Origin of the sequence: Pseudoalteromonas atlantica (assembly GCF_043641955.1) — a bacterium.
In the GTDB taxonomy this organism is placed as follows: domain Bacteria; phylum Pseudomonadota; class Gammaproteobacteria; order Enterobacterales; family Alteromonadaceae; genus Pseudoalteromonas; species Pseudoalteromonas atlantica_A.
Genome location: NZ_JBHZRV010000003.1, coordinates 1,902 through 232,587 on the forward strand (window position 1 = coordinate 1,902; position 230,686 = coordinate 232,587).

Genomic DNA, 230,686 nt, shown 5'->3' on the forward strand with positions numbered 1-230,686 from the left:
TTCATCAATGAATTTAAAAGTGTACAGATTGCACTTAAAACCGAATCTTTATAATTGTGTGTGAAGATGTTGTCAAAGGCGGCTCAAGTTTTTCTAAACTTGGGCTGTTTTTATATCTGCCCCTTTGGTTTCTTTTGTGAACAAGCCCTAAACAATTTAGCAATACTTGGTTGCCCGGCCCTTATCAAATTAGTTTTAATTAACTGTCTTATATCATCAGGTTTATTCTGACTCAGTTTAAAGTTACCGCGCCAAGTAATAGGTTTGAATTCGATAAACGTTAGCTGCTGAAACATACCATGTAAATTCTTTTCTGAAAGCTGTGTTATCTGCCAGTTATCTTGCTCAGGTGCATTAAAATGTTGTTCAAAGTGATCCGTTAATAATGTCATTATTTGTTTTTTCTTACTTAGTGAGGTAACTATGTTTACTTCGGCCGTCACTTCAACGCGGGCATAAAGCCAGCTAGGTAAAGTTTTATTATCAGCATAAGAAGGGGGTAAATAGCAGTTTTCACTATTAAACACTAAGCCGACTTCTTGCTCATTAAGTGCTGATAGCGGGTTATAGATTGCTACGTGACCTATCAAGAGTTGTTGGGAGCTATCAAACAATAAGGGGATTTGACATATATCGTTTAATTGACTCTCAGAGCGTGGCAGTAAAATAGTCGCCAGAGGATATTCCTTGATTAAAGCTAGCTGTTGCTGGCGATCATCTTGGCAGAAATGTTTTGCTGGGTACATTATAGCTTTCCTTCTAACTGTAACTTTATGGCCGGCCACTGCTGATCAATAATGCTAAATTTCGCGGTGTTACGGTATGAGCCATCAGCAAGTAATCTATCTTTATAACTAATGCCTTCAAAGCGAGCACCTAAGCGCATAATTGCATTACGAGACCGTTGGTTTTGCTCATGGGTATTAAAGCTAATGCGCACTAGGCCTAACTCATCGAATGCATAACGTAATAGCAGGTATTTAGCATGGGTATTTATAAAGCTGCGTTGCCAAGGGCTGCCTATAAAAGTATGGCCAATTTCAGCACTGTGATTGTGTTTATCTAATTTGAATAAACGGGTAGTTCCAACTACTTGCCCACTGGCTTTATCAATAATGGTGAACACTACTTGTTGCTCGGCATCAAATTGAGCAGTATTGATAAACCAATCATTAAGTGTGTGACGTGTTTTTGTGTAGTTCATAAACACCCATTGCCATATTTCAGGGCATTGCCCTGCTTGGTATAAACCGCCAAGGTGCTTATCTTCTAATGGCGCTAACAGCAACTTATCAGTTTGATGGCTTTGTAAAGTAAACATGTGTGTCCTTATAATTATTATCAAGCTATTGCATAAGTTACCTTTCTTTGGTTATCTATAAACAACCAGTTTTTACTTTTCTTCTATACCAGTTGAGTGGCGCATGCACCCTTTAGATATTCAGTTCAATGACACAAGAAAAGCTAAATACTTACAACTTGCGCAGGTTATTCGTAATGCAATCATTAAAGGCGATTTGGTTGCTGGTACTAAGTTAAGCTCGGCGAGAGTGATGGCACAGGCATATCAATTAAATCGCCATACCATTATGAATGCATTGCAATTATTAGTTGCTGAGGGGTGGTTGGTATCGTTTCAGCGTTCAGGCTACTGCGTAACCGAGTCGTTACCTATTCAAAGCAGTGTTGACGCGATCGGCACACCAAAACTAGCTGCTAAGCCTTATCAGTTCTCGCAGCAACTGGAAACACCACAGACGATGGAGTTAAACCAGTATCGTTTCAATTTTGCAGGCGGGTTACCTGATTTAACTCATTTCCCATACAAAGAGTTTAAACGTGCTATGAGTCAGGTATTTAACTATTTAGACGTGACGAAACTTCACTATGGCGATATCAGTGGTGTTGCTGAGCTTAAACTACAGATAGAAGGTTATCTACAAAAAGCACGTAACTTGAAACCCGCTGATTTATTAATTTGTAATGGTTCGCAAGAGGCCCTGTTTTTAATAGCAAAAGCATTTATTGGTAAAGGCGACTTTGTTGCCAGTGAAACGTTAGGTTATCCTCCTGCTAGAAAAGCCTTTGCTGCATGCGGTGCAAAGCTTATAGATATAAAGCAAGATGATGAAGGCTTATGTGTTGATGCTCTAAAAGCTCAACTTGAATACTATCCCATTAAACTATTGTATTTAACACCGTTACATCAGTATCCGACCACAGTAACTTTATCGCCAACGCGGCGCTTACAAATATATCAGTTGTGCTATGCCCATAACGTGATGATTATTGAAGATGATTACGACCATGAATTTCACTACCGTTGCCAGCCTTTGCAACCCATGGCTGCCGATGATCCCGCAGGTATTGTGATTTACCTATCAACGTTTTCAAAAATTATGTTTTCAGCAGCAAGGATTGGTTACATTTGTGCTGCGCCTCAGGTAATCGCGCAATTAACCGCATGGAAGCAGCTAATGAACCATAAAAATGATGTGGTCATGCAATTAGTTGTGGCACAGTGGATGAAAGAGGGCGGTTTTGAGCGCCATTTAAAGCGTATGACAAAGCTTTATAAACAACGCTATGAAGATATGGATAGCTATTTAACTATGCTTCAAGCAAAAGGATATCCAATCGAGTATATAAAACCCGATGGTGGAATGGCGGTGTGGGTTAACTTTAATCGACCCGTTAAGCACTTAAAAAAAGCCCTGGCGCAGCTCGATGTTTACGTACAAACTGAGCCTGAGTTTTATTTTCAAGGTGGAGTACGCAGTTTAAAACCAGATAAGCAAAGTTACGTTCGACTTGGCTTTGCAGGGCAGTCGAGTGAAAAAATGCGACAAGGTTTAGTCCTTATAGTGAATGTCTTGTATGGACAGAAGCTAATATCGGAGTGAATAATTTAATATTCTGATACTCTCTTCAACAGTCAATAATGAAGTTGTAAAGTCTTATATAAGGAGCGTTTTGCCAATATGTGTGGATACAGTGGGATGTTGTTAAGGTTATTCTTATTACTTATGATAAGTATTCCATCTATGGCTTTTTCATGTGAAAAAACCATAGAAGCAATAAAACTTATGGAGCTCAATTATGTTACTGATTTAAAACTACCGTTAAAAAAAAGTTTCAAATTAATACTGAGTCAAAAGTTTTATTTGGGCGTAACATAGTAACGGCCAAAGGGGTGTTTATTAGTCAGGAAGAGGTTAATATTGAAGCACGTATTTTTGAAGTACAAAGATACCGAAGTGAACGTTATGATATTAGTTATAGTGCAGAGAAAACCCCCTCATCTGAGCATGAAGGTAGTCGATTCAATAAACTGCTTAATTTAATTGATAGCCTTTATAAATCACCTATATGTAGTGCTGATTTTAAAAATAACTGGCAGGACTTAGCTGTCACTTTAGAGATTTCAAGTAAACCTAAGGTTCGCTATATTTATGTTGATAAACAAAATAGACAAGTTATTTTATTCGAAAATGATAGATGGCATAGTTTTTATCCATCAAAAGATAATAGAAAATTAATAGTGGGTAGTGGTTACTTAAAAGAATAAATAGTATCAGGCCTTTTATTTCTTTTATATTATTGCGTTTATAGCTTTGTAGGAAAAGTATGTGTCGGTTCCTTTTAGGTGCTTATAATAAAGAGTATGGTCGAGTTTAAAAAATGATTAATGTTATTTTTGTAATGATGGCTGTTATTACCTCAAATGAAGCATTTATAAATAAAGCCCTGAGTGGTTGCCCAAAAAAAGAAAACTTGATTGAAAATGTTTATAAATCAGAAACCATTTTCAATGATGCAATACAGTTATATGTTTTTTATCCTAAAGAATTTTTAGGCCTTAAGATTGAAAATGTGATGTTTTTACTTAATAAAAAAGATAGTCGACTATCTCTATACTCTGAAATTCAAGAGTTGAAAGAAAATAAAAAATTTGCTGTATCTGCAATTTGGTTTGATTCTAATTTATATTCTGAATTAGTAGTTAATATTAAGTATCGTTCAAATAGTAATGAGAATTGTCTGCTTTCGTTAGACATTCCATTTGAACAGTTAGTTAATAATTGGAATAAGGTATATTGAATTTGTCAGGTTAAGACTTTTCTTTTGAACTGAAGGCCCTAAAATTGATTAGAGGAGACACAATGAAGTTTTTTTTATTATTCTTTTATTCCAAAGCGGCATATGCATGGCGTTGCAGCCTATCTCTGAATACTGTGAGGATTCTTACTTATTAACTAGTATTGGTGGTGATACTTATTCTGCAAAAAAGTGCTTGGTTTATGGTTTTAATACGAAGCATGTGTCCTTTTCTAAGGATAGCAATACAAGTATTGCATTTGATAGAATTAAGCCTGCAATAGAAAAGTTTATAAGTATTATCAATACTGATGGAGGTTCATTTTTAGATAAACAAAGAGCTTTTTATGAATATGCTGGAGGGATAGATAGTTTTTCAGTGCCACTATTTTCGAGCTATGATGAATTCGAGGATGTAAAAGCTTCATTAGTATTTTCGATTAACTATACAGCTAGCTGTAACGTATCACTGTTAGATTATAGCGGGGTAGACAAGTTTTTGCTTGGGTATAAGCTCAATCGAATGACTGATGAGGGGAGGTATAATTATAATTATTTGTTCATAGTGCTCCCTGAAGAAGCAAGAATAAATAAAGCGGACAGCGATGGTCTAATAGATGCTTTTTGCCATAACGATCTAAGCTTTAATGAGGTATAGCGATAGGAAGAATATATAGCCTCATATACAAATAAACAGTATCAGAGTGGCAGACACTATGTAACCGCCTTTTAATTTTATTGCAATTTTAGCTATTTATGGCAGTAATATTTACTTGTCCTTTTTACTTCAGGTCGGATATTCAGTCAGTTCAAAGCTTTTATTGGTTTGAACCTACAAAATTTGAACAAAGCTTCTCAGATAATAGGTTTTTATTAATTAACTCACATTACTAAGGAAAGTAAATATGAAATGGTTTAAAGTTTTAACACTAAGTTTTGGCTTGATAGCACCAGATATAGCTGCTAAAAGTTTTCAAGAATTGAATGAATGTAAAGATGAATTAAAAACAAATTTGGGTACAATGCATATGGACTGTGTGGGGTTCGAAGTTTTTTCTGAAAAGCTCTTAGACTCTGATTTAGGCTTTGAATCCGCAGTAGCACAATTGAAAATTATAAAAAATGGTCCTAGAGATACTGATACCTCTACAGAAGATAGATTATTAATCAGTTTTTATTCTATTCATGGCATAGAAGGTATAAAAAGCTTTTATTTACTAAATGATAGTATTGTGTTGCTCTTTGATGGCGGTATTCAATTATACTTTTTTGAAGAAAAAAATTGGAAAGTTTTAACCTTGTCTAATTAGTTCAGCAATAAAAATTAAGGAGAAGATTATAAAAATTTTAGCCTGGTCTTTTCTTACAATCCAACTAGTAGTGTTATTGATGACGTTAAAGAGTCATTTTTATATTTATCTTCTGCTTTTTACCATAAATACACTTTTTCTATTTCTTTATAGTAAATATAAGTATGAAAATGATGTGCTTTTACCACTGAGAATTGCTTTTTATCTAGGTTTATTACTCTTATTAATTGCAATTTTATTTAGGTTTTTAATTTACTTTGGGTTCGTTGATTAAAAAGAAAATACAGGTCCTCCTTTCTTTGTGTGGTTGTTTCGGCATCGGTAGTTCTGCTACTATAAAATAGACTTGAGAATATTATCTTGAACAATTGTATTCATGGTTACCGACTATTACTGAGAATGACATTTTATGTGTAAGAAGAAAACGGAAATTAATGGGCAAGTTATGATTTATACAATTTCCATGGCTTGTATATTATTTTTGCCGTTAGTTGCAGCAACAAAGGCTGCTGTTGAAACATATTTACTTTTACTAGCTGGTGCTATTACCTTAGTTTTTTGGAAAAGTTTAAGAACTGTAGTTATAAAAAATAGGCTGCTACAGGTAGTTATGTTAAGTAACTACCTCATATCATTAATAATTTGCTCTATTAGCTTTTTTTATGAGTATCATATTCCTATGCTCATTGGTGTAATTGTGTATATGTTTACTTTCAAAAGTAAAATAATTCAATATAGCGAGGAAATGGTTTACCGAGAGTAAAATTACTGGGCTGGGTATTTTCTCCTTTTTATTTTATTAGGGGTAGAGCCTTAAACTAGTCATTTAAAGCTCCACAATTTCAAGTGTTAAATGCTGTCATTTAGACTGCAAGTCTTCACTATCAAAATACAACGGTTTTAAAGTGCCGCAGTTAATGAATTTATAAGTGAGTTCGTTTGCTTTTGGTACCCGTTTAGAAGTACGAAACTTCTGCAAGCATGCGTTCGCTAGATCGACAAAAATAAGGTGATTAAAGCTTGGAGCCTGACTTATTTTATGGATGTAAATACGCTCATTTTCTTTTAATGTGATCAAATCATATTCTTGCCATTGTGATGACTCAGCTAAATCATCTAATTCACGGGCATAAAGTAGTTTACTCATTTCGATGGTGCGATCTTCATATACTAAAGTGCCATTACGGCGGTAATCACCGTTATACACATCAGCGGTTATTGTTATCTCTTCACCACGCATTAAACGTTGAATATTAAACGGCTTAGGCTTTATGGTTATCAAATCAGCACCTCTTACAACATTTAAAAAAGCAACGTCAGGGTTATCAATTTTATACACTATCTGTACGTCATGAGGTTGCTTGTAAGTCGGTAAGCTAACAGCAAATATACGTGAACCTTGATTCACCAGTGCCATTGCATGCTCTGCGTTATATGCTGGGTTTATAGGTGGTAATTCTTTTACCTCTTCTTCGCAGTACGCTGCAGTCGTTAGACCGAACAGCAACATAAAAAATAATAACCGCATAATAACCTCAATTAATTTATAAGCTTAAAGTGTAGCTTAAATTTGTACTATCACTATTAAAAACGTGCAGCTTGCTCTATAACAATCGCATGGCGTTTAGCTAGGCGCACATGGTCTCTGTCATAGCCGCCGCCGATCACGGTGGCAACTGGTGTATTATGCTCAATACAGCGCTTTATCACTAAGTTATCCCGTTTCTCTATGCCTTGCCATGATATATCTAATTTCCCTAAACCATCTTCTTGCCAAACATCAACACCGGCATCATAAAGCACAAGGTCAGGAGTAAGCTCTTTTAATAAAAATTGCAATGTATCATCTACAATGCCTAGGTATTCATCGTCTTGCATATTATTGGCAAGCCCAATGTCTAAGTCACTGGGGGATTTTCTGAAGGGGAAGTTTTTTTCACAGTGAATTGAACAGGTGTATGCATAAGGTTGATGGTTAAGCATTGCAGCTGTGCCGTCACCTTGGTGAACATCTAAATCAAAAATAAGTATATTGGTCACTTCTTTGTTTTGTATTAAGGTTTGTGCGGTAAAAGCTAAATCGTTCACCATACAATAACCAGAGCCAAAATCTGTGTGCGCGTGATGAGTGCCACCAGCTAAGTGACAAGCTAAGCCATGCTTAAGGGCAAGGCGAGCTGTTTCTAGTGTGCCAAGTGGTGCGGTAAACGTTCTTGCAATAAGTGGCTCAGACCAGGGCAGGCCAATGCGCCTAAGGGCTTTGTCACTTAGATTATTATGCCATAAGTCGTCTAAGTAATTTGCACAGTGCACCAATTCAAGGTCATCTGGATTGCCCAGTCTCGGTTGAATTAAATTACTATTTATTAACCCTAACTCTTTAACGTGTTGGTATAAATTCGCAAATTTGCTCATTACAAAGCGGTGTTTAGGGTCAAAGTTAAATGAGTAATTAGGATGGTAGACCAAGGGTAAGTGTGGATTTAAAGTCATAATTCGCCATGATGCACAGTTTGCACTATGGTAATCAACTTCCTTTGGATAGTCTATTCTGGTGTGTGTATTAGCATGGCAAGTTCGCGATGCAGAAGTGCATCATCGCCAAGGTTTAGCTCCACCAAGCGCTTAAGGTGCGTAATGCTATCTATATCTATATGCGTACAATGCAATCCGATATGAAGAGGTTCAATATGGCTAATCTCAACAGCCATCATAATATTAATATTGCTACCGGGTAGTGTAAAATTCAGCTCTGCTGATTGGTGTTTGTCTGCTTTAATTCCATTCGGGTGACTGATGAGAACCCCATTAAGTGACACATCAAGCAGTTCACATGCCTGGTGTTGTTCATTGACTAATAGAGTTGCCGGGGTTGAAAACAATACGCGAGTATATTGACGACGATTATCCATAATAAATGGCCCTAAATTTGAAGTGTTAGCTCGTATTATAGTCAATAAATTACTAGAGTGAGTTTGAATATGGCTTAAAATAAAAAAGCCCTGCAAAATGCAGGGCTTAAGATATGTTTAAAACCTAGCCTATTTTTTTGTACTTAATACGTTTAGGTTGCGCTGCTGCAGCGCCTAGAGTCTTCTTAAGCCACTCTTCATATTCTGTATAGTTACCATCGAAGAAGTTAATTTGTCCTTCATCACGGTAATCAAGAATATGCGTTGCAATACGGTCTAAGAACCAACGGTCATGCGAGATACACATTACATTGCCTGGGAACTCTAAAATAGCATTCTCAAGGGCGCGCAGTGTTTCAACGTCCAAGTCATTGGTTGGCTCATCCAGTAGGATTACGTTGCCGCCGGCTTTTAATAACTTAGCTAAATGTAAACGGTTACGCTCACCACCAGATAGGTCTTTCACAAACTTTTGTTGGTCATTACCTTTAAAGTTAAAGCGACCTACATAAGCACGGCTTGGGAATTCAAAGTTGCCAATTTTAAGCACATCTTGGCCATCAGCAATTTCTTGGAAAACCGTATTGCTGTCGTCCATGTTGCCACGGAATTGATCAACGGTTGCAAGCTCAACTGTTTCACCAATGGTGATATCACCGCTATCTGGCTTTTCTTCACCGCTTAGCATTTTAAACAGCGTTGATTTACCCGCACCATTGGCACCGATAATGCCAACAATAGCGCCCTTAGGCATTGTGAAGTTTAAGTCATCGATTAATACGCGGTCGCCAAAGCTCTTCTTCAAGTTTTTAACTTCAATCACTTGGTCGCCTAAACGTGGGCCAGGTGGAATAAATAGCTCATTGGTTTCGTTACGCTTTTGGTAATCAGAGTGTTGTAGCTCACTAAACTGCGCCATACGCGCTTTAGACTTAGCTTGACGACCTTTCGGGTTTGAACGCACCCACTCAAGTTCTTGCGCAATTGATTTTTGGCGGGCTTTTTCAGATTTTTGCTCTTGTTGCAAGCGCGCATCTTTTTGTTCAAGCCATGACGAGTAGTTACCTTCCCAAGGGATACCTTCACCACGGTCAAGCTCTAGAATCCAACCTGCCACGTTATCTAGGAAGTAACGGTCATGCGTTACTGCCACAACGGTGCCTTCGTAATCATGTAAGAAGCGCTCAAGCCATGCAACAGATTCAGCATCTAAGTGGTTAGTAGGCTCATCAAGAATAAGCATGTCTGGCTTTTCTAGTAGTAAACGACAGATCGCGATACGACGACGCTCACCACCTGATAACACTTCAACCTTAGCATCCCAAGGTGGCAATCGAAGCGCATCAGCGGCGCGTTCTAATACGTTATCAATATTGTGGCCGTCATGGGCTTGAATGATGGCTTCAAGTTGACCTTGCTCTTTGGCTAGGGCGTCGAAGTCTGCATCTTCCATCGCGTATTCGTTATAAACTTCATCAAGACGACTTAATGCGTTTTTAACTTCACTGACCGCCTCTTCCACGGTTTCGCGCACGGTTTTGCTTTCATCAAGAATTGGCTCTTGCGGTAAGTAACCAATTTTAATACCAGGCTGAGGGTGTGCCTCACCTTCAAACTCTTTATCAACACCTGCCATAATACGCAGCAAGCTTGATTTACCCGAGCCGTTTAAGCCAAGTACACCAATTTTTGCGCCAGGGAAAAAATGCAATGAGATATCTTTTAAGATAGTGCGCTTAGGCGGCACAACCTTAGATACTCGACTCATCGAGAAAATAAACTTATCAGGTAAAACCATGGAGGAAAGCCTTCGAATAATAATAAAAATTTCAATGTTGTATTGTAGTTGTTGAGGGGTGAAACAGTCAACGAATGGGGCGTTGAATATATATTTATCGTTTTATCTTGTTCAATGTATAGTTTTATCTGCGTGTGCTAACGTATTTAAACCACAACAAAATAAGAAAAAATATGACAATACAAACACTAATAACAACGGTCGCTTTACTTATACTGATTATAACAACCCCCAAGGCACAGGCAGTAGATTCGCCTTGGCCTGAAATAAGAAAGCAACGTATTAACCAATTGCTTCCAAAAGCATTAAAAGCGGCTGATGTAGATGCTTGGCTTATCGTGTGTAGGGAAAATAATAATGATCCACTGGCTGACCATATTGGTTGTGAAAACGCAGGCTCGCCAGCGGCTTATTTATTCTATTTTGAAAAAGAGGAGTTTCATTCTGTTGCTTACTCTCCTTCAAGTGAAGCAAAGGCATTAGATGAGCTTGATATACACGAAAAAGTTATATCGGTACCTCGTAGTGTGCCTGCATTAAAATACGCTGCTGAATTTATAAATACACAACCATTTCGTCGTATTGCTATAAACGTATCAAATCTTAATGCGCAGGCCGATGGATTAACGCACTCGCAATATAAGCAGCTAACTAGTTTATTAAGCGCTGAGCAGACTGAGAAATTAGTATCATCAGAAGAAGTGGTTTATCAATGGCTATCAATCAAGTTACCTGCTGAGGTTGAAATAATGAAAGAAGCAGCGATGCTTTCAGCAAAGTGGCAGCTAGAAGCATATAACATTATTGTTCCTGGCAAAACGACCGACGCTGATGTTGCCAAATTTTTAAAAGCTAAAATGAAAGTTCGCGGGGTGACTGATGCCTGGGCTTCAGACCAAAACCCGAATGTAAACTCTGGTCCTGACCGAGGCCACTCTCATTCTACAGATAAAGTGATTATGCCCGGTGATGTGATACAAATTGATTTTGGTATAAAACTTTATGATAAATGGGTAAGCGATATTCAACGCTTCGCATACGTACTTAAAGAAGGTGAAACTTCTGCGCCGGCAAATATTCAACAATATTGGGTTAATGCAAGAGACAGCGGCTTTGCCGCTTTTAACGCAATGAAACCTGGGGTAAAGGGAATTGAGGTCGATGAGGCACAAACTGTATTAATGAATAAATACAATTCAGAACCAGTGCCTTGGAGTACAGGTCACCCTGTGGGTTATGTTGCACATGACACTGGCCCAAACTTGGGGGGCTCTCGTAGCGCACAAGTAAGGCCCGCATCTCAGCGTAAGCTTAAAGAGGGAATGGTATTTGCTTTTGATGGTTTTTTTAGTTGGCGCCTGAACAGCAATGACTTTAAAACCATTTCAGTTGAAGAAATGGCAGTCATAACAGAAAACGGCGCTGAATACTTAATAGCACCTCAGCAAAATTTAATTTTAGTGGGTGAAAATCAATAAACAGCAATTAGTTTCATCTAGTTAAAATATGTCACGTTATACCTTGATATTAGAATAACGTGACATATTAGTATCAATGAAATCATATTAAATAAAGTTCATTTGGACATCTATACATCTAGAGGTTGAAATTTATCGCTAACCGTTCATAATTAGCCATTGGTAAATGATGCGTGGAGTGAATAAATGCCTATTACAGTGAAAGATGAATTGCCTGCAATTGCAAAACTACGTCAAGAAAACGTGTTTGTAATGCCAAAAACCCGTGCGAAAACGCAAGAAATTCGCCCGATGCGGCTGGCCATCTTAAACTTAATGCCGAATAAAGTAGAAACCGAAGTTCAGTTTATTCGCTTACTGGCAAACTCACCACTGCAAGTGAATGTTGAGCTTTTACGTTTAGATACTCACCGAAGTAGCAGTAACTCGGAGCAACATCTAGACACCTTTTACCGTTATTTTTCAGAAGTGAAAGACAACAACTACGATGCCATGTTAGTAACCGGCGCACCACTTGCGCATTTAGAATACGACGACGTTGCCTATTGGGATGAACTTAAAGTGATTCTCGATTGGGCTGAGCAGCATGTAACATCAACCTTGTTTTCGTGTTGGGCGGCGCATGCAGGCTTATTTCATCATTATGGATTAAAGCGCGAATTAAAGCCTAATAAGCTCAGTGGCGTATTTACTCATCATTGTTATTTTGAACACGCCGCGCTTACACGTGGTTTTGATGACACCTTTGTAGTGCCACATTCGCGCTTTGGTCATATTGATATCGAAAAAATAAATGCCTGCGAAGATCTAGTTGTGCTAGCAGGTTCAGAGCAAGTTGGGGCTTACTTACTTAAAAATAAATCGGGCAGTCAGGTGTATATTACTGGCCACCCAGAATACGATGCCGACACATTAAAGGGCGAATACCAACGCGACCTTGCAAAGGGGCCTGATGCCGCAATCCCTGAGAACTACTTTCCGGATAACAACCCAGATAACGAGCCGTCGAAAACCTGGCAAAGCCATGCCTTCTTATTATTTTCGAATTGGCTAAATTACTATGTGTATCAAACCACACCTTATGATATTAATCTCGTTAGCCAAGCAGTAAGGACTAACAACTATGCCGAGTAATACAGTGAATAAACATGCAGAACTAACCGAGGCGCTAAAGCAGCGAATTTTGATCCTCGACGGCGCTATGGGCACCATGATCCAAGAGCATAAATTAGAAGAAGAAGACTATCGTGGTGAGCGTTTTAAAGACTGGCATGTATTAATTAAAGGCAATAACGACTTGTTAAGCCTGACTCAGCCAAAAATTATTGCTGATATCCATCGTGGCTTTTTAAATGCCGGTGCCGATATTATCGAAACTAATACCTTTAACTCGACCACCATTTCTATGGAAGATTACGACATGGCAAGCATCAGCCGTGAAGTAAATCTAGAGTCAGCTAAATTAGCTCGCAGTATTTGTGATGAATTCACAGCTAAAAATCCTGAAAAACCACGTTATGTGGCAGGGGTGCTGGGGCCAACGTCTAAAACATGTTCAATTTCGCCTGATGTAAATGACCCAGGTTATCGTAACGTGACGTTTGATAAATTAGTCACGGCCTATGTTGAGTCTACCCTTGCTTTAATGGAAGGCGGCGCTGATTTAATTTTGATTGAAACTATTTTTGATACTTTAAACGCAAAAGCAGCCTCATTCGCTGTTGAAGAAGCATTTGAGCAAGCAGGGCGTACATTACCGGTGATGATCTCAGGCACCATTACTGATGCATCAGGCCGCACACTTTCAGGACAAACCACCGAAGCGTTTTATAATTCAATCCGTCATATTAAGCCTATTTCTATTGGCCTAAACTGCGCACTTGGCCCTGATTTATTACGCCAATACGTAGAGGAGTTATCACGGGTTTGCGAAACCTTTGTCTCTGTTCATCCTAATGCGGGTTTACCGAATGAGTTTGGTGAATACGATTTAGAAGCACCTGAAATGGCAAAAGAGATTATTGACTGGGGTAAATCGGGTTTTATTAATATTGTTGGCGGTTGCTGTGGTACAACGCCAGCGCACATTAAAGCCTTTGCTAAAGGTCTTGAAGAGGTTAAGCCTCGTCAACTACCTGAGCTTGAAGTGCGCATGCGCTTGTCTGGCCTTGAAGCGTGTAACTTAAATTAGGAAACCGACATGACACAACAAATTGCAGTATTTACTAACGTCGGTGAGCGTACCAATGTAACCGGCTCAGCCATGTTCAAGCGATTGATCATGGAAGAAGATTATGAAACAGCCCTTAATGTTGCCCGTGAACAAGTTGAAAATGGCGCGCAGGTGATTGATATCAACATGGACGAAGCCATGTTGGACTCAAAAGCCGCAATGGTAAAGTTTTTAAACTTAATTGCCTCAGAGCCTGATATTTCTAAAGTACCCATCATGGTTGACTCCTCTAAGTGGGAAGTGATCGAAGCGGGCTTAAAGTGTATTCAAGGCAAGGCGATTGTTAACTCAATCTCACTAAAAGAAGGCGAAGAGCCATTTATTCGCCAAGCTAAAATTATTAAGCGCTTTGGTGCTGCTGCCGTTGTGATGGCGTTTGATACCGATGGCCAAGCCGATACCGCCGATCGTAAGTTTGAAATATGTGAGCGTAGCTACCGTATTTTAGTTGATGAGATTGGCTTCCCGCCCGAAGATATTATTTTCGACCCAAATATATTCGCTGTTGCGACGGGTATTGAAGAGCACGATAACTACGCCGTTGAATTTATTGAAGGCACGCGCCGTATCAAGCAAAACTTGCCTCATTGTAAAGTGTCGGGTGGGGTGTCGAATGTGTCGTTCTCGTTCCGTGGTAACAACCCTGTACGTGAAGCTATTCACTCCGTTTTTTTATACCATGCCATAAAAGCAGGCATGGATATGGGTATAGTCAACGCAGGGCAACTTGCTGTTTATGATGATATTCCCGATGAGCTACGTAAAGCCGTTGAAGATGTTATTTTGAATACCGACTCCGGTGCGGGCGAGCGCTTGGTAGAGCTTGCACCTAAGTTTTCAGGCATGGCACAAGCTGAGCGTGTTGAAGATTTAGAATGGCGTACGTGGCCTGTTGAAAAACGCCTTGAGCATGCTCTCGTAAAAGGTATTACAGAATACATCGACGAAGACACCGAAGAGTGCCGTGCAGGCGCAGCTAAACCCATTCACGTTATTGAAGGGCCATTAATGGATGGCATGAACGTGGTAGGGGATTTATTTGGCGCAGGTAAAATGTTTTTACCCCAAGTGGTTAAATCAGCGCGAGTAATGAAACGCGCCGTAGCCTACCTAGACCCATACATTGAAGCTGAAAAAGAAGAAGGCGCCACTAACGGTAAAGTTATTATGGCGACCGTTAAAGGCGACGTACATGACATTGGTAAAAACATTGTCGGCGTAGTACTACAATGTAATAACTACGAAGTGATTGATTTAGGTGTAATGGTACCGGCAGAAAAAATACTGCAAACCGCCATTGATGAAAAAGCCGATATTATTGGTTTATCAGGCCTTATTACGCCGTCACTGGATGAAATGGTACACGTTGCCAAAGAAATGACACGCCGAGGTTTTGAACTGCCGTTATTGATTGGTGGCGCGACGACGTCTAAAGCGCATACTGCGGTTAAAATTGAGCCGCAATACGACAAAGGCGTGGTGTATGTAAATAACGCCAGTCGCGCGGTCGGTGTAGTTTCAAACTTGTTATCAAAAGAGTTAAAACCAGCCTTTTTAGAAAAAACGAAAGCTGAGTATGTCAAAGTACGCGAGCAACAAGCGCGTAAAAAACCACGCTCAAAACCGGTGACTATTCAACGCGCTCGTGATAACGCCGCCCAGCTTGATTGGGATAACTACACCCCGCCGGTGCCGAAAAAGCTAGGCGTCACTGAGTTTAAAGATGTATCGATTGCGACTTTACGCAAATACATCGACTGGACGCCATACTTTATGACTTGGTCAATCGCAGGTAAATACCCGCGCATAATGACCGATGAAGTCGTTGGCGAGCAGGCGCAAAGCTTATTTAAAGACGCCAACGATATGCTTGACGAACTTGAGCAATCAGGTAGCTTGCAACCGCTCGGTGTAATTGGTTTATTCCCAGCTAACCGCGTAGGCGACGACATTGAAATATACACTGACGAAACGCGCAAAGAGCTGTTAAGTACGTCGTGCCATTTACGCCAGCAAACCGAAAAAACCGACTTTGCGAATTATTGCCTAGCCGATTACATCGCGCCAAAAGGCACACCTGATTACTTTGGTGCGTTTGCGGTAACCGGTGGCCTTGAAGAAGACGATCTAGCCGATGCCTTTGATGCCAAGCAAGATGACTATAATAAAATTATGGTCAAAGCAGTAGCCGATAGACTCGCTGAAGCATTTGCCGAGTACTTACATGAGCAAGTTCGTAAAGAGTATTGGGGTTTTGCACCAGATGAAAACTTATCAAACGATGAGCTTATTCGTGAAAACTACCAAGGCATTCGCCCAGCTCCAGGTTACCCTGCGTGCCCTGAGCATACTGAGAAAAAGAAAATCTGGCAGCTACTCGACACCGAAAAGCGAATTGGCATGCAGCTCACCAGCTCATACGCTATGTGGCCAGGTGCTGCGGTATCAGGTTGGTACTTCTCTCATCCAGAGGCTAAATACTACGCCGTAGCGGCAGTGCAAAAGGATCAGGTTGAGGATTATGCTAAACGTACCAACATGACGCTGGCAGAAGCCGAGCGTTGGTTATCGCCTAATTTGGGGTATGAGCCAGAATAAAAGATTAGCTGTAAGCGGTCAGCCGTCAGTTTAAAATAAAAGCGAGCCTAGTTAGGCTCGCTTTTTTGTATTCGAGATTATTTTATTTGCAGGCTAAATTTGGGCATTAAATAAGGTTGTTGTCGCAATATAATAAATTCGGTTTAATAGGAAAAGAATATAAATATTGATACAAAACGTAAACTGCAATGGAAAGTGAGGGTTACAATGAAAACAATCGGTATGCTTGGTGGCATGAGCTGGGAGTCAACAACCAGCTATTACAAAGCTTTAAACGAAGGCGTTAAAAACTCATTGGGTGGACTACATTCTGCCAAAATTTGTATGGTGAGTGTTGATTTTGCGGAAATTGAAACGCTGCAGCATCAAGGAAATTGGGCCGAAACTGCGAATATACTCATTAAAGCTGCAAAATCAGTAGAGGCTGGGGGAGCCGATTTTTTACTTATTTGTACCAACACTATGCATAAAGTGGCTGATGAGGTTGCCAGCAATATTAGTATTCCAATTTTGCACATTGCCGATGCCACCGCCGAGCAACTAAAACGCGATAACATTACACAAGTAGGGTTGTTGGGGACGCAATTTACCATGGAACAAGGCTTCTACAAAAAGCGCTTAGCCGATAAACACAATATTGAAGTAATTATTCCAGAGTCAGCAGAACGTAAAGTAATTCATGATGTTATCTATTCTGAACTTTGCCTCGGTAAGATAAACGATGGTTCTAGAACGCAGTATCTAAAAATAATACAGTCTCTTTATGACCGAGGTGCTCAGGTTGTAATTTTAGGCTGTACAGAAATAGCTATGTTGGTAAAGCCTCAACACACGAATGTGCCTCTATACGATACAACTAAAATTCATGCGCAAGAAGCTGTAAAATTAGCGTTATCTGAATGATTTTAGTTTGAATAACAAATATTTAGCAGATAATAAAAAACCGCCAAACGGCGGTTTTTTGCGAGGTGTTAATATTAATGACTTTTCTCAAAGTCGTTAACTTCACGCTCAGCTTCTTCTTTGGATTTACCGTATTTCTGCTGAATTTTACCAACCAGCTCAGTACGGCTACCTTCGATTTTGTCTAAATCGTCATTAGTTAAGTCGCCCCATTTTTGTTGCGCTTTACCTTTAAGTTCTTTCCAATTACCTTCGATACGATCACTGTTCATAATTAGCTCCTTATATTGGTTAATGAATTTACTTTCACTTTTAAAGGAGCAAACCCTGTACCAATTATTAAAAGCATTTTAAATCAATAGTTTAATTTTTTTAGCTGTTGAGTTTCTTCATTTATTTTTGTTTTTAATTTAGATCTTACAAAGTGCCATGTAATTATTTCAAACATATTGTTTTACTTAATAAGTGTTTATTAAGTAATTAAATAGTTGTTAAAGCGTATTTTATTACTACATTTTAATGAGTGTAATAAAACTATCACAAACAAGGATAGGCGTTAATGAAGAGTATTAAAGCAAAGCTAATGTTAACCATCGTAAGTGCATTTATTTTTATTTTAGTTGGTGCACTGTTTGCTCTTTATGTTGTTCAAGGTGTCGCAAAAGATTTAGACAATCTAATCAATCAAGAGCTGCATTCACGGCAACAGGTAAGCCTTGTTTTAAACCAATTTAAATCCCAAGTGCAAGAGTGGAAAAATATTCTTATCCGTGGGGAGAACCCTCAACAGTATGAGAAGTACTTGGCGAGCTTTAAAGAAAAAGAACAAGCAGTCGCAAATATTACAAATGGGCTTATTAAATCATCTTATTTACCCCTCAGCATGCTTAAACAAGTAAAAGAGTTTAAGGTTGAACATGAAAAACTAGGGCAGCTCTACCGTGAGGGGTTAATAGCTTTTAAAGCGGCTAACTATAATACGCAAGCTGGAGATAGAGCAGTAAAAGGGATTGATAGAGCGGCAGTGTCTTTATTGGCGGATCTTAATAGCAGTATTGATAACTTGGTTAATACTAAAACAAACGCCCTGATTGTGAAAAAAGAAACGTTTATAACGCAAAGCGTGGTTGTGTTGGTGGTTTTAGCTTTTGTTGTAATATTACTGCTCACCTTTTATATACAAAAGCTGATCATTAAACCGGTTTTAAGTGCTTCTAAAATTGCTGACCAAATAGCGAAAGGTAATCTTGCAAATGAGATCAGAGTAAACAGCAAAGATGAAATAGGTAAGTTGCTGTTAAATTTAGATATGATGCAAGAAAACTTAAATAAAATGCAAAATGATTTAACTCAAAAAATGGAGTATCAACGTGCTCAAGCACAAGAAAATGGCCGGATAAAGCAAGCGCTTGATAATGCAACTTCTCCCGTTATGCTTGCAAACCAAGATGGAGTTATTATTTACGCTAACCAACAGTGTCAGGCATTATTTTCCCAGTATCAGGGAGTTATTGGTCATACTCAGGACTTAATGTCGTTAGAAATTAAGCAATTATTTTCCGGCCACGAGCAATTATCGACTATACAAAAAGGCGAATCACAACAGGTCAACTGTGAAGCTGCGTTTGAGCATGTGATATTTAATATCATTGCTAACCCTGTACTTGATGATACTGGACAGTCAAATGGAGTGGTATATGAACTGACTGATTTAACACAGCAACGTCAAGCTGAGTCGCAAATTGAGACAATTATACAAGCAGCTGTAGCGGGTAAGTTAGCGTCAAGATTAAGCACTCAAGGCTACAGTGGTTTTATGCTAGTTTTATCTTCGGGCATTAATAGAATGCTTGATGCCATAGTAAGCCCAATAGATCAAACCCGTGATTACTTAAATCATATAGCAAAAGGTAATATTCCGACGTCTATTGATGGAAGTTACAAAGGTGATTTTTTAGAAATTAAGCAAAGCCTTGAAACGTCAACTAACGCGATAAAAGAGTTAATAAATGACACTAACTATTTAGTGGATGCTGCCTCACAAGGGTTATTGTCAAAGCGTGCTGACGAAGAAAAGCATCAAGGCGACTTTAAAAAGATAATCCAAGGAATAAACTCAACACTCGATTCGATCATTGAGCCGGTTCAGCTCACATCCCATTACCTAGACGATATTGCCGTTGGAAAGCTACCTCAAGCCTTGAGTGATAAATATCAAGGTGATTTTTTACAAATTAAAACAAGTTTAGAAACCAGTATTTTAGCGATTCAGAATATGGTGCAAGACAGTGCTCGTTTAGCCAGTGCTGCTAGCCAAGGAGATATTCAGGCCAGAGCCAATGAACAAGATCACAATGGTGAATTTTTAGCGATAGTTAAAGGAATAAATAGCACGCTTGATGCCATATCAGCTCCTTTGAGTGAATGCATTACTGTGATGCACTCGCTCTCAGAGGGGAACTTGAGTCAACAAATTCAAGGTGATTACAAAGGCCAATTTAACGAGTTAAAACGCTCTGTAAATACAAGTGTAAGTAATTTATCAGACATGGTCTCTAAAATTACGTCTACCACCCTGACTATTACAGGCTCCTCGCATAGTATTCGCGCAGGGATGAATGATTTAAATACTCGCACAGAGTCACAGGCTGCATCAATTGAAGAAACAACAGCGTCGATGGGGGAAATGACAGAAACCGTAAAAGTAAACTCTAGCAATGCGCATAAGGCAAATGAGCTTGCCATAGTGACAGATCAACAAGCACAAGAAGGAGGGGAGTTAGTTAATAATACTGTTAAAGCAATGAAGGAAATAAGTAATAGCTCTACAGAAATTTCAAATATTATAGAAGTGATAAACGAAATTGCTTTTCAAACTAATTTGTTAGCATTGAATGCAGCTGTTGAAGCTGCCAGAGCGGGTGAGAAAGGCCGTGGCTTTGCCGTTGTTGCAGCAGAGGTAAGAAATTTGGCGCAGCGCAGTGGTAATGCCTCAAAAAGTATTGCTGGGCTATTGAATGATAGTTCAGAAAAAGTACAACATGGAATGGAGTTAGCTGCAAAGTCAGGAAAAACGTTAAGTGACATTGTTGCAAGCATTAAAAATTTAGCATCACTTATGCAAGATATTGCCAGTGCCAGCAGCGAGCAATCATCAGGTATTGCGCAAATTAATAGCGCGGTGAAAGAAATGGATAGGATCATCCAGATGAATGGTGAGCTTGTTGAAAATGCTAATTCCTCTAGCAACAGCTTATCAAAAGATGCAGAGGCGCTGAAAAGCTTAATGAATCAGTTTACTGTTTAGCTTACGATTAAACAGTAAACTGATTTGATAGAGAAAATAATTTTTGCAGCACGGTTTTTATTTAGTTTGATACACTAGCTAAAAAGCCAACTTAGGTGAGTAAAGCGTGCTGCCCGTTCAGGATATCTATCAACAACTTGTCAATACATTAAAAACAAACCCGATGACCTTACTGCAAGCACCTCCGGGCGCAGGTAAGTCAACTTGGTTGCCGCTAAATTTAATGCGTGATGGGCACTTTAAATGCATTGTTATGCTAGAACCTCGACGTTTAGCTGCGCGTAATATTGCAAATTACTTGGCTAGTTGCCAAGGTGAGCTTGTTGGGCAGAGCGTGGGGCTGCGGATACGCGGCGAGAGTAAAGTGAGCGCTAATACCCGCCTTGAAATTGTCACCGAGGGCATGCTTACGCGCATGCTGCAAAACGATCCTGAACTTAGTGATGTTGATTTACTGATATTTGACGAGTTTCATGAGCGTTCAATAGCTGCCGATACGTCCTTAGCGTTTGCGCTAGAAACACAAGCCGCACTGCGCGAAGACTTAACTATTTTGCTTATGTCGGCAACGCTTGATACCCAGCGATATGTGGATTTTTTTGATTGCCCTATTGTGCAATCGCAAGGACGAAGCTTTCCAATTGATGAAGTGTATATTCCACTAAAAGATGAAAGCCGCTGGCTTGATGCAGTCCCGCAAATTATAAAACAAGCACTGAGTGAGCAAACAGGTAGTGCGTTGGTTTTTTTACCCGGGCAGCGCGAAATAGTGCGTGTTCAACAGGCGCTTGGTGATCTGCCTGCTGATTGTGAAGTATTTACCCTATTTGGCGAGCAAGATAAAACCCAGCAACAAGCTGCCATTTCGCCTGCGCTTCAAGGTATGCGTAAAGTGGTGCTCACCACCAATGTTGCTGAAACCAGTTTAACCATTGAAGGCATTCGCATTGTTGTTGATAGTGGTAAACGCCGCGCTGCGAGCTTTAATTTAAAAACTGGGGTGACAGAGCTGACAACCCAAAGTATTTCTCGCTCATCGGCAGTGCAAAGGGCAGGTCGTGCTGGGCGTATAGAGCCCGGCGTGGTTTACCGGTTGGGCTCAAAGCAAACATTTGAACGACGTAATAGCCACGATAACCCAGAGATCCTCACCTGCGATATCAGTCAGCTTATGCTTGAAGCAAAACTCTGGGGCGCAGATATTAATGAACTAACATTGCTGGATAAACCAACTGAGCAGCAAGCTAAGCAAGCATTGAGCTTACTACAGATGCTAGAAGCGGTGGACGCAAAAGGGAAACTTACAGCATTAGGTGGCAATATGTTGACCTTTGGCGCTGATATTCGCTTGGCACACATGTTATTAAAAGCACAGCAGCTAGAGCAGCAATGCGCAGGCATTTATAGGTTAGCTATTTATCTGGTCGCCTTATTAGAAAGTCGTGTTAATTGCGCTGCTGAGCTTAATGTTGCTCTGCACAGTATGCAACAACGGCCTCATCCAGTATTTAAACAGCAGCTTAAATATTGGTATAGCCGTTTAAAAGTAAACGATGATAAAAGCGAACTAAAGAGTGAATACCTTAGCGTGCTGGTGGCACTTGCTTATCCAGATCGCATTGCAAAAAAGCGCGGCAACGGCTATTTACTTTCTAATGGTGCTGGGGCTGAACTCAATAGTGATTATTGGCACAACGACGAATACTTAGCAATCGCAACTATGGGCGGCCATAAAGGTGGGCGAATATTTGCAGCAACAGCGTTGAGCCCATTTGAGCTTGAAGAGTATTTACCGCATTTATTTACTGAGCAAACGCGCTGTGAGTTTGATGAAAAAGCAGGGCGCTTTATTCATCAAGATGAAGTTAAACTAGGGGCTATTACGCTAAGTAGCCAACCGAGTAAGCAAAAGCTTGATAAAAATGAGCGTGCTAAAGCATGGCTTAACTTATTTAAAAAACACGGTTTTGCAATGTTTAACGAGCAAACCGATGCCCAGCAATTGCTGACTCGTATGAGTTTGGCTTATAAACTTTTACCAGAGCAATTCCCGTCTATTACAGAGCAATCGCTTATTGACCAAGCTGATACTTGGCTTGGCGTATACCTACAAGACATCAAAACTCTGGAGCAGCTTAAAAAGTTTAATTATTTTGAAGCACTGCAAAACTGTTTTGATTGGCAACAACAAACGGCTTTGAAAGCGCTTTTACCACTGCGCTTAACTGTGCCGAGCGGTTCGAATATTAAAATAAGCTATCAACTTGATGGCCCCGCAAAGCTTAGCGTGCGCATGCAAGAAGTTTACGGTATGACAAGCTCGCCTCTTCTTGCTCAAGGTAAAATGCCATTATTGATGGAATTATTATCGCCGGGAAAACGTTCATTGCAGCTTACTCAAGATCTAGCTCATTTTTGGGCAACCAGTTACCGCGATGTGCAAAAAGAAATGAAAGGCCGTTATCCAAAACATTTTTGGCCAGATGACCCTGCTAACAGTGTTGCCACCAATAAAGTAAAAAGTAGGATGTGAGTAGAGTTAGCGAGGGGAAAGTTAGCAAGGGGAAAGTTATTAAGGGCGAAGTTCATAAATTATGCTTTTATAATTAACTGCTCTTTAGTAGGCTGAAGCTGCAATTTTTTAACAAGGAGTTATGATGAAAAAGCACTGTATTTTATTTTTCTTTATGATTTTTGCCACATTTAATCTACAAGCCAATGAAGAGCAAACAGCCGCTACACAGTGGTTAGCTGTAGTAGATAATGGTGATTACGCCTTGAGTTGGCAGCAAAGTGATGCATTCTTTAAAGAAAATGTTAGCCAAGATCTTTGGGTATCAAAACTAGGTGAAGTTCGCACCCCGCTGGGTGATGTAAAATCCCGTGAACAAGTAAACCGTAAAACATTTGATTCTCTGCCTCAGTTACCAAAAGGTGAGTATGTATTACTGCAATTTGATACTGATTTTGTAAACAGACCAGAGTCGACAGAAACGGTTACTTTAAAAAAATCGGATCAACAATGGTTAGTGATTGGCTACTTTATTCAATAGCTAACTTGCAATCTATTTAACCAAGGAAGTCACTATGTCTAATCATATTACGCTTGCTCAATATGTAAAAAAACGTACTGGCGTGCCTTTAGGCGCTAATGGTTCACTGAGCAACATGCTTAAACGCTCATTTGGAGCGCCTTCATTTTATTTGTTTTGGCGCTATTGGAACCCGATTTGGAGCTACTATTTATCACGCTATGTGATGAAGCCGGTATCATCATTTTTGCCCCATTGGTGTGCTGTGATCATTACATTTGCAATCAGTGGGGCGTTACACGACTTAGCCGTAATGCTAATAAAGTGGAAGTTACTGTGCTTCTTTACTCCTTGGTTTAGCTTAATGGGGGTGTGCGTGCTACTAAGCCTCAAGTTAAATTTATCGTTCTCTCAATTTTCAATGCCTGTAAGAGCCTTCATTAATTTTCTTTATATTAGTGGTAGTTTTTACCTTACTGATCTGCTTTTTTAAACGAAGTATTAAAAAATAAAGCTATACATTTCATTTGTTTATTGCTTAGATGACGTATGTAATTTAAACAATGGAATAGCTGATGAAAAAAATAATAGCAATGGTATCGGTGGTTTTAATGTGTGTGTCGCTCAGTGTTACTGCTGCAAACAAAGAGCTAGAAACACTCGCCCAACAGTATTTTTCAACGATGGTTGCTACTCAAGCACCAAACGCAACGCATAAAGAGCTAGAAGCTTTTTTGGCGTTATTAAGTGACGATGTTGGCAGCCAACATATTCCATTCCAACCTGATGATACCCGCGCACCTGATGGTAAAGAAAACATGCGCAAAGGGATGACATTTTATTTAGCTGCTCATACTGAATATGACGCCAAGTTACTCGACACATTTATTTTTAATAACTCTGGTTTTGCAATTCGTTATAGTCATCATGCTAAAGGTGTTCACCCGCAAAACCAGCAACCTATAGAATATAGCCAGACTATTATGGATGTTATTGAAGTCGAAGACGGAAAAATAGTGATGATTCGTAAATACCATCAGTAGTTTTATTTTTAACAATCAAAAAGGAGTTTTTAATGCCACATTTTGTGATTGATTGTGCCAGTTCTATTTTAGACATACATGATGAGATGACTATTAATAAAGCAATACACAAAGTTGCTCATAGCACCGACTTATTTGTCGAAAGTGATATAAAAGTAAGAGTTAATCCCTTTGATAGTTACTTAGTCGGAAATAAGCAAGAGCCATTTATCCATGTATTCACTCATATAATGCAGGGGCGAACCACAGAACAAAAAGCGGCACTATCAAAAGCAGTTGTCACTAAGTTACATGAGATGTTTCCTGATATTAAAAATATTGCCATGAATATAAATGACTTTGAAAAAGCGACTTATTGTAATAAAGCCCAGCTTTAAGCTTTCAACTAAAAAAAGAATACCATGCTACGTTTAAGAAATTTCAAACTTGAAGATAAAACTTTACTCGTCAACTACTTAAATAACCCTGATGTAAAACGATTTTTATCCCCAAAAATACCGTCGCCATACACAATGGATGATGCCTGCTGGTGGATTGAAATTGGCAGTAAGGCAGGCGGAATTTTTGCAATTGAAAAAGACGGCATATTTATTGGTTGCGTCAGCGCAATCAAAGGTGAGCTTGAATATTGTAAATCAGCAGAGGTTGGTTATTGGCTAGCAAAAGAGTATTGGGGGCAAGGAATAGTCACTGAGGCCCTCGCATTATTGATAGAACAAGTTCAATCAACAACTGATATTGCTCGGTTGCATGCAATCGTTTTTGATGGAAATACAGGCTCAGATAAAGTATTACTTAAATCAGGCTTCAAGCATGAGGCTTTACTAGAAAAAGCGATTTATAAAGCGGGAACTTTTTATAATGCAAACTTATATGGCAAGCTTATGCTTAGCACTATATAAACCAGCAAGTTGATATAAAGCTGGCCTTGTGAGTTTTTGACTCACAAGGCCTTAAGTACTAAATTTTGCCAGTCAGTTCTTCAACGATTGCATTCATTTCAAGTGGCATCTGCGCCAAAATAGAGTCATGATCATTTGCTAATACAAGGTCTTTTTCAATATAAGAAACAACTTCTAAGTTTTTAACATTGATGATGCCACCAAAAGCAGTAACACGTCTTACGCCAGGTACTGGAATACCGCCGCTGCTGTCCACGTGTAAAACAATCACATTTTCAAAAGAGAAGTTTTTGTCTTTAATTGCGCCAGAGCTTTTCAATGCTTTGGTTAATTTATCCATAGAGTACTGTAAATCGGTCGCAATTTTCTGACCATAGGTATTGATTTTATAATCACCTTTATTTGCACCACGGCGAATACTTTCACCTAAGGTCCAAGATAGGTTACCAACAGTACTATAAAGTTGTTGTGCCGATATTACAGAGGCGCCATATTTGCCAGCTACGCCAGCAGTAATTGCCAAGCCTACTTCCGTTTTATTTCCTGGTACGCCATGTAATGACACAGGGAAAATCATTGCAGGGCTAGAAGTAGAGAACTCAATAGGTAGTTCGTATTTATCATTTGTCTTAAGTTCTGTAGATACACAACCCGTTAGAGCGAGTGATGCAGCAAGTGATAAAGTGGCAATCGTTTTCTTTAGATAAGCATTCATAATAGTTCCTTTTTTAATGGTGTGGTGCTTCCTTGGGCGGTGATTATACAAATGGTTTTAACTTACGCAATGTATAAAAAAGAGTAGATATTGCTGCGTTAATTTTTATTTTTATTAGTGCAATGAAAATGCAGTAGAACTACATAATGTAAGGTCTTGAGAGGAGGCTTGTTGTTGTTAAAGGGATTGTTTAGGAACGTGAGAAAAACTCACCCTAGGTGTTTTGTTATATTATAACGCTATGTTTTTATTGATTAAATTGTTTTTGTTAGCATAGCTTTCTCTGTATCACTCATTTTGACATAGAAATTGTGTACTAACTGATTGTTGCTATAAATTGCTAGACTTTATTGCTTTGGCTTTGTTGGGTGTTTTGTTTGAAGAATTAATAGAAAGTGTTCCCCAAGAATGCGGTACTCGGTGTCAGTCCTGAAACCATAAGGTCTCAGGGCGGGGATCTGCGGTTTACCGTAGGCTTCTCGGTACATGCCGAGCTTGCACAATAGTAGACGAACAGAAACCCTAACATAAAATTTATCGGCTCAGGGACTTAACCAAGCTCCAGCACCTCAGGGAACAACTTCAGTATATAAGACATAATCCAATCCTTAAACCCAAAATCAAAATAAATCTACTGTTTGCACGGTTTTCCATCACTGGTAACCAAGTATTTACTTTTAGGTGCGCATTTTGAACACTGAGCATCGCGTTAAACAAGTAGCTTGATCCTAATCATACATTTTATTGGAGTTGCTATTTATCGAGTGGTAGCATTAGCTTAACTAATACTGTGAAGAGTCCATCATGAGCGAACTACCTGATTACCAACAAGCCCAATTATTACTTGAAAAAAACGAGATATTTGTTGCCCCAGCTGAAGCCCACGGTGTGATCAGTGGTTTACTTGCATGTGGATTGAGCATAGAGGCAAAAGAATACCTAGCCTTATTGAGTGACGTATTTAATGATGGGCAATCATTTAGTAATGATCTAAAAACCTTTTTTGCCACTATTTATAAGCAAGTAGTTGATAGTTTTAGCGATGAAGAGTTTCAGTTTGACCTATTTTTACCAAGCGAAGATGAAACCCTTATTGATCAAGCAAATGGCTTAGTGTCATGGGTTGCTGGTTTTATGTTGGGCTTTGGCTTAAAACAAAAAGATTATGGCAAGCTATCAGCTGATGTGAAAGAAGTGATTAGTGACTTTAGTGAGATCACTCGCTTAGATACTATGTTTGACGAAACCGAAGAAGACAGCCAAGCACTGCATGAGGTGATTGAGTATGTACGTGTATCAGCACTATTATGTTTTGCTGAGCTTGGTAAAGAGCAAGTGACTGACACAAAAAAAACACTTCACTAAAAAACAGCAAAACAGAGATAACTATGCCAACAGTGTGTATTGAAAAAGCTGAATTTAAAGCGCGCCGCGAACGTTTGCTCGCGATGATGGAACCAAACAGTGTAGCGATTATTCCTGCCGCCAGTGAGGTCACACGTAGCCGAGATACTGACTATGCTTTTCGCCAAGATAGCGACTTTTTCTATTTAACAGGGTTTAATGAGCCTGATGCGGTTTTAGTTCTCAGTCCAGGCAGTGAAACGCCTAGCACACTGTTTTGTTTAAACAAAGATAAGCTCGCTGAGATATGGCATGGCCGCCGTATTGGCTTTGAAAAAGCAAAAACAGAATACTTATTCGACCAAACATGTGCACTCAGTGAGCTAACTGAACAATTATTGAATTTGGTGAACGGCCAGCAGATTTTATTTTATGCACAAGGTAGTTATCCAAAGTTTGATGACACCGTTTGGTCACTATTGGGCACTTTACGTAGTAACCGTACTTATAAAGCTCCGAATACCATTAAAGACATTCGTGGTTTAATTCATGAAATGCGCTTGTTTAAATCCCCCGCTGAAATCAATATTATGCGCAGTGCATGTGAAATTAGTGCCGACGGTCATATTCGCGCTATGCAATTTGCTAAACCAGGGGCCACTGAATATCAATTAGAGGCTGAGCTACATCATCACTATGCGATGAATGGTGCACGCCACCCCGCGTACGGCACTATTGTTGGTAGCGGCGATAACGCCAATATTTTACATTACACCGATAATAGCGATGTAATAAATGATGGTGACTTAGTGCTTATTGATTCGGGCTGTGAGCTACAAGGCTACGCCGCTGATATAACACGTACGTTTCCTGTAAATGGTCAATTTAGTGAGCCTCAGGCTCAGCTCTATAATATTGTATTAGCTGCCCAAGAAGCTGCATTCACTGAGGTTAAACCGGGCGGTTGCCTTTCAAAAGCAAATAAACGCGCAATGACCGTGCTTACTCAAGGCTTAATTGATTTAGGTATTCTGCAAGGTGATTTAAAAGAGCTTTTAGCTAGCCAAGCGTGCAAGGCATTTTATATGCACGGTCTTGGTCATTGGCTTGGTCTGGATGTTCATGATGTTGGTGACTACAAGCTAGATGAAAAAGAACGTTCATTTGAAGCTGGCATGGTACTTACTATTGAACCTGGGCTTTATATTAGCCTTGACGCTAAAGCACCCGAGCAATTTAAAGGTATTGGTATTCGTATTGAAGATAACCTGTTAGTTACAGAGCAAGGCTATGAAAACTTGACTGCTAATGTGCCTAAGACTATCAGTGAAATTGAAGCGCTTATGAGCCCAAAGGCTAATTAAACGCTAGGAGTAAAGCGTGGCAGAACAGTTTGATGTTGTAATTATCGGTGGCGGCTTAGCAGGGGCAAGTTGTGCGTTAAGCCTTGCTAGTTATGCACCAGATTTAACTATCGCGGTTATTGAAGCCAACCAACCCAGTGATGATTATCACCCTAGTTTTGATGATCGCAGTATTGCACTTGCTCAGCAATCGGTGCAATTTTTACAAACTGCCAATATATTTGACCCACAAGCTTCGTTTGCAGCTGCCATTAAACAAGTTAGTGTGTCAGACCGTGGTCATTTTGGAAAAACACATATTGATTGCAATGAGTTTGCACAAGACGCTTTGGGTTATGTGGTTGAGGTTAATCCGTTTGGACGCTCTTTACATAATCAATTAATGAATAGTGCGGTAAAAGTGTTTTGCCCTGATACCGTTGCAAGCTTAAATTACCAAGTAGACTCAGCACAGCTAACACTTGAGTCCGGAGCTGAATTAGGCGCAAAACTTGTGATCATTGCCGACGGTGCACAATCCCCAACGCGTCAGTTAGCCAATATCAACTTTAACACTAAAGCATATTCACAAGGTGCGATCATTGCGAACATTGAGGTAGATGGTGGTCACCACAATCACGCATTTGAACGTTTCACTGAGCACGGACCTATGGCATTACTGCCAATGAGTAATAACCGTTACTCGCTAGTTTGGTGTATGGAGCCTGAGCAAATCAAGCAACATATGGCGCTTGATGACGATGCATTTATTATTGCGCTGCAAAGTGCCTTTGGCTATCGCGCAGGGCAATTTACCAAAGTGGGCGTGCGTGCGAGTTACCCGCTAGTTTATGGTCGTGCTGATTCTCTTTTTAGTCATCGAACAGTATTAATTGGCAATGCAGGACACGCCATTCACCCAATTGCAGGGCAGGGCTTTAATCTAGGACTGCGAGATGTACAGTTATTATGTGAACTTGCCAGTAGCGAGCATGTAATGGGGAGTTACCCATTTGTGAGTGAATATGCCAAGCAACGCAGTCACGATATTAATACTGTCATGACACTTACAGACGGGTTAGTCAGGTTATTTTCAAATAAATCACGAATTCTTGCACTTGGCCGAAGTTGTGGCTTATTCACTATGGATTTATGTTCATCATTAAAAACACCACTGGCAAAGCAGTTAATGGGACAAGTAGCACAAGGTAAACGACTATGAAGCAAGTACAAGTGTGTATAGTGGGTGGTGGTTGCGTAGGATTGACGCTGGCACTGGGTTTAGCTAAAGCGAATATTAGCGTAGTTGTTGTTGATGCAGCAGCTAAACAGGCTCCTCCAGGTGATGAATACGGGTTGCGCGTAAGTGCCTTGAGCCTTGCAAGTCAGGCATTATTTGAATCACTTAATGTTTGGCCACAAATTACTGCTCAACGCGCACGTGCATATACACATATGGATGTTCGCGACCAAGATAGCTTTGGTAAAATCGCATTTAATAGCGACGAGCTTGATTTGCCCCAATTAGGCCACATCGTTGAAAATGATATTATTCGCTATGCATTGATTAACGAGTTAGAGCAGCAAAGCCAAGCAACTTTACTATTTGATACGTGCTATCAGCAAATTCACCAAAGTGATAACGATGTATTTGTTACCCTTGAGTCTGGTGAACCGATTATTGCCAAGCTTTTAGTAGCGGCTGATGGTGCAAATTCAGCCATTCGTAAACAGTTTAATTTACCAATCACATTTAAAGATTATGATCATAATGCACTTGTTGCCACGGTTAAAACGGCACAGCCACATGAAAATACCGCGCGCCAAGTGTTTTTACCTACAGGGCCGTTAGCCTTTTTGCCTTTAACAGATGCCAACACACACTCTATTGTATGGTCAACCAGCCCCGCACATTGCGACACATTGTTAGCTTTATCTGATAATGACTTTAATAAAGCGGTAATGGCTGCACTCGATGGACAATGTGGTTTATGTGAAGTACAAAGCCAGCGTGTCGCATTTCCACTCAAAATGCGTTACGCACAGCAGTGGATTGCAGGCAAAGTGGTATTAATTGGAGATGCTGCCCACACGATACACCCATTAGCAGGGCTTGGCATGAATTTAGGTCTGAAAGATGCGGCTTATTTAATTGAGTTGTTAAGCTCGCAGCAGGGAGAATTTGCAAATGAGCGGCTACTTCGTGATTACGAACGCACCCGCAAACTTGATGCGCAAAAACACATTGCCATGATGCAAGGCTTAAAAGAATTGTTTGAAGGTACTAACCCGCTTAAAAAGCTCATCCGTGGTGTGGGTTTAACGATGGTTGATAACTTAGGGCCTATTAAACAGTTGTTTGCTAAACAAGCGATAGGAAAGTAAATTCATATTTAAAGTAGTGTGACTTTTAAAGCCGTAAGAATTTATCTTGCGGCTTTTTATTTGCAGTTGTTAAAATGATAGCGCTGTCATTTTTGTTGGTGTATGATTAATTTTTTGTAATAAAAATGGTTTTAGTATTGTATGCCTTGTTTTTTAAAGCTTTTACAGTGTAATACTAAAATAATTAATTAAAATAAACAGTTGAGATAAATTATGGAAGCAACCGTCGAGTGTGACGCAAACACTAAGCATAATATTTGGCTGCCAATGACATTGGCCGGGTCAATGTTCTTTATTCTAGGGTGTATAACCTGGTTGAATGGCGCAATAACCCCGTTTTTACAACAAATGCTAGTGTTATCACCATTGCAAGCATCGTTCATTATTTCATCGTTTTATATTGCTGTAACAGTCGCAGGTATCCCATCTGCAATGCTTATAAAGCGTGTTGGCTATAAAAATGGTATGGCGATAGGGTGTGCGATAATGGCTGCTTCGGCGCTAATGTATATACCTGCCGCTAAAATGCAAATGATCGAAATATTCTTATTTGCACAGCTAATGATAGGTGTTGGCCAAACTATTTTACAAACCGCTATCAACCCGTATGTGGTTAAAATGGGCTCTGAGAAATCTGCTGCAGTACGTGTATGTATTATGGGCTTATTAAATAAGTTTGCTGGTGTAATTGTACCTGTACTTTTTGCAGCCGTAGTCGTAAGCGGCGTAGTTGCTGACGGTGAACAGTTATCACAAGCACAAAAAGATACGATGGCGAATAGCTTGATCCTACCTTATATGGGTATTGCTGGTTTAATTTTTCTATTTGCATTATTTGCTAAGTTTGCACCATTACCGGATTTAGTATTCGAAGAATCTGAAGGTAACGGCAAAGGTGAAGTAAAAGAAGCGTTAAGCCATCCACACCTAGCGTTAGGCGTTATTGGTATTGCCTTATATGTAGCCGTTGAAGTTATCGCAGCAGATACTATTGGTTCATATGCACTTCACTTAGGAATTGCTGATTACTCTGTTATGACTTCGTATACTATGGCGTGTATGTTAATCGGTTATGCTATTGGTATTGCACTTATTCCACGTTTTATGTCGCAGCAAAATGCACTTGTTATGTCAGGTATTGCCGGTATTGTGACTGTGCTTGCCGTTGTTATGGGCAGCAACGATTCGTTTATTATTGCTAACTTATTACTTGTACCATTTGGTGGCCCTGAGTTACCTGATCCATTGTTATGTATCGCATTACTCGGTTTTGCTAATGCAATGGTTTGGCCTGCAATTTGGCCGTTGGCACTTGCAGGGCTTGGCCGTTTAACGGGTACTGCATCTGGTTTATTAATCATGGGTATTGCGGGTGGTGCATTAGGTCCATTACTTATAGGCTTAGGTAACGTAGCCGGTCTTGGTTCTCAAGGTGCTTATATCGTGATGATCCCAAGCTATATCTTCATTTTATTTTATGCCCTAAAAGGCCATAAAATGAGAAGTTGGAAATAATTAAGTTATCTAGCTGCAGGCTAGAATAAAGCTACCGAGTTTGGTGATAAAGAGCGTGGTTTTATACCGCGCTTTTTTATGCCTTGAATTTGAGGTAATGATCAAAATTGGCTAGATGCTTACGTGTAGTCTCGATGTAGGTTGGGCTTTAGCCCAAAAGGCACCGAGGTTTTAGGTTACAGGTCGCTTTAATTTAAGCACCATTTTGGTGATAAATCACCACCAATAAAAAAGCCGTGCTTGACTGAGCAAACACGGCTTTTATAACTTTTTAGCCTTTAGTTTAGAAAGCGTAGCTATAACCTAGTTGTAATGTACGAGGTTTACCTGGTTGAATACCGCCATTTGCACGGTTAGCAACGTAGGTTTTGTCAAACAGGTTATCCACTGTTAGGTATACTTTTTGATTGTCATCAATTAAGTATTTAGCAGCTAAATCCCACACTACGCGACTGTCGATAGCATTAAGGCCATCTGTAGATAAGTCAGCGTGAGCATCTGATACGTAACGTACTTGCGTGTCAAACACGAAGCTTGAAAGCTGCGCACCCATAGACAAGGCAAGTTGGTTTTCAGGGACGTAAGGCATAGCGTCGCCTTTACTTACAGAACCCCAAATGTCTGACTCAAATTCATTTTTAAATTGAGAGTCAGTGTATGTGTAAGTCAAACGCACTGGGAATGATGCACTGTTAGTAGCAAAAACGCGACCAGCAGAGAATTCAAAACCAGATACTTCTACTTCACCGTAGTTGTATTGATCGCCAATGTTATCATCGTTACAACCTACAGATGCTGTACAGTTACCGTGCATGTTGTCGTAGTCAGAGAAGAATGCAATAACTTCACCATCAAAGCCAGCGATGTTATAACGACCACCAAACTCAATGTTTAAGCTTTCTTCTTCTTCTTGATCTGCATTGCCAGGTGCTGCAGGCGCATAACCTTGCTGAATACCTGCAAGTAGCGTTAGGCTATCGTTTACAGTGTAAGTCGCACCAAGTGACGGAATTAAGATTTGCGTATCGTTAGAGATGTCTTTTTTAAGTGCACCTTCACGCTTTGGATCTGTTTTTTCCCATTCTTGGCGGTTAATAGTGATATCTTCATAACGAAGACCTGCACTAATCATTAATGCATCCATAGTCCATTCGTCATGAACAAATAACGTTGTTGCTTCAGCGCTATCAATGCGGTTGCTGTTAGAGCCTGGTAAGCCTTTGCTTGTCAGGGTCATAGAAAGATCTTGATTAAGCGTGTACTTGTCTTCCCACTGGAAACGGTCCATTTCATCTTCATGGTAGCGTACACCAACCGTTAGGTAGTGGTTGCCCGCTGGAATGTGCAGCTCAGACTGAATACCTTTTGCTTGGTAGTCGCGGTTATTGGCTTTAATACCTATGCCTTCAATACCTTCGCTGGTAGGGTTTGCTTCAAATTCGCTGTACTGTTGTAAGTAGCTTTCGCTTACTTTACTTGCTTTGTACCAGTTACGATGAAAGTCGTTTAAATATGCTGTTGCAAGTAATTCATAGCCATCACCAAAACGATATGCATAGTTTAATTGGTATGCATTGTGTTGAGTGTTCATTACATCATTTTGCGAAGCCGCATAACGACGATAAGGAGATTCATCGTAGTCAGCTTGTGTTAAACCCATGTAAGTTTCATCAGATGTTTCGTCTGAGTATTTAACTTTCATTTCAAGGTTATGTGCTTCGTTTTCACCAAAGTCAAAACCAAACTTTACTAATAAATCGTTCTTTTCAAAGCCCGTATTGTCACTGCCTACAGGTAGGTCTTTAAAGCCATCAGCGCCGTAAGTAAATACTTCAACTAAACCTGCGGCATTGTTTTTCTTTTTCCCAAAGTAAGCATGACCTTTATAAAAACCGTCTGAACCAAGTTCAGCATTAACTAAACCTGTTGAGCCTTCAGTAGGTAAGCTACGTGATACTAAGTTTAATACACCACCCGTTGTACGTGGACCATACTTAACCGATGCTGCGCCTTTTAAGATTTCAACTGATTCCATACGACCCATCGTTGGGAAGTAGTATGCAGAAGGTGCTGAGTAAGGAGCAGGGGCTGCAAGTACACCATCTTCCATTACTGAGATTTTATCGTTACGGCCAGTACCCGTTCCACGCATACCTATATTAGGGCGCAGGCCGTAGCCGTCTTCTTCTTGAACATACACACCAGGTACAGAGCTTAATACACGTGAAATATCAGTGTATTCAAACTTTCCTAGCTCTTCGTCACTAATAAAAGTTGCTGAGCCAGGAATATCGTTAATAGCCGCTTGTGAGCCAATTACGGTAATTTGCTCAAAGCTCTTTTCTTCATTGGTTGCATCCTTTGCAAACGCATTGGCGCTTAATGATAAAGCGATAGCCGTCGAAAGTGTTGAAACAATAAACTTAGGTGTCATTGTGCTTCCTATTTGAGTTTGATTTTGATTCTAATTTAAACTGGCGCAATTTAAACATGTAAAATAATACGAATCAATCCTATTTGTGATAAAAGTCATTATTTTGACGCTGATTATCACGTACCCTTTATAAGTACAAGTGATCGGCTAGATTTTTTTATAATAAATCAACCTAAATGGAATAATGCATAATGTAATGAGGTGGGGATTAGGTTAAACGTAACGCAATAAACTCAGCGAGTTTATCAGCCGCGTTATCAGGCTGATCAGCGCGTTTAATTAAACTAATACCAATTTGCCCAAGTTCAGGTAGGTGTTTTGTTTGTAATTGATAGTTAAGCTCATGTGGAACAGTACTTTTTGCTAGTACGGTAATGCCAAGCCCTTCTTTTAATGCCGCAGTGAGTCCTGTTAGGTCGGCATTACTATAGGCAATTCGGTAATTTATACCTGCCTGTTTTAAAGCTTCGATGGCGCGGCGGCGATAAATGCAGCCTTCTGGTGCGGTGACTAACGTCACCACTTCGTTTTGCACTAATGACAAATCGCCAACCCACACAAGTTGGTCTTGCATGAATACGGGGAACTTCTCAGAGTTTAAATCTTCATTTAATGCCAATACTAAATCAAATTGATCTTCTCGCGACACAGAGAGTAAATGTTTACTCAAACGCGATTTAACTTCTAAAGAGACATCAGGGTATAGCGCTATAAAATCGCCAATGATAGATGGTAATATCCGTGCGGCAAATTCGCTGGGAATACCTAACCTTACTTTGCCGGTAACGTTCTCTTTGGTAAACAACTGTAAGATACTGTCGTTTTGCAACAGCATGTGTTTAGCCATCGGTAATAGTAGCTCACCATATTGATTAAGCACTTGGCGCTGGCCTTGCTTTTTAAATAGCTTATGGCCGAGCATGTCTTCAAGGCGCTTAATTTGTAAGCTTACAGCGGGTTGAGAAAGGCCTAATAATTCGCCCGCTTTGGCGAATCCACCTACCTCGACCACGGTAATTAAGGTGCGTAATCCATCTGTTGAAATATTCTTCATATAAAAAAATTCAATTTATAAGGTTAAATACATAATTATTATTTATCAATTGATAAGAAATTACAATTTGTTGTTCACCATCTCGCACAATATACTTTCACAACTATAGATTGATAGGTGTCAACGATGACTTTTACTCCAATAATGTTTGCTCGTCACAGCCAACTAGAAGCGCCGCAGAGCAATATGCTGCAGGCCGATAATAATAGTGTGGTCATCGATTTTAGCGGCACTGAAGCAATCCCATTTTTAACGGCTATTTTAGGGTTAGATTTAAATAAACTAACCGCTAGTGGCTTAGGCCTAAAAGGCACGTTAGACGGCGACTTAAATAGCACCTATAGTTTTGCTTTGTATTACTTTAGCGAGACCGCTTTTAGATTTGTTTTACATAGCGATGCCAGCGCGCAACTTCAGTCACTTATTTGTGAGCAGCAGCTACGTTACGATATTGAATTTGTCGTACGCAGTGATTTAGCTGTATTAACCCTATGCGGTGAGCAAGCGTTTGATACATTGATTGATGCTTTTAAGCTTACCCCAGGTTTACGCTTATCTAACGCGACAAGCTGTTATGGCGCACAAAGTGGCGAGGTATTTATTACCGCCATAGATAAACAATCTCAGCAATATTTTCAGCTGGTGGCTAAAACCCCAGCGCTTGCAAAATGCCAAGCAACATTACAGCAACGCGGGTTTGATTTAACTCTGCCTGAGGTTGCTTAACTAGTTTTTAAAACTCGGTTTTTGAGCCGTGTTTGTAGTAACAAATCGCAATTTGGGTGTCAGTGCAGTACAACTTATGTATAATCGCCGCCCATGTTATTCCCCCTCATTAAATTGAGGCCACGCCCAACATTGGGTTAATTATAAAGTGAAGGAATATTATGACTTCTAAAACAGTTTTACATGCAAAGCACCTTGAAGCTAACGCTAAAATGGTTGATTTTCACGGCTGGGAAATGCCAATCAACTATGGTTCACAAATCGAAGAGCACAACGCAGTGCGTACCGATGCTGGCATGTTTGACGTATCGCATATGACGATTGTGGATGTTAAAGGCGAGCAAGCACAAGCATTCTTACGCAAACTCGTTGCTAACGACGTAGCTAAGTTAACTGTTCCAGGTAAAGCCTTATATACAGGCATGCTTAACGAACAAGGCGGCGTAATCGACGATCTTATCATCTATTTCTTCTCTGAAACGCAATACCGTTTAGTGGTTAACTCAGCAACTCGCGAAAAAGATTTAGCACATATGGCTAAAGTATCTGCTGATTTTGCCGTTGAAGTGACTGAGCGCCCAGAGTTTGCAATGATTGCAGTACAAGGCCCTAACGCTAAAGCAAAAACAGCCACACTTTTAACAGCTGAACAACAAGCTGCCGTTGAAGGTATGAAGCCATTCTTTGGTGTTCAAGTTGGTGATTTATTTATTGCGACAACAGGCTATACTGGCGAAGACGGTTACGAAATTGTAGTACCGAACGACCAAGCTGCTGATCTTTGGCAACAACTGCTAGATGCAGGTGTAAAGCCAGCAGGCCTTGGCGCACGTGACACACTGCGTTTAGAAGCAGGTATGAACCTTTACGGCTTAGATATGGACGAAAGCGTTTCACCACTTGCAGCAAACATGGCGTGGACCATTGCGTGGGAGCCTGAAGATCGTGACTTTATCGGTCGTGATGTATTAGTTAAGCAACGCGCAGAAAAAAGCACAGACAAATTAGTTGGCCTAGTGCTTGAAGAAAAAGGCGTATTGCGTAGCGGTTCTAAAGTAATCGTTGAAGGTGGCGAAGGGGTTATTACCTCTGGTACTTTCTCACCTACACTTGGTTTTAGTGTTGCTCTTGCACGTGTACCACGTTCAACCGGCGAGACAGCCCAAGTAGAAATGCGTAAAAAATTAGTTAACGTAAAAGTAGTTAAACCAAGCTTTGTACGTAACGGTAAGTCTGTACTTTAAAGTATTAATTAAAATTTGGTGTTATCACCCAATAATACCAATCATGTTGAGTTATTAACCACTTATAGCGACAGATAAATAGAGTGATAACAAGGCATTAATTTTGATATGTAGTTGTTCTACCTGATAAATTAATAACGCAGTTAGCGCTTTATTTAGACAGCTAGAATGGTTAAATATTTAAGTTGATTGGTATCAAAACCAAAGGAACAAACAAATGAGCAATATCCCTAGCGAGTTAAAGTATGCCTCTTCACACGAGTGGGTTCGCAACGAAGGTGACGGTACTTTCACTGTAGGTATTTCTGAGCATGCACAAGAGCTTCTTGGCGACATGGTATTTGTTGAATTACCAGAAGTAGGCGACGAAGTAGACGCTGGCGAAGATTGTGCAGTTGCAGAGTCTGTTAAAGCAGCATCAGACATCTACGCACCAATCAGCGGTGAAATCATTGCAATCAATGAAGAGCTTGAAGATGCACCAGAAACAGTAAACAACGACGCTTACGGCGACGGTTGGTTATTCCGCATTAAAGCATCTGATGAGTCTGAGCTTGAAAACTTGCTTGACGCTGAAGGCTATGCAAACACCATCGACGAAGACTAATTATTAGTTATTGTTGAGACAAAAGCCCCACAAACTGGGGCTTTTATGATTTTACCGCTTACCTTTCCATACATTGTAAGTCACTAAATCAAAAAGCTTTTAAGTTATTGCTAGTTACCCATTAGTGATAACCATTTATTTTTTGGATCATAGGAATCTGGACAAATGTCAAACGCCAAATCTCTTGAACAATTAGAGCAAACGCAAGATTTTATTCGCCGCCATATTGGGCCAAGCCCAGCACAAGTAAGCGATATGCTAAGTGCTCTTGGAGTATCGAGTGTTGAAGAGCTGATCGGTCAAACTGTACCTGCAAGCATCCGCTTAGAAGAAGGCCTAACAATCGGCGAAAGCCGCACTGAAGTTGAAACACTAAGCTACTTAAAATCAGTAGCCAGCAAAAATAAAGTGTTCAAATCTTATATTGGTCAAGGCTACCACCCAACTCACGTACCACACGTAATTTTACGTAACGTACTTGAGAACCCAGGCTGGTACACAGCGTACACTCCATACCAACCAGAGATTGCTCAAGGGCGTTTAGAGTCATTACTTAACTTCCAAACTATGACCCTAGACCTAACAGGTCTTGATTTAGCAAGTGCATCATTACTTGACGAATCAACCGCGGCTGCAGAGGCAATGGGCCTTGCAAAGCGTGTATCTAAAGCTAAAAAAGCGAATATCTTCTTTATTGCTGATGACGTACACACACAAACAATCGACGTAGTTGCAACACGTGCTGACCAATTTGGTTTTGAAGTGGTAGTTGGTCCTGCGGCAGATGCCGTGAACCATGAGATTTTTGGTGCGTTATTCCAATACCCATCAACATCGGGTGAAGTGGTAGACATTACAGATTTAATCGCTGGCGTACAAAGCAAAAAAGCGATTGCCTGTGTTGCTGCTGACATCATGAGCTTATTACTATTAAAAGCACCGGGTAAACTAGGCGCAGACGTAGTACTTGGTTCTGCACAGCGTTTTGGTGTACCAATGGGTTACGGCGGTCCTCACGCTGCATTCTTTGCAACTCGTGATTCGTACAAGCGTTCATTACCAGGTCGTATCATTGGTGTATCTAAAGACCGTTTAGGTAACGACGCATTACGTATGGCAATGCAAACGCGCGAGCAACACATTCGCCGCGACAAAGCCAACTCAAACATTTGTACAGCGCAAGTATTACTCGCCAACATGGCAGCGTTTTATGCGGTGTACCACGGCCCAGAAGGCTTAAAAACAATCGCACAGCGTATTCACCGCTTTGCTGATATTTTAGCTGCTGGCCTACAAGCTAAAGGCGTAAACCTTAAGCACAGCACATGGTTTGATACCTTAACTGTTGTTAGTGATAACAAAGACGACGTAGTAGCACGTGCAGTTGCAAACGGCGTTAACTTTGCAACAAACCACGACGGCGAATACTCAATTGCAGTATCAGAAACCACAACTCGTGCAGACGTAGCTGAACTTTTCGATATCGTATTAGGCGAAGGCCATGGTTTAAGTGTTGATGCAATTGCAGCTGACATTGAAGCAAACGGTAGCGAGTCTATCCCTGCAAGCCTAGTACGTGATGACGAAGTGCTAACGCACCCGAACTTCAACTCGTACCACAGCGAAACTGAAATGCTGCGTTATATCAAGCGCCTTGAAAATAAAGATTTAGCGCTTAACCACTCAATGATCTCGTTAGGTTCATGTACTATGAAACTAAATGCGACAGCTGAGATGATCCCAATCACGTGGCCTGAGTTTGCTAACCTTCACCCATTCTGCCCGTTAGACCAAGCAGAAGGTTACCAAATCATGATTAACGAACTACATGATTGGTTGGTTAATATTACCGGATACGATGCCGTATCACTACAGCCTAACTCGGGCGCACAAGGTGAATACGCAGGCTTAATCGCGATTCGTAAATACCACGAATCACGTGGCGATGCACACCGTAACGTATGTTTGATCCCAAGTTCAGCGCACGGTACTAACCCTGCATCTGCACAAATGGCGAGCATGAAAATCGTGGTTGTTGATTGCGACAAAAACGGTAATGTTGATATGGCTGATCTTAAAGCGAAAGCTGAAGAAGTATCAGAAAACCTATCATGCATCATGATCACATACCCGTCTACGCACGGTGTATACGAAGAAACAATCCGTGAAATTTGCGACATCGTGCACGAGCACGGCGGCCAAGTTTACATGGACGGCGCTAACATGAACGCGCAAGTAGGTGTTACTAGCCCAGGTTCTATCGGCTCAGACGTATCGCACTTAAACCTGCATAAAACGTTCTGTATTCCACACGGTGGCGGTGGCCCAGGTGTTGGCCCAATTGGTGTTAAATCGCACCTTGCTGAGTTTATGCCTAACCACAGCATCATCAATGTACCGGGTACAAAAATTGGTAACGGTGCGGTATCTGCAGCGCCTTACGGCTCAGCAGCTATTCTACCAATCTCATGGGCTTATATTGCCATGATGGGTAGCGAAGGCCTTAAACAAGCCACTGAAATGGCCATTGTGAATGCTAACTACTTAACGCACGAGTTAAGCCAGCACTTCCCAATTTTATACCGTGGCCGCAACAACCGTGTTGCGCATGAGTGTATTGTTGACTTACGCCCACTTAAAGAAGCCTCAGGCATCACTGAAATGGACGTGGCTAAGCGCTTGCAAGATTACGGCTTCCACTCTCCAACTATGTCGTTCCCAGTAGCAGGCACTTTAATGGTTGAGCCAACTGAGTCTGAGTCTAAAGTTGAGATCGACCGCTTCATCGAAGCGATGGTGTCAATCAAAGGCGAAATCGAAAAAGTATCGTCTGGCGAATGGTCTATCGAAAACAACCCGCTAGTGTTTGCACCGCACACACAAGCTGATGTACTAGGCAACGAGTGGGATCGTGCATACGACCGTTTCTATGCAGCATTCCCGGTACCTATCGTGGCTAAAAACAAGTTCTGGCCTACAGTAACGCGTATCGATGACGTATACGGCGACCGTAACCTAGTGTGTTCATGCCCAGCGGTAGAGACTTACCGCGATTAATAAGTTTTAAAATTTCCAATTAAAGATTGGGAATTGATAAAATTTAAAAAGCCGTTGCAGCAATGTAGCGGCTTTTTTGTGCTTGGTGACTAGTCGTAAATTATTTAAATGTAGGTTGGGTAGAGTGAAACGAAACCCAACGATTTGCCAATATTATGACCAACTCCAAAGTACATAAAGATGGATTGTTTGCAGGTCGTCCTTTAGGGCGAAAAAAGTGAGAAAAAGAATTTACCACAGAGATCACAGAGGCGCTTCACGCTGCACCGAGGTAAAAGGTATTACAATAGGCGCTGAGCTTGCTGGCGCGTGTGATTTGTAGGTTGGGTTGAGTGAAACGAAACCCAACGATTCTCCAATATTATTACCAACTCCAAAGTACATAAATATGTATTGTTTGTAGTCGTCCTTTAGGGCGATAAGTGAATTTCACCACAGAGAACTCAGAGGCGCTTCGCGCTGCACCGAGGTAAAATATTATTGTAGGCGCTAAGCTTGCTGGCGCGTTGATTTGTAGGTTGGGTTGAGTGAAACGAAACCCAACGATTCGCCAATATTATAACTAACTCCAAAGTACATAAATATGGATTGTTTGTAGGTCGTCCTTTAGGGCGAAAAAAGTGAGAAAAAGAATTTACCACAGAGAACACAGAGGTTAAATGTTGTTTTAGGAGTATGCTTCAGCCACGTGTGATTTGTAGGGTGGGTAAAGTGCAACGAAACCCAACGATTTTCCGATATCATTACCTTCTCCCAAGCACGTAAATATGTATTGTTTGTAGGTCGCTCTTTAGGGCGATAAGTGAATTTACCACAGAGATCACAAAGGCGCTTCGCTGCACAGAGGTTAAATGTATTACCGTAGGCGCTGAGCTTGCTGGCGCGTGTGGTTATATGTTCATTGCTTGCTAACTTGAAGCTTTATAACTCGCTAACTTTTTATATTTTGTCGGGATAAATCCGCGACCTATATTAAAAACCTTAATCAAGGTTTTGTCGCGCTGGCGACGGCAGCCAAAGAGGGGCTGCCGCTGACCCCTCTCTGGACACTCTCAGCGCCACCCGAGCATCACGCTTAATCCTTCAAATAATTAATTGATGTGAACGTAAGCGGCGAAGATAGGCCATCCGTGGCCTAGTTTCGCCTTACCGCGCATCCATGCGCGGTATTACTCATCAATTGCTTATTTTCATGGCGTGATGACGGGGGAGGGTGTTAAACGTGAGATTGGTGTTTGCTCTTGGCAAGATGCAAGAACTGACCCTCCGCATTACTACAGTATCTATCTAGAGGTTGATAACTTGCAGAAGCATAATTAGTGAGAATTAAAGCAAATACTATTAGATATTTAATCATTTGATTGCTCCTTCTAAGGGGTTACAGTTTTTATCTGCTGCATAATGAAAATCGTCATCCCAAGCAATATAGTCACTAATTTTATTTTGGCTTTTACGGTTTGCGTAGGCTCTGTCTATTGTATTGAAGTACATAAGTTTTGGGTTTCTAAATTGTGGGTGCTTAGTTTGAAGTTGTCTTGTACACATACTAATATTTATAAAATCCAAAATAATCTGTTTACCAATCTCAGTATCTAAATTTGGTATGCGCCCTTGCTCAATATCAATAACCAGTTGCAACGTTGAAGCGGCACCTAAACTAAAGGTGATGAGCTGTGGAGAATCAAACTTTTCATACACATAGCGCTCATAATCGTCGCGGATACCGTTGTCATTTTGATCAACCCCGTCCAACGTTTTATAGTCATCAGGGTGTTCAGGTGGTAGTTCTGGGGTTAGATAAAATAAATCTTTAATACGTTGCCAACTACTGTGGGGTTTAGGTTCGTTATTCTCATTCCAATAGCGGGCAAGGTAATAGTCGGTTCCATGCTTTACAAGGTTACCTCCTTGATACACTTTGTTTGCTTGCCACTTTTCTATCACGGTATTTTGCAGCCAAATCCAACCATCCCAATGGGGTTGGTTTTCTATCGGTTCAATGCCTTTAACCCAAAAAGCGGCAATAAATAAGCTGTTGTTATGAGTAACAACATCACCGGCGACATAAATTGAGCTGGCATTCCATTGTAGGTGGTTTGGTTGAATATCGGTTAAATTTATATTTTTAGATTGTGAGTTCAGCTGAAGAATATTTGTCGCGAAAGCGTGCGAAGAAAAAAGTAACCAAGCAATAATAATGATGAGTTTAGTCATTACAAAATCCTTTTTATGAAGTTTCATTACTTTTTAAATCAAGTCCACTTTTTAGGTAAATGCAAGGTGGGAGGATTAAAGATTTCAAAATCATTGATGAGTTTGAAAAATAGCAACACTTGGTTTTGCATACAAAGGTCAAGAAACCTGGTGTGGCTTAAATTGTAGGTCGTCCTTTAGGGCGAAAAAATTGAGAAAAAGAATTTCATCACAGATAATTCAGAGGCGCTTCGCGCTGCACCGAGGTTAAAGGTATTATCGTAGGCAAGCTAAGCTTGCTGGCGCGTGGGATTGTAGGTTGGGCTTTAGCCCAAAAAGTTTTACTACCTTGGCTGATGGTTCTTACTGCTAACTTGTATCGGGATAAATCCGCGACCTACATTAAAAACCTTGTTCAAGGTTTAGCTTGCTGGCGGCAACCAAGGGGCGGCTGCCGCCGACCGCCCCTTGGAACCCCACGGCGCCCCGAGCATCACGCTTAACCCTTCAAATAATTAATTGATGTGAACGTAAGCACCGTGTAATCGCCATCCATGGCGAAGTCACGGCTTTCATTTCATCCATGAAATGAATTACTCATCAATTGCTTATTTTCAGGACGTGATGACGGGGGAGGGGGTTAAACGTGAGGTTGGTGTTTGGTCTTGGCAAGATGCAAGACCTGATAATCATATAGAAAGCTCCTCGAGTTTTTCGATACAGTTGTGTTGTTCAAAACATAAACAGTATCACGAGGAGCTTAGTATGAAACTATATGGTGGAATTGACTTGCATTCAAATAATAGTGTTATTGCTATCATTAATGAACACGGTGAAACGCTCACCGCCAAGCGTTTAAATAATGACATGTCTGTCATTTTATCTTTTCTCAGTCCTTATAAAGACAACTTAAAAGGACTTGTTGTTGAATCAACTTTTAATTGGTATTGGTTAGTCGATGCTTTAATGGATGAAGGGTTTACACTTCACTTAGCAAACCCCGCGGCAATTCAACAATACTCAGGCTTAAAGCATGCTGATGACCACAGTGATGCGTGTTGGTTAGCTGAAATGCTACGTCTAAACATTCTGCCTGAAGGCTATATTTATCCTCGAGAGCTCAGGGCTGTTCGCGACTTAATGCGTAAACGAATGGACATTGTTCAACAATCCACTAAAAACTTATTATCAGTGCAAAGTTGTTACATGCGTTATCTTGGATACAAGCTCAGTAGCAACAAAATCAAACAAATGGCCGCTATCAGAAAAGGCGTCAATGTTGAGCAAGTACACACCGATTTCAGCTCAACGAATACAGCACTGTCGGTCATTTCTAACCTCTCATTAATACGCTGTGCTCAACAGCAAATTAATGCTATAGAGAGCGCTATATTACAACAAACATCGCTCTCCCCTGAGTTTATAAACCTAACCAGTATTGATGGAATTGGGAATACGTTAGCACTGACCATTATGTTAGAAACAGGCACGATTAAACGTTTTGATAGTCCAGGTAATTTCTCCTCCTATTGCCGCTGCGTTAAAGGTGCAAAATACAGCAATGGGAAGAAGAAAGGCGCTACAAATCAAAAGAATGGTAATCGTTACTTAGCGTGGGCGTTTACTGAGGCCGCTAACTTTGCCATTCGGTATAACCCAACAATTAAAAAGTATTATCAACGCAAGTTAGCTAAAACAAACCAAGTTATCGCGATTAAAACCGTTGCACATAAACTGGCAAGAGCGTGTTACCACGTGCTGAAAGACAACGTCCCATTTGATGAACACAAGGCTTTTTCTTAACGACCATAAAACGAATTAGGTTAACGTGTTGAGTTAAGAACGGGGTTGGTAAAACCATCAGATCTGATTGAGCCTGCACGTTAACCGCTCTTATTTAAATGTTGGGTATGCCCACTGTCTGAGCCACACAGGGTTGGTTATGTAAAAAACATAAACCACAAATTTGTTATTGAGTAGCGTGAGAATGCTGCCAAAAACTGGACTGGCATTGGTACTAAACGATGACTGAGGCGAAAGCCAAGGGCCTTAATTAATCATCTACGATGCTTAATTAAACCGCCTAAATTCATATGGGTGACTGGTGCATATTCACACCAATCGACGTCATTACTAGGTGCGTAGTCATATTTAAATTGAGTTTAAAAAAATAAGAATACTTGGTTTTTTTGACTAAAAAGATCAAGAAAACACAGCTGCCTGCTTGACCGGAACTTTCTAATGGGTGACCCTCGAATTTTTAAGAGGTATCAATAATAAAAGGCTTACTGGGGTTAGCGCTTGTCTAGTACATACCTTACGGCCATTCTTGCTACGCCGGCACCAATACCTGAGACTACTGCCCATGTAACTGCTTCTTTAAGGTCAGTACTTTCACTTGGCTTATCTTTGGGCGCTGGTGCCAGGTCTATTTAGAGCAATAACTGGCCCAGTATTTACAGTGTCACTAAGCATTTTTTAACTCTTATTCTGCCGCGTGAGGTAATACAAATGAGAGTGTTGCTAAATGCTCAGTTTTATCAAACATGTTTAAATTGGTGCTTTTTTCGTCATAGGTTGCGGCTACTACGTTTAAGCCTTGGTTGCGCATTGGCATTGTTACTTCGCCATTGTTATTGCTTATAACGGGCTTTTTATCAGGGTCGTTTACTAAATCATTGATTACTTTAGCGCCTTGAACAGCTTTACCATTAAAGGTTATGCGGTATGTGACCATGGCACCTTTTTGATCTGAAAATGCGTTGCCTACAGGTTGGATTTGTAATTGCTGATTTTTAAGTTTAGGGACTTTGGTCAGTGGGCCACGTAAATGCACTGCGTATTTTTTAGTATGCTCGCTTAATCGTGCATTGGGTATATCATCGCGACCTTTAGCAAACCATTGGCCATCTTTTGTTTTACTCCATAAACCGTTATCGAGCATACCAGTAACCGCATAAACAGTTTTATCGTTTAGTAGCATCATAGGGCCAGACTCTACAAGCTTAACGTTTAGTTGTTGCCAATTGCTGTTATAGCCAGTAATACTTTTAATTTTACTTTGGCGTTTTACAGTGTCTAAATCTTGTGCGCCTTCGCCATATATCAAAGCCAGTTGCGATGAGCGCTCTGCAAACCATATTGCATGGGCTTGTGTTTCTGGGCTGTAAATAAAGGGAAGTAAAGAGGCTAATGTGATGCAGGCGAGAGTGATTATTTTCATGCTTTTCCTAAATTGTAATTTAATAACTTTGTAATATTTATTGCTGTTAGAGTAGCGTTTTTTGTTTTGTTTGTATAGAATTCTAAATGATAATTATTATTACCCGCATGTTGAATTGAGTGCTCGGTAAGTAAAGTTACAGACCCTAATCGATTAAGCGGTATTTTTACCTAAGAGATAGAATGAATTTTATAAAAAGACACCAAATATCAGCCCTTACAATTGCAGTTTGCGCCACTTTAGCACCTTCTGTTTATGCAACTACAGCGTCATCAAGCATAGAAAAAATATCAGTTTCGGGCGTTAGGCAAGCATTTCGTGGCGATGTGCCTCTGAGTGAGCAACCACAAAGCATTGAGTTTATATCTGCTGAAAAGCTTGATGATGCAGGGGTGACTACATTCGCTGATATATTTGATTTAACTCCGAGTATTTCTGAACAAAATGATTTTGGTGGGTTGTGGGAAAGCTTCGCAATACGAGGTTTAGTAGGTGATGAAAATATTCCTTCAGGTTTTTTAATTAATGGTTATTCATCAGGACGCAGCTTTAGTGGCACCCGTGATACCAGTAATATTGATTATGTAGAGGTTATGAAAGGACCAGGCTCGGCACTTTATGGGCGCTCTGAGCCAGGTGGTACTATTAATATCATTACCAAAAAACCACAATTTGAAGAGCAAGGGTATGTAAAAGTGTCTGCTGGTAGCTGGCAAACTTATCGTGGCGAAGGTGACTATACCAATGCAATTACCAATGAACTCGCCTTTAGAGTAAACGGTGCCATTGAAGACGGTGAGGGCTTTAGAGACTACCACGAGCATAAAAAAACGGTGATCACACCTTCAATATTGTGGTTAATTTCAGATCAAACAAAGTTAAATTATGAGCTGGAGTATGTGGATCAAAGTGCGACATTTGACCGTGGTATTGTTGCTGTAGATGGAAACATAGATGCACTACCCATTGAAACATTTTTAGGTGAGCCAAGCGATAGACCGACTGAGATTGATGCTATTTCTCATCAACTTACGTTGGAACATCAAATTGGACAATGGTCACTTTTAAATGGTTTTAGCTATAGTGATTCTAAATTTTTAAGCGAATCGAGCGATGCAGAACTTGCGCCTAGCAGGCAGGTTTATTTTACGGATAGTGAAACACTGAGTCGACAACATAACGAGCGTGATTTTCAGACTAAAAATATTTCTGCGCGTATCGAATTGAGTGGCAGTGTAAATGCGGCTGGTTTTACTCATCACTTATTAATTGGGGCTGATGCCAGTAAGTTTGATTTTGATAAACTTTGGTACAGGTACCGCCCTACGCTTGAAGATACGCGTTATGCAATTAATATGTACAATCCAGTCTATGGAAAAACGGCACCAGAAGGTTCTCTTTTATTCAACAGCACTGAAATACAACATAGCTACGGGCTATATATTCAAGATCAAATAGACATCACTGAACAATGGAAAGTGCAAGTGGGTGGTCGCTATGATTGGTTTGATCAGCAAATAGATAATCATATAAACCAAAGCCGCTCTGAGAGTGATCAAAGTACATTTAGCCCGCGCGTTGGTTTAGTGTATGCCTACTCAGACGACATACAATATTACACCAGTTACTCGGAAGGTTTTAGGCCTAACAGCGGCTACGATATAAATGGAGATGCATTTGAGCCTGAATCAACAACCTCTTTTGAAGCAGGTATTAAATTTAGTACAAATTCGTTAAATGGTAGTTTTACGGTGTTTAGCGCGGAAAAAAGTAATATGCTGACCACAGATTTACAGGCCGGTGTATCGACTGCGCTGGGTAAAGTTACTAGCGAAGGTGTTGAGTTTGATTTACATGGTGATATGACTGACACTACTTCGTTTGATTTTGCATATACTTATACTGATGCCAAAACGGCAAACGACACTGTTAATACAGATTGGTGGGTAAAATTACCAAAAGGTAGCCCATTACTAGGCATTCCTAAGCACAGTGCAAATGCGCGCCTTAAGCGAGATTTAAATGACTTATTCAATTTAAATGCGAGCATTGGGATAGCTGTTCAGTATGAAGGTGAACGCTTAGGTGAAACTATTGATCCTACGTATTATTTACCTTCTTATACGTTGGTAAATTTGTTCGCAAATTACAATGTTAATGATGATGTGAGTATCCAGTTGAACGTTAATAACTTATTGGATAAAGAGTACTATTCAAACTCTTACTCTGCAATTTGGACTCAACCAGGTGAGCCGGTAAATTATAAGTTAGGCTTAAAATATAGCTTTTAAATTACACTTGGGGCCGGCCTTAAAGTTGCTTGCCCCATACTTTATTCAGCCTGCGCTTTTGTCTCCAGTAAGGCGTCAATATAAGCGAGCTCTTCGCTAAAAATACCATTAAAAAATGCATGTTGTTCAATGATCTGAGCATCACTCGATTGGTCAGTGTACTCTTGCTGGCATCTTATAAGTTCGCTTGATAACCACTGGCACTTTTCGGTTGCTGTAGTGAGCGCCATTTTTAAAAAGTACGGCCATTTTATTTCGTGTAAGTTGCAGCGGTACAGCATCACAGCAATATGGCTATAGGCATGTTGCTCACTGATTACTGGGCTATCAGTGTTTACGGTATCGCTGTTTATGAGTTTACTGTTAACCAGAGCAAGTTGCAGTGCAGCTTGCTCTGATCTACTTAAAGCGGTCGTTGTCATAACGTGTTAGTAGCCTCTACATGCTAATTGTAAGAAGGATGCATTTAAAAAGTTAAAACTAAGCAAGGCGTTGAATACTCATGCTGCATCGAAAAATCATTAACAGTAGTAGCAAAAACGGACTGACTGGTTACTGAATTAGTAAAATACAATTGTAATCGAGCTTAAGGCTTTAAACGTAAAGTCAGTTTGTTGGGTATCGTGGGGGGTTATAATTCAAGCCAATCGCTTTAACGTTTCTCGCTTTACTCCTTTATAGTGCCGTGATTAACTAAATGATGTTGTCGATTTTTATTTACCTACCTTTATCACTCGTATAAGTAAGGTATGTACTCATCGTTAACGCAATGCTGAGAACATAGTTCAACGTTAGCGTTTAGCTTTATTAAGGTTTAAAAAGGACGGTTTATAGTGAAAAACGCGATTGCTTTATTGTTTAGTGCGTTGTGTGCAACTGGCTGTGCAATGCAAAATGCGGTCGATTTTCCCATGGTTGAGAACAATGTTGCATACTCCAAAGTGGCATCGCTTGGCTTTGTAGATGCTGATGAAAAAGTATCTTACGGCACAAATGACTCGCAATATGCATTATTGTGGCGTGCTAGTAACAGCCAAGAAAAGAATAAGCCTTTAGTGATATTTCTGCATGGTGGATGTTGGCTTAGTGCTTATGATATTAAACATACCTATGCATTGAGCACCGGCTTAGCGCAAGCAGGTTTTAATATATGGTCTTTAGAGTATCGCCGAACAGGCGACAGTGGTGGCGGTTGGCCCGTTACCTTTGATGATATAAAAAACGGCATTCAAGCTTCAAGCACATACAATAATGGTGAGTTTAATTTAAGTAATACTGTTGTTGTCGGCCATTCAGCTGGTGGCCATTTGGCACTACTTGCGGGCGGGCAAATGGACAAGCTTAAAGGGGTAATTGGCCTTGCGCCCATTACTGATATAAAAGCCTATGCGCACGGTGAAAATAGCTGCCAAAAGGTGACAAAAGATTTTATGCAGGGTATGCCAAGCGATAAGCCAGTTGCGTATACTCAAGCAAACCCGAGTGAACAACCGTTGCATATTAATAGCTTTATTCTACAGGGTGGCAAAGATACCATTGTGCCAGCGTATAACTTAGAGCAACTAAATCGTTCAGTGGTCACGTTAGAAAATGCAGGGCACTTTGATTGGATACACCCAGGTTCTAATGCGTTTAAAACACTGATTCACACATTAAACGGAATCGATAAATGAATTTTGATGACATTATCGCGCTAGATAAAGCCGATCCTCTCGCACATAAACGCGCCGAATTTGCCTTGCCAGTGAATACCGTTTACTTAGATGGTAACTCCCTTGGCGCCTTACCTAAAGTGGTTAAATCTCGTGTGGCTGAAGTAGTCACTCAGCAGTGGGGAGAGCATTTAATTAGAAGCTGGAATGATCACCATTGGATTGATTTACCTACTCAAGTAGGGGAGAAAATAGCTCCTATTATTGGTGCTGCGCCTGGCCAAGTAGTTTGTTGTGATTCGATTTCGATTAATTTATTTAAATTATTAAGCAGTGCCTTATCGTTAAATTCAGAGCGAAATGTGGTGCTGTCCACCGAAGATAACTTTCCAACAGATTTGTACATGGTGCAAGGGGTAAGTGATTTATTAGGTGAGGATTTGTGTCAGCTTAAACTCGTCGCTGAGCAGCAGATTACGCAAAGCTTGACTGATGATGTTGCGGTGTTGTTGTTAACCCAAGTTAACTTTAGATCTGGGCAGTTATTAGATATGCACGCGCTTACTAAGCATGCTCAAGATAAAGGCATTTTAGTTATCTGGGATTTAGCCCACAGCGCGGGGGCACTTCCTGTTGAACTTGATAAATGTAACGCCGATTTTGCAGTCGGGTGCGGATACAAATATTTAAATGGTGGGCCGGGCTCTCCGGCATTTTTATATGTAGCTAAGCGTCATCAAGCTGCGGTTAAACAGCCTTTAAGTGGTTGGATGGGGCACGCAAAGCCGTTTGCATTTGATGCGCAGTATCAAGGTGCTGATAATGTAAATCAATACTTGTGCGGTACGCCCAGTGTTATTGCGATGAGTGCTTTAGATGCGGCACTTGATGTGTGGCATGATGTTAACATTTTTCACATACGAGAGAAGTCCATCGCCCTAGCTGATGTCTTTATTAAGCTTGTACGGTCGCAGTCATGCCTAGCTGATTTGGATTTGTGTTCAACTGAAGACTCAACACAAAGAGGTAGTCAGTTGGCTTTTGCTCACGATAATGCATTTGCTATTTGCCAAGCACTCATTGAAAAAGGTGTTATTGCTGATTTTAGGGCGCCGAATATTTTACGCTTTGGCTTCACCCCTCTTTATAACTCATTTGAAGATATATGGAAGGCGGTCACTATTTTAGCCGATGTTGTGTATACACAATTGTACAAAGAACCTCGTTTTAACAAAGCGGTCAAAGTAACCTAATATGTACTTGCTTTAAATTGTCGGGCAAAGCCCTTCGGCTTAATGTACTCATATACTTGAAGAAGAATTCGTTGAATGATTGAGTCTTGTTAGATAGTTTTTTTACTTATATATGGCTTACTTCTGCATTGGCTATATATATCTTGTTACTCATCATTTTTAACAAATTGTATTTTCAGTTAATGACTTTTGTCATTGTGTATTGATGACAAATGCCCCTCAATAATCTGTTTGCTTTCATCAATAATTACCTTGTCACTTAAACGGAGAAACGACATGAAAACAATGATGAAAGTATGCGGTATCGCGTTAACAATTTTTGCGAGTTCAAACACCTTTGCAGGTCAGTATGAAATTGATCAAATAGAGCATGCAGCAAGCAAGTTAGATTTGACTGAATTGAAAACTATTGCTGAGCAAGTTCAAGGGTACGATCAAGCATTGGCTTATTACCGCTTGGCATTAAGCTCGAATTTGTCGGGTGAATCTGACCCAGCAATCAAGTGGAATGATAAAGCACTTTCGCTGCTTGAGGCCCTTAATGAAGCTCAACCAAACGATGCTGAGGTAAAAATATTATTAGCACAGGTTTACGGTTATAAAATTGCACTACAGCCAATGAAAGGTATGTTTTATGGTTCAAAATCAAATGCAATGTTAGCAGATGCAAAGGCACTGTCGCCTAATAATCCGCGTGCGTACTTAGTGCAAGGGATCTCAAAACTAAACACACCAGCTATATTTGGAGGCAGTGTTACTGAGGCAACAGAGGCGTTTAATAACGCGATAACAGCCTATGAATCAGACGTAAATTCAAATTACCATTGGGGGTATGCAGAAACCTATACATGGCGTGGCCTAGTTAAAATGCAATCTGGGGATTTAGCGCAAGCAAAACAAGATTGGCAGCTTGCGCTTAACATCAACCCTGATTACGGTTGGGCGAAAACATTACTCAGTCAGCATTAATAGTTTTTTGCGCGCCACTTATGGATATAAGTGGCGCTTTTTTGTCAGTAATGCAAGGCGCCTAGGCACCTTTAAAGATCGTAAATGAATATCAAACAGTAGAATGTTAGGGTATACAAAATTAGCGAAGGAGATTTTTTTGGATTCACTGACACAAATCGTTTTAGGCAGTGGTGTTGCTTACGCGGCGCTGGGTAATAAACTCGGCCGAAAGTCGTTACTCATTGGAGCGGTATTTGGCACAGTGCCTGATTTGGATGTGCTGATTAACTTTGGCGGTGATATTGAGAATTTTGTGTATCACCGCAGTTTTAGCCACTCTTTTTTAATACAGTTGTTAGTTAGTCCTATTTTTGCGTGGCTATTATTAAAAATGAGCTGGGCTCAGTGTGTGTCGATGAAGCGCTGGACAGTGGCTTTATTTTTAGTGCTAAGTACTCACTCACTACTTGATAGTTTTACGGTATACGGTACTCAGTTGCTATGGCCGCTGTCGACTCACCCGTTTGGAATATCAAGTGTTTTTATTATTGATCCCATGTATACATTGCCGCTTTTATTATCGGTTATTCTATTGTGCTTTTCGCGCATACAGCCGTTTGCTCAGCGAGTAAATACAAGTGCACTGGTACTTAGTTCAATCTACTTAGCTTGGGGTATAGTCGCTAAGTGGCATATAGACGATAAAATTCATCATGCACTGGACAATAAAGACATTGAATTTATCCACTATGAAAGTACGCCTACAGCTCTAAATACGCTACTTTGGCGAGCAGTCGCTGTGACTGAACAAGGCCATTATGAGATTTATGCATCGGTATTTGATGTAATAGAAAACGTTAATGTAGACTTTTACCCTAGTGACAACGCGTTACTCTCTGAGCTAAATAAAACCAAACCCATCACGCTATTGCAAAATTTTACCAAAGGACTTTATGGCGTTTATAAACAAGATGAGCGCGTGATCCTTAGTGACTTACGAATGGGCCAAGAGGGCTATTACGTATTCTCGTTCGTAGTTGCACAGAAAAATAACCAACAATGGGCAGCTGGGGATTTTCAAAAACTGAATAACCGACTTCCGCTAGATAAGCTAGGGCGTACTTTCTCGCGTATTACAGATCCCAGTGTTGATTTATCAAATACTGTGACAGCATCCCAATCTCGCTAAAATAGGTGGCGAGGCTATGCCTTATATTTGCTTAAACGATACATAGGCATCAAGAAAAATTAAACTTAAGATTAGTGTCAGTATTCGAGGATTTTTTTTAAGTATTTCGGCTAAAGTTGCGTTATGATTTTATTTGCATTAACCGCAGCAAGGAATACTTTGAATTACTTAGCGCATCTATATTTAGCTAAACCTACTGCCGACTCACATTTTGGGAATTTACTGGGAGACTTTGGTGGCCAACGGCAATTAACACAGATACCCGCAACCGTTAAAAATGCGCTAGATAATCATTATTTAGTCGACAAATTTACTGATTCACACTCACTCGTAAAAGAGGCTAAACAGTATTTTTCACCACAGCGGAGGCGTTTTGCTGGGGTGGCGGTTGATGTGCTTTTTGATCACTTTTTAATTAAGCATTGGCATACCTTTAATCAGCAACCAATAAATGACTTTAAGCAAACCAGCTATGAACTTTTGGGTAAGCGTATTCCAGTTATGCCAGCGCGAATGCAACGCGTAGTAACCAGTATGATAGAAAACGATTGGTTTAAAGAATACGAGACGGTCGATGGGGTGGGCCTAGCACTTGATAATATTGCTGCGCGGATTCGTTTTACTAACACTTTTACTGGTGCGGTGGAGGATATAGCATGTTATTACGCGCAGTTAGACGCTGTTTTTCTAGCGTTTTTCCCCGAGTTGATTGAGCACGTAAATCAACGAGCTCTTGAAGGCAAAACCTGACTTAGTCATCAGGTCCTTTAAGTGTAAATACTAAATGCTTGCGCATATCTTTTAAAATCACGCCTTTTTTAAGCATTGCACCACTTAAGCGTTTTTGCCATTTTAAAAGGTCTGGCTCAGCAGCGGCTAGTGCTTGTTCATCTTCAAACTGAAAACACATAAGTAACGAACCCGGAAATAAGTGGTACTCCACATCAAACCAGCATTGCAGCATACCTGGTATATCAGCACGCCCTTGTGCTTCTATTTTATCAGCAACATCAAGTACAAGTGCTTGTTGTTTCAATTGTACTTTCGATAGTTTTTTCATGGTGGTGCTCCAAATTAGGTGAGCTAAATACGTTTGCAGAGGCGTATTATACTCGCGCTTTTAAGCAAGCAACAACCATACATATTCAATAACTCAGTATTTCCCATTTTCTCTGGCAGGTTAGGCAAATATACAAAATAGGTAATTAACACAACGGCTAGGATGGCATCGATGTATTAGCAACGCCTCATATTTATTTTTTTATACAGCCAAATCACATTCTTTATAAAAGAGCTTAATATTTTGAGCACGCCTGCTGTAGACTAAGTTTAAGAGGCCACTGAAGATATATTTATTAATGGATTAAGTTAAATGACTGAGATTAAACGTCTTATTTCTATAGAAAGTTTTACTGCGATTATTGCGTGGGCTGCGGTGAGCGGTTCGGCGTTATGGTTAATGGTTAAGTCGGATGATTATTCAACACCTGATTTAATAATAGTCACCCTGTGCTTCTTAGCGTTTATCAGTTGTTTTATGATTGCTAACGCGAACTATAAGACCCGCTTAAATGAAAGACTTAAGCAAGGGCTTTTAACTATTCAATATGCTGTGCTATTAATTGTAGCGGCGGTTGTACCCTATACCTATATTGCGATATTAAGCACCATTTGGTGTGCCCAACTTCCTTATTTTATGCGTCTGAGACACGCCGTATGCTTATCCTTGTTATGTTTAGTTCCGCTTTTTCTTATTTTTACCCTTTACTGGGGCAAAGACGATAGCCTGTTGACCGGTTTGTTATTTTGGACGTTTAATTTATTTGCATTAGTGGTTATGAATACCACACGAAACGAAAGTCTAGCACGTGAAAAGTCAGAGGCATTAAACCGAGAGTTAATTGCCACACAAACGCTGTTAAGTGAAGCTACCAAGCAAGCTGAGCGAACTCGCATTGCCCGTAATATTCATGACTTATTAGGGCATCACTTAACCGCTTTGACGATTAATTTACAAGTAGCACAGCGAACGTCAGAAGGAGCTGTGCATGAAAATATTAAGCAATGTCATAGTTTGGCTAAGCTGTTATTGAGCGATGTGCGAGAGGCCGTTTCAGAAATTCGTGACAGATCAGCGATAGAAATTAAACAAGCCTTACAAGCGCTTATTAATAATGTACCGCAGTTAAAAATTAAACTTAATATTGTGGATGAAGCGGTGATTAATGATGTTAGGGTTGCTGACGTCTTGCTTCGTTGTACGCAAGAGAGCATAACTAATACGCTAAAACATAGTCATGCTACTGAGCTGACAATAGATATAACACATGCAGAGCATGTTATTCATTTAACGATTGTTGATAATGCTCACTCTAAAACCATTGATCATCTGCAAAAAGGACACGGCCTCAAAGGTATTGAAGAGCGTGTTAACGATTTAGGTGGCTGTGTGGAGTTTAAACATACTACAACTGGTTTTGTAACACAGATTACGCTGGTGGAGCCACAATGAAAATTAAAGTAATGATTGTTGATGATCAAACGTTGGTTCGCTCCGGGATCAAAAGTTTATTAATGCTCTCTGAAGCCATTGATGTCGTAGCTGAAGCGTCTGATGGTGAGCAAGCTATATCGTTAATTCAAGAAAAACAACCTGACGTTGTACTGATGGATATACGCATGCCTGCAATGTCGGGAATTGATACGTTGCGAGCGTTAAACCAAACTAAGCTTGATAAACCGCAGCCGCCAGTGATTATGCTAACAACGTTTAATGATCATGAGCTCGTTGTTAGCGCGCTGCAAGCAGGCGCAAAGGGTTATTTACTTAAAGATGTATCATTAGAGACTTTGGTAGATGCGATAGAGTGTGTTCATAAGGGCGAAACGTTAATACAGCCAGCGATTTCTGAACGTGTAATAAAACAGCTAAGTACCAGTGATAGCCAATTTGAAAGTGTAGTTGACCTGCCTGAGTTTAGCGCCAAAGAATTAGAAATACTGCGTTTTATGGCGGCTGGGTGTAGCAATCGTGAAATTTCGGCTGCGGTGTTTAAATCTGAAGGGACGGTTAAAAACTATGTCTCAACTATTCTCGCAAAATTAGGTGTTAGGGATCGTACTCGAGCGGTGTTAAAGGCGATAGAAGTAGGATTTATAAAATAATAGTAAACGCTGCTAACCTTGAATGACAACTAAGCTGCTTACATAAGTAAGCAGCGAGTGCCTATTTTTTTTGGGCAATAAAGAATTGATAACCAAACTCACCAAGTCGCGATTTATACAAATTTACTTCGTTTTTTATATCAGAGATTGCTTGTGAGTTTACCAGTTGTGATGTTAACTCATTTGCACGTTTTTCAAGTGGTACATAGTAGCTTTGCCAAGTTTGCTCAGAAACAGTAAATGTATGTTTTAGCTCAAACCCTGCTTGCTCTATCTGCGATTTTCTAGTGTTAATTGTTTGAATGTCTGGGTAATCATTTTTCCAGTGCTCTATAGAATCTTGACTTGGGTTATCTGTTAGCCAGACTAAATCGCTAAAAACAATAAATCCGTGTGTTTTTAATAAAGACTGCCAATTGGCCAGTGCCTTTTCAACTCCCATGATATAGGCAGATGCTTCCGCCCAAATGACATCAAATTTATCAGTGCCAAAATTCAATTCAGTCATACTCATACATTGAGTTGACACTGAATCTTTGAGGTTGTGCTGCTTAATTTTAAGTTGCAATTGCGCTAAGGCTGACTGTTCATTATCTATTGCGATAATTTTTGCTTTCGATAAATTGGCAAGAGTTATTGTTGAATTACCTTTGCCGCACCCTATTTCTAAAATATGTGCAGGATGGCTCTTAAGCAACGAGTACGCTTTTAAAGTATCTCCTTTACTACTAGGCCCCCAAAGCTCGAGTGTTTCAAACACTTTCATAAAGTCTTGCATATATTTTTCATGTTCATTCATATCTTTTGACAACCATTTGACTCTTAGAGCTTGTTTTTCATCAAACCCTTGGATTTTTAACCAGTCTATATGTGCATCTGGTGCGATTTCAGAAAGCGTTATATGCCATGGCTTACTCGTATCATCACCGAGAAGGGAAGATAACAAAGCCAATGAACGTTCTTTCTGGCTTATCTCATCTTTTAACTCATTATAACGTAACCTGAGTACGGTCTTATCTAACTTACTTTCTAAGCAATGTTTACATTCAGCTAAGGTGAAACCCGCTTTTTGCAACTGCTGGATTAGACGTACTTGTTGCACATCTCTTTCGCTATAAACTCGGTAGCCATTTTCTAATCTCATTGCTGAGATTAAGTTGAGCTTTTCGTAATAAAGCAAAGCCGTTCTAGATAAACCAACTAATTTCGCTAACTCCGATACACGGTACACATAAAACCTCATACATTTAAAATGCGATAGTTAATGTAAACTATAAAGTCTTAGACAGGTCAAGTTAGGTTGTTCAATTTTTTGCGCAAATGATATAGCCCGTTTATTACTTTTTAAGTACTCAAACAAAAAAGTGACTTTTGGCACTCTCATCACAAGGCATATTTTTAGATACTTCAAATCAACACATTATTTGAGGTTATAAATTATGGACATTATTTTTAAGATTATGTTGGCTGGGCATATTAGCGTAGGAATGTGCGCCTTATTTTTGTTTTGGTTCCCTGCTTATAGTAAAAAAGGCTCACCACGGCATAAAAAATTTGGTAACTGGTATACCTTATCCATGTACGGGGTGGTTATCACAGGTATGGCGATGGCGTTGTTATCGATTGCCATTCCTGAGTGGGTAAAGCCAGAGGCTTTTGTAGATAGCGTAAATAAGGCCGAGGTGCGTGAGGGGATTGTACGTTTTGCGTTGTTACTTTTTCATTTATCGTTGTTGACTCTGGTGTCTGTACGCTATGGCAAACTTGTGCTCAAAGCAAAAGTAGACCAACAAAGTATCAAAGGGCCATTTCAGTTATTCATAACGTTTTTGTTATTAGTGAGTGGAGCGCTTATTTTATGGTTTGGCATTGTTACAGGGCACATATTAATGTTGGTATTTGGCCCGTTAGGCTTGTTTATTTCTATTACCAATTTACATTTCACCTTTAAGCAACACATAAAAAAAACCGATTGGTTAGTTGAGCACTTGGCCGGGTATATCGGTTCAGGCATTGCCGCATACACTGCATTTATTGCATTTGGTGGTAGGCATATATTTACTTCTACAGGGTTTATGCAAATTATGTTTTGGGTCGCACCAGGGCTTGTGGGAGTTATATTTATCTCTGTTCTTTCTCGCAAATATGCTAATGAAACTAAAGGATTAAATAAATGAAAAATATGATGCGAGTTATGTTTTTATTGACGCTATTTTGTTCATCAGTAAACGCGGTTGAAAAAGTCGATACACTAAATGCACAAGCAATTGCGATGATTGATAGTAACTTAGATGCCGCTGAAGCATTAATAAGTGAGTTAATAGAAGAACATCCACAGAATCATTTAACTCATTTTTATTGTGGCAGAATTATGGGCAGGCAAGCGGGAGAAGCATTTTTAAAAGCGTTTAGTTATGCAAAAAAGTCACTGGCATGTATGAAAAAAGCAGTTGCTTTAGCGCCTGAGAATATTACATATAAAAAGGGGTTAATTAGCTTTTATCTTGGCGCCCCAGCAATTGCTGGTGGTAGTGAAGCACTTGCTTTTGAGCAAGTAAAAGCAATTAAATTACGTAATCAAGAACAGGGCGTATTAGCTGAACTTGATTTTTATAAACAGACTCTTGATGATTCAGCTTTAACAGTAAAGCTATTGAAGTATCAGCAGAGTGAGAGAAAAACACCTGCTATAGCGTATGAGCTAGGGCTGCTTTTTCAACACGTTAAACAGTTTGATAAAGCACATATGCAGTTTGAAATCGCGTTGAAAACAAATCCACAAAACCATACTTTGAGGCAAAACGTTTTATATCAGCTTGGTCGCAATGCTGTGTTTAGTAAAACGAATATTTTACTGGGAATTGAATCATTAAAAAAATACAGCAAAGGCGATCTAAATGAGTCACTGCCTAGTTTGAACTGGGCCTATTACCGTTTGTCGCAATTATATGCGCTTAATAATGATACACGCCAAGCTAAAAAATATCGTTTACTTGCTGAAGTTACCGAGGATAAGCAATTAATAGAGCAATTAGCTCAAATTAAGAATTGATATACTTCTACAATGACCAAGGAAACCTCGCTTTCACTTTAAAAGATGTATCGTAAGTGATTGTTCTAATTTTATATAAATAAATTTTGGATTATGTGTAAAACCAGTGATAAGTTTCCAGAGAAATAGTAGGGCATAAGCTATAGTTAATTAACAACGCGCTTAATAACCTATCTATTGAGTTTATATGCAGAAAATTATGGCAAGGTATTGGTTACTTTTATTATTAATATGTCCAGTTGCATCTGCTGAGCAGGTCAAACAAACGGTTAAGGTGTACGCTTACCATTTGCAACCGCCATTAATTATCGACATTGATACAAAAGCGGGTTTATATTTTGAATTTGTAAGAAACTTAAATCGCTTGAGTTGTGATTATCAGTTTGAACTTGTGTATGTGCCAAGAAAGCGCATTGAGGTAATGCTCGAACGAAGTGAAATGAATGGTATTTTACTGGGTGTAAACCCGAAGTGGTTTAAAGATAGCGCCGAACAAAAGTACCTTTGGACCAGCAAAGTATTTGAAGATCGTGATGAAGTGGTTTCATTACAAGCAGCGCCTGTGGAATATACATTGCCTAGTTCATTAACCGACAAAACAGTGGGAGGAGTTCGGGGATTTTATTATAAAGGGATCAATGAGCTGGTTGACGTAGGTTCAATACGGCGAGTTGACACAGTTGATGAAGAAGCATTACTCACTATGTTAAAAAAGAAGCGCATTGATGCGGCAATTATTGGGCGATCCATGTATGAGTATTACTTATCTGACTCTGTAAAGGCGACTGTATTTCACTTATCAGCCCAGCCTCATGACAAATACCATAGACGGATATTAGTGCCTAAAAAGCAGGAAGTACTTTTTCAACATTTGCAGTACTTAGTATCGACACTCGAACATGACAGCGAATGGCAACAAAACGTATTTAAATGAGGTATGACTAATTAAAATTGCTTTATCTGCTCTGATAAAAATAAGTTGGTTATGTCAGCAACTATAGCCAATGATTCTTTATCCTCCTGACCCCATATAACTTGTGAGCCAACACTTTCGCAGCAAATAACGCCTAGTGGTTTATTGTCAATTAGATAGATGTAATCAAGTAATGAATAGATATCAAACGGTTCAAAGTACGATTTATTAAACTGTTTGGTAATTTCGTTGTTTCTGGCATCGGAGGCATCAAGTATTTGGTTTTTTAAAATGTAATCAAAGTATTCAGGGAAGTCATTCGCCGTTAGAGATGTATCAGACATGATTTGATTGTGCTCGTCGAGGCAAATCAAACAATTTATGGCGCTGTAATCTTTGTTAAATAGCCAAAGGCTTACGCGGTTTGAGTTTGGAATGAGGGCTTTTAATTCCTTGCAAATTTGTTTTAGTTTCCAATCTCGCGATGTATTAGGGTCACTTATCTTTATGGCTAAGTTTTTTAGATCAAGGTTATTTGGGTTATATACGTTCAATAAGCGATTAAACTTTGTCTTATCAAACGGTTTGGTTAAATAACCGTCCATACCAATATCCAGATAGTACTCTATATCCTGCTTCATCGTATTTGCGGTCATCGCGATGATTGGAACAGATTGACCATTTTGAGTTGCTCTTATGGCTTTAGTTGCCTGCATTCCATCCATTTCAGGCATTTGGATATCCATAAAGATTAGGTCGACAGGATTTGCTTTAAAATATTCAACGCATTCTTTGCCGTTATCAGTGAATACCACATTGGTGTTATGCGCTTTGAGCATTTTGCTAACGATTATTTGATTCACTTTATTATCTTCAGCAACCAAAATGTGGCAGCCTTGTAAGTCGGTAACCGTCATTTTCGGACTTTGGATTGTGTTATAGGTTGAGGCATCAAAGGTCTGTAAATAAGTGAACCTAGACCCTTTACCTTTTGTACTTGTAAAATGAATTTTGCCATTCATTAATTCACTTAAGCGAACACAAATAGTCAGGCCAAGGCCAGTCCCACCATATTGCCTAGACGTAGATATATCTGCTTGGTGAAACTCTTTAAATAAATTATTTTGCACTGACTCGTCAATACCCACCCCGGTATCAATAACTTCAAACTCTATGGTTTGTGAGTTTTTGTCGAGGTTTTTTACATTGACATTAACCTCTACTTTCCCTTGCTTGGTAAACTTAATGGCGTTTGAGCATAAGTTATTTAAAATTTGGGATATTCTGATAGGGTCGCCTTGTAAAGTGGCGGCTGATTTGGGATCTATAAATAAACTGAGTTTTATTCCTTTTTTGGTCGCCTGCTTCAATTGAGGTTTAACAACATTATTAACAACTTCTCTAAGATCAAAACTGATGTGCTCTATTTCTAGCTTATTAGCTTCAATTTTTGAAAAGTCTAATATGTCATTCACTATGTTCGATAAGTAACGCGCAGAATTTAATATATTAGTTAGCGAGCTGTCCTTATCCGATAGTGTTGTTTCAGCGAGTCCAAATTCTGCTAAATTTAAAATCCCATGCAGTGGGGTTCTCAGCTCATGAGTCATATTTGCTAAGAATTTACTTTTTAAATGGCTGGCAACATCGGCTTCTTCTTTAAGTTTTATTAGTTCTTGGTTTTGTGCTTGTTGACTCTTAAGTGCATTAGCTAACTTTTTATTGTGTAGTTTAAGTTCAAGCTGGGTAATAACCTCTTTGCCCAAAATAGTCAGGGCATTAACCTGTTTCTCATCTAGTTTTTTTGGCTCGTCACTAATAACACACAATGTACCAATCGCATTTCCTCTAGGCGTTAAAAGTGGTGCTCCAGCATAAAAGCGAATACTAGGGTCGTTTGTTACAAGAGGGTTGTCATGAAAGCGTTTATCGACAAGAGTATTTTGAATTTCAAAAATTTGTTTTTGCAAAATAGCGTGAGAACAAAATGCGATATCTCGTTCAGTCTCATTCACCTCAATACCGTACTTTGACTTGAACCACTGCCTTGTAGGGTCGACTAAACTGATAAGCGAAATAGGAGTTTCACAAATATCAGCAGCAAGTTTTGTTAAGTCATCAAATACTTTTTCAGCTTCAGTGTCTAATATGTCATATTCATACAAGTCTTTTAGCCTCGAGATTTCATCTTCGGGTATTTGCGCTTTTATCATTGTATTGCTCTGTGCTTGTGAGTTTTAACTATGTACTAATCCTATGAAAATAATGGCAAATTAGCTAGTTTATAGTGGGAATTGTTTTTTATTTACTCGAAAAGTGCATGTCTGCACACTAGCAGGTGTAAGTCTTAACCAGTAATAAAGTGAGTATAGTTTAAAGTTGGCATGTTTGAAAAAGTGCAGTCCGCTGTTAAGCGAAATAAGTATGCTATTAAAGAATGCTTTATGCGTATTGTTTACAATTTAATACAAATTACTGATTACTGCACTTGCATTGACTAAGCGTAAATCTAGATAATAAACAACTGAAATAACAATAAATTTAATGGATTAATGTGAAAAAATTTATACTTTTACCTATTGTCTCAGGGCTAACCTTGGCGCTAACTGCATGCGGCGGTGGTTCATCGCAGAATGAATCAACTAGTTCAAGTTCTCAAACAGCAAGTACAGGTTCAACCGTTCAAGCACAGACTATTTCGTTAAACGCATATACATACCAGTGCGGCGTTGAATCTCCTTATCAAGCTGACATTGTTTTTCATGATGCAAGCGGAGAACCCCTCGGCTCGTCTAAAACCAATGCGCAAGGTGAGTTTTCTGATGAAATCCCTATTGGTACAGTACATGTTTCGATTGTTGGAGCTGAGAAAGATAGCGATTTTGAAGACTACACTAAAATTCAAAGTGAACTCAGTATTCAAGGTCGTACCAATCTTGGTAAGTTTTATTTTACGGATTACACTGAAGACTGTGGTTGTCAGACGTATCAATTGGACAAGTCTGACTTAGGGAATATTGCCAATTACTATGACTTGAAAACAAGTTTTGGTAGCTACTTGGGCGATAGTATTAGAGTTTGCCCTAGTGATCAGAAGGTTTATTTAACAGCGGAATCTTTTAGAGACTATGATGTAAAAGCGGCTGTTATAGATATACCTACAGGCTCCGAAATCATCAAACTAAAAGAGTCTGACTTTAAACATCAAGGTGTTGATTTTTACCCAAGCATAAATCAATACGCTGAGTATGTTAGTTCCCGAGCGTATATACCGCAAGAACATCAATATCAACTAATTCGCACAAGCTCTGAACTTAATTCTAAACCTCTTCATATATTTCCATCCGTTACTGATCATAACTTTTTAGTCAAGCTTGACTTTGAGTCAAGCTATGTTGATTACGTTGATGTCGATTTTGTCAGTTACGCAAGAGATCGTGTGAATGATGATGGTAGTCATACAGATACTAGACTCCCTGTTATTTCTGATGAGCTCGCTGTTAGTTTGGTACAATTTGCTAATAATACTGAGCTTACTTATGACTTTAGCAATGCTGATGAGCGTTTTGCTCGCGCTCGATGGGAATTCAGCTTTTTAGTTGATGATGCGATGGAAACTCGTTTTGACTGGATTCTAAGAGGTGGCATTAGTGGTGAGATACCTGATTTGTCGTTTGGTGATGTTTTTCCTGAGCCGCAAGGAAATGTTACTCTCGATTTATTGGATTTACACTTATACGGTTACGCAGGTAATGCAACTGATGCGGCAACGTATCGTACATTATTGGAAAGAATTGCCGAAGGTGGGCATATAACGCAGCCTGAATTTAGCAATTATGTGTATTTGACTATGAGAGCTGATCTTTATTAATTAATCAAAGGGCCAGACTTTGTGGTTTGGCCCTTTATTAAAAGCTTAACAGCCTGCTTTACTATTTGCTTCCTAGTTGATCTGCAATCACCTCAAACATTTTTTTTACTTCAATTGGTTTAGCTATGTAGCCTTGCATACCTGACAGCTTTGCTTTATTTAAATCGGCTTCCATCGTGTTAGCTGTCATCGCTATGATCGGGATAGTCGCATATTTAGGCTGCTTTCTAATTTCAATTGCTGCAGTGTAACCATCCATATTAGGCATTTGGCAATCCATTAAAATACAATCGTAATCAGCAGCTTGAATAGCTTTTAGTGCCTCAAGACCATCACATGCAATTTCCACTATAAAGCCATTTTTGCGCAGTATTTGTGAGGCCACTTGTTGGTTTAATGGATTGTCTTCCACCAGTAAAATTTTAGCACCCAGAAGATCTTTTAAGCAGGTATTATCAGCTTGATTGCTGTTCTTTTTAGACATGCCCATCACATGTTCAAGTGTTTTGTTTAAATTACCTTTGATGATCGGTTTTAACAGTAGTTCGTCAGCACTTTTATTAAAATTAGCAAGGCAATCTTTTACTTGCTTGTTTTCAAATGAAGTGAGAATAATGAGCTTTTTAATATTAATAGACAATTGTGATTTGAGCTGTATGAGCCTCGTATTTTCTTGTTGATTGAGAATATGCCAGTCTATAAAAATAAAATCGTAGTTATTTAAAATACTCGGTGTTGTAAGTTTTTTATCGTGAAAACTGATTGTATCTGTGGTGATGTTTAATTTATTTAGCATGTCGTAAAGGATAGTTTCACTCACGTCAAGCTGCTCAATAATAAGTGCGCGTTTGTGCTTATAAATAGGGTGAGCGCTTGTAGTTTGTTTTAACGGCTTACCTAAAGAAACATCAAAACCAAAACAACTCCCTTTATTTATGTGGCTTTCAACACGTATTTCACTTCCCATTAATTCAACAATTTTCTTGCTGATAACAAGCCCTAACCCTGTGCCACCAAACTTTCTAGTTGTCGATACATCAGCTTGTGAAAAAGGTTTAAATAAAGACTCTATTTGCTCTTTACTCATACCAATACCGCGATCTAACACTTTAAAATTAATATCAATACTGTCTTTGTTTTGAGCTAACACCGTTATTTTGAGTGTTACATTGTTTCCATTAGAAAACTTAATTGCATTACTTAATAAATTGAGCAAAACCTGATTAAGTCTTAATGCGTCGCCAATGATAAAATCGGGAACGGCATCATCAACCTCAAAGTTCACTTCAATATTATTTTTTTCTATCAAACTACTGGCTAAATTAGCAAGATTAGCTAAAAAATCATTAACGTTTAAGGTTTCATTCTCGAGCTCAAGCTTACTAGCTTCTACTTTTGAAAAGTCTAGAATGTCGTTGATGATACCCAGCAATGACTTAGCGGATTGTTGGATTTTTTCGACATAGTCATATTGTTTGTCATTTAAATCTGTATCTAATGCTAGATAAGCCATGCCAATTATTGCATTCATTGGCGTGCGTATCTCATGGCTCATATTCGCTAAAAACATCGATTTTGCACGATTTGCTGCATCGGCTTCTTCTTTTGCTTTGTTTAAAGCACTAGTACGAGCAGCGACTTCTTGCTCAAGTGTTTCTGCTGCATTTTTGAGCGTCTTATTCGCTTGGTATAATTCAAATGACTTTTGCTCCAAAAGAGACTCAGCCTCTTTTCGAGCGCGACGTTCTCGCTCTATGCGCCTTTTATAAAGCTCCTCATCCATTTCAAGCTACTTTTGTTAATGTGAAGGTGGCTGTTTGATAATCTGGTTTTATATCGCTTTGGATAGTTATTTTTTCTTTGAAGTGCTCGCATGCTCCTTCAATTAACCCTTCTGCTAAACAAGCAAATGGGTTACCTGAGCGATAAATCATCTGCATTTTTTTTGGGCTGATACGAATAGTTTCAAAGTTCGGTAGCTCAGTGTCGTTATATAGTTTTTTTACTTCGATATGAACATGACGGTCGATTGTGTCAAGAAAATCAAATGTGTTAGTTACTGAATCAAAAAAGTGTGGGAAAAGGACAAAAAATCGATTCAGCAAATACTTTCCATAGGCATGGACTAGTTCATCAACAGGGGTATCTGTGTGATTACCTAAAGAGGTTACGAGCATTATAAGTTCTTTATTGTCGTAATTACCTACACTGGTGTAGGCGCCATCGGAAGAAAGTGAATTTTCTTCTATTATTTTATCAGCTACTTCATAGGAAAATTCATTTTCGACCATTTCTAAAAATTCGGTAAAGACTATGCCTTTCATGTGAGTGCTCTTTAGAGTGTATTAATTAAAGTTTAGATAGAATCGTAAAAAATACAATTTATGTGTATCTGGTTGGAATTATTTTAACGGGTGCTTTTTTTGCAATAATCGAGCGCGTTGGCGGGAAAATTATTTAAAAAATGTTAAACTTGTGTTTGTTCTATACTCTTTTTTGTTAGTTTAGTTTTAAACTGTTCTTTTTTAATGACTTACCTTTTTTAGGTAAGTGTCGAGCAGTGTTTTAAAGCGTAAAAAAGCAGGTCACATGTATTTTTACTTTTGCGAAAAGTACATCTAATTCAAAATAGCCTTTGAGCTATTAATCAGGTTTTAATTAGTGGGTTTTTATGTTGAACTTCTTTTCATCTTTATCTATTAAAGCTAGGCTTTCTATCGGTTTTGGTCTTGTTTTAGCGCTGTTGGTATTATTAACAGTACAAGGAATAAACCGTGTAAATTATATTGATAGAACGTTAGCGGAAATTACGGACTTAAATTCTGTAAAGCAGCGCTATGCCATAAACTTTAGAGGCAGTGTGCATGATAGAGCTATTGCCATACGAGATATTGCAATAGCAGATAGCACAGCACGAATATCACAGTATGAAAAGGAAATCCGCAGCTTAGAATCTTTTTATGCAGAATCAGAATCACAAATGGCGCAGATGTTACGCCAAGGTGTCGCATTTACCGCTAAAGAGCGCGATGTTCTTAAACGTATTGAAGATATTCAAACCAAAACGCTTCCCATCGTTGAGACAATTATTAACATGAAAAAAGCTGGTCAACAGGTTGATCAGAAAGTGCTTAATGAAGCAAGGCCTGCCTTTATTGAATGGCTTAACACCATAAACCAGTTTATTGATTATCAAGAAGAGCAGAACCAAATTGCAACGCCCCAAGCGAGAAATGTTGCGGGTACGTTTCAAAACTTTATGTTGATTCTGTGTGCAATTGCGATAGGTTTTTCTGTTGCTGTTGGCTTTTTAATTGAGCGCAGTTTGCGGGTGACATTAGGTGGAGAGCTAAATGAAGCGCAAGAAGTTATTGCTGTTTTGGCGGAGGGGGATTTAACGAAAAGTCTCAAAACACCTTACTCAAATAGCATATTAGATTCGCTAGATACAATGAGTACGAAACTCACTAGTATTGCAAAAAATATTATTCATGCTTCAGATAAACTTCAGGATAAAGTTGAAGAGGTTTCGGATGGCTCAACAGTTGTTTTAAACGGTGCTCAACAGCAAGCTCAGTTAACAATCGAAACAATTTCTCAATTGGGAAATATGAGTTCAAGCATTGATAGAGTGGCTGATATTGCGGCTCAAACGGAGATTAACTCTGAAAAAACAGCTAATAATGCTATGGAAGGTCGTAAAATAGTAAATTCAGCGGCGCAAGAGATGGAGCAAATAGCTACAACGGTTAACCAAACGGTAAACCAGATCAAGTTGTTAGATGAAAATACCAAGCAAATCGGCGGCATTGCAAGTGTGATAAGTGGTATATCTGAACAAACGAATCTTCTCGCACTGAATGCCGCAATTGAGGCGGCTCGAGCTGGAGAGTCTGGCAGAGGTTTCGCTGTAGTAGCGGATGAAGTGAGGCAGTTAGCAAAGCGTACAGGGGAGGCGACGTCACAAATAGAGTCGATGGTTAATGATGTACAAAGCCAAACTGCAGCATCCGTAGTTGCAATGGAGACCACCCAACCTCAAGTTGAAAATGGTAAAAAACAAATAATGCAAGCAACAGAATTGTTGAAACATATTGAAATGCAAGCAACAGACTCGTTGGAGCTTGTTAAACAAGTGTCAAGTGCAGCGACGGATCAGGTTCAAGTTGTGACCGATTTCAGTACAGCAATGGAGCAGGTAGCAGCGATGTCTGAAAACACTATCGATTCCATGAATAAAAATGACAAGGCAACTAAAATTTTGAGTGACTTATCAACATCACTTAAAAAAGAAGTTGGCTTTTTTAAGGTGTAACTGCCTGGTTTATTTCATCGAGCGCCAAGCAAATGTAGAGGCGGCAATAATAACAGCAACAGCGATACCTAAATAAAGTGTCTCAATTGTGCCGCCAAATTCTACAGCATGTTCTAAAAATAGAATAACTAGGACAACGGATGTCACTTGTACTAAAGTGATTTTTAAGTCATGGAAGTCTTCGATATGAAAAGCGGCAAGAAACTGACTCTTTTGCGGCCTGTTAGGTGTTATAAACAAGCGGTATAAACTAATTGTTATGACCTGAAGTGTAATACCGATCAATAACAAGTCTAAAACCTTTAATAGCTCTACAATAAGCTCTTTGCCACCTTTTGCTGAGTCAGGTAAATTAAAAACTGTTGCTTTGATAAGGTGAAACACGATATTGATACACGAAACATAGACAAGAAATGCAGAAATGGCAGCTGTCAGTACTGCGATAAGGACAAAAAACGGCTGTTTTGAAAAATACGTTCCATGGTAACTCACTTTAAAATCATAACAATACTGTTAGTAAGCATACAGTAAATTGGCGACCTTACTCGATTTTTTCGGTTTATGTTTAAAAGAGAAAGGGGCGCCTTTCCTCTTTCTTATTATAGTTACCGCTTAAGGTACAGTGTTATAATACGATTAAACTCGTTTCTAGCATTGCTTGAATTTTTTAACTATTTTAGCTTAAGTTTTAGGCTCAAACTGCGCAATACGCGGAATATGGATATGCCCGGTTGGAATGTCTGAATTCAACTCTGTACGTAGATGAACGCTGCGATATAAAATTTCGTTGTAGAAATAGCCACTTCTCTGTTCACAGCGATTGCGCTTTCAGGCTCTTTTAAATATTTAGATGTACTACTTTATTTGGCTATTAATATTTGCTCCAACTTACTATCCAAGTACATGCAAGCTAATAGTAATGCCAAAGATAGTAAGGGAATGTAAACCAAAGAAGGCACCACATCGCCGCGTATTACCACGTTAAATGCTATAGGCGATAAGATAATGTTAATTGCTATCACTCGATAAGTGAAAAGTATGACTCTGGTGAGCATGATTGATCATTCCATTTGCTTCTAATTGCGCTCATTTTAGAAACAAATGAAAAGTCTGACAAAAGGATAATATTCACGCTAAGAGTGAATGCTATTCACCCTTGCTGGTGATGAGGTCAGACTTTTTTAACCAATTAAGAAAACATTTTATATCGTGACGCTCAGCGTCTTCAGGGCGGTACACCGCATATAATGATTTTGCGTAAGGCATGGAATTTTGGAACGGCGTTACAATGACTCCTCTGCTTAATGGGATATTCTCAATTGGAAACATCGCTAATGCCATCCCCAGTCCCTGTGCGGCGGCATTGATTGCCGAGTCGTAATCGTTGAAACTCAGTGAGCGTTTACTATCTTTTAGATTTAACCCTACATATTTTGCCCAATATGACCATGCGTCGTCTACATAGGTAAAGTCGATTAATGGTAAACGGCTTATATCTTTAAGTAAATGTGGCTTGTGTTCATTTGCAAAGCTAGGTGAGCATACCGCTGAGATTTGAATGTCAGTCAACTTATGAACAATGCTGTTTGGCCAGTTTCCATCACCTAACCTAATGGCTAAATCAATATCTTCATATTGTAAATCAGATACTTTGTTCCCGATTTCGACTCTTATCTCAATGTCAGGGTGAGCCTCTTGGAATGCGCCGAGTTGGGGTATGAGCATATTGCTAGCTAAGGTTGTAAAACATGAAATTTTAAGAGAAGGTGATGCAAAGCGTTGTTGTAGTTTTTTTGTGCCTTGCTCAAATTGGCCTAAGCCTTTTTGAATATATTGTAGATATATTTTGCCAGCATTATTTACCGCGACTCCTCGGCTCTTACGTTGAAATAAATCAAAACCTAAATGTGACTCTAAGGCCTTAATTTGGTGACTGACTGCTGAAGGGGTTATAAAAAGCTCCTCACTGGCGGCTTTAAAGCTTTCTAACCTTGCAGCAGCTTCAAAAATACTGAGAAGGTGAAGGGGAGGGTATTTATGTTTCATTGATAATAGGCCGAAAATCTTTTAATTAAGCATAAATTAAAAGCATGAATAGGTGAATAAAATTCAATGTTTTTTGTTTGTTGTAAAGTGCATAGGAGCTAAAAGGGGGAGGTTATAGTGCCACTTAATATTTTAGGAGAAAAGTGGCACTATATGTATTATAAAGCTGTTAGGCTATGCTCAAGCATTGACTGAATTTGTTTAACTATTTTAGCTTCAGTTTTAGGCTCAAACTGGGCAATACGTGGAGTATGGATATGCCCAGTTGGAATGTCTGAATTCAACTCTTTGCGTAAGCGGATGCTGCGATATGAAATTTCGTTGGATAAATAGCCGCCGCCGCCTCCTTTCACAGCGATTGCGCCTTCAAGCTCTTTTAAAGACTTAGGCTCAAAGGCTTTTTCAAGAGTGACTACTTTATGGTTATCATTTATTTTGAATGCACCTTTGGCTTTAAGCATTTGTGTAACAGGTAAGCTAAATTCAACAAATTCATCACCTGGAAGAGGTCGATCATTCAAGCTGGAAATTTTAGGGGCTGAGGCTGTTCCACCATAAACAATGTTTACGTTATCTGGCGCTGTTACGCTTCGGCGTTTTCCCGGGAAGCGCTCTAAGTCAAATTCTTTACCGCCCATGCTAACCGTAACAATCATATCCACATTATTTAGTGCGTAATAAGGCGCAAGTAATTGTTCAATAATACCTTGGTCAAAGTCGGCGTAACGTACCGGAACCATAACTGTATTTATCTCAGCTGTTATACCTTTATATTTAATCACTTGGCCGTCTAATAATAGGGCTGCCACACCTGATGGGTTACTTTGATTAATGTGTTTATCGAGTAGAAATGGGTCAAAGCCTGTAAGTAAGATTTTTTTATCTGTGTTTTTTGTATAGGCAAGATCTGTGCGGCCACGGCTACCGTTTTCGAGCATCGTTAGAAGTGCTAAACGCTCTGCATCTGTTATGGCAAAATCAGGTTTATTAGAGCGGATAACTTTACTTGAAAGTAAACGTGCCCAATACAATTGGCGATCGTCATAGCTATTTGTTTGAGTTATTTGTGTTTTAGCATGGCGCCAGAGTTGTTTTGCGTAACCATTAATTAAATCGGTTGCTTGCTGATAACTACTGACACTTTGCCATGATTTTTTTAACGAATCCACGTTGTCAGAAAACGCAGTAACCACATTTGGCATAGCCGCTGTGGCTCTTTCAATTCGCAGTTCTTCAGTTGTTAAGTTTGCTGCAAGAGCATTAAACGATGAAGCGATTAAGCCAGTAGCAAGTAAAACATTTTTCATGAGTATCCTATTTAGTTACAGCGTATTGGTAGGCTAGAGTTACTATCCTATGGATAAAAGTTTAGCGCAAATAAAATCGATTATTAACAAAATCGCATCTACTTAGTTTAATAGTAAGCAACGCTCATTTATCAAATATTTTATAACTGGTATTCTATGCTCATTAATTTATTAAAGAGTAAATAGTATGATTAATGATAACGATGTCATTGACACCCTTGAAGAGCTTGACGCATTTATCCGTTTAGTTGAAAGCGGTGGTTTAGGTTTAAAGAATGTTTCAGGTTTGGCATTAGCAACCAACAACAGTAATAAACGTCCATTTATTGCTGTGCTTGATGATGCTCATAAATTATTGTTAGGTCGTTGGGTAACGCAAGAAGTATATGAAAATGGCAAAGATCTAGTGCGTGGCGGTTCTAAAAAGCCTCATTAGTCGCATTATCAAAAGGTGCTTATGCATATAGTGCGCTAAACTGACTCCGTGGATTACACGGTCCATAGAAAGTTATTCATTTAGTGCTGGTTTATATCTCGTATAAGCACCTCAATAGACAAACTCATGATGAGCCATTACCATAAGCAAAAATTTATTTATGCGTGCTAATTATGTCTCTACCTTCTTGTCCCAAATGCCAATCTGATTACGTTTATGAAGATCAAACTCTATTGATTTGCCCTGAATGTGCGTTTGAATGGGACCCCACACAAAATGACGACGACGATGCTATAAAAGTTAAAGATGCCAATGGAACACTGTTAGCTGAGGGTGACAAAGTGACGGTGGTTAAAGACTTAAAAATAAAAGGCAGCTCTCAAGTTATTAAAATTGGCACTAAAGCTGTTATTCGCTGGATTAAAGACACAAAAGATCATGAGCTTGACTGTAAAGTGGATGGCGTTGGTGAAATGATGGTAACTGCTAAGTTTGTAAAAAAAGCTTGATAAGGTAGACGCTGTGTAATTAGAGTTTTGTTGTATAAAACGAGTAAAGACTGATAAGCGTATAAACTAAATTTACTATCAAAGGCATGCCAATGAACCAAATAAATCCTCGCAAGTTATTACGCAGTAAGTGGACAGCAGTATCACCTAGTAATAAAGAAAAACACTTTATAATTACCGACATTGAATTTGATGATGAGGGTGTGGTAATTCATTGTGAGATAGAAGCTGTAATGTCAAAACGAACTCAATTAATTGATTGGCGACAGCTTAAAGAGCAAGACGTTTGGCTCCAAGGGTGGAAATAAAAAGCGGCGAGTGTGTTATTATTTCATTTCTACAATAAAGGGTCTTTAAAATGATGAATACAAAGCTGTATAAACGTGTACTAAATCTTGCTGGCGATCTTGTTCATGCTGCACAGAGAAAAGATCAAAAGAAATTTGACGCGCTTTACAATGATCTCAAAGCCCTGTGTATAGAAAACGATAATACCGATAAAGATCACCCTGTGCAGTGGGAAACGTTAGCTGATTTTACTGACGAATTTAGTGATGCAATTACGCTATACGAAAAAGCATTGGCGAAAGCATCAGCTATTAATGCAAAAGATTACATGTCATCAATAGGCTACTCATTAGCAACTATGCATGTTGAATTAGGCCAACAACCGCAGGCAATTAAAGCCCTTGAAGAAGCCAAGGTGAGTGCGAACAAAATTGCAGATAATGAACTAAAAGCGGAAATTGACGACTTATTGACTGAGTTAAAAGGCTAAAGGAAGAAGCGATGAAAAAAGTGTTGGTGGTGTGTTTAGGTAATATTTGTCGCTCACCCACTGCAGAAGCCGTTTTAAAGGCAAAAGTGGCAGAGCGTAAGGTAGCTGTAGAGGTCGATTCGGCTGGCACAATTGGCTACCACGCAGGTAATCCACCTGATAAGCGTTCACAGGCTGCAGGATTAAAGCGTGGTTATAGCTTTAAAGGTATAAAGTCGCGTAAAGTTAGTCTTCATGACTTTGACTATTTTGATTTAATACTAGCTGCAGACAAATCCAACTTAACTGATTTAACCGCACTTTGCCCATCACATTTACAGTATAAATTAGCCTTGTTTTTAAGTTACGGTAATTCAGTGAACGACGAAATTCCAGATCCTTATTATGGGGGAGAAAATGGCTTTGAGCACGTACTTGATTTAATTGAAGAGGCGAGTGAGGCTATTCTCGATACATTATAAAATAGCCCTTAACAGGGCTATTTTTGATTAATAAGGTGTTTAACGTATTTTAAAATCGAGTTGCACTTTGGTTTTTGCCAGTACAGCACGGCCATCTTCAAATTTAGGTGCGTAGCGCCATTTTTCTATGGCTTTTAATGCCTCCTTTTCAAACGCAACTCCGCCAACAGATTTTAGTACGCTGATGTTTTCTACAAACCCTGTTGGCGTTACATCAAATTCCATCTGCACATAGCCACTGCGCCTTTGTTTAACTTTACTCAAAGGGTAGTCAGGGTTTTCTCGATAGAGCGGAGTTTGCTCTTGATTTTCTTTCCATGGCACCATTTTAGCAATCGCAATGCAGTGCTTGGTCGCTTCTTCACTTTGACCTTTTAATTCATAAAGGTGAACGAGCTTAGAGTGTGCACTAAGTTCTGCTTGATGGTCAAAGCTCAACGCATTATCAAATACGTTTACAATGCGGTTTAAACGTTTAATAGCTTTATTATATTGCTTTTTTCCTTGTGCAAACGCGGCAACTAAAAAATCAGCTTTAACTCGTTCTACAGAATTTTCCGGTAGATTTTCTGTATAATACTCATCCGCTTGCTTTAAGTATTTTCGTGCTGTTAAATGTTTTCTGCCGAAGTGTGAATAGGCAAAATCTTTGGCTGCAGCTAGCTGCAAGTCAGCTGCTAACTTAAACTGGTTGTTATGCTTTGCAAGGTCGATTACTTGGTCATACAAATCCACTGCATGAGAGGCTGTTGCTGCGCTATTAGCCATACCTGTGAGCGAATCGACCAAGATTAAACTATTCTCAGAATGGTTTTTGGCTAATATGTTATAAGCACTTTTAAACAAATCAAAACGCTCAGCTTTTGACTCTTTGCTTTTGTTTTTAAGTTCATTTGCAAAATTAGTCGCAAGATTTGCTGTATTATCCGATGTAGGACCGTATAGCTGTTTTCCTAAAGTGTAGGCTTGTTTAGCAAAAGGGTAGGCGTTTTCGCCTCCTTGCTGGGCTGTCAAATAATCGTGGTAGGCGCTTTTAAACTCAACGTTTAAATTGTCATCAGCTAATGCATAGTTACTATAGACTAAACCGAAACACAGCACTAAAGTTGATACCTTCATAATAATCCTTATTACTTTGTGTTAGTGAATACTACCAAATAGGTACGCACGTGTCATTTATGCAGATATTAAATGTTAACTGTGGCTTTTAACTTGGGTATATACCCAAACCACCTCAAGATTCAGAATTCAGCGTTTCACAGGGGCTTAATATCAAGGCGTTACTTTGCAATAATGGCTATCCCTTTTAAGAAGTAACAACGATGAGAGTAAGTACCTGTGAAACGCCCAACGGGTTGGTTTAAAAGTGATTTATACTGCGTTATTGATTTTAACAATAGAACCACTATTCCTTGCAATCAATGCCTTATCTAAATCGCTTTTAATTCCAACTGAAACTCGCATCTTGAGGTGGCTTGGGTATAATGCTTGAATTGTAAGTGATAGCCTCAACATAGTTTTCACTTTATGCGGTGAACATACATCCGCACTTCATTGTGATAATATCGCATTTTATATCGCATTTACTTTTATATTTGGATTTGTCGTGGCGCAAGTAAGAGCTAGAGTCCAGCTTAACGTTGGAAAAAACAGTGATATCCCCGCAGAAATAATCTCGTTCAGCGGCTTAAATGATGGCCAAGAGCATGTAGCCTTAGTGTTTAATCGCGCTGATAGCGAGCAAAAAGTGCCGCTTATTCGCATGCATTCAGAGTGTTTAACCGGTGATGTGTTTCATTCATCACGTTGTGATTGTGGTGAGCAACTCAACGAGTGTATTGAAATGATGCACAATCAAGGAGGGATTTTACTTTATTTACGCCAAGAAGGCCGAGGAATTGGCCTGTATAATAAAATTGATGCTTATGTATTGCAGTCTCAAGGTATGAACACCTATGAAGCAAATAATCATTTAGGCTTTGCAGATGATTTACGTGATTTTTCTGATGCTGTGTTAATGCTTGAGGCAATGGGATTGGCGCATGTTAAATTAATGACCAATAACCCGAAAAAGCTAAATGCTTTAAAGGATGCGGGTATTGAAGTTGACGCAGTTATTGGCACTCATGCTCATATTAAAGCGGGTGTAGCAGGCAATAAGTCTTACTTAGAAACAAAAATAAAGCATGGCGCGCACATGTTAGACATAAAGAAGATTAAAAAACCGTAGTTTTGCGGCCTCACCTCTGTAATCCCATCCAGCGCCGAGTTATACTCGGCGTGTTTTGTTTTTAAATTAAGAGCATGTATGTCAATCGAGTTACGAGTATTTAAAGCTGACGCTGGTGTTAAGTGGTTTAAAGCCGGTTGGCTTATTTTTAAAACCCAACCGCTTACTTTTATATTTATGCATTTATTTATCGGCATAGTTGGGTTGTTATCGCTATTTTTGCCTTTCTTACAAATCATTGCTGCACTGGCAACCCCATTTTTAACTGCGGGTTTTTATCAAGCTGTGTTGACCAAACAGCAAGGCGGCAAAATTATGTTGGCAGATATACTCAAGCCTTTCTCAGCCAAAGGTAATCGCCTAGGGCTCCTTCGTTTAGCGCTCTATCAAATGGCAGCTGGAGTGCTAATGGCATTACTCGCTAATGGTCTATTTGCAGAAGCTGTTGCTATTATGAGCGATCCGAATGTTGACCCTAATGTTGCAATACAGCAAGTGATTGACAGTATTTCTATGGCTAATATAGCGTTGTTTTTAATCGCTATCTCGTTTTACCTTACTGCTTTTGCCTATGCCGTACCCTTGGTTTACTTTAATCAGCAAAAACGTATTCTTGAAGTGTTAAAAAGCTCGTTAATGGTGTTCTACCATAATGTCGCTGCATTAAGTGTTTATGGTGCTATTTGTGCCGTATTTATTGTTATATCTGCGTTTTTAACTTTTATACCGCTGTTGGTTTTAATGCCAATTTGCTACATTAGCTTTTTTGTATCATACCAAGCTATTTTTATGCCTGTGGTACCACCAGCGCAAAGTGAAACGACAGAGCTTACGCAGTCTAATGATACCGGGCGTTTTGACGCTTAATGACACAAATGGATGACACGCTTAAAAAAAAGCTGAAAAATTACGTGCTCTGGTTACTCGGACGACAAGAGTATTCACGGCGCGAATTAACAAAGAAATTACAGCATAAAGAGGCGACGCCTGAATTTATCGAGGCTTTATTAGATTGGTGTGAAGAGCACAATTTTATAAATGAGCAGCGTTATGTTGAATGGTTTGTGCGCCGCCATATTGCTAAAAAGCATGGCTTGAAACGCATACAAAGCGAAGCTATGGCGAAAGGAATTGATAGAGCCTTGCTCAGTACAATTGTTGAAACAATGGAAGTAGACTGGTTTCAACTGGCGCAGGAAGCGTATTTAAAAAAGTATTCAAATACACAGAACGATTTCGATTACAAAGAAAAAGCCAAGCGTACGCGCTATTTGATGTATCGAGGGTTCAGTTACGAACAAATAGATTTTGCAATGCAAGCACAGTAAAAATGGGTGAGACTTTCAAATGCAGCACATGACTACCGCACAAATCAGGCAACAGTTTTTAGACTTTTTTGCCGCTAAACAACACCAAATTGTTCCATCAAGCTCGCTGATCCCGGGTAACGATGCGACGTTATTATTTAATAATGCCGGTATGGTGCAATTTAAAGATGTATTTTTAGGCGCAGAAAGCCGCCCTTATAACCGTGCAACCAGCTCACAACGCTGTGTTCGTGCCGGTGGTAAGCATAACGATTTAGAAAATGTAGGTTATACAGCGCGTCACCATACATTTTTTGAAATGTTAGGTAACTTTAGTTTTGGTGATTATTTTAAACAAGATGCAATAAAGTTTGCATGGCAGTTCTTAACTGAAATAGTGAAACTTCCGCAAGAAAAGCTACTTGTTACTATCTACCACACCGATGAAGAAGCGTTTGATTATTGGTCAAAAGACATTGGCTTACCAAGCGAGCGTATCATTCGTATTGATACCGCAGATAACTTTTGGTCAATGGGTGATACAGGTCCGTGTGGTCCATGTTCTGAAATATTTTATGACCATGGTGAAGAAATTTGGGGTGGGCCTCCAGGTTCACCTGAAGAAGATGGTGACCGTTTCATCGAGATTTGGAACTTGGTATTTATGCAATATAACCGTCAAAGCGACGGCACTATGGAGCCACTACCAAAGCAGTCTGTTGATACCGGTATGGGACTTGAGCGTATTGCCGCTATTTTACAAGGTGTGCACTCAAACTACGAAATCGATTTATTCCAAGGCCTAATTAAAGCAGCAGCGGTAGTAACCAATGCGCAAGATATGGACGATAAGTCACTGCGCGTAGTAGCGGATCATATCCGTTCATGTGCATTTTTAATCTCAGACGGTGTAATGCCTTCAAATGAAGGCCGTGGTTATGTACTGCGCCGTATTATTCGTCGTGCTGTGCGCCATGGTAATAAACTAGGTGCTCAAGGTGCATTCTTCTACAAGCTTGTTGCTGCTCTAATTGAGCAAATGGGTCAGGCGTACCCTGAGCTTGCAAAACAACAAGAAATCATCGAAAAAGTATTACGTATTGAAGAAGAGCAGTTTGGTAAAACGCTTGAGCGTGGCTTAGCTATTTTAGAAGATAGCTTAGCGAACTTGAATGGCGATGTGATCCCTGGTGAATTAGTATTTAAACTTTATGATACCTATGGTTTCCCTGCCGATTTAACCGCTGACGTAGCTCGTGAACGCTTTATGACGATTGATGAGCAAGGTTTCCAAGAGTGCATGGATGTGCAACGTAAAACTGCGCAACAAGCAGGTAAGTTTGGTGCAGATTACAATCAACAATTAAAATCTGATAAACACACTGACTTTAAAGGGTACGATGCGACTCATTACAGTGGCACTGTCATTGAAATGTTTGCCCAAGGTGAGTCTGTTTCAGTACTTGAAGATGGTCAACAAGGGATAGTGATACTTGATCGTACACCTTTTTATGCAGAGTCTGGTGGCCAAATAGGCGACACAGGTACATTAAAAGTTGCAGGTGGTGAGTTTGCTGTTACCAATACCACTAAGCTAGGTAACGCGTTTGCCCATCACGGTACTGTTATTGGCCGTGTAGGTGTTAACGATAAGGTAGAAGCCACTATTGATGACGCGCGTCGTGAGCGCGTTAAAAAGAACCATACAGCTACACATATTTTGCATGAAGCATTACGCCAATTGTTGGGTGATCATGTATCGCAAAAAGGCTCTTTAGTTGACCCTGAGCGTTTACGTTTTGACTTCTCGCACTTTGAAGCCGTAACAAAAGATGAGCTTCGTGAAATAGAACGTGTAGTGAACGATGAAATACGCCGTAACTTTGCTTTAAATACTGAGCTTATGGCCATTGATGACGCTAAAGCAAAAGGCGCAATGGCTCTATTTGGTGAAAAATACGATGACGAAGTACGCGTAGTCACTATTGGCGATTACTCAATTGAGCTATGTGGTGGTACTCACGTTAAGCGTGCTGGTGATATTGGTTTGTTCAAAATTGTATCAGAGAGTGGCATAGCTGCGGGTGTTCGCCGTATTGAAGCGGTAACAGGCGCTGACGCGATTGCTTACGTTAGCGAGCAAGAGCAACACTTAAACGACGTAGCTGCGCTTGTTAAAGGTGACAGCGCATCAGTACTTGAAAAAGTAACTGCTTTACTTGAAAAGTCAAAAGGTCTTGAAAAGCAAATTGCACAGCTTAACGATAAATTAGCCAGTGCCGCTGGCGCATCGTTACTTGATTCTGTTGTTGAAGTTAATGGTATTAAACTGCTTGTTGCCAATGTAGAAGGGACTGAATCTAAAGCCTTACGTGGCATGGTTGATGACCTGAAAAACAAGATTGGCTCAGGTGTTATTGCCCTTGGCGTTGCTGATGGTGCTAAAGTCAGTCTGATTGCGGGTGTTACCAAAGACCTAACCGGTAAAGTTAAAGCAGGAGAGCTAGTAAATCACATGGCTTCACAGGTTGGTGGTAAAGGCGGTGGTCGCCCTGATATGGCGCAAGCTGGTGGCTCACAACCAGAAAACTTAAGCACAGCCTTAGACAGTGTGACAGCTTGGCTTACTGAGCGCGCATAAATTTAAGTGGCCCTTATAGTCCAAAAGTTTGGTGGCACTTCGGTAGGCTCTATTGAGCGTATAGAAGCTGTCGCCGACCTTGTTGTGAAAACCAAGCAACAAGGTCATCAAGTGGTGGTAGTGCTCTCAGCAATGTCTGGAGAGACTAATCGCCTTATCAATCTTGCAAAACAAATCGATGCTCGCCCGAGCAGCCGTGAACTAGATGTTTTAGTCACCACTGGTGAGCAAGTTTCTATTGCTTTACTTGCCATGGCTATTATAAAACGGGGTCATTCTGCGGTGAGCTTACTCGCCGACCAAGTTAATATTCAAACCGATAATATGTTTGGTAAAGCGCGTATTACTGATGTCGCAGCCACTCGTTTAAAGCACGAGCTTGAACATAACCGCATTGCCATAATTGCCGGTTTTCAAGGAAGAGATATCGAGGGTAACATTACTACGTTAGGAAGAGGCGGAACAGACACTTCTGCGGTGGAAGTCGCTGGTGCCATTGGTGCAGATGAGTGCCAAATCTATACTGATGTTGATGGCGTATATACCACGGACCCGCGTATTGAGCCTAAAGCGCGACGAATGAGCCATGTAACTTTTGAAGAAATGCTTGAGATGGCAAGTCTAGGCGCTAAAGTATTGCATATTCGTTGTGTAGAGGCGGCTGGCAAATATAATCTACCTATTCGTGTTTTATCCAGTTTTAACCCCGATCAAGGAACGTTGATCAGCTTTGAAGAAACCGATATGAAAAAATCCGTAGTCTCAGGTATTGCTTTTAATCGTGATGAGAGTTTAGTTCGTATAGATGGTGTACCAAGTGGTACGCATCACTTGGCGGCAATTTTGAAAGTTTTTGCAAAGAGTGGCATCGAAGTAGATATGATTAATCAAGTTAATCATAACTTTGAAAAAGTAGACTATGCTTTTACGGTGCACACCAATGATTTTGAACAAGCGCTTGAAGTATTGCGAAATAACCGCCATATTATTAGTAGTACCGATATTTCTGGGAACAGTTCAGTTGCTAAAGTATCAGCAGTTGGTGTTGGTATGAAGTCACATTCAGGTGTGGCAAGTTTATTTTTTGATGCATTAGCTCAAGAGAATATAACGGTGCAACTTGTATCAACATCTGAGATTAAAATATCAGTTTTGATCGCAGAGAAATATTTAGAGCTGGCAGTTCGTGCATTACACAAAGTTTTTTTGACAGAAAGTGAATCGATTTAGAGTTTTTACTTACTTTTAAGGTTTATTTTCTTTAAGATACGAAAGCGGAATCTTTTAATTTATTGGAACATGGGAGCAAGAGAATGCTAATACTAACTCGTCGAGTAGGTGAAACCCTAATGATTGGTGACGAAGTAACTGTCACTGTACTAGGTGTTAAAGGAAATCAGGTACGTATCGGTGTTAATGCACCTAAAGACGTTTCAGTTCATCGTGAAGAAATTTACATGCGTATTCAAGCTGAAAAGTCTAACCCTAGTCCGGGTAATGCTTAATCAACTAATCAATTTAATTTGATATTGAAGAGCCGCTATTTAGCGGCTCTTTTTTTTATGTAAGCGATAGCTTCATCACTGAGGATGCTTTTAGATATATATTGCATGCCTTTTTTATTTTTTAGTAAAATTCCACGAGGTGTAAAAATAACATCATCAATTTGCTGCCATGTAATTTGATAACTCTTGTGTGGGTTTTCACTGCTAAACCCTGTTTCATCAATTGTTAATTTTGCTTTTGAACCTGATGCACGGCTCAGCATTTGGCGTGTTACCCACCATGGCCTGCGATAGTAAAAGGCAATACATTCCACAATAGCTGCCACAATCATAAAGTTACCGAGATAATGCTGCTCTAAAGCATAAATTGAGATTAACCCTAAACTAATGAGTAATATTAAAAGGCCGTATTTAGGCTTAGCTTGGGTGCTGTAGGGAAGTGACTCATCGAAGCACTCATAAAAGTAAGGCTTATCAAGTGTGTAGCTAGTATTAAATTGCATAATTAGGCTATAGGTTTTAACTGTTGATGTATTTTAACAAGACTATACCCAAATCACCTCAAGATTCGAGTTTCAGTTGGAATTAAAAGCGATTTAGGCAAGGCATTGATTGCAAATAATAGTGGTTCTATTGTTAAAATCGATAACGCAGCATAAATCGCTTTTAAGCCAACCCATTGGGCGCTTCACAGGAACTTACTCTCATCGTTGTTCCTTCTTAAAAGGGATGGCCATTATTGCAAAGTAACGCCTTGATATTAAGCCCCTGTGAAACGCTGAATTCTGTATCTTGAGGTGGTTTGGGTATAATAGAAAAAGCCGTTTCTTTTAATTATGTTTATAAAGTGGTTAACTAAAACATAGTTTTAGCCTTTTGGAATGAATATGTTTCTAATGTTAACTGTACTGCAGGTCTTATCTAACAGTCCAGCCTTGGTGAGCGAACCGTTAAACTCTGCAACCGATACTGACTTTTTAGTTATTGCTGATATGCCTTACACTTCTGTGGATAAGGTGAGCTTGAACAAAAATGGTATTTTAGCCAAAAAAATACAGCAGACACCCCATTCATTTCTAATGCATCTAGGCGATATAAAAGCAGGCTCAGAGCCTTGTACAAATGAGCTTTTAATGAGTAATAAAAAGCTACTAAGTGGGCTGACAAGTAGGCCATTTATATATACCCCAGGCGATAATGAGTGGACTGACTGTGACCGTAATAGTTTAAAGCCTCGTTTTGATGAACTTGAACGTTTAGCATTTCTTAAACGCTTGATGTACACGCCAGACTACCTAAAACAAGCAAGTAGGTTAGCGAAATACAAAACACAGCAAACCATGATCGAGAATGCACGTTGGCAACTTGCAGGGGTTGAATTTATGACCTTACATATCGCAGGGACTCATAACGGCCGTCGGCAAGTATTAAAAACTGATAAAGCATTAGCGAATCAGGCAGCACAGCAACGGGATGCATTAAACCTTGAGTGGTTGTCGCGCGCAGACCCATTAGCGAAAGCATATGTTATAGGGTTTCAAGCCGATATATATACTCACGGTACGGCGCAACCAGCCTGCAGCAAAACGGTTGTGGATCAGTGTGATGGATTTAAAGTGTACCGAGAAGCGCTTTCTGAGTTTGCAAAGACGGTTGCCAAACCTGTATTAGTAATACATGGTGACACAGGACCTTTTTGCCAGCAGAAGTTAAGTAAACATTTGACCCGTCTAAATGCGCCAGGGGACTATTTGTTTAATGATATGGCAAAGGTCTCAATCGACTTAACTGCACAGCAACAACCTTGGAAAATAAGCAGTCTAAAATCAGCGAAAGTATTAACGCAGATATGTAATTAAGCGTCTTTGGTATGGCTCTATTGTTGAGCCATACCTGCATCAGTCATTAAGTTTTCAAGCTCATCATTTAGCTCAAATAGCTCAGGTTCAATATAGCTTAAATCGCAATCACCTTTTAAGGCCGTTTCAAGTCCTTCAGCAAGTTTCTTAAGTTTTGGAACACCCGTGTAGCAGCATGCGCCATGGAACTTATGAATAATACTGAGTACATGCTCACAGTCTTGATTATGAATAGCTTCATCGAGTAAGCGTAATGTTTCTGGCACACTCAGTAGTAACATGTTGAGCATTTCTAATGCGAGCTCATGCTTACCACCTGCTCGTTGCAGCGCGAGGGTCCAATCAAGTGAACTGCTGGTAAAGGGAGGCTCTGAAACAACATGCTGTTGACGGTTTTTATCCCGAATAAGTGGTGATTTAGGGCTGTATTCACTAATACTCTGTTTTAGCATATCCTCATCGATAGGTTTGGTTAAATACCCTTTAAAGCCATCTTTTATTAGCTGCTCTTTCTCACCGGCAAGTGCATGAGCCGTTACTGCAATGATTGGCGTATCTTCATTAAGAGATGATTCACGAATAAGTTTACAGGCCGTTATGCCATCCATAATCGGCATTTGAATATCCATAAATATAATATCGTATTTATGGCTTTTGCTCAGGCTGTATGCTTGCGAGCCATTATGAGCTGTATCGATGAGCTCTATTTTTTCTTCAAGCAATGTGTAAATTAACTTTAAGTTAGCGTCGTTGTCGTCTACAACCAGCACTTTTAATGGTAAGAGTTTATCGTCACTTTGCTCAATATTGTGTACTGGGTGATCAAGTCGATAAGGGGCAGCTAGCACTTCACATAGCTTGCGGTGATTAAGTGGTTTACTTAAACACGCATCTGCACCACTGCCTATGTAAGATTCACGCATGCTGTGCGATACAGTATTTAGCATCAGGTATAAGTAATCCGTAGACTCACGCGCTGCTTTTATGTAGCTTTTTAAACGCTGCATTTCATCTACGGCGGCAACATGACCAATAATACAAATATCGTAGTTAAAATCTTTTTTGATTTCGTCAAAAAAGCTTTCTTCATCAAAGCAGCCGGTTACTTGTGTTTGCCATTCCTTAAGTAATGAAGAGACTGCATGATGGGTATGTTCATGCGGCTCTAGGTATAATATGCGCTTATTGGCAAGCGACTTACTTGGTAAGTCATTTGTAACATTATGACTAGGCAGGCTAAATACACCGTTAAAAGTGAAACATGTGCCATGACCCGGTGCCGAGTTAAGAGTAATACGCCCACCCATGGCCTCAACAATATGTTTTGTAATAATAAGCCCAAGTCCAGTACCACCAAATTTACGCGTAATGCTCGAATCTGCCTGGCCAAATGGTGTGAACAGTGCATCTTGTTTGTCCATCGGGATACCAACCCCAGTATCAGTCACTGACACTAGAATAGAAGTGCGCTCTTCATCTAAAAGGCGATGACCAACATCAATTTTGATGGCGCCTTTTTCCGTAAACTTAATTGCGTTGCTTATGAGGTTAATAAGTACTTGCTTAAAGCGGGTTGGATCGCCAGTAATATTGTCAGGTACTTGTGAATTTATATAAATGGAGAGTTCTAGTTGTTTCTCATCCGCACTTGGTGCAAGTAATGTAAGCACTTCATTGATGTTGTCGCGTAATTGAAATTGGATTGACTCCAGCTCCATGGCACCCGCTTCAAGTTTAGAAAAGTCTAAAATATCACTAATGATTGTCATCAAACTATTGGCAGATAGTTCAATGGTATCGAGGTAGTCTTTTTGGTGTTTGTTTAAAGGGGTTTTATGAAGTTGTCGTGTAAACCCAATAACACCATTGAGTGGGGTGCGTAGTTCATGACTCATTTTCGCTAAGAAATCTGATTTTACACGGTTAGCGTCCTGTGCATCAGTTTTGGCAATATTGAGCTGAATATTTTGTGTTTCATACATTTCTAACGATTCACGCAAATCACTGGTTGCCTGATCGATATGCTTTTGCATTTCGTCTCTTTGCACCACCATAGTGTCAGAAATGGTGTTTAAACCCAGACGAAGTTGCTCAAACTCACCCATCATTGGTGTGTTTAAGCCGGTATCTCGTTTTCCCTCTATCAATCGATCACTTGCAATAACTAGTTTATTGAGTGGTGTTATGAACATTCTACTTAAACGAATCGCCAAAATAGCAGCAAGCAATAGTGCAAATATGATTACAATCCCACTGATTAATAGTGCTCTTTGTTGTCCGATGATTGCAGGGTCTTTATTAAGTTGAACAACAATTGTGCCTAAAGTGGTTTGGAACGCTGAATCACTCCAACGAGCCTCGGGCGTTGAGAGGTTTACTATCGGCGTGTAAAATAGGATAAAACCGTCGCTTTCTTGCTGCTTCGTTTTATTATCTGCTCGTAATTGAGACTTATCTACCTGCTCATCAAAATCGCGGTGGTAATTACTGGTTAGAATGAGCTGTTTGTTTGCGTCAAAAATTGCAATGGTTTTTATCGCAGGCGAGTGCTTATTGTGGGCATGACTAATTAGTCTATTGAGTTGTTGTTTATTTTTTGCCAATAAAGGTTGCTCTACTGCAATCGATAAGGGCTCCGAAATCATTGAGCCTTGCTGATATAATATTTTATCAAGCTCAAAGTAACGATTTATTGTAAAATAGCCACCGAGTAGAAGTCCAATTAGAACTGTGGGAATTAATGTGAGCGCTAAAACTGAGTCGCGCAAACCAAGTTTAGTCATAAGTAAATGTTGTTATCATTATTAGTTTACTAAGAGTATATACTTATAGGTGAGTAATCAATCTTGCCGATACAATCAATATTTAAGGTGTTGCCCGATGGCACAGTTTTTCCAAGTAAAAAAAAAGACCCTCTCAGGGCAGCCTGTTTCATTAACTATCACTGGCATGGATCATCAAGGGCGAGGCATTGCTAAGTATAACAATAAAGTATGCTTTGTCAGCGGCGCATTGAGCAACGAAGTCGTAAAAGCAAAATTAACAGAGGATAAATCTCGCCACTGCGCAGCAAAAACAATCAAAGTAGAGCAACAAAGTGATGCCAGAGTTGCCCCTTTTTGTGAGCATTATGAGCAATGTGGCGGGTGTCAGTTACAGCATTTACGGTTGGATCAGCAATTGGTTGAGAAACAGGTTGCAGTGAGTCAGTTGTTCGCTAAGTTTGCAAAACTAAAAAATATGGCGTGGCAGTCGCCATTATTAAGTGAGGCAAAGCATTACCGCCGAAGTGCGCGCTTGGCTGTAATGTATGACAAAAACGCAAAAAAAATGCGCGTAGGTTATAGAGCAAAGGGCTCTAAACAAATTATTAGTATCAATAAATGCCCTGTTTTAAGCCATGTTTATGATGATGTCTTCAACCGTTTTGACACCTTGTTAAATAAATATAATGAGCTACGTAGCGTTAGTCACATTCAATTATGCCAAGCAGATGAGCAAAACTTTGTTATTTTGCGCCATACTAAAGCGGTTAGTGAATCTCTTAAACAGGCAATTATTGAACTTGGTGCGACCTTGCAGTGGCAAATTATTTTTCAAGACCAAAGTGATGTAATTGAGCATGACCATCTAGCAACGCCATTTTATCAGCTACCAGAGCAGCATTTAAAATTTGAATTTGGCTTAGCTAATTTTATTCAAGTTAATGCTAAAGTTAACCAAGCTATGTTAGCCCAAGCTGTTGACTGGCTTAGCTTAAGTGGGAACGAACAAGTACTAGACCTGTTTTGCGGGATTGGTAACTTCTCTTTAGTGGTGGCTAAATGTGCAAAAAATGTAATTGGTATAGAAGGAGTGTCATCGGCGGTTGCAATGGCACGGCAAAATGCGCAAACTAATCAAATAGCGAATGCACAATTTCATTGCTTTGATTTAACACAATCAATAGAGCAAGCACCGGGGTTTAGTAAAGCATTAGATGTTTTATTACTAGACCCTTCTCGAACTGGTGCTATGGCTATTTTGGAACAACTGCCGCTTAAGCAATTTAAAACAATTTTGTACGTCTCTTGCGACCCTGTGACCTTAGCCCGTGACAGTGCAATTATTTCGCAAGCGGGTTTTTCACTTGAAAAAATAGGGCTAATGAATATGTTTCCCCACACTGGGCATATTGAAACAATGGCATTATTTCAAAGGAGATAGAGCGCAACATGGTAGCTACACGGCAATCACATCAGCAGGATAAGTCAGCAGATTTTAGCACCCGACTTGAGTTACTCGCGTTAACGAAAGATAAGCGCGAGTTACTGATCAAAGCCAACACTTTGTGCGCGGCTCTGCCTGATCAACACCAACAGATCATGGCCATGGAAATGGTTGAAATATTGGTCGAAATGAATCTGGACTCTGAAACTTTAGCAACCGCTTACATTGCTCCCTATTTTCTAGACGATTTAGTATGCATTGAAAAAGTAACTGAAGTAATGGGTAGTCATGTTGGGGTGTTGCTTACGGGTGTTTCGCAAATGGCGACCATTAGTACTTTAGCTCATCAAGGCAATGGCACTGTACAAGTCGATAATATTCGCCGCATGTTATTAGCCATGGTTGAAGATGTGCGTGCAGTGGTGATTAAGCTTGCTGAGCAGGTATGTCATCTTCGCGAGCTTAAAGACTCATCTGAAGAAGAGCGTGTGATAGCTGCTAAAGAAACTGCCGATATCTTTGCCCCGCTAGCTAATCGTTTAGGAATAGGTCAATTAAAATGGGAGCTAGAAGATCTTTCTTTTCGTTACCTGCACCCTGACTTATATAAAAGTATTGCTAAGCAATTAGACGATAAGCGCCTTGGCCGAGAGGCTTATATGGCTGATATGGTTGAACAAGTAAAAACAAAGCTTGCCGAAGTTGGTATTAAAGCTGAAGTTTATGGAAGGCCTAAGCATATCTACAGCATCTATAAAAAAATGGCGCAAAAAAATTACGAATTCGATCAGCTTTTCGATATTCGAGCCATGCGTATTGTGGTTGATGAGCTGCAAGATTGCTACGGCGCACTGGGGATTGTCCATACTAATTGGCGTCACCTAAACAAAGAATTTGATGACTACGTTGCAACACCAAAACAAAATGGCTATCAATCTATTCATACAGTGGTGTTTGGCCCTGAGGGCAAAACTGTTGAAATTCAAATTCGTACCCATGCAATGCATCAAGATGCAGAGCTGGGTGTAGCCGCGCATTGGATGTACAAAGAAGGCGCTTTACCGAGCCGTGGCTCAGGTTATGAGCAAAAAATTAGCTGGTTACGCAAACTACTTCAATGGCAAGAAGAAGTGGTTGATGGCAGTGATTTAGCTGATGAACTGAAAAACCAAGTTGTTGAAGACCGCGTTTATATATTTACCCCACGTGGCGATATTTTTGATTTACCACTGGGGGCGACACCACTGGACTTTGCTTACTACATTCATTCGAACGTAGGGCATCGGTGTATTGGTGCTAAAGTATTTGGCAAAATTGTGCCGTTTACTCATCAGCTAAGCACGGGCGATCAAGTAGAAATTCTTACGCAAAAACAACCAAACCCGAGCCGTGATTGGTTAAACCCCTCATTGGGTTATATTAAATCATCACGTGCGCGCGCAAAGATTCATCATTGGTTTAAGCAACTCGATCGCGATAAAAACCTAAGCGCAGGTAAAGAGATCATAGACACTGCACTACAAAAACTAGAGCTTACCTATAAGGAGCTTGAGCCTGCAATTTCTCGTTATAACTTTAAAGAGCTTGATGATCTGTTAGTGGCAATTGGTGCCGGTGATGTACGTTTAAATCAATTGCTCAATTCGATTACTGACCGCACAGACGAAGAGCCTGTTATCCGTTTTAAAAACCCGACCAAAATGAGCGGAGATAAAAACGGCATTGTGGTCGACGGTGTGGGCAGCTTAATGAGCCATGTAGCTAAATGTTGCCGCCCAGTTCCGGGTGAGCAGATTATTGGCTACATTACGCAAGGCCGCGGTATTGCCGTACATCGCAGTGATTGCGATTCATTTACAAATTTAAAAAGTAAACACCCTGAACGCGTGATTGCTGTTAGTTGGTCAGATGAAATTAATGGTTCATACGCGCTAAGTATTAAAATTGAAGCTACAGATCGCGCGGGGTTAATTCGTGATATTAGCTCCGTGCTTGCTAATGAAAAAGTAAACGTGTTGAACATGAATATGGAAACACTTGAAGACAGACAACTGGCTAAATTTACAATGCAAGTTGAGGTACATGACTTGTCTAGTACTAATCGTTTACTTTCAAAGCTGGATCAGATTGAAGGCGTCCATCAAGCAAAGCGAAGTCACTAGAGAGATTTATGAAAGAGCAAAACTCATTATCTAATTTATTAGCAATTATGGCAAAGCTTCGCGATCCACAAAGCGGGTGTCCTTGGGACTTAAAGCAAGATTTTAAATCTATTGTGCCGCATACGTTAGAAGAAGCGTATGAGGTTGCTGACTGCATTGAGCGCGGTGATTTTTCAGAACTAAAAACCGAGCTGGGTGATTTACTTTTTCAGGTTGTTTTCTATGCGCAATTGGCAAAAGAGCAAGGTTTGTTTGATTTTGATGATGTTGCCAGTGTTTTAAATGACAAACTTATCAGGCGTCATCCTCATGTATTTGCAGATCAGCATGCGCTAACTGACACCCAAGTTGCTCAGCAGTGGCAGCAAATTAAAGCGCAAGAACGCAAAGATAAAAACACCGACGAAGCGCCCTCTCTGTGGCAGGATATTCCTGCTAATTTACCCGCATTAAGTAAAGCAAAAAAGATTCAGCAACGTGTCGCTGAGCTAGGTTTTGATTGGCCCACTTATCACGGTGCACTAGATAAAGTGGCTGAAGAGGTTGAGGAAGTAAAAGAAGCACTCGCGGTTGACCCCTACTCGGAGCATAGTGCTGAAGAGGTGGGCGATTTGTTATTTGCGACAGTTAATGTTGCACGTCATATAAAACGAGATCCTGAACAGTTATTACGCAGCGCAAATGATAAATTTTCATCAAGATTTCAAAAGGTACAGGCTTATTTACAAGCCAAAGGGCAGTCACTCGACACTGCAAGCCTTGAAGAAATGGATGCTGCGTGGGAGGCGATTAAAAAGCAGCCTTAGTTAGCAAGCGCTTTGGAGTGTGTTTTTTGTGCAGAGAATTGCTAACTTTCACTGGATTGATACAGAGGCTTTTGCTATAATTTCGCCCCGTCTTGAACATATTCCAAAATCACTTGTTTGGGTATTATATTCCTTTTAATTCCTGATATTCTAGGGTTCGCATGAGTACAAAATTTATCTTCGTTACCGGCGGGGTTGTTTCTTCGTTGGGTAAAGGTATTGCAGCAGCATCATTGGCAGCTATTTTAGAGGCCCGTGGTCTAAATGTTACCATTCTAAAGCTGGATCCTTACATCAACGTTGACCCAGGCACAATGAGCCCAATTCAACACGGTGAAGTATTTGTCACCGAAGACGGTGCAGAAACAGACCTTGACTTAGGTCACTATGAGCGTTTCATTCGTACCAAAATGACAAGCCGTAACAACTTCACACAAGGCCGTGTATATGAAGATGTACTGCGTCGTGAGCGTCGTGGTGAATACCTTGGTGCAACTATTCAGGTAATTCCACATATTACTAACGATATTAAGCAACGTGTATATGACGGTGCTGAAGGCCATGATGTGGCAATCGTTGAAATTGGTGGCACGGTAGGTGATATTGAGTCACAACCATTTTTAGAAGCAATTCGTCAGCTAGGCACAGAGATTGGCCGTGAGCGCGCATTGTTTATTCACTTAACGCTAGTGCCATTCTTGGGCCCTGCGGGCGAAGTGAAAACCAAACCAACGCAACACTCAGTTAAAGAGCTACGTTCAATTGGTATTCAGCCAGACATTCTTATTTGTCGTTCTGATCGTAAATTACCAAATAATGAACGCGCTAAAATTGCACTTTTCACTAATGTTGAAGAGAAAGCAGTTATCTCGTTACCAGATGTAGACAGCATTTATAAAATACCAGCTCTATTAAAGTCTCAAGAGCTTGATCATTTTGTATGTCGTCGTTTCCACCTAGAAGCACCTGAAGCTGACTTAGTTGAATGGGAACAAGTATTATATCAAGAGTCTAACCCTACGGGTGAAGTAACGATTGGTATGGTAGGTAAATATATTGAATTACCAGATGCATACAAATCAGTTAACGAAGCACTTAAGCATGCAGGCCTTAAAAACCGCTTAACAGTTAACATTGAATATGTTGATTCGCAAGATGTTGAAAGTAAAGGTACTGAGTTGCTTGCTCACCTTGATGCTATTTTAGTACCAGGCGGCTTTGGTGGTCGCGGTGTTGAAGGTAAAATTTTAGCGGCAAAATATGCACGTGAAAATAAAGTGCCTTACCTAGGTATTTGTTTAGGCATGCAAGTAGCATTAATTGAATATGCACGTAATGTTGCTGGCCTTTTAGATGCTAACTCAACAGAATTCAATGCGAAGTCTTCAGCGCCTGTGGTTGGCCTAATCACTGAGTGGTTAGATGCGGATGGCAATGTTGAAGTACGCGATGAAGCATCTGATTTAGGTGGCACAATGCGTTTAGGCGCACAAAAATGCCACTTAACACCGGGTTCGAAAGTACGTGAAGTGTATGGCAGTGATGAGATTGTTGAACGTCACCGTCACCGTTACGAAGTGAATAACAACTTTGTTGAAAAGCTTGAACAAGCAGGCTTGAGCTTCACTGGCTTATCAGAAGATAAGAAACTAGTCGAAATTATCGAAAATAAAGATCACCCTTGGTTTATTGCCGCGCAATTCCACCCGGAATTCACGTCAACACCACGTGATGGTCACCCGCTATTTGAAGGGTTTGTTGCAGCTGCACACACTCATCAAAAAGCGTCATCGTAATGTGAATAAGCCGTGCTATATGCACGGCTTATTTGTTTTTAAAGCGGCGGTATTAAGGAAAATTAATAAAGCCGACAAACTCACCATTTTGGGAAAAGAGGAATCGAGATGTCAAATATCGTAAAAGTGATTGGTCGCGAAATTATGGATTCGCGTGGTAACCCAACTGTAGAAGCTGATGTTCATTTAGCTGACGGTTCTTGGGGACGCGCTGCTGCACCTTCAGGTGCATCAACAGGTACTCGCGAAGCACTAGAATTACGTGATGGTGATAAAGCACGTTACTTAGGTAAAGGTGTTTTAACTGCAGTTGGTTATATTAATAACGAAATTAATAGCGCATTAGAAGGCCAAAACGCTTTAGAACAAAGCACTGTTGACCAAGTAATGCTAGATTTAGACGGCACTGAAAATAAAGAAAAATTAGGTGCTAATGCAATCCTAGCAGTATCACTTGCTACAGCAAAAGCTGCTGCTCAATCTAAAAAAGTAGAGCTTTATGAGCACATTGCAGACCTAAACGGCACTCCTGGTGTTTATTCTATGCCATTACCAATGATGAACATCATCAATGGTGGTGAGCATGCTGATAACTCAGTAGATATTCAAGAGTTTATGGTACAACCTGTTGGCGCGGCTAACTTCCGTGAAGCACTACGCATGGGTGCTGAAGTATTCCACAGCCTTGCAAAAGTACTTAAAACCGACGGCCATTCTACGGCTGTAGGCGATGAAGGTGGTTTTGCACCAAACCTTGAGTCAAACGAAGCGGCACTTGCTGCAATTAAGGTAGCGGTTGCGAATGCAGGCTACGAGCTTGGTAAAGATATCACGTTAGCGCTTGATTGTGCTGCCTCTGAGTTTTACGATAAAGAAGCAAATATCTATGACCTTAAAGGTGAAGGTAAAAAGTTCACCTCTGAAGAGTTTAACTTCTTCTTAAAAGACCTTACTGAGCAATACCCAATTGTTTCTATTGAAGATGGCCTAGATGAGTCAGATTGGGATGGTTTCGCTCACCAAACTAAACTAATGGGCGATAAAGTTCAATTAGTTGGTGATGACTTGTTCGTTACAAATACCAAGATCTTAAAGCGCGGTATTGATAACGGTATTGCTAACTCTATCTTGATCAAATTTAACCAAATTGGTTCACTAACTGAAACGTTAGCAGCAATCAAAATGGCTAAAGATGCAGGCTTTACAGTGGTTATCTCTCACCGTTCTGGTGAAACAGAAGATGCAACAATTGCTGATCTTGCTGTTGGTACTGCTGCAGGTCAAATCAAAACAGGTTCGCTGAGCCGATCTGACCGTGTTGCTAAGTACAACCAATTGCTTCGCATTGAAGAGCAGTTAGGCGCTAAAGCACCGTACAATGGTTTAAAAGAAGTTAAAGGTCAGTAATGCTTTAGCATCTGATTGAAACTTTTAAAAAATCCTCGCTCATGCGGGGATTTTTGTTTTATAGGTTTGATTTAAATCGCGCTTTTTATTTTTCTATAGCTGAAACTGTCGCCTTAAAATCTCGCCGGTAAAGTTGGTTTTTAAATAAAAGCCGCGGGGCAAAGTTTTAATTATTTTACCATTAGGGCCAATAGCATCGGTCACAATCCGACTATTGGCTGCTTTAGGGCGTATTTGCATCACGTCACCTAAATGACCCGATATTTCATCAATGCGACCTAATGCAATTAATTCCATTTGCTCTTCCCAATCACGTTGTAATTGCGCATCTTGCTCAGCACTAGGCTGCCACAGAAAACCACTACCTATTACTCTATCAAATGGAATAACATCGCGTTCGCCTAAGATAGGTAGCCATAAAACATGGTTTAGTTTTTGGCGCACATGACTTTGTAGCCATGTCATTCCTGTAACATTGAGTAAAGGAGTTACAGATACAAACGTGGTTTCAAGGGGTTTTCCTTTAAAAGAAATCGGCAGTGTTTTAAGTTCTACCCCCAGCTCTTCAAAATCAGGTGTCGGTTTAGAGCCCGCCGTTGCACCAAGTACATACTCAATGAGTTGGCCAGTCCAGCCTTTTTCTCGCAATAAATCATCCGGTGTTTTAAATTGATACTGTTGTGCTAATTGGCCTAATGTCATGCCCGCGATAGTATTTACACGTTGCATTAATTCATTGATTGACTGAGGTTTTACAGCTCGCATAAGGGGATTGTTCTATTGTTTTAATTCACATTGCATGATAGCAAATGTGATTGTGAGTGAATATCCTTGTGTTTGGGTGTTTTTTGCTCAAGCTCTAGTGGGTAACTTTTTTGGAGCTTTAAAGCCAAATTTTTTCTACTTAAGTTTATGATTATTATATTTTTTGTTTTCTTTATCAGATTTTAAAGTAGTACATATCAAACGCTAACTAGGATAAATACAGATATATGAACAATGTTATCCACAGAATCTGTGGAAAAGGCGTTTTATTAGATCGCCTATTGTGGATTTGTTTGCAAAATAACCTCTATAAATTAAAGTTATGCACAAGCTGTGAGTAAGATGAGTAAAATAGCTGAAGTATTATCCATATTTATTAAAAATAACATTGCACTTGAATGTATGGTTAATTATTGCACTACATTGGTCCTCAAATCTATACCGATAGTGTGCTTGGTTATAATAGTGTTTGCCGTATTGCAGCTAATGTGGAACAATCATTAAAAATCGACTTACAAATGAGGCACTAAGGTGATTGATGCCGAAGGTTTTCGTGCCAATGTCGGAATTGTAATTTGCAATAATCAGGGACAAGTTTTTTGGGCTCGACGCTATGGTCAGCATTCGTGGCAGTTTCCGCAAGGGGGTGTTGACAGTGGTGAAAGCGCAGAACAAACAATGTACCGTGAATTACACGAAGAAGTAGGCTTGCGCCCAGAAGATGTAGAAATTGTTGCAAGTTCTAAACATTGGTTACGCTATAAATTACCCAAACGTTTAATCCGCCGCGACTCGAGTCCGGTATGTATTGGGCAAAAACAAAAATGGTTTTTACTGAAACTTCGTTGTAAAGATGAAGAAGTAGACTTACTTAAAACACATCACCCGGAGTTCGACGATTGGCGCTGGGTAAGTTATTGGTATCCGGTTAGGCAAGTTGTATCGTTTAAACGCGATGTATATCGTCGTGTCATGAAAGAGTTTGCACCATTTGCGATGCCTTTTAATAAGCGTGAACAATCAAAAGATTCATGGCGACACAAAGGTAGATAAGGAAAGCTATGCTGGCAACACTTAGGGCTATTGCAGAGTCTGTTTCGCAACAGGCGTGTTTGGACAGTGCTTTAGCGTGTTTTGTAAACATGGTCAAAGACGCCATGCAAACTGAGTGTTGCTCAATTTACTTTGCAGATTACAGCCAAGACAATTTCGTTTTAATGGCAACACAGGGATTAAACCCCACTGCTGTTGGTACGTTTAGAATTGGTTTTACTGAAGGCCTTGTTGGTTTAGTCGCACAGCGAGAAGAACCCATAAACATTGCCTATGCAAAATCACACCCTCGCTTTAAATCCTCACCAGAAGTTAACGAAGAAAGCTATAATGCTTTTTTATCGGTACCTGTTGTCCATCAAAAAAAAGTGCTGGGTGTAATAGTTGTTCAGCAAAAAATTGCGCGTGTATTTAGCCAAGATGAAGAGTCATTTTTAATTACTTTATCTGCTCAGTTAGCATCTCAGCTTGCCCATGCAGAAATAAAAGAAGTGTTACGCCAAGATGAGTCGTCCCACCAAACCTCTGTATTAAAAGGGGTGTCGAGCGCCCCTGGGATTGCGATAGGCCAAGCTTTTGTTGTAATTCCCAAGCTTGATTTTACATCTATTGAGCTTAAAAAAGACCCTAACCAGGCATTGCAACAACGCTTGTTTAGTCAAGCTGTTGCAGCAACACGACACGAGTTTAATACGCTATCAACGACACTCAGTGACTCGATACCCAAAGAGGCTTTGGCTGTATTTGATGTATACCAACAGCTGCTTGATGCAAAGAGCTTAGGGCAAAATGTTGAAACGCAATTGCAACAAGGTTGGTGTGCTAAAAGTTCACTTAAAATTGTAATTGAAAAATTAATTGCACAATTTAATGCAATGCAAGACCCTTACATTAAAGAGCGTGCAGTTGATGTAAAAGATATTGGTTTACGAGTGCTTCACCACTTGGTCAAGACTGAACATGCAGTAAAGCCTTATCCAAAAGACACCGTTCTTATCGCAAATACTGTAACACCCGCTATGTTAGCAGAAGTGCCAAAGGGGCACTTAGTGGGTGTAGTTAGTGTAAATGGCTCAGCAAACAGTCATGCCTCGATTTTGACTCGGGCTATGGGGATCCCTGCAATTTGGGGTATAGAAGACCTACCTTTACTGCAATTCGATGGTAAAAAAATGATATTGGACGCGTATTCCGGGCGTTTATATATTTCCCCCTCACAAATTTTGCAAGATGAATACCTGCAACTGAAATACCAAGAAACAATACTCAATGATAAGTTTGTTGCTGAGCAAGATTGCGAAGCTGTTACCTTGGATGGGCAGCAAGTTAGCTTGTTACTCAATGCAGGTTTGGACCTTAATACCGAAAGTGTCAGCACAGCCCTTTGTGATGGTGTAGGTTTATACCGAACAGAGGCATGGTTTATGCAAAAAGGCCAATTTCCCTCTCAGGTAGATCAAGAAAAATGGTATCGGCAGGTATTAGAAAGTTATCATCCTGCGCCAGTTGTGATGCGCACGTTGGATATTGGTGGTGATAAGGTTTTAGATTATTTTGACATTACAGAAGATAACCCATTTTTAGGCTGGCGTGGCATTCGCGTCACGCTAGATCATCCAGAGTTATTTTTAGATCAATTAAAGGCGATGATTAAAGCGAATATAGGCTTGGGCAATCTAAAAATTATGCTACCAATGATCAGCGGTACAGAAGAAGTAGATGAATCATTGGCTTTACTATCGCAAGCGTATTTTGAACTAGAAGAGCAACTGCCAAATAAAGTGATTGAACGGCCGCAAGTTGGTGTAATGCTAGAAGTACCTTCAAGCATATTTATGCTGGCAGAATGGTCTAAGAAAGTTGATTTTTGTTCAGTGGGCAGTAACGACTTAACGCAATACTTATTGGCAGTTGACCGTTCAAATGCGCGGGTCGCAGATTTATTTAATCCATATCATCCTGGCGTTTTACGTGTGCTACAAAAAGTCGCTCAAGAATGCCAACACTATGACTTATCTTTAAGCTTATGTGGCGAGCTTGGCGGCGACCCAGAGGGCGCAATTTTACTGATTGCGATGGGTTATCGACAACTGAGTATGAATCACTTTTCTATCAGTAAAGTAAAGTGGGTGCTAAGACGCTTAAAAATGAGTGATATGGAAGTATTATTGGCCGAGTGTTTAGCTCAGTCTACCGCAAAACAAGTGTTGCGTTTAACGCGCAATTTTATGATTGAGCACAAGCTCGGTAAGCTTTTTTATACCCCAAGTCATGGTTGATAAAAGCGTTAATTTAAGCTGTGATCCCGAGATATAATGGATTAGTATATGCATATAACGATTTATTTATAAGAGTGTGCTATGCATGATTTAGTTGTCTTGATCGCAAGCTGTGCAGTACTAGGCAGTATTGTCGGGTTTTTAGCAGGTTTACTTGGCATAGGCGGTGGCTTGATCATTGTGCCCGTGCTGAGTAGTTTGCTGGTAAAGTTTGATGTAGCAGATGCTGATCATGTACTTGTTATTGCAATAGCCACTTCTTTGGCTTCAATCTTATTTACGTCGACATCTTCAGCACTCGCTCATCATAAAAATAATAATGTACCTTGGGAGATTGCGCCTTGGGTTATGGGTGGGGTCGGGTTAGGTGCTTTGTTAAGTGGTTTTGCTGCGAGCTTTATTCCAGAACAATTATTACGGGCAGTATTTGCAACCAGTGTCGTATTTATTGCCGCTCGTATGGTGCTATCGACACGTAAACAAGCAACCAGCGGCAAAGCGATGCCTAAAGGTCCCGTTATTGGTACTTTTAGCGCAATAATGGGCGGTTTGTCGGGCTTAATTGGTATTGGTGGTGGTGCGCTAATTGTTCCTTTGTTGAATTATTTTTCTGTTGATATTAAAAAAGCAATCGGCTGTGCTGCTGCCTGTGGTATTGTTATCGCTTTGTTTGGTTCGGTTGGCTATATATCGGCTGGCTGGAAGGTGACTGACTTAGCGCATGGCTTTGCTGGATTTGTTTATTTACCTGCATTGTTAGGGATTGTCATAACGTCTTGGTTTATGGCGCCGATTGGTGCAAAAGCGACACATTATTTACCCGTTGCAACGATAAAAAAAGCGTTTGCAGTATTATTGGTTATCATCGCACTTCAAATGGTGTTTAGTTAAGGTTTAATTTTTATGGCTCTAGAATTTCCACAAATAGATCCCGTTATATTTTCGGTTGGTCCACTAAGCGTACGTTGGTACGGGTTGATGTATTTAATAGGGTTTGCTTTTGCTATGTGGTGGGCAAATCGCCAAGCAGCTAAACCCAACTCAGGTTGGTCAAAAGACGAAGTCAGTGACTTACTTTTTTATGGCATGCTCGGGGTCATATTAGGTGGGCGAGTAGGTTATGTGCTGTTTTATCAATTTAGCTACTTTTTAGAAAATCCATTTTATTTATTTAGAATAGATCAGGGTGGTATGTCGTTCCATGGTGGTACATTAGGTGTTATCACCGCAATTTGTATTTTCGCATGGACTCGTAAAAAACAACTTCTCGCTGTAGGTGATTTTGTAGCGCCGCTTGTACCAGTAGGCTTATTAGCTGGGCGTATTGGTAACTTTATAAACGGTGAGCTGTGGGGTCGCACCACTGATGTACCTTGGGCGGTTGTATTTCCTTCAGGTGGGCCGCTTGCTCGTCACCCCTCGCAACTTTATGAAGCGTTTTTTGAAGGCTTAGTGCTGTTTATTATTTTATATGTATTCACTAAAAAGCCACGTCCAGCGGGTAGTGTAGGCGGTTTGTTTTTATTAGGTTACGGTGTATTCCGTTTTGCCATTGAATACTTTAGAGAGCCAGATGCCCATTTAGGCTTGTTTGGCGGCTTTATCTCAATGGGGCAAATTTTATCGTTACCGATGGTTATTGGTGGCTTAGGTTTGATAATATGGGCATACAAAAAACCGCAACTGTCAGCTGCTAGTAAAGCTTAAAAAGAGCGAATAATGAAACAATATTTAGAGTTATGTCAGCGCATTGTTGATGAAGGTGTTTGGGTTGAAAACAAACGTACAGGCACGCGTTGCCTAACCGTGATAAATGCAGATCTTGAGTACGATGTTGCTAACAATAAGTTCCCAATGATCACAACCCGTAAAAGCTATTATAAAGCGGCTATTGCTGAGTTGCTAGGTTACCTTCGCGGTTACAGCAGTGCAGCACAGTTTCGTGAAATTGGTTGTATGACGTGGGATGCAAATGCAAATGAAAATCAAGCATGGCTGAATAACCCCAATCGACAAGGTGAAGACGACATGGGGCGGGTATACGGCGTTCAAGGGAGGCATTGGCAACGCCCCGATGGTACACCGTTAGATCAGCTTAAAAAAGTGATTGATAACCTAACAAATGGGGTCGATGACAGAGGTGAAATCATCACTTTTTACAATCCAGGTGAGTTTGACCTAGGTTGCTTACGCCCATGTATGCACACACATACATTTTCACTGTTAGGCGATACGTTATCTTTAACATCGTATCAACGCAGTTGTGATGTTCCGATTGGTTTGAATTTTAATCAAATTCAGTGTTTTGTATTGCTTGCCTTAGTGGCGCAAATTACCGGCCACAAACCGGGTAAGGCATACCATAAAATTGTAAATGCGCATATCTATGAAAATCAACTAGAATTAATGCGTGATGTACAATTAAAGCGTGAACCATTTGAGTCACCTCAGTTGCGTATCAATCCAGAAATTAAAACATTAGAAGACATTGAAACATGGGTCACACGGGATGATTTTGAAGTTATAGGCTACCAATGCCATGACGCGATTAAATACCCTTTTTCAGTGTAGGGCCATTAATACCCATTTAAGGAGAATTAAATGAAAGCAGTTATACCAGTTGCAGGTTTAGGCACGCGTATGTTGCCTGCAACTAAGGCAATACCGAAAGAAATGCTACCGATTGTAGATCGACCATTAATTCAGTATGTGGTAGGTGAAGCCATTGCTGCGGGTATTAAAGAAATTGTTTTAGTGACTCACTCTAGTAAAAACTCAATTGAAAACCATTTCGACACTAGTTTTGAATTAGAAGCGACCCTTGAAAAACGTGTAAAGCGGCAATTATTAGCCGAGGTGCAATCGATTTGCCCGAAAGACGTTACTATTATTCAAGTACGTCAAGGTGAAGCAAAGGGTCTAGGCCATGCGATTAACTGCGCAGCACCGATTATTGGTGATGAGCCATTTGTGGTTATTTTACCCGATGTAATTATTGACGATCATGAGAGTGACCTTAAAAAAGACAACTTAGCTGAAATGATCACGCATTTTGAGCAAACGGGTGAAAGCCAAATTATGGTTGAGCAAGTCCCAATGCAAGATGTTGATAAGTTTGGTGTTGTCGATTTAGGTGGTGAAAAAATCACGCAAGGTCAAAGTGCTTCTATTACTAATATGGTTGAAAAGCCACCAGTTGAAACTGCACCTTCTAACCTTGCGGTTGTTGGGCGCTATGTTTTAAGTAAAAATATTTGGCCATTACTAGCAAAAACGCCTGCTGGTGCGGGTGATGAAATTCAATTAACTGACGCCATTGCCATGCTAATGGAAAAAGAAGCTGTTGCAGCTTACGCCATTAAAGGGCGCAGCCATGATTGTGGTAGTAAATTAGGTTACTTAAAAGCAATCATTGAATTTGCTCTACGAAGAGATGAGTTTAAAGATGATTTAGGGTCTTTTATCAAAGGCCTAGTTAAATAAACCTCACTGATAGAGACATACATTTAAAAGTGCCAACATGGCACTTTTTTATTTTAACCCTCATAAAATCATGACCTCAGTTACAATAATATATTGGCATCTACTTTGCTTAATTACCTTATTACTTTTTAAATAAAGCGCTAAAAATGCATATTACACTTCGAATTTGGCTTACTTTGATGTCAGCTGTGCTGATGGCTGGTTGCGCCATGAATGAAAGCCGCAAGGTTGATGATTCTTCATCACTCATCTCTGATCAGCAAGTTAAAGAATATGTTGCGCAGTGGCAGCAACAGCAAGACAGTATTAATCGACTTGCAAACATGGAAAATGATCTTAAACTACTGATTATGGCGTTGTCGTCAAACTCTCAATTAGCACAAGGTCCGTCAGAACTTCGTTCAGAGCGGGAGGATGTGCTTTATGGTAATCAGGCCACTAAAACGGATAAAAATATGGCTGTTGCTGAATCTGACGCTATGTTGGGAACTCAGTCAGATTCTCTGGCAGGAGCGCAGCTAGGGCTATATTTAAAACCAGAGCTGGTTAAGTTACAAATTGTTAGATTACACAAAGAATACCCTCATGCGTTTAAACAGCTAGACTTTTTAATGACTGAGCGTGAGAACAAAGGCGTTACCTTGTATGGCTTACGCGTAGGCCCTTTTCAAGATTATACTGAAGCTAATACTTTTTGCTTAATTGCAAAAAGCATGGGACAAAAGTGTTTAAGTGCGCCATTTGTGGGCCAACCTATTTGAATAAAGTGCGCTTTATCTTTTCTTTCAGTAATTAAGCGTAAAGTATTTGTCCTTGGTGTCGATAATAATTATGATAGGGACAACATAGGGTAATGTCCCGTCTTTTATAAGGATTTAGTATGAAATTATCTTCTACCTTACTTGCAGTTGCCGTAGCCGCAAGTTCTTTTGGTGTTTATGCTACAAGCGAGAGCTTTAGTGCGACGGTTAAAGTACAAAATACAGTTGTTTTGACTAAAGGTAATGATTTAGATTTTGGTATTATTCGTGCGGTTGCAGATCCGGCAGGTACTAATCAAGCAACTTTAGTTATTGACCCAGATCCAGATGCAAGCCCTGTATCGTCAAGAACTGATAATTCTCCAGCGATTATTTCTATAATTGGGCAGGGTTCACCAGCTTCTTTCACTGTATCAGATGTAGTACCTAATGCTCGCTTAACCATCACAGATCCAACAGCAACAGTACTCGATTCTGATGGTCAGGGTTTAAATGAACCAAACTTCACTGTTGGCAGTTGGACATACTTTATTACCAGTGGTCCAAATGCTAATACACCTTATACAGAAGGAAACCCTAACTTAACAGCTGATGCTGATGGTAGTGTTGAGTTTAATATAGGTGCCACTCTGTCTACCGCAGGGATTGTTTCTAGTGAAGCTTACCGCGATACGGATTACACGGGTAACTTTCAGATTGAAGTTGCTTATTAATTTAGGCCGCTAAGTTTATTATGCGCTTTTGCCCTATATTGACGTTGTTTTTAGCGTTATGTCCGCTATTAGTAAAATCGGCCAGTATAGAGCAGCAAGCGCTTGATTTTGGCACTTTAGTTGTTTTAAAAAGTGAACAGTTCGGCTCTGTAATAATCAAAGATGACGGCACCATAAATACCACAGGTGATATTTATGTTTTAAGAGATGGCCGTCCAGCAGAGCTTATATTAACGGGTATTCCAACAGGCACCCGTGTAACAATGAATTTAGTTGCGCCTGTTACCCTTCAACACGATACGCAAGGAAGCAGTAGCGCCGATTTTAAAGTGAGTTTAAATGGCTTTCCAAAGTACGGTTTTGGCGATGAATTCGGCGAAGTTGGTGTACTGATTGGTGGCAAGCTTGAAATAAACACAAGCACTAAACAATATTCAGATGGTAACTACTCATCTCCTACAAATCTTGAAATTTCCGTGGACTACTAAGGATTATAATGTTCAACAAGTTAACGTTTATGTTGGTTTTCAGTTTTTTATTTTTAAGTCAAAACGTAATTGCCGACCTGCTAATTTCTCCAACCCGTATTAGTTTTGATGAACGCCAGCGTACCGCTAAAGTAAGCGTAATTAATACAGGCAAAGAATACAAAACATACCGGGTAGTTTGGAGTGAAAAACAATCTACGCCAACCGGCGGCTATATTACCTTACCTGAAGCGACTGCCACTAGTTTGAGCCCAATGACTAGGCTATCGCCAAAGCAAATGAGGTTAGCACCTGGTGAAAAGCAAACAGTTAAAATTGCAATTAGGAAGCCCAAAGATTTGGCACCTGGCGAGTACCGTTCACACTTATTGTTTCAAGCGTTACCCAACGAAAACAGCAAAACTAATAGCTCGATAAAAATAAATATGATCATGAGTTACAGTATTCCTGTGGTGCTGCGTGAAAGTGCAGAAGTACCCAAAGTGACTATTGAACATGCAAAAGTTATTACAAATCCAGATAATCAACGCATGCAATTTAAATTAAAAGTTAACCGCAATACTGGATTTAGTAGTTATGGAAAGTTAAGCGCATATTTTAAAAGCGATGCAAATAGTTCTGCAGAGAAAATAGCTGAGATTGGTAATTTAAGTATTTATTCAGATGTAGATAGTGCAGATGTCACTTTAAGCTTGTTTAGCGATAAAGTAATTACTCAACCAGGAGTTATTGAATTCAAATATACAGGGGCAGATGAATACTCAGATGTCACCTTTGCCGAGCATACGTTTCCTATAACAGCTAACATGTTGCAATTATAAGCGTGAATGAAAACACAAAATAGGGTGAGCAGATTACTACTGTGGTTTTTTTTGTGCCTAAGTATTAGCGTATCAAGTAAAACTGCGCCAACAGCGAATGATGCGCTTGATACACTGCAATTAATTCAAAGTAAACTTGCAACAGCTAACCTTCAAGAAACACCTCAAACACAAGTTTCTGTTGAATCGCAACAGCGAATTGCTACAGGTGAGTTTTTACTATTTTCACTTTATTTAAATGGCCATTATTTGGGTGAAGTTTTTGCGCTCAAAAGTGACAAAAATGTGCAATTAGGTTTATCGGGATTTGCAGATATTCTTCAATTTGCAATAGATATAGATTTACCAACAAGCTCAGCAAAAGGCTGGTACGCCAATCAACAAACTTTTGAATTGTCTGATAACACATTAATTACAGAACATGGTGTTTTGCAATTAACTGACACCGATATCAGTATTGATGATGATATTTATATTGAAATTGACGTTTTAAACTATGCATTTGGTATTAGATTTAATGTTGATTACGCTGACTTAGAAGTACACCTAAACACAGATGAACCACTTCCACTTGAACTTCAGCGTCAGCGCAAGGGGAGAACTCTTAATAAAACCAAACAAAAGTCAGAACCCACATTGCCTTGGAAAGCCAGTCCATATCAAGCCATTTCAGCGCCCGTGGCTGACCTGCAATTAAATTACAGCGCAGATAAAAACCAAAATAGAACCCGATATTCATTATTAGGTGCTCAAGATTTTGCCTATCTATCAGCAGAGTACTTTTTATCTGGCCGCGAGGGTGATTTATTAACAGACTCACGTTTAACTTTTACTAGGCAAGATTCACAAAGCAGTTTGCTCGGTGTTTTAGGTGCGAGTGAAGTTGAGTTTGGCGACGTTATCGCAACTCAAGTAGGGAGTCGTTATAACAGCCAATACGGGCGCGGATTTAAGTTTTCTAATCGTGATCTCAACCAGCAATTTGATAACAATCGTATTAATTTAAGTGGCGCCATTCAGTTAGGGTGGGATGCTGAGCTTTATCGCAACGGAGTATTAATTGCGCAACAACTAAGCTTAGCAGATGGGCGTTATGTTTTTGAAAATGTAGATTTATATTACGGTGAAAATAATTTTGAGCTGATTTTTTATGGCCCTCAAGGACAAGTTGAGCGTAAAACTGAGTACTACTTTGTTGATGGTAATCAATTAGATCAAGGTGAAGGATTTTACGAACTGTCTGTGTCAGAGCAAGGCAAAAAGTTACTCGGTAACAGCAACTTTAATAATGCAGGTTGGCAAGTTGCTGGGCGATTTGAGCAAGGAGTTACTGATAACGTCTCTATTTACACAGCTGCACTGGGGCAAAAAAGAGCAGATGACGACTTACAACACGTTGCTTTTGGTACAAATCTAAGTCTGTTTAATCGGCTCTTATTAAACCTAGATTACGAGCAAAACAACCAAAATGAAAAAGAGCTTGAGTTAACAGCACGCAGTCAAGTTGCAGAACAATCTTTACTCTTTAGTGCAACTAACCGAACTGACGAAGCAAATCAGGAATATGATAGCTACCAAATAAATATGGCTGGCGAATTAATGCAAAGCGATTTTGGCCGATTAAATTATCAGAACAATGTTCTTTATCAGCAATCTGATAGTCAGGGAACTTATAAACAAATACAAAACCGTTTAAATTATGCCTACTCAGGCATTTCACTTAGTAATCAACTGCAATGGCAAGATGCTAAAAATCAAGAGTTTGTTGATGGTACATCGCGTTTGCAAGGTCGCTTTGGCCGTATTTATAGCCGTTTTGGCATTGATTACACCTTATCGCCTGTAAGCGAAATTACCAGTTACGAAGCTGAATTTAACCGCAGTATCAGCAGTCAGTTACAAGCTGAATTAACGCTGCGAGATTCGCGTATCAATGACCTACAATCAGCAGACTTAGGCTTAACGTGGCAAAGCGATAAGTTTAGTGTGACGAGTAATTTTAATTACGACAGTGAAGAAAATTGGCAGTTTGGTGTTTATAGTCGCTTTAGTTTAGGGGTGGATGCGCAAAACAATAACTATTTTGTTTCAAAGCAGAGCTTAACGACTACAGGTACATTAATGTTACGCGTTTTTATTGACGATAATAACAACGGTGTTATGGATGAAAGCGAACAAGGAGCTGCTGGGGTAAAGGTTAAAGGGTTACAAAACTACCGCCAAGCTGTTACTGATGAGCAAGGAATTGCCTTGCTTACCTCAATGCCAGCAAACCGTACAACAGATATTGTGCTTGATAAAGACAGCTTCCCTGATCCATTTTTAGTACCAGCCCACGATGGCTTTTCAATCACTCCACGCGCAGGCTTTATTGAGTATATGGATTATCCACTGAATAATGCCAGTGAAATTGAAGGAGTGGTTTATCAGCAAAAAGGCCAGCACAGCGAAGTTAAACCCTATGCAGATATAGTGTTACTAAACAAACAAGGCAAGCAAGTAGCGCAAACACAAGCGGCCTACGACGGGTATTATTTATTTACAGATTTAAGGCCCGGTGAGTATAAAGCAGTGATAAGTCAAAATTATAAAAATAAAAAAGCGCTAAAAGAAACGCAAAACATTGCTGTAAATTTATCACCGCAAGGTGATGTCGTTATGGGTGTTGATTTTGTTTTAACCGAAAAAGTGAAGCACTCAGGGTATATTTCGCATGCGGGCAGTTTTTCTTCTTTGGCGATGTTGAAAACGTATTTTCAATTAATTAAGCATCACCTAAAACCGCAAGCGCTCAGTGAGGCATTCTATCTAAAAGACAATGAACGCTATATTTTAGCATTTGGCTACTCATCAACTGAAGATAATTATTTGCAAAACACGTGTATAGCATTAAAAAACAAAGGCTTAAAATGTACTGTTCAAGCTCAAAAAATATAACACATTAGTAAAAAAGGATTTATCAATGGCGCCACATGGCACAGTAAAAAACACGCTCATTATATTGCTCATATGTTTGGCTGCTTTTGGTTGCAGTACTACAAATTCTAGTAATAACAGCCAAGCAACAAATGACGAACAGGTCTCTATTTCAGCAGCAGAGTTAGCGCAATTAAAGGTTTCAGCATCACAATGGCAACAAGCAAAACCAGGAATAGAGCGGTTACTGTTAATTGAGCAAGATTTAAAGCTATTAATCTCGCAGCTTAACGCTGTGGTGGAACAAAAAACCACTCAGCCAAATGTACAGGCCACACCTGTTAAAAAGCCAAAACCAGCTGTTGAACTTAAGCCAACACCACAGCCATTATTTGCACTTCAAGTGGCATCGGTTACTGAGCGGATAAGGCTGAATAAAGCACTTGAACAGCTAAAATCAAAAGCTCCTGAGTTATTTGCCGGAGAACTCATCGCAAATGTAGAAACGATTGAGGTAAAAGGCACGACCTATTACCGATTAAAACTCGGTGCATATCAGTATCAAAAAAACGCCCGTTTAGAGTGCGAAAAACTTAAGCAATTTCAAATAAACTGTTTAGTCAGCCATTACACAGCACAGCCTTTTTAAATAGGCATAATTATTGCTTTGTTATTGCTATGCTCATAGAGGATGGCAAATATGCGCCTGTTAATACTTTTATTGTCACTGAGTCTAACCGCTTGTAGTTTGACCAGTGAGCCCGTAAAAAAGACCGACTCCAAAGTCGAAAAAGCGACTATGGCGTCTTTTACTGTGGATCAATACGTTCGCGATTTAAGCACGCAGCTTAGTCATAAAAATGGTTCTTTTAAAAGCTCATCACGTATTGCTATAACAAGCTTTTTTTTAGCTGACGCCCTAGAAACAGGCCTTGCACAAGGTCAAGGTCATGGTCTGAGCCAGCAAATTCAAGAAAGCCTAATCACGCAACTAACGCAGCTTGGCTATAATATTATTGAGTACCGTTTAGAAAATAATTTAAATTTGTCAGCATCGGCAGACAGCATGCTCAGCAGAGATATTGCCAAATTAAACCAACGTCAGAATATTGACTACGTTATTACTGGTACATTAACGCGGCAACAACATGCCTACATCATTAATGCACGCATGGTGAATGCACAAAATAATGTCATCACCGCAGCAGCAAGCACTGAGATCCCCATAAATGTGATGTGGAGCGATGAAAAAATTCAGCAGCGCGGTGGTTTTATATACCGCAGTGAATATTAATTAGGAGCCCTTATGAAACGCTTAATACTGACCCTCTGTTTACCTTTGGGCTTCGGTTGTTCTCAGATGATGAATGACAACAACACCTTAGTAAAAGATAAGACCCCACAACTAGCTATGGAGCGCACCGTTGCAGAGCCGGGCCAAAATAGTGGCCTGTATCAAAATAAAGCAGTGATGAACGATACCAGTCAACTGGGAGTATCAACACGTAAAAACATCAATCATTATGTACGCGGCATCATGCAAGACATGGCTGAAAACCTGCAATACGTGAATACACGAACGCCGTTAGCTGTATCGAGCTTTATTTATTTAGACGATGAATACAATGATGGAACGCTCCTAGGCAACCAAATAGCCGAAAGCTTTATGCACGAACTGCACAGTTTTGGCGTACCCGTTGTTGATTTTAAAACCACAGATTTCATGCGTGTCACACCAAACGGTGACTTTGTATTCAGCCGAGATTATTTAGAGCTCAGCCCAAATCAAAACTTTAACTATGTGCTAGCTGGCACCATGGTGAATCACCAAGGTGGCGTATTAATTAATGCACGCATAGTTGGGTTAACCAGCAAGGCCGTTGTTGGCTCTGCACAAGGGTTTATACCTCAATCTGTGGTCGATGCATTAGACAGCAGCTATCGCACTGACGGTATCATGCTAAAACAAGCGAATGAGTGAGAGTAACTATGACTTATATAACTAAGTGTGCAGCCATATTAAGTATTAGCGTAGCTGCCTCGTTTGTTACAGGGTGTAGCATGATGGAAGCGCAACCGGTTAATAGCGCACCAGAGTCCAGCCCGAATTATGATCTAAGTCAATTGATACACCAAGCGCAAATGCAACAAGAGCAGCGCTATCAAAGCTCAACGCAGTTCGCACCGAGTAGACATAATAAAACGCTGGTTAATTATGTTGAACAAATGGCGTTAGACTTAGTCGACACCATGCAACTAGAGCAAGATATCTCGATTGCGGTGACCTCCTTTGTTGATTTAGATAACAGCCTAACTAAAAGCAGCCAACTCGGTAATCAGCTCTCAGAAAGCTTTATCCATCAGCTACAACAATTTGGTTATGGCATTGTCGATTTTAAAACAACAGACCAAATTTTAGTAAACCCAAGGGGTGATTTTGTTTTTTCTCGCGAGGTAGAAAACTTAGCGAATAAGCGTGTTGCAAGCCATGTGCTATCAGGCACTTTAATCTACCGTAGCAGTGGCGTAGAAGTTAATACACGGATTATTGATGTGCAAAGTAAGCGTGTAGTGGCAAGTAGCCAAAAACTATTACCTTATTACGTGTTAAAAAACGACGATATTAACCTGCGCAGCGCACGCCTCAATTAATCGGTTTACGTTATTTAACAGCTTGATTAAAAACAGCTTAATCCGTTATACTTTCCTAGCACCTAGCGCATGGCCTCTTAGTTAAATGGATATAACGGCCCCCTCCTAAGGGGCAGTTGCAGGTTCGATTCCTGCAGGGGCTACCAATAAAATCAATGATTTACATCTGACTTTCTTTATCTTGAGGTTTCTGTGTAGCACATGTGTAGCAATGTAGTTAAACCTTTACGATTCTGTGACCATAAAATTATTGAAGCCTTAAAGTAAAGCCCCCTCGTGAGTGATAATCTTTTTATTGAAGTAGTAATATTCTGGTATGATAATTCTATATTTTGCTATACATCATTTATTTTGAAGCACTATCCTGTTGGAATGAATAGCTAATCATTTAATTAAAAAGATAAGGGAGTAAGATGATACAAGAGCTTTATGGAAAATTTAAGAAAGACACCAAAATTGTTGCTTATGCTCGTTTTAATCAAAGTAAAAGGTTAGCAAGGAAGTCTTGGTGGTCTTTATTCTCTATATCAGCGATTTCTTTTTCTTTGATAATGATATCAATTGGGGAAAAGTTTTTTGATGTTAAAGAAATAACCCCTTTAATATTTACTTCAATAAGTATTCAAGCTTGGGTTTTTTCCTTATTCTGCTCGATAGTAATACTTGCATTATCTGTGGCGATATCATCATCAAAAATTGACGTCCGATATGAAAAAATAACAGCCTCAGCAATAAAAATTAATAAAATATCTAGAGAGGTTGAACTTGAGTATGAATTAGGAGGTTCGAATGTAGAGAAGTATGAATCACTTTTGCATGAGTATAACTTAAGTTTGATCACAGATATGACTAATCATGATGAGATAGATTTTCATATTGCAAAGTTGTCTATAAATAATAAGAAGGTTATTACTTTTTACTTTAACTACTATTTTAAGCAATACCTTGAGCTGTTCCCGTATATTTTAATAAGTATAATCTCTTTAAGTACTATCATGTCAGTAATTATAAAAATAATTCAGGTATCGCATCTATCATGCTAAGACAGGATTTCACCTCAAAGTCCTTACTTAGAGTCACAACAAAAAATGAAATAATTAAGTTTGAACTTGGTAGAGACAAAGACGAATATAAAGCAAATCTTGAGCTATGCTCAATTGCTATAAACGACCCAAATTTTACCTTAAATAATATCCATAAGAAAAAAATTAATTCTAAAGATGTTTTTCATGCAGGTGGGGCTGAAGAGCACTACTGTATAAAAAAAATATCTGCTGATTTGAAAAGGTTGTATCGTATCGTTACTATTAATAGGGATGACATTTCTGAGCAAGTTTTACGAATCTTAGAAACAGCATCAAGTTACGGTGTGATTAAAGCTGATGTAAAGTCATTTTACGAAAGAATCTCATATAAAAAAATACTAGATAAAATCAAATCAGATAGGCTTTTATCATCAAAATCAATTAGTTTTTTAGAGCAATTAAGTACTCTTAACGAAGATGGGCTCCCAAGAGGTTTGGCTGTTAGCCCTGTCATGTCAGAAATATATATGAGGAAAGTAGATTCAAAAATTAGAGAAATCTCAGGGGTTTATTACTATGTTAGATATGTCGATGATATCTTTATTTTTACAACTGTTGATTGTGAAAATGTATTTAATGAATTGAGCTCTATCTTACAGAGCTTTGATTTAACTTTGAATAATAAAACTATTAAATTTAATGTTCCAGAGATTTCAAAACTGAATAGCTTTTCTCGTTCCTTTGATTACTTGGGTTATAAATATCAAATTTCCGCTCGTAGTTACGAGAAAAAAAGATCAATTTCAGTTTCACTGTCTGATGACAAAATTAGAAAAATAAAAACAAGAATTATCCATTCTCTTCTGGACAGGGGTAAATTTACAAATAAGGCTTTGGCTCAACATCACAGAAAGTTACTTTATAATAGGATAGATGTTCTCTCTGGCAATTACCCTATCTCAGGAAGTAAGAATAGAAGTGGAGTTTTGAAAGGAGGAGTGTATTACAGTAATCGCTTAGTCAATAAAGTCGGAGTTTTTGAGGAGTTTAATGAGTTTTTAAGAAAGTCCCTGTTTACTAAAAGCAGAAACTTTTTTGGTAGGCGAATAGCAAACATACCACTCGATGAAAAAAAAGCATTACTTAATTTATGCTTTAAAAGGGGTTTTACGGAAAGAAAATTTCTAAAATTAACAAATAAAGAAATGGTTGCCGTTAAGCATTGTTGGAAACACCAAAATCATAAAAAAAAGAAATAGTATGAAAATCCCTTTAGAAAAAAGAGACTTTAATAGAGCAATATTGACAGATGTATTACCCTATGAAGTGCCTTTCATTTTAACAAACGAAGGATTTTATAAAAATTTAAAGTCTAATGCTTCATTAAGAGAGAACCGCTTTCTAAAAAGTATTTTTTTTAGTGGTGAAGAAGTTGATACAAAACCATTAGTATACAGAATCACAAAAGATTCTGATTCTGAAAGAAGTTTGTATTTAATACACCCAAGTGTTCAAATCAAAATATGCTCGTTATACAAAAATTATAACCAACTGATAACTCACCTTTGTACTCGTAGCTCATTTTCGCTCAGGTATCCAAGTAAGATCGCACATTCATATTATAGTAAAGAAAAAAAAAGTGATGCGGAACCTGACGAGAAATTTAAAGATGAAGGAGTTGGCATTGATGGCGATAATGAACCTGTTTATGCAAGCACATTTTACGAATATAGAGATGTAGGCTTTCTTTATAAGTTTTATGACTCTTACCAATTTCATCGAATTGAAAAAAAGTTTGATAACCTATTTAAGTTCGATATTGCTAAATGTTTTGCTTCTATCTCAACTTTTCAACTATCAAGGTCTATCCGTGATATTGAAAGCTATCATAAGGCTAAGGGCTTCCATAGTTTCGAGCTGTTATTTGAAGAGACTATGAATATTGCAAACTTTGGAGACTCTCATGGAATTGTAGTTGGCCCTGAGTTTTCAAGAATATTTGCAGAAATATTACTTCAATCTATCGACTCAGAAGTGAAGAAAAAGTTAAAAGCTAAAAAAAACAGCTTAATTGAGGGAAGTGATTATGTTATTAAAAGGTATGTTGATGATTATTTTCTTTTTTATAATGATGAGGTAACAAGAAAAACTATATACGATGTAGTTATTAATGAGTTAGATAAATATAAACTATTTTGTAACGAGTCAAAGAATAAGTTTTTTAAGGTGCCGTTTATTACAGGCGTTTCAATAGCTAAGCAAGAATATAAAAAACAGATTGAACACTTATTTTCTAAATTTAGCTACCTAGATGAAGAAAAAGGAACTAAGGGGGTTGTAGCCCCTATGAATAGGTATAATCAAATAGCTAACCAAATTATTACTGATATAAAATGTATTGTATATAACAATGATATTTCTTACTCAAGTATAACAGGTTATTATTTTACTTTAGCGAGAATTAAAGTATCAGAAATTGATGAGCATGTTTCTGATTTTAAAGACTCATTAGAACAATGCGAAAAGGTTACAAACTTTCTCTTAATAATTATAGAATTGTCTTTTTTTATTCACTCTATGGACTTTAGAGTGCGAAGTACATATTTAATATCTCAAATTATAATTATTGTTAATAGAATATCAGGACTACTTGGTGGTTCTAATACTGAACTAATTAAAAAGAAAATTTATGATGAGTCATATCTTTCTATTCGGTCTTCCATAAAGAAAAAAACCATGAAAGATATAGAATGTCTGAATCTGCTTATAGCAATAAGGGATATTGATGTTAAGTATCAGTTGTTTAGCGAAGATATAGAGAAGATAATTGGTTTGGATGATGATAACAACTTAAATCCTAACTACTTTAGCTTAATGACATGTCTTTTTTATATTCAAAATAAAAGGGTATTTAATAGCACCAGAGAAAAAGTTGTTAACTGTATTGTTGAAAAATTCAAGGATAAATACCTAACAGTTGTTAATGACTCTGAATTGGCACACCTATTTTTTGATTCTTTAAAGTGCCCTTATTTGACTATAAGAATGAAGAATAAAATAGCTGCCGAAGCACTTTCTTGTTTTGATAATGTGACCAAGACTGAGTTAGAGAATATTATTTTAACTGTTAATGAGTCTAATTGGTTTATTGATTGGAGTAAATCAACTTCAGAATCAGTAGAGAGGCTTTTGAAGAAAAAAGAGTTGAAATCACCGTATGGTCACTGATATATTTTCAAAGCGCGTACTGTTTGATACCCTAACCAAGAATTAGTTCTAGGTTGGATGCTACCACACACGATATAACGACAGTGCGCGTATTCCCACATATCAAGAACCTAAAGGGTCAAATCTTGACTTCAGACATCATACTTCAGTAGAGCTGCAATCAATAATTAAACGAACCTAACTCGTTTAATTTAAGTTGTGCTATTTATCTTCACATTCACTATTTTACACTTTTATGCGCGAATAAGTGTGATTTTGTTGTGTGAACTAAATTTACTACCATTTTTAACGGTGATGTTTTACCTTGTTGTGTAGTAGCTTTTTAAGGGATAGCGAAAATATGGCAAGGCCTATTTCAGTTGATAACGCTGAACATTATAACTGGGGCGATAACTGCGATGGCTGGCATTTGGTTAAAAGTGAAAAGTTGGGTGTGATTCAGGAGCGTGTACCAAGCGGTGCATGTGAGCAGTCCCATAAACATGAGTTTACAGAGCAGTTCTTCTTTGTATTAAGTGGGCAGGCTACTTTGATAGTCGACTCTGTGACTCATGTATTAAACGCTCAGCAGGGTTTGCATGTGCTCGCGGGAGTTGTTCATCAACTGTGTAATTATGGCGATGTTGATCTTGAGTTTATTGTTACCTCAACCCCGCCAAGTCATGGTGATAAGGTGCTTGTTTAACATACTATGGCAAGTACGGCATTGTTAAATAAAAAAGGAAGCTGAGGCTTCCTTTTTGGTGTGCGTATTCTATTTTAACGATTTAAACCCTAAGCGCCTGGGCCACACTCCATACAGTGGTTAATGATTTCTGGGCCAAATTTAAGTTTGGCGTTTAAATCACGAAGGGCGGTGCGCAGGCCTTCTTCAATCACTGGGTGATAAAATGGCATATCAAGCATTTGCGGAACGGTCATTTTGTTTTGCACTGCCCATGCTAATAGATGGGCGATGTGCTCTGCTTGTGGTCCTATGAACTCTGCGCCGATAAATAAACCAGTGCCTTGCTCTGCATATACGCGCATATGACCTTTGTTTTTTAACATTACACGGCTACGGCCTTGGTTTTCAAAGCTGACTTCGCCGACTTCAAAACAGCCACATTCACCTAAACGTTCTGTTATTTGTTTGTAGCTTTCGCCCACCATGGCAATTTGTGGGTCGCTAAATACAGCGGCGATAGGCGCGCGGCGCAGGCCAGTTTGAACATGAGGAAAACGGCCCGCGTTTTGCCCTGCGATAGTACCTTGGTCGCTTGCTTCATGTAAAAGTGGGATCATATTACTGGCATCCCCGGCGATAAATATGTTTGAATCGCCACATTGCATGGTGTACTTGTGAGCAACAGGCACGCCGCGTTCATCAAGTTCAATGTCTGTGTTTTCAAGGCCGAGCTTGTCAGTGTTTGGTACGCGACCAGTGGCGGCTAGTACATAATCAAACTGTTCCGTGTGCTTTTGACCGTTTTTATCTTCATAGGTTAGTTGTGCTTTGTCGCCTACTTTTTTCATGTCAGAAACGTTTGAGTCGGTATCAACAAAAAATTCTTCAGCGAATACGGTATTGGCATAATCTTTAATGACAGGGTCAGTAATGGGGCCTATAGCGCCGCCAACACCAAATAGCTTTACCTTAACGCCTAAGCGGTGTAAGGCTTGGCCTATTTCAAGGCCAATAACACCAGGGCCAAATACGGCCACTGATTCTGGTAAGTCTTGCCAATCAAATACGTCGTCATTAATAATTAATTTATCGCCAAAGTTATTAAATACGCCAGGGTAAGCAGGGCGAGAGCCTGTTGCTATCACAAAACGTTTTGCATTAATAATGGTGTGGTCGTCAATTTGAACGCGGTTAGCATCGAGAAATTTAGCGTAGCCACGAATTTTATCTTCACTTGGAATTTCGTCTACCGCCTCAACTACAAAGCCGACAAAGCGGTCGCGCTCATTACGTACACGTGCCATGACCTCTTCGCCGTTGATAGAAGGTTTTGAGCTATGTACACCAAAAGCGGGTGCTTTTTCAATTGAGTGAGCAGCCTCTGCAGCGGCAATTAATAGTTTACTAGGCATACAACCTACACGAGCACAGGTTGTGCCATATTTGCCTGCTTCAATCATCAGTACGTTTGGCGTGTGTTGCTTTGCGTTACGGTATGCGCTTAAGCCTGCTGTGCCGGCACCAATTACAACAACATCTGTATTTAGTTCTTTCATGGTGATGTCCTCAATACCAATTTTATTAAAAAACTGGTTTCAAAATAAGTTAATAAAATGGGTACTCAAAAAGGTAAAAGTAGGGGCATCACTGCCCCTAGTTACGTGCTTAAAGTATTACTTAATTAAGCAAAGTATTTTTCTAAATCGTCAGAGCCACCAATGTGTTTTCCGCCGATAAATACTTGTGGTACGGTCTCGCGGCCTGAAATAGCTTTAAGGCTTGTTAGTGATGCACCTGCACCCATAGTGATTTCTTCAAATACTAGGCCTTTTTCTTCAAGTAATGCCTTTGCTTTTGAGCAGAACGGGCAACCTGGTTTAGTAAATATGCTTACTGCTTCTGGTTTTACTTGCTTAGGATTGATGTAATCAAGCATGGTGTCAGCGTCTGATACTTCAAACGGGTCGCCTGGTAAGTCTGGCTCGATGAACATTTTGTCAATCACGCCGTCTTTAACCAGCATTGAATAGCGCCAGCTACGTTTGCCAAAACCTAAATCATTTTTATCTACTAACATGCCCATGCCGTCAGTAAATTCACCGTTACCATCTGGTAGTAATGTAATGTTTTGCGCTTCTTGGTTTTGAGCCCATGCGTTCATTACAAAGGTATCGTTTACTGATAGGCATACAATGTCATCAACACCGTTTTGTTTAAGTACACCTGCTAGTTCGTTGTAGCGTGGTAAGTGTGTAGATGAACACGTTGGCGTAAATGCACCAGGTAGTGAAAATACAACAACCGTTTTACCTTTAAAAATGTCGTCTGATGTAACTGATTTCCACTCATCGTTTACGCGAGTTGCAAATGTAACTTGTGGAATTGTTTGACCTTCAATATTGTTTAACATGTTTTTAGTTCCTCTTGATTTGTTGATAGCCATTATGTCGTGAAAGTTACAATAGCTCCAATCGTTTGTTTATATTAATATGATAGGTATTAACTATCATTAAGGCGTGCTATGAATTTAAAAGATCTTGAATATGTTAAAGCGGTTGCTCACTGCAAACATTTTCGTAAAGCGGCGGATGCATGTTTTGTTAGCCAGCCTACGTTAAGCGGGCAAATCAAAAAACTAGAACAAGAGCTTGGCGTAACCTTATTTGACCGTTCTACTAAGCAAGTTACCCTAACTACACACGGTGAACGTTTGTTGCCGCAAGTTGAGTTAGTGTTAGAGCAGGCTAAAATTTTAAAAGAGCAGGCGGCAACATCTAATACGCCATTACAAGGTAGGGTAAAAATAGGGATAATCCCAACTATTGCCCCTTATTTATTACCCACGTTACTTACCTCAATGAAAGAAGCATTTGCCCAGAGCCAGTTTACTTTTGTTGAAATGCAAACTCACACTATCTTAGCCGCGCTTGATAGTGGTGAAGTTGATATTGCGATATTAGCAGATGTGCCTGAACTTAAGCTTTATCATACGGTTAATTTATATAAAGAAGATTTTTTGGTGGCTTTGTCATTGCAAAACAAGTTGGCTAATCGCGGTAAAATAGCATTAGATGAGTTAAAAGCATGCAACTTATTAATGCTTAGTGATGGGCACTGCTTTAAAGATCAGGCGCAACAATTTTGTTTTGCTGCTGGGGTTGATGTTTCTAATGAGTATCAAGGTAATAGCTTAGAGACATTATTAGCTTTGGTGGCAATGGATGACGGTGTAACGTTTGTGCCAAAGCTTGCGTGTGTCGATCGCACAGGCATTGCTTACTTACCCATCTTTCCGACTCAACAACGTTCGGTTGTGATGGCATCTCGTAAGCACTACCCACATTTAGCTGGTGTTGAATTATTAGCTAAATGGCTAAGCGAACACCCTGTTTTGTGCCAGCAACTAACTAAAGCGCTAGATTAGCCAGTTCAACAACATCGTTTATTTGAATATTAGGCAGTGGTTGTTTATCAATACTTTGTGCAATAGCGCTTTGCTGATAAACCTGCTGAATTTGAACCTGATTGAGTGTGGTAATCATGTTTGGCATTTTATTACCCGCGGCATCCGTTAAGTAATTGTGGTGGGCTACGTTTAGTATTTGGCCCTTTTCTATGCCGTGTGCTTTACCTAAATTAATAACCAATTTATCGTTTTCAATATGCAGTATTTTGCCTTGGGTTTCTAGGCAGGCCATGGCAGCTTGTAAATCGTAGCTGAGTGTTTGGTTTATATCTGTTATGGTTTGTCCGTAGTCAGATCCCCAAAAGTTTTCGCTGTATACATCGATACGGTCTGTTTTTTCAAATGGCCAAATACCTTTTCCGCGATAGCTTTTTTGCCATAGGCGTTCGTATGTGGTGCCATCAAATAATACAAAGTCGATGTTGTAAGCGCGTTGGTAACTTTCATCTTGCCAAAAAGCATAATCGTTATTGAGTTTTTCACTATTCGATATATCCACAAGCTGGCTTAATAATACGTATTGCGAGTTGCTGCGAGTGGCAATCTCTTCAAGTAAAGCATTGCTGTAATCGTATTGTTGTGTAAAAAACTCACCAACGCGAATTGGAAAGTTAAAATACGCAGTAGGGCGTGTACTGATAGGCGAATTACTCAGTGTTTTATATAAGTTTTCGCTGCTTGCTTTGCTAATGTCAAAAATTTGACCCAGTTTGGCTTGTTCACGGTGCTTGAGTTGCGTTTGGGTGATAGCTACAAACTTATTAAAACTGCTTGCTGGACACTGTTCCTGTTGCGGAAATATGTCTAACCGTAGGGTGACAGCAAATTGATCACCACGGCGGTCTTCACTGATCATTTCAATTTTTTGAATTTCACCATGGCTGTTTATTTTTAGTTGGTCTTGGGTGAGGACGCCATCGACCAAGGTTTGCATAGAGGTTACGCGGGCTCCCGAAAAAACCAGCGCTTGAGTTATCGCATCTTTTATTGCAACTGACTTAGCTCGTGAAATGTCATCGTTTTGAATGTTTGCATGACCTGTGGACTCAAACCATTGTGCATAGGACGCTGAGCTTACACATAAGGTAAGCCATGTAGCCGCACTAAGGGCACAGTTTAAAAGTTTGTTCATCGCTAGATTCCACGCTAATGTATTTTAATTAACTTACATACGCAAGGAATATACCAATAGTTACAAGGTGTGAATATATCATGGCACTAATCATGCATTGAAAGAAGTCATTATTTTTGTAGTTTAATGTGGGTCTTATGCGTACAACACTTTTTTTTATAGCAACAGTGAGCTTAGCTGGTTGTAGTAGCGTTTTTGATAAACATGTTCAGTATAAATACGTTGAGCCTGATAGCTACCCTGTATTAAAGGCTATTGGTTATGCGCCTATAAGTGCTCAACCTGGAGACAACGATACACAGCGCTCATTAATGGCATTAAAAGCATCTAAACTCGAAGCATACCGTGAGCTTGCTGAGCAAGTGTATGGGCAAAAGATTACCGCAGGAACGACTGTAAAGGGTAGCATCGCGCAAAACGATCAATTACAAAGCCAAGTCCAAGGCATTATCAAAGGTGCGCAAGTTATTAAAAGTTACCCAGTTGGCGACAGTTATGCTACTGAGCTGAGACTGGATATGAAACGTGTACACGATTTATATATTGGTGAGATCAAACCACGAGAAGTAAAAAAAGTGACTTACTATTAAGCAAATTAAAAATCCAGTAAATAACTAAAGTGCTAACAGGGGGGTTAACGTGCTCAATGTGAGCGCTGAGGTTTAAGCTTTTAGGTTGTGAACTAACGTACTACTGCCATGAACAACACTACCACCTTGGTCATAAGTCATCGATGTCGGAGCACCAATCAATATATCCTTAAGTTGCTTAACGCTTAGTTGCGCTTGATGAGCAGCATGCGCATTAATGTCATTCTTCTTTTTACAGGTTTCTAGTTGCGAGCGAACAGAACTGATTAACTCTTCTACCTCATCTGACTTTGCATCATTTGAATTAAGTAACGTACTGAGCTCTTTATCGAGTGTCTGGATTGTATTTAAAAAAGATAGCTTTTGCTTTGCAATGTCTTTAAGGCCATCACCACGACGTGATGCAATTGCCGTAAGTTCATCGTCAAGCACTTCAACCAGTGATGCCAAGCAATTTAACTGCATGGTGAGTTTTGATGCAATTAGACCGTTGTGATCAGCCATATACATCAAACTCGAACGCTGCAATATTCTTAGCTAGCTTTTCAGCATCAATTTGGTATTTACCTTCACTGATCGCTTTTTTAAGCTCTGCAACTTTGTTGCTGTCAAAACCAGAAGATTGCTGTGCTTTGTCTTGTAGTGATTTCAATTGTTGAGCTTGTGGCGTTAAGCTAACCGAGTCTGCGGTTGCCTTAGGCGCAGTTGTTTGAGCTGTATTTGCATTATTGTTTTGCAAATCAACCTTTTGCTGTTTGGTGTTAGCCAGCACATTAGCCTGTTGCTGACCTTTATTTACTTGGCTTACCATGATTATAACCTATACAGAATCCAACACATGCCTATTTATCGGCATCTATGTTTAATACTTTAGCATAAATTTGAAAATTTAAATATTAACCTGCACAGACTCAACACCGTCGACACGGGCATTTAAAACTTTCCCTGATTTCGCATTTTTAACTCTTACCTGCTCACCTAATGTACCATCTTCGAGCGCTAAACCGGAAGTTTTTATTTTTAAACCGCGTATTGTCGCAACAATACTGACGCTATCGCCTTTACACACCATGCATATTTGGCTTAAAACAATCGGTAAACCACTGCGAATATTTCGTTTGCTGCGGCTGCCAATGAGGTGCTGTGTGTCTTGTACATGCTGCACTCTAACAAAATGTTTTGGTTTCATCTCTACACTGAGGTGGTGCGCCTGAATGACCTCTCCACGTGATAAGTGCTCTGATGCAACAACCATGGGGGTTAGCTCAACTATTCTAACATGTACGTATTGGCTCCAACCTTGTAAATCTTCACAGCTAAGCTGCACAGTAACTTGTCTATTAAATGGGGGCTCTGATGGTGTATTTAATTGCAATGCGTTTTCGCAGTACCGATCAGCAATGCGGCTGTCTAAATCAAGTGTAGTTACTTGAGTAAACTCATCACTTTTAGGAGGAAGCTGTTGCTTAATGTATGAAGCTGCTAACGTTTGAAGTTTTTCTTTGCTATACATTTGCCCATACGCAGGTGAAACCACGCATAAGCTGGCAAGAAAATAAAAAACATTGTATCTTCGGCTTTTATTTAACAAACTCATAATGTTTCGACTATGCTTATTGTTGAAAACAGGGTATAAATATTTAGCGTCAAATTTTAGACGCTCCCGCAATGTTATGTAGCTTTATTAGAAGAAAGCAATTATTGTTCCGCTTATTAAAAGCTTTCTTTAGGAGATTGAAATGGCAGGCATTTTAGACTCAGTAAACCAGCGAACTCAGCTGGTTGGGCAAAACCGTCTTGAATTATTATTATTCAAACTTAAAGGGCGGCAGCGCTTTGGTATTAACGTGTTTAAAGTGAGAGAAGTACTGCAATGCCCTCCTTTAACAAATATGCCTAAATCAAATTCGTATATTCGAGGCGTTGCGCATATTCGTGGGCAAACTATTTCGGTGATTGATTTATCAATGGCAGTGGGCGGCCCAGCAATTGAAAATATCAAAGACAGTTTTATTATCATCGCTGAATATAACCGTTCCGTGCAGGGTTTTTTAGTCGGTGGTGTTGAGCGTATTGTGAATATGAATTGGGAAAAAATTATGCCACCACCATCTGGTGCTGGTCGGTATTCATATTTAACAGCGGTTACTGAAATCGAAAACGAACTGGTTGAAATTCTTGATGTAGAAAAAATATTAAATGAAATTTGCCCGGTTAACACAGAAGTTAGTGCTGATATTGCTAATGATGGCGAAATTCAAAAAGACTTAGGTGAGCGAATAGTGTTTATCGCAGATGATTCTGCTGTGGCGCGTAATCAAGTTAAGCGAGCGCTTGAGCCGTTAGGTGTTCAAACAGAACTTGCTAAAAATGGTAAAGAAGCGCTTATTCGATTAAAAGAAATAGCTAAGCTTGATTGCAAACACGACATTACTGAACGTGTTGGTTTGTTGATTTCTGATGTTGAGATGCCTGAAATGGATGGTTACACCTTAACCGCAGAGATTAAGGCTGATCCAAAGCTTGCACCTTTACATGTTATTCTTCATACATCTTTGAGTGGTGTTTTTAATCAGGCGATGATTGAAAAAGTAGGTGCCGATGACTTTATTGCTAAGTTCAATCCAGATGAATTAGCAACTGCGGTGAAAAAGTGGGTTCATTGTGACTAATTCGAACAGGTGGTGTTACTTTGGAAAATAAGCATTTACAGCAGGGCGAATATGATCAGTTTCGCACGTTTTTAGAACAGCAGTGCGGTATTGTTTTAGGTGATAATAAGCTTTATTTAGTAAAAAGCAGGCTGGCACCTTTGATGGTGCGTTTTAAGGTTGAGTCTCTTTCTGAGCTTGTAAGTAAAACACTCAGTCCTCATGAGCGTCAGCTTAGAGCTGCTGTGGTTGATGCGATGACCACAAATGAAACCTTGTGGTTTAGAGATCAGTATCCATTTGATTTATTACAAAGCAAATTATTTCCAGAGCACAAAGAGCTTAGACGCCCGCTAAAAATATGGTCTGCTGCGAGTTCTTCTGGTCAAGAACCCTATTCAATAGCAATGTCTGTTGCTGAGTTTCAAGCAAAGCAGCCTGGTGTATTGAAAATGGGCGCGCAAATCATTGGTACAGATATATCTAACACTATGCTAGATATGTGCAAGCATGGCGAGTACGACTCGCTTGCGTTGGCACGTGGGCTTTCTGCTGAAAGACGTAAAAAGTTTTTTAAAGATACTGGCAACGGCATGGCTCAAGTTACTGATCCAATCAAAAAGCTAACGAGTTTTAGGCACCTTAACTTGCTTGATTCTTATGCTTTGATGGGCAAGTTCGATATTATATTTTGCCGCAATGTGTTGATTTATTTTTCGCCTGAAGTCAAAGCGAAAATTATTGCGCAATTTGCTCAAGCTCTGAACCCAAAGGGGTACCTTTTCTTAGGTGCCTCAGAGTCTATGTCTGGCTTAAGTACTGAGTTTGATATGGTGCGTTGTAACCCCGGTATTATTTATCAAAAAAAGTAAACTGACCTTACTGAACAATGTTGGTTTCTAAATAACGGCGCTTTTCTGCGCCGTTTTCTTTTATAAATTAGTAGTTTACTCCTACCTTTATGTTGTCAATTAAACTGGCTCATCTTTTGCATTAATCAACCCAAGTCAAATTTTTGGAGATGGTTATGGCTATCAGTTTTGATAAAGCATTTGGGGTGCATCCCCATGCAATGTTGATCCGTTCTCAACGTGCCGAATTATTAGCAACCAATATTGCCAATGCTGATACGCCTGGCTACAAAGCAAAAGATGTCGATTTTGCCTCTGCCTTAAAAGCGGCAAAAAGCAACCAACAGGGCGGCAATAACATGGTAACGACCAATGCAAAACACATCGCTGGTGGAAGTCGCTATGTAGGTAACGCAGAAATGTTTCGCTCGCCAAATCAAGCAGATACGGGTGATGGTAACTCAGTGGATATACAGGTGGAACGAAACTTGTATACACAGAACTCATTAGAGTATCAGGCAAGCCTGCAATTTATGAGTGGTAAAATTAAAGGCCTTAAAAAAGCCCTCGGTAGTCAAGGAGCTTAAGCATGAGTTTATATAACGTTTTTGATATTTCAGGTACCGGTATGAGTGCACAGAATGTGCGCTTAAATACAACAGCCAGTAACATCTCGAATGCTAATACTATTAGCTCAAGCCAAGACAAAACCTACCGGGCACGCCACCCAGTGTTTGCTGCAGAGCTTACAAAAGCTTCAGCATCACAAAGCAATATGCAGGGTTCGTCTGTTGGCGTTAAAGTGTTGGGTGTCGTAGAGAGCGATAAACCATTACAGATTGAATATAACCCTAATCATCCTAGTGCGGATGAAAATGGTTATATCTATAAACCTAACGTTAACGTAGTAGAAGAAATGGCTAATATGATTTCTGCCTCACGCTCTTATCAAACAAATGTGCAAGTTGCAGATGCAGCAAAGCAAATGTTAAGTAAAACACTGTTGCTTGGGCAGCGGTAATTGAGGAAAAGTTATGAGTAACGATATCAGTGCAACGTCGTCGACTTATCTAGATTCGTTAAAGTGGCAAGATAAACAAGTTTCGACTGAAGAAAAGAGTGATGAGTTAACACAAGAAGATTTCTTTTCCTTGTTAACACAGCAGCTGTCATTTCAAGATCCAAGCAAGCCAGCTGACAACGATCAAATGATTGCGCAAATGACCAATTTTACTATGGCAGAAGGTATTTCAAACCTTAATAGTAACTTCCAATCACTTGCAGCATCGATGACATCTAATTCGGCGTTACAGGCTTCAACTTTAGTAGGCAAGCAAGCATTACTTGAATCTGATTCGCTAGATTTAGCAGCTGGTAGAGATGCTAAGGGTACTATCGTTGCCCAAGAGCCCGTAGAAAATTTAACGTTACGGATTGAAGATTCCTCAGGCCAATTAGTTCGTACAATTGAATTTGGTTCACAACCTCCTGGTGCCGTGCGCTTTGAATGGGATGGTAAAAACTCTGAGGGTGAAGAATTACCCGATGGTGAATATACCGTAAAAGCAGAGGGTCAAATGGGAGGGGATTTCACGAGTTTACCCATTGCAACTTTCAAAAATATTGAAAGCGTAAATGTTAATGGTGCCAATGGGATCATTATTAATACTAAAGAAGGTGCGGTTAGGCTAACTGATGTAGCAGAAATCGCGTAAAAATTAATTATTAGTTAGCCTTCTTTCGGCTACACATTCATAAATTAGAGGTGAATTATGAGCTTCAATATTGCACTTACAGGCATTGCAGCCGCTCAAAAAGATTTGGACGTAACAGCAAATAACATAGCTAACGTTAACACAACTGGTTTTAAAGAGTCGCGCGCTGAATTTGCAGATGTGTATGCATCATCTGTATTTAGTTCGGGTAAAACAAAAAATGGTGATGGTGTTCAAACCACTATGGTTGCGCAACAATTTCACCAAGGGTCACTTAAGTTTACTCAAAACTCGCTTGATTTAGCGATTACAGGTGAAGGTTACTTTGCCATGAGTGAAGACTTAGGCGCACAGGATTTTACTTACACTCGTGCGGGTGCATTTAAGTTAAACCAAGATAACTTTATCGTTGATGCTAAAGGTAACTTTTTGCAGGGGTTCCCTGTTAATGAATCAACGGGTGACACGACGTCGGTAAGTTTAAGTACGTCTTCTGCACTACAGATCCCAGATTCGTCAGGTTCACCTCGTGCAACAACAAACGTTTACAGCTCATTTAATCTAGATTCGCGTTCAACTGCGCCATCAATTACGACTTTTGACCCTACGGTGAGTGCATCATACAACAGCTCAACATCAACAACAGTATTTGATTCACTTGGTGAGCCGCATGTATTGCAGTTTTTCTTTGTGAAAACCGATGCCGCTGTGACAGGTAACGAAAATGAGTGGCAAGTTCATGCAACACTCGATGAGAAAGTGTTTAATCCAGCAGGTGCTGAAGAAACAGCCCCTCCATATACACCAATTTCTACCTTTCAATTTGATGCCAGCGGTTTACCATTAAACACAGACGGTACACCTAATACAGATACTACTTTCAATCCGATAGCGATCCCTGGCGGCGGTGGCGGTGTAGCGGGTTTATCAGATTTATTGACGAACGGTGCTAGTTTCCCTGATGACGTTGAAGTAAATTGGCGTGATGAAGCGGGTACTGCGAATAAAATCCCTACCCAGTATGCGAGTAACTTTGAAGTGAAAGCGCTTGACCAAGATGGTGCGACAGTTGGGCGCTTGGCAGGTATTGATATTGGTACAGATGGTAAGGTTGTGGCGTCATACAGTAATGGTGACACTTCTTTCTTAGGCCAAGTGGCTATGGTTCGTTTTTCTAACTCACAAGGTTTAGCACAAGTGGGTGACACGGCATGGAAGAAAAGTTTAACGTCAGGTGAGCCAATTGCTGGTGAGCCAGGTTCAGGTACGTTAGGTTCAATTAATTCATCAGCGCTAGAGCAATCAAATGTTAATTTGACTAATGAACTGGTAGACCTAATTAGTGCTCAGCGTAACTTCCAGGCAAACTCACGTGCACTAGAAGTTAACTCTACACTACAACAAAATATCTTGCAGATTCGTTAATAGCTTAGCGCTTTACTGTATTGCAATAATCCGACACCGAGGCTGCCCTTTATGGCAGCCTTTTTTGTATCTTAGATTTAATAAAGGTGCTGTCAAATTATTGTGGCACTTATTTTGCATTTATACTTAATATAGATTTTTATCGCGAGTCGATGTTATGGATAAGATGGTTTACATTGCAGCGTCAGGGGCTAAGCAGAGTATGCGGGGCCTTGCGCTCAAAGCAAATAACTTAGCAAATGCTAACACCACAGGCTTTAAGGCCGACTTTGCACAAGCAAGGTCAATGCAAGCATTTGGTGAAGGCCTCCCTACACGTGTGTTTTCTATGCAAGAACGACCAGGTTCTAACATGACTTCGGGCGGCGTTGTTGAAACTGGCCGAGACCTTGATATTGCATTTAGTGATAAAGGTTGGTTAACCGTTCAAGATGCTTCAGGCAATGAAGCCTACACTAAAGTGGGGACGTTAAATATCACGCCAGATGGTGCGTTAGTAACGAGTCACGGACGCCAAGTAGTTGGCGCCGGTGGTCCCATTATTTTGCCATTGCCAGTGGAAAAGGTGGAGTTTAGTGATGATGGCTCAATTCAAGTAAGGCCCCAAGGGGCGCCGGCAAACTTTTTAGAGGTGGTTGATCGTCTAAAAGTTATTGAAGCTAATAACAGCCAGCTAGAAAAAGGCAATGACGGTCTATTTAGACCAAAGCAAGATAAATTAGTTGATGACCTATGTGGATTTTGTGAAATATCGCAAAACGTCAAAGTTATGAGTGGCACGTTAGAAATGTCTAATGTGAATCCAGTGCATGAAATGGTCGATATGATAAGCCATCAACGCCAATTTGAATTACAACTTAAGTTAATGAAAACAGCAGAAGAAATTGACGAACGTCATACCCAGTTGCTGCGCATTGTTTAACCTAATTGAGAGGACATTAGTATGAATCCTGCATTGTGGATCAGTAAAACGGGCTTAGATGCCCAACAAACCGATATATCGGTGATCTCAAATAACTTAGCCAATGCCAGTACCATAGGGTACAAAAAAAGCCGTGCAGTATTTGAAGATTTACTTTATCAAAATATAAACCAACCTGGTGGGCGTTCATCGCAAGATACTGAAATGCCATCTGGCTTAATGCTTGGTGCCGGTGCAAAAGTTGTCGCAAACCAAAAGAACTTTTCTCAAGGTAACATGCTTACTACTGAAAACTCATTGGATTGGATGATCTCAGGCCCTGGGTTTTTCGAAGTGCTTCAGCCTGACGGAAATATTGCTTATTCTCGTAATGGCCAATTTACCACCGATGAAGATGGTCGAATTGTTACAGCAGGTGCTGGTTTCCCTGTGCAACCAGAAATGAACGTACCTGACGATGCACAATCAATTACGGTGTCACAAGATGGTGAAGTCTCAGTTAGTATCGCAGGCCAACCAGATAACGTGGTTATTGGGCAATTGACAATCAGTGACTTTATTAATCCATCAGGCCTTGAGCCAGTTGGGCAAAACCTTTACACCGAAACGGCTGTTAGTGGCGCGCCAGTTCAAGGTAACCCTGGCATTGATGGCTTAGGTGCGATTGTGCAAGGTTCACTCGAAACATCTAATGTAAACGTGACAGAAGAGCTGGTGAACTTAATTGAAACACAGCGTATTTATGAAATGAATTCAAAAGTGATTTCGGCGGTTGATGAAATGCTTAGCTATGTTAACCAACAGCTTTAAAGTGTAAGGGGTTATGTGATGCGTACTTTTATTATTGCCTTAAGTGGTGCATGTTTATTGAGTGGTTGTGTAACGACACAAAATACCCATGTGGTTCAAGACGATCCTTACTATGCGCCAATGTACCCAGAGCCAGTTACGGAACAAATTGTGCCTACAGGGTCATTATTTGACACCTATTCAGCCAATGATCTCTACTCAGATAAAAAAGCTTTAAGAACAGGCGATATAATCACTGTTAAGCTTCAAGAGTCGACGCAAGCATCGAAAGCGGCGAAAACAGAAACCGATAAAGAAAGTAATGCCAGCTTAGACCCCGTTATTGGTCTTGGTGGCTTACCAGTCAATATTGGCAATGAAAGTATTCAATTTGGTGTTGGTTCGGACTCCTCATTTACAGGGGATTCAAAGTCGAATCAATCTAATAGCTTATTTGGTGATATTTCTGTCAATGTGATGCGTGTCTTACCTAACGGTAATCTAGTTATCCGTGGTGAAAAGTGGCTTACATTAAACACGGGTGAAGAATTTATCCGTTTAGAAGGGCTTGTAAGGCCTCAAGATGTAACTGCCGACAACACGGTGACCTCAAATCGAATTGCCAACGCACGTATCCAATACTCTGGTAAAGGGCAAATGCAAGAGACACAAAGCGCCGGCTGGCTAACTCAGTTCTTCAGTAGTGCGTTATTCCCTTTTTAAAGGAAAGTGGTTATGAACGGTTTTAAAGTTTTTTTAAGTATTTGCCTACTCTGTTGGCATTTTGGTGCCGCTGCAGAGCGCATTAAAGACGTTTCAATGGTTGAAGGTGTAAGAGCAAATCAGTTAATAGGCTATGGCTTGGTTGTTGGTTTACCGGGCACAGGCGAGCAAAGCCGCTTTACTGAACAAAGCTTTAAAGCCATGTTAAATAGCTTTGGTATTACTATGGCTAGTAATTTAAAACCAAAGATAAAAAATGTTGCTGCGGTGGCTGTACATGCAGAGCTTCCTCCTTTTAGAAAGCCAGGCCAAATGATTGATATAACTGTGTCGTCAATTGGTAGTGCTGGTAGTTTACGCGGAGGTACATTACTGCAAACATTCCTAAAGGGGGTTGACGGTAATACGTATGCAATAGCACAAGGCAGCTTGATTGTAGGCGGTTTGGGAGCAGAAGGAGCCGATGGCAGCCGAGTTGTAATCAATACACCAACAGTTGGCCGTATTCCAAATGGCGCAATTATTGAGCGGGCAATTAAAAGTCCTTTCATGCAAGGTGATTACATTACGTTTAATTTAAATCGCCCTGATTTTACTACCGCGAAACGTTTAGAACAGACAATTAATGATTTAGTTGGCCCTGACAGTGCTCAAGCAATTGACGCTGCTTCTATCCGTGTTTTAGCGCCTCGTGACGCATCTCAACGCGTGGCGTATTTATCAACACTTGAAAATTTAGAATTCAAGCCTGCTGATACGTCGGCTAAAATTATTGTTAACTCACGAACGGGCACCATTGTTATTGGTAAAAATGTGAAGTTACAACCTGCGGCTATTACCCATGGTGGGCTTACGGTTACGATAGCGGAGCAACAAAATGTATCGCAACCTAATCCATTAAGCGAGGGTGAAACGGTTGTAACCAATCAAACAATTATTGATGTTAATGAAGATGACTCACGTGCATTTGTATTTAACCCAGGTGTAAGCCTTGATGATTTAGTGAGAGCAATTAATGAGGTTGGCGCCGCTCCTGGTGATTTGATGGCAATTCTTGAAGCACTCAAAGAAGCAGGTGCTATTAATGGCCAACTCGTTGTTATTTAGTTTTAGGCACTCCCTTAGTTTTGAAAACTAAGGGAGTGACGTGCTCTATCAATCTAAGTTTTTAGACTCCTCAACTTCCCACTCTTTCTTAGCTTTGGCGCAATTATTGCATTATTAATATCATTATTAATTATTGTGTCAAAAAGCTGATGGATACTAATCACCTCGATAAGCAAAACTTTTTTGATTTAGGGAACTTAGACTCATTACGTCAAAGTGCCTTAAAAAGTGATGCCTCTAGTGACACTTCCAAAGATGCGCTAAAACAAGCCGCTGCACAGTTTGAATCTATTTTTACGCAGATGCTGCTTAAAAGTATGCGTAAAGCTAATGATGCGTTTGAGGATAAAAACAGCCCATTTAATTCAAGCGGCGTAAAGTTTTTTGAAGAGATGCATGATCAACAACTCTCAGTCGAGTTGTCTTCAAATGGTTCTTTAGGTCTTGCTGATTTAATAGTTCAGCAGCTTTCTCCTGATGGGAAAAAGTTCACCCCAGGCTCGGTACTTCGCTCGGTTGATAATTTTACCAGCGATAAACGTGCATCAGGTGTGTCGAATGATTCACTGACAAACAAAAATGATATCGCAACGAATGCATCTGATAAAAACGAAGGGGCGTTTGATGATGCAGAGTCATTTATTAGCACCGTGTGGGAGCATGCAAAATCAGCAGCTGAAAAAATAGGATTAAATCCTGCCGTAATGGTTGCGCAGGCTGCACTTGAGACTGGTTGGGGTAAGCATATTATTAACAAAGCGGATGGCAGTAGCAGTAACAATCTGTTCAATATTAAGTCAGATCGCAGCTGGGATGGCGCCAAAGCTAGCAAAGTCACGCTTGAATTTGAACAAGGCATGCCAGTAAAAAAACAAGCAAGCTTTAGGGCTTACGACTCAATTAAAGACAGTGTGAATGATTTTGTCGATTTTTTAAATGAAAATCCACGCTATCAAGAAGCACTCGACAATACAGCAAAACCTGCTGCCTTTTTAGATTCCTTACAAAAAGCAGGCTATGCAACTGACCCCAATTACGCTGATAAAATTAAGCAGGTTCTCAACAGATCTGATCTTAAATCACTGGCAGCTACATTGGTTCGCCAAGGAGTAAACTAACATGTCGTTTAATTTATTAAACATTGCTAATTCAGGTGTTCGAGCAAATTCTGAATTGCTACAAACGACCAGTAAAAACATTGCTAATGTAAATACCAAAGGCTATGTAAGAGAAAGTACAGAGCATATGACCATGGTCGACAATCAAGTTGGCCGTGGTGAAACATTTAGACTTTTAAATGAGTTTGCCCAAAAACAACTTAACCGTGATACATCAAACAAAGCGTTCTTCGACCAATTTGTCACTGAGGCAAGTCGTGTAGATACATTATTTTCTGAAGAGTCTAACAGCCTCTCTACAAGTATTAACTCGCTTTTTAATAATGTACAAGAAAGCCTTAATCAGCCTTCCTCTAGCGTGGCCCGGTCATTGGTGATGACGGATGCTGAAAACCTTATCGAGCAGATGGACCGCTTGTCAGGTATTGTTTTTGACCAAAAAAATGTTGTTAATGAACAGCTTGAAATATTCTCAGATGAAGCGAATACATTGATCCAAAATGTAAGCGCATTGAATAAGCAAATTGCAGCAGTACACGGTACACGCAGTGAAAGTAGTTCTAGCACACTTTACAATCAACGCGACTTAGCTATTCGTGAGTTGTCGGAGCTGGTAGATATTGAAACGCTTGATGGCCAAAATGGTGAAAAGCTTTTATTTATGGGCACAGGCGAATCACTTGTTATGCAAGAGGGTACATTTAACCTGTTTTCTATGACGGGAGACCCTGATCCTGACTTTAAAGAGCTGCGGCTTGATGTGAATGGTGGCAAAGCTGTGCCGCTTGAAATTGATGCGGACGCGATTAAAGGACAAATTGGTGGTTTATTGGCCTTTCGTGATGACATACTCGTACCTGCACAAAACCAATTAGGGCAGATGGGTTTAGCTTTAGCTGATGCCTTTAATGAACAAAATAAGCTAGGGATGGATGGGAATGGTGATTTGGGCGGTGATATTTTTACTATTCCTACAGTAGATGCATTTAATTACCAAGCTAATACCGGCAACGCAACCGTGACAGCAACAGTCGAGCCCGGTATGGGCAGCGAGTTACCAGCCAGTGATTTTATTATTACTTACACAGCTGCCAATGAAGTTAGTATTCAGCCCGTAGATAATAAAGGTGAGCCAATAGGTAGTGCTTCAACAGCGACTATTACCGGTGGTGTTATTGATTCCACAAATAACCCTGGGGTTGAGCTTTATGGATTACAAATAAATGTTTCAGGTACAAGTAATGTTGGTGACAAGTTTCAACTTAAACTAAATTCACAGGCGGCGTCAACTCTCGAGCTTGCAACCGATCGCCCAGACGCATTAGCTCTCGCATCACCCATTAGAACTGCCGATGATATTAATAATACGGGGAGTGCAAACATTTCTGCTGGCACAGTAACAAGTGTTACTTCTGGTGGCTTTATTACATCACCACCAAGCCTTGCAAATGGTGATGTTAGTTTAGTTAAAACCGCTAATGCTAATGAGTACTCTATAACGGATGCCAGTGGTACAACAACTTTTACTATAACACCTCCCGCTGAGAATATACTTTCGCAAGCTGGCGCACCTTATGACACTTATGGCTTCGATTTTAATATAGAGGGCACTCCTGCTGTCGGGGATACTTTCACTCTTGAATTTAACGAAGGCGGTTTTGATGACAATCGCAATGGCCTCAAATTGGCGGAATTACAAAGTGGTGAGTTAGTGCGTCAAAATGTGGTTAGCTCATCGACTGCTGATAATCATAAAACCTTTAACGAATCATACGCGGGTTTAGTAACTGATATTGGTGTTATTACCAACCAAGCTATGACTAACGGTGCAGCATTTGATGCACTTGCACAGCAGTCAGAGGCCTGGTACGAGTCTTTATCTGGGGTTAATTTAGATGAAGAAGCGGCTAATTTACTGCGCTTTCAACAATCATATGCTGCATCTGCACAAGTGCTTTCAACAGCCCGAACAATTTTTGACACACTTCTGAGTGCTGCGAGGTAATTATGCGTTTATCAAATAATTTAATGTACCAAAATGGATTGAATTCAATCTTAAATGGCCAGCAAAATGTCAATAAAGCACAAGAGCAAGTTAATACGCAAAAAAAAGTGCTCACTGCATCTGACGATCCCGCAGCCACAGCTAGAGCCATGCTTTATACTGATCGTATTGAATCAAATGAACAATATAGCAAGAATATCACTATGCTAACTAGTAGGCTTACGACTCAAGATAGTGTACTTGATAATATTAAAGGCTCTTTAGAAAAAGCGCATACTCTTGCTATTCAAGCGGGTAATGGTGCGTATTCTGATATTGACCGTGAGGGTATCGCAGAAGAAATAAAAGCAATTCAAAGTAGTGTTCTTGATTTAATGAATGCCAAAACTGAAGATGGGAAATACATATTCTCTGGTTATCAAGATAATACTCAAACCTACTCATTTGATTCGTCAACAGGAAAATATACTTATAATGGCGATCAAGGGCAGCATAAAATAAAAATTGCAGCAGGAGTTGATGTTAAATCGAGCGACAATGGCTTTGAGATTTTTGAAAAAGTTGATGCCCGATTAAATGTTGAGTCAAATGATGCCACAGTTTCAGGTGGAATCACTAGTGCTAAAGTTTACGTGCGTGAACAAGGTCAATTTGATGAGTTCCATAAAGCAAATTATAACGCCGATCCCACTGCCGCTGCTGGGGCTAATACTTTTAATATAATTACAACAGCCGGTACGCCAAATACTTACCAAGTAGAGCAAGGCGGTACGGTAATTGAGTCAGGAAGTTTCGAGGGGACACAAATCAAATTTGCAGGGATGGAAATAGATATCAATCCAGTTGCAACAGGGCAAGTAGACTTTACCCTAGAGGCACCGCAAAAGGAGAATGTGCTAAACACCTTAAATGATTTAATAGCTGGTCTAACCGATTCGACAATAAGCCAAGATGATTACGACCAAGTCCTCGCAGATGCTATGACACAAATTGATAACAGTAAGAATCAAGTATCATTAACTCAAGCTGGCCTAGGCGGACGTTTAAATACCACAGAAAAAGTAACACAATCAAACGCCGATTTAGATATAAACAATAAAGCGTCTCGCGCAGATTTAGTTGAACTAGATATGGCCGAAGCGATTACAGAGCTAACAAAGCAAGAAACGGCCTTACAGGCATCACAGGCAACTTTTGGCCGACTGGCTAATCTTTCCTTATTTGATTACTTATAAATAACCCCAGAGTAAGGCAAAGTCTTGCCTTACTCTTTTAAAACACTCAATTTTAATTCCTCCCCTTTAAAAATTAATTAGTTAGCTTCATTCGAAATAGTTTTTCAGCACTAATGCTTAGCGGTGCAAAATATCTTATACACGCTATAAAGATTAAATTTAGAATATAAAAAAACAATAAAAAAACATTGGTTTAATTATTTAAATAAAAAAAATTAAAAAAAAAGCTAAAGGATTTTTTGAGCAGACCGATAACTTAATTAACCAAGCAAAGCGTTGTAAATAACAACCACTGCTTAATCTAGTAAGTTTGAGAGTAAATGATAAGTTTACTTCTGGAGAGATATCATGGCTTTATATGTAAATACAAATGTTAGCGCGTTAAACGCACAAAGACAATTAAATAATTCTGGTAATGCACTAGATACATCATTCCAACGTTTATCATCAGGTTTTCGTATTAACAGTGCGAAAGATGATGCGGCAGGCCTACAAATTTCTGACCGTTTAACATCACAAATTAACGGTTTGAACCAAGGTAACCGTAACGCGAACGATGGTATTTCACTAGCACAAACAGCTGAGGGTGCATTAGACGAAGTAACATCAATGTTCCAACGTGTACGAACTCTAGCACAGCAAGCCGCAAATGGTTCAAATACTGACGAAGACCGTTTAGCAATTCAGGAAGAAATCCGTTCACTATCTGAAGAGGTGAATCGTGTTGCTGCTGATACTACTTTTGGTGGGCAAAACTTACTTGATGGTACTTATGATGCTAAGTTTCAAGTAGGGGCTGATGCAGTGCAAACAATCGGTTTTAGCATGAAAGATGTAGGAACAAACACGGCGAATACCGATGGTAGTGGTTACTCCATTGCAGGTCAGGGCGGGTTTACACTTTCAGGTATCGCAGGAATTGCAAGTTCTGTTACTGGGGATGGTTTCAAAGATTTAGCTGCTAACGTAAGTACCATGGGAGGGGGCACAACCGCAGCTTCAGCGCTTACTTTCGCTAGTGTATTCACGGCTGATAAGATAAGCGTTTCATCACAAGCGAATGCACAAGCAGTATTTGCGGGTATGGATGCAATGATTGCTGTGGTTGATAAAAAGCGTGCAGAACTCGGTGCGGTACAAAATCGTTTTCAATCTACGATCCGTAACCAATCAAATATCTCTGAAAACTTAAGTGCTGCACAATCGCGCATTAAGGATACTGACTTTGCACAAGAAACGGCAAACTTAACAAAAATGCAGATTCTACAACAGGCTAGCCAAACAATTCTTAGCCAGGCTAATCAACGTCCACAGGCAGCATTAAGTCTTCTAGGATAATAATTGGTTGGGAAGAGTCAATTAATTGACTAAGAATGTAGCGCCTTTGTCTAATGGGGTATTAACAAAGGCGCTGAAACGGATTGATAAAGCGGAGGTGCTTAAAAATCCTGTATTGTTCTAACATTTGTAAGAACATAATTGTTAAAGCACAAACTATGCCAATAGTAAGTGTTATACATACCCACTCTCAAACTTATCTTTCAAAGGCTTCTTCTAGGAGCCTTTTTTCATTGTGTATCCTCAATATACTATTCTTTGTGCAACTATAAAAAGTTGGCCTAAAGATTGCTGAATACTTATTAAGTTTTTAAATTAACCTGCAAAGTGGCAGTTTTTTGCCCCAGGCCAACTTTAGTTTGCCACTGTAACGAGTCACTTTGTCAAAACACCATTCATTAAAAGAATGGCTTTAATTTGACAGATAAGAAGAGAGTTTATTATGGCTTTATATGTAAATACTAATGTTAGTGCGTTAAATGCACAGCGTCAGCTATCAAATACGGGAAATGACTTAGATACGTCATTTAAACGTTTATCATCAGGGCTACGTATAAATAGTGCTGCTGATGATGCCGCTGGTTTGCAAATATCGGATCGTTTACAATCGCAAATTTTAGGCTTAAACCAAGGTAATCGTAATGCTAATGACGGTATTTCTCTAGCGCAGACAGCTGAAGGTGCGTTGGAAGAGATTACTAATTCATTCCAACGAATAAGAACACTCTCACAACAAGCTTCGAATGGTTCTAATACTGATGAAGATCGCCTAGCTATCCAAGAAGAGATCCGCCAATTATCTGCAGAGGTTAATCGAATTGCAGCTGATACTACATTTGGTGGTCAAAACTTATTAGATGGAAGTTATTCGGCAAGTTTTCAGGTTGGTGCTGATGCTGTGCAAACGATTGGCTTTAGTATGCAGTCAGTAGGTGAAAATAGTGCTGGTGTTGCTAATTCTATTTCTACGGTAGGTGGTTTTACTTTGGAAGGGATTGCAAGTGTTGCAAGTTCAGTTAGTGGCAAAGGTTATGATGTGCTCGCAGCTGGAATAGATTCAATAGGTACAACGGTTGCAGGTGTTTCGGTTACTGCAGTCACTTTTGCTGATGTATTTACGGCTGATGGAATTAGTGTTTCATCACAAGTAAATGCGCAGGCCGTGTTTGCAGGTATGGATTCGCTAATTGCGGTGGTTGATAAAAAACGCGCTGAATTAGGTGCAGTACAAAACCGTTTTCAGTCGACAATACGAAATCAAGCTAATATTTCTGAAAACTTAGCCTCTGCTAAATCAAGAATTAAAGATGCTGATTTTGCAATGGAGACAGCTAACTTAACTAAAAACCAAATTTTACAACAAGCGAGCCAAACAATATTAGGCCAAGCAAATCAAAGGCCTCAGGCTGCATTAAGCTTGTTACAGGGTTAAAATAGCATAACGTTGTTAAAAATTTATAAATAAAGCTAAAGTTTCCGTTTTATCTGACGATAACTGACTTAGAGAACTAAAAATCTAGGACTCTCAGTCTGGAGTAATAACAGGGTAGGGGTATCCCGTTGTTATTCTATTTAAAATGATAAAGCGGAGGCTATTATGGCTTTATATGTAAATACTAATGTGAGTTCATTGAACGCACAACGCCAGTTGATGAAATCTGGTAACTCGCTCGATACATCCTTTCAACGACTATCTTCAGGTTTTCGCATTAATAGTGCAAAAGATGATGCTGCAGGTATGCAAATATCGAATCGTTTAACTTCTCAGGTTAACGGTTTAAATCAAGGTAACCGAAATGCAAATGACGGTATTTCTCTAGCTCAAACTGCTGAGGGCGCCCTTGATGAAGTAACATCAATGTTTCAACGTGTTCGAACGCTTGCGCAACAAGCGTCTAATGGTTCGAATACCGATGAAGATCGTTTAGCGATCCAAGAAGAGATTCGTTCGCTATCAGAAGAGGTGAATCGTGTTGCTGCTGATACTACTTTTGGTGGGCAAAACTTACTTGATGGTACTTATGATGCTAAGTTTCAAGTAGGGGCTGATGCAGTACAAACAATCGGCTTTAGCATGAAAGATGTAGGAACAAACACGGCGAATACCGATGGTAGTGGTTACTCCGTTGCAGGTCAGGGCGGATTTACACTTTCAGGTATTGCTGGGGTTGCAAGTTCTGTTACTGGAGATGGTTTCAAAGATTTAGCTGCTAATGTCAGTACTATGGGAGGCGGAGTAACCGCTGCTTCAGCGCTTACTTTCGCTAGTGTATTCACGGCTGATGGAATAAGTGTTTCATCACAAGCGAATGCACAAGCAGTGTTTGCTGGTATGGATGCAATGATTGCGGTAGTTGATAAAAAACGTGCAGAACTCGGTGCTGTGCAAAATCGTTTTCAATCAACGATTCGAAATCAATCTAATATCTCAGAAAACTTATCTGCTGCACAGTCTCGTATCAAAGATACTGACTTTGCTGCCGAAACAGCTAATTTGACTAAATCACAAATATTACAACAAGCAAGCCAATCTATTTTGAGTCAAGCAAACCAGCGTCCACAAGTAGCATTATCGTTACTAGGCTAGACGGTTAATTAGGTCATTATTGAGATATTGTCTCGGTAATGACTTATACTTTGTTTGTATTTTGAAGGAGAGCTACTATGGCTGACTTAGGTGGAATAATTAAATCGAGTGAAAACGTCACCGCTAATTCATCTTTTACAAATAAAAATGAGTTAAACGAAGCAAGTAAAAAAGCAACTGTTGAACAAGCTGGTACAAAAATTGCTGGTAGAGAGCCCGCACTTGTTGATGATAGTCAGCAACTTGATTCTGAAAGTGAAAGAAAAGCATTGATCGACGAAGTGAAAGAAAACTTAGAGAAATTAAATAAATATATACCTGTGACGGCAACAAATTTGAAGTTTGAATTTGATGAGCAGGGCGATCCGCCAATAATCAAAGTGTTTGATAAAACAAGCGAAGAAGTTATTCGTGAAATTCCAACTGAAGAGTTTAGAGAAGTTGCTAAAGCTTTAGATGAATTTGCCGATAAACTTACTAGCAAAGGTTTGTTACTAAATCAAACCGTATGATATTTTTTGGAACAGATAGTAGGAGAGAAGTATGCCACTTATAACATCTGCAGGTATTGGATCTGGGCTGGATCTCGAAAGTATCATTAAAGCAACTGTTGATGCCGAAAATGTTCCAAAAATGAATGCTTTTGCAAAAAAGGATAAGTCGTTAGAAGTTGAATTATCTTCAATCGGAGAGATCAAGTCTGCGTTATCCAAGCTACAAGACACAATAAAAAAGCTAGCAGATCCTGATAATTTCAATAAACGCATAGCCAATATTAGCCAACCTACTAGTGACGACGGCGATTTAATTGCTGTTACACCGACAAAAGATATTACGCCTGGTAATTTTAAAATTGAAGTTTTAGCACTTGCTCAAGGCAGTCGCGCGACATCAAATGCTGGTTTGTTTACGGCAACGGATGATGTGGTTACTGCTTCTGGAGGCACCTTGTCATTTGCTGCTGGAGACAAAAGCTTTGATCTAACTCTCGATGCAGGTGCGACATTAGCTGATTTGCGTGACGCAATTAATGACTCGGATGATAATTTTGGTGTAACAGCAAATATAATAAATACTGGTACAGAGTCAAAGTTGGTTCTTACTTCAAGTGTAAGTGGCGCTAATAATGACTTGGTAATCACCAATGATAATGCTGAGCTTGATAATGTATCCACTGATGCTAATGGAGGAGCTCCTGGTAGCGGTGGTATTGGTATAGCAGATGAAAATAAAGCAAAAAGCGCAGTAATTAAAGTTGATGGTATTGAGATTACTAATGACACAAATACCTTTAAAGATGCTGTACAAGATATGACGATCACCGCTAAACGACAAAGCGTTGATGGAGAGACGGCAAAGTTGGCTGTTAGCTATGACCGTGAGAGCGTTACAAAATTAATTGATGAATTTATTGCTAATTATAACAATGCTATAGGGCAGTTAGGCCTGCAATCGAGAGTAGGTAAACCTTTAAATAGCGATGCAACCGTGCGTACTTTGAGTTCGCAAATGGTCAATATGCTTTCTACTAACTTAACGGATGCTGGGCCTTTTTCGAGTATTTTTGATATTGGCCTAGGCGTTGATAAAGAAGGTTACCTAGAAAAATCAACTTTAGTCCGTAGCTTAAATACAGCAATGGATGAAAATTTTGATGATATTGGCAAGGCTTTTGCAGGTGAGAATGGTGTTGCTAAGCAATTTGAATCTTTTCTAGATAATTACGTAAGTTCAAAAGGTATTTTAAAGCAACGAGAAGACAATTTAAATACACAGGTCACTGATTTAGAAGATGATGTGCTAAAGCATGAATTTAGAATGACCGAATTAGAAAGTAGGCTTAGAAAGCAATATGCGGGATTAGATGTGTTACTGGCGCAAATGCAATCAACACAACAGTACTTAGGAGCGCAGCTTGCAAGCTTACCTGGATTTACAAGAAACAAATCATAAATGAATTTTGATTTAAAAGGGTTTTAATATGTATAACGCCAAAGTAAAAAATTATCAGAAAGAAGCACTCAAGACCCGTGTTGCCGGTGCTGATCGCTATGAAATAATTCAGATGTTAATGGCGGGTGCGATTGAAAAAATGGTGATGTCTAAAGTTGCTATTGAAAAAAAACATATGGAAGCGAAGGCCGAGCATTTATCTAAAGCGACTGCTATTATTGAAGCTTTAAGAGGCTGTTTAGACTTTAAAGTCGGTGGAGAAGTGACGGATAACTTATATGCACTTTACTCCTACATGATAGATCGCTTAGTTGATGCAACAATAAAAAATGACCCTGTAATTGTTGACGAAGTCTCTAATTTATTAAAAGAAATAAAGTCTGCTTGGGATGCTATTCCTCATGACGTTCGAGAAAAAACACTTAGTGAAAATGGTATAGATGCTAATGTCGGCTAGTTTATTATCTCAGTTAGCCCCCGATTTGTCTGTAATTAATCAATATTTAGCTGAAGGTGATATAGAGTCAGCTCAAAGCAAGTTACTATTAATTGATAGAACATTGAAAGCACTCTTTGCCTCACCTGAGAACCTCAGCGAAAACGATGTGTTATTTTTATCGGATTTTTCAATCAAATTGAATACTACGATATTAGAAATAAGCCTCAAAAAACAGCAGGCTGCAAAAGAACTTGGTGTTCATATTAATACGCAAAAAAAAATAAATGTGTATAAAAATATCAAGTAGGTAACCGACATGATAAAGAATATAGATATTAATAACGAGCTTGAGCACATCTCAGAAAAACTTGAAAAAACTATTAAACATCAAGAAAGAGAGGCGATTTTTGCTACAGAAGCAAATGAGCGATTTGAAAAGAATTTTGAGTGTTTTGCTGAGTTTTTCCCTGATATAGCAATAGCAATAAAAAACTTTAAAACCAAAGATGACTTTTGCTTACATGTTACAGAGTCCGGGCATGGTAATTTTATACCAAGTGGTGGAAGTACTTTACTTTATTCACAAGACCCAATGGCCCAAACTAAAAAACAAATACATATGCAAACTTCAAACCCCGCGTTCAGTTTTACTGATTACACGGGCTATCCAGAAAACGATGATGATACTCGTATTCATATTCGATACATGACCAAATTAACTCAATTTATGAAAAATGTTAGGGCTGAAGATAAGCCTCGACTAGGTAAATTACCCTCTTCGTTTCCTTCTGCTATTATTTTTGGTATCGGACTCGGTTATCATGTTCCGCTTCTTTTGGAGCAAACTCAATTTGATTATACCTTTTTAGTTGAACCAGATTTTGAACAATTTTTTGCGAGTTTATTTTGCACTGATTGGTTTGAAGTTATAAATAAAGTCGATACTGATGGGGGATGTCTATTTTTTCACTTAGGTGTAAATCATGAATCCTTTATAACGGATATTGAAAAAATAGCTGAAGATATCGGGGCGTTTTCCTTAGTTCGTAGCTTTTGTTATCAACATACACCTGGGGTTGAATTAAACGATTTAATTAAGCAATGGAGTAATGATTACTTTCGTTTTCAGTTTGGTCATGGTTTCTATAACGATGCAATAACAGGTCTAGCCCATTGTATCCACCATATTCGAAATAAAGCTGCGTTACTAACGAAGACGACCCAGGAAATGGACTTTGATACGCCTATATTTATCGTTGGTAATGGTCCATCACTGGATGAGGCTGAAGTTTTTTTAAAAAATAACCATCAAAAAGGGATCGTAATTGCTGCGGGAACGGCCATAGCGTCATTATATAATAAGGGTATCCCAGTTGACTTCCACGTATTAGTTGAACGGCCATATTCGAACTACAAAATTTTTGGTGATATTTTCCCTGCTGATGAATATAAAAAAGTGAATTTGTTGGGTCTGAATACCTTATATCCCGATACTAATAAACGTTATAAATGGGCAGGAATAGCGGGAAAAGGTAATGAGGCGGGGACATGTTTAATGGAAGTTTTATGTCTTACCCATATATATCAAGGCTTGCCGCTAATTCCTTTTTGCAACCCTGTTGTGGCAAATGCAGCTCTTTCATTTTTTTTACACATGGGGTTTCGTAATATTTATCTGTTTGGTGTTGATAACGGCAAACAGTTATCTGGTTCTCATCATAGTAAAGATAGCATCTATAAAGTAAATAACGATGATGATACACTAGGGTATACATGCTTAGAGTTCGATGGAAGAGTGTTGAAAGGGAACCTAAGTGAGAGTGTAATAACAAATGATTTGTTTTTTGTGGCTCATGTGCAATTGGAGAAATTGTTAGCACATTATAAAGTAACAAGCTGTATTAATGTTGGTCATGGTGCCAAGCTTCAAGGGGCTATTCCGACAGCGGTAGAACATTTGATAGATATAGAAAGAGAGATAGATAAAGATCTGGCTATAAGCAATATAAAGAATGATTTTTTTACAGAATTGCCAATCGATGATGTTGAAGATAGGTTCATTGCTATTGATAAGCTTGAAGAGATCTGTGAACATTTATTATCAATTATTGATGAGAATATTACTGAACGTGCCACTGCGGCGAAACAGCTACAGCGTCAAGCAAGATATGTTTATTCGTTAAAAGGCACTACTCTTGGGCACATTTTTCACATTATAAAAGGCTCACTGTTATATTATCACTGCCCGATGATTACACTTTTGTATCAATATGAAGACGAAGTATTTTGTTTAGAAAAATATAAACAGCTAAATAAGTTATGGAAATGTTATATCCAAGAGATAATGGCTGATTATAAAATCCACTATGATGAAAAATGTGACTTAGGAAAGGAATAATAGTGACAGATTACCAAGAATCAGAGGCTTTCTACAGTGAGTTATTTGATGAGCTTTTCCCTATTCTTCGTTCTATAACAGGTCCAGGCTTACGACAAAGTTATAGTATTCTCTCGCGGTATATGCCGCTTAATATTTCTTCTATTGCTTCTGGTGAAAAAATATTTGATTGGACTGTACCTAAGGAGTGGCATTGTGAAGATGCTTATTTATTAGGGCCTGATGGAGAGAAAATTGCTGATATGCAGCGATTGAATATTGAGGTCGTTAATTACTCAGAATCTGTAGAAATAGAGCTTAGCCTTGAAGAGCTTCAAAAGCACTTATATAGCCTACCTGAGCAGCCAACGGCAATCCCTTATGTTACTAGCTACTATAAAAAGCGTTGGGGTTTTTGTATCGCTCATGAAATACGTGAACAACTTAAAGAGGGAACATACAAAGCTGTAATTAAGAGTCAGTTTGTAGATGGTTCGTTGGATATCGCCCAATCAGTTTTAAATGGTGAATCAAAACAAGAAGTATTACTAAGTTCATATCTATGTCATCCATCAATGGCGAATAATGAGCTGAGTGGCCCTTTAGTGCTTTTAGGCTTATACCACCGCATTAAGAAGTGGCCTAAACGCCGCTATTCTTATCGTTTTGCATTACACCCAGAAACAATAGGCAGTTTAGGGCTGTTACATTTAATGGGAGAGCACTTTAAGGAGAACTTGGTTTCAGGGTTAGTGATTAACTGTATGGGAGGAGCACCTGAAAACTTAGTGTTTAAACATAGCCGCAATGACGATGGATTGTTGGACAAATTACTTTATCATTTGAATAAACATGATTTTAACCATAATAATATAGAGTTCAGCCCTTTAAGTGGCTCTGATGAGAGGCAATACAATTCACCAGGCTTCCAGTTGCCAGTATGTTGCGTCAGCCGTAGCTTTCACTCAGGCTACCATCAATACCATACATCCCTTGATACAAAAGCGTTTATGGGAATAAAGCCACTGCTTGATAGTATTGATAAATTAGAAAAGATATTTTTGGCTTTTGAGCAATCAGCAACTTTTGAGAATACACTCCCATTCGGAGAGCCTAATCTAGGGAGTAAAGGATTATACCCAACATTAAGTTTCTTTAGTAAAGAGCGCGTTAGTCAACTTGATGAGCTTAATCATATTAAGATGTTGCTAAATTATAGTGATGGAGAGCATGACTCAATTGAGATTGCTGATAAATACGGGTGCAATGTTTCAGACATGGCGTCAGCCATCGAAAAATTAGAACATCAAGCACTTTTGGTCATGAAGTAAAGTGGCAACTTGGCAGAACATTTACCAGCAAGGTAGGCAATTAAATAAATACCCTTATGATGCGATAGTTTCATTGGTCATGCGATTAAAACGCACTAAACCAAACCTAAGCGTATTAGAGTTAGGGTGTGGCGCAGGAAATAATGTTGTTTTTATGGCAGAGGAGGGCGTTGATGTAGCTGGGATTGATATATCATCGGCTGCTTTGTCCTTTGCCCAAGAGCGCTTAACAAAGTTAGAGCTTGAGGCTGTTCTTGTTAATGGTCATTTTACTCAGTTACCTTGGCAAGATAATTCGTTCGATTTAGTTATAGATAGAAGCGCGTTAAACTGTGCCCCTCGCCCTGATATTTTAGTTGCTTTGCGTGAATCTTACCGAGTGTTAAAACCTGGCGGTTGTATCTTTTCTACTATGTATGCGGATACGCACCCTGCATTTATAACAGCAAAATATCAGCAAGATGGGTTTGCGAGAGAGTTTTTACCTAATTACTTTCCTGATATTGATGGTCTCTTTTTTGCTTCTAAAAATGATGTTAGTGAGTTATTTAGTAAATTTGTAATATCACAGCAATCATACGACGTTTCTTATGATCATAATGAACAGATCACTTCTGCACAAAGAACGATTTTTGCACATAAGCCTTCTGCTTCATAAATTACGTAATTACGGATAGTTATCTTATAACTACTACTTAGTAGTTTCTTGGAGAAATATTATGCAAGATTCAACAATCGTTGTTGGTGGTGGTATATGTGGCTTAATGGCGGCATTACTGCTCAAACAGTCTTTTAAGAAAGTCACGATTATTGAGCAAAGTGAGCGTGTTGGTGGTCTATTTTGTTCGGTAAAAGATGATTCTGGTGCGCATTATGATATGGGATCGCACATACCAAACGAAACTGGGATAAACGAACTTGATACTTTATTATTTGGTGAGTTAGAAAGTAGAGAGCGCTATTGGCATGTAATAGAGAAACTGCAATCAGGTAATTACTTTGCCGGTGAGTGGGATTTAAACTCTCCGTTTCCAGATAGTCACAAACTTGCGAGTGAGGTGTATTATCAAGGTTGCGCTGAGCTTATTCAAGCAACCTCAGCTAGTGGTAGCCCGCTTATACTCTCCTATTGCGAAGAAACATTAGGCAAGACGTTTACCCAGCATATTATTAAACCAATTCTGTATAAGCTCTATGGTAAACATACAGATTTAAATACATTAACGGTCGCAGCAGGACTATTTGGCTTTACTCGCATTCTTGCTTTTGAGCCCGATGTTGCAAATGCACTGAAAAATATTCCTACTTTTGATGCTAAAATTGGATATCAAACGCAAGCGCATTTTCATGAAAGACAAACCAAAGACAACTCAAAAACTCCAAATTACTTTTATCCATTAGAAAATAAAGGCATTGAGTCTTGGGTTGAGTATTTAGTAACTAAACTTAAAAGCGCTGGAGTTGAGGTTGTACTTTCTTCATCAATAGAGAAGATAGAGACTAATGGACGGCAGATCACGGGAGTAAAGCTTACTAATAAAGCAGAAATCCTTGAGTGTCAGTTGTTATTTTGGAGTGCTCCTCCGTTTATTGCCTTAAAAGCATTAGGCTTACCTTTAGTTTATAACAAGCCAGAACTTAGAACTGCTATTGTATTTCATTTGAATTTTGACTTGCCTTTACTTGATCAAAAATCGCATTATCTATGGGTGTGGGATCATCAAACGGATATATTTAGGTTGACGTTATACCCTAATCTCAGCACTAAGAGTCAGCATGCGAATTTGTCGTCAGAAATTTTATGCAGGCCAGAAGAAGTGGAGCAGTATGACGTGGATGAAATTGTGACTACATTAAAGAAAATGCACGTTGTCGGCGCAGGTGCTACATGTATCAGTCATGTTAAACAGGTCATACATGGCACTTTTCCGGTGCCAACTTTAGAATTTGAAAAAACTAATCAAGCTAATTTTGATACATTAAAAAACAGTGTCGATAATATAATTATTTCAGGCAGATCAGGTGGTAAACAATGGCGACAAGCTGATGTACTCGTTGCCGCATATAACGATATAAAAAATTATTTATCGACAGAATAAGAGACTTCTTGTCCATTTTCAAAACGATATAGTTCAGATGGTGTAGAGTTGAGCAATGCAAATTGGTTATCAGCAACAAAGTCTTTTACAAAATGATAAAGTGCTTTCATCTTTATTGTATAGATAAATGATCTTCCAAGTTGGGCTTGTTTCATAATCCCTGAGTTTAATAATGCAGCTTCTAACATGGAATAGTCTTCCCTGTAGGCATTATTTATAGGAAAGCAAAAGTGGTAAAAAGTACCGTTAGCCTCTTCTCCATTTGTGAGCGTTGTCACACCGGTAAAGGGCTTATTAAACCGGTATTTTAATCCTAACATTGCTTCTATTTGAACAATCACCGTGGCGACTCTAAGGCCAATGCCTTGCAGTACAAGCACTGTATCTTGTTCTATTAACCTACTAAACGTTGAGTTTTCTGCAAAGGCATAATATTCAGGTTTTTTGGGTAAACAGATTTTTGCCACATCAGGCCCTAAACCGCAAATTGAGAACATAGGGTGCCCTGAGCGTACTACATTTGGTTGTTGTCGAAACCACTCAGGCCAATACCCTAAGACACATTCTTGTGAGCGCAAATCTTCTTTGCGACTACGTGGGAATTGATAATTAAAGGCTGGCATAAATATATTACCGTTATCACCAATTGCAGTTTTAAAGCTGTTTAGAAACGCCTCAGGCACTTCTTTTACTGAGTGGTTTTCTATAGCGCCAAGTGTAAATAATGAAGAGTGTATAAACACACTATCATTCATGTTGATACCAACTGAATGTAATGTTGCGATAATTTGTTCTTGGCTGATACTTCTCACAAAAAGTCCTCATTGCCGAAAGCTGCTTTCACTTCGTCGTAGATAGTATCAATTCTTTTTGAAAAAGCGGGATCTTTCCAGGGCTTGCCTGACAGAATCATCCATTCATATTTAGCAATAAACTTTTTTTTCTGTGATTCATCTAAGGTATCAATAAAGCCCCCCATTTTTTCTTTGAGGCGGTCTACAAGCTCCTTCAAACACCTAAAGATAAAAACTACTTCAGGATCACGTAATAGTGGTTTCATAGAAACTGTAAGTTCACGTTTCAACTTTATGGCTTGCTCTCTAACCAGCGTACATTTATGGTTATTATCAGGATCACGGTAAAAAAGATCCATTAAAGCGGAATACTCAAAGTCAATAACAGTACCAAACGCATCTACTATAGGGAAATAGGGATATATTCTGCAAACTAAGGGTCTGTGTCCATGAGGTTCACATAAACCACCACACTGGCAAGAGAGCAAGTAGATACTGAAGCTTTTACCGTTTGAAAGCGTAAATGTGCGCTTTTTTGCTGGTGTAGTAATGTTTTTAATACCACCAATTGATTTATAGTACTCATACTCATTTTCAAGAAGAGGTAAAGATACACCGCTTTTGTCTAGGATATTAAAATGCTCTCCGTAAAAATTTTTACAGCAGTAACCACCGCATGTTTTCCAACACTCAGGAGCATTTACATATTCCGTATTATATATTTCTTGCCAGTTCACTTTGTTAGGCATTAGCTGACTCACTAAGCAGCTGTATTAGGCCACTATAAGAAGTAAATTGCACAGGGTCTGCTTCTTCAAAATCAATATTAAGATTTAAGCTGTTTTCTATTTCCATCAACATACTAATAAAATCAAGTGAATCTAAAAGACCTGAACTTATTAAACTATCCTGTTTATTCAATGATATGAGTATTTGCTCACCATGCTTTTCTATTAATTTATTATTGATAGCTTGTTCAATCGAATTTGTTAAGCTCATTATTTCTCCGTCATGGTATGTAGGGCGCTCTTATCAATTTTACCATTACTATTTAGTGGCATGGAATCGATCCATATAATCTTTTTGGGCACCATATAAAGTGGCAGCTGTTGCTTTAAGTAATCAATCAGTGTTTGCTCACTTTCTTTATCGGCTGGATTACAAATAAATAAAGTCAAACTTTGAGGTTGCTGTATTGGCGTTGCGATAGCCTGTACCAAAGGGTTTGATAAAAAATTTTGTGCTAGTGTATTTACTTCGGATAGCTCAACGCGGTATCCCTGGATTTTAACTTGGTCATCTACACGGCTAATATAGTGAAATACTCCTTGAGCATCACGCTTTACGAGATCACCACTTCGATAATGGGTAATGTTATTTGTTTTAATTAAACATTGCTGAGTTTTAATATTGTCATTTAAATACCCAGAAAATACTTGAGGCCCCGAAATCAAAAGCTCACCTTGTGCATCTAAATCAAAGCTCATGTTTTTAAGTGCTTTACCCAGAGGAATATAGCTACTATCACTATCATCATTACAATCAAATACATATCTACTGCATGCTATTGTAGCCTCAGTTGGTCCGTATAAATTAATAACCTTGCTGTTTGGTGCTGCTTTTTGCCATTGCAGAGCGAGTGTTCTAGGTAAGGGCTCACCACAAAACTGACTCACACGAAGGCTAGGATAGGCATCATTTTTAAGCATTCCTAGTTTAGCCATAATTGATGCAGTAGAAGGGACACTAAACCACACTGTAAGCCCGTGTTGTTTAATGAATTTACCTGGCGCAAATATAGCGGTTTCAGGCACTACGTAAAGACAAGCACCTTGCAGCCAAGTAATAAATATATCATGCATGCTGAGATCAAACGTTGGGTCAAATACTTGGCTAACCTTATCAGTATTGCTAAGTGGTAAAGACTCACACATAGTATCAAGATAAGACCCAAGATTCGCAATGCTAATAGGCACACCTTTTGGTGAGCCTGTAGAACCTGAAGTAAATAAAACATAAGCGATATTGGATAGGCTGCGAGCTTGTAGTGATTTGGTTGATACAATGCTTTTATTGACCATATCGTCCAAACATACAAATACTTTATCTGGGAGTGCTTTTATTAATGCCTGGCTAATCGACAAATATTTTTTACTGTATAAAACATACTTTAAGTTGCCTTGCTTTATGATTGAAGCCAATCTAGCTATTGGCAGTTTTACCCCAAGCGGTATAAATGTTCGTGAATCCAAAGCGCAGGCAAGTACGGTACTATAATAGTGAGCATCTCGGTAACTTAAAATTCCAACTTGCTCAGCATCACTTATTTCACTCGTGTTAATATTATTAGCGTAACTTGCAAGCTGTTCATAAGTAATATATTGATTATCAACCAAAATTGCAGGAAGTTTTGAATGGCTTGCAATGCTGTTTTTAAGTTTCTCAGATAACTTCACTTTATATCCTAGTTTTAATTTATCTTAATATTAAGCAGGTTTGTTGATAGCCAGCAACTCAGTTTGAAGTTTATTATAAGCTTGTGGAGTGCCTATATCTATATATCTCAGATGGGTTTTATAGCTATAAAGACTGCCCAATAATAAAGGCACCATGTCGAGGCTAATCTCATAGAAGCTTTCCTGTTTAAAGTGTGAAAAGTATTTTTCATACACTCCTTCGGAGAATAAAAACAATGCTCCGCTTGCTAGGTTACTTGGTGGATTGGATACTTTTTCATGAAACCTTTGGATTGAACCGTCTGAATCAAGTTCAACAATACCGCATGCAGAGGGAGTAGCAGATTCAAAAAGTAAAAGCGTAGCATCACACTTTTTGGGTCTTTTTGAATGGGCTTCTACAAAATTAGTAAGGGTATCTTCGCAATAGTTATCAGCATGAATAATGAGTGTGGTGTCATCTTTCCAAAAGTCTGAATTTGTTATTAAAGTACCACCAGTACCAAGCAAACTTTTCTCTTGAACTAAAGTTACTTTTTCCTTGTATGGTGAGTCGTTTATAAACTCTTCAACTTTGTCACTGAAGTAATGGGTATTTATGAATATTTCTTCAACCCCAAGTACTACCAGCTTTTCAATCCATATTCCTAAAAGGGGTTTACCATTAATTGGGACCAAGCATTTCGGAATAGTATTCGTAATCGGTTTAAGTCTTGTTCCTAAACCTGCTGCTAATAAAATGGCTCTCATATTTTAAATGATTCTGAAATTGCTTGTTTTAATACCTGGTATGATAATGGAGTGTTTCCCAGGGAGTCTACCTGACATGCAGCGGCTAGACTTCCTAAGTAAAATGCTTCCCAAGGGGATGCGTTTATGGCCAATGACAAAGAGCTAGCCGATAAAAAGCAGTCACCGGCACCTGCCGAGTCGGTTGCATTTCGATTAAATGCAGGTAGCCTATCGTTCTCCCAGTCTTCTTTATTTTCTTTTGGTATGTGAATAAAAATACCTTCCTCACCTAAAGTAATCACTAGGTTTTTGGGTGTAGAACGGTTTGTTAATTTATGCGCTAAAATCACTAAACCGTCATCAGGGTTGTTTAAAGCAACTCGAGCTTCTCTCTCGGTTGGGGTAATTAAATCCATCCCGCAATATCTTGAAATATCACCTATTTGAGAGGATGTTTGGCTATCAGCAACCATTTTTACATTATACTGTTTACAACGGTGTGTAATACTCTCAACAAGTGCTTGCGGAAGGAGACCATAGTTGAAATCAGAAAATACAAATAAATCTAACGATGGAATAATACTCTCTAATTTTTTTAATATTTTAGATTGTAATTCTTTAGAGATTTTATGTTGCCTAACTTGATTCACTCGTAATAGTGTTTTCTTCGAGGCTCTATATCGAGTTTTTAAAGGTGTTGGTCTGGTATTATCGAGCAGTAAGTTTGCATCGACATGATAGTTAGAAATTTTTTCTTTGGCATATACTCCAGCTTCATCATTACCAATGACGGAAACTAAAGAAACTTGACTTGCCCCCATCGCCTTTAAATGACCAGCAGTAATAGCCGCTCCCCCTAAGAATTTTTCAACCCTATGAGGTGTTATCACAATCGTGGGATCTTCTTGTGACATGCCAACTGCATTACCATGAATGTATTCGTCCACGATAACTTCACCGATAACCAGTACTTTAAGTTTTGTAAAATTGGTTATTAGCTTATTAAGTGCTTCACTAGTAATATTATGGCGCTGAGCAAATGCTTTTGCTTCTGAAAAGTCGAAGTTAATACCTAGCTTCGTTGCTTTTTGCAGATATTGTTCTGCAATACTTTCAAATTCTCCAGAGCCAAAAATGAGTTTGCCACCATAGGTTGATAGAGCTTCCATTTCAGGGTTTTCACGAGCTTCAAACTCTTTCCCTTTTACAACTGCATAAGGCTTGTACTTCTTTACTATTTCAACCGATGATTTAGATGTTAAGAAAGCAGCATCAACGCATTCAAGAGAACTAATCATCTCTAACCTATGATTTTCATCTATCCTGCTTTTTATAGCCATTGCTTTGTCAGTATTAACAGCGACAATGAGTTTATCACCGCAACTACGGGCAAAGCTTAAAAGTCTGATATGGCCTGGGTGCAATACATCGAAATTACCCTTAACAATAACGCATCTGGGTGTAATGTTTAACTTTGCCATACTACTTGTTCCTCAATACATGTGTGGATCGACTTGAAGCTAAAGTCTGCAAATAGCTCAGAGTTAACCATGCTAGTGTTCAACGGGCGCTTTCCTGAAAGGTCTAATTCAGAGAACAGGATTGGCTCTATTTTACCGGCACCTTTACCCAGTGCTTTGGCCATTAGACGCGTTAATTCCAATCGACTATATGAGTCTGGATTGCAAAAGTTATAAATGCCCTGAGTTCTGTGTTGAATGAGGTAATCAACGGCATGGACGATATCTTCAATCGCGGTAGGGTTAAAAATCAGATCTGACGCTGCTCTGACAACTTCCCCTGAGTGTAGCTGTTTGGCAATATCGTTGAGCAGCGTACTATCATCAGAGCTATTGCCGATAATTTTTGTTAAGCGAAGCACGCATGCTGCACCATTGGTGATAGACATTAAATGAGACTCGTTTTTGCGCTTTTGGATGCCATATTCAGACACTGCCGCTTCGTTATTATCGTCGTAATAATTGCCATGGGTGCCCGAAAAGACATTATCTGTTGAAATGAACAAAATTGGGATCTGGTGTCGGTGCAGCGACGTCATAAGGCGATTAGACGCATGTACATTGACGTCAGCGGTTTGTTCAGGCTCTGCGTTAATTTGGGCAATATTCGTTAGCGAGGCGCAGATAATAGCAGTGTAATCCTGGCTACCATCAAGTTGTAAATCATCTAGCGACGAGCTTTCAAGATCATAGTGTTGCAACCCAGCACTCTGGTGTTTGCCATAGGTACCAATTGTGTTAGGGTTTTGTGTACAAAAATGTTGATATAAGTGGCCTCCGAGTAGACCACTAGCCCCAAATATAATCGGCGTTAATTGCTGAGCTTTTTCCATATTGCCTCTGCTAACTGAATATCTGTTAATGCTTGCTGTGCGCTTATGGTACTGTCAGTATTTCTATTCCTAACGTCCTGAATAAACGCATTGGCTTGATTTTTAAAAGACCAAGACCACTCTACTTGGAATTGAATGTTCTCTGAAACATTCCCATTTTTGCGTAACTCTATTTGCGCTGGCACATTGCGTAGAAGTGCGGGAGGTAAAGTTATGATGAGCTGGCCATGTTCAAATATGAAGAAACATTTTTCCTGCCAATCTTTTTGATTCACTTCCCCGGTTTCAAGGACGATCAGCTGTGATTCGGTGCGCATCACACATATATGTGCCAAAGGAGATACGTAATTAAAGTACTCTACGCTTGGCGTCGTATTCAAAAAATTTCGGATCAGGTTGAGTAAATGTGAATGCACATTGACATAGCGTGCAAATATCGCTTTATGTTCTTCCTTTAGCCAGTGGGGAGCAAATAAGGCTTCATCTTGCATTTGTGGTCTTTGCTCCATGCCGTGAATATAACCAGCTGCCTTACAATAACTGTCTCCCATATAACACTGTGCACTAACCTGAAGCAGGTTTCCCAGAGAATTGTCAGCCATGACTTGATCAAATAGTTGTTTGGCCTTGATGACCCCTTGGTCATGCCGCTTCATGTAGCCAACGCAATATACCAAGCCTTTTTGCGTGGCAAGGTCAACCAATTCAGCTGCAATTTTGCTATTACCTGCCATGGGTTTTTCGCTGAAAACGTGCTTGCCAGCGAGTAAGCAGTCCCTTACTACTTTGGCTGTGTGAACGCGGGCTGTTACAATTATGACAGCGTCTATATTAGTGTTATTTAAAAGGTCAGTGTGTGTTTCAAAGCGATGTGCGATCGCGTATTTATTAGCTACTTGTTCACGTAATTTTGGTCGTAAATCAGCAATAGCATGAAGTACGCAATCTTCAAGTTGCGCATAATTTTCTAAATGCGCAACTTGACCAATAAAGCCCGCACCTACAAAGCCGAGTTTTATTTTAGACGATGAAATCAGCATAGTTCTCTTTAGTAATTAATTGCACTGTTGGTGTTAAACTCAGGAATTGTCCGCCATTTTCAAGGTAATCTATATGCTTTTTAACAATTGCCTTAGCATGGATCCAAGCTAAAATGACCACTAAATTTGGTTGTGTTTCATTTAATGCAGAAGTTGCTTTAACCAAAATATGATCACGGGGAGTATATTTACCAACTTTTTGCGGGTGATCATCGTAAATTTCACTAATTTGATTGCCTAATTCAAACTGCGTAACAAGCATTGGGCCACTTCGTGCGGCACCGTACCCTGCAATTATGCCGTTCTTCGACAAGGAAGAATCTGCTAATGCTTTTACCTCTTGCTTCATACTATTCAATCGAGCAACAAACGAATTCATAGCTTCTATGGAGTGGAGGTTTGCTGCTTCTTCACTTGCTAGCATTGCAGCAACAGAAGGCTGCGCTTTTCTCGTTGCGCCTTTGTGCTGAGCAAACCCGATGATTGAGCCGCCTTGGATAGATACATGTTCAACGTGTATTACTTCTAGCCCTTCTGCGGCTAAAAACTTGACGAGGGGCTGTAATGAGTGATTGCATAAATGTTCATGGAAGATGGTGCCAATAAGCATTTTATCTATGATATCTTTTAGATAGGACACTTCAAAAACAAAGAGCCCGTCATTGTCTAATACTTGAGTAATGCCTTTAAGCAGGTCAATCATTTCGTCAGCGTGTGCAAACACATTGAATGCCGTCACTAAGCCAGCTGTGCCATAATGTTTACTAATGAACTTCCCTTTCTCTTCTGTCATCAGATCGGCAATTGTTTCAATACCTTCGAGGGTTGCTTTTGCTGCGATAGCACTCGCAGGGTCAATCCCCAAAACTTTGAAGCCTTTTTGTTTAAAACACTTCAAAAATGTACCATCATTGCTGCCTACATCAATCGCAAATTTCTTTTCGAATGCTCCATATAGATTTAGTACCATTTCGGAAACTTCTTTGAAGTGGTTTATAATCCCTTGTGTCTGTCCTGAATGGTAGGTGTAGTCAGCCCATAAATAAGTCGGATCAACAACATCTAGGATTTGCACATGCCCACAATCGTTGCATATGTATAGGTCAACAGGTAAAGCAGGTGCCTGAGGGCTATTGAGATCAGAAACATACTTTTCAGCTAAGGGCGTTGCTTCGAAGGGGATAGCCACTAGTACATTGTTGCTTAAACATAGCCTGCAGTTGTCTCGTTTTGTGGTTAATTTATTTTTTTCTGATTTCATATCATTCACTTAGGGTGTAAGAGTTATAAAATATTGGTCTACTTTTAAAATGGCTTTTACGATAGCACTTACATGTGACTCGTCATAGTTTTCGTTGACATAGAGGTTAAAGGAACGGTCACGTACACTCGTGGCATTCGGCGTATCGGTAGGCGTGTTGAAATATTCGTGCGACCATTGCCAGTCAGAGATCAAAAATTTGTAATGTGGGTTCATTGGCACACCTTCAGCGATAAGTGCCTGACAATATTCATGCTTACACTGAGCAATTTTCTCAACATCCACCAAAACTTGAATATAAAACACCGATGGCGTACCTTGCCACGGAGCTATGCTACACACTTGTGACTCTGCATTTAAGCGTGCTTGAATGGCTTCTGTAAAGGCGTTTCTTTTGGCGATGGTTTGTGGCAAACGTTTTAAAGAGGATAGCGCGACAGCACAACTGAAGTCATTGGTATTCCAGTTCAGTGCTGGAAATAGGTGTTGCGATGGATCTCGTTCTATATAGTCTTGTGACCAAAGCGGTTTTCCGCGGTCAGAATGTGCGAGTACGTTTTGATACAGCGCTTCATCTTTACAGAAGATTAATCCACCACTGCCAGGCGATGCGATGTTTTTACGATACATAGTGGATGTCGCCATTATATCACCATAGCTTCCAACTAGTTTTCCATGGAGACTTGCGCCGGGTGCTTGAGCGCAGTCCTCTAAAACCTTAATACCGCGCTTTTTGGCTTCTCTGACAATTACATCAACATCTGTCGGCAGACCGGCACAGTGCACTAACAATATACAGCTGGTCTTGTCAGTAATCTTTTTCTCAATTTGGTGCCAACTGGTATTGAAACTATTCGGCTCAGAGTCTGCTACGATAGGCACCATCTGTTGCATAATAATAGCACTCAGTGGGCCCGCATCTGTTACAGGAGAAATAATAACTTCGCCGTCTTTGGGCAATTCAAGTGCAGCTAATGCCACATACACCGAAGCCGTGCCAGTAGCGACAGCAACCGTATAACCTCCTCCCATATAATCCGAAAATGAAGAACATAACTGCCGCTCAAAAGGGCCTCGATAGCAGGGGTCTTCCCCCTTATCGCGATAAAAATCTAGTACATCTAAAACGGCCCTTTCTTCAGACTCACCAAACGCTTTACGATCAGGAAAACTATTCAAAATGGCTGGCTCTCCACCGTATAGTGCCAAAGAGGATTTTTCGGTACTCATAATTTAATTGTTTCTCCTTGCTGTAGCGAACTATCTGCCAGTTCGAGGATTCTAATCACTTCAACGCCACTGATAAAGTCCTCTAGATCAGTGTCTTGATGAATCACCTTATTGGCAAATTGTAATAAAGATTTAGTTAAAGGCAGGCGAGTGTCAATTGAGATAGCCTGTTCATTAATTCTGAGTGGTACATCAGCACGGTCGATAAATAGATATTGGTCTTGTGCTTGACGAATAGCGAGCGTCCTTGTTTTGTCTTCCATACCGTTCCCAGCATGAATCTCGGTCTCGGAACCGTCGGCAAATTTTAACATCAATAACACCAGCTCTCGGCGTTCATTGTCTCGCAGTGGGTTAGGGATTGGTAAATATGTTGCCTTCAATGAAACCAGTGGAGCCTGTGCGATTTTTAAAGCTACTGCAATAAAGTGCGGGGAGTACTCCCAGAGAGGGCTCATTACAGCGTGATGTGGGTAGGCTGAACCAATCGTACCTTTAATGAATACGGGCTGCTTGCTAAGCCGTGATCTAATTTCATCGACGGCAGGGTTATACAGGTCAATGTGATTGACTTGTATAATGCTGTTATTCTGCTGTGCTAAGGATAAAAGCGTTTGTGCACCTATGTAATTCATTGCAAGGGGCTTTTCGATAAAGAGTGGGATCCCCAAGGGTAAAACGTCTTGTGCTAGTTCAAGACTAATATCAGGCGGCAATGCAGCTACAATGCAATCGAATTCATCTTTGTGCTCTAACAGCATGCTCCAGTTTGGCAAAACAGATAGCTTGTTTTCATATTGGTTTTTGACCGCTGGATTACTGGTCACAATATGCGACAGACGTACGTTAGGCATTTCTTCAAGAATGGTTCTAACGACGTTTTTACCCCAGCGACCAACACCAACGACGGCAAGGTTTAGCTTCATATTATTTGAATTCATTCAGGCCCTCAATAAATTGACGGACCGCTTTTTGGTCCGAGCTTTCTGGCGCAAAAGGCGCTATCTGATTGGTATGATCGGGTAACCAAGGGCCAGTGAGTACTTCGTGGTATAAGACAAACTGACTTCGTGGTACAACAGTATGATAAACGGGTGTAGTGACTTTATGGAAAAATGTGCTGTCCATGGTTTCTAAGTCCAATGCACTGAGGCGTGTGCAACCCACTATCAGCCCTTTATCGTCAAATGTATAGATATCCATTTCGCCCTGAATCATATGATAGGACTCGACCACTCCAGCGGGGTGGCGGTGCGGCGCAAAGTAATTGTCGCCATGCAGACAGATGATCATTTCTTGAATGGAAGCAGTATGATCTTTATGTAAACAAAACCTAAAACGCCCAATCTCAGAGGTTTTGGCAAGTTGTTTCAGTTCACAAAGGTGTTGTGAAGAGAGGTAAATGATTGGTTCATCAATTTGTTTTGCGTTAGTCATTTTATGTTGTCTTTATCAAATGTATTCACGGTACCAATAATAATTATTGATTTTGATTAAACACCTTTTACTTGTATTGCTTCTCAAACTTTTTATAAGTGTGAGCATCGTGTTCTATAGAGTGCAACATAGCTACATTAATTTTTAAAATTGTTAAGTAGTGGTAAGTTTATGGCGTATCATTTGCTGTCAATTTGGTAAGAGTGATTACAAAAGGTCGCATACTGTGTTTTGATAAACTCTTCATGCAATACCTGTGATAATTTATTAACATTGACTAGTGTTATATCACAGTTTCCGTATTGAGACATTTTAATACCACTGATATTGGCTAACTTTTTACCGAATTGATGAAAATCCCGAGTCCGTTTTGTATGTCGTTTTAACTCATAGAATTGGGTTTCGCCTGACTTAGTTTTTAGATAATAGGGCGTGTCGTCAATAACAAGAAAAGCGTCAGGATTGTAGATTTCCTCAAATAAGTGAATATAGGTGCAACTTTCCAATGCCACGCCAATTAAAAGAATAAAAGCAGTGCTTCTCAAATGAGAGCCTTCTATAAGGCCGTAGGGACTAGTTTTTGAGCAAGGCCCTGAATTTAAATGGTGAGCATGAGTTAGGTATTGAGCATCAACACCTAGAGCTGCGACCGAGTGTGTAGGGTGCAGGCTACGGTGGGTGGCAAAATGTGTCCTAAATATCTCAGAGAGTATGCCTGTATGAGAGGGAGTTGCCTTTTCATCAAAAACGCAGTTTTCTTTGTTCACTGTGCGCCATGTCATTGTCGGCATTATCACATTACCTTCGTAGAAGTAACGTGATAAATACTTGCAAACTGACTCAGCTCGTACATTTTGCTTGCTTAACTGTTTGAAGGCACTATGAACCATTATTGTACTTTGGCTGTTTACACCCATAGGCCGAAACAAGGTGTCTTCTAGCCACTTATTAAACTTCATCAGTTAGGCGCTCCAAAATCGCACATTGTTGGTAAAAGTAAGAGCGAATAGACTCAGTGGTTTCTATATCGTACGGTATTTGATGAGTACCATTTTGTGTAAAGAATTGCTCTTGCCCGATTTTAAATCCTGCTCTTTCTAGGGTTGTTTTTGATGTTGCAAAATGTCTATCGTCAATCGGTGAATATCTTATAGAAGAGCAATCTTTAAGAAAGTAATAGGCAAAGCTTGGGCCACCTGATGAGCTCAAATTTATATATGCTGAGTTATAGAGTGCAATCCTTAAATGAAAATTAACAGAGGCAGCAGGTAGCTCTAAGGCAATGCTTGAAAGTGAACTTGGACTTAAGCACTCGGATGTATCCCTAATTATAATGGGGAAAAACTGCTGTTTATCAAGTGACTCAATAAACGCCTGCCAAGGGGTAATAGGAGAGTTTCTCTCCGGATGGGTTTCCGTATTTCGTAGCGTTAGCGTAATTAGCTTTTTACCAGCGGCTTCTTCACTCAGTAGTAACCTGTCTACCATGGCTTGCGCTGAGCAAGGTACAGTTAATTCGGGTAATGGTATTCCAGCATCATAGTATGTTTCTAATTTACGCAAACCATAAGCTTTGCCCGTGCCCTCAGATAAAATTGAAGCAGGGAATACGTGTTCTTTGGATTCAATGAAGTGATTCAGTTCATCTCTATTCGTAATATCTGTAGTTCCAACATAAGATGAGAAGCTTTCGAAAATCGGTCTCACTATATTGGTTATTCGCCAATTTCTTTCACTTTCAGAGTAGTTAGCAGAGAATGAAAGTTTATTGTCATTCATTTCAGGAGAAAGTACGTAAAAGTGAATGTTCTTTAGGCCTAATTTAACTCTATGCGCTTCAGCAACGGCTGCAAAGCTCAAAGCATCAAAGCATGGGAGGTTTACATTAAGATCATACACTACATGTAATACTTGCTCTGATTTATTCCCTTGTCGGATAGTTTCAGCGCAGCGCATAACTTGGCAGTAAGTAATATTATAAAAATCAATTTTTGATAGTTCAAAGCCCACTTCGATCAATGAATTCGCAATATTGTCGACAAACATTGAACAAATAATTATTTTTCCAATACTTTTTTTGTCCTCTCGTGCAAGTTCAGCAAGGCTATAAACTTGTTTGCTTTTATAATTTTCACTACCAGCTGTTGTTGCTAATATTGCATTTGGATATTGTTTAAGCAATATGTCTGTGACGCTATTTATGCCATATAATACGATGTGTGAGGTATTCATGTCTAAATATGGCCTTGCGACTGTTTTGGTACAGCATAGAGCACAGTCTCAACAAGACCGCCATCATGTTGCCTTAAATAAAAGTCATATTTTGTAGGTGCAATATCTTCGATCTGCAATTGCAAAGAGTACAAATGTTCGGGCTGATGATAAGCTGAAATAGCCAATAAAGGAGTATTCCTAATAATAATACCTTTTGCGCCATCAATCGCCTGCGGCTCGAAAGCCTCAATGTTCATTTTAATGAATGAAGGTGCCACACCTCCTAACTCTTCATCCAAAGAGGTAATGTCAATGCTTAGTTCGCCAGATTCTGAGAATAGTGAAGCCCGCTCATTATTTGCTGAAAAATTTAATTTAGCGACCTTATCTCCGACCCCCTTATTTATGCACCGAACTTGCTGAAAAGCAGACATGTTACTTTTCAGCCGCTCAAATGTACTTGGGTCCGGCTCAAAAGCAAAAACTTGTTTTACGGCAGTTTGATATCGCTTTAAGTGAAGAGCGACACTATCTCCATCAAAAGAGCCACAATCAACATAATTATGTACGAAAGGTGTTAGATCAATACAGGTTGGCAGATACAAGTCCCAATCTATGAATTTCCCCATAACAGTAGGGTTGCCATTTAAGCGATAATCTAAACATGAAGCGAGTACCCCTATAGATACGTCATCGGCAAGGTTGGATTTAAGGTTTTTCAAAGCAAATACATTGTCGACTATGGTCTCAAGCATATCTTTATGAAAAAAATGAGGCTCAAAGCTTTCTGGATATAAAGCTTGAAGGTGCATAAATGTCGTCACCGATGCTGCTTGAAGTTCGTGGCATTTTATATATACACTGTAAGTTCGATGTGTAGCAAGAATAACGTTGCGGCCTGAAATATTTTGAATACAAAATGGCGTAATATTTATACCATCAAGAACTTCAGTACCCACTTTTTCTTTATTCATGTCGATAATAAATACATCGGTCGCTTGAAGTGAATTAAGGATAGAGAGGAGCCTCACACCTTCATCAGCAGCACCAACAATTGTGATGGGTTGGTTCAACAAAGCCCTGAGCTCAATATACTTATTACGTTGAGCTTCACGAAGCTGCTCAACGCTTCTCCCTTCAATTTCTTTAATTAATTTTCCTAGATAAGAAGTGTTGTTCATATCTACCTACATTTTTTCCAAGAGTTTAATCTGTCCAATCGATTGTAAAAAGTGAATTCGGCTGAGGTTCTAATGAGCATATTACCTTCTTGTTTTTCTTCGAATATATTTGATGCCCAGCGATCGCAGTTTTTACAAAATGGGACTTTGTCCCATTCACTATTTTCATGATGTTTACGTATTTTTGTAAGTGCTTTGCCTTGCCAGACCTCTTTAACGCTTGTTTCCACCACATTTCCCACAACAACATCTTTAAAGCCGTCAAGACAACAAATAGAGACATCGCCATTGGTATGGATAGACATCGTTTCATATAGCTCAGCACAAGGTTTTCTGTGTTCGTGATTTATATCAATGTGTGGGAATTTCCCATCTTCAAAGATTTCACCAATGCGCACAAAATCAGTGATTTCCACCCATTTGTCTATGAAATTCTGGACTTCATGAACATTTTCAGGTTGTTTAGTAAAAGAAACGCCAATACGAGGGCTCTTGTTATTACCTCTGAGTTCTAGTAATTGTTTTACATGCGCCTCTATTTTTTCGAGTTTCTCAACGCCGCGGATTTTACTTAATGTATCATTAGTGGTCGCGTCAACACTGACTGTAATACTGTCAACATCAAACTCTACTAATGATAATGCCATTTTTTTATTCATCAATAGGCCGTTGGAGTTCATCGAAATTGTGAACCCTCTGCGTTTCATGCTACGCAAATGCATTAAAATATCACGGCCCATTAATGGCTCGCTCCAAAGGCCAGGGCCAATGGTCTTGGTATGGCCTTCAATCTCATCTAATATTTGCTTGGCATCAGCGACTTTCATGTGTTTTTTAATAATTGCATTCACTTTGGGGTCGTCTGTGCTGCCATGCACGACACACATTGGACATTTCAGGTTGCAGTCTGAGCTTAAGTCCATGAGGACCCTACTAGGATATGGCTCTAGGGGTAATTTGTATGTACTCATTCGCGTCTCCTAAATTGCTATTGAGAAATCTTAATCAGAGCTCTCACAATTTTTTTATTATGTAAGTCCTGAAGTGCTTGATTGATACTTTCTAATTCGTATTGATGGGTTAACAACGCTTCTAGGTTTAGCTGACCCTGCTGATATAGTGCTATGAATTTTGGAATGTCTTTATCAGGTTTACTGCCACCGCCCCAACTACCACGAATGGACTTGCCACGATGGAAGGCGTGTGGCTCTAAAGATATTTTTAGCTCGTTACTGGGGTGTGAAGCGAAGACACATTGCCCACCACCATTTTTGACTGACTCAAATGCTTGCTCAATTGTCCTTACAGTACCTCCAGCCTCTAAACTGTAATCAACACCAATACCACCAGTGATATTGTGAATTGCGTTTACTGCGTCTATTTTACTTGCATTCACAGCATGAGTTGCACCAAGCTCCTTTGCTAATGATAATTTTTCTTCATTAACATCAACGGCAATTAATTTTGTAGGCTCACTAAGCTTTGCTGCAAGCAGTGCACTCATACCTATACCGCCCAGTCCGAAAATGGCGATTGTTCTTTCTCTTTCAGGTTTGAGTTCATTGAAAACTAAGCCTAAGCCTGTTGGTAGAGCACAACCTAAAAGTACTGCAAGCTTGTCTGGAAAGCTGGTTGGTAATTTTACAAGCCTATTTTCGGCAACAATTGACTGTTCACATAAAGTAGTAGCGCTGCCTGAGTTTATTAAATAATCCTCATGAGGGTACTTGCCCCCAGGTGCATTGAGACCTTCACCTTGGAGCCAGCCAATGACGACCTTATCACCCGGTTTTATTTTTGTAACCCCATCACCAATTTGCTCAACAATACCAACACCTTCATGGCCAAGCAAGTGAGGTAAGTATTTATCTTCACCTCTACCACCTTGCACCTCCATTAGCTGTGAGTGACAAAGGCCGCTATATAGTAACTTAACTTGGACTTGCCCATGCATTAGCAAAGGCATTTTAATACCATCAATGATCTCTAAAGGTTCACCAGTATTGAACAAAACTGCTGCTTTCATGATTTCCCCTTATTGGCATTAGCAATTTTTTTAAAGTAATAATAGTTACTAATTGGTTTGTGTGCTTCGAGATCAGGTACATCTGGAAATGCATACTCTATTAATTCATAGTTTGTTGAAACTAACTCAAAACCAAAACTAGATACTAATTGTATAAACTCCTGTTTGGTCCAGGCATTTTGATGATTAAATTGGTAGCCTTTTTCGGTGTCTCGCACTTTTTGCGTCAAGATCTTTGAGATTTCGTTTATTGATTCTATTTTAAATATATCAGCGTATTCATCACTTGTGAGTCTCACTGGCCCACAATAACCAGAACGTTTAGAAGTTTGGTTCTTATATAAGTGGCCATATTCAGCATCCCAGAAGCTGGTAATCACATTAGCTGCATGTGATAAGGCACACTGAGGGTCCACGCCATATTTCTGCCAGTTTTTTAGTAGCTCTTTTGACTGTGAAAATTGGTTGAAATACTCTATATTACCATTAATACCTGCTGATCTAGCAGAATCAAAATCAGGGATTTTGATTAGTAAATCACCATCTTGCTGAAGGATCCTCCAGCTTTCACTTAGTAAGTTTATAAGCGTTTCTTGATTGATATGTTCAAAAAAATGTGAAGAATATACAAGACTACATGATTTATCCAAGTTAGGTAAAATTGTTTTCGGATTAAAGCTAATAGGCTCAATATTAGCGCCATCGCATTCATCGTAACAAATCCAGTTTTCACCATTAAAGTTAGCACCCCCACCGAGGTTAACTTTGTAGGCACCACATCGTTGCCAAGGTTTATAAGGGTATTCTGAAACCAATCCAACTTTACGAACTTGAGTATCTTTGTATTGATTTGTAGCTATGGTGAGTTCACAAACCAATCTATTTAGTTTACCTGTAGACAACCCCTTATGCTGTAGACGGCTATTTTGGAATAGTAAAAAAGTACCAGCTTTGCCTTCTACTATAACTTGGCTCCCATCTTCAAGCTTTATCATAGTTGAGCCAGTTTCAGCTGAGGGAGGCGTTATGTAAAGTAGGATTTTTTTCACTGGTTTGGGCATATTGTCCAAATGGAGTTTATTTGAACCTAAATTAGAATTATGCACTTTCGCGAGTTTGGTTATACGGCAGTTAACAACCTTCCAATGACTACCCAGTTGCTGAGCAATCTCTTCATAGTGCCTATCCAAAAAGTCTTCTATCGCCACTTGCGCTGCTGGGGTTATTTCAAGTCTGTGTAAATCAGAGTTTTTTTCACCTAAACTATTAGAAAAGTAGTCAAAATTGTATTGATTTGATTCGATTGTATGTATTTGCTCAGGTAACTCTTCACACAATAAGTAAAATTTATTTGCAAAGTCTTCACTTGTTTTAGAAATATAGAATCCTTGATTTTGCAATTGAGAGCTGGCCCAGCTATGCATATTTCTGTAAGCGGATTCAGAGAGAGATTGATATTCAGTCCAAGCAGACTCCGAAATATAAAGCTTATTTGTTACATTATCAGAGTATGGCATTAAGGGGATTAGATTCGATTTGAACTGCGCATTATGCTTAACTAATGCATGTTTTATCTCACCATAAAAAGAAATTGAAGACACGACTACTGGGTGGTTAATAGCTTTGAGTTCATAGGCATTAAGAGTATTTATTGGTGTTTTTTTCTCTTCGCGATCGAGTATTGCAATTGGTGGCCTTAAGTGGTTTTCTTCAATAAACTGAAGAATATCTGAGCCTCCACCACCAGAGCCATATACATAATAATCGTTGTCTGATAAATTATATTCTCTATATACAATTTCAAATCTAGTTGTAATTTCAGACATTATATTCCTCAATTTTGCATTATTTAAATTTCTTTGGGTATACTAACTTAATTACTTAATCATGGCTTTAATCACAAAAATTCGCTGCAAATTCAACTTTAGATGTGATTGATTCAAAGTACTTTTGACTTTTAGCTAGCTGTTCTAATTTTACTTCCTCTATTGCACGATCTTCTAAGCAATTTTTGTTCCATGAGAATTGGCGTCGTGCTCGAACATCGCCTATAAACTCGTTTAACATAATTAAACACCACTTTAGCTGAGTTAATTCAAACGCGATTAAGAAGGCGTTGCGTTGCATTGAAATAGGTTGAAATAGTTTGCTATCGAAAAATAATTTCAAAGATGTCAAATCAACAGGAATGGCGGGTTGTGAAAAAAAATCACACAATAGCTTCCAACTCGTATCAATACCTGCGTATTCGAAATCAAAAAAGATTAACCTTTGTTTTGTCTTTATTGCGTTATGAAAACCAAAATCTGAAGGAGATAAAATGCTTCTTTCATGCTCTATTGTTCCATTTTCGGATAATCTGCAACGTATTATATCAGCTCTAGTTTCGATCCTTTCTAAAAGTTCATTTAAGCATTTATTGTATTGAGTTGTTTTGAACCTGGCGAGGCGATTTTCTATAATGGTATGAAAACCAAGCAGATTTGAAGGGCTCTCTGAGGCGGTATTCAGGTGTGTATCACAAAACGGGATATCATTAATTTGCTCAATAAATCGAAGTGCATCTGAAACTAATTCAGGTGAAGAGCATTCAATATTATCGCCTTGTACAAATCGAAAAAGGCTTACATAATGCTGTTTGTATAAATTAATTGGCTCAGGTATTGATCTAACCCCGTTTTGCCACAAGTACTGCGAAAAATTAAACTCATTAGAGAGTTTATGGGGAGATTGGGCGTGGGAAGGAGAAAATGACTTTAAAAAGTAATTTCCTCGGTTAGATGATATTTGATAACCGCGATTATTGGCCCCACCCACTAAAGCAGTTATAGTCATTTCATCAGTGTCTAATGTGTGTTTTAGCCAAAGTCTTATTGTTTCATTTATCATATTAACCTTAGGATATCAGACCATTTGGTAATTTGAGTTAAACTCTTGTAGTTAGAGTTAATATTGAACAAGACTTTTCTGCAATGAACTGGGAATAACTCATGACAAAATATGGATTCTAAATCATCGATAAATAAGTCACAGTTAAGTCTAGCAATACATAACAATTTTGCTTTTTTCGTCTCATTAAAATTTAGGTCAAACTCTGAGAATGGTGAGTCGATTGAACCCGCAAACCTATGGGACTTTAGCCAATTAGTTGCAGCTTCATGAAAGTTTACCTTTTCACCAACAATCGGATGGCGAGTCTTGTGAGAAATTAAAACTAACTCGTGTCCCTTTGTTTTTAACTGTCGCAAAGCATCTAAGCAGCCCTCATAAGGTCGGGCTCTATTAATCTCTTTCCCATATACGATACCTTGTAATTCAGTCCACTTTGGTTCATTTCCAGTATTAATAAAATATGCTTTCACATCTTCTTTTGTTTGTCCCACTTCTTTTGGAAGCCAGCCTAGTTTCACCCCAACGTGATGAAACACACCTGTATAGTCGGCAATAGTATTATCAAAGTCGATACCGATAATCATATTACAGCTCTATTTTTTAGTGTTGTGATTATATCTAAAACAGTTAAACCTGCTTTTTTACGTGCATCTTCAGTACTATGAACTTGATCAATAAACCTATCTGGGATACCAAAACGGTGTACTCTTAGTGTTTTAGGTTGTTCACTAATATATTCAAGTACGGCACTGCCAAAGCCGCCATTCACATTGTGCTCTTCAAGAGTGATGATATGTTCAAAGCGCTCACAAGCTAATGCTAAATATTGAGTATCAAGGGGCTTTACTGTATGAAAACTAACAAGCTCGGCGTTAATGCCTTTACTTTGAAGTTCAATGAGCAAATCATTCGCGAGTGGCATAATAGTGCCTGTTGCTAATATTGCGACTGTTTGACCCTCTTGCATTATATATGCATGTCCAAACTTTAAGTCAGGTAAAATTTTGTGAACCTTTGGCTCATTTTTTTTACCAATTCTAAAGTAACACGGCTGGTTGAGTTTGATTAATTGGGGCATTAATACGCTAAGTTCGTCTGAATCGGCAGGGCATACAATATTCATATTTGGCAAGCTTCGCATTAACGCGATATCTTCAAACGAATGATGTGTGGGCCCTAAATTAGCATATGATAAGCCTGAGCCAGTGCCAACGATGATAACGGGTTGGTTTTGGTAAGCGATATCTATTTTTATTTGTTCAAAGTTTCTCGCTGTAGTAAATGGCGTAATGGTATAAATAAAAGGTTTTTGGCCCATCATTGCGGAGCCCGCAGCCATTGATGCCATATTTGCTTCGGCGATGCCTGCATTGATTGTTCTATCGGGAGCAGTTTCTTTTAGGTTATTGAATAAACGATTACCGATATCAGCGTAGAAAAGCATTAAAGTTGTGTCGGATTTAGCTAATTCAGTCAAACAATTTGCAAATGCATTTCTCATTTTAGGCCCAACTCCTGTTTTGCTTTTTCAACTTCATCTTGAGTTGGTATACGATAATGCCAGTTGTTATCGTTTTCCATGAAAGAAATACCTTTTCCTTTAATTGTATCAGCGATTATACACACCGGTTTGTCGTAAGATTGCGCATCCTTTAAAGCATCGCTGATAGCCAAAATATCATGACCATCAAGGCGAATTGTGTGCCAGCCAAATGCCCGCCATTTTTCTTCTAATGGTTCAAGGTGCATTATTTCACAGCTTTCACCAGTGCCTTGAAGTTTATTAAAATCAATGATGGCAACGAGATTGGATAATTGTTTACCGGCTGCAAACATGGCCGCTTCCCAAATCGTTCCTTCATTGAGCTCACCATCGCCCATGAGAACATAAAAGCGATTGGTTCTTTTTTGAATTTTACAGGTTAATGCCATGCCTGTTGCAAGTGAAAGTGCATGGCCAAGTGATCCTGAAACGGTATCAACTCCTTTAGGGGAGTTTATGCCGGGGTGCTCTTCAAAAACAGAGTCGGTTTGGCCGTGTTGATAAAGATCTGCCACTGGGTAAAAACCCCTATAGGCAAGTGTGGTATAAAGTGCGCTTGCAGCATGGCCTTTACCAAGCAAGAAGTAATCCCTGCTTGGCATTGATGGTGTTGATGGTTCTACATTGAGTACTTGCCAATAAAGTGCTGTTAATATATCAGTACATGACAGTGAACTACCCAAGTGTGGGGTTTTTGTTTTACTCGATACGTCACATAAAGTGTATCGTATTTTTGCTGCTATTTGCTCTAAATTCATAGTTATCTCTATGGTATGAACCAGTAAAAATCACCAGTGTAACCATGGTCTTTAAAGAATACCTTCCAATCATCAACATGCATGATGGTCTTTGCGGTTAATGCCCATTCGAGCATACGCTCTTTTTCTTCATCATTTCGATAGGCATCAACAGTTATAAATGACTTTCCTTTACTTACACGTTCAATTTCTTGTAACGCGATAGAACATTCTTTTTCATCTAAATTATGGATAGTATTGATTGACATAACGACATCAAAGCTGTCGTCATCGAAAGGTAAACTCTTTGCATCCCCTTGTTGAAGTAGGTGTTTAACTTCTTCTTTGGCATGCTCTAGAGCATAACTAGAAATATCTAACCCAGCTAATTTTATACCTTTGATATGCTGTTGCAGGTCATAGAGCATGAAGCCTTTGGCGCAACCTACGTCCAGTAAAGAACTTTCTTTTGTTAATTGAAAGTGAGATTGAAGATCAGGAACAACCGGTTGCCAAAAGCGAGACATGTAGCTAAAGCCACCGTATCCATAGGTGCGATCACCATCAAAAAAATCTTTACCATATTGGCGAGCAATTTCTCTATCAGCTTCGGTAATTACATTGGCTCTTCCCTTGGTGTCTCTTTTTGATTTAGGGTAGTTTTTTAATAAATCTAATTCTTTTCCTAGCATGAATACCTCAGGCTTTATGAATATAGTTATATGGTTGTGTTTTTAGATTATCAAGGTTGCTTTTGACCCAATCAATTGTTTTGGCAAGGCCGTCTTCGAGTGAAATACTGTCTTGCCATTGTAATTCTGATCTGATTTTTTGAGTATCAAGCAGGTAAGCAGCGTCTTTTCCAAGTCGGTCACTTGTTATTTCACATGTCTGTTCAAATGGGACGTTTAACATTTTGCATAACATCTCCACAATTGCGCGGATTGTGATCATACGCTCTGTTGAAATATGATAAATTTCGCCATTAATTCCTCGCTCTCCAATTAACTGTGTTGCAGTAGACACATCATCAATATGGATAAATGAGCGGGTAGAGTGGCCGCCGCCATGAAGCGGTAGCTTTTTGCCTAATAATATAGACAGTATTGTTTTTGGAATTATTCTATACAGTTGTTGTCCTTCACCGAACACGTTGGCTGCCCTAGTAAAAACAACAGGGAAATCATAAACATCAGAAAATGTATGAAGACTCATATCAGCTGCTGCTCGTGATACAGCATAGGGCGTGCTTGGTTGGTAGTTCCGATGCTCAGGAACCAATCCTTCGCAGCTACCGTACACTTCAGGTGTAGAGATATGTATGTATTTATCTAAACTGTCGAGTTGACGAAGTGCATTGTGTAATTTGATAGTTGACACTGCGTTGGTCATAAACCAATGCTCTGGGTATTCCCAGCTTTGTCCCACCATACTTTGGGCTGCAAAGTTATAAACTGTGCCAACATTCTCTTGTTTGATGAGTGCTAATATTTCATTTAAGTGATGATTTAAATCGAGTTGTTTAAATGCTAGATTCGTTGTGTGGCAATCTTGCCATTTATAAGGTAAGAGGGCATTAACGGGTTCACTAGAGCGGCTGATCGCGAGGATTTTTTTACCTTGCTTTAGCATGTGAGAGCAAAAAGAGGCGCCTGAAAAAGAGTTACTTCCTATAACAATAATTGGTGAGTCAGTCATTTTGTAATTCCAGATAAAGAGCTTTCATTAAAATATGCCCGACAATAACTTGGGTATCTTCTGATATTTGCATATCCTGGATTTCGAAATGGAAAACTTGGTCAAGCATAGGCTTAACTTTACCGCCACAAAATCCTAAAATACCCACCGTTTTCATACCAATATCGAGTGCTTGTTGAGTCGCTCTAATTATATTTTCAGAGTTACCACTGCCAGATAAAATTAGTAAAATATCATGACTATTCGCTTTAACTTTTAGCTGATGTGCAAAGATATTTTCATAACCAATATCATTACCTAAGCAAGTTAAAACAGAGCTGTTAGCAGGTAACGCTTCAACTTTAAGTGCATTACCTTGCGGGCTTATACCAAATGTAAAGTCATTTGCTAGATGGATTGCATTTGCAGCCGAACCACCATTTCCACATAAATACAACGTGCCATTATTTGCTTTCATAGTTAGCAAAGAATCAACAAGGATTTTAATTTTTTTGCTATCTAGCTGTTTTAGCACAGCCGTTAGGCTGGCTATATAGTTTGTTGTTAGGTCTTCTACTAAATCATTAGGTACCGCTGGGGTTCGCTGGTTGTTAATCATAGAACCTCTCTTTGCATCCATTTAAGGTTGTAAAAATGATCTTCATCTTTTAGTAAACCTTGTTTGTAAGCTGTAATAATCTCGGTAATGGCAGTGTCGACATTTTTATTGGGTGTAAAACCAGTTGCGAGTAATTTATCTGAGTTAATACGGTAACAACGAGGGTCATTTGAAGGCGTTACATCAATCTCACACGCTATTTTAGCCTGCACCATTTTTGCAATATCCATAATTGAAATATTTTCAAACCCTGCATTAAACACACCTGAGACTTTATCTGGATTATCTAACATATAAATATAGAGATCCGTGATATCGTCAATATGAATATTTGGTCTGACTTGATCGCCACCAAAAACCGTAATCTTTCCATTTTTCAGAGCTTGCATTGTCAGCATATTAACAGAAACATCTAAACGCATACGTTTAGATACGCCGCATACGGTTGCTGGGCGAACAATTTGGACCGCCATATCGCTGGCATAACTAAGTAAAACACGCTCTGCAACCATTTTTGTTTTGTTGTATTCTGAAATAGGTTCAAGCGTTAAGTCTTCAGTTACATGTTCTTCATCTTTTATACCGTATACGCTACCAGATGACGCATAAATAAACTGCTTCACCCCAGAGCGCTTTGCTTTATCGGCTAAGCGCATAGTTGCTAACGCACTCACTTCCCATGTTAATTTAGGGTTTAAATCACCACAGGGATCGTTTGCGATAGAAGCAAGATGAATAATAGAATCCACACCGTCTAAGTTAATCGTATCAGTGTCGCGTACGTCACCTTTAATGACTGAGAGGTTGTCATGAGAGGGCAAAAAATTACCAAACCATTGGGTGTCAAATGCGATTACGCGATGGCCTAAAGCCAGTAGCTTTGGAACCAATGCGGTTCCTTTATAGCCAGTTGCACCGGTAACTAATATTGTTTTTGGATTCATTTAATATTCTCTAATTCTTTGGGAGTCATAAATATAATGTTCAATGACATACAATTATTATGCCTAACTTAAGTAGATTTTTGCTCTACGTGTTTATTTATATCGGTGATGTGAGGGTTTTCCTTTAATGTTTTTATTAAATCATTATAAGAAAAATCAACTTTATTCAAAAAGTGCTCATAAACAGTGGTAATTGCTTTGTAATCGTCTGGTTCATCAAGTGTTAGGCGAAAGTGGCTATAATCTTCATGCGCACTGAATGTGTGGGTCGTTATGGTATTAAATTTTGCCATGCCTAACGTCACATGTTCACGATCGGCGGGTGATGTGGCTTTTAAATAAGTATTTTCTAATAATTTGAAAGAAAAAGCACAACAATCTAGCCCCCTAGGGTAACCACTGTGCGGGCCTAAATTAACCATGTCATAATTTTGACTCGTTCTTTCATTAATGACTTGCGTACAAAGCGCCTCATCAATCAAGGGGCAATCACTGGTTAACCTGACTATGGTTGTTGATGGTTTTGCGCCATAATGCTTTGCAGCTAAATAATAACGACTTAGCACGTCGTGCGTGTCGCCTTGATAGGTTTTTATATTTAACTGCGCGCACAAATCTAAAATGGGTTGTTCAGTTCCATCATTCGTCGTTGCAATAATGATATGTTTATGCCAACTAGGTAAGCGTTCAAGCATAACTTGTAACACGGGTTTGCCACACAGTGGTAACATCACTTTTGCAGGCAATCGAGTTGATGTCATACGTGCTTGAATTATTACTAATACATCAGACATGTTTAATGGTAATCATAATTATTATTGAGATAAATATAGCAAATCATTACACTCTTGCACATAACTTAAAGGTTAAAATCCTTTTGGATCAATGTGATTTATTAATTTATAAGCTAGTCGAATAGGTTTAGGTATAAAGTTTGCTTAAATGTAATGGTTTTTGACAGTGCAATTTAGGGATCGTAAATGGCGTTTTATTCTGAAATTACCATTAATGGTAGAACTATCGGGTCAGGCTACCCTGTGTATATTATTGCCGAAATGTCAGCTAATCACGGGCAAGATTTAGAGCAGGCAAAGGCGTTGGTAAGGGCGGCTAAAGAGGCTGGAGCGGATGCAATTAAGTTGCAAACGTACCGTGCAGATACTTTAACGATGGATTGTAAATTACCGCACTTTGAAGCAACTGGGCCATGGAAAGGGCAATACTTATATGATCTTTACGAAGGTGCATATATGCCATGGGATTTTCATGCTCCGTTGGTCCAATTGGCAAATGAAATAGGTATAACAATTTTCTCTTCTCCATTTGATGACTCTGCTGTGGATTTATTGGAATCGTTAGATTCACCGGCATATAAAATTGCTTCACCTGAGTTGATTGATCATGCGCTGATTCGAAAAGTCGCAGCAACTGGAAAACCGATGATCATGTCAACCGGTGGTGCAACCCTTTCTGAAATAACTGATGCCGTTCAAGTTGCAGAGCAAGCGGGGGTGAAAGAGTTGTGCGTATTAAAATGTACTAGTACTTATCCAGCCCCTGCAGAGTCAATAAATTTAGCCACAATTCCTCATCTAGCGGATAGTTTTAAATGCCCGGTAGGTCTGTCTGATCATACTTTAGGTAATGATGTACCCATAGCATCAGTCGCTTTTGGCGCACATGTTATCGAAAAACATTTTGTATTAAGCAAAGATGATGAAACGGCTGATAGCTTTTTTTCAATGACACCAGATGAACTTAAAGCATTAATACATGGTGTTCGACAAGTCGAAAAAGCGATTGGAACTGTACATTATCCTCTTAAACCTTCACCTAATCGCCGTTGCTTATACACGACTAAAAATATTGAATCAGGAGAGATTTTAACCGTTGATAATGTTGCGAATCTTCGACCGGGTGGTGGTGAGTTAGCCCCAAAAGAATTACCGAATGTTATTGGTAGGAAGGCGCGCCTATTTTTACCTCGCGGTACACAGCTATGTTGGCAGGATATGGAATAATTAGATGATAAATGAAGAGTTATTGCAGGATTTTTTTTGTGATTTTTTAATCGCACGAGGCATTCGTATTTCCAAGGAAAAAATTAATAATTTTAATTTTATTGGCTCCGGTAGCATTGATTCATTTGAAATTCTTAGCATGATTATGGAGCTTGAAATGCTTACAAATATTCATCTGAGCCCTGATGAACTCATGGATGAAAATAATGCAACTGTGGGTGGTTTGATTGAAACGCTATTGAGTAAGCAATGAATATTGTAGCTCGGGTTTCTACGTGTTTAGGTATTGGACATTTAATGCGAATAAAGTGGCTGTTACTTGAGCTGCAGTCAAGCGCGCAGTCTAATATCACTTTGGTTTTGGATACGCAAAAAGCAGATATAACTCCTTTTATACAAGAGTTGGTATGTGTTGATATACACTTTGTTGAAACGGGGTCTAAACAAGATTTAGCTACTTTACTATGCGCAATAAAAACTTCAAATGCTGATTTGGTTATAATCGATCATTACGATTTAAATATTGAATATGAAAAACAAATTTCCGATGCAGGCACTAAATTAGCTGTTTTCGATGACCTAGGTAGAGAGCATGATTGTGACTTTTTATTCGATGCTAAATGGGAGGGGGAGCTAACTCAAAAACGTTATGATGGAAAGTTACCAGCAAAAACTCAGCGCTTTTTAGGACCTGATTTTTCATTATTAGCGCCCCCTTTTAGCCAAGCTTTGCATGCGCGACTTTTACGCAGTAAAACTAAAGCGAATGTTCTTTGTTCCTTAGGCGGTGGTGGCGACTTGAGTGTTTTTGCTTCATTAGTTAATTCAGTACCTCATAAGCTACATAGTCAGATCCAATTCACGGTTGTAGTTGGTCCTAAAGCTGAAAATAAACAGGTTATTACTCGCCTTGGGGAGAAATTTAAAAATATAACTACTTTATGTTCTCCTTTATCTATAGCAAACGAATACCGCAATACTGATTTATTTATTGGAGCATTGGGTACATCGTTATACGAGCTGGCCGCATTAAAAGTACCTGCAATCACATTCTCTATCGCAGCTAATCAAGAAAATGATATAACTCACTTACAGCAATTAGGGCACTTTTTACATCTAGATGAACTCTCAGATTCCCAAGCATGTTTATTAGGATCTCAGCTTGGCAACTTTATATGTTGTTTACCTCGAATAAAAAAACTACGTAATAATACAAGTGTTACTGTTGATGGTTTAGGTGTAAAGAGAGTTGCGGCAATCTTACAAGCGCAGCAATATCATGTAAGTGATAAAAATAATCACGTTAAGGATGGCAACTACATTACGCAGCTGACTGGTGAATTCTCAGTACGTGAGGTTCAAGATAGTGATATAAATAATTACTTAGCTGCTAGGAATTTATCAAGTAACTCGCAGAGGATGACCATTAACGCAGAGATCCCAAGGCTTAAACATTATCTATGGTGGTTTCGAAGTGAAAGGCAATCTTATGTTGTTGAACAAGCTGGTGTGCCTTCTCTATATATATGGCATCAGCATGTATCGATCAATACAAATGACTACCTATATGGAGGCTGGTTTACGGCGTGCAATGATGTGCCTTTTAATCTAGCTATGTTGACTTTACAATGGCAACTTGATTTTTGTAGGGCTAGCCACCCTGAGGCTATTTGGCTTGCGGTGATCCATAAGGATAATAAATTCGTCAATTTATTAAATAAATATATGGGGTTTGTTGCTACGCCTACGGACTCTATTGAATATAAAACTACGCAAAAGCTATTCCCTTTAGCCGATGAGCAATTTAATTTTGTAATGTGGGATCCAAATGCACAATAAAAATATATATCAGCTTGTCCAGTCACACACGGTTACTCAACCTGATAACGTTGCGTGTATATATCAACAGACCCAAGTTAATTATCAACAGCTAATAAATAAGGTAGATTCCTTAGCTGCAGGCTTTACTCGATACGGGATTAAGCAAGGACATAAAGTCGCTTTATTTTGTCCAAATAACCTAGAGTTTGTATATTGTTTATTAGCTGCGGCTAAGCTGGGCATTGCGCTTGCGCCACTACCACTAACTCTTAAAGGGCAAGCTTTATCAAAAGCGTTACAGGTAGCTGATTGCAGTTACGCGATTGCATGGGTGAGTGTTGCAAATCAACTAATAAGAAACGATTTATTGCCTAGCGATAAAGTCATTTCAGTAGGTGGTGATATTGACGGAGTAACGGACATGGCTTCGTTAATGTCATTATCTATTGAGCAAAGTAATTCTTTTTCAGCGGATATTAACGCTCCTTTTATTCTTACTATGACTTCGGGCTCAACCGGTCAGCCTAAACCAATAGTATTCACTCAATCGACTAAAATTGTTCGCGCATTTGATGCGACTGTTCAATATTACCAATTAGATAAAAGCGATGTTGTGATGGTTTCAACTCCTTTATATCATTCACTTGCACAGCGTTCACTGCTGATGCCGTTAATGTTAGGTGCGAGTGTGGTTATATTACCCAAGTTTTCTGTAGATGCTTGGCTTGATGCGATTGAAGTTCATAAAATAAGCTTTTTATTTGCTGTTTCAAGTCAATTAAAAGCTCTACTTCCAAAGTTAAAAAAAGCGCAATTAACAAGTTTAAAATGTGTAGTATCATCTTCAGCTACCCTTGAGAGTGAAGATAAGAAGCTGCTCTTATCAGCCCTTAACTGCCGCTTTCATGAATGCTACGGAGCATCAGAAATGGGGGTTATCAGTGATTTTGATATAACTCAACCTAATGTTCCGATTAATAGTGTAGGTAAACCTTTACCAAACTTGAGAATAAAAATATGTGATTCTGAGCGTCACACTTTACCTAAAGGCAGTGTTGGTGAAATAGCTTGTTGCTCGTCTACTGCATTTTTGGGATATTATAATTTACCAGAGCAAACAGCGCTAAGTTATGATAATGAAGGGTACTTTTTTACCGGAGATTTAGGCTATCTGGATGATGATGGCTACCTTTATTATGTAGGCCGAACTAAAGAAGTAGTCAAATCTGGGGGAATAAATGTTTATCCAAGCGATATAGAGTTGGTGAGCAATTACTTACCTTGGGTGGTTGAGTGTGCAGCATTTGGTATAGAGGATGAAAAGTTCGGAGAAGTTATTTTGCTAGCATATGTATGCAGCGATAAGGCACCTAGTAATGCAAAAGCTCAATTACAAATGCATTTACTAAAAGAGCTAACTGATTATCAACAACCCCGAATTTTATTTGATATGGTGGCTCTACCAAAAACAGAAATGGGTAAGATTCATAAACCAAGCATTAAACAGGCATACTTACAGGGTAAAGGGTGACCTAAATGCCTTCCCAAGTAAGCGTTTGTGTTGAGCGTTTTGCGGCAGCAAACAGATTTAAACCATCTGCTGCATGCTCTAAACCAAACACATAAGGTTTCTTGCTTTTTTGACCTTGCTGAAAAGATGTTAGCTCCTCGGCTATGTCGCTGTATAAGTTTGCAAACGCTTCGACAAAGCCAGTGGGATGGCCTGGCTTCATTCGGTTATATCTAAATTGGTGTGCGTAATCGCATTGACCTGCACGGTCTAATATTTCCCTTCGACCATCATTAAAATTAAGTTCTAACTCATCGGGGTTTAGTTGCAGCCACTTGGCACTCCCAATATCACCATAAACTCTAACTTGTAGTCCATTTCTGTGCCCAATCGCTGTTTTCGACATCCACATGCTACCTTTGATGCCACTGGCGTACTTTAATAACATTTGTACGTCATCGACTAAGTCAATGTATTGAGAGTGGTTACTAAATTCAGCAAGGGTGTGACTTGGCTCTTCATTTAATAAAAAACTACTTAAATGGTGAAGGTGTACACCTAAATCTAGGCAGATTGTAGGTACTTCAGCGTCTTGCAGTCGCCATGCTTGCGGTTGCGACGTTTTACCCGCAATATCAGGAGGTCGGCGAAAGCCTTCTTGTGGCATTTCTAAATGAATTTTTTGAATTTCCCCTAACTTTCCTGAGCTAATTAAGTGCTTTAATTCTCGCACCATAGCATATCCACTGTAATTAAAGGTTACCGCTAAAAATTGTTTTTCAGGATCGTAATATGGCTTAAGTGCAGCGATTTCTTTTGGGCCGCATACCATGGCTTTTTCACAAATCACGGGTAGCTTTTTTTCAAATAAATATTGTAGAACTTCTAAATGATGTGGTGTGGGAGTGAGCACTACAAATGCATCTATATTCTCTCGTTCTATTTCGACCATCTGCTTCCAATCATCGTAAACGCGCTCTGAGGAAACACCCCAATGAACACCTGTCGCTTTGTTGTTTTCTTGGTTACGACAAAAAGCACCAGCAACAACTTGAAACTTATGATCCATGTGAGCTGCACAAAAGTGAACATAGCCAACTGCAGATGTGTTACCCCCGCCAATAAATGCGAGTTTGAACGTTGGGTGAGTTTGTAGCATAGCAGCCTCATGTTTCATAAAATGACATATTTATATCGTCAAAAAGGTTGAAAACTTTAATTTAAGATTTGATGTAAGGTGTTAATTACTAAATGCACTTCATGGTCTTGCAACGCTGGATGCAAGGGGAGGGTGATAGCCCTCTGGTAATATTTTTCAGCATTAGGGAAGTCACCAGCACTAAAGCCCATAGCTTTATAATAAGGTTGTAAATGTATTGGGATATAATGCAGGTGGCCAATAATTCCAGCAGCTCGAAGTTGGGTTATCACATTTTTGTGCTGTTCAATATCGCTATTTTTAAGTTGAACTATGTATAAATGATAAGCTGAATAGCATGTGTTGCTCTGTTGCAATGGGCGAATCAGATTAAGATCTAAGTGTGCATCATATGTTTTAGCTAAAAAGTGACGCTGGTTAACAAACTCATCAACTTTACTTAACTGACTCATACCTAATGCCGCATGCAAATCAGTCATTCGATAGTTAAAACCAAGCTCAATTTGTTGGTAGTACCAAGGGCCATGACTTGGCTCGGTCATTTCGGTTGGATCTGTGGTTAGACCGTGACTTCTTAACCTTTTCAAACGTTTTACTAAATTATCACTATTTGTTACAGCCATTCCACCTTCGGCAGAGGTGATTATTTTTACAGGGTGGAAGCTGAATATGCAAATGTCTGAAAATTCACAATTACCAACAGGTTTGTCTAAATATTTCGCACCAATAGCATGAGAGGCGTCTTCAATAATTTTAAAATCATATTTATGAGCTAGCTTGTGAATAGCTTGCATATCACATGACTGACCCGCTAAATGAACGGGGATCACAACCTTTGGTAAGCAATTATTTTTTTTGGCTAGAAGCAATTTTTTTTCTAGTTCCAAAACTGACATATTGCCTGTATTTAAGTCAATATCGACAAAATCAATTTTAGCCCCACAGTACAAAGCGCAGTTTGCTGAAGCAACAAATGAAATCGGGGAGGTCCAAACAATATCCCCCTTGCCAACGTCAAGCGCTAAACAAGCAATATGTAATGCTGATGTTGCACTATTAACAGCTACACCGTGTTTTGCTTCACAATAACTAGCAACAGAATCTTCAAATGCTGGTACTTTGGGGCCTTGTGTGAGCCAATCAGATTTTAAGACATCAACAACCGCATCAATGTCAGTTTGATCAATAGATTGTTTGCCATAGGGAATCATAAAAGTGCCTGAATATTAAATGCACGTATTTCTTCGATCGTTAAGAAGTGTGAGTTACTCAGTGAGTTGTACTCAAATCCGACCTCTACTTTATTCCCTTTCTCTTTGAGCGCATTAGTATCGAAGTCGTTGCATCGACTGCTAAATTTTATTCCTGGAGCAATAACAAAGTGGTCATCAAACTCAAAAGTGTCAAAACATAAATCGGCGGGGCACATTACTTCATGTAGTTTTTCACCTGGGCGAATACCAATGACTTTGATGGGTAAGTTTGGTGCCATTGCTTTAGCTAAGTCAGTTATTTTAATAGAGGGTATTTTTGGCACAAAAATTTCGCCACCTAACATTCTTTCGAAATTTTTAAGAACAAAGTCCACGCCTTGCTGAAGATTTATCCAAAAGCGAGTCATTTCGTTGTGTGTTATAGGAATATGATCACGGCCCTGGTCAATAAACTTTTGAAAGATAGGTACAACAGATCCGCGTGAACAAACAACATTGCCATAACGCACAACTGAGAAGGTAGTTTGATTTCCACCTGCAATATTATTTGCAGCAACAAATAGTTTGTCAGAGGCAAGCTTTGTTGCACCGTATAAGTTGATTGGATTAGCGGCTTTATCAGTTGAGAGCGCTATTACTTTTTCCACATCATTATCAAGGGCGGCATCAATCACGTTTTCGGCACCATTAATATTAGTTTTGATGCATTCCATAGGGTTGTATTCGGCGGCTGGCACTTGCTTAAGGGCTGCGGCATGTATAACGTAATTAACACCCCGCATAGCTCTTCTTAAGCGGTCTTTATCTCGTACATCACCTATGAAATAACGCATGCATGGTTGATCAAACTCTTGTTGCATTTCGAACTGTTTAAGTTCATCACGCGAGAAGATAATGATCTTTTTCGGGTTGTATCGCTCAAGTAGAGTTTTTACGTATTTTTTACCGAATGACCCGGTACCACCGGTAATTAGAATTGTTTTGTTATCGAACATAATGTTATCCAAGTTATTTATCATTGGCGTTTTTATACGCATTGTGAAATTTTGGCACTTTTCTCAGTACTTTACATATTAACTTAGTTTGATAGCAAGCACGATGCCAAGTTAATTTAATTAAACCATGGTACATAGTGCAAAAATTGGCAAATTAAGCTATAATTTAACCAATTCAGTGTGTCGGAGCCCTGTTATGAAAATTCAATCACCTTCATCAAATATTTTAAACCAAACTCAGCAAACGGGTAATAAGCTTTTAGAACAACTTGCTACAGGTAAAAAAGTAAATTCAGCAGCAGACGATGCAGCTGCTTTACAAATTATTGACCGTTTAACGTCTCAACAAAACGGTTACAGTCAGGCTGTGAACAATGCATACGATGGCATTTCTTATTCACAAGCGACAGAATCAAATTTATCTAACGTAAATGACGCTGTATCTCGTATCAAGGAGTTGTCTATTCAAGCAGGCAACGGGGCGCTGAATGACAGTGACCGCAGTGCCTTACAAGAAGAGGTTGTTCAACTTCAAAGTCAAATATCTGAAACGTTCGAAAATGCGAGTTTTGCAGGAAAGCCTTTATTTGATGGTCAAGCTGTCTCGTTTCAAGTTGGTGCTGATGCGAATATAAACCAGACGGTTAATTCTACAGACGGTAGTTTTGCCTCTGCACTATCAACTATTGATATTTCAACTCAAGCAGGTGCTCAAGCTGCGCTCGATATTAGTGAGCAAGCAAGTGAGGAAATAAATGCCCAACGCGCAGAGCTTGGGGCTTTTCAGAATACCCTGGCCAGTACAATTAAAGGGTTAGGTACCCAACAGGAAAATATTGCCGCCAGCCAAAGTCGTATTCAAGATACTAACTATGCTCAAGCTGTGTCGCAGCAAATATCTAATGATGTTTTATCTCAAGCGTCTATGGCATTACGTGGTCAAGCAAATCAATCCGCTGAGTCTATTTTAGGCTTACTATAGAGTTGATTTTAAAACAGTAATTATTAAGTATTACTTATTGCTATATCAACGGCAGTTTTTTGGCAATGATGTCAAAAAACTGCCACTCAATGCTTGCATCCCTGTCAAACTCGCTTACAATTTAGTTTATTAATAGCTTGTTGTGACTGTGGTTCGCTAACTAATGATCTTAATCTTAGATAATAATAATAATCGTGCGATTGGTTTACATGCTTCGCTGACTTTTATCGGTGAAACAGTATTAAACCTTGCTGAAGATAAATTTGAACAAGAGTGTAGCAGCTACCAAAAACAAGAATGTATGGTTATTTTAGGCGCGTTAAACAGTTTTAATCATGAAAGTTTGATCAAGCGCTATCCTACAGTTCCCTTCCTTCTTATAGGTGAAACTTTAAAGCCTTTGCTAAGCATTGCAAATGTAGTGGGGTTAATTTCTGAACCATTTAATCATGATGTAACAACGCAGTTACTGCATGATTGTCAGCAATACCAGCGAATGCTCCCTAATGATCATAAGCACCACAAACCACATAAGTCGTTTGACGGTTTAGTTGGGGAGACGGATGCCGTAAAAGATGTACGCTTTCTAATTGAGCAGGTAGCAAAAACAGACGCAAACGTTTTAATCCTCGGAGAGTCTGGTACAGGTAAAGAGGTGGTTGCGCGAAATGTACATTTATTGTCTAAGCGCAACTCAGGTCCCTTTGTACCTGTAAACTGTGGAGCTATACCCGGCGAGCTGCTAGAAAGTGAGTTGTTCGGCCATGAAAAAGGCGCATTTACGGGTGCTATTTCTGCACGTAAAGGGCGTTTTGAATTGGCTCAAGGTGGTACGTTATTCCTTGATGAAATCGGCGATATGCCACTACAAATGCAAGTTAAATTATTACGTGTGTTGCAAGAAAGAAGTTATGAGCGCGTTGGTGGCACAAAAGCTATTCAGGCCGATGTGCGGGTGATTGCAGCAACGCACCGTAATTTAGAAGAAATGATAGAGAGAGGCTCTTTTCGAGAAGATCTCTATTACCGGTTAAATGTATTTCCTATAGAGAATCCTTCTCTTGCCCAACGTGCTGAAGACATACCGCTTTTGCTAAAAGAATTAATGCGCCGTGTAAATGAGCAAAGCGGTACGACAGCTAAGTTCACAGAGCGTGCTGTAGACAGTCTCAAAGAGCATGCTTGGCCCGGTAATATTCGTGAACTAGCTAATCTTGTAGAGCGTATGGTCATAATGTTTCCTGAGAAGGTTGTAGACGTTCCTGATTTACCAGCGAAATATCGTTATATTGAAGTTGATGCCTATGAGCCTCAATACCCTGAGGAGCTAATGGAGCGCGACGCGTTTAATGATATTTTCAGTACAGGGTTTAGTGATTATGATGATGAGCCAGAAGTGGAGATAGCGACTACGGACTCAGGCTTACTACCCGATGAGGGCATTGAGTTAAAAGAGTATTTAGCAGAGCTTGAGATAAGCCTTATAACTCAAGCGCTTGAACGCTACGATTATGTCGTTGCTCGGGCCGCTGAAATTCTAGGAGTAAGACGCACAACCCTTGTTGAAAAAATGAAAAAATATAACCTATCGCGAGACTAACTCGCGTTAGCTTAAGCTATTCCAACTTTACCAAATATATCGTTATAAATACTCTTTTATAATCTCTGCTTTTCTAAAACACTCATTACTGTGGTCGTTTACCATACCGCATGCTTGCATGTGTGCGTACACAGTCGTTGGGCCTAAAAACTTAAAGCCACGCTTTTTTAAATCTTTAGCGAAAGCTGTTGATATTTCAGTGATGGCGGGGTAATCGCTTAATTCATTTAAGTTACTAATTAGTGGTTTGTTGTCTACAAATTGCCATTGATAATTACTAAAGCTGCCAAATTCTTGCTGTATTTCAATAAAGCGTTTTGCGTTGTTGATTGTTGCTGCAATCTTCAAGCGGTTTCTCACAACCCCATCAAAAAGCATTAAGCGCTCAACATCGTCGTCGGTAAATAACGCTACTTTTTTAACGTCAAAATTTTCAAAGGCATGTCTGTAGCCGCTTCGTTTTTTTAATATGGTATACCAGCTTAGTCCAGCTTGAGCTGATTCAAGTGTTATAAACTCAAATAATTTTTGGTCGTCGTAAAGTGGCACTCCCCACTCTTCATCGTGGTAGGCAACATAATCTTGCTTTGAAGTATCAAGCCATGGGCAACGACACTGAGCATTTTTATTCATTGTGTGTTTTCCTTGTGTCAGTTTATTGTCACGTAAAATATACTCTAAGTTTATGAATTATAATTAATATATTTTTGGTACGAATTGTGCATTTGTCACCGTAGAGAACCTTTATGAGAGTTTACCATGGCACTTGCAAACGTGTTGAAACCACAATTTATCACAGCTAATCAATATAACCCATGCCTTCAACAAGAAGAGTATGTGGGGGAGCTTAGTGAGCTTCGTCAACAAGCGAGTTGGTTGAGCCATTTGGTTGATACTATGCCAGCTGGCGTTATTGTGCTTGATGGTCGTGGCATGATTGCTAAGGCGAATCAAATTGCAATTGATATGCTAGGTGAACCACTCGAAGGCGAGAAATGGTTCAGTATTATCCAACGTTCTTTTCGTCCACAACAAGACGATGGCCATGAAGTTTCATTAAAAGATGGTCGATTGATAAAGTTAGATATTACGGCATTGGCACCAGAGCCAGGCCAGTTAATTCTCATGACAGATTTAACCGAAACGCGTCGCTTACAAACGCGTGTGGCCCACATGCAGCGCTTGAGTGCGCTGGGTAAAATGGTGGCATCATTAGCTCATCAAGTTCGTACTCCGTTGTCTGCTGCTATGTTATACGCAGCTAATTTAGGCTCAAAACGTTTACCTGAGGCTTCGCGTGGTAATTTTCACACAAAATTAATGTCGCGTCTGAAAGATCTTGAAACTCAAGTGAACGACATGCTGCTGTTTGCAAAAAGTGGCGATCAACAAGTTGTAGAGCAGGTTTCTATGCAGCAATTACTTACCGAAGTTAAAGCTGGCTCAGATGCAATGGTTGCTCTTAATAGCAGTGAGCTTGATGTCAATTTACCAGAGCCCGATATTGCTATTATGGGCAATAAAACAGCGTTAGCCAGTGCGATACAAAACTTAATTCATAATAGTATTCAAGTTATTGGCTCTGGCGCTTTAGTTCGTGTAAATGCGATAAGAGATGCTCATTCAGATGATCTTGTGCGTATTAGCGTGTGCGATAACGGCCCTGGAATAGATATGTCGCAGGCTGAGAAACTGTTTGAACCATTTTTTACCACAAAAAGTCAAGGCACGGGCCTTGGTTTGGCTGTGGTTAGCTCTGTTGCTAGCGCTCATCAGGGCAGGGTTGAGGTTACCAATAATACACAAGGTGGGGCATGTTTTAGCATATTACTGCCTATTTGTACTGAATCTAAAGCGGTGGAGGCATTATGAGTAATAACACTATTTTAGTTGTTGAAGATGACGCAGGTCTTCGTGAAGCATTAATCGATACTTTAGAGATGTCAGGTATTGCCTGTGTTGCGGCCAATAGTGCAGAGCAAGCCATGCTGCTGTTAAAAAAAGACAGCTTTTCTTTGGTGGTGAGTGATGTACAAATGGGCGCGATGAGTGGGCTTGATTTATTACGTAGCATTAATTTAAATCACCCTGATTTACCAGTGCTGATGATGACAGCATACGCCACTATTGATGATGCCGTTGAGGCAATGCGCCTAGGGGCAATCGACTACATGGCGAAACCATTTGCGCCAGAAGTATTATTAAATATGGTGAGTCGTTACTTACCAGAGCCCGAAAAAGAAACAGATGGTCCCATTGTTGCTGATCCATCAAGTATTCAATTGCTTGAGCTTGCGGCAAAGGTCGCGAAATCTGATGCCAGCGTAATGGTGTTGGGCCCAAGTGGTTCCGGTAAAGAAGTGCTTGCGCGATTTATTCATGATAAATCAGCACGTTCAAACGAGCCATTTGTTGCAATTAATTGTGCTGCTATACCTGAAAACATGCTCGAAGCCACTCTCTTTGGCTATGAAAAGGGTGCCTTTACGGGAGCGATTCAAGCGTGCCCAGGTAAGTTCGAGCAAGCACAGGGCGGTACAATCTTGCTCGATGAAATCACCGAGATGGATTTAAGTTTACAAGCCAAATTACTACGTGTATTGCAAGAACGTGAAGTAGAGCGATTAGGTGGCCGTAAAACAATTAAGCTTAACGTTCGCGTGCTGGCAACCAGCAACCGAGACTTAAAAGATGCCGTTAGTGAGCATAAGTTTAGAGAAGATTTATATTACAGGCTCAATGTGTTTCCACTGATGTGGCGCCCGTTGTGTGAACGCCCGGGTGATATAGTGGTATTAGCTAAGCACTTAATTGAGCGCCATTTGGCGAAAAGTAAAGAATCCATTGCTCAGCTTAGCGATAGCGCACAGCAAAAGCTGCTGTCGCATCAATGGCCAGGGAATGTTCGTGAGCTTGATAATGTTATTCAACGCGCATTAATCTTGAGAAACGGTGACGTTATTGATGAGAGTGCTATATTCATCGAGAATTTAGCGCCTAGTGCGTGTGTAAGTGCTAGCTCGGTTGCACCGCAAGCACCTAATGATATAGCGAATCCAACAATTGCAGCTAAAGTACAGCATAATGAGATGATGGATGAGCTTCCTAGTTTAGATTCAGGTACTTACAAAGATGAACTAAAGGATAAAGAGCATCGCATTATTTTAGAAACGTTAACGCGGTGTCGAGGCAAGCGAAAAGATGTGGCTGAAACGTTAGGTATCAGCCCAAGAACATTGCGTTATAAGTTGGCGCAAATGCGAGATTTAGGTATTGCTCTACCAGCTTAAAAGTCTATTCTGACCAATTTCAAAAGACACTCAGCCATGCTGAGTGTCTTCATGTCAAAACTCTGACATTTAAAAATCTCTCTTAACTTACTGAAATATAGTTATTATTTTATTGGCATGGTTTGTGCTTTATCTAGTTATTAGTAAAGTGCATCGTCAGAGATAATTATGAAAATTCAAAATAGTGCGTTATTCCAAGAAATGCAGTCTATGGCTCTTGAAGCTGGCCGTAGTAATTCAAATAATGCTATTCCAACGCAAACACAACCTACTTCGTCTGCACAATTTGGTGATTTGTTAACAAATGCCTTAGACACAGTGAGCAATCATCAACGAGAAGCGAAAGAAAAAGTCACAGCTTTAGAGATGGGCGACAGAAGTGTATCGCTTGCTGAAGTGATGATTGCTTCTCAAAAATCATCCGTCGCGTTTGAGGCTACTGTTCAAGTTCGTAATAAACTTGTTGAGTCTTATAAAGAAATTATGAACATGCCTGTTTAAGCTGGGTAGTGGAGAATTATTGTGGCGCAATCTAATCAATCAACCGACCTTGCATTAGCAGGCGGTGGTGCTATCAACCAAACTGATAACGACGATCAGCAAGAGCAAAAGTCGGGCTATTTAAGTGCATTAAATGGTGTTGACGTATTGCGCCAGGTTACCTTAATTATCGCATTAGCTATTTGCTTGGCCATCGCCATTTTTGTCATTATCTGGGCGCGTCAGCCTGACATGCGCCCATTGGGTAAAATGCCGACTGAAGAGCTTATTCAAACTCTTGACTTTTTAGACGCGCAAAAAATTGAATATGAACTTGATGGCAACCTAATTTCGGTTGCAGAGGATGAGTATCAAAATATAAAGTTACTCATGACACGTGAAGGGTTAGACCAAGCACCTGCATCAGGTACTGATATTATCATGCAAGATATGGGTTTTGGTGTAAGCCAGCGTTTAGAGCGTGAACGTTTAAAGCATGGCCGTGAGCAGCAATTAGCGCGTACTATTGAAGAGTTAAAGAATGTCACTCGGGCTAAAGTGTTATTAGCCATTCCAAAAGAAAATGTATTTGCTCGTCGTGAAAAAGAGCCTTCGGCAACAGTTGTGTTAACCCTAAAACGTGGGCGTATGCTTGATAGTGAGGAAGTTGATTCTATCGTTGATATTATTGCTTCAGCTGTTCAAGGGCTATCACCATCTCGTGTTACGGTTACTGATCAAAATGGTCGTTTGTTGAATTCTGGCTCTCAAAGCTCTTTAGCTGCTCGTTCAAGAAAAGAGTACGATATTGAACGTAAGCGTGAACAAGAATACCTACAAAAAATTGACAGTATTTTAATGCCTGTGATTGGTATGGGTAATTACACTGCCCAAGTAGATTTAAGCATGGACTTTAGTGCTGTTGAGGAGACGCAAAAACGTTTCAATCCAGACTTACCAGCTGTTAGAAGCGAAACCACATTTGAAGAAAATAACATTGGTGGTCTAGCTGTTGGTATACCAGGAGCTCTAACAAATCAACCGCCAACTAATTCAAACATCCCTGAAGTTGCAGGGCAGGGCGGTGCAGGCTCTGGTACTACACCAAGCAGTAGCCATAAAGAAGCAACTCGTAACTATGAGTTAGACACCACCATTTCTCATAAACGTCAGCAAACTGGGGTTATTCGTAGAATTAGCGTATCAGTTGCAGTCGATTACTTACCAACAGTAGGTGAAAACGGCGAAACAACGATGGTGCCACGTTCTGTTGAAGCGTTGTCAAATATTCGTCGCCTATTGCAAGGTGGTGTGGGTTTTGATTTGCAACGAGGTGATGCACTTGAAGTTGTTACCGTGCCATTCGTGCGTGAAGAGTTAGCTGTTGCAGAAGAAATACCACTTTGGGAGCAAAGCTGGTTTATGAAAGTGGTACGTCTAGCGTTAGGTGCACTGGTTATTATTGTACTAATAATGGCGGTTGTTAAACCTATGCTTAAACGCCTTATTTACCCAGATGATACGTTGGAAGAGTATGATGATGACGCGTTAAGTTCAGGCGTAGACATTGGCGACAATACACTCGATATGCTAAATAAAGACTTTGATTCTGCTTCGGTTGGCTTTGCAAGTGATGGTACACTACAGTTACCAGACCTTCATGGCGATGAAGATTTACTCAAAGCGGTACGAGCTTTAGTTGCCAATGAACCAGAATTATCATCACAAGTAGTGAAAGCGTGGTTAACAGAAGATGACTGATCAAGAGCCAGAACAAAAACAATTACCAGCAGCCTTTGACGTTGATAAACTAGATGGAGTTGATAAGGCCGCCATATTACTACTTAGTTTATCAGAAGAGGATGCTGCTCAAATACTTAAGCACTTAGAACCCAAGCAAGTGCAAAAAGTGGGTATGGCTATGGCTGCCATTGATGATCTATCACAAGCGAAGATAAGTGCAGTTCATAATCTATTTATCGAACAAATTCAAAGCTTCAGTACGATAGGCTTCCAGTCTGAAGACTTTATTAAAAAAGCACTAACAGCTGCGCTTGGTGAAGATAAAGCGGCTAGTTTGATAGACCAAATTGTTATGGGGTCAGGTGCAAAAGGCCTAGATTCATTGAAATGGATGGACTCCAAACAGGTTGCTAACATTATTCGAAATGAGCACCCTCAGATACAAACGATTGTATTGTCTTATTTAGAGCCTGAGCAATCAGCGGAAATACTTGCCCAGTTCCCAGAGAAAGTTAGGCTAGATTTGACCATGCGTATAGCTAATCTTGAGGAAGTTCAACCTGCGGCATTACAAGAGTTGAATGAAATCATGGAGAAACAGTTTGCTGGTCAAGCCGGAGCACAAGCAGCCAAAATGGGTGGCTTAAAAGCGGCTGCAGACATATTGAATTATTTAGATACGAATGTTGAAGGACAGTTAATGGATTCAATTCGTGAGCATGATGAAGAGATGTCACAACAGATTCAAGATTTAATGTTTGTATTTGAAAACTTGATGGATGTAGAAGACAGAGGCATCCAGGCCATTTTACGCGAAGTTCAACAAGATGTATTAATGAAAGCTATTAAAGGGACTGATGAAGGCCTTAAGGATAAAATTCTTGGCAATATGTCTAAACGTGCAGCCGACATGCTAGCAGATGATTTAGAAGCTATGGCACCGGTACGTATTAGTGAAGTTGAAGCTGCGCAAAAAGAAATTTTATCTACGGCACGTCGCTTAGCTGATTCTGGCGAGATCATGCTAGGTGGTGGTGGTGGCGAGGAGTTCTTGTAAACCATGAATAAGCCTCGCTCTACTCAAGGTCAGCCATTAACTGAAAATGAAGCTGATGAATTATTACAAAACTGGCCTATCCCTGATGTAACGCAAGACACTCGTAAATTCGACGGTCGCTCTACAGCGTTTGGTACACCATTGGCTGAGTTGTACAAAAAAGAAGTTAAAGAACCAATAGAGGAGCCTGAACCTGAAGAAGCACTGCCGAACCTGACAATGGCTGAGCTTGAGCGTATTCGCCTAGATGCTTACGAAGAAGGCTTAAAGCAAGGTCATGAACAAGGTTATATTGATGGTTTTGAAAAAGGGGTTTCTGAAGGCAAAGAGGCAGGCTACAAAGAAGGAGTCGAACTTGGTAAAACTCAGGGACAAGAGGAAGTAAAACCCCTTATTGAAGAACAATTAACAGCGTTAAAATCACTTGTTGATAGCTTAACCGCACCGCTTAATAAGGTAGACGAAGAGGCTGAAAAACAATTAATACAACTTGCTGTTATGCTAGCCGAAGCATTAATATATCAAGAAGTAAAAACGTCACCTGACGTGTTATTACATAGCTTAAAGCATTGCATTGATGCACTAGGTGAACAGCAACAAGCTGTGCGTATACACCTCAATCCAGATGATATTGAATTAGTTAAAAATAGTTATGGTGAGCAAGCCATCGTTGAGAGTCAGTGGCAGCTTATCCCTGAGCCAACGCTTGAACGCGGAGGCTGCCAAGTCAAAACACCGCAATCCTCGGTAGATATGACGCTTAAAACCCGTGTCAAAGAAACGTTGGATAGTTTTTTGCATAGTAGTGGTATCTAAGCTAATAATTGGTTTGTAATGAACACACAACCTCTCCCATTGAGCGAGCGCTTACAGGGGTATCAAAAGCATATTCATAGCCCAACGCCAGCCGTTGCCGGTATTCTTACCCGAGTAGTTGGTTTAACGTTAGAAGCAAAAGGGCTTCGTGCGCCTGTTGGCAGCCAATGTAAAATTGAAACCATGCGTGGTTTTGTAGACGCTGAAATAGTTGGCTTTAACGACCAAACACTTTATCTGATGCCTAACGATCATATATCAGGCGTGCTGCCAGGTGCGCGAGTGATACCCCAAATCAATGAAACGGGTTTACCTGTTGGTATGTCCTTATTGGGTCGTGTTGTCGATGGTCTAGGCCGTCCGCTTGATGGCTTAGGGCCTATTAATGCAGAGCACTATTTAAAATTCGCACAAAACACCATCAATCCACTTTCTCGCAGACCCATTAGTCAACCAATGGATGTGGGAGTTCGTGCCATTAATTCAGTAATTACAGTTGGACAAGGGCAACGGATGGGGTTGTTTGCAGGTTCCGGTGTGGGTAAATCAGTGTTACTAGGTATGATGACACGAGGTTCCGAGGCCGATGTTATTGTGGTCGGTTTAGTAGGGGAGCGTGGGCGAGAAGTAAAGGAGTTTATTGAAGAAATTCTTGGCGTTGAAGGGCGTAAGCGCTCAGTTGTTGTTGCAGCCCCCGCTGATGCATCACCTCTGATGCGTTTAAAAGGGTGTGAAAGTGCGGTGACGATTGCTGAGTATTTTCGCGATCAAGGCCTAAATGTTTTATTGCTCCTAGACTCGGTAACGCGATATGCCATGGCGCAACGTGAAATAGCCTTGGCTGTGGGGGAGCCTCCAGCGACGAAAGGTTATCCACCTTCAGTTTTTGCTAAGCTTCCTGCGCTGGTGGAACGAGCAGGTAATGGCGGCGAAGGGCAAGGTTCAATTACCGCATTTTTTACAGTGCTCAGTGAAGGGGATGATATGCAAGATCCTATTGCTGATGCAGCGCGTGCAATCCTGGATGGTCACATCGTATTATCACGTGATTTAGCTGATAGTGGGCATTATCCTGCAATAGACATTGAAAAATCGATCTCTCGTGTTATGCCGCAAGTTGTTTCTGAGCCGCATATGCAACAAGCAAGAGTGCTAAAACAAGTTTATTCCATGTACCAGCAAAACAAAGATATGATCACTTTGGGCGCTTACCAAAAAGGCACTGATCAAATGCTTGATCAAGCAATTAATATGATGCCACGTGTTAATGCATTCTTACAGCAAGGGATGAAAGACGTGATCAGTTATGATGAAGGCTTGCAAGGACTTGCACAGTTACTAGGGCAATCATAATGGCAAATAATAAACTCAACTTACTGCTAAAGATGGAAAAAGAAAAAGAAGAATCTTTACGCATGCATTACCTACAAGCACAGCAGCACTTTCAATCTAATCAACAAAAGCTGCAAGGGCTCAACAATTTTAGAATGGAGTATACCCAGCAGCTTCATATTAAAGGCCAATCCGGATTAAGCAGTGCTGGCTTTAGTCAATATCATGCTTTTATTGCGAAGATTGAAGAAGCTATTCGCCAGCAAGCCAGTACGGTGAATACAGCGAGGCAGGTTGTTAGCCAGCGACAAAGTTTGTGGTTAAAGCAACAGGTAAAAGCGAAAGCGATTGAAAAACTGATTGAAAAACAACAGCAAAAAGCAACTGCGATTGAATTAAAAAATGAGCAACGCATGCTCGATGAGTTTTCATTGAACCAATTCTTTCAAAGGCGTAATGCGCTTTAGTTGTTAAACATTAATAGTAGGCACATATATTGCTTGGTTACATGTGACGTCTTTATTTTGGCAAGCTGCGGCGGCAAATTGCCACATTTTAATGTAGGTGAATTATGGCGATTAATGATCTATCAGCACTCATTTCAACAGAGCAAGATATTAAATTTGCTAAAAAAGAGCAATCACAACAAGCTGCTATTGATGAAAAGTCAGGCTCAGAGAGTGACTTTTTCTCTCAGTTACAAAGCGCTAATAGTGCCACTGAAGAGCCTAATAAAAAAAGTAAAGGCTCTGCCTCACCACAGTTGAGTGAAAGTGATACACAAGATGCCATGCAATCAAAGCAAAAAAAAGAGTCCGCAGCTGTTATTTCTGGTGATGATATGCTCGCTCAAATTAACGCCGCAAACAACCTTGATACTCGTGTGAGCACATCAGAGCCAAATAATTCTTTGACTTCAGTAAGTGAGTTAATTGATAAATATGCTCAAGAAAGCCTCGATCCAAAAGATATAAAACCTAAAGCCCCGCGTCCAATTGACGACGTTACTCCAATTATAAACAAGCCTTTAGAAGATGATAGCAGTGAAGGCTTACCTAACAACTCAGTTATACCTAGCGATAAATCGGCCGTTGCTGAAGCAATTGATAAAAACCTTAAACAAACAGGGTTTCCCGAAGATGCCGTTACTCCAATTGTTGATGATGTTCAAGCTATAAAAGCTCCTGAAACACAGAATGGGACTAACAAATCAGCAAGTAGCGTGGATATGCCTAGTATTAACGCCTCTACAGAAAACACTAAAAATGCCCAGCCACTTGCTTCACTTTTGGCGCAAGAGTCTGTAGCTGACACTTCAAAGGGTGAAGCCGCGGTATTACAGGAAAAAGTAAATAAGAATCAAGTGGATGGTGCTGGTAAGGCAGTAGTAACTGACTCAGATGTAGCACTAAAAGCCCCAACAAAACCCGTGGATAAAAAGGGGGAAGTAAACCCCGAAGCCCTGTCATCTTCGTTGAATACAGCTGCAAAGCAAAGTTCAGCTGCACCAGCTGAGTCTTCAGTTAATAGCCAAAGTAAAAATGACAAAACTGATTCTAAGTCAAGCGTTTCGGCTCAGGTGGGTGATGCTAAAAGCAGTGTGGAAATACCCGCACAGCAAATAAAGGACTCGAAAGAGGCTACTAAGTCAGCAGTTAACAAAGGTGTTGAAGCCGATACAGCACAAATGCAAGACACAGCTAAAATAGCAAAAACAGTAGGTGCTGAGCCTACCTTGTCTAAGGATGCTCAAGCATTAAAAGATGCATTTATTGCAGCTCAATCACCTACAACGTCAGCTGCTGTTAAAACCACTCAGTCTGCTTCTGAAATTGCGAAAAGCTCTGAAGTAAATCAAACAGTTATGAAGCTCCTTAATGCAGAAACAGACGTTTTAACAGGAAGTGATCAAGTTCTTTCCCGTTTGACAACAGAGCAACGTGCCACATTGCAAACGCAAGTAAATGCAGTGCTAAGTCAAGGAGTTGATAAACAAGGCCTTGCGAATTTAAAACACACTGTTGCACAATTTATTGCAAATAATAACTCTGCTAACTCAGCCCAAAATGTCGATGCTACTTCGAGTTTTAACGCGGTAGAGTTCAGTGACGAGATCGCTAATTTAGCAACAGGGCAGAAGCAAGCTTTATCTGAACAGCTTCAGCAGTTTTTAGCGACTGAGAAACCTCAGGGGGCGGTATTAAATCAAGTGAAAGCGGCACTAGCTGTGCTAGATGAAAATCAAATGACCATGACTAAAGAGTCAACAACTACCTTAAAAGAGCCATTACAGGTTGCACAGCCTATAGCGACTAATCAAGTTGAAACAGCGAAGGCACAATCGGGACAAGCCACATTTGTTAAGATGACTGCGCAAGAGCAAGCTATTAAATCTGATATTCAACAAGACGTAGCAAAAGAAGCATTGGTAGCAGATGATGAAAAAATTGAGCAGATAGCATCTAAAGAGAGTAATGCGGTGCGTGTAAATCAACTATTTACACAAGTGACCAATATAGCAAGCACCTCAATGACCCAATCTATAAATGAAGCGATTGATCAGCGTTACTCTGAAGAGCTTAGCAATATGCAGGTGCTAAATGCGCAACAAACCAGTGCGACGTCACAAACAAAGCAAGTAAATGTAGACCCTACTTTAATGCAAGCATTGAACATTGTTAAAAGTGATGCTGCAAAATTATTGCAAGAACGGGTAAGTGCGCTACTTAGCATTAATAATAAAGAAGCTGAAATACGATTAGATCCGCCAGAAATGGGCAGCATGCAAATTCGTATTCGCAGCGATGCAGAGCAAGCACAAATAAACTTTGTTGTACAAAACCAACAAGCCAAAGAAGCGCTAGAGCAGTCTATGCCTAAATTACGCGAAATGCTTGCGGAGCAGGGTATTGAGCTTGGAGAGAGCAGTATCCAGCAAGGTGATAGCCAAGGTAATGCTGACGAACAAGAGCAGCAACAGGGACGCGGACAGCTTGCATCTAATGGTCAAAGTGATGATGGAGCTGCGGATTCTGAACCAAGTGCGCAAAGTTCAGGCCAACAATCTTCATCTTCAATAGATTACTATGCCTAACACCTGCTATTATAAAGTTATAAAAATAACTAATTAGTTTTTAGTTTAAGATGTTTCTAAAGCACTAAACTATATGAGTAACAAAATAAAGTCTGATTTATTAACAAAACTGCTTTAGGTTGAGGTTTTTATTGGACTTGATATGTATGTTATTTATATCGAAATGTTTAAAAAGAGTTGCTTGAGATATCTTCTTTATTCTAAGCTCTGATGAGAAAGCTTGATGGGTTAACGCAGTTGTTTTATTACCCACTTTTAAGGCAGTAAGGAATTATAATGGCTGAAGAAGCAAATTTAGAAATAGAAGAAGGCGGTAAAAGTAAGAAGAAGCTGATTATAATCATTGCCGTTGTTGTTTTATTAATTGCAGGTGGTGTTGGGTTTTTCTTAATGTCAGGTTCAGATGAACCTGCTGAAACATTAGCTGATGAAACAGTTGCTACAGAAGAAGTTGAATCGTCTAATAACGCCAAAATTGGCAGCGCCCTTTATGTGGCAATGCCCAGACCTTTCGTTTTTAATGTGCCAGGTGCAAGTAGAGACCGCGTTGTACAAATTAAAGTCCAACTTTTAGTTCGTGGTGATGTGAATGAAGAAGTAGCCAAAAGACATATCCCATTAATTGAAGGTACATTGTTAAGTGTTTTTTCTACCACAACGGCTGACGAGCTTGGCACCAGTGAAGGTAAAGAGACGTTGCGAGTTGCTGCACTTGAAAAAGTACAAACGGCATTAAATGATGTTGAAGGCAGTAAAGTAATTGAGCGGGTTTTATTTACCGGCTTTGTAATGCAATAAGGGGCCTGCGTGAGCGATTTATTATCCCAAGACGAAATTGATGCGCTATTACACGGCGTTGATGAAGTCGAAGAGGAAGATATAGAAGATGGTGAAGAAGGGGGCGGTGGTAACACACTGCAATACGACTTTTCTTCCCAAGACCGTATCGTTCGTGGACGTATGCCAACGCTCGAAATCGTTAACGAGCGTTTTGCCCGACATATGCGAATAAGCTTATTCAATATGATGCGCCGCACCGCTGAAGTGTCAATCAACGGCGTACAAATGATAAAATTCGGTGAATATATTCACACTTTATTTGTACCTACTAGCCTTAATATGGTTCGCTTTCGACCTCTAAAAGGGACGGGCTTAATAACCATGGAAGCGCGGTTAGTATTTATCTTGGTAGACAACTTTTTCGGTGGCGATGGCCGTTATCATGCCAAAATAGAAGGGCGTGAATTTACGCCTACAGAACGTCGTATTGTGCAAATGCTACTAAAAATAATTTTTGAAGATTATAAAGAAGCATGGGCACCTGTTATGGACGTTTCCTTTGAATACCTCGATTCTGAAGTAAACCCAGCAATGGCAAACATTGTTAGTCCAACAGAAGTTGTCGTGATTAGCTCTTTCCATATAGAGCTTGATGGCGGCGGTGGGGATTTCCATATCGCACTGCCATATTCAATGCTTGAACCTATTCGTGAATTACTTGACGCTGGTGTACAGTCTGACACTGAGGATACTGATCTTCGTTGGAGTAAAGCATTACGTGATGAAATAATGGATGTTGAAGTTGAGCTTTCTACGCAATTGCTTGAAGTGGAGCTAAATTTAGCACAAATAATGGAATTTAAAGCGGGTGATATTATCCCTGTAGAAATGCCAGAGCATATCACTGTGTTTGTTGAGGACTTACCAACATTTAGAGCTAAAATGGGTCGCTCTCGTGACAATGTTGCATTACAAATTAGTGAAAAAATTAAACGACCTGAGTCAGTTAAATCAGAATTACACGTCTTTACAAAAGGCGGTAAAAAACTTGATTCAGATGCAGAGTTAGCAGAACTAGAAGACGATCTACACCTCTCTGAAGGTGTGGATTTAGACTGGTAAAGAAAAGGTTTAAATGTATGAGTGATGACCAAGATACTATGGATGAATGGGCAGCAGCCCTAGCTGAAGCAGAAGGCACTGATGACGGTGCGGATGCACAAGTTGCAGAGCTTGATGAGCTTAGTGACGCTAAACACGAAATGAGTACGGAAGAAAAACGTAAGCTTGATACTATTTTAGACATTCCAGTGACTATTTCTATGGAAGTGGGTCGTTCTAAAATTAATATCCGTAACTTATTACAATTAAATCAGGGTTCAGTGGTCGAGCTTGATCGGGTTGCGGGTGAGCCACTTGATGTGTTGGTAAATGGCACATTAATAGCGCACGGTGAAGTTGTGGTGGTAAATGACAAGTTTGGTATTCGCCTTACTGACGTTATCAGTCAAGTAGAACGGATCAAAAAATTACGATGAGTGGTTGGATTATACTATCTTCCACAGTTAGTACTGTTACTCCATCGGCAACCCCGATGGGGGACATTGTATCAGTGGCTATGTCACTGATCACGGTGTTAGTGTTGATTATTGTACTCGCAATCATGGTAAAAAAGGTAAACCCTAATTTAACCAACAGCGATGAATTTAAAGTTGTTCGTAGTTTGCCACTCAGTACACGAGAACGTTTGATGGTAGTTGAGATTGATAACGCTCAGCATTTATTAGGCGTCACACCTCACAGTATTAATTACCTATTGAAGCTGGAAACACCTTTAACAGAAAAAGAACTACCTGCTTTGGTCAAACGATTTGGTAATTTACTAAACTCTAATCAGAATAAAAAGAACGCATAATATGATGAAGTGGCTGCTAATACTCATTAGTCTCGTATTTATACCAACAGTTAACGCTGAGGGTATTGAAGCGCTAAATATCACCACAAACCCAGACGGCTCGCAAGACTACTCAGTCACGTTACAAGTACTTGCAATTATGACTGCGCTGAGCTTTATTCCGGCAGCGGTCATAATGATGACGTCATTCACACGTATCATCGTGGTATTAGCTATTTTACGTCAAGCAATTGGTTTACAGCAAACACCTTCGAATCAAATTTTACTTGGTATGTCCTTGTTTTTAAGTATATTCATTATGGCGCCCGTATACCAGAAGGTGAATGAGCAAGCCATTGAACCTTATATGAATGAGCAAGTTACATCAATACAAGCATTGGAGCTTGCGAAAGAGCCAATGAAGGCATTTATGCTGTCGCAAGTTCGTATTAAGGATATTGAAACGTTTGCTAAAATAGCTGGCTATGACAAACTGGATTCTCCCGAGGCTACGCCAATGATAGTGCTAATCCCAGCCTTTGTGACCAGTGAGTTACAAACTGCTTTTATTATTGGTTTTATGTTTTTTATTCCCTTTTTAATTGTGGATTTAGTTGTTGCATCAGTTTTGATGGCCATGGGTATGATGATGCTTTCACCCATGATCGTATCATTACCCTTTAAAATTATGCTGTTTGTTTTAGTTGATGGTTGGAGCCTTGTGATGGGGACGTTAGCAAAAAGTTTCGGCCTTGGGGTTTAGCGATGGTTTTTACATTGGCAATAATACAGCACAAGGAGTAACCCATGGAACCGGAAATTTTCGTTGATATTCTTAGTGACGCACTATTTTTAGTTATTAAATTGGTTTCAGCAATTGTTGTACCTGGGTTGTTAGTGGGTTTGGTTGTTGCAGTATTCCAGGCGGCAACATCAATTAATGAGCAAACATTGAGTTTTTTACCTCGCTTATTAATTACCATAAGTGCACTCATTGCAGGTGGTCACTGGTTAACCCAAGAGCTAATGGACTTTTTTACCCGTTTAATAATGATTATTCCAGAAATCGCAGGCTGATATGGATTTCCCATTTTCAGTTATAATTCAGTGGCTCAGTGATTTCTTATTACCATTGGTGCGAATTAGTTCAATGATTATGGTAATGGCAGGTATCGGCGCTAAAAATGTACCTACCCGTATAAAAATGGGGCTTGCTGTTGTTACTACTTTTTTAGTTGTACCTGTATTGCCTCCCGCCAGTTTTAATGATTTGTTTTCATTTCAAATGCTGCTTGTCGTTATTCAACAAATGTTAATCGGTATTGCTATTGGTTTTGCCTCATTGTTGATGTTGAATACCTTTGTGCTTGCAGGTCAAATATTGGCAATGCAAACCGGTTTAGGTTTCGCCTCTGTTGTTGACCCTTCAAACGGTATGAGTGTACCTGCGGTTGGTCAATTCTATTTAATTTTAGCTACTTTGTTATTCTTTGTTTTTAACGGCCATTTAATGATGATTCAAATGGTCGTTCATAGCTTTAATGTCCTCCCGATTGATGGCAGTTGGTGGGCAGTTGACCATTATTGGGATATTGTCACCTGGGGTGGATGGATGTTCACTACAGCTTTGGTACTTTCATTAGCACCACTGACAGCCATGTTAGTCATCAATATGTCTTTTGGCGTAATGACACGTGCTGCACCTCAATTAAATATTTTTTCTATCGGTTTTCCATTCACCCTTGTTGCTGGTCTTGTGATTATATGGGCAACATTAGGAAACTTTATTACTCAATATGAATTCCAGTGGTTAAAAATGGTTGAGTTAATGTGTACTTTAGTTGGTTGTTCACCCTAGGAGCGCATTATGGCTGAAGATTCAGGTCAAGAAAAAACAGAAGAACCCACGGGTAAGAAAATTTCAGAGTCCAAGAAAAAGGGCCAAATAGCCCGTTCGAAAGAGCTCGGAACCATGTTTGTGTTGATTTTTTCTGCGATTTCTTTGTTGATGTATGGACCTGAAATTGGCAAAGGGCTATTTAACATCATGGGCCGTATGCTCAGCTTAAACCGGAATGAAACCTACGATACAACAAAAATGTTCTCCGTATGGGGATCAGTTGCTGATGCACTTGTGTTTCCTATGGCCATGTTTGTATTTATTATTGTCCTTGCGGGTATTATCGGAAACACCCTACTAGGCGGCTTTAACTTTAGTTGGCAAGCAGCGGCTCCTAAAGCCAGTAAAATGTCGCCAGCGAAAGGGATTAAAAGGATGTTTGGGCCGCAAGCGGGCGTTGAGCTGGTTAAGTCAATTTTGAAGTTTGCTGTTGTAGCTGGGTTTGCAGTATTTCTGATCAACACTTTCTTTGATGAGATTTTGCATTTAAGTATCGAAAGTGCACCAGGTAACATTATTCATGCACTTGAGATTTTGGCGTGGATGTTTTTAGGTCTGACGTGTACTTTAACCATTATTGCAGCAATTGACGCTCCTTACCAAAGCCATACCCACCATAAGCAACTCAAAATGACCCTTCAAGAAGTGAAAGATGAGTATAAAAATTCAGAGGGTGATCCACAGATCAAAGCCCGTATAAGGCAAACGCAAAGGCAAATGTCACAGCGTAGAATGATGCAGGACGTACCTGATGCCGATGTTGTTGTCACTAACCCAACTCATTACTCTGTTGCATTAAAATACGACACAGAGCGTGCAGGGGCACCTATAGTCGTTGCCAAGGGAGTAGATGAGCTTGCAATGCAAATCAGAAAAATAGCCAAAGGTAATGAAGTGCCCGTTGTTGAATCGCCAATGCTGACGCGTGCTCTTTATCATACTGCTGAGGTTGGCGAGCAAATCCCTGATCAATTATTCACAGCTGTTGCGCAAGTATTAGCGTACGTATTTCAGCTAAAACGCTTTCGAAAAGGGCGTGGAAAGCGGCCTACACCACTTGATAAAACACTGCCTATCCCAGATGCTTATAAATACTAAGTGTGCTTTATTTTAATAATGCAGTAACTTGGAATAGTTATTGCAAAATCCGTACAGTGTCAATTTTTTGAAATTGTAGAGTTATGGAATTTAAAGCTGTATTACAACAACTTAATAAAGATAAGAAAGAGTATGCTAAAGGCGTTGGCACGCCTTTACTAGTGCTCGCTGCGCTAGGGATGGTTATTTTACCACTGCCCCCGTTCTTACTTGATATTCTTTTTTCGTTTAATATAGCCCTCGCTTTAGTGGTTTTATTGGTTACTGTTTACACCATGAAGCCGGTCGACTTTGGTATGTTCCCAGCGGTATTACTTATCGCAACCATTATGCGTTTGGCGCTTAATGTTGCCAGTACACGGGTGGTATTACTTGAAGGTCATAATGGCGGTGATGCTGCTGGTAAGGTAATTGAAGCCTTTGGCTCTGTGGTTATCGGTGGTAACTATGCTGTTGGTCTTGTCGTATTCTTAATTCTCATTATTATAAACTTTGTTGTAATCACCAAAGGTGCTGGACGTATCTCAGAAGTATCAGCGCGATTCACGCTTGACGCTATGCCTGGTAAACAAATGGCTATTGATGCTGACTTGAATGCAGGCTTTATTAGTGCAGAGCAAGCACGAGACCGCCGTGAGGAAGTAACTCGAGAAGCGGATTTCTACGGCTCAATGGATGGTGCGAGTAAGTTCGTAAAAGGCGATGCGATCGCTGGTATTGTTATTTTAATCATTAATATTATTGGTGGCTTATTTGTTGGCATGATCCAACATGACCTTTCGTTTGGTCGTGCAATGGAAGTGTATACATTATTGACCATCGGTGATGGCTTAGTTGCTCAGTTACCTTCATTACTTTTATCAATCGGTACCGCGATAGTTGTTACGCGTCAAAATGAATCGCTGAATATGGGCGATCAGTTCAAAAGTCAGCTTGGCAACGAGAAATCTTTGTTTATTGCATCTGGTATTTTAATCGTAATGGGCTTAGTACCTGGTATGCCACATTTTGCCTTTTTAAGTTTAGGTGCACTACTAGGCTACCTTGCTTATTACACGCAGCAAAGCAAGCTTAAAGAAGCGGCCGCAAAAGAGGAAGAAGCTGCAAACGGTGGTCCAGCAGGAACAGGAGTTGCGAATAAACAAGAACAAAAAGAGCTTGGTTGGGATGATGTACAGCAAGTGGATGTAATTGGTTTAGAAGTGGGTTACCGCCTAATTCCGTTGGTTGATCAATCACAAGGCGGTGAACTGTTAAACCGCATTAAAGGCGTTCGTAAGAAGCTTTCACAAGAGCTTGGCTTTTTAGTTCCTCCGGTACACATTCGCGACAACCTAGAGTTAGACCCTAATGCATACAGAATAACAATGATGGGCGTATCAAGTGGAGAAGGTGAACTTAAGCATGGCGATGAGCTTGCTATCAATCCAGGCCAAGTATTTGGCCCAATTAAAGGGATTGAAACAAAAGATCCCGCGTTCGGCTTGGATGCTGTATGGATCAAAGCAAATCAAAAAGATGAAGCGCAGTCATTAGGCTATACGGTTGTTGATGCAGCCACTGTTGTTGCAACACATATTAGCCAGTTATTAACCAATAGCGCCGCACTTTTACTTGGTCATGAAGAAGTTCAAAATTTATTAGATATGCTTGCTAAGAGTCACCCGCGCTTAGTGGAAGGTCTGGTGCCAGATGTGCTACCACTGACAACAGTAGTAAAAGTATTACAAAATTTACTTAACGAAGGTGTTGCAATACGTGATATGCGTTCCATTGTTCAGACACTTGTTGAGTATGGTCCAAGAAGCCAAGACCCAGATGTACTAACGGCTGCAGTGAGAATTTCATTGCGTAGATTAATCGTTCAAGATGCTGTTGGTATGTCTTCAGAAATCCCAGTCATAACTTTGGCGCCTGAGTTGGAACAGATGTTGCATCAGTCACTTCAAAATGCAGGCGACGAAGGTGCCGGAATAGAGCCAGGACTTGCAGAGCGACTTCAACAGTCATTGAATGAAGCGCATCAGAATCAAGAAATGGCCGGTGAACCTTCGATATTGCTAACGTCAGGAATGTTACGCACTGTGTTATCTCGATTTGTTAAGTACACCATCCCAGGTTTGCGGGTAATGTCTTATCAAGAGGTACCAGACGAAAGACAGATCAAGATTGTCAGCTCAGTAGGCCAATAATTGATTTAGAAGGGTTGTGAACCATGAAAATAAAACGTTTTTTTGCTAAAGATATGCGTACCGCACTAAAAGAAGTTAAAGATGAACTAGGTGTTGATGCGGTTATTATGTCAAATAAAAAGCTAGCTAATGGCGTTGAGATTGTTGCTGCTGTTGATTACGACAAAGCTGCACCACAAGAATCAACTCCTCAGCCAGCGGCTCAAGCACAAAGCAACCCTAATAATTTTATAAAGTCAGCGCCTAAACGCGCTCCACAAGAGCCACAGGCTGCAGTTGCTGACAGTTTACAAGCATTGCTTGAGCGTCAATCACCTCGCCCTCGTTCTCCTGAGCTTGCGTCAATGTTCAACCAATCGGGTATCGATACCTCGACGCAGTTTCAACCTCAGGAAACGCAACAGCAATCTAGGTACTCAGAGCAACCTAGAAGAGTAAATGAGCCGCAGGCTCACCCAGACTTTGCCCGCAGAGAGCCAGCCCCTAAGGTTCGTACTCAAGCTCATAGCTTAGGTTTTGATGATGAATTAGAAAGTGACTTTGATGATTTGGGTGCTCCTTTGCAATCGCAAACAAGCGCAGCAAATCCGCAAAGTGATGAAATGACTTCCATGCGTGATGAAATGAATGCAATTCGACAGCTACTTGAACACCAAGTCTCAGGTTTGATGCAACAAGATATGGCGCGTCGTGATCCTACGCGAGCTTGTATGATAGACCGTTTGGTTGGTATGGGTATAGAACATGATGTTGCAGAGCAAATGGCGTGTTTTATTCCTGATGATGTATCTCGTCAAGAGGCATGGAAAGCATTATTGCAAATGGTTGAAAACCAAATGCACACAACCAACAATGAAATTTTACGCCAAGGCGGTGTTTATGCTTTAGTTGGGCCTACAGGAGTGGGTAAAACCACGACAGTAGCCAAATTGGCAGCACTGGGCGCGCAAAAATATGGCGCAGATAAAGTAGCGTTAATTACCACAGACACATACCGTATTGGTGCCTATGAGCAACTTGCGACTTATGGCCGAATTATTGGTTGTGGCGTAAAACAAGTAAAAGATGCTAATGAATTAGCAGAAGTTTTATACCATTTACGAAATAAGCGACTAGTATTAATAGACACGGCAGGAATGAGCCAAAGAGACTTACGGTTAACTGAGCAGCTAAACACGCTAATGCGTAATCAGCGCGTTGATATTCGTAGTTATTTAGTATTAAGCGCCACAGCACAAATTAACGTACTGCAAGAAACTGTAAGGCACTTTAAAAAAGTTCAGCTAAGTGGCTGTATTTTCACAAAACTGGATGAATCGCTTAGTTTAGGCGAGATTATTAGCATAGCGATTCAAAATCGCCTCCCAATAGGGTATCTTACTAATGGTCAACGAGTTCCTGAGGATATTCGTGTAGCAAATGCTGAAAAATTGGTTAAAAAAGCAGAACAGCTATACCTAAAAAGAACAAAAGTACAACATTCAAGGCGTCAAGCAGTAGCGTCAAGCACAGTAGGGATGTATGATTAACACAGTATTAGATCAAGCAAGTGGCCTGCGAAAGATGAGTCAAAACAATAATAACAGCGTAAAGGTTATCGCTGTTACAGGTGGTAAGGGTGGTGTAGGTAAAACTAATGTATCACTTAATACTGCAATAGCTTTAGGCCAATTAGGTAATAGGGTTTTAGTACTGGATGCCGATTTAGGCTTAGCTAATTGCGATGTGATGCTTGGTTTACGCGTAGAGCGAAATTTATCTCATGTTCTTTCTGGAGAGTGTGAGCTTGATGAAATATTAGTTGAAGGGCCTGCAGGTATAAAAATAGTCCCTGCTACTTCTGGTTCTCAAAGCATGGTCGAGCTATCACCTTCTGAGCATGCCGGGTTAATTCGTGCATTTAGTGAGTTGAATACTGAGTTTGATATTTTAATTGTTGATACTGCTGCAGGTATCTCTGACATGGTGCTGAGCTTTTCACGCGCAGCGCAAGACGTTATGGTTGTTGTTTGCGATGAACCGACTTCGATAACAGATGCCTATGCATTAATTAAAGTGCTCAGTCGTGAGCATGGTGTTTACAAATTTAAAATAGTTGCCAATATGGTGCGCAGCATGCGCGAAGGCCATGAGCTATTTGCCAAACTTTCCAAAGTAACAGATCGCTTTTTAGATGTTTCAATGGAGCTGGTTGCAACCGTGCCATATGATGAGAATATGCGTAAATCTACTCGTCGGCAAAAGGTCATTGTGGAGTTGTTCCCTAACTCCCCAGCAGCTGTTGCATTTAAAACATTAGCGACAAAAGCAGTAAAATGGCCTATACCTAATCAACCATCAGGCCATTTAGAGTTCTTCATAGAAAAATTAGTAAACGGCTAACTATGACTGCATCGGTGAATAAAGCGATGGGATATCAATCAACAGTAAATTTAAATGCAATTATTGAGAAGCATGCTTCACTAGTTAAAAAAGTAGCATGTCATCTCATTGCGCGTTTACCTCCAAGCGTGCAACTAGATGATTTAATACAAGCTGGTATGATTGGATTGATTGAAGCGTCGAAAAATTTCGATACCTCTAAAGGTGCTAGCTTTGAAACCTTTGCTGGTATACGAATTCGTGGTGCGATGCTTGATGAAATGCGCCGTGGTGACTGGGCTCCACGCTCGGTTCATCGTAACAGCCGAATGGTCGCAGAGGCCATTTCTGGGCTAGAAAGCGAACTCAACCGTGAACCTAAAGACTTTGAAGTTGCTGAAAAACTTGATATTACGCTTGATGAGTACCATCATATCCTTAGTGATGTAAATTCGAGTAAAGTACTAGGGATTGAGGATTTAGGAGTTGATGAAGACGTTATAACTCCTGTTGGTCAAGATTTTGCACTGGACAAGCCGTTTAATAACGTTAAGAATGAACGTTTTAATGAATCCTTGTTAGCTGCGATAAAGTCTTTGCCAGAGCGAGATGGGCTAGTGCTCTCGCTATATTACAATGATGAAATGAATTTAAAAGAAATTGGGCACATACTCGATGTAAGTGAATCGCGTGTGAGCCAGATACATGGTCAGGCGATGATTAAGCTAAAAGCAAAAATCAATGACTGGATAAACTAGAAGTAAGTAAATATAGGTTTAGACCTCACCGGAGGATGTTTTGGATAAAAACATGAAAATTCTTGTTGTTGATGATTTTTCGACGATGAGACGTATCATCAAAAATCTTTTAAGAGATTTAGGCTTTACAAACGTACAAGAAGCTGACGATGGTTCAACAGCTTTACCCATGTTACAAAATCAGGAATTTGATTTTGTTGTAACCGACTGGAATATGCCGGGCATGCAAGGTATTGATTTATTACGTGCTATCAGAGCTGATGGTACGCTTAAACATATCCCTGTATTAATGGTGACAGCAGAAGCTAAAAAAGAACAAATTGTTGCTGCTGCCCAGGCCGGTGTTAACGGCTACATTGTAAAACCTTTTACTGCTGCAACACTGAAAACCAAATTGGAAAAAGTGTTCGAGCGCCTAGGCTAAATAAATAGGAGAGGCTTATGTCAGCACTTGCTGCGCCTCAGATCAGTTTAGAACAAGCCCGTCAGCTTGTTGTTTACCTTGAAAATGGCGAACAAGAAAAAGCTGACCAGCTAATTATTGATGCGGCTTCTCAAGAGCAATCTGAGTTGTTTGCTGAAGTGGGAAAGTTAACGCGTCAACTTCATGATGCGTTAAAAAACTTTGAACTTGATACGCGCTTATCGGATTTGACGACAGATGCACTTCCAGACGCAAAGCAGCGTTTGAACTATGTTATGGAAATGACAGAAAATGCTGCCAACAAAACGATGGACGCGGTTGAAGCTAGTTTACCAATAGCTCAAGAGTTAGCAGATGAGATTGCTCATATCAAGCCTACTTGGGATCGTCTTATGAGTCGTGAAATTGAGCTAGGTGAGTTTAAAACACTTTGTCATAGTCTAGATAAATTCATGAGCCATTCTCATACTAAAACAGATGAGTTACAGGGCTTGATGACAAACGTGTTAATGGCACAAGACTTTCAAGATTTAACAGGTCAAGTTATACGAAGGGTTATTGAATTAGTTAGAGAAGTTGAAGACAGCCTAATTCACTTACTAACCGCTTTTGGTAGTCACGAGCTTGGTGGTGAAAAAATAAAGACACCTACCGAAGCCGAAGAACCGCCTGCACAAGATACACTTGCCGGCCCTGAAGGGCCTATTATTGATAAAGAATCGCGAGATGACGTAGTCAATGGGCAAGATGATGTTGACGATTTATTGTCAAGTTTGGGCTTCTAAGAGGAGAGCACTACATGAGCTTTGAAGTCGATGAAGACATTTTACAAGATTTTCTAGTTGAGGCTGGAGAAATCCTTGAGCTTTTATCAGAACAGCTAGTAGAGCTTGAAAATAATCCGGATGATACCGATTTACTGAATGCGATATTCCGCGGCTTTCACACAGTTAAGGGCGGTGCCGGTTTTTTAAGTATGACCGAATTGGTTGATGCTTGCCATGGCGCTGAAAACGTATTCGATTTGCTGCGCCAAGGTGTACGGACAGTCAACTCAGAGCTCATGGATGTGATACTGCAAGCGCTTGACACTATTAATGAAATGTTCGCGACTATTCAAAATCGTGAACAGCCTGCGCCAGCGGACCCTGAACTGCTTGCGGTATTACACAAGTTAAGTCAGCCCCCAAGTGATGACGAAAACGACGCTGTTTCAATGCCAGATACAGTTGCAGCCGCACCAGTTGAAGAATCTGTAACTGAAGAATCAAGTGTTAACGAGGAAGATCCGTTTGCCTTTGATGAGCTATTTAATGGTGAAGTAGATAATAGTTCAACAGAAGACAACATTGATGAAATTACCGAAGATGAATTCGAAAGCTTACTCGATGAATTGCATGGTAAAGGCCAAACTCCTAAAACTGAAAGTGCTCCAGCGCAACAGAGCTCATCTGGTAATGATATAACTGATGATGAATTTGATAATTTATTAGATGAATTACATGGTGTAGGAAGTTTTGGCGAAGTTGCTGTAGATAAGGCTCCCGCAGCTGAGCAACAAGTTAAACCACCTGAGGCGAAAAGCCCTGTTAGTGATGAATCTGGTGACGACATAAGCGATGATGAATTTGAGGCTTTGCTTGATGAACTTCATGGCAAAGGTTCAGCACCTAAAGCCGTTGCAGAGAATACAGTTGAACAGCCAGTAGCAAAACAACCAGAACCACCCAAAGCTGCACAGAAGCCTGCACCAGTTAGTAAGCCGACCCCAGCCCCGAAAGCTGTTGAAAAGCCAGCTACACCAGCAGCAACCGCTGTTAAAAAGCCACCACCACCGCAAGCTGAAACAACCGTTAGGGTGGATACAAAGCGCCTAGACGAAATAATGAACATGGTTGGTGAACTAGTATTAGTTAGAAATCGCTTGGTTAGCTTAGCAACAAATACTAATAACGAAGTGATGGGTAAGGCAATTTCTAATTTAGATGTTGTCACAGCTGACTTGCAAGGCGCGGTAATGAAAACCCGTATGCAACCAATCAAAAAGGTTTTCGGTCGATTTCCTCGTGTTGTTCGTGATTTAGCAAGAAGCTTGAAAAAAGATATCAATCTATTGCTAGTTGGTGAAGACACGGATTTAGACAAAAACTTAGTGGAAGCATTGGCAGATCCATTAGTCCACTTGGTGAGAAACTCAGTAGACCACGGTATCGAAATGCCTGATGTTCGTGAAGCAGCAGGCAAATCAAGAACGGGTACTGTAACACTATCTGCATCACAAGAAGGTGACCATATTTTACTTACCATTCGCGATGATGGTGCGGGTATGGATGCTGAAAAACTCAAGAAGATCGCAATTAGTAAGGGCGTGCTTGATCATGAGCAAGCGAGCCGCTTGTCAGATACTGAAGCGTATAACTTAATTTTTGCACCAGGTTTTTCAACTAAAGAAGAGATTTCTGATATTTCAGGCCGCGGTGTTGGCATGGATGTTGTTAAGACTAAAATTAATCAGCTAAATGGCTCTGTTAGTATTCAGTCTGAGCTTGGTGTGGGTACTATACTTGAGATAAAAGTGCCACTTACGTTAGCAATTTTACCGACCTTAATGGTTGTTGTTGGCGAGCAAACATTTGCCTTACCGCTTGCAGGTGTAAGCGAAATATTTCATTTAGACTTAACACAAACTAATGTTGTTGATGGACAATTAACAATCATTGTCCGTAAAAAGGCAATTCCATTGTTTTACTTGGAGCACTGGTTAATTAAAGGTGCCGATAGATCACAACGAAAAGCTCAAGGACACGTTGTTATAGTTCAAATAGGCACTCAAAAAGTGGGTTTCGTTGTTGACTCATTAATAGGTCAAGAAGAAGTTGTAATAAAACCATTGGATGCTCTATTACAAGGCACGCCAGGTATGGCCGGGGCAACAATCACCTCTGATGGTGGAATTGCATTGATATTAGATGTGCCAAGTCTACTGAAGTTTTATGCTGGCTAGCCCATACTTAACCTTTTATGAGAGCCTCTAGCTCTCATAGGTAAAATTTAACAAGAGTGTACCAATGGCAGTTAAAGTATTAGTTGTTGATGATTCAAGCTTTTTTCGCCGTAGAGTTAGTGAAATTCTTGAACAAGATAAGGATATCGAAGTAATTGGTTTTGCTGTTAACGGCCGAGAAGCCGTTGATAAAACCAGTCAATTACGTCCAGATGTTATTACAATGGATGTAGAAATGCCTGTTCTTGATGGAATTAGCGCTGTAAAAGAAATAATGGCAGCTAACCCAACACCTATCTTAATGTTTTCGTCATTAACGCGCGATGGTGCAACGGCAACTTTAGACGCGTTGGATGCAGGTGCTTTGGATTTTCTACCAAAGAAATTTGAAGACATAGCGCGCAATAATGAAGATGCAATAAAGCTATTACAGAATAAAGTAAAAGAAATTGGCCGTAGACGAATATCTAGATTTAGCCGCCCAGCTCCTTCGGTCTCATCGCGTACTGTACCAAGCAAAGAATCGCCTTCTCGTAGTACGGTTATTCAGCCAGATCGTACTTTTAATCGACAAACGTCACCGAGCCCAAAATCGGAGGTGCGTGCGTCGGGTAAAAAATATCAAATAGTTGCAATAGGTACATCTACAGGGGGGCCTGTTGCTCTACAAACTATCTTAACAAAATTACCTGCTAATTTTCCGCATCCAATTTTGTTAATTCAGCATATGCCTGCCGCATTTACTCCTGCGTTTGCAGCGAGATTAAATGGGCTATGTAAAATCAAAGTAAAAGAGGCTCAACAAGGCGATAAATTAATGCCTGGTACAGCTTATTTAGCACCCGGCGGTCAGCAAATGCTGGTAGAAGGACGTGGTGGAAATAGAACGTTGCGCGTTTTTGAAGACGACAGTGCGAGGATAACTTATAAACCAAGTGTTGATGTAACATTTGCTAGTACAGCAAAAGCCTACCAAGGAGATGTATTAGCGGTTGTTTTGACAGGTATGGGCGCTGATGGTCGTGATGGTTCTCGAATGCTAAAGCAAGTCGGTGCAACTATTTGGGCGCAAGATGAAAAAAGTTGCGTGGTATATGGCATGCCTCAAGCTGTTGCAAATGCAGGTTTAGCAAGTGCAGATATTGCATTAGACGATGTCGCGAGCAGAATTATCCGTGAGATTGGTTGTGGATAAACTCTCATTTTTAGGTGTAATTGTAGCATTAGGTGCGATTGCATTTGGGTATGCTTTGGAAGGCGGTATTGTATCTGCCTTATTCAGTGGACCTGCACTTCTTATAGTTTTAGGTGGAACAATAGGGGCTGTAATGCTGCAGTCTCCTTCAAGTACATTTTTAAAAGCTTTAAAAATAAGTTATTGGGTTTTTTTTCCGCCGCGTCATGATATTGACGGAGCAATTGAACAGGTAAAACAGTGGTCAATAAAAGCTCGCCAAGAAGGGTATTTAGCGCTTGAAGACACAGCACTGAATCACCCAGATCCCTATGCGGCAAAAGGGCTTAGTTTATTAGTTGATGGAGTCAGTGATAAGGCGCTACGTGACACGTTAGAAATAGACCTGTTACTTGAGCGTGAACGTTTGCTTGAAGCAAGCCGGGTGTATGAAGCTTTTGGAGGTTACAGCCCAACTATTGGTATCTTAGGGGCTGTTTTAGGATTGATTCAAGCAATGTCGTTCATTACCGAGCCAGAGAAGTTAGGAGCGGGTGTTGCAACTGCATTTATTGCAACTATTTATGGTGTTGGTTTAGCTAATTTGTTGTTCTTGCCAATGGCTAATAAATTAAAACAGCAAGTGGAACAAAAAATGCTTTATCATGAGTCACTAGCAGAGGGTATTATGGCAATTAGCCAAGGTGATAGCCCAGCCAATATAGAGCTAAGACTAGAAGCATATCGTATTGAAAGACCAACCTTACTACCTGAGTAAAATTTCTGATGATGCGTCGTAAACTACGTAACAATAATGCCAGTAATCAACATACTGAGAGATGGTTAGTCTCTTATGCTGATTATATGACAATTATGTTTGCGTTTTTTGTTGTTATGTATGCGATGGCCATCAATAAAGAAGAAAAATTCCAAGTATTATCTGACTCATTAGAACAAGTATTTGTTAAATCTGCTCGTCAACACAGCCAAGAGGGGACGGGTGTTTCTGGCACGGGTTTACTCACAGATAGAGTGAGCCCAGAAAAAGAGCTTTTATTTGGCGAAAGTATTCAAAAACAAGAAGTAGGGCCAGAGTTACTCGATGGACAAAGTGATACAAGTAATATTAAGCAAAAGCATCTAGGTAAACCTTTAGATAGCTTACTGACAAAATTACAGTCTGCTTTAATTGATGAGATACGCGATGGTGAAGCAAGTTTAGAGTTACATCAGGATTGGCTAATCATTGAGTTAAGCTCAGGAATGTTATTTTCAAGTGGAAGTGCAGTTGCGCACTCCAGAGCTAAGTCTGTTATCAGTATGGTTAAAGACATCATTTCACCAGTGGATAACTACATTCGAGTTCGCGGCTATACTGATAATGAAACCATTCGAAATGAAATATTTCGCTCGAATTGGGAGTTATCAGTCGCTCGAGCTACCTCTATTCTGATAGAGTTGGAAAGAATGGGTATAAACCCTGCTAGAATGGCTATAGAGGGATATGGGGAGTATTCTCCTTTTGCAGATAATGCAACTGCACAAGGACGAGCACAAAACCGTAAAGTGGTTGTTGCTTTGTCAAAATACGGGTTGCCTGAAAAAAAGACAGTTGACAGTGATGGTGCAGTAGAAGAAGTTGAAACTTCAATACCAGAAGAAGTTGAACTGCCCTCAAATGATAATTCCATTAAAGTAATCCAATTACCCCATGGTGGGATTCGTATTACAACACGAAATGAAGAACAATAAGGTGTAATGTGAAAGTTTGGACCGTAGCAAATCAAAAGGGCGGTGTTGGCAAAACAACAACCGCAGTAAGCCTTGCTGGCATTTTGGCGTTGCAGGGAAAGCGGGTATTACTAATTGATACTGACCCTCATGCTTCTTTGACATATTATTTTGGCATTGATTCTGAAGATCTTGAAGTCAGCGTTTATGATATCTTTGCACGTGGTAACACAATGCAAAGCGAAGAGATCTTACAAGCTTTATGCCCTTCAAATATTGCTAACCTTGATATCTTACCTGCAACTATGGCTATCGCAACACTGGACCGTAGCATGGGTAATAAAACGGGTATGGGGCTTATTTTAAAAAAAGCATTACTTAAAATTAGTGACCACTATGATTACGCTATTTTAGATTGTCCACCTGTGTTGGGCGTGCTTATGGTGAATGCATTGGCCGCCAGTGAACGAATTTTAGTTCCGGTGCAAACTGAGTTCCTCGCTTTAAAGGGCTTAGATCGAATGATGCGCACGATGGAGTTAATGCAAAGCTCGCAATCAAAGCAGTATCAATATACCATTATCCCTACTATGTATGATAAGCGCACTAATGCATCTTTGGAGGCATATAAAACCCTTCAACAGACATATAAAGATAAAGTTTGGCCGGGGGTAATTCCTGTCGATACAAAGTTTCGAGATGCTAGCCTTGCGCAACAAGTGCCCATTCAATTTTGTCCTCGTTCGCGGGGCGTTTTTGCTTATCGTGCGTTATTAGATTATTTGATTGAACAAGGTTAATTGATGAGTAAGCAGTTGTTTGCTAATGAAAAAGTAATGACCCAATATTTGGAAGCTTTGCTGTGCGATGAAGATTCTTCAGCACTTGAGCCTGTAGCTAAATTACTTGAGCAAGTTAAACCATCAGCAACTGAAAAAGAGTTAACACCAAAGACTACTCAAGCAATAATGCAACCTGATGCCTTAGAAGAGCCTATTTTAGAGGCTGAGCCAATATCAAAGCTTGAGAAACCAGAATTTCAAGCTAATATCAAAGATATAGCTGAAACAGAACTAACGATAAATAAAGCGGTTGGTAAAACGCCTGTTCAACGCCAAGAAGATTATTTTGATGGAGAGTTTCAGGCACTATTTTTTGAAGTGGCAGGGCTTACCTTAGCGGTGCCATTAAAAGCACTTGGTGGTATTCATCAGTTAGGTGAGGTTACTCAACTTTTTGGCAAGCCTAAGTGGTTTAAAGGCGTGATGCTTAATCGTGATGAAAACCTAAATGTGGTTGATACAGCTCGATGGGTAATGCCAGAAAAATATACCCAAGAGCTTGAAGAGAAACTAGACTATCAGTACTTAATTACTTTAGGTGATAGTCAATGGGGATTATTAGCTGAGAAATTAGTAAATAATATTACCTTGCGCTCTGAAGATATAAAATGGCGTGCTAATAGCGGTAAACGTCCATGGTTAGCAGGCGTGATTAAAGAAAAAATGTGTGCCCTAATTGATGTAGAGTATTTAAATCAATTGCTGGAGCAGGGCTTAGATAGCCGTGAGCAGTAACGATAATCGGAGTAATAGCATGAGCGAAGAAAGATTAGTATCAAGTAGTAAAAATGCCGATAGCAATGACGAAGTATTGCAATGGGTAACGTTTAAACTTGAATCAGAGACCTACGGTGTGAACGTGATGCAAGTACAAGAGATATTGCGTTATACCGAAATAGCCCCAGTTCCAGGCGCCCCTAGTTATGTGCTTGGTATAATTAACTTACGTGGTAATGTTGTAACAGTTATCGACACGCGTGCCCGTTTTGGTTTAATGTCTGCTGAAGCAACTGATAATTCTCGTGTTCTTATTATTGAAGCGGAAGAGCAAGTAATCGGTATTTTAGCCGATAGTGTGGCAGAAGTTGTATATCTACGTAGCTCTGAAATTGACAGCGCACCAAATATTGGTACAGAAGAAAGTGCTAAGTTTATTCAAGGTGTAAGTAATCGCGATGGCGAGTTATTAATTTTGGTTGATTTGAATAAATTACTAAATGATGAAGAGTGGGATGAGTTAAGCGATATCTAATGCTTACGGATGAACTATGCTGTTACTCTCTTTAGTGTGTAGCGCACTTTTTTTAATACTAGTGTGCTTTGTATTCTTATATGTTTTAAATAAACGGTTAATGGCTTCTGAGCAAGCAAACCAGAAGCAGTTAGCTAATGCATTACAACAAAATAGTATTTTACGTAGTGAAGTTGCTGAAATGCGTGCTGGAATGCTTAGTATTGGCAAGCGGTTGGTTGATGCCGAGCAAAAGAGTCAAGAACTAGCACAGCAACAAGATGCGCAAAAATATGATGACCCAGATGCTAAAATTTACTCACGAGCTGTAAAAATGGTGGAACTGGGGGCTGATATAGAAGAGATTATCCGTGAGTGTGAACTACCTCGTGCGGAAGCTGAATTACTCATATCGCTGCATCAACAGAAAGGCGCTAGTTAGCGCCTTTTACGCATCAAACTACTCATGCTTTTATATTTAACTTGCCTTGAAAGTCTTGCCAACCAGGTGGAAACTTGCCTCTTAAAACGTATGAAAAAGCAATCAGTTCTGCAATAACATAATAAAGCTCTTTAGGGATCTCTTCACCCAGCTCTAAATGAGAAAGCGTTTTAGCAAGCGACTTGTCCTGATGTATTAAAATCCCTTTTTTTTCAGCAGCGGCAATTATTTCTTCAGCAAGCTCGCCAAACCCTTTACTGCTAACCGTTGGTGCTTTACCGGCTTCATACAACAACCCAATAGCTGATTTTTGCTCGATGTCACTCATATTCAGACCTTAATATTAATAATGGCATGAGATTGGTAAAATGCTTGGTGTTTTGCAGCACCCTGACTTAAATTAAGTTCTCCTACCTGTAACCCATGTGCAGATAGTTTGTGACGTAAGCTTTCAATATGAGGGTGCGCTATGGCCGTTACTTCTTGACTGGATGCAAGTAATTTACAATCCAGTGCTTTATCCATTAACTCTGCAGTTATTTGTAACTGACCAAGATCAGCGTAATCAAAATTTAATCTTACAAACCACACATCTTTACCTTCAGGCTTTTCATTACTTGGTTTTTTATACTTTCCGAGTGATATTTCAGTTTGCGAAGCCTCAGGGGGTAACCTCATTGGTAAGAAAAATTGCACAAATGCATTGCTATCTGTTTGTTGATTAACGGGTGTGCTGGTTACTTGACTGACAGTTGTTTTTATTTGGCTCAATTCATTTGCCAATGTTTGACTAGTTGCTTGTAGAAGTTGCTCCTGAAGCTTTTCACTATTAACGGCTTTAAAGTTTGGTACTAATACTTGTAAAAGAGCATCAAGTGAGGTTTGGCCATTAAAGTTGCCAATACCCGATGAGTTAAGAATAGGTGCGGCTAATATAGCAACACTCAAACTTTCAACAGCTTGGCTAAAACTATTTTGATAAGCAGGCGCAGAAAGACTATGAGGCGATAAAATGCTTAATACCTCACGCTGAACGGTCTGAGGTTGAATAGTTTGGCTGCTAATCATTCGGTTAAAAGCTTGATTAACCAACCGATTAAGGTCGACATTGTCAGAAATTTTAGGCTGTGCAAGTTGTTCTATTTTCTGTGTTAAAGATTCTCTGCTTAATGGTAGTTTACTCTTATTAATAAAAGCTGTTTCTGGCTTATAAACATCTTTTGGAATATCTAGTAAAGGCGATAGTAGCTTTGCCTCAATAGGTAGGCTTATTTGACTGCTAACAACAGGTGCATTCAGAGGGGCTTTTATGCTCTCAAGATTAGCTTGTTTAGTGTCTAACCCTGTTGGAGTTGTATTAGTAAGCTGTTGTGCTTTGTTATGGCTCGCGTTTGCTATCACTTTGGTAGCATCAAAGTTCGCAGGTACTGAAAATGATGCCGCTTTAGGTGAAGAGGTGTTCGAGATGGAGTGTTGCTGCACTTTAGGAGTGGCCTGTTGAATGAAATCAGGTTTCATTTCTTTCGCACTTTTACTTAAATCTGATGCTAAGTTTTCAGCTTTGGGTGGCAAAACAGAAGATGTTAGATTTTGATTACTCTTAACTTTTACAGTAGCATTTTTATCTACAATAGGTTGAGAAGAAGCGACAGTGTCGTTATTTTTGCTTATTATTTTTGCTTCTTTTGTTAATTCAGTATCTACCGTTGCTCCACCCTGCTTAGTAATTTTCGCTGGCTGGCCAATTTGCATTGGAGTGGCCTGTGCTAACGTTGTTTTATTTTGCGTATTAGTTTGATTTGCTTGACTAGATAAAAGGTCATGCTCTGCTGAGGGGATATTCGATTGCATTGAAGTCAGTGCGCTTAACCCCGCTTTTATTTGTTGAAAAAACTGTGCCAAAGGTGGTGAGGTATGAAAATGCTTTGGTAGCGCAGTGCCGTTACTGATATCTGCTTGCAAAGGCGAAGGATGCGAGTTTGCAAGTGCCGCTAAATTTATACGCGTAAGCGATTGCGGAATTAGACTCTGTATTGGAGGCGTAGATTGAACTGTATTTGCTGCTTTATTTATTGATTTAGTGTTTTGAACTGCGCTAGCTAAAAGAGAGCCTGGTTTGCTAAAAGGCTTTTGTTCAAAATAACGTACAGCATCATTAATACGTGTTTTAAAATCCGAAAAACTGTTTTGGAACCACGACTTTATTGGGCTACTAGAATTACGTAAAGGGCTCACTATCGGCTGTTGGGACAGATATGATTGTGAGTTTAATTTTTCTGGTTGTGCCCTAAGTAAGCTATTAAATGTATGAGTTAATGAGTTTTTCAAAGTTACTATAACCTGCGGGTTATGCGTTTTTAGCTGCAGCTTTTCATTTACTGCTGTTATTTTTACAGGCTGTAAAGTTGAATCCAATTGTTGTATTTGTTCTGCTTTTACGGGCACGTTAAATGCGCTTTTCTGCTGCGGTATAATCAATTCCACCGCATTATTAATGGCTTTTATTTGTCCATTAGGTGCTAGCTTTGCAAGCCACGTTGCTAATTTATTTTGGCTAATAGGTTGTTGATGTAAGTTGTCAGCAAACCTATTTAAAACTGTGAGCTTAGTACCTCTATGGTCGCTATTGATGATAGCTTGAATCGGCTGTTCACTTTGTAAAACACTTGCTACCTCCTTATTAATTGGCAAACTTGCGTTTAATTGCGGGAGCTGTAATTTTGCGGTTGGGTGTGTAACAACGTTTATGGTTAATGGCTTATTGACTAATTGACTGCCTGAACTTATAAAATTCAGTAAATTTTGTAGATGCTTAGCTTGATTAAGCGCCAAGGATATTTGTGTTGGTAAAATAGTAAGCTGCTTGCCGTCAGCGCTTAATTGAATCTCAGCAGCAGGTATTTTTTGTGCATTTGCTGGAGATTGCGTTGTCACTAAACGCAAGGTTTGCCAATGATCATTTACCATTATATCCATTTGCAACGAACCTTTAGCGAACACGATGTTTTTAGCGTTTAATGTTTGCCCATTTAAGTCAATGTTTTGCTGCGCAGCATCGGTTGTTGACTGTTTTACAGTCAATGAGTTAGCTAAAGATATATGCGTTGGTTCATTCATTATTTTAAATCAATTTTTCACTAATCGGTTTCATTGCGTTATTCGTATTACCCTATCATTATGGTAGACTAACGCCTAATTTTGGGTATAGAGAATCGTCATCTTGCTACACATTAAGTCCGTCACTTGCATCAAACAAGACCGCTGTTTGTTTGAGGATCTTAATTTCAGTTTGAAATCGGGACAAATTATGCAGTTAGCTGGCCCAAACGGGGCTGGTAAAACATCATTATTGCGCATTATTGCGGGTTTTGCTGCCCCAGATGAAGGTGATATTTTTTGGCGAGAAAAATCTATAACAAAAAGCTATGATGAGTTTGCCCGTGAATTATTATTTATAGGCCACAAAACAGGTGTAAATGCTCAGCTCACTGCTTTAGAAAATGTACGCTTTTGGTTACAGATACAGGGCTATAGTAATGAGCAAGACTTGTATCCGTTACTGGCAAGTATTGGTTTAGTGGGGCTGGAAGATGTGCCTGTAAGAACGTTGTCTGCGGGTCAGCAACGTCGTGTCGCATTGCTTAGACTTTGGCTTAATGATGCAAAATTGTGGATTCTTGATGAACCCTTTACTGCCTTGGATAAATCTGGCGTTGCGTTTTTACAAGATAGGTTTACCAGTCATTTAGAAAATGGCGGGGCTATATTATTAACCACCCACCAAGATTTGACTACACACTTTAATGATTTACAAACGGTTACTTTGGAGTACCGTCACTGATGTTACGCAAACATTCTTACTTACAATTATTTACAGCGGTTTGTAAAAAAGATCTACAACTGGCATTTCGTCAGCGTGCAGAAATAGTTAACCCGCTGTTATTCTTTTTAATTGTGATCACACTATTCCCATTAGCAATAGGCCCAGAGCCAGGACTACTTGCTCGGATGGCGCCGGGTATAATTTGGGTTGCCGCATTACTATCAACCATGCTTGGGTTAGATAAAATTTTCCGTGATGACTTTCATGATGGAAGCTTAGAGCAGTTAATAGCGTCGTCATACCCTTTGCCCTTAACGGTTTTGGCTAAGGTATGCGCTCACTGGGTTATCACTGGCTTACCCTTAGTATTAATGACCCCTTTGTTCGCGTTGTTGTTAAATTTAGATAGCCAATCATTGGTTGCAACCATATTTACTCTTTTATTGGGTACGCCATTATTAAGTTTCATCGGTGCTATTGGCGCCGGTCTTACTGTGGGTCTACAAAAAGGCGGTATTTTAATGAGCTTACTTGTTTTGCCTTTGTATATCCCGGTTTTAATTTTTGCAACGTCCGCTATTGATACCAGTTCAATGTCACTGGATTATAGCGGGCAGCTTGCCATCCTTGGTGCGATGCTCGTCGTCGCTGTTATGAGCGCACCAATTGCCATATCGTCAGCATTAAAAGTGAGTGTAAGTTAATATGTGGAAGTGGTTACATCCCTACGCTAAAGCAGATCGTGCATATCAATTATGCAATACGTTACTGCCCTATTTTGCCGTTATTACGGTTGTGTGCATGGTTGTTGGTTGGGTTTGGGGGTTGGCGTATGCGCCAGCAGACTACCAGCAAAAAGACAGCTATCGCATTATTTTTATTCATGTTCCTTCAGCTATTTTATCTATGGGCGCTTATTCATCAATGGCCATAGCGGCAATTGTTGCTTTGGTATGGCAGTTAAGGAACGCTGAACTTGCCGTTATTGCTATTGCCCCAGTTGGCGCTTGTGCCACTGCTATTGCATTGATCACAGGTGCAGCATGGGGTAAACCTATGTGGGGTGCTTGGTGGGTATGGGACGCTCGTTTAACCTCTGAATTGATTTTATTATTTTTATACCTAGGTGTGCTGTCTTTATATTATGCCTTTGAAGATAAGAAAGCCGCGGGTCGAGCGGCTTCTATTCTTGCTATTGTTGGAGTGATTAATTTACCAATCATTCATTTCTCTGTTGAGTGGTGGAACACCTTGCATCAAGGCGCATCTATCACAAAGTTTAATACCGAAGCGATTGACCCAAGTATGTTTTGGCCATTGATGGTTAATATCGTTGCTTTCGCTGCATTTGTTGGCACTGTGACATTAATTCGCCTTAAAAATGAAATTTTACAGCGCGAAAAGCACCGTCCTTGGGTTCGTCAGTTGATTAAAAGGGGTTAGTTATGCAGTTTGATTCTTTTTCTGATTTTATAGCCATGGGCGGATATGGCTTTTACGTTTGGTTATCTTTTGGAACATGCGCACTTATTCTACTCGGTATTTTATTGAGTTCATTAAATGATACCAAACGTATTTTGGCATCTGTTCAGCAACAAGCAGACCGCGAACAGCGAATTAAGCAAGCTAAACAGGAGCAAAAATCATGAACCCAAGACGCAAAAAACGCTTGCTTGCTGTTACTTCCGTTATATTTGGATTAAGTGCAGTAGTTGGCTTAGTTTTGTATGCTCTGCAAGAAAATATCAACTTATTTTACACCCCGAGTGAGCTCATTGAAGGCAAAGGTCCAAACCTTGAGAAGCCTTTTATAGGCCAGAAGCTGCGCATCGGTGGCATGGTTGTACCAGGGTCTGTTGTGCGTGACGAAAGCAGTCTAGAAGTAAGCTTTAAGCTGACCGACACAGGGCCAATAGTGACTATTCGATATCAAGGTATTTTGCCTGATTTATTTCGTGAAGGGCAGGGTATTGTTGCGCAAGGCGTATTGATAGAGCCTGATGTAATTGAGGCGTTTGAGGTTTTAGCTAAGCATGATGAAGAGTATATGCCTGCAGAAGTTGCTGAGGCTGTAAAAGGAATTAAGCACGAAAAACCTAAATATAACTTAGATAGTGGCAATTAATATGATTCCTGAAATTGGTTATTTTTCTTTGACACTGGCCATGGTGCTAAGTGTTTTATTGTGTATTTTTCCTTTATGGGGCGCGCATACAGGTAACTTGCGTTTAATGCGCGCTGCACCTTCTTTGGCCGTTGGGCAATTTGCTTTTGTTTTAATTTCATTTGCCGCACTAATTTATGCAAGTTTAACGGATGACTTTACCGTAGCGTACGTAGCCTATCATTCAAGCAGCACGTTACCTTGGTATTATAAAATAACCTCAACATGGGGTGGTCATGAAGGCGCTATTTTATTATGGCTTGTGATGCAAGCAGGCTGGACTGCCGTTGTAGCAATGCGCTCACAGTCTTTGCCTTGGATATTAAGAGCTCGCGTATTGGGTGTGCTTGGGTTTTTGGGTGTTGGCTTTATGCTTTACACACTATTGATGTCGAGTCCGTTTGAACTGTTGTTACCGTATTACCCTGTTGAAGGGCGGGATTTAAATCCTTTATTGCAAGATCCGGGAATGATTATTCATCCACCATTGTTGTACATGGGGTATGTTGGTTTATCTGTTTCCTTTTCATTTGCCATTGCTGCTTTACTTACCGGTAAACTTGATAACACGTGGGCAAAGTGGTCACGTCCATGGACAATGACCGCATGGGGGTTTTTAACCCTAGGTATTACTATTGGTAGTTGGTGGGCTTACGCTGAACTAGGCTGGGGCGGTTGGTGGTTTTGGGATCCTGTTGAAAATGCATCCCTTATGCCATGGTTAGTTGCGACTGCTTTATTACACTCATTATCAGTTACAGAAAAACGCGGTGTATTTAAATCATGGACGGTATTATTGGCTATAGCTGCTTTCTCATTTAGTTTGCTTGGAACCTTTATTGTACGTTCTGGCATTATTGTTTCTGTACATGCATTTGCTACAGACCCTGATCGTGGTTTGTTTATTCTTGCTTTCTTAGCGATTGTAGTTGGCGGAGGTTTAGCTCTCTATGCATTACGAGTCTCTGAAGTGAAAAGTGAAGGGCGATATAAACTTGTCTCTCGAGAAGTGGCACTGTGGTTAAACAATATATTTTTAGTTGTTGCAACGCTCATTGTTTTACTAGGTACGTTATTACCTATGATCCACAAAGAAATGGGACTAGGCAGTATTTCAATAGGCGAACCGTTCTTTAATAAAATGTTTGCGATTTTACTTGTACCATTTGCAATCCTAATGGGTATAGGGCCATTACTTCGTTGGAAACAAAATAAATGGGCATTTTTACAGAATAAACTGCTACTTTGCGCGCTTGCAAGTATCGCTGTGACGTCTGCTTGGTTGTTTTTGGGATACGACGATGTTGCACCTTTAACCTTACTTGCAACTACTTTAGCTGTGTGGATTGTTTTTACAACTGTGCTTGATATTGTTGATAAAACGCGAGTCCACGGCAGCCTACAAAATGGTTTAAAACGTTTAAGTGTAAGTTACTGGGCAATGGTACTAGGCCATATTGGTATTGCTTTTGTGATTGCTGGCGTGACTTTAACCTCGGCGTATTCGGTAGAGCGTGATGTGTCAATGAAGCCGTTAGAGGTTGTATCGCTTAACCAATATGACTATCGCTTTGAAGGTGTTAAGGATATCCGTGGACCTAATTACAGCGGCCATGCAGGTGTTGTAACGGTGCTTAAAGAGGGTGATAAAGTGGCAAGGCTATATGCTGAAAAACGTCAATATGACATTGGTATGCAATTTATGACTGAGGCGGCGATTGATGCTGGTTTTACTCGTGATTTATACCTTGCTTTAGGTGAGCAGCTAAGTAACGGTGGTTGGTCATTACGTATTTATCATAAACCTTATGTTCGATGGATGTGGTTAGGTGGCATACTTATTTCACTAGCAGGCTTTATGATTTTAGGTGACAAACGCTATCGTAGTAATAAAAAGCGTGATTCAAAAAGCCAGCCGGAGGCCTTATGAACCGTAAATTCTTAGCGTTGCTACCGTTATTAGCTTTTGTACTGATATGTGTTTTTTTGTACCAAGGACTTTTTGCAAACCCTCGAGAATTACAAACAGGAAGAATAGGCCAGGCAATGCCTAGCTTTAACCTACCAGATCTAATGCAAGACGATAAGCGTTGGCAGCAAACAGATCTTCAGGGTGAAGTATATTTACTCAATGTATGGGGTACTTGGTGTCCAACATGTTTAGCTGAGTTGGGTTATTTAACTCAGCTACGTGAGCAAGGAGTAAAGATCGTTGGTCTTTATTACGTGCAAAGCTACGATTCTGATTTTGATGGTCCATTTGACATGGATTCATTACGTGAAGAAGTGAGTACGATGCTTAGCAGAGCAGGTGACCCTTATCAGTTCAATATACTTGATTTAGAAAGAACATTAGCACTTGATTTAGGAGTGTCAGGGGCACCTGAAACGTTTTTAGTCGATAGTAAAGGGACAATTTTGTTACACCATACTGGCGATATTAATCCACGAGTTTGGCGTGCGAAGTTTGCACCTATCATGCAGGAGTTAACGCCATGAAGTATTTATTTATTGGTTTAGTATTACTTTTTAGCTTTGCAGTTTCAGCAGAGCAAGATAGATATGTATTTGCAAATGACGAACAAGCAAAACGGTTTGGCGAGCTCACTAAAGAGTTGCGTTGCCCAAAGTGCCAGAACCAAAACATAGCAGACTCAGATGCTGTAGTTGCTAAAGATTTACGTGATAAAGTTATTGTGTTGGTAAAAGAAGGCAAGAGCAAAGATGAAGTCATCGAGTACATGATTGATCGATATGGCTACTTTGTGCATTACGAACCACCTGTTACTCCAGCGACATTAATATTGTGGGTATTACCCATTTTAATCGTCATTATTGGCTTTGGGTTCATTGTTATTCGACAGCGAAAAGCTGCAATAAAACAGAACTGGAACGATCAAGATGAAGAGTTACTGGCAAAACTAATTGCGCAAAATCAACGTCAGGAGCAAAAGTAAATGATTTTAATGTGGGCTTCTTTTGTGCTACTAACTTTGGTAGCTGTTGTATTTGTAGCTTTGCCTTTTTTGACAAAAGAACGTGTAAAAAGTGTCACTCATAATGCAAATTCTGAATTAATTGGCATTTATCACCAACGTTTAGAAGAGTTAGCGCTTGACCTAAAAGAACAGCGTATTGAGCAGCAAGGCTACGATGAGTCAGTGGTTGAGTTGAAACGTCGCTTACTTAATGAGATCTCTCCTGAGAAGTCGTTATTTAGCCGAGGAAACAATGCGATATTGGCATTAACAGGCAGTACATTTTTAATTGTATTGACGGTAATTTTTTATACGGCAACAGGTTCGCAAAAACAGTTACAAGACTGGTATACCGCGATGGATAATTTGCCTGAATATGGTGAGCGTGCAGTGATGCAAAAAGGCGAACCATTGACGCAAAATGAACTACAGGCTTTTGCCTTAGGTTTGCGAACCAAGCTTGCTCAAAATGGTGACGATCAAGTTGCTTGGATGTTACTAGGACGCGTTGCAATGTCACTAAATGAGTATGACATGGCACAGCAGTCGTTTGATAAAGTGTTACGCCTTAATCCTGATAATTTAGGTGTGATGGTCAGCTATAGCCAGTTGCTTTTAATGCAAGGCAGTGACACTAATATGACCCGTGCAGCAAGCATGCTATCACGCGTTTTAAAAGATGAACCGACCAATGTAGATGCTATTTCATTGCTCGCCTTGATTGCGTACGAACGCCAAGATTGGGCTCAAGCTAAATCTGCGTTTGAGGTGCTTCTCAGTACAATGGATGCTCAAGACAGCCGTTATGCCATGATAGCTCAGCGCATTAGTGATATTGAGCAAAAAATGGCTGAGCAAAATAACCAAATTTACGCAGTGACCTCTTCAGAAAATATACCTAGCTCAACTGCAAGTGATGAAGGGATTACGGTTAATGTAAACTTAGATTCTGCATTAGTTAATGATCTTCCTGAAAATGGTACTTTATTTGTATTTGCAAAAGCGGCCAGCGGGTCGCCGATGCCATTGGCTGTTGTAAAGCTCACCGATTATAGTTTCCCGCTTAAGGTGCAACTTAGTGATCTAAACTCTATGGTAGAGGGACTAACGCTTTCGAGTTCTGAAGAAATTGTAATCACGGCGCGTATTTCTAAAGATGCCTCAGTAATGCCTTCAAGTGGCGAGCTCGAGGGGCGTTCTCCCGTATTAGAGCAAGCAAAGACAACACAACATACATTACTAATAAATGAGTTAATTCCTTAAAAGGATAAAAGATGTTAAGACAGAGTTTACTATTGATTGGGTTACTAGTTGTTGCAGGATGTGCGCAAGTACCTGACGAAAAAGTTGATGAGCGAGACCCGCTTCAATCTTTTAACCGCCCTGTTTATGATTTTAACATGGATGTGTTAGATGCCTATATTTTGCGCCCAACAGCTGTTGGATATGTTGCTATTACACCGGCTCCGGTAAGACGCAGTGTGGTTAATTTTACTGACAATATAACTGCGCCAACTGATGTTATAAATGCGACACTACAGGGAAAGCCGGGTAATGCTGGGGTAAGTGTTGCACGCTTTTTAGTTAATTCTACAGTGGGTATCTTTGGCTTATTTGATGTAGCGAGTTCACTAGGACTCAATATTGTTGATGAAGATTTTGGTCAAACACTGGGTGTGTGGGGGATAGGTGATGGTGCATACTTAATGTTGCCAGGTATGGGCCCTTCGACAACACGTAATTTAGCTGGTGATGTTGTGGATAATTTTGTTCTACCTGAGATCACATTAACGACACCACAAACTGTGTTAGTTTTTGCGCTTAAAGCGGTTGAAGCAAGGGCTTCGCTTATCGCTCAAGAGAGTCTGCTTAATGAGTCACTTGACCCTTACATTTTTATGAAAGATATTTATTTTCAACGTCAATTGTATGAATTACATGATGGTAATCCGCCAATTGAAAAAGAACCTGAAGATTTCGATGAGGACTTTTTAGAAAGCCTTTAACTATAAAAGTGCTAGCCTAAACAACTAGCACTTTTTAATCACAGGTATTTTTATTCATCACCCAATACTTTCATTTGCGTGTTTGCCCAAGTAAGTGCTTCATGATATGAATCTGGTATTTTATCAGCCGCTAAAGCCAATTCATCTATAACAGTATTTGCGCTTTGCCAATCTGCTTGTTCGTACAATTTTACCAATTCCAAGTATTGTGCGAGCAGGCCTTTATTTTCAACAAGTGCGTCTTTAATATCATTTGAAAGGGGCAGCTTTTTCATAACGCTTTGCATACTTTCATCTAGAATAGCATCCATAAGTGACATCATCCCTGTTAGAAAAGCCATGCCAGTATCTTTAACTTTATTGTGCTCAATTGCCAATAACTCAGTGAAGCGAGCGCGAGTGAGTGATAATCGAATGAGTTCGGCAGGCTTATTTGCAGCTACTTGAGCTGCAAATAGTAACGACAGAAACTTTTTAATTTCCTGTACACCAAGCACGATAAGCGCCTGCTTAATGGTACTTATTTCAGCACGTCGCTTAAATGCTGCTGAATTACTGTAACGTAATAGCTTGTAAGAAAGTGTGACATCTCGCTCAAATACATCCGTTATTTTCTTTAGGTTTATGTCCATTGACGACGTTTCATAAAGCAGTTCAGCTAACGCGATTTGTGAAGGCGGGAGTGATTTACTTTGCACCATTTCTGGTTTTGAAAAAAAGAAGCCTTGAAAATAGCTAAACCCTAAGTCTAAAGCGAGTTGGTATTTTTCATGGGTCTCTACTTTTTCTGCAAGTAGTTTAATTTGTGGGAAAGGTTTAATTTCTTCAATTATTTGCTTTATCTGATCAAGTTCACAGCTTAAGAAGTCAATTTTTATAATATCAATGTACGGGTAAAAGTGACGCCATACTGGCTGATGGATATAGTCATCTAAAGCCAGTGTGTAGCCTTTCTCTTTTAAATCTTTAACTATTGCTAGTAAGCGTTTACCGGGTTGTATTGTTTCAAGTATTTCTACAACTATTTGATCTTTACCTAATAAAGTTGGGTAGCCTTTTTGCAAGGTATCTAATGTAAAATTAATATAGGCTGGTTTATCGTCCGTTAAGTCTTCTAAACCGAAATTAAATTGACTGCCTTCAATGAGTCTTGAGGTTGCTTCATCACCATCGATGTTTGGAAAAACATTATCAACGCCATCACGAAAAAGTAGCTCATAACCTATGAGTTCTTTATCGCGATCTAAAATTGGTTGGCGCGCAGCATAAAAGTACATAAACAACAAATCCAATTAAGTTAAACAATTACATGGGCAATATAAGATAAATAATGAAAAATAGCATTAACAATATTTTAAATACTAGTTCTAAAGTATTGAGTTTTTGAAAATATATTTATTTAAGCCTAAGGCATATAATAGTTTATTGCCATATATCTAAACAAAAATTGTGTGTTATATGAAAATAGGTTTTACCTCAGTAACTTATTCGACAAAAGCTGGAGGTAGAGTTATTTACCTAAGCCATGATATAGTCATCATCTAAATTGGCTTTTAGACCAATAATGTCTTTTCTATACATCTAAGCTAGAGTCATTATTAGGATTAAAAACCAGATAAAAACTTCACAAACGGAGGCAAATTTGGAAACAGGAATGATTATTTCTTTAGCTGCATACTTTATTGTCATGCTCGGGATTGGCCTATATGCATATAAACAGTCCACTAGTGATGTGTCTGGATATATGTTAGGAGGGCGTAGTTTGTCACCTTCTGTAGCTGCATTATCAGCGGGTGCATCCGATATGAGCGGCTGGATTTTAATGGGACTACCTGGTGCTATGTTTGTAACTGGCTTTAGCAGCACGTGGATAGCAATAGGTTTGGTGTTAGGGGCATGGTTAAACTATTTACTGGTTGCACCACGGTTACGAGTCTATACAGAAAAAGCAAACGACTCTATAACTATCCCTGATTACTTTTCTAACCGCTTTACTGACAAATCTAACTTATTACGCGTCGTATCTGCTGTGGTAATTATTGTGTTTTTCACACTTTATACATCGTCAGGTGTTGTTGCAGGGGGTAAGTTATTTGAAAGCTCGTTTGGCTTATCCTATGAAATGGGTTTATATATCACCACTGGTGTAGTGGTACTATATACTTTGTTTGGCGGTTTTTTAGCGGTGAGTCTTACTGATTTCGTGCAAGGTTGTATCATGTTTGTTGCGTTAATACTCGTGCCAACAGTTGCATACTCTTTGCTAGAACAGCCGCTAGAGTCAACGCTAAATAGCGTAAACCCAGAGATGCTTAACTGGATTGGTGCAGGTTCGGCTTTAGGCATTATATCCGCGATGGCGTGGGGTTTAGGTTATTTTGGTCAACCACATATTATTGTGCGCTTTATGTCTGTTCGCAGTGTTAAAGATATGCCTACTGCGCGCCGTATAGGCATGACTTGGATGATTACCGCGGCAATTGGTGCGGTAGGTACTGGTTTATTTGGGGCTGCTTATACGTATGAAAATAATATTGTTGTTGAAGACCCTGAAACTATATTCTTAATACTCTCAGAGCTTTTATTCCACCCATTAATTGCAGGCTTTTTATTAGCAGCCATTTTGGCAGCAATAATGAGTACTATCTCGTCGCAATTGCTAGTAAGTTCAAGTTCGTTAACAGAAGACTTTTACAAAACGTTTTTAAGAAAAGAAGCAAGTGATACTGAGTTAGTTACCGTTGGGCGTATTAGCGTTGCTGCGGTTGCAATGTGCGCAATATACTTAGCCTATGACCGTGACAGCTCAATCTTAGATCTTGTGAGCAACGCATGGGCTGGTTTTGGTGCTGCTTTTGGTCCTTTGGTTTTATTTAGCCTTTATTGGAAGCGAATGAACTTTGCTGGTGCATTAGCCGGCATGGTTGTTGGTGCGGTAACAGTACTTATTTGGATTTATGCCCCAATAACAATTGATGGTGAAAAGTTAAGTAGTATTGTTTACGAAATCATCCCGGGCTTTATCTTATCTAGTATTGCCATTGTTGCTGTTAGTTTAACAACACCAGCACCAAACAATGAAATTACTGATTTGTTTGATGAGGTTGAAAAGTCATTGTAACGAGATGAAATTCAATCAATAAAAAAGGAGCTTAAAAGCTCCTTTTTTATTGTATATTTGCTTTAACTGGCTGCTTTTTCAGATGTACTCTTTAAGTCAGTAACTTTGTCTGTGTCTTTCTTTGCCTTAGCTTGAGCAGGCTTACTGACTACATCTTTTGCGCCTTTAAGCACATTAATGAAACCATCTTTGCTTTTAGCCATTTCTAAAGCAAGAGATTCAATTTGCTGTTCGCTTAAAGGAA

Annotated in this window: 217 protein-coding genes, 1 tRNA gene, 1 other RNA gene and 1 pseudogene (1 of these 220 running past the window's edge); 152 read left to right on the plus strand and 68 right to left on the minus strand. The window is 39.7% G+C overall.

Annotated features, from left to right (window positions below):
- Positions 1-110: 110 nt before the first annotated feature.
- A complete protein-coding gene (locus ACHUE3_RS07395; RefSeq protein WP_394191686.1) occupies positions 111-746 on the minus strand; it encodes an FMN-binding negative transcriptional regulator in 636 nt (211 codons plus the stop codon).
- Entirely contained in the window at positions 746-1,321 is a 576-nt protein-coding gene (locus ACHUE3_RS07400; RefSeq protein ID WP_394191688.1) for a GNAT family N-acetyltransferase, read from the minus strand. The genes ACHUE3_RS07395 and ACHUE3_RS07400 overlap by 1 nt, the downstream gene beginning before the upstream one ends.
- A 103-nt stretch (positions 1,322-1,424) precedes the next feature.
- On the opposite strand from ACHUE3_RS07400, the gene pdxR reads away from it, so the two are divergent.
- The 6 genes from pdxR (at position 1,425) to ACHUE3_RS07430 (ending at position 6,171) form a co-directional block, all read left to right on the plus strand.
- Positions 1,425-2,903: a MocR-like pyridoxine biosynthesis transcription factor PdxR gene (pdxR, locus tag ACHUE3_RS07405; protein ID WP_394191690.1), complete on the plus strand. Its 1,479-nt coding sequence runs from the start codon at positions 1,425-1,427 to the stop codon at positions 2,901-2,903.
- A 290-nt stretch (positions 2,904-3,193) separates the two neighbouring features.
- Positions 3,194-3,568 (plus strand): hypothetical protein, encoded by a 375-nt coding sequence (locus tag ACHUE3_RS07410; protein WP_394191692.1) that lies wholly within the window; start codon positions 3,194-3,196, stop codon positions 3,566-3,568.
- A 113-nt stretch (positions 3,569-3,681) separates the two neighbouring features.
- The gene (locus ACHUE3_RS07415; protein WP_394191694.1) at positions 3,682-4,101 is read left to right on the plus strand and encodes a hypothetical protein; all 420 of its coding nucleotides are present in this window, start codon (positions 3,682-3,684) and stop codon (positions 4,099-4,101) included.
- Positions 4,102-4,207: 106 nt separating this feature from the next.
- Positions 4,208-4,756, plus strand: a complete 549-nt coding sequence (locus tag ACHUE3_RS07420) for a hypothetical protein (protein WP_394191696.1) — start codon at positions 4,208-4,210, stop codon at positions 4,754-4,756.
- Between the two features lie 247 nt (positions 4,757-5,003).
- A complete protein-coding gene (locus tag ACHUE3_RS07425) occupies positions 5,004-5,408 on the plus strand; it encodes a hypothetical protein (RefSeq protein WP_394191698.1) in 405 nt (134 codons plus the stop codon).
- Between the two features lie 409 nt (positions 5,409-5,817).
- Positions 5,818-6,171 carry a hypothetical protein gene (locus ACHUE3_RS07430; RefSeq protein WP_394191700.1) on the plus strand — a complete coding sequence of 118 codons (354 nt, stop codon included), beginning with the start codon at positions 5,818-5,820 and terminating at the stop codon, positions 6,169-6,171.
- Positions 6,172-6,267: 96 nt separating this feature from the next.
- Here the strand turns inward: ACHUE3_RS07430 and ACHUE3_RS07435 are convergent, their stop codons facing one another.
- From ACHUE3_RS07435 to ettA, 4 genes are all read right to left on the minus strand, one after another.
- Positions 6,268-6,936 carry a hypothetical protein gene (locus ACHUE3_RS07435; protein ID WP_394191702.1) on the minus strand — a complete coding sequence of 223 codons (669 nt, stop codon included), beginning with the start codon at positions 6,934-6,936 and terminating at the stop codon, positions 6,268-6,270.
- Between the two features lie 56 nt (positions 6,937-6,992).
- Positions 6,993-7,901 (minus strand): histone deacetylase family protein, encoded by a 909-nt coding sequence (locus ACHUE3_RS07440; RefSeq protein ID WP_394191704.1) that lies wholly within the window; start codon positions 7,899-7,901, stop codon positions 6,993-6,995.
- A gap of 53 nt (positions 7,902-7,954) precedes the next feature.
- Positions 7,955-8,320 (minus strand): PilZ domain-containing protein, encoded by a 366-nt coding sequence (locus ACHUE3_RS07445; RefSeq protein ID WP_394191706.1) that lies wholly within the window; start codon positions 8,318-8,320, stop codon positions 7,955-7,957.
- 124 nt (positions 8,321-8,444) lie between these two features.
- Positions 8,445-10,118, minus strand: a complete 1,674-nt coding sequence (ettA, locus tag ACHUE3_RS07450; RefSeq protein WP_394191708.1) for an energy-dependent translational throttle protein EttA — start codon at positions 10,116-10,118, stop codon at positions 8,445-8,447.
- 173 nt (positions 10,119-10,291) lie between these two features.
- Between ettA and ACHUE3_RS07455 the strand changes: the two genes are divergently transcribed.
- The 5 genes from ACHUE3_RS07455 to ACHUE3_RS07475 all read left to right on the plus strand — a co-directional run bounded on the left by ACHUE3_RS07455 (position 10,292) and on the right by ACHUE3_RS07475 (position 17,330).
- Entirely contained in the window at positions 10,292-11,596 is a 1,305-nt protein-coding gene (locus ACHUE3_RS07455) for a M24 family metallopeptidase (RefSeq protein ID WP_394191710.1), read from the plus strand.
- Positions 11,597-11,782: 186 nt separating this feature from the next.
- Positions 11,783-12,730: a homoserine O-acetyltransferase MetA gene (gene metA, locus ACHUE3_RS07460; protein ID WP_394191712.1), complete on the plus strand. Its 948-nt coding sequence runs from the start codon at positions 11,783-11,785 to the stop codon at positions 12,728-12,730.
- Complete coding sequence (locus ACHUE3_RS07465) at positions 12,720-13,787, plus strand: homocysteine S-methyltransferase family protein (RefSeq protein ID WP_394191714.1); 1,068 nt, start codon at positions 12,720-12,722, stop codon at positions 13,785-13,787. The genes metA and ACHUE3_RS07465 overlap by 11 nt, the downstream gene beginning before the upstream one ends.
- 9 nt (positions 13,788-13,796) lie before the next feature.
- The gene (metH, locus tag ACHUE3_RS07470) at positions 13,797-16,427 is read left to right on the plus strand and encodes a methionine synthase (RefSeq protein ID WP_394191716.1); all 2,631 of its coding nucleotides are present in this window, start codon (positions 13,797-13,799) and stop codon (positions 16,425-16,427) included.
- 207 nt (positions 16,428-16,634) lie between these two features.
- Positions 16,635-17,330, plus strand: coding sequence for an aspartate/glutamate racemase family protein (locus ACHUE3_RS07475; protein WP_394191718.1), 696 nt, complete (start codon positions 16,635-16,637; stop codon positions 17,328-17,330).
- Between the two features lie 74 nt (positions 17,331-17,404).
- Here ACHUE3_RS07475 and ACHUE3_RS07480 read toward each other — a convergent pair whose 3' ends face one another.
- On the minus strand, positions 17,405-17,602 hold the full coding sequence (locus tag ACHUE3_RS07480; protein ID WP_099296450.1) for a CsbD family protein: 198 nt from the start codon (positions 17,600-17,602) through the stop codon (positions 17,405-17,407).
- 287 nt (positions 17,603-17,889) lie between these two features.
- Here ACHUE3_RS07480 and ACHUE3_RS07485 point away from each other — a divergent pair, with 287 nt between their 5' ends.
- The 7 genes from ACHUE3_RS07485 (at position 17,890) to ACHUE3_RS07515 (ending at position 25,614) form a co-directional block, all read left to right on the plus strand.
- Positions 17,890-20,637: a methyl-accepting chemotaxis protein gene (locus ACHUE3_RS07485; RefSeq protein ID WP_394191720.1), complete on the plus strand. Its 2,748-nt coding sequence runs from the start codon at positions 17,890-17,892 to the stop codon at positions 20,635-20,637.
- Positions 20,638-20,743: 106 nt separating this feature from the next.
- The gene (hrpB, locus tag ACHUE3_RS07490; protein ID WP_394191722.1) at positions 20,744-23,170 is read left to right on the plus strand and encodes an ATP-dependent helicase HrpB; all 2,427 of its coding nucleotides are present in this window, start codon (positions 20,744-20,746) and stop codon (positions 23,168-23,170) included.
- A 121-nt stretch (positions 23,171-23,291) separates the two neighbouring features.
- Positions 23,292-23,690, plus strand: coding sequence for a DUF4019 domain-containing protein (locus ACHUE3_RS07495; protein ID WP_394191724.1), 399 nt, complete (start codon positions 23,292-23,294; stop codon positions 23,688-23,690).
- A gap of 34 nt (positions 23,691-23,724) precedes the next feature.
- Positions 23,725-24,162: an acyltransferase gene (locus tag ACHUE3_RS07500; protein ID WP_394191726.1), complete on the plus strand. Its 438-nt coding sequence runs from the start codon at positions 23,725-23,727 to the stop codon at positions 24,160-24,162.
- A gap of 118 nt (positions 24,163-24,280) precedes the next feature.
- Positions 24,281-24,712, plus strand: a complete 432-nt coding sequence (locus ACHUE3_RS07505; protein WP_394192238.1) for a nuclear transport factor 2 family protein — start codon at positions 24,281-24,283, stop codon at positions 24,710-24,712.
- Between the two features lie 32 nt (positions 24,713-24,744).
- Positions 24,745-25,089, plus strand: coding sequence for a 5-carboxymethyl-2-hydroxymuconate Delta-isomerase (locus tag ACHUE3_RS07510; protein WP_394191728.1), 345 nt, complete (start codon positions 24,745-24,747; stop codon positions 25,087-25,089).
- 24 nt (positions 25,090-25,113) lie between these two features.
- Positions 25,114-25,614 (plus strand): GNAT family N-acetyltransferase, encoded by a 501-nt coding sequence (locus ACHUE3_RS07515; RefSeq protein ID WP_394191730.1) that lies wholly within the window; start codon positions 25,114-25,116, stop codon positions 25,612-25,614.
- 58 nt (positions 25,615-25,672) lie between these two features.
- On the opposite strand, the gene ACHUE3_RS07520 is transcribed toward ACHUE3_RS07515, so the two are convergent.
- On the minus strand, positions 25,673-26,329 hold the full coding sequence (locus ACHUE3_RS07520) for a hypothetical protein (protein WP_394191732.1): 657 nt from the start codon (positions 26,327-26,329) through the stop codon (positions 25,673-25,675).
- 395 nt (positions 26,330-26,724) lie between these two features.
- Positions 26,725-26,908: non-coding RNA, 6S RNA (gene ssrS / locus ACHUE3_RS07525), on the minus strand.
- Between the two features lie 225 nt (positions 26,909-27,133).
- Here ssrS and ACHUE3_RS07530 point away from each other — a divergent pair.
- From ACHUE3_RS07530 to nagP, 5 genes are all read left to right on the plus strand, one after another.
- The gene (locus ACHUE3_RS07530; RefSeq protein WP_394191734.1) at positions 27,134-27,694 is read left to right on the plus strand and encodes a UPF0149 family protein; all 561 of its coding nucleotides are present in this window, start codon (positions 27,134-27,136) and stop codon (positions 27,692-27,694) included.
- A gap of 23 nt (positions 27,695-27,717) precedes the next feature.
- The gene (gene pepP / locus ACHUE3_RS07535; protein ID WP_394191736.1) at positions 27,718-29,037 is read left to right on the plus strand and encodes a Xaa-Pro aminopeptidase; all 1,320 of its coding nucleotides are present in this window, start codon (positions 27,718-27,720) and stop codon (positions 29,035-29,037) included.
- Positions 29,038-29,053: 16 nt separating this feature from the next.
- Complete coding sequence (gene ubiH, locus ACHUE3_RS07540) at positions 29,054-30,238, plus strand: 2-octaprenyl-6-methoxyphenyl hydroxylase (RefSeq protein ID WP_394191738.1); 1,185 nt, start codon at positions 29,054-29,056, stop codon at positions 30,236-30,238.
- Entirely contained in the window at positions 30,235-31,401 is a 1,167-nt protein-coding gene (locus ACHUE3_RS07545; protein WP_394191740.1) for an FAD-dependent monooxygenase, read from the plus strand. The genes ubiH and ACHUE3_RS07545 overlap by 4 nt, the downstream gene beginning before the upstream one ends.
- Positions 31,402-31,614: 213 nt before the next feature.
- Entirely contained in the window at positions 31,615-32,916 is a 1,302-nt protein-coding gene (nagP, locus tag ACHUE3_RS07550; RefSeq protein ID WP_394191742.1) for an N-acetylglucosamine MFS transporter NagP, read from the plus strand.
- Between the two features lie 283 nt (positions 32,917-33,199).
- Here the strand turns inward: nagP and ACHUE3_RS07555 are convergent, their stop codons facing one another.
- Both ACHUE3_RS07555 and ACHUE3_RS07560 read right to left on the minus strand, forming a co-directional pair.
- Positions 33,200-35,350, minus strand: coding sequence for a TonB-dependent receptor family protein (locus ACHUE3_RS07555; RefSeq protein ID WP_394191744.1), 2,151 nt, complete (start codon positions 35,348-35,350; stop codon positions 33,200-33,202).
- 208 nt (positions 35,351-35,558) lie between these two features.
- Positions 35,559-36,404, minus strand: coding sequence for a LysR family transcriptional regulator (locus tag ACHUE3_RS07560; RefSeq protein WP_394191746.1), 846 nt, complete (start codon positions 36,402-36,404; stop codon positions 35,559-35,561).
- A 126-nt stretch (positions 36,405-36,530) separates the two neighbouring features.
- Here ACHUE3_RS07560 and ACHUE3_RS07565 point away from each other — a divergent pair, with 126 nt between their 5' ends.
- The 4 genes from ACHUE3_RS07565 (at position 36,531) to gcvP (ending at position 42,038) form a co-directional block, all read left to right on the plus strand.
- Positions 36,531-37,130: a hypothetical protein gene (locus ACHUE3_RS07565; RefSeq protein ID WP_394191748.1), complete on the plus strand. Its 600-nt coding sequence runs from the start codon at positions 36,531-36,533 to the stop codon at positions 37,128-37,130.
- Positions 37,131-37,291: 161 nt separating this feature from the next.
- Positions 37,292-38,374 carry a glycine cleavage system aminomethyltransferase GcvT gene (gcvT, locus tag ACHUE3_RS07570; protein WP_099296428.1) on the plus strand — a complete coding sequence of 361 codons (1,083 nt, stop codon included), beginning with the start codon at positions 37,292-37,294 and terminating at the stop codon, positions 38,372-38,374.
- 217 nt (positions 38,375-38,591) lie between these two features.
- A complete protein-coding gene (gene gcvH / locus ACHUE3_RS07575; protein WP_394191751.1) occupies positions 38,592-38,981 on the plus strand; it encodes a glycine cleavage system protein GcvH in 390 nt (129 codons plus the stop codon).
- A gap of 165 nt (positions 38,982-39,146) precedes the next feature.
- The gene (gene gcvP, locus ACHUE3_RS07580; protein ID WP_394191753.1) at positions 39,147-42,038 is read left to right on the plus strand and encodes an aminomethyl-transferring glycine dehydrogenase; all 2,892 of its coding nucleotides are present in this window, start codon (positions 39,147-39,149) and stop codon (positions 42,036-42,038) included.
- 1,353 nt (positions 42,039-43,391) lie between these two features.
- On the opposite strand, the gene ACHUE3_RS07585 is transcribed toward gcvP, so the two are convergent.
- The gene (locus ACHUE3_RS07585; protein WP_394191755.1) at positions 43,392-44,252 is read right to left on the minus strand and encodes a chitodextrinase; all 861 of its coding nucleotides are present in this window, start codon (positions 44,250-44,252) and stop codon (positions 43,392-43,394) included.
- 744 nt (positions 44,253-44,996) lie between these two features.
- On the opposite strand from ACHUE3_RS07585, the gene ACHUE3_RS07590 reads away from it, so the two are divergent.
- A complete protein-coding gene (locus ACHUE3_RS07590; RefSeq protein ID WP_394191757.1) occupies positions 44,997-46,034 on the plus strand; it encodes an IS110 family RNA-guided transposase in 1,038 nt (345 codons plus the stop codon).
- Between the two features lie 491 nt (positions 46,035-46,525).
- On the opposite strand, the pseudogene ACHUE3_RS07595 reads toward ACHUE3_RS07590, so the two are convergent.
- A pseudogene (locus ACHUE3_RS07595) lies at positions 46,526-46,651 on the minus strand (DUF4235 domain-containing protein); the annotation flags it as partial.
- Between the two features lie 65 nt (positions 46,652-46,716).
- Positions 46,717-47,454 carry a DUF4198 domain-containing protein gene (locus tag ACHUE3_RS07600; RefSeq protein ID WP_394191759.1) on the minus strand — a complete coding sequence of 246 codons (738 nt, stop codon included), beginning with the start codon at positions 47,452-47,454 and terminating at the stop codon, positions 46,717-46,719.
- Positions 47,455-47,636: 182 nt separating this feature from the next.
- Here ACHUE3_RS07600 and ACHUE3_RS07605 point away from each other — a divergent pair, with 182 nt between their 5' ends.
- On the plus strand, positions 47,637-49,745 hold the full coding sequence (locus ACHUE3_RS07605; RefSeq protein ID WP_394191761.1) for a TonB-dependent siderophore receptor: 2,109 nt from the start codon (positions 47,637-47,639) through the stop codon (positions 49,743-49,745).
- Positions 49,746-49,786: 41 nt separating this feature from the next.
- Here the strand turns inward: ACHUE3_RS07605 and ACHUE3_RS07610 are convergent, their stop codons facing one another.
- Positions 49,787-50,167 (minus strand): hypothetical protein, encoded by a 381-nt coding sequence (locus ACHUE3_RS07610; RefSeq protein WP_394191763.1) that lies wholly within the window; start codon positions 50,165-50,167, stop codon positions 49,787-49,789.
- 465 nt (positions 50,168-50,632) lie between these two features.
- On the opposite strand from ACHUE3_RS07610, the gene ACHUE3_RS07615 reads away from it, so the two are divergent.
- The 5 genes from ACHUE3_RS07615 to ACHUE3_RS07635 all read left to right on the plus strand — a co-directional run bounded on the left by ACHUE3_RS07615 (position 50,633) and on the right by ACHUE3_RS07635 (position 55,540).
- Complete coding sequence (locus ACHUE3_RS07615; RefSeq protein ID WP_394192239.1) at positions 50,633-51,418, plus strand: alpha/beta hydrolase family protein; 786 nt, start codon at positions 50,633-50,635, stop codon at positions 51,416-51,418.
- The gene (gene kynU / locus ACHUE3_RS07620; protein WP_394191765.1) at positions 51,415-52,650 is read left to right on the plus strand and encodes a kynureninase; all 1,236 of its coding nucleotides are present in this window, start codon (positions 51,415-51,417) and stop codon (positions 52,648-52,650) included. The genes ACHUE3_RS07615 and kynU overlap by 4 nt, the downstream gene beginning before the upstream one ends.
- Positions 52,651-52,926: 276 nt before the next feature.
- Positions 52,927-53,619: a tetratricopeptide repeat protein gene (locus ACHUE3_RS07625; RefSeq protein WP_394191767.1), complete on the plus strand. Its 693-nt coding sequence runs from the start codon at positions 52,927-52,929 to the stop codon at positions 53,617-53,619.
- Between the two features lie 139 nt (positions 53,620-53,758).
- Positions 53,759-54,790 (plus strand): metal-dependent hydrolase, encoded by a 1,032-nt coding sequence (locus ACHUE3_RS07630; RefSeq protein WP_394191769.1) that lies wholly within the window; start codon positions 53,759-53,761, stop codon positions 54,788-54,790.
- A gap of 159 nt (positions 54,791-54,949) precedes the next feature.
- On the plus strand, positions 54,950-55,540 hold the full coding sequence (locus tag ACHUE3_RS07635) for an acyl carrier protein phosphodiesterase (protein WP_394192240.1): 591 nt from the start codon (positions 54,950-54,952) through the stop codon (positions 55,538-55,540).
- Position 55,541: 1 nt separating this feature from the next.
- Here ACHUE3_RS07635 and ACHUE3_RS07640 read toward each other — a convergent pair whose 3' ends face one another.
- Positions 55,542-55,850: a hypothetical protein gene (locus ACHUE3_RS07640; RefSeq protein ID WP_099296401.1), complete on the minus strand. Its 309-nt coding sequence runs from the start codon at positions 55,848-55,850 to the stop codon at positions 55,542-55,544.
- Positions 55,851-56,162: 312 nt separating this feature from the next.
- On the opposite strand from ACHUE3_RS07640, the gene ACHUE3_RS07645 reads away from it, so the two are divergent.
- Positions 56,163-57,302, plus strand: a complete 1,140-nt coding sequence (locus ACHUE3_RS07645; RefSeq protein WP_394191771.1) for a sensor histidine kinase — start codon at positions 56,163-56,165, stop codon at positions 57,300-57,302.
- On the plus strand, positions 57,299-57,955 hold the full coding sequence (locus ACHUE3_RS07650; RefSeq protein WP_394191773.1) for a response regulator: 657 nt from the start codon (positions 57,299-57,301) through the stop codon (positions 57,953-57,955). Before ACHUE3_RS07645 ends, ACHUE3_RS07650 begins: the two co-directional genes overlap by 4 nt.
- A gap of 61 nt (positions 57,956-58,016) precedes the next feature.
- On the opposite strand, the gene ACHUE3_RS07655 is transcribed toward ACHUE3_RS07650, so the two are convergent.
- Positions 58,017-59,186 carry a MerR family transcriptional regulator gene (locus ACHUE3_RS07655; RefSeq protein ID WP_394191775.1) on the minus strand — a complete coding sequence of 390 codons (1,170 nt, stop codon included), beginning with the start codon at positions 59,184-59,186 and terminating at the stop codon, positions 58,017-58,019.
- A gap of 208 nt (positions 59,187-59,394) precedes the next feature.
- Here ACHUE3_RS07655 and ACHUE3_RS07660 point away from each other — a divergent pair, with 208 nt between their 5' ends.
- From ACHUE3_RS07660 to ACHUE3_RS07670, 3 genes are all read left to right on the plus strand, one after another.
- Entirely contained in the window at positions 59,395-60,132 is a 738-nt protein-coding gene (locus ACHUE3_RS07660; RefSeq protein WP_394191777.1) for a hypothetical protein, read from the plus strand.
- Positions 60,129-61,007 carry a tetratricopeptide repeat protein gene (locus ACHUE3_RS07665; protein WP_394191779.1) on the plus strand — a complete coding sequence of 293 codons (879 nt, stop codon included), beginning with the start codon at positions 60,129-60,131 and terminating at the stop codon, positions 61,005-61,007. Before ACHUE3_RS07660 ends, ACHUE3_RS07665 begins: the two co-directional genes overlap by 4 nt.
- A 187-nt stretch (positions 61,008-61,194) precedes the next feature.
- On the plus strand, positions 61,195-61,941 hold the full coding sequence (locus ACHUE3_RS07670; RefSeq protein ID WP_394191781.1) for a substrate-binding periplasmic protein: 747 nt from the start codon (positions 61,195-61,197) through the stop codon (positions 61,939-61,941).
- 11 nt (positions 61,942-61,952) lie between these two features.
- On the opposite strand, the gene ACHUE3_RS07675 is transcribed toward ACHUE3_RS07670, so the two are convergent.
- On the minus strand, positions 61,953-64,133 hold the full coding sequence (locus ACHUE3_RS07675; protein ID WP_394191783.1) for a GAF domain-containing hybrid sensor histidine kinase/response regulator: 2,181 nt from the start codon (positions 64,131-64,133) through the stop codon (positions 61,953-61,955).
- A gap of 341 nt (positions 64,134-64,474) precedes the next feature.
- Between ACHUE3_RS07675 and ACHUE3_RS07680 the strand changes: the two genes are divergently transcribed.
- A complete protein-coding gene (locus ACHUE3_RS07680; protein WP_394191785.1) occupies positions 64,475-65,791 on the plus strand; it encodes a hypothetical protein in 1,317 nt (438 codons plus the stop codon).
- A 61-nt stretch (positions 65,792-65,852) separates the two neighbouring features.
- On the opposite strand, the gene ACHUE3_RS07685 is transcribed toward ACHUE3_RS07680, so the two are convergent.
- Together ACHUE3_RS07685 and ACHUE3_RS07690 are read right to left on the minus strand one after the other, a co-directional pair.
- Positions 65,853-67,574, minus strand: a complete 1,722-nt coding sequence (locus ACHUE3_RS07685) for a response regulator (RefSeq protein WP_394191787.1) — start codon at positions 67,572-67,574, stop codon at positions 65,853-65,855.
- A 1-nt stretch (position 67,575) separates the two neighbouring features.
- Positions 67,576-68,115: a heme NO-binding domain-containing protein gene (locus ACHUE3_RS07690; RefSeq protein WP_394191789.1), complete on the minus strand. Its 540-nt coding sequence runs from the start codon at positions 68,113-68,115 to the stop codon at positions 67,576-67,578.
- A gap of 347 nt (positions 68,116-68,462) precedes the next feature.
- On the opposite strand from ACHUE3_RS07690, the gene ACHUE3_RS07695 reads away from it, so the two are divergent.
- Positions 68,463-70,106, plus strand: coding sequence for a methyl-accepting chemotaxis protein (locus ACHUE3_RS07695; protein WP_394191791.1), 1,644 nt, complete (start codon positions 68,463-68,465; stop codon positions 70,104-70,106).
- A 9-nt stretch (positions 70,107-70,115) separates the two neighbouring features.
- Here ACHUE3_RS07695 and ACHUE3_RS07700 read toward each other — a convergent pair whose 3' ends face one another.
- The 3 genes from ACHUE3_RS07700 to ACHUE3_RS07710 form a co-directional block, all read right to left on the minus strand.
- Positions 70,116-70,598 (minus strand): YqhA family protein, encoded by a 483-nt coding sequence (locus tag ACHUE3_RS07700; protein ID WP_394191793.1) that lies wholly within the window; start codon positions 70,596-70,598, stop codon positions 70,116-70,118.
- Positions 70,599-71,252: 654 nt separating this feature from the next.
- The gene (locus ACHUE3_RS07705; protein WP_394191795.1) at positions 71,253-72,152 is read right to left on the minus strand and encodes a LysR substrate-binding domain-containing protein; all 900 of its coding nucleotides are present in this window, start codon (positions 72,150-72,152) and stop codon (positions 71,253-71,255) included.
- Between the two features lie 158 nt (positions 72,153-72,310).
- Positions 72,311-73,459: a hypothetical protein gene (locus ACHUE3_RS07710; RefSeq protein WP_394191797.1), complete on the minus strand. Its 1,149-nt coding sequence runs from the start codon at positions 73,457-73,459 to the stop codon at positions 72,311-72,313.
- Positions 73,460-73,646: 187 nt separating this feature from the next.
- On the opposite strand from ACHUE3_RS07710, the gene ACHUE3_RS07715 reads away from it, so the two are divergent.
- From ACHUE3_RS07715 to ACHUE3_RS07735, 5 genes are all read left to right on the plus strand, one after another.
- Positions 73,647-73,895 (plus strand): hypothetical protein, encoded by a 249-nt coding sequence (locus tag ACHUE3_RS07715; protein ID WP_394191799.1) that lies wholly within the window; start codon positions 73,647-73,649, stop codon positions 73,893-73,895.
- A 173-nt stretch (positions 73,896-74,068) separates the two neighbouring features.
- Positions 74,069-74,404 carry a zinc ribbon domain-containing protein YjdM gene (locus ACHUE3_RS07720; RefSeq protein ID WP_394191801.1) on the plus strand — a complete coding sequence of 112 codons (336 nt, stop codon included), beginning with the start codon at positions 74,069-74,071 and terminating at the stop codon, positions 74,402-74,404.
- A gap of 92 nt (positions 74,405-74,496) precedes the next feature.
- Entirely contained in the window at positions 74,497-74,712 is a 216-nt protein-coding gene (locus ACHUE3_RS07725) for a TIGR02450 family Trp-rich protein (RefSeq protein ID WP_394191803.1), read from the plus strand.
- Positions 74,713-74,762: 50 nt separating this feature from the next.
- The gene (locus ACHUE3_RS07730) at positions 74,763-75,182 is read left to right on the plus strand and encodes a tetratricopeptide repeat protein (protein WP_394191805.1); all 420 of its coding nucleotides are present in this window, start codon (positions 74,763-74,765) and stop codon (positions 75,180-75,182) included.
- A gap of 11 nt (positions 75,183-75,193) precedes the next feature.
- The gene (locus ACHUE3_RS07735) at positions 75,194-75,643 is read left to right on the plus strand and encodes a low molecular weight protein-tyrosine-phosphatase (protein ID WP_394191807.1); all 450 of its coding nucleotides are present in this window, start codon (positions 75,194-75,196) and stop codon (positions 75,641-75,643) included.
- A gap of 39 nt (positions 75,644-75,682) precedes the next feature.
- Here ACHUE3_RS07735 and ACHUE3_RS07740 read toward each other — a convergent pair whose 3' ends face one another.
- Positions 75,683-76,762, minus strand: coding sequence for an energy transducer TonB (locus ACHUE3_RS07740; protein ID WP_394191809.1), 1,080 nt, complete (start codon positions 76,760-76,762; stop codon positions 75,683-75,685).
- A gap of 487 nt (positions 76,763-77,249) precedes the next feature.
- Between ACHUE3_RS07740 and ACHUE3_RS07745 the strand changes: the two genes are divergently transcribed.
- From ACHUE3_RS07745 to csrA, 6 genes are all read left to right on the plus strand, one after another.
- Positions 77,250-77,873 carry a GTP cyclohydrolase II gene (locus tag ACHUE3_RS07745; protein ID WP_099296373.1) on the plus strand — a complete coding sequence of 208 codons (624 nt, stop codon included), beginning with the start codon at positions 77,250-77,252 and terminating at the stop codon, positions 77,871-77,873.
- A gap of 78 nt (positions 77,874-77,951) precedes the next feature.
- Positions 77,952-78,740, plus strand: coding sequence for a BPSS1780 family membrane protein (locus ACHUE3_RS07750; protein ID WP_394191811.1), 789 nt, complete (start codon positions 77,952-77,954; stop codon positions 78,738-78,740).
- An 8-nt stretch (positions 78,741-78,748) separates the two neighbouring features.
- Positions 78,749-79,201: a regulatory protein RecX gene (locus ACHUE3_RS07755; protein ID WP_394192241.1), complete on the plus strand. Its 453-nt coding sequence runs from the start codon at positions 78,749-78,751 to the stop codon at positions 79,199-79,201.
- A 19-nt stretch (positions 79,202-79,220) separates the two neighbouring features.
- Positions 79,221-81,821, plus strand: coding sequence for an alanine--tRNA ligase (gene alaS, locus ACHUE3_RS07760; RefSeq protein ID WP_394191813.1), 2,601 nt, complete (start codon positions 79,221-79,223; stop codon positions 81,819-81,821).
- Between the two features lie 6 nt (positions 81,822-81,827).
- Positions 81,828-83,051 (plus strand): aspartate kinase, encoded by a 1,224-nt coding sequence (locus ACHUE3_RS07765; protein WP_394191815.1) that lies wholly within the window; start codon positions 81,828-81,830, stop codon positions 83,049-83,051.
- A gap of 83 nt (positions 83,052-83,134) precedes the next feature.
- Complete coding sequence (gene csrA, locus ACHUE3_RS07770; protein ID WP_394191817.1) at positions 83,135-83,326, plus strand: carbon storage regulator CsrA; 192 nt, start codon at positions 83,135-83,137, stop codon at positions 83,324-83,326.
- Between the two features lie 35 nt (positions 83,327-83,361).
- Here the strand turns inward: csrA and ACHUE3_RS07775 are convergent, their stop codons facing one another.
- Positions 83,362-83,829, minus strand: a complete 468-nt coding sequence (locus tag ACHUE3_RS07775) for a YcxB family protein (RefSeq protein ID WP_394191819.1) — start codon at positions 83,827-83,829, stop codon at positions 83,362-83,364.
- 384 nt (positions 83,830-84,213) lie between these two features.
- Here ACHUE3_RS07775 and ACHUE3_RS07780 point away from each other — a divergent pair, with 384 nt between their 5' ends.
- Positions 84,214-85,185, plus strand: coding sequence for a hypothetical protein (locus ACHUE3_RS07780; RefSeq protein ID WP_394191821.1), 972 nt, complete (start codon positions 84,214-84,216; stop codon positions 85,183-85,185).
- 17 nt (positions 85,186-85,202) lie between these two features.
- Here ACHUE3_RS07780 and barA read toward each other — a convergent pair whose 3' ends face one another.
- Entirely contained in the window at positions 85,203-87,968 is a 2,766-nt protein-coding gene (barA, locus tag ACHUE3_RS07785) for a two-component sensor histidine kinase BarA (RefSeq protein ID WP_394191823.1), read from the minus strand.
- A 97-nt stretch (positions 87,969-88,065) separates the two neighbouring features.
- Here barA and rlmD point away from each other — a divergent pair, with 97 nt between their 5' ends.
- The 5 genes from rlmD (at position 88,066) to eno (ending at position 95,565) form a co-directional block, all read left to right on the plus strand.
- Complete coding sequence (gene rlmD, locus ACHUE3_RS07790) at positions 88,066-89,391, plus strand: 23S rRNA (uracil(1939)-C(5))-methyltransferase RlmD (RefSeq protein ID WP_394191826.1); 1,326 nt, start codon at positions 88,066-88,068, stop codon at positions 89,389-89,391.
- Positions 89,392-89,399: 8 nt separating this feature from the next.
- Complete coding sequence (relA, locus tag ACHUE3_RS07795; protein ID WP_394191828.1) at positions 89,400-91,556, plus strand: GTP diphosphokinase; 2,157 nt, start codon at positions 89,400-89,402, stop codon at positions 91,554-91,556.
- An 8-nt stretch (positions 91,557-91,564) separates the two neighbouring features.
- Positions 91,565-92,362 (plus strand): nucleoside triphosphate pyrophosphohydrolase, encoded by a 798-nt coding sequence (mazG, locus tag ACHUE3_RS07800; protein WP_394191830.1) that lies wholly within the window; start codon positions 91,565-91,567, stop codon positions 92,360-92,362.
- Positions 92,363-92,523: 161 nt separating this feature from the next.
- Positions 92,524-94,158: a CTP synthase gene (locus ACHUE3_RS07805; protein ID WP_394191832.1), complete on the plus strand. Its 1,635-nt coding sequence runs from the start codon at positions 92,524-92,526 to the stop codon at positions 94,156-94,158.
- A 108-nt stretch (positions 94,159-94,266) separates the two neighbouring features.
- Positions 94,267-95,565, plus strand: coding sequence for a phosphopyruvate hydratase (gene eno / locus ACHUE3_RS07810; protein ID WP_394191834.1), 1,299 nt, complete (start codon positions 94,267-94,269; stop codon positions 95,563-95,565).
- Positions 95,566-95,658: 93 nt separating this feature from the next.
- Here eno and mutH read toward each other — a convergent pair whose 3' ends face one another.
- Positions 95,659-96,330: a DNA mismatch repair endonuclease MutH gene (mutH, locus tag ACHUE3_RS07815; protein WP_394191836.1), complete on the minus strand. Its 672-nt coding sequence runs from the start codon at positions 96,328-96,330 to the stop codon at positions 95,659-95,661.
- A 531-nt stretch (positions 96,331-96,861) separates the two neighbouring features.
- On the opposite strand from mutH, the gene rppH reads away from it, so the two are divergent.
- The 20 genes from rppH to ACHUE3_RS07915 all read left to right on the plus strand — a co-directional run bounded on the left by rppH (position 96,862) and on the right by ACHUE3_RS07915 (position 116,434).
- Entirely contained in the window at positions 96,862-97,383 is a 522-nt protein-coding gene (rppH, locus tag ACHUE3_RS07820) for an RNA pyrophosphohydrolase (RefSeq protein ID WP_099297272.1), read from the plus strand.
- Positions 97,384-97,391: 8 nt separating this feature from the next.
- A complete protein-coding gene (ptsP, locus tag ACHUE3_RS07825) occupies positions 97,392-99,662 on the plus strand; it encodes a phosphoenolpyruvate--protein phosphotransferase (protein WP_394191839.1) in 2,271 nt (756 codons plus the stop codon).
- Between the two features lie 81 nt (positions 99,663-99,743).
- Entirely contained in the window at positions 99,744-100,553 is an 810-nt protein-coding gene (locus ACHUE3_RS07830) for a sulfite exporter TauE/SafE family protein (RefSeq protein ID WP_394191841.1), read from the plus strand.
- 12 nt (positions 100,554-100,565) lie between these two features.
- Positions 100,566-101,369: a prolipoprotein diacylglyceryl transferase gene (gene lgt / locus ACHUE3_RS07835; protein ID WP_394191843.1), complete on the plus strand. Its 804-nt coding sequence runs from the start codon at positions 100,566-100,568 to the stop codon at positions 101,367-101,369.
- Between the two features lie 12 nt (positions 101,370-101,381).
- Complete coding sequence (locus tag ACHUE3_RS07840; RefSeq protein WP_394191845.1) at positions 101,382-102,233, plus strand: thymidylate synthase; 852 nt, start codon at positions 101,382-101,384, stop codon at positions 102,231-102,233.
- Between the two features lie 30 nt (positions 102,234-102,263).
- On the plus strand, positions 102,264-103,145 hold the full coding sequence (galU, locus tag ACHUE3_RS07845) for a UTP--glucose-1-phosphate uridylyltransferase GalU (protein ID WP_394191847.1): 882 nt from the start codon (positions 102,264-102,266) through the stop codon (positions 103,143-103,145).
- 146 nt (positions 103,146-103,291) lie between these two features.
- On the plus strand, positions 103,292-103,906 hold the full coding sequence (locus ACHUE3_RS07850) for an SPOR domain-containing protein (RefSeq protein ID WP_394191849.1): 615 nt from the start codon (positions 103,292-103,294) through the stop codon (positions 103,904-103,906).
- A 119-nt stretch (positions 103,907-104,025) separates the two neighbouring features.
- On the plus strand, positions 104,026-104,619 hold the full coding sequence (locus tag ACHUE3_RS07855; RefSeq protein WP_394191851.1) for a DUF4402 domain-containing protein: 594 nt from the start codon (positions 104,026-104,028) through the stop codon (positions 104,617-104,619).
- 20 nt (positions 104,620-104,639) lie between these two features.
- On the plus strand, positions 104,640-105,107 hold the full coding sequence (locus tag ACHUE3_RS07860) for a DUF4402 domain-containing protein (protein ID WP_394191853.1): 468 nt from the start codon (positions 104,640-104,642) through the stop codon (positions 105,105-105,107).
- An 8-nt stretch (positions 105,108-105,115) separates the two neighbouring features.
- A complete protein-coding gene (locus tag ACHUE3_RS07865) occupies positions 105,116-105,928 on the plus strand; it encodes a fimbrial biogenesis chaperone (RefSeq protein WP_394191855.1) in 813 nt (270 codons plus the stop codon).
- A gap of 51 nt (positions 105,929-105,979) precedes the next feature.
- A complete protein-coding gene (locus ACHUE3_RS07870) occupies positions 105,980-108,865 on the plus strand; it encodes a hypothetical protein (protein WP_394191857.1) in 2,886 nt (961 codons plus the stop codon).
- Positions 108,866-108,890: 25 nt separating this feature from the next.
- Positions 108,891-109,493, plus strand: coding sequence for an SPOR domain-containing protein (locus ACHUE3_RS07875; RefSeq protein ID WP_394191859.1), 603 nt, complete (start codon positions 108,891-108,893; stop codon positions 109,491-109,493).
- 51 nt (positions 109,494-109,544) lie between these two features.
- A complete protein-coding gene (locus ACHUE3_RS07880) occupies positions 109,545-110,138 on the plus strand; it encodes a FlgO family outer membrane protein (RefSeq protein ID WP_394191861.1) in 594 nt (197 codons plus the stop codon).
- Between the two features lie 12 nt (positions 110,139-110,150).
- Positions 110,151-110,825, plus strand: coding sequence for a FlgO family outer membrane protein (locus ACHUE3_RS07885; protein ID WP_394191863.1), 675 nt, complete (start codon positions 110,151-110,153; stop codon positions 110,823-110,825).
- An 8-nt stretch (positions 110,826-110,833) separates the two neighbouring features.
- Positions 110,834-111,496 (plus strand): FlgO family outer membrane protein, encoded by a 663-nt coding sequence (locus ACHUE3_RS07890; protein WP_394191865.1) that lies wholly within the window; start codon positions 110,834-110,836, stop codon positions 111,494-111,496.
- A gap of 71 nt (positions 111,497-111,567) precedes the next feature.
- Positions 111,568-111,642 (plus strand) — tRNA-Arg (locus ACHUE3_RS07895).
- 267 nt (positions 111,643-111,909) lie between these two features.
- Entirely contained in the window at positions 111,910-112,539 is a 630-nt protein-coding gene (locus ACHUE3_RS07900; RefSeq protein ID WP_394191867.1) for an SLATT domain-containing protein, read from the plus strand.
- Entirely contained in the window at positions 112,533-113,780 is a 1,248-nt protein-coding gene (drt3a, locus tag ACHUE3_RS07905) for an antiviral reverse transcriptase Drt3a (RefSeq protein ID WP_394191869.1), read from the plus strand. The genes ACHUE3_RS07900 and drt3a overlap by 7 nt, the downstream gene beginning before the upstream one ends.
- Before the next feature lies 1 nt (position 113,781).
- Positions 113,782-115,749 carry an antiviral reverse transcriptase Drt3b gene (gene drt3b / locus ACHUE3_RS07910; RefSeq protein WP_394191871.1) on the plus strand — a complete coding sequence of 656 codons (1,968 nt, stop codon included), beginning with the start codon at positions 113,782-113,784 and terminating at the stop codon, positions 115,747-115,749.
- A gap of 340 nt (positions 115,750-116,089) precedes the next feature.
- Entirely contained in the window at positions 116,090-116,434 is a 345-nt protein-coding gene (locus tag ACHUE3_RS07915; RefSeq protein ID WP_394191873.1) for a cupin domain-containing protein, read from the plus strand.
- 89 nt (positions 116,435-116,523) lie between these two features.
- Here the strand turns inward: ACHUE3_RS07915 and ACHUE3_RS07920 are convergent, their stop codons facing one another.
- The gene (locus ACHUE3_RS07920; RefSeq protein WP_394191875.1) at positions 116,524-117,972 is read right to left on the minus strand and encodes a dihydrolipoyl dehydrogenase; all 1,449 of its coding nucleotides are present in this window, start codon (positions 117,970-117,972) and stop codon (positions 116,524-116,526) included.
- 125 nt (positions 117,973-118,097) lie between these two features.
- A complete protein-coding gene (locus ACHUE3_RS07925) occupies positions 118,098-118,826 on the minus strand; it encodes a glutathione peroxidase (RefSeq protein ID WP_394191877.1) in 729 nt (242 codons plus the stop codon).
- Between the two features lie 111 nt (positions 118,827-118,937).
- On the opposite strand from ACHUE3_RS07925, the gene ACHUE3_RS07930 reads away from it, so the two are divergent.
- Complete coding sequence (locus ACHUE3_RS07930) at positions 118,938-119,840, plus strand: LysR substrate-binding domain-containing protein (protein WP_394191879.1); 903 nt, start codon at positions 118,938-118,940, stop codon at positions 119,838-119,840.
- Here ACHUE3_RS07930 and ACHUE3_RS07935 read toward each other — a convergent pair.
- Positions 119,824-121,014 carry a flagellar assembly protein T N-terminal domain-containing protein gene (locus ACHUE3_RS07935; RefSeq protein ID WP_099296792.1) on the minus strand — a complete coding sequence of 397 codons (1,191 nt, stop codon included), beginning with the start codon at positions 121,012-121,014 and terminating at the stop codon, positions 119,824-119,826. The two genes, ACHUE3_RS07930 and ACHUE3_RS07935, sit on opposite strands and share 17 nt — an antisense overlap.
- A gap of 137 nt (positions 121,015-121,151) precedes the next feature.
- Here ACHUE3_RS07935 and ACHUE3_RS07940 point away from each other — a divergent pair, with 137 nt between their 5' ends.
- The gene (locus ACHUE3_RS07940) at positions 121,152-121,604 is read left to right on the plus strand and encodes an LPP20 family lipoprotein (RefSeq protein ID WP_394191881.1); all 453 of its coding nucleotides are present in this window, start codon (positions 121,152-121,154) and stop codon (positions 121,602-121,604) included.
- Positions 121,605-121,676: 72 nt separating this feature from the next.
- On the opposite strand, the gene flgN is transcribed toward ACHUE3_RS07940, so the two are convergent.
- From flgN to flgA, 3 genes are all read right to left on the minus strand, one after another.
- Positions 121,677-122,108, minus strand: a complete 432-nt coding sequence (gene flgN, locus ACHUE3_RS07945; RefSeq protein WP_394191883.1) for a flagellar export chaperone FlgN — start codon at positions 122,106-122,108, stop codon at positions 121,677-121,679.
- The gene (flgM, locus tag ACHUE3_RS07950; RefSeq protein WP_099296789.1) at positions 122,101-122,415 is read right to left on the minus strand and encodes a flagellar biosynthesis anti-sigma factor FlgM; all 315 of its coding nucleotides are present in this window, start codon (positions 122,413-122,415) and stop codon (positions 122,101-122,103) included. The genes flgN and flgM overlap by 8 nt, the downstream gene beginning before the upstream one ends.
- Positions 122,416-122,493: 78 nt before the next feature.
- On the minus strand, positions 122,494-123,201 hold the full coding sequence (flgA, locus tag ACHUE3_RS07955) for a flagellar basal body P-ring formation chaperone FlgA (protein WP_394191885.1): 708 nt from the start codon (positions 123,199-123,201) through the stop codon (positions 122,494-122,496).
- Positions 123,202-123,343: 142 nt separating this feature from the next.
- On the opposite strand from flgA, the gene ACHUE3_RS07960 reads away from it, so the two are divergent.
- The 24 genes from ACHUE3_RS07960 (at position 123,344) to ACHUE3_RS08075 (ending at position 148,269) form a co-directional block, all read left to right on the plus strand.
- Positions 123,344-124,276, plus strand: coding sequence for a chemotaxis protein (locus ACHUE3_RS07960; RefSeq protein ID WP_099296787.1), 933 nt, complete (start codon positions 123,344-123,346; stop codon positions 124,274-124,276).
- Positions 124,277-124,296: 20 nt separating this feature from the next.
- Positions 124,297-125,127 carry a CheR family methyltransferase gene (locus ACHUE3_RS07965; protein ID WP_099296786.1) on the plus strand — a complete coding sequence of 277 codons (831 nt, stop codon included), beginning with the start codon at positions 124,297-124,299 and terminating at the stop codon, positions 125,125-125,127.
- A 155-nt stretch (positions 125,128-125,282) separates the two neighbouring features.
- Positions 125,283-125,693 carry a flagellar basal body rod protein FlgB gene (gene flgB / locus ACHUE3_RS07970; protein WP_058559715.1) on the plus strand — a complete coding sequence of 137 codons (411 nt, stop codon included), beginning with the start codon at positions 125,283-125,285 and terminating at the stop codon, positions 125,691-125,693.
- A gap of 2 nt (positions 125,694-125,695) precedes the next feature.
- Entirely contained in the window at positions 125,696-126,127 is a 432-nt protein-coding gene (flgC, locus tag ACHUE3_RS07975; RefSeq protein WP_394191888.1) for a flagellar basal body rod protein FlgC, read from the plus strand.
- Between the two features lie 13 nt (positions 126,128-126,140).
- The gene (locus ACHUE3_RS07980) at positions 126,141-126,821 is read left to right on the plus strand and encodes a flagellar hook assembly protein FlgD (protein ID WP_099296785.1); all 681 of its coding nucleotides are present in this window, start codon (positions 126,141-126,143) and stop codon (positions 126,819-126,821) included.
- A 57-nt stretch (positions 126,822-126,878) separates the two neighbouring features.
- On the plus strand, positions 126,879-128,246 hold the full coding sequence (flgE, locus tag ACHUE3_RS07985) for a flagellar hook protein FlgE (RefSeq protein ID WP_099296784.1): 1,368 nt from the start codon (positions 126,879-126,881) through the stop codon (positions 128,244-128,246).
- Between the two features lie 157 nt (positions 128,247-128,403).
- A complete protein-coding gene (locus tag ACHUE3_RS07990; RefSeq protein ID WP_099296783.1) occupies positions 128,404-129,168 on the plus strand; it encodes a flagellar basal body rod protein FlgF in 765 nt (254 codons plus the stop codon).
- Positions 129,169-129,189: 21 nt separating this feature from the next.
- Positions 129,190-129,978 (plus strand): flagellar basal-body rod protein FlgG, encoded by a 789-nt coding sequence (gene flgG, locus ACHUE3_RS07995; protein ID WP_099296782.1) that lies wholly within the window; start codon positions 129,190-129,192, stop codon positions 129,976-129,978.
- Between the two features lie 18 nt (positions 129,979-129,996).
- A complete protein-coding gene (gene flgH, locus ACHUE3_RS08000) occupies positions 129,997-130,680 on the plus strand; it encodes a flagellar basal body L-ring protein FlgH (protein WP_099296781.1) in 684 nt (227 codons plus the stop codon).
- Positions 130,681-130,692: 12 nt separating this feature from the next.
- Entirely contained in the window at positions 130,693-131,787 is a 1,095-nt protein-coding gene (locus tag ACHUE3_RS08005; RefSeq protein ID WP_135474804.1) for a flagellar basal body P-ring protein FlgI, read from the plus strand.
- Positions 131,788-131,936: 149 nt separating this feature from the next.
- Positions 131,937-132,905 (plus strand): flagellar assembly peptidoglycan hydrolase FlgJ, encoded by a 969-nt coding sequence (flgJ, locus tag ACHUE3_RS08010; RefSeq protein ID WP_099296779.1) that lies wholly within the window; start codon positions 131,937-131,939, stop codon positions 132,903-132,905.
- A gap of 1 nt (position 132,906) precedes the next feature.
- On the plus strand, positions 132,907-134,910 hold the full coding sequence (gene flgK / locus ACHUE3_RS08015; protein ID WP_394191892.1) for a flagellar hook-associated protein FlgK: 2,004 nt from the start codon (positions 132,907-132,909) through the stop codon (positions 134,908-134,910).
- A 2-nt stretch (positions 134,911-134,912) separates the two neighbouring features.
- Complete coding sequence (gene flgL, locus ACHUE3_RS08020; protein WP_394191894.1) at positions 134,913-136,145, plus strand: flagellar hook-associated protein FlgL; 1,233 nt, start codon at positions 134,913-134,915, stop codon at positions 136,143-136,145.
- Between the two features lie 348 nt (positions 136,146-136,493).
- Positions 136,494-137,483 (plus strand): flagellin N-terminal helical domain-containing protein, encoded by a 990-nt coding sequence (locus tag ACHUE3_RS08025; RefSeq protein ID WP_394191896.1) that lies wholly within the window; start codon positions 136,494-136,496, stop codon positions 137,481-137,483.
- 442 nt (positions 137,484-137,925) lie between these two features.
- On the plus strand, positions 137,926-138,915 hold the full coding sequence (locus ACHUE3_RS08030; RefSeq protein WP_394191898.1) for a flagellin N-terminal helical domain-containing protein: 990 nt from the start codon (positions 137,926-137,928) through the stop codon (positions 138,913-138,915).
- Between the two features lie 165 nt (positions 138,916-139,080).
- Complete coding sequence (locus tag ACHUE3_RS08035) at positions 139,081-140,070, plus strand: flagellin N-terminal helical domain-containing protein (protein ID WP_394191900.1); 990 nt, start codon at positions 139,081-139,083, stop codon at positions 140,068-140,070.
- Positions 140,071-140,147: 77 nt separating this feature from the next.
- Positions 140,148-140,582: a flagellar protein FlaG gene (locus ACHUE3_RS08040; RefSeq protein WP_211183613.1), complete on the plus strand. Its 435-nt coding sequence runs from the start codon at positions 140,148-140,150 to the stop codon at positions 140,580-140,582.
- Between the two features lie 31 nt (positions 140,583-140,613).
- Positions 140,614-142,023: a flagellar filament capping protein FliD gene (gene fliD, locus ACHUE3_RS08045; RefSeq protein WP_394191902.1), complete on the plus strand. Its 1,410-nt coding sequence runs from the start codon at positions 140,614-140,616 to the stop codon at positions 142,021-142,023.
- 28 nt (positions 142,024-142,051) lie between these two features.
- Positions 142,052-142,480 carry a flagellar export chaperone FliS gene (fliS, locus tag ACHUE3_RS08050; protein WP_394191904.1) on the plus strand — a complete coding sequence of 143 codons (429 nt, stop codon included), beginning with the start codon at positions 142,052-142,054 and terminating at the stop codon, positions 142,478-142,480.
- Positions 142,470-142,769 carry a hypothetical protein gene (locus ACHUE3_RS08055; protein WP_394191906.1) on the plus strand — a complete coding sequence of 100 codons (300 nt, stop codon included), beginning with the start codon at positions 142,470-142,472 and terminating at the stop codon, positions 142,767-142,769. Before fliS ends, ACHUE3_RS08055 begins: the two co-directional genes overlap by 11 nt.
- Positions 142,770-142,778: 9 nt before the next feature.
- A complete protein-coding gene (locus tag ACHUE3_RS08060) occupies positions 142,779-144,860 on the plus strand; it encodes a motility associated factor glycosyltransferase family protein (protein ID WP_394191908.1) in 2,082 nt (693 codons plus the stop codon).
- 2 nt (positions 144,861-144,862) lie between these two features.
- On the plus strand, positions 144,863-146,170 hold the full coding sequence (locus ACHUE3_RS08065) for a DUF4910 domain-containing protein (RefSeq protein ID WP_394191910.1): 1,308 nt from the start codon (positions 144,863-144,865) through the stop codon (positions 146,168-146,170).
- Between the two features lies 1 nt (position 146,171).
- The gene (locus ACHUE3_RS08070) at positions 146,172-146,828 is read left to right on the plus strand and encodes a class I SAM-dependent methyltransferase (RefSeq protein WP_394191912.1); all 657 of its coding nucleotides are present in this window, start codon (positions 146,172-146,174) and stop codon (positions 146,826-146,828) included.
- Positions 146,829-146,889: 61 nt separating this feature from the next.
- The gene (locus tag ACHUE3_RS08075; protein WP_394191914.1) at positions 146,890-148,269 is read left to right on the plus strand and encodes an NAD(P)-binding protein; all 1,380 of its coding nucleotides are present in this window, start codon (positions 146,890-146,892) and stop codon (positions 148,267-148,269) included.
- Here ACHUE3_RS08075 and ACHUE3_RS08080 read toward each other — a convergent pair.
- The 27 genes from ACHUE3_RS08080 to ACHUE3_RS08210 form a co-directional block, all read right to left on the minus strand.
- A complete protein-coding gene (locus ACHUE3_RS08080; protein ID WP_394191916.1) occupies positions 148,251-149,081 on the minus strand; it encodes an AAC(3) family N-acetyltransferase in 831 nt (276 codons plus the stop codon). The two genes, ACHUE3_RS08075 and ACHUE3_RS08080, sit on opposite strands and share 19 nt — an antisense overlap.
- Positions 149,078-149,812 carry a hypothetical protein gene (locus ACHUE3_RS08085; RefSeq protein WP_058559738.1) on the minus strand — a complete coding sequence of 245 codons (735 nt, stop codon included), beginning with the start codon at positions 149,810-149,812 and terminating at the stop codon, positions 149,078-149,080. The genes ACHUE3_RS08080 and ACHUE3_RS08085 overlap by 4 nt, the downstream gene beginning before the upstream one ends.
- On the minus strand, positions 149,805-150,062 hold the full coding sequence (locus tag ACHUE3_RS08090) for a hypothetical protein (RefSeq protein ID WP_394191918.1): 258 nt from the start codon (positions 150,060-150,062) through the stop codon (positions 149,805-149,807). The genes ACHUE3_RS08085 and ACHUE3_RS08090 overlap by 8 nt, the downstream gene beginning before the upstream one ends.
- Positions 150,062-151,519, minus strand: coding sequence for an AMP-binding protein (locus ACHUE3_RS08095; protein WP_394191920.1), 1,458 nt, complete (start codon positions 151,517-151,519; stop codon positions 150,062-150,064). The genes ACHUE3_RS08090 and ACHUE3_RS08095 overlap by 1 nt, the downstream gene beginning before the upstream one ends.
- 30 nt (positions 151,520-151,549) lie before the next feature.
- Positions 151,550-152,269 carry a nucleotidyltransferase family protein gene (locus tag ACHUE3_RS08100; protein ID WP_394191922.1) on the minus strand — a complete coding sequence of 240 codons (720 nt, stop codon included), beginning with the start codon at positions 152,267-152,269 and terminating at the stop codon, positions 151,550-151,552.
- Positions 152,266-153,732: a PfkB family carbohydrate kinase gene (locus ACHUE3_RS08105; protein WP_394191924.1), complete on the minus strand. Its 1,467-nt coding sequence runs from the start codon at positions 153,730-153,732 to the stop codon at positions 152,266-152,268. Before ACHUE3_RS08105 ends, ACHUE3_RS08100 begins: the two co-directional genes overlap by 4 nt.
- Complete coding sequence (locus ACHUE3_RS08110) at positions 153,720-154,604, minus strand: SDR family oxidoreductase (RefSeq protein WP_394191926.1); 885 nt, start codon at positions 154,602-154,604, stop codon at positions 153,720-153,722. Before ACHUE3_RS08110 ends, ACHUE3_RS08105 begins: the two co-directional genes overlap by 13 nt.
- Positions 154,583-155,644 (minus strand): Gfo/Idh/MocA family protein, encoded by a 1,062-nt coding sequence (locus ACHUE3_RS08115; protein WP_394191928.1) that lies wholly within the window; start codon positions 155,642-155,644, stop codon positions 154,583-154,585. Before ACHUE3_RS08115 ends, ACHUE3_RS08110 begins: the two co-directional genes overlap by 22 nt.
- The gene (locus tag ACHUE3_RS08120; RefSeq protein ID WP_394191930.1) at positions 155,625-156,905 is read right to left on the minus strand and encodes a methyltransferase domain-containing protein; all 1,281 of its coding nucleotides are present in this window, start codon (positions 156,903-156,905) and stop codon (positions 155,625-155,627) included. The genes ACHUE3_RS08115 and ACHUE3_RS08120 overlap by 20 nt, the downstream gene beginning before the upstream one ends.
- A gap of 9 nt (positions 156,906-156,914) precedes the next feature.
- A complete protein-coding gene (locus tag ACHUE3_RS08125; RefSeq protein ID WP_394191932.1) occupies positions 156,915-158,135 on the minus strand; it encodes a DegT/DnrJ/EryC1/StrS family aminotransferase in 1,221 nt (406 codons plus the stop codon).
- On the minus strand, positions 158,132-159,076 hold the full coding sequence (locus ACHUE3_RS08130) for a Gfo/Idh/MocA family protein (RefSeq protein WP_394191934.1): 945 nt from the start codon (positions 159,074-159,076) through the stop codon (positions 158,132-158,134). The genes ACHUE3_RS08125 and ACHUE3_RS08130 overlap by 4 nt, the downstream gene beginning before the upstream one ends.
- A complete protein-coding gene (locus ACHUE3_RS08135) occupies positions 159,063-159,572 on the minus strand; it encodes a WbuC family cupin fold metalloprotein (RefSeq protein WP_394191936.1) in 510 nt (169 codons plus the stop codon). The genes ACHUE3_RS08130 and ACHUE3_RS08135 overlap by 14 nt, the downstream gene beginning before the upstream one ends.
- 179 nt (positions 159,573-159,751) lie before the next feature.
- Positions 159,752-160,531, minus strand: a complete 780-nt coding sequence (locus ACHUE3_RS08140; RefSeq protein ID WP_394191938.1) for an AAC(3) family N-acetyltransferase — start codon at positions 160,529-160,531, stop codon at positions 159,752-159,754.
- Entirely contained in the window at positions 160,521-161,804 is a 1,284-nt protein-coding gene (locus ACHUE3_RS08145; RefSeq protein WP_394191940.1) for a hypothetical protein, read from the minus strand. The genes ACHUE3_RS08140 and ACHUE3_RS08145 overlap by 11 nt, the downstream gene beginning before the upstream one ends.
- Positions 161,805-161,806: 2 nt before the next feature.
- Positions 161,807-162,967: an FkbM family methyltransferase gene (locus ACHUE3_RS08150; RefSeq protein ID WP_394191942.1), complete on the minus strand. Its 1,161-nt coding sequence runs from the start codon at positions 162,965-162,967 to the stop codon at positions 161,807-161,809.
- A 2-nt stretch (positions 162,968-162,969) separates the two neighbouring features.
- Positions 162,970-163,938: a radical SAM/SPASM domain-containing protein gene (locus ACHUE3_RS08155; RefSeq protein WP_394191944.1), complete on the minus strand. Its 969-nt coding sequence runs from the start codon at positions 163,936-163,938 to the stop codon at positions 162,970-162,972.
- A 17-nt stretch (positions 163,939-163,955) separates the two neighbouring features.
- Positions 163,956-164,993, minus strand: a complete 1,038-nt coding sequence (locus ACHUE3_RS08160) for a zinc-binding dehydrogenase (protein ID WP_394191946.1) — start codon at positions 164,991-164,993, stop codon at positions 163,956-163,958.
- Positions 164,990-166,819: a class I SAM-dependent methyltransferase gene (locus ACHUE3_RS08165; protein ID WP_394191948.1), complete on the minus strand. Its 1,830-nt coding sequence runs from the start codon at positions 166,817-166,819 to the stop codon at positions 164,990-164,992. The genes ACHUE3_RS08160 and ACHUE3_RS08165 overlap by 4 nt, the downstream gene beginning before the upstream one ends.
- 67 nt (positions 166,820-166,886) lie before the next feature.
- Positions 166,887-167,882 (minus strand): aminoglycoside phosphotransferase family protein, encoded by a 996-nt coding sequence (locus ACHUE3_RS08170; protein ID WP_394191950.1) that lies wholly within the window; start codon positions 167,880-167,882, stop codon positions 166,887-166,889.
- Positions 167,879-168,469 carry an HAD family hydrolase gene (locus ACHUE3_RS08175; protein ID WP_394191952.1) on the minus strand — a complete coding sequence of 197 codons (591 nt, stop codon included), beginning with the start codon at positions 168,467-168,469 and terminating at the stop codon, positions 167,879-167,881. The genes ACHUE3_RS08170 and ACHUE3_RS08175 overlap by 4 nt, the downstream gene beginning before the upstream one ends.
- A complete protein-coding gene (locus ACHUE3_RS08180) occupies positions 168,466-169,386 on the minus strand; it encodes a transketolase family protein (protein ID WP_394191954.1) in 921 nt (306 codons plus the stop codon). The genes ACHUE3_RS08175 and ACHUE3_RS08180 overlap by 4 nt, the downstream gene beginning before the upstream one ends.
- Positions 169,383-170,186, minus strand: coding sequence for a transketolase (locus tag ACHUE3_RS08185; RefSeq protein ID WP_182761102.1), 804 nt, complete (start codon positions 170,184-170,186; stop codon positions 169,383-169,385). Before ACHUE3_RS08185 ends, ACHUE3_RS08180 begins: the two co-directional genes overlap by 4 nt.
- 8 nt (positions 170,187-170,194) lie before the next feature.
- A complete protein-coding gene (locus ACHUE3_RS08190; protein WP_394191956.1) occupies positions 170,195-170,857 on the minus strand; it encodes a class I SAM-dependent methyltransferase in 663 nt (220 codons plus the stop codon).
- A gap of 7 nt (positions 170,858-170,864) precedes the next feature.
- On the minus strand, positions 170,865-171,863 hold the full coding sequence (locus ACHUE3_RS08195) for a GDP-mannose 4,6-dehydratase (protein WP_394191958.1): 999 nt from the start codon (positions 171,861-171,863) through the stop codon (positions 170,865-170,867).
- Positions 171,856-172,461: an SIS domain-containing protein gene (locus ACHUE3_RS08200; RefSeq protein ID WP_394191960.1), complete on the minus strand. Its 606-nt coding sequence runs from the start codon at positions 172,459-172,461 to the stop codon at positions 171,856-171,858. Before ACHUE3_RS08200 ends, ACHUE3_RS08195 begins: the two co-directional genes overlap by 8 nt.
- Positions 172,458-173,405, minus strand: a complete 948-nt coding sequence (locus ACHUE3_RS08205) for an NAD-dependent epimerase/dehydratase family protein (RefSeq protein WP_394191962.1) — start codon at positions 173,403-173,405, stop codon at positions 172,458-172,460. The genes ACHUE3_RS08200 and ACHUE3_RS08205 overlap by 4 nt, the downstream gene beginning before the upstream one ends.
- A gap of 68 nt (positions 173,406-173,473) precedes the next feature.
- Positions 173,474-174,199 (minus strand): cytidylyltransferase domain-containing protein, encoded by a 726-nt coding sequence (locus tag ACHUE3_RS08210; RefSeq protein WP_394191964.1) that lies wholly within the window; start codon positions 174,197-174,199, stop codon positions 173,474-173,476.
- A 186-nt stretch (positions 174,200-174,385) separates the two neighbouring features.
- On the opposite strand from ACHUE3_RS08210, the gene pseI reads away from it, so the two are divergent.
- From pseI to ACHUE3_RS08230, 4 genes are read left to right on the plus strand one after another with little or no spacing between them, the layout of a single operon-like run.
- The gene (gene pseI, locus ACHUE3_RS08215) at positions 174,386-175,426 is read left to right on the plus strand and encodes a pseudaminic acid synthase (protein WP_394191966.1); all 1,041 of its coding nucleotides are present in this window, start codon (positions 174,386-174,388) and stop codon (positions 175,424-175,426) included.
- Between the two features lie 4 nt (positions 175,427-175,430).
- On the plus strand, positions 175,431-175,679 hold the full coding sequence (locus ACHUE3_RS08220) for a hypothetical protein (RefSeq protein ID WP_394191968.1): 249 nt from the start codon (positions 175,431-175,433) through the stop codon (positions 175,677-175,679).
- Entirely contained in the window at positions 175,676-177,265 is a 1,590-nt protein-coding gene (gene pseG, locus ACHUE3_RS08225; RefSeq protein WP_394191970.1) for a UDP-2,4-diacetamido-2,4,6-trideoxy-beta-L-altropyranose hydrolase, read from the plus strand. The genes ACHUE3_RS08220 and pseG overlap by 4 nt, the downstream gene beginning before the upstream one ends.
- Positions 177,255-178,778, plus strand: a complete 1,524-nt coding sequence (locus ACHUE3_RS08230) for a class I adenylate-forming enzyme family protein (RefSeq protein WP_394191972.1) — start codon at positions 177,255-177,257, stop codon at positions 178,776-178,778. Before pseG ends, ACHUE3_RS08230 begins: the two co-directional genes overlap by 11 nt.
- 1 nt (position 178,779) lies before the next feature.
- Here the strand turns inward: ACHUE3_RS08230 and ACHUE3_RS08235 are convergent, their stop codons facing one another.
- Genes ACHUE3_RS08235 through pseB form a run of 3 tightly spaced genes read right to left on the minus strand, consistent with a single transcriptional unit; the run spans position 178,780 to position 182,125 of the window.
- A complete protein-coding gene (locus tag ACHUE3_RS08235) occupies positions 178,780-179,916 on the minus strand; it encodes a Gfo/Idh/MocA family protein (RefSeq protein WP_135474915.1) in 1,137 nt (378 codons plus the stop codon).
- Between the two features lie 56 nt (positions 179,917-179,972).
- Positions 179,973-181,127: a UDP-4-amino-4,6-dideoxy-N-acetyl-beta-L-altrosamine transaminase gene (pseC, locus tag ACHUE3_RS08240; RefSeq protein WP_394191975.1), complete on the minus strand. Its 1,155-nt coding sequence runs from the start codon at positions 181,125-181,127 to the stop codon at positions 179,973-179,975.
- A complete protein-coding gene (gene pseB / locus ACHUE3_RS08245; protein ID WP_099296739.1) occupies positions 181,124-182,125 on the minus strand; it encodes a UDP-N-acetylglucosamine 4,6-dehydratase (inverting) in 1,002 nt (333 codons plus the stop codon). The genes pseC and pseB overlap by 4 nt, the downstream gene beginning before the upstream one ends.
- A gap of 196 nt (positions 182,126-182,321) precedes the next feature.
- On the opposite strand from pseB, the gene ACHUE3_RS08250 reads away from it, so the two are divergent.
- Entirely contained in the window at positions 182,322-183,107 is a 786-nt protein-coding gene (locus ACHUE3_RS08250) for a flagellin N-terminal helical domain-containing protein (RefSeq protein WP_394191978.1), read from the plus strand.
- Between the two features lie 163 nt (positions 183,108-183,270).
- Positions 183,271-184,707, plus strand: a complete 1,437-nt coding sequence (locus tag ACHUE3_RS08255) for a sigma-54 dependent transcriptional regulator (RefSeq protein WP_394191980.1) — start codon at positions 183,271-183,273, stop codon at positions 184,705-184,707.
- A gap of 42 nt (positions 184,708-184,749) precedes the next feature.
- Here the strand turns inward: ACHUE3_RS08255 and ACHUE3_RS08260 are convergent, their stop codons facing one another.
- Positions 184,750-185,340: a DNA-3-methyladenine glycosylase I gene (locus tag ACHUE3_RS08260; RefSeq protein WP_394191982.1), complete on the minus strand. Its 591-nt coding sequence runs from the start codon at positions 185,338-185,340 to the stop codon at positions 184,750-184,752.
- Between the two features lie 126 nt (positions 185,341-185,466).
- On the opposite strand from ACHUE3_RS08260, the gene ACHUE3_RS08265 reads away from it, so the two are divergent.
- The 31 genes from ACHUE3_RS08265 to ACHUE3_RS08415 all read left to right on the plus strand — a co-directional run bounded on the left by ACHUE3_RS08265 (position 185,467) and on the right by ACHUE3_RS08415 (position 216,350).
- Positions 185,467-186,579, plus strand: coding sequence for a sensor histidine kinase (locus ACHUE3_RS08265; protein WP_099296736.1), 1,113 nt, complete (start codon positions 185,467-185,469; stop codon positions 186,577-186,579).
- Positions 186,576-187,997 carry a sigma-54-dependent transcriptional regulator gene (locus ACHUE3_RS08270; RefSeq protein ID WP_099296735.1) on the plus strand — a complete coding sequence of 474 codons (1,422 nt, stop codon included), beginning with the start codon at positions 186,576-186,578 and terminating at the stop codon, positions 187,995-187,997. Before ACHUE3_RS08265 ends, ACHUE3_RS08270 begins: the two co-directional genes overlap by 4 nt.
- 168 nt (positions 187,998-188,165) lie before the next feature.
- Positions 188,166-188,498, plus strand: a complete 333-nt coding sequence (gene fliE, locus ACHUE3_RS08275) for a flagellar hook-basal body complex protein FliE (protein WP_099296734.1) — start codon at positions 188,166-188,168, stop codon at positions 188,496-188,498.
- 21 nt (positions 188,499-188,519) lie between these two features.
- Positions 188,520-190,238: a flagellar basal-body MS-ring/collar protein FliF gene (gene fliF, locus ACHUE3_RS08280; protein WP_099296733.1), complete on the plus strand. Its 1,719-nt coding sequence runs from the start codon at positions 188,520-188,522 to the stop codon at positions 190,236-190,238.
- Positions 190,231-191,277 (plus strand): flagellar motor switch protein FliG, encoded by a 1,047-nt coding sequence (gene fliG / locus ACHUE3_RS08285; RefSeq protein WP_099296732.1) that lies wholly within the window; start codon positions 190,231-190,233, stop codon positions 191,275-191,277. Before fliF ends, fliG begins: the two co-directional genes overlap by 8 nt.
- Positions 191,278-191,280: 3 nt before the next feature.
- Positions 191,281-192,093: a flagellar assembly protein FliH gene (gene fliH, locus ACHUE3_RS08290; RefSeq protein ID WP_394191986.1), complete on the plus strand. Its 813-nt coding sequence runs from the start codon at positions 191,281-191,283 to the stop codon at positions 192,091-192,093.
- Positions 192,094-192,111: 18 nt separating this feature from the next.
- A complete protein-coding gene (gene fliI / locus ACHUE3_RS08295; RefSeq protein WP_099296730.1) occupies positions 192,112-193,446 on the plus strand; it encodes a flagellar protein export ATPase FliI in 1,335 nt (444 codons plus the stop codon).
- Positions 193,446-193,892: a flagellar export protein FliJ gene (gene fliJ, locus ACHUE3_RS08300; protein WP_099296729.1), complete on the plus strand. Its 447-nt coding sequence runs from the start codon at positions 193,446-193,448 to the stop codon at positions 193,890-193,892. The genes fliI and fliJ overlap by 1 nt, the downstream gene beginning before the upstream one ends.
- Before the next feature lie 104 nt (positions 193,893-193,996).
- A complete protein-coding gene (locus ACHUE3_RS08305) occupies positions 193,997-196,519 on the plus strand; it encodes a flagellar hook-length control protein FliK (RefSeq protein ID WP_394191988.1) in 2,523 nt (840 codons plus the stop codon).
- 276 nt (positions 196,520-196,795) lie between these two features.
- Complete coding sequence (gene fliL / locus ACHUE3_RS08310) at positions 196,796-197,317, plus strand: flagellar basal body-associated protein FliL (RefSeq protein WP_099296727.1); 522 nt, start codon at positions 196,796-196,798, stop codon at positions 197,315-197,317.
- Between the two features lie 9 nt (positions 197,318-197,326).
- Positions 197,327-198,421, plus strand: coding sequence for a flagellar motor switch protein FliM (fliM, locus tag ACHUE3_RS08315; RefSeq protein WP_394191991.1), 1,095 nt, complete (start codon positions 197,327-197,329; stop codon positions 198,419-198,421).
- 17 nt (positions 198,422-198,438) lie between these two features.
- Positions 198,439-198,837 carry a flagellar motor switch protein FliN gene (gene fliN / locus ACHUE3_RS08320; protein WP_135474875.1) on the plus strand — a complete coding sequence of 133 codons (399 nt, stop codon included), beginning with the start codon at positions 198,439-198,441 and terminating at the stop codon, positions 198,835-198,837.
- Positions 198,834-199,214 (plus strand): flagellar biosynthetic protein FliO, encoded by a 381-nt coding sequence (gene fliO / locus ACHUE3_RS08325; protein WP_394191993.1) that lies wholly within the window; start codon positions 198,834-198,836, stop codon positions 199,212-199,214. Before fliN ends, fliO begins: the two co-directional genes overlap by 4 nt.
- 1 nt (position 199,215) lies before the next feature.
- The gene (gene fliP / locus ACHUE3_RS08330; protein WP_099296723.1) at positions 199,216-199,956 is read left to right on the plus strand and encodes a flagellar type III secretion system pore protein FliP; all 741 of its coding nucleotides are present in this window, start codon (positions 199,216-199,218) and stop codon (positions 199,954-199,956) included.
- 44 nt (positions 199,957-200,000) lie between these two features.
- A complete protein-coding gene (gene fliQ / locus ACHUE3_RS08335) occupies positions 200,001-200,270 on the plus strand; it encodes a flagellar biosynthesis protein FliQ (RefSeq protein ID WP_058559776.1) in 270 nt (89 codons plus the stop codon).
- Between the two features lies 1 nt (position 200,271).
- Positions 200,272-201,051 carry a flagellar biosynthetic protein FliR gene (gene fliR, locus ACHUE3_RS08340; protein WP_394191996.1) on the plus strand — a complete coding sequence of 260 codons (780 nt, stop codon included), beginning with the start codon at positions 200,272-200,274 and terminating at the stop codon, positions 201,049-201,051.
- Positions 201,052-201,060: 9 nt separating this feature from the next.
- Positions 201,061-202,191: a flagellar biosynthesis protein FlhB gene (gene flhB, locus ACHUE3_RS08345; protein WP_394191998.1), complete on the plus strand. Its 1,131-nt coding sequence runs from the start codon at positions 201,061-201,063 to the stop codon at positions 202,189-202,191.
- 83 nt (positions 202,192-202,274) lie between these two features.
- Complete coding sequence (gene flhA / locus ACHUE3_RS08350) at positions 202,275-204,383, plus strand: flagellar biosynthesis protein FlhA (RefSeq protein WP_394192000.1); 2,109 nt, start codon at positions 202,275-202,277, stop codon at positions 204,381-204,383.
- Between the two features lie 23 nt (positions 204,384-204,406).
- Positions 204,407-205,912, plus strand: coding sequence for a flagellar biosynthesis protein FlhF (flhF, locus tag ACHUE3_RS08355; RefSeq protein ID WP_394192002.1), 1,506 nt, complete (start codon positions 204,407-204,409; stop codon positions 205,910-205,912).
- Positions 205,905-206,765: a MinD/ParA family ATP-binding protein gene (locus tag ACHUE3_RS08360; RefSeq protein WP_058559781.1), complete on the plus strand. Its 861-nt coding sequence runs from the start codon at positions 205,905-205,907 to the stop codon at positions 206,763-206,765. Before flhF ends, ACHUE3_RS08360 begins: the two co-directional genes overlap by 8 nt.
- A 26-nt stretch (positions 206,766-206,791) precedes the next feature.
- On the plus strand, positions 206,792-207,502 hold the full coding sequence (locus ACHUE3_RS08365; protein WP_099296797.1) for an RNA polymerase sigma factor FliA: 711 nt from the start codon (positions 206,792-206,794) through the stop codon (positions 207,500-207,502).
- Positions 207,503-207,542: 40 nt separating this feature from the next.
- Positions 207,543-207,926: a chemotaxis response regulator CheY gene (gene cheY / locus ACHUE3_RS08370; protein WP_099296717.1), complete on the plus strand. Its 384-nt coding sequence runs from the start codon at positions 207,543-207,545 to the stop codon at positions 207,924-207,926.
- A gap of 17 nt (positions 207,927-207,943) precedes the next feature.
- A complete protein-coding gene (locus ACHUE3_RS08375; protein WP_394192005.1) occupies positions 207,944-208,711 on the plus strand; it encodes a protein phosphatase CheZ in 768 nt (255 codons plus the stop codon).
- Positions 208,712-208,725: 14 nt separating this feature from the next.
- On the plus strand, positions 208,726-210,930 hold the full coding sequence (locus ACHUE3_RS08380) for a chemotaxis protein CheA (RefSeq protein ID WP_394192007.1): 2,205 nt from the start codon (positions 208,726-208,728) through the stop codon (positions 210,928-210,930).
- A gap of 64 nt (positions 210,931-210,994) precedes the next feature.
- Positions 210,995-212,125, plus strand: a complete 1,131-nt coding sequence (locus tag ACHUE3_RS08385; protein ID WP_394192009.1) for a protein-glutamate methylesterase/protein-glutamine glutaminase — start codon at positions 210,995-210,997, stop codon at positions 212,123-212,125.
- A complete protein-coding gene (locus tag ACHUE3_RS08390) occupies positions 212,118-212,882 on the plus strand; it encodes a flagellar motor protein (protein WP_394192011.1) in 765 nt (254 codons plus the stop codon). The genes ACHUE3_RS08385 and ACHUE3_RS08390 overlap by 8 nt, the downstream gene beginning before the upstream one ends.
- Before the next feature lie 8 nt (positions 212,883-212,890).
- A complete protein-coding gene (locus tag ACHUE3_RS08395) occupies positions 212,891-213,856 on the plus strand; it encodes a flagellar motor protein MotB (RefSeq protein ID WP_394192013.1) in 966 nt (321 codons plus the stop codon).
- Positions 213,857-213,864: 8 nt separating this feature from the next.
- Positions 213,865-214,635 (plus strand): ParA family protein, encoded by a 771-nt coding sequence (locus tag ACHUE3_RS08400; RefSeq protein WP_099296711.1) that lies wholly within the window; start codon positions 213,865-213,867, stop codon positions 214,633-214,635.
- Between the two features lie 3 nt (positions 214,636-214,638).
- The gene (locus ACHUE3_RS08405; protein ID WP_394192016.1) at positions 214,639-215,412 is read left to right on the plus strand and encodes a chemotaxis protein CheW; all 774 of its coding nucleotides are present in this window, start codon (positions 214,639-214,641) and stop codon (positions 215,410-215,412) included.
- Positions 215,413-215,431: 19 nt separating this feature from the next.
- The gene (locus tag ACHUE3_RS08410) at positions 215,432-215,929 is read left to right on the plus strand and encodes a chemotaxis protein CheW (protein WP_394192018.1); all 498 of its coding nucleotides are present in this window, start codon (positions 215,432-215,434) and stop codon (positions 215,927-215,929) included.
- 16 nt (positions 215,930-215,945) lie between these two features.
- The gene (locus tag ACHUE3_RS08415) at positions 215,946-216,350 is read left to right on the plus strand and encodes a DUF2802 domain-containing protein (RefSeq protein ID WP_394192020.1); all 405 of its coding nucleotides are present in this window, start codon (positions 215,946-215,948) and stop codon (positions 216,348-216,350) included.
- Between the two features lie 22 nt (positions 216,351-216,372).
- On the opposite strand, the gene ACHUE3_RS08420 is transcribed toward ACHUE3_RS08415, so the two are convergent.
- On the minus strand, positions 216,373-216,678 hold the full coding sequence (locus tag ACHUE3_RS08420; protein WP_394192022.1) for an EscU/YscU/HrcU family type III secretion system export apparatus switch protein: 306 nt from the start codon (positions 216,676-216,678) through the stop codon (positions 216,373-216,375).
- 2 nt (positions 216,679-216,680) lie between these two features.
- Positions 216,681-219,467: a flagellar hook-length control protein FliK gene (gene fliK / locus ACHUE3_RS08425; RefSeq protein ID WP_394192024.1), complete on the minus strand. Its 2,787-nt coding sequence runs from the start codon at positions 219,465-219,467 to the stop codon at positions 216,681-216,683.
- Positions 219,468-219,570: 103 nt separating this feature from the next.
- On the opposite strand from fliK, the gene ccmA reads away from it, so the two are divergent.
- Genes ccmA through ACHUE3_RS08475 form a run of 10 tightly spaced genes read left to right on the plus strand, consistent with a single transcriptional unit; the run spans position 219,571 to position 227,321 of the window.
- Positions 219,571-220,191 (plus strand): cytochrome c biogenesis heme-transporting ATPase CcmA, encoded by a 621-nt coding sequence (gene ccmA, locus ACHUE3_RS08430; RefSeq protein ID WP_394192026.1) that lies wholly within the window; start codon positions 219,571-219,573, stop codon positions 220,189-220,191.
- Positions 220,191-220,877, plus strand: coding sequence for a heme exporter protein CcmB (gene ccmB / locus ACHUE3_RS08435; protein WP_394192028.1), 687 nt, complete (start codon positions 220,191-220,193; stop codon positions 220,875-220,877). Before ccmA ends, ccmB begins: the two co-directional genes overlap by 1 nt.
- Before the next feature lies 1 nt (position 220,878).
- The gene (locus ACHUE3_RS08440; RefSeq protein ID WP_394192030.1) at positions 220,879-221,616 is read left to right on the plus strand and encodes a heme ABC transporter permease; all 738 of its coding nucleotides are present in this window, start codon (positions 220,879-220,881) and stop codon (positions 221,614-221,616) included.
- Positions 221,617-221,618: 2 nt separating this feature from the next.
- Positions 221,619-221,822 (plus strand): heme exporter protein CcmD, encoded by a 204-nt coding sequence (gene ccmD, locus ACHUE3_RS08445; protein WP_394192032.1) that lies wholly within the window; start codon positions 221,619-221,621, stop codon positions 221,820-221,822.
- Entirely contained in the window at positions 221,819-222,298 is a 480-nt protein-coding gene (gene ccmE, locus ACHUE3_RS08450) for a cytochrome c maturation protein CcmE (RefSeq protein ID WP_394192034.1), read from the plus strand. Before ccmD ends, ccmE begins: the two co-directional genes overlap by 4 nt.
- Before the next feature lies 1 nt (position 222,299).
- Positions 222,300-224,267 carry a heme lyase CcmF/NrfE family subunit gene (locus ACHUE3_RS08455; protein ID WP_394192036.1) on the plus strand — a complete coding sequence of 656 codons (1,968 nt, stop codon included), beginning with the start codon at positions 222,300-222,302 and terminating at the stop codon, positions 224,265-224,267.
- Complete coding sequence (locus ACHUE3_RS08460) at positions 224,264-224,836, plus strand: redoxin family protein (protein ID WP_394192038.1); 573 nt, start codon at positions 224,264-224,266, stop codon at positions 224,834-224,836. The genes ACHUE3_RS08455 and ACHUE3_RS08460 overlap by 4 nt, the downstream gene beginning before the upstream one ends.
- On the plus strand, positions 224,833-225,294 hold the full coding sequence (locus tag ACHUE3_RS08465) for a cytochrome c-type biogenesis protein (protein WP_394192040.1): 462 nt from the start codon (positions 224,833-224,835) through the stop codon (positions 225,292-225,294). Before ACHUE3_RS08460 ends, ACHUE3_RS08465 begins: the two co-directional genes overlap by 4 nt.
- Entirely contained in the window at positions 225,295-226,578 is a 1,284-nt protein-coding gene (gene ccmI, locus ACHUE3_RS08470; RefSeq protein WP_394192042.1) for a c-type cytochrome biogenesis protein CcmI, read from the plus strand.
- Positions 226,579-226,589: 11 nt separating this feature from the next.
- Entirely contained in the window at positions 226,590-227,321 is a 732-nt protein-coding gene (locus tag ACHUE3_RS08475; RefSeq protein ID WP_394192044.1) for an MlaA family lipoprotein, read from the plus strand.
- Positions 227,322-227,371: 50 nt separating this feature from the next.
- Here the strand turns inward: ACHUE3_RS08475 and ACHUE3_RS08480 are convergent, their stop codons facing one another.
- Positions 227,372-228,598: an EAL and HDOD domain-containing protein gene (locus ACHUE3_RS08480; RefSeq protein WP_394192046.1), complete on the minus strand. Its 1,227-nt coding sequence runs from the start codon at positions 228,596-228,598 to the stop codon at positions 227,372-227,374.
- Positions 228,599-228,963: 365 nt separating this feature from the next.
- Between ACHUE3_RS08480 and putP the strand changes: the two genes are divergently transcribed.
- On the plus strand, positions 228,964-230,442 hold the full coding sequence (gene putP / locus ACHUE3_RS08485; RefSeq protein WP_394192048.1) for a sodium/proline symporter PutP: 1,479 nt from the start codon (positions 228,964-228,966) through the stop codon (positions 230,440-230,442).
- Positions 230,443-230,504: 62 nt separating this feature from the next.
- Here putP and ACHUE3_RS08490 read toward each other — a convergent pair whose 3' ends face one another.
- Positions 230,505-230,686 carry the 3' portion of a YebG family protein gene (locus ACHUE3_RS08490; RefSeq protein WP_394192050.1) on the minus strand. The gene runs 139 nt beyond the window's last position, so 182 of the gene's 321 nt are visible here — the last part of the coding sequence; the start codon falls outside the window, past its right edge; its stop codon occupies positions 230,505-230,507.

Excerpts from the sequence above, each read along its gene's own strand:
- ACHUE3_RS07395 (WP_394191686.1), bottom strand. The coding sequence starts at position 746 with ATGTACCCAGCAAAACATTTCTGCCAAGATGATCGCCAGCAACAGCTA.
- ACHUE3_RS07400 (WP_394191688.1), bottom strand. The coding sequence starts at position 1,321 with ATGTTTACTTTACAAAGCCATCAAACTGATAAGTTGCTGTTAGCGCCA.
- pdxR (WP_394191690.1), top strand. The coding sequence starts at position 1,425 with ATGCACCCTTTAGATATTCAGTTCAATGACACAAGAAAAGCTAAATAC.
- ACHUE3_RS07415 (WP_394191694.1), top strand. The coding sequence starts at position 3,682 with ATGATTAATGTTATTTTTGTAATGATGGCTGTTATTACCTCAAATGAA.
- ACHUE3_RS07420 (WP_394191696.1), top strand. The coding sequence starts at position 4,208 with ATGGCGTTGCAGCCTATCTCTGAATACTGTGAGGATTCTTACTTATTA.
- ACHUE3_RS07425 (WP_394191698.1), top strand. The coding sequence starts at position 5,004 with ATGAAATGGTTTAAAGTTTTAACACTAAGTTTTGGCTTGATAGCACCA.
- ACHUE3_RS07430 (WP_394191700.1), top strand. The coding sequence starts at position 5,818 with ATGTGTAAGAAGAAAACGGAAATTAATGGGCAAGTTATGATTTATACA.
- ACHUE3_RS07435 (WP_394191702.1), bottom strand. The coding sequence starts at position 6,936 with ATGCGGTTATTATTTTTTATGTTGCTGTTCGGTCTAACGACTGCAGCG.
- ACHUE3_RS07440 (WP_394191704.1), bottom strand. The coding sequence starts at position 7,901 with ATGACTTTAAATCCACACTTACCCTTGGTCTACCATCCTAATTACTCA.
- ACHUE3_RS07445 (WP_394191706.1), bottom strand. The coding sequence starts at position 8,320 with ATGGATAATCGTCGTCAATATACTCGCGTATTGTTTTCAACCCCGGCA.
- ettA (WP_394191708.1), bottom strand. The coding sequence starts at position 10,118 with ATGGTTTTACCTGATAAGTTTATTTTCTCGATGAGTCGAGTATCTAAG.
- ACHUE3_RS07455 (WP_394191710.1), top strand. The coding sequence starts at position 10,292 with ATGACAATACAAACACTAATAACAACGGTCGCTTTACTTATACTGATT.
- metA (WP_394191712.1), top strand. The coding sequence starts at position 11,783 with ATGCCTATTACAGTGAAAGATGAATTGCCTGCAATTGCAAAACTACGT.
- ACHUE3_RS07465 (WP_394191714.1), top strand. The coding sequence starts at position 12,720 with ATGCCGAGTAATACAGTGAATAAACATGCAGAACTAACCGAGGCGCTA.
- metH (WP_394191716.1), top strand. The coding sequence starts at position 13,797 with ATGACACAACAAATTGCAGTATTTACTAACGTCGGTGAGCGTACCAAT.
- ACHUE3_RS07475 (WP_394191718.1), top strand. The coding sequence starts at position 16,635 with ATGAAAACAATCGGTATGCTTGGTGGCATGAGCTGGGAGTCAACAACC.
- ACHUE3_RS07480 (WP_099296450.1), bottom strand. The coding sequence starts at position 17,602 with ATGAACAGTGATCGTATCGAAGGTAATTGGAAAGAACTTAAAGGTAAA.
- ACHUE3_RS07485 (WP_394191720.1), top strand. The coding sequence starts at position 17,890 with ATGAAGAGTATTAAAGCAAAGCTAATGTTAACCATCGTAAGTGCATTT.
- ACHUE3_RS07495 (WP_394191724.1), top strand. The coding sequence starts at position 23,292 with ATGATGAAAAAGCACTGTATTTTATTTTTCTTTATGATTTTTGCCACA.
- ACHUE3_RS07500 (WP_394191726.1), top strand. The coding sequence starts at position 23,725 with ATGTCTAATCATATTACGCTTGCTCAATATGTAAAAAAACGTACTGGC.
- ACHUE3_RS07505 (WP_394192238.1), top strand. The coding sequence starts at position 24,281 with ATGTGTGTGTCGCTCAGTGTTACTGCTGCAAACAAAGAGCTAGAAACA.
- ACHUE3_RS07510 (WP_394191728.1), top strand. The coding sequence starts at position 24,745 with ATGCCACATTTTGTGATTGATTGTGCCAGTTCTATTTTAGACATACAT.
- ACHUE3_RS07515 (WP_394191730.1), top strand. The coding sequence starts at position 25,114 with ATGCTACGTTTAAGAAATTTCAAACTTGAAGATAAAACTTTACTCGTC.
- ACHUE3_RS07520 (WP_394191732.1), bottom strand. The coding sequence starts at position 26,329 with ATGAATGCTTATCTAAAGAAAACGATTGCCACTTTATCACTTGCTGCA.
- ACHUE3_RS07530 (WP_394191734.1), top strand. The coding sequence starts at position 27,134 with ATGAGCGAACTACCTGATTACCAACAAGCCCAATTATTACTTGAAAAA.
- pepP (WP_394191736.1), top strand. The coding sequence starts at position 27,718 with ATGCCAACAGTGTGTATTGAAAAAGCTGAATTTAAAGCGCGCCGCGAA.
- ACHUE3_RS07545 (WP_394191740.1), top strand. The coding sequence starts at position 30,235 with ATGAAGCAAGTACAAGTGTGTATAGTGGGTGGTGGTTGCGTAGGATTG.
- nagP (WP_394191742.1), top strand. The coding sequence starts at position 31,615 with ATGGAAGCAACCGTCGAGTGTGACGCAAACACTAAGCATAATATTTGG.
- ACHUE3_RS07555 (WP_394191744.1), bottom strand. The coding sequence starts at position 35,350 with ATGACACCTAAGTTTATTGTTTCAACACTTTCGACGGCTATCGCTTTA.
- ACHUE3_RS07560 (WP_394191746.1), bottom strand. The coding sequence starts at position 36,404 with ATGAAGAATATTTCAACAGATGGATTACGCACCTTAATTACCGTGGTC.
- ACHUE3_RS07565 (WP_394191748.1), top strand. The coding sequence starts at position 36,531 with ATGACTTTTACTCCAATAATGTTTGCTCGTCACAGCCAACTAGAAGCG.
- gcvT (WP_099296428.1), top strand. The coding sequence starts at position 37,292 with ATGACTTCTAAAACAGTTTTACATGCAAAGCACCTTGAAGCTAACGCT.
- gcvH (WP_394191751.1), top strand. The coding sequence starts at position 38,592 with ATGAGCAATATCCCTAGCGAGTTAAAGTATGCCTCTTCACACGAGTGG.
- gcvP (WP_394191753.1), top strand. The coding sequence starts at position 39,147 with ATGTCAAACGCCAAATCTCTTGAACAATTAGAGCAAACGCAAGATTTT.
- ACHUE3_RS07585 (WP_394191755.1), bottom strand. The coding sequence starts at position 44,252 with ATGACTAAACTCATCATTATTATTGCTTGGTTACTTTTTTCTTCGCAC.
- ACHUE3_RS07590 (WP_394191757.1), top strand. The coding sequence starts at position 44,997 with ATGAAACTATATGGTGGAATTGACTTGCATTCAAATAATAGTGTTATT.
- ACHUE3_RS07600 (WP_394191759.1), bottom strand. The coding sequence starts at position 47,454 with ATGAAAATAATCACTCTCGCCTGCATCACATTAGCCTCTTTACTTCCC.
- ACHUE3_RS07605 (WP_394191761.1), top strand. The coding sequence starts at position 47,637 with ATGAATTTTATAAAAAGACACCAAATATCAGCCCTTACAATTGCAGTT.
- ACHUE3_RS07610 (WP_394191763.1), bottom strand. The coding sequence starts at position 50,167 with ATGACAACGACCGCTTTAAGTAGATCAGAGCAAGCTGCACTGCAACTT.
- ACHUE3_RS07615 (WP_394192239.1), top strand. The coding sequence starts at position 50,633 with ATGCAAAATGCGGTCGATTTTCCCATGGTTGAGAACAATGTTGCATAC.
- kynU (WP_394191765.1), top strand. The coding sequence starts at position 51,415 with ATGAATTTTGATGACATTATCGCGCTAGATAAAGCCGATCCTCTCGCA.
- ACHUE3_RS07625 (WP_394191767.1), top strand. The coding sequence starts at position 52,927 with ATGAAAACAATGATGAAAGTATGCGGTATCGCGTTAACAATTTTTGCG.
- ACHUE3_RS07640 (WP_099296401.1), bottom strand. The coding sequence starts at position 55,850 with ATGAAAAAACTATCGAAAGTACAATTGAAACAACAAGCACTTGTACTT.
- ACHUE3_RS07645 (WP_394191771.1), top strand. The coding sequence starts at position 56,163 with ATGACTGAGATTAAACGTCTTATTTCTATAGAAAGTTTTACTGCGATT.
- ACHUE3_RS07650 (WP_394191773.1), top strand. The coding sequence starts at position 57,299 with ATGAAAATTAAAGTAATGATTGTTGATGATCAAACGTTGGTTCGCTCC.
- ACHUE3_RS07660 (WP_394191777.1), top strand. The coding sequence starts at position 59,395 with ATGGACATTATTTTTAAGATTATGTTGGCTGGGCATATTAGCGTAGGA.
- ACHUE3_RS07665 (WP_394191779.1), top strand. The coding sequence starts at position 60,129 with ATGAAAAATATGATGCGAGTTATGTTTTTATTGACGCTATTTTGTTCA.
- ACHUE3_RS07670 (WP_394191781.1), top strand. The coding sequence starts at position 61,195 with ATGCAGAAAATTATGGCAAGGTATTGGTTACTTTTATTATTAATATGT.
- ACHUE3_RS07675 (WP_394191783.1), bottom strand. The coding sequence starts at position 64,133 with ATGATAAAAGCGCAAATACCCGAAGATGAAATCTCGAGGCTAAAAGAC.
- ACHUE3_RS07685 (WP_394191787.1), bottom strand. The coding sequence starts at position 67,574 with ATGGATGAGGAGCTTTATAAAAGGCGCATAGAGCGAGAACGTCGCGCT.
- ACHUE3_RS07690 (WP_394191789.1), bottom strand. The coding sequence starts at position 68,115 with ATGAAAGGCATAGTCTTTACCGAATTTTTAGAAATGGTCGAAAATGAA.
- ACHUE3_RS07695 (WP_394191791.1), top strand. The coding sequence starts at position 68,463 with ATGTTGAACTTCTTTTCATCTTTATCTATTAAAGCTAGGCTTTCTATC.
- ACHUE3_RS07705 (WP_394191795.1), bottom strand. The coding sequence starts at position 72,152 with ATGAAACATAAATACCCTCCCCTTCACCTTCTCAGTATTTTTGAAGCT.
- ACHUE3_RS07710 (WP_394191797.1), bottom strand. The coding sequence starts at position 73,459 with ATGAAAAATGTTTTACTTGCTACTGGCTTAATCGCTTCATCGTTTAAT.
- ACHUE3_RS07715 (WP_394191799.1), top strand. The coding sequence starts at position 73,647 with ATGATTAATGATAACGATGTCATTGACACCCTTGAAGAGCTTGACGCA.
- ACHUE3_RS07720 (WP_394191801.1), top strand. The coding sequence starts at position 74,069 with ATGTCTCTACCTTCTTGTCCCAAATGCCAATCTGATTACGTTTATGAA.
- ACHUE3_RS07725 (WP_394191803.1), top strand. The coding sequence starts at position 74,497 with ATGAACCAAATAAATCCTCGCAAGTTATTACGCAGTAAGTGGACAGCA.
- ACHUE3_RS07730 (WP_394191805.1), top strand. The coding sequence starts at position 74,763 with ATGATGAATACAAAGCTGTATAAACGTGTACTAAATCTTGCTGGCGAT.
- ACHUE3_RS07735 (WP_394191807.1), top strand. The coding sequence starts at position 75,194 with ATGAAAAAAGTGTTGGTGGTGTGTTTAGGTAATATTTGTCGCTCACCC.
- ACHUE3_RS07740 (WP_394191809.1), bottom strand. The coding sequence starts at position 76,762 with ATGAAGGTATCAACTTTAGTGCTGTGTTTCGGTTTAGTCTATAGTAAC.
- ACHUE3_RS07750 (WP_394191811.1), top strand. The coding sequence starts at position 77,952 with ATGTCAATCGAGTTACGAGTATTTAAAGCTGACGCTGGTGTTAAGTGG.
- ACHUE3_RS07755 (WP_394192241.1), top strand. The coding sequence starts at position 78,749 with ATGGATGACACGCTTAAAAAAAAGCTGAAAAATTACGTGCTCTGGTTA.
- alaS (WP_394191813.1), top strand. The coding sequence starts at position 79,221 with ATGCAGCACATGACTACCGCACAAATCAGGCAACAGTTTTTAGACTTT.
- csrA (WP_394191817.1), top strand. The coding sequence starts at position 83,135 with ATGCTAATACTAACTCGTCGAGTAGGTGAAACCCTAATGATTGGTGAC.
- ACHUE3_RS07775 (WP_394191819.1), bottom strand. The coding sequence starts at position 83,829 with ATGCAATTTAATACTAGCTACACACTTGATAAGCCTTACTTTTATGAG.
- ACHUE3_RS07780 (WP_394191821.1), top strand. The coding sequence starts at position 84,214 with ATGTTTCTAATGTTAACTGTACTGCAGGTCTTATCTAACAGTCCAGCC.
- barA (WP_394191823.1), bottom strand. The coding sequence starts at position 87,968 with ATGACTAAACTTGGTTTGCGCGACTCAGTTTTAGCGCTCACATTAATT.
- rlmD (WP_394191826.1), top strand. The coding sequence starts at position 88,066 with ATGGCACAGTTTTTCCAAGTAAAAAAAAAGACCCTCTCAGGGCAGCCT.
- relA (WP_394191828.1), top strand. The coding sequence starts at position 89,400 with ATGGTAGCTACACGGCAATCACATCAGCAGGATAAGTCAGCAGATTTT.
- mazG (WP_394191830.1), top strand. The coding sequence starts at position 91,565 with ATGAAAGAGCAAAACTCATTATCTAATTTATTAGCAATTATGGCAAAG.
- ACHUE3_RS07805 (WP_394191832.1), top strand. The coding sequence starts at position 92,524 with ATGAGTACAAAATTTATCTTCGTTACCGGCGGGGTTGTTTCTTCGTTG.
- eno (WP_394191834.1), top strand. The coding sequence starts at position 94,267 with ATGTCAAATATCGTAAAAGTGATTGGTCGCGAAATTATGGATTCGCGT.
- mutH (WP_394191836.1), bottom strand. The coding sequence starts at position 96,330 with ATGCGAGCTGTAAAACCTCAGTCAATCAATGAATTAATGCAACGTGTA.
- ptsP (WP_394191839.1), top strand. The coding sequence starts at position 97,392 with ATGCTGGCAACACTTAGGGCTATTGCAGAGTCTGTTTCGCAACAGGCG.
- ACHUE3_RS07830 (WP_394191841.1), top strand. The coding sequence starts at position 99,744 with ATGCATGATTTAGTTGTCTTGATCGCAAGCTGTGCAGTACTAGGCAGT.
- lgt (WP_394191843.1), top strand. The coding sequence starts at position 100,566 with ATGGCTCTAGAATTTCCACAAATAGATCCCGTTATATTTTCGGTTGGT.
- ACHUE3_RS07840 (WP_394191845.1), top strand. The coding sequence starts at position 101,382 with ATGAAACAATATTTAGAGTTATGTCAGCGCATTGTTGATGAAGGTGTT.
- galU (WP_394191847.1), top strand. The coding sequence starts at position 102,264 with ATGAAAGCAGTTATACCAGTTGCAGGTTTAGGCACGCGTATGTTGCCT.
- ACHUE3_RS07850 (WP_394191849.1), top strand. The coding sequence starts at position 103,292 with ATGCATATTACACTTCGAATTTGGCTTACTTTGATGTCAGCTGTGCTG.
- ACHUE3_RS07855 (WP_394191851.1), top strand. The coding sequence starts at position 104,026 with ATGAAATTATCTTCTACCTTACTTGCAGTTGCCGTAGCCGCAAGTTCT.
- ACHUE3_RS07860 (WP_394191853.1), top strand. The coding sequence starts at position 104,640 with ATGCGCTTTTGCCCTATATTGACGTTGTTTTTAGCGTTATGTCCGCTA.
- ACHUE3_RS07865 (WP_394191855.1), top strand. The coding sequence starts at position 105,116 with ATGTTCAACAAGTTAACGTTTATGTTGGTTTTCAGTTTTTTATTTTTA.
- ACHUE3_RS07875 (WP_394191859.1), top strand. The coding sequence starts at position 108,891 with ATGGCGCCACATGGCACAGTAAAAAACACGCTCATTATATTGCTCATA.
- ACHUE3_RS07880 (WP_394191861.1), top strand. The coding sequence starts at position 109,545 with ATGCGCCTGTTAATACTTTTATTGTCACTGAGTCTAACCGCTTGTAGT.
- ACHUE3_RS07885 (WP_394191863.1), top strand. The coding sequence starts at position 110,151 with ATGAAACGCTTAATACTGACCCTCTGTTTACCTTTGGGCTTCGGTTGT.
- ACHUE3_RS07890 (WP_394191865.1), top strand. The coding sequence starts at position 110,834 with ATGACTTATATAACTAAGTGTGCAGCCATATTAAGTATTAGCGTAGCT.
- ACHUE3_RS07900 (WP_394191867.1), top strand. The coding sequence starts at position 111,910 with ATGATACAAGAGCTTTATGGAAAATTTAAGAAAGACACCAAAATTGTT.
- drt3a (WP_394191869.1), top strand. The coding sequence starts at position 112,533 with ATGCTAAGACAGGATTTCACCTCAAAGTCCTTACTTAGAGTCACAACA.
- drt3b (WP_394191871.1), top strand. The coding sequence starts at position 113,782 with ATGAAAATCCCTTTAGAAAAAAGAGACTTTAATAGAGCAATATTGACA.
- ACHUE3_RS07915 (WP_394191873.1), top strand. The coding sequence starts at position 116,090 with ATGGCAAGGCCTATTTCAGTTGATAACGCTGAACATTATAACTGGGGC.
- ACHUE3_RS07920 (WP_394191875.1), bottom strand. The coding sequence starts at position 117,972 with ATGAAAGAACTAAATACAGATGTTGTTGTAATTGGTGCCGGCACAGCA.
- ACHUE3_RS07925 (WP_394191877.1), bottom strand. The coding sequence starts at position 118,826 with ATGTTAAACAATATTGAAGGTCAAACAATTCCACAAGTTACATTTGCA.
- ACHUE3_RS07930 (WP_394191879.1), top strand. The coding sequence starts at position 118,938 with ATGAATTTAAAAGATCTTGAATATGTTAAAGCGGTTGCTCACTGCAAA.
- ACHUE3_RS07935 (WP_099296792.1), bottom strand. The coding sequence starts at position 121,014 with ATGAACAAACTTTTAAACTGTGCCCTTAGTGCGGCTACATGGCTTACC.
- ACHUE3_RS07940 (WP_394191881.1), top strand. The coding sequence starts at position 121,152 with ATGCGTACAACACTTTTTTTTATAGCAACAGTGAGCTTAGCTGGTTGT.
- flgN (WP_394191883.1), bottom strand. The coding sequence starts at position 122,108 with ATGGCTGATCACAACGGTCTAATTGCATCAAAACTCACCATGCAGTTA.
- flgM (WP_099296789.1), bottom strand. The coding sequence starts at position 122,415 with ATGGTAAGCCAAGTAAATAAAGGTCAGCAACAGGCTAATGTGCTGGCT.
- flgA (WP_394191885.1), bottom strand. The coding sequence starts at position 123,201 with ATGAGTTTGTTAAATAAAAGCCGAAGATACAATGTTTTTTATTTTCTT.
- ACHUE3_RS07960 (WP_099296787.1), top strand. The coding sequence starts at position 123,344 with ATGGCAGGCATTTTAGACTCAGTAAACCAGCGAACTCAGCTGGTTGGG.
- flgB (WP_058559715.1), top strand. The coding sequence starts at position 125,283 with ATGGCTATCAGTTTTGATAAAGCATTTGGGGTGCATCCCCATGCAATG.
- flgC (WP_394191888.1), top strand. The coding sequence starts at position 125,696 with ATGAGTTTATATAACGTTTTTGATATTTCAGGTACCGGTATGAGTGCA.
- ACHUE3_RS07980 (WP_099296785.1), top strand. The coding sequence starts at position 126,141 with ATGAGTAACGATATCAGTGCAACGTCGTCGACTTATCTAGATTCGTTA.
- flgE (WP_099296784.1), top strand. The coding sequence starts at position 126,879 with ATGAGCTTCAATATTGCACTTACAGGCATTGCAGCCGCTCAAAAAGAT.
- ACHUE3_RS07990 (WP_099296783.1), top strand. The coding sequence starts at position 128,404 with ATGGATAAGATGGTTTACATTGCAGCGTCAGGGGCTAAGCAGAGTATG.
- flgG (WP_099296782.1), top strand. The coding sequence starts at position 129,190 with ATGAATCCTGCATTGTGGATCAGTAAAACGGGCTTAGATGCCCAACAA.
- flgH (WP_099296781.1), top strand. The coding sequence starts at position 129,997 with ATGCGTACTTTTATTATTGCCTTAAGTGGTGCATGTTTATTGAGTGGT.
- ACHUE3_RS08005 (WP_135474804.1), top strand. The coding sequence starts at position 130,693 with ATGAACGGTTTTAAAGTTTTTTTAAGTATTTGCCTACTCTGTTGGCAT.
- flgJ (WP_099296779.1), top strand. The coding sequence starts at position 131,937 with ATGGATACTAATCACCTCGATAAGCAAAACTTTTTTGATTTAGGGAAC.
- flgK (WP_394191892.1), top strand. The coding sequence starts at position 132,907 with ATGTCGTTTAATTTATTAAACATTGCTAATTCAGGTGTTCGAGCAAAT.
- flgL (WP_394191894.1), top strand. The coding sequence starts at position 134,913 with ATGCGTTTATCAAATAATTTAATGTACCAAAATGGATTGAATTCAATC.
- ACHUE3_RS08025 (WP_394191896.1), top strand. The coding sequence starts at position 136,494 with ATGGCTTTATATGTAAATACAAATGTTAGCGCGTTAAACGCACAAAGA.
- ACHUE3_RS08030 (WP_394191898.1), top strand. The coding sequence starts at position 137,926 with ATGGCTTTATATGTAAATACTAATGTTAGTGCGTTAAATGCACAGCGT.
- ACHUE3_RS08035 (WP_394191900.1), top strand. The coding sequence starts at position 139,081 with ATGGCTTTATATGTAAATACTAATGTGAGTTCATTGAACGCACAACGC.
- ACHUE3_RS08040 (WP_211183613.1), top strand. The coding sequence starts at position 140,148 with ATGGCTGACTTAGGTGGAATAATTAAATCGAGTGAAAACGTCACCGCT.
- fliD (WP_394191902.1), top strand. The coding sequence starts at position 140,614 with ATGCCACTTATAACATCTGCAGGTATTGGATCTGGGCTGGATCTCGAA.
- fliS (WP_394191904.1), top strand. The coding sequence starts at position 142,052 with ATGTATAACGCCAAAGTAAAAAATTATCAGAAAGAAGCACTCAAGACC.
- ACHUE3_RS08055 (WP_394191906.1), top strand. The coding sequence starts at position 142,470 with ATGTCGGCTAGTTTATTATCTCAGTTAGCCCCCGATTTGTCTGTAATT.
- ACHUE3_RS08060 (WP_394191908.1), top strand. The coding sequence starts at position 142,779 with ATGATAAAGAATATAGATATTAATAACGAGCTTGAGCACATCTCAGAA.
- ACHUE3_RS08075 (WP_394191914.1), top strand. The coding sequence starts at position 146,890 with ATGCAAGATTCAACAATCGTTGTTGGTGGTGGTATATGTGGCTTAATG.
- ACHUE3_RS08085 (WP_058559738.1), bottom strand. The coding sequence starts at position 149,812 with ATGCCTAACAAAGTGAACTGGCAAGAAATATATAATACGGAATATGTA.
- ACHUE3_RS08090 (WP_394191918.1), bottom strand. The coding sequence starts at position 150,062 with ATGAGCTTAACAAATTCGATTGAACAAGCTATCAATAATAAATTAATA.
- ACHUE3_RS08100 (WP_394191922.1), bottom strand. The coding sequence starts at position 152,269 with ATGAGAGCCATTTTATTAGCAGCAGGTTTAGGAACAAGACTTAAACCG.
- ACHUE3_RS08105 (WP_394191924.1), bottom strand. The coding sequence starts at position 153,732 with ATGGCAAAGTTAAACATTACACCCAGATGCGTTATTGTTAAGGGTAAT.
- ACHUE3_RS08110 (WP_394191926.1), bottom strand. The coding sequence starts at position 154,604 with ATGGAAAAAGCTCAGCAATTAACGCCGATTATATTTGGGGCTAGTGGT.
- ACHUE3_RS08115 (WP_394191928.1), bottom strand. The coding sequence starts at position 155,644 with ATGCTGATTTCATCGTCTAAAATAAAACTCGGCTTTGTAGGTGCGGGC.
- ACHUE3_RS08120 (WP_394191930.1), bottom strand. The coding sequence starts at position 156,905 with ATGAAATCAGAAAAAAATAAATTAACCACAAAACGAGACAACTGCAGG.
- ACHUE3_RS08125 (WP_394191932.1), bottom strand. The coding sequence starts at position 158,135 with ATGAGTACCGAAAAATCCTCTTTGGCACTATACGGTGGAGAGCCAGCC.
- ACHUE3_RS08130 (WP_394191934.1), bottom strand. The coding sequence starts at position 159,076 with ATGAATTCAAATAATATGAAGCTAAACCTTGCCGTCGTTGGTGTTGGT.
- ACHUE3_RS08135 (WP_394191936.1), bottom strand. The coding sequence starts at position 159,572 with ATGACTAACGCAAAACAAATTGATGAACCAATCATTTACCTCTCTTCA.
- ACHUE3_RS08140 (WP_394191938.1), bottom strand. The coding sequence starts at position 160,531 with ATGAAGTTTAATAAGTGGCTAGAAGACACCTTGTTTCGGCCTATGGGT.
- ACHUE3_RS08145 (WP_394191940.1), bottom strand. The coding sequence starts at position 161,804 with ATGAATACCTCACACATCGTATTATATGGCATAAATAGCGTCACAGAC.
- ACHUE3_RS08150 (WP_394191942.1), bottom strand. The coding sequence starts at position 162,967 with ATGAACAACACTTCTTATCTAGGAAAATTAATTAAAGAAATTGAAGGG.
- ACHUE3_RS08155 (WP_394191944.1), bottom strand. The coding sequence starts at position 163,938 with ATGAGTACATACAAATTACCCCTAGAGCCATATCCTAGTAGGGTCCTC.
- ACHUE3_RS08160 (WP_394191946.1), bottom strand. The coding sequence starts at position 164,993 with ATGAAAGCAGCAGTTTTGTTCAATACTGGTGAACCTTTAGAGATCATT.
- ACHUE3_RS08165 (WP_394191948.1), bottom strand. The coding sequence starts at position 166,819 with ATGTCTGAAATTACAACTAGATTTGAAATTGTATATAGAGAATATAAT.
- ACHUE3_RS08170 (WP_394191950.1), bottom strand. The coding sequence starts at position 167,882 with ATGATAAATGAAACAATAAGACTTTGGCTAAAACACACATTAGACACT.
- ACHUE3_RS08175 (WP_394191952.1), bottom strand. The coding sequence starts at position 168,469 with ATGATTATCGGTATCGACTTTGATAATACTATTGCCGACTATACAGGT.
- ACHUE3_RS08180 (WP_394191954.1), bottom strand. The coding sequence starts at position 169,386 with ATGAGAAATGCATTTGCAAATTGTTTGACTGAATTAGCTAAATCCGAC.
- ACHUE3_RS08185 (WP_182761102.1), bottom strand. The coding sequence starts at position 170,186 with ATGAATTTAGAGCAAATAGCAGCAAAAATACGATACACTTTATGTGAC.
- ACHUE3_RS08190 (WP_394191956.1), bottom strand. The coding sequence starts at position 170,857 with ATGCTAGGAAAAGAATTAGATTTATTAAAAAACTACCCTAAATCAAAA.
- ACHUE3_RS08195 (WP_394191958.1), bottom strand. The coding sequence starts at position 171,863 with ATGACTGACTCACCAATTATTGTTATAGGAAGTAACTCTTTTTCAGGC.
- ACHUE3_RS08200 (WP_394191960.1), bottom strand. The coding sequence starts at position 172,461 with ATGATTAACAACCAGCGAACCCCAGCGGTACCTAATGATTTAGTAGAA.
- ACHUE3_RS08205 (WP_394191962.1), bottom strand. The coding sequence starts at position 173,405 with ATGAATCCAAAAACAATATTAGTTACCGGTGCAACTGGCTATAAAGGA.
- ACHUE3_RS08210 (WP_394191964.1), bottom strand. The coding sequence starts at position 174,199 with ATGTCTGATGTATTAGTAATAATTCAAGCACGTATGACATCAACTCGA.
- pseI (WP_394191966.1), top strand. The coding sequence starts at position 174,386 with ATGGCGTTTTATTCTGAAATTACCATTAATGGTAGAACTATCGGGTCA.
- ACHUE3_RS08220 (WP_394191968.1), top strand. The coding sequence starts at position 175,431 with ATGATAAATGAAGAGTTATTGCAGGATTTTTTTTGTGATTTTTTAATC.
- pseG (WP_394191970.1), top strand. The coding sequence starts at position 175,676 with ATGAATATTGTAGCTCGGGTTTCTACGTGTTTAGGTATTGGACATTTA.
- ACHUE3_RS08230 (WP_394191972.1), top strand. The coding sequence starts at position 177,255 with ATGCACAATAAAAATATATATCAGCTTGTCCAGTCACACACGGTTACT.
- ACHUE3_RS08235 (WP_135474915.1), bottom strand. The coding sequence starts at position 179,916 with ATGCTACAAACTCACCCAACGTTCAAACTCGCATTTATTGGCGGGGGT.
- pseC (WP_394191975.1), bottom strand. The coding sequence starts at position 181,127 with ATGATTCCCTATGGCAAACAATCTATTGATCAAACTGACATTGATGCG.
- pseB (WP_099296739.1), bottom strand. The coding sequence starts at position 182,125 with ATGTTCGATAACAAAACAATTCTAATTACCGGTGGTACCGGGTCATTC.
- ACHUE3_RS08250 (WP_394191978.1), top strand. The coding sequence starts at position 182,322 with ATGAAAATTCAATCACCTTCATCAAATATTTTAAACCAAACTCAGCAA.
- ACHUE3_RS08255 (WP_394191980.1), top strand. The coding sequence starts at position 183,271 with ATGATCTTAATCTTAGATAATAATAATAATCGTGCGATTGGTTTACAT.
- ACHUE3_RS08260 (WP_394191982.1), bottom strand. The coding sequence starts at position 185,340 with ATGAATAAAAATGCTCAGTGTCGTTGCCCATGGCTTGATACTTCAAAG.
- ACHUE3_RS08265 (WP_099296736.1), top strand. The coding sequence starts at position 185,467 with ATGGCACTTGCAAACGTGTTGAAACCACAATTTATCACAGCTAATCAA.
- ACHUE3_RS08270 (WP_099296735.1), top strand. The coding sequence starts at position 186,576 with ATGAGTAATAACACTATTTTAGTTGTTGAAGATGACGCAGGTCTTCGT.
- fliE (WP_099296734.1), top strand. The coding sequence starts at position 188,166 with ATGAAAATTCAAAATAGTGCGTTATTCCAAGAAATGCAGTCTATGGCT.
- fliG (WP_099296732.1), top strand. The coding sequence starts at position 190,231 with ATGACTGATCAAGAGCCAGAACAAAAACAATTACCAGCAGCCTTTGAC.
- fliH (WP_394191986.1), top strand. The coding sequence starts at position 191,281 with ATGAATAAGCCTCGCTCTACTCAAGGTCAGCCATTAACTGAAAATGAA.
- fliI (WP_099296730.1), top strand. The coding sequence starts at position 192,112 with ATGAACACACAACCTCTCCCATTGAGCGAGCGCTTACAGGGGTATCAA.
- fliJ (WP_099296729.1), top strand. The coding sequence starts at position 193,446 with ATGGCAAATAATAAACTCAACTTACTGCTAAAGATGGAAAAAGAAAAA.
- ACHUE3_RS08305 (WP_394191988.1), top strand. The coding sequence starts at position 193,997 with ATGGCGATTAATGATCTATCAGCACTCATTTCAACAGAGCAAGATATT.
- fliL (WP_099296727.1), top strand. The coding sequence starts at position 196,796 with ATGGCTGAAGAAGCAAATTTAGAAATAGAAGAAGGCGGTAAAAGTAAG.
- fliN (WP_135474875.1), top strand. The coding sequence starts at position 198,439 with ATGAGTGATGACCAAGATACTATGGATGAATGGGCAGCAGCCCTAGCT.
- fliO (WP_394191993.1), top strand. The coding sequence starts at position 198,834 with ATGAGTGGTTGGATTATACTATCTTCCACAGTTAGTACTGTTACTCCA.
- fliP (WP_099296723.1), top strand. The coding sequence starts at position 199,216 with ATGATGAAGTGGCTGCTAATACTCATTAGTCTCGTATTTATACCAACA.
- fliQ (WP_058559776.1), top strand. The coding sequence starts at position 200,001 with ATGGAACCGGAAATTTTCGTTGATATTCTTAGTGACGCACTATTTTTA.
- fliR (WP_394191996.1), top strand. The coding sequence starts at position 200,272 with ATGGATTTCCCATTTTCAGTTATAATTCAGTGGCTCAGTGATTTCTTA.
- flhB (WP_394191998.1), top strand. The coding sequence starts at position 201,061 with ATGGCTGAAGATTCAGGTCAAGAAAAAACAGAAGAACCCACGGGTAAG.
- flhA (WP_394192000.1), top strand. The coding sequence starts at position 202,275 with ATGGAATTTAAAGCTGTATTACAACAACTTAATAAAGATAAGAAAGAG.
- flhF (WP_394192002.1), top strand. The coding sequence starts at position 204,407 with ATGAAAATAAAACGTTTTTTTGCTAAAGATATGCGTACCGCACTAAAA.
- ACHUE3_RS08360 (WP_058559781.1), top strand. The coding sequence starts at position 205,905 with ATGATTAACACAGTATTAGATCAAGCAAGTGGCCTGCGAAAGATGAGT.
- ACHUE3_RS08365 (WP_099296797.1), top strand. The coding sequence starts at position 206,792 with ATGGGATATCAATCAACAGTAAATTTAAATGCAATTATTGAGAAGCAT.
- ACHUE3_RS08375 (WP_394192005.1), top strand. The coding sequence starts at position 207,944 with ATGTCAGCACTTGCTGCGCCTCAGATCAGTTTAGAACAAGCCCGTCAG.
- ACHUE3_RS08380 (WP_394192007.1), top strand. The coding sequence starts at position 208,726 with ATGAGCTTTGAAGTCGATGAAGACATTTTACAAGATTTTCTAGTTGAG.
- ACHUE3_RS08385 (WP_394192009.1), top strand. The coding sequence starts at position 210,995 with ATGGCAGTTAAAGTATTAGTTGTTGATGATTCAAGCTTTTTTCGCCGT.
- ACHUE3_RS08395 (WP_394192013.1), top strand. The coding sequence starts at position 212,891 with ATGATGCGTCGTAAACTACGTAACAATAATGCCAGTAATCAACATACT.
- ACHUE3_RS08405 (WP_394192016.1), top strand. The coding sequence starts at position 214,639 with ATGAGTAAGCAGTTGTTTGCTAATGAAAAAGTAATGACCCAATATTTG.
- ACHUE3_RS08410 (WP_394192018.1), top strand. The coding sequence starts at position 215,432 with ATGAGCGAAGAAAGATTAGTATCAAGTAGTAAAAATGCCGATAGCAAT.
- ACHUE3_RS08415 (WP_394192020.1), top strand. The coding sequence starts at position 215,946 with ATGCTGTTACTCTCTTTAGTGTGTAGCGCACTTTTTTTAATACTAGTG.
- ACHUE3_RS08420 (WP_394192022.1), bottom strand. The coding sequence starts at position 216,678 with ATGAGTGACATCGAGCAAAAATCAGCTATTGGGTTGTTGTATGAAGCC.
- fliK (WP_394192024.1), bottom strand. The coding sequence starts at position 219,467 with ATGAATGAACCAACGCATATATCTTTAGCTAACTCATTGACTGTAAAA.
- ccmB (WP_394192028.1), top strand. The coding sequence starts at position 220,191 with ATGTTACGCAAACATTCTTACTTACAATTATTTACAGCGGTTTGTAAA.
- ACHUE3_RS08440 (WP_394192030.1), top strand. The coding sequence starts at position 220,879 with ATGTGGAAGTGGTTACATCCCTACGCTAAAGCAGATCGTGCATATCAA.
- ccmD (WP_394192032.1), top strand. The coding sequence starts at position 221,619 with ATGCAGTTTGATTCTTTTTCTGATTTTATAGCCATGGGCGGATATGGC.
- ccmE (WP_394192034.1), top strand. The coding sequence starts at position 221,819 with ATGAACCCAAGACGCAAAAAACGCTTGCTTGCTGTTACTTCCGTTATA.
- ACHUE3_RS08455 (WP_394192036.1), top strand. The coding sequence starts at position 222,300 with ATGATTCCTGAAATTGGTTATTTTTCTTTGACACTGGCCATGGTGCTA.
- ACHUE3_RS08460 (WP_394192038.1), top strand. The coding sequence starts at position 224,264 with ATGAACCGTAAATTCTTAGCGTTGCTACCGTTATTAGCTTTTGTACTG.
- ACHUE3_RS08465 (WP_394192040.1), top strand. The coding sequence starts at position 224,833 with ATGAAGTATTTATTTATTGGTTTAGTATTACTTTTTAGCTTTGCAGTT.
- ccmI (WP_394192042.1), top strand. The coding sequence starts at position 225,295 with ATGATTTTAATGTGGGCTTCTTTTGTGCTACTAACTTTGGTAGCTGTT.
- ACHUE3_RS08475 (WP_394192044.1), top strand. The coding sequence starts at position 226,590 with ATGTTAAGACAGAGTTTACTATTGATTGGGTTACTAGTTGTTGCAGGA.
- ACHUE3_RS08480 (WP_394192046.1), bottom strand. The coding sequence starts at position 228,598 with ATGTACTTTTATGCTGCGCGCCAACCAATTTTAGATCGCGATAAAGAA.